Source organism: Bradyrhizobium sp. USDA 4532, assembly GCF_024171315.1.
GTDB lineage: Bacteria > Pseudomonadota > Alphaproteobacteria > Rhizobiales > Xanthobacteraceae > Bradyrhizobium > Bradyrhizobium australafricanum.
The window spans coordinates 6,081,826-6,306,993 of sequence record NZ_JALJZN010000001.1; the positions used below are offsets into that span (position 1 = coordinate 6,081,826).

214 protein-coding genes and 4 tRNA genes (2 of these 218 cut by a window edge) are annotated in these 225,168 nt (G+C 64.1%); 112 read left to right on the top strand and 106 right to left on the bottom strand.

Annotation, left to right across the window (positions count from 1 at the left end):
- A protein-coding gene (locus tag J2R76_RS28020) for an alpha/beta fold hydrolase (RefSeq protein ID WP_253625229.1) crosses the window boundary here: on the top strand, positions 1 to 1,417 show its 3' portion. 389 nt of this gene lie to the left of the window's left edge; the window shows 1,417 of its 1,806 coding nt (coding positions 390-1,806); the start codon falls outside the window, past its left edge; its stop codon occupies positions 1,415 to 1,417.
- Between the two features lie 44 nt (positions 1,418 to 1,461).
- Here J2R76_RS28020 and J2R76_RS28025 read toward each other — a convergent pair whose 3' ends face one another.
- From J2R76_RS28025 to J2R76_RS28045, 5 genes are all read right to left on the bottom strand, one after another.
- On the bottom strand, positions 1,462 to 2,073 hold the full coding sequence (locus J2R76_RS28025) for an ATP-dependent Clp protease proteolytic subunit (protein ID WP_253625230.1): 612 nt from the start codon (positions 2,071 to 2,073) through the stop codon (positions 1,462 to 1,464).
- 51 nt (positions 2,074 to 2,124) lie between these two features.
- Positions 2,125 to 2,481, bottom strand: a complete 357-nt coding sequence (locus J2R76_RS28030) for an SRPBCC domain-containing protein (RefSeq protein WP_253625231.1) — start codon at positions 2,479 to 2,481, stop codon at positions 2,125 to 2,127.
- Positions 2,478 to 2,792, bottom strand: a complete 315-nt coding sequence (locus J2R76_RS28035) for a helix-turn-helix transcriptional regulator (RefSeq protein ID WP_016841428.1) — start codon at positions 2,790 to 2,792, stop codon at positions 2,478 to 2,480. The genes J2R76_RS28030 and J2R76_RS28035 overlap by 4 nt, the downstream gene beginning before the upstream one ends.
- Positions 2,793 to 2,970: 178 nt before the next feature.
- A complete protein-coding gene (locus tag J2R76_RS28040; RefSeq protein ID WP_253626097.1) occupies positions 2,971 to 4,290 on the bottom strand; it encodes an ammonium transporter in 1,320 nt (439 codons plus the stop codon).
- A 147-nt stretch (positions 4,291 to 4,437) separates the two neighbouring features.
- The gene (locus tag J2R76_RS28045; RefSeq protein ID WP_028335836.1) at positions 4,438 to 4,776 is read right to left on the bottom strand and encodes a P-II family nitrogen regulator; all 339 of its coding nucleotides are present in this window, start codon (positions 4,774 to 4,776) and stop codon (positions 4,438 to 4,440) included.
- A 329-nt stretch (positions 4,777 to 5,105) separates the two neighbouring features.
- On the opposite strand from J2R76_RS28045, the gene J2R76_RS28050 reads away from it, so the two are divergent.
- On the top strand, positions 5,106 to 5,996 hold the full coding sequence (locus tag J2R76_RS28050) for a DUF4339 domain-containing protein (RefSeq protein WP_076833643.1): 891 nt from the start codon (positions 5,106 to 5,108) through the stop codon (positions 5,994 to 5,996).
- An 87-nt stretch (positions 5,997 to 6,083) separates the two neighbouring features.
- On the opposite strand, the gene tesB is transcribed toward J2R76_RS28050, so the two are convergent.
- Positions 6,084 to 6,947 (bottom strand): acyl-CoA thioesterase II, encoded by an 864-nt coding sequence (tesB, locus tag J2R76_RS28055; RefSeq protein WP_016841424.1) that lies wholly within the window; start codon positions 6,945 to 6,947, stop codon positions 6,084 to 6,086.
- Between the two features lie 206 nt (positions 6,948 to 7,153).
- On the opposite strand from tesB, the gene J2R76_RS28060 reads away from it, so the two are divergent.
- Positions 7,154 to 8,374 carry a ubiquinone biosynthesis hydroxylase gene (locus J2R76_RS28060; RefSeq protein WP_076833641.1) on the top strand — a complete coding sequence of 407 codons (1,221 nt, stop codon included), beginning with the start codon at positions 7,154 to 7,156 and terminating at the stop codon, positions 8,372 to 8,374.
- Positions 8,375 to 8,475: 101 nt separating this feature from the next.
- Here J2R76_RS28060 and J2R76_RS28065 read toward each other — a convergent pair whose 3' ends face one another.
- The gene (locus J2R76_RS28065; protein WP_018269337.1) at positions 8,476 to 8,673 is read right to left on the bottom strand and encodes a Trm112 family protein; all 198 of its coding nucleotides are present in this window, start codon (positions 8,671 to 8,673) and stop codon (positions 8,476 to 8,478) included.
- Positions 8,674 to 8,719: 46 nt separating this feature from the next.
- Positions 8,720 to 9,256 (bottom strand): TetR/AcrR family transcriptional regulator, encoded by a 537-nt coding sequence (locus J2R76_RS28070; protein ID WP_253625232.1) that lies wholly within the window; start codon positions 9,254 to 9,256, stop codon positions 8,720 to 8,722.
- A 92-nt stretch (positions 9,257 to 9,348) separates the two neighbouring features.
- On the opposite strand from J2R76_RS28070, the gene J2R76_RS28075 reads away from it, so the two are divergent.
- From J2R76_RS28075 to J2R76_RS28100, 6 genes are all read left to right on the top strand, one after another.
- Positions 9,349 to 9,699 carry a hypothetical protein gene (locus tag J2R76_RS28075; protein ID WP_076833637.1) on the top strand — a complete coding sequence of 117 codons (351 nt, stop codon included), beginning with the start codon at positions 9,349 to 9,351 and terminating at the stop codon, positions 9,697 to 9,699.
- A gap of 11 nt (positions 9,700 to 9,710) precedes the next feature.
- Positions 9,711 to 10,517, top strand: a complete 807-nt coding sequence (locus J2R76_RS28080; protein ID WP_076833635.1) for a crotonase/enoyl-CoA hydratase family protein — start codon at positions 9,711 to 9,713, stop codon at positions 10,515 to 10,517.
- Entirely contained in the window at positions 10,514 to 10,936 is a 423-nt protein-coding gene (locus tag J2R76_RS28085) for a PaaI family thioesterase (RefSeq protein ID WP_076833634.1), read from the top strand. The genes J2R76_RS28080 and J2R76_RS28085 overlap by 4 nt, the downstream gene beginning before the upstream one ends.
- Positions 10,937 to 11,097: 161 nt before the next feature.
- Entirely contained in the window at positions 11,098 to 13,632 is a 2,535-nt protein-coding gene (locus J2R76_RS28090) for an EAL domain-containing protein (protein WP_244558979.1), read from the top strand.
- A 221-nt stretch (positions 13,633 to 13,853) separates the two neighbouring features.
- Positions 13,854 to 14,150, top strand: a complete 297-nt coding sequence (locus J2R76_RS28095) for a PepSY domain-containing protein (RefSeq protein ID WP_141339861.1) — start codon at positions 13,854 to 13,856, stop codon at positions 14,148 to 14,150.
- A 10-nt stretch (positions 14,151 to 14,160) separates the two neighbouring features.
- The gene (locus J2R76_RS28100; RefSeq protein WP_076833632.1) at positions 14,161 to 14,718 is read left to right on the top strand and encodes a cytochrome b/b6 domain-containing protein; all 558 of its coding nucleotides are present in this window, start codon (positions 14,161 to 14,163) and stop codon (positions 14,716 to 14,718) included.
- Between the two features lie 100 nt (positions 14,719 to 14,818).
- On the opposite strand, the gene J2R76_RS28105 is transcribed toward J2R76_RS28100, so the two are convergent.
- Positions 14,819 to 15,493, bottom strand: a complete 675-nt coding sequence (locus J2R76_RS28105) for an LON peptidase substrate-binding domain-containing protein (protein ID WP_076833630.1) — start codon at positions 15,491 to 15,493, stop codon at positions 14,819 to 14,821.
- A gap of 30 nt (positions 15,494 to 15,523) precedes the next feature.
- Positions 15,524 to 16,444 (bottom strand): thioredoxin, encoded by a 921-nt coding sequence (gene trxA, locus J2R76_RS28110; RefSeq protein ID WP_026192069.1) that lies wholly within the window; start codon positions 16,442 to 16,444, stop codon positions 15,524 to 15,526.
- Between the two features lie 223 nt (positions 16,445 to 16,667).
- On the opposite strand from trxA, the gene J2R76_RS28115 reads away from it, so the two are divergent.
- The 5 genes from J2R76_RS28115 to J2R76_RS28135 all read left to right on the top strand — a co-directional run bounded on the left by J2R76_RS28115 (position 16,668) and on the right by J2R76_RS28135 (position 20,636).
- Positions 16,668 to 17,159, top strand: coding sequence for an SRPBCC family protein (locus J2R76_RS28115; RefSeq protein ID WP_253625233.1), 492 nt, complete (start codon positions 16,668 to 16,670; stop codon positions 17,157 to 17,159).
- A gap of 160 nt (positions 17,160 to 17,319) precedes the next feature.
- Positions 17,320 to 17,394 (top strand) — tRNA-Gly (locus J2R76_RS28120).
- Between the two features lie 287 nt (positions 17,395 to 17,681).
- Positions 17,682 to 18,314 (top strand): DUF2865 domain-containing protein, encoded by a 633-nt coding sequence (locus J2R76_RS28125; RefSeq protein ID WP_253625234.1) that lies wholly within the window; start codon positions 17,682 to 17,684, stop codon positions 18,312 to 18,314.
- Positions 18,315 to 18,582: 268 nt separating this feature from the next.
- Positions 18,583 to 19,860 (top strand): sorbosone dehydrogenase family protein, encoded by a 1,278-nt coding sequence (locus J2R76_RS28130; protein ID WP_076833625.1) that lies wholly within the window; start codon positions 18,583 to 18,585, stop codon positions 19,858 to 19,860.
- Between the two features lie 194 nt (positions 19,861 to 20,054).
- Positions 20,055 to 20,636 carry a cytochrome c gene (locus J2R76_RS28135; RefSeq protein ID WP_253625235.1) on the top strand — a complete coding sequence of 194 codons (582 nt, stop codon included), beginning with the start codon at positions 20,055 to 20,057 and terminating at the stop codon, positions 20,634 to 20,636.
- A 106-nt stretch (positions 20,637 to 20,742) separates the two neighbouring features.
- Here the strand turns inward: J2R76_RS28135 and panE are convergent, their stop codons facing one another.
- The 4 genes from panE to J2R76_RS28155 form a co-directional block, all read right to left on the bottom strand.
- The gene (gene panE, locus J2R76_RS28140) at positions 20,743 to 21,663 is read right to left on the bottom strand and encodes a 2-dehydropantoate 2-reductase (RefSeq protein ID WP_057021343.1); all 921 of its coding nucleotides are present in this window, start codon (positions 21,661 to 21,663) and stop codon (positions 20,743 to 20,745) included.
- A 111-nt stretch (positions 21,664 to 21,774) separates the two neighbouring features.
- Complete coding sequence (locus J2R76_RS28145; protein ID WP_057021342.1) at positions 21,775 to 22,380, bottom strand: 2-hydroxychromene-2-carboxylate isomerase; 606 nt, start codon at positions 22,378 to 22,380, stop codon at positions 21,775 to 21,777.
- Between the two features lie 108 nt (positions 22,381 to 22,488).
- On the bottom strand, positions 22,489 to 23,838 hold the full coding sequence (locus J2R76_RS28150; RefSeq protein ID WP_375166539.1) for an MATE family efflux transporter: 1,350 nt from the start codon (positions 23,836 to 23,838) through the stop codon (positions 22,489 to 22,491).
- 117 nt (positions 23,839 to 23,955) lie between these two features.
- Positions 23,956 to 24,540, bottom strand: a complete 585-nt coding sequence (locus tag J2R76_RS28155) for a DUF2239 family protein (protein WP_253625236.1) — start codon at positions 24,538 to 24,540, stop codon at positions 23,956 to 23,958.
- Between the two features lie 131 nt (positions 24,541 to 24,671).
- Between J2R76_RS28155 and J2R76_RS28160 the strand changes: the two genes are divergently transcribed.
- Positions 24,672 to 25,337, top strand: coding sequence for a glutathione S-transferase family protein (locus tag J2R76_RS28160; protein ID WP_253625237.1), 666 nt, complete (start codon positions 24,672 to 24,674; stop codon positions 25,335 to 25,337).
- A gap of 8 nt (positions 25,338 to 25,345) precedes the next feature.
- On the opposite strand, the gene J2R76_RS28165 is transcribed toward J2R76_RS28160, so the two are convergent.
- The gene (locus tag J2R76_RS28165) at positions 25,346 to 25,774 is read right to left on the bottom strand and encodes a DUF1330 domain-containing protein (RefSeq protein ID WP_253625238.1); all 429 of its coding nucleotides are present in this window, start codon (positions 25,772 to 25,774) and stop codon (positions 25,346 to 25,348) included.
- A 102-nt stretch (positions 25,775 to 25,876) separates the two neighbouring features.
- Between J2R76_RS28165 and J2R76_RS28170 the strand changes: the two genes are divergently transcribed.
- Positions 25,877 to 26,212: a GIY-YIG nuclease family protein gene (locus J2R76_RS28170; RefSeq protein WP_057021339.1), complete on the top strand. Its 336-nt coding sequence runs from the start codon at positions 25,877 to 25,879 to the stop codon at positions 26,210 to 26,212.
- Position 26,213: 1 nt separating this feature from the next.
- Here the strand turns inward: J2R76_RS28170 and J2R76_RS28175 are convergent, their stop codons facing one another.
- The 3 genes from J2R76_RS28175 to ggt all read right to left on the bottom strand — a co-directional run bounded on the left by J2R76_RS28175 (position 26,214) and on the right by ggt (position 30,500).
- A complete protein-coding gene (locus tag J2R76_RS28175; RefSeq protein WP_076833615.1) occupies positions 26,214 to 27,089 on the bottom strand; it encodes an NAD(P)-dependent oxidoreductase in 876 nt (291 codons plus the stop codon).
- Positions 27,090 to 27,325: 236 nt separating this feature from the next.
- Entirely contained in the window at positions 27,326 to 28,624 is a 1,299-nt protein-coding gene (locus J2R76_RS28180; protein ID WP_076833613.1) for an MFS transporter, read from the bottom strand.
- Between the two features lie 130 nt (positions 28,625 to 28,754).
- Complete coding sequence (gene ggt / locus J2R76_RS28185) at positions 28,755 to 30,500, bottom strand: gamma-glutamyltransferase (protein WP_253625239.1); 1,746 nt, start codon at positions 30,498 to 30,500, stop codon at positions 28,755 to 28,757.
- A gap of 126 nt (positions 30,501 to 30,626) precedes the next feature.
- Between ggt and J2R76_RS28190 the strand changes: the two genes are divergently transcribed.
- Entirely contained in the window at positions 30,627 to 32,006 is a 1,380-nt protein-coding gene (locus J2R76_RS28190; RefSeq protein WP_253625240.1) for an MFS transporter, read from the top strand.
- Between the two features lie 147 nt (positions 32,007 to 32,153).
- On the opposite strand, the gene purH is transcribed toward J2R76_RS28190, so the two are convergent.
- The 3 genes from purH to J2R76_RS28205 all read right to left on the bottom strand — a co-directional run bounded on the left by purH (position 32,154) and on the right by J2R76_RS28205 (position 37,218).
- A complete protein-coding gene (purH, locus tag J2R76_RS28195) occupies positions 32,154 to 33,746 on the bottom strand; it encodes a bifunctional phosphoribosylaminoimidazolecarboxamide formyltransferase/IMP cyclohydrolase (protein WP_253625241.1) in 1,593 nt (530 codons plus the stop codon).
- A 232-nt stretch (positions 33,747 to 33,978) separates the two neighbouring features.
- Complete coding sequence (locus J2R76_RS28200; protein ID WP_168858083.1) at positions 33,979 to 35,730, bottom strand: heparinase II/III family protein; 1,752 nt, start codon at positions 35,728 to 35,730, stop codon at positions 33,979 to 33,981.
- Between the two features lie 141 nt (positions 35,731 to 35,871).
- Positions 35,872 to 37,218 carry an RsmB/NOP family class I SAM-dependent RNA methyltransferase gene (locus tag J2R76_RS28205; RefSeq protein WP_253625242.1) on the bottom strand — a complete coding sequence of 449 codons (1,347 nt, stop codon included), beginning with the start codon at positions 37,216 to 37,218 and terminating at the stop codon, positions 35,872 to 35,874.
- A 175-nt stretch (positions 37,219 to 37,393) separates the two neighbouring features.
- Between J2R76_RS28205 and J2R76_RS28210 the strand changes: the two genes are divergently transcribed.
- Both J2R76_RS28210 and J2R76_RS28215 read left to right on the top strand, forming a co-directional pair.
- Complete coding sequence (locus J2R76_RS28210; protein ID WP_057021331.1) at positions 37,394 to 37,621, top strand: DUF1674 domain-containing protein; 228 nt, start codon at positions 37,394 to 37,396, stop codon at positions 37,619 to 37,621.
- 40 nt (positions 37,622 to 37,661) lie between these two features.
- Entirely contained in the window at positions 37,662 to 38,258 is a 597-nt protein-coding gene (locus J2R76_RS28215; RefSeq protein WP_210262897.1) for a thermonuclease family protein, read from the top strand.
- Between the two features lie 79 nt (positions 38,259 to 38,337).
- Here J2R76_RS28215 and J2R76_RS28220 read toward each other — a convergent pair whose 3' ends face one another.
- Both J2R76_RS28220 and acs read right to left on the bottom strand, forming a co-directional pair.
- Positions 38,338 to 38,865, bottom strand: a complete 528-nt coding sequence (locus J2R76_RS28220; protein ID WP_028342054.1) for a L,D-transpeptidase — start codon at positions 38,863 to 38,865, stop codon at positions 38,338 to 38,340.
- Positions 38,866 to 39,202: 337 nt separating this feature from the next.
- The gene (acs, locus tag J2R76_RS28225; protein ID WP_057021358.1) at positions 39,203 to 41,155 is read right to left on the bottom strand and encodes an acetate--CoA ligase; all 1,953 of its coding nucleotides are present in this window, start codon (positions 41,153 to 41,155) and stop codon (positions 39,203 to 39,205) included.
- A 771-nt stretch (positions 41,156 to 41,926) separates the two neighbouring features.
- Between acs and J2R76_RS28230 the strand changes: the two genes are divergently transcribed.
- Entirely contained in the window at positions 41,927 to 43,105 is a 1,179-nt protein-coding gene (locus tag J2R76_RS28230; protein ID WP_253625243.1) for a DNA topoisomerase IB, read from the top strand.
- 61 nt (positions 43,106 to 43,166) lie between these two features.
- Here J2R76_RS28230 and J2R76_RS28235 read toward each other — a convergent pair whose 3' ends face one another.
- The 4 genes from J2R76_RS28235 to tsaD form a co-directional block, all read right to left on the bottom strand.
- Positions 43,167 to 43,580, bottom strand: coding sequence for an EVE domain-containing protein (locus J2R76_RS28235; protein ID WP_057021328.1), 414 nt, complete (start codon positions 43,578 to 43,580; stop codon positions 43,167 to 43,169).
- Between the two features lie 167 nt (positions 43,581 to 43,747).
- Entirely contained in the window at positions 43,748 to 44,860 is a 1,113-nt protein-coding gene (locus tag J2R76_RS28240) for an alpha/beta hydrolase (RefSeq protein WP_253625244.1), read from the bottom strand.
- Positions 44,861 to 44,977: 117 nt separating this feature from the next.
- A complete protein-coding gene (locus J2R76_RS28245) occupies positions 44,978 to 45,955 on the bottom strand; it encodes an NAD(P)H-dependent glycerol-3-phosphate dehydrogenase (protein ID WP_253625245.1) in 978 nt (325 codons plus the stop codon).
- Positions 45,956 to 46,143: 188 nt separating this feature from the next.
- Positions 46,144 to 47,217, bottom strand: coding sequence for a tRNA (adenosine(37)-N6)-threonylcarbamoyltransferase complex transferase subunit TsaD (gene tsaD, locus J2R76_RS28250; protein WP_057021325.1), 1,074 nt, complete (start codon positions 47,215 to 47,217; stop codon positions 46,144 to 46,146).
- A gap of 174 nt (positions 47,218 to 47,391) precedes the next feature.
- On the opposite strand from tsaD, the gene J2R76_RS28255 reads away from it, so the two are divergent.
- From J2R76_RS28255 to J2R76_RS28270, 4 genes are all read left to right on the top strand, one after another.
- Entirely contained in the window at positions 47,392 to 48,132 is a 741-nt protein-coding gene (locus J2R76_RS28255) for a uroporphyrinogen-III synthase (protein WP_253626099.1), read from the top strand.
- 212 nt (positions 48,133 to 48,344) lie between these two features.
- The gene (locus tag J2R76_RS28260; RefSeq protein ID WP_253625246.1) at positions 48,345 to 49,616 is read left to right on the top strand and encodes a COG4223 family protein; all 1,272 of its coding nucleotides are present in this window, start codon (positions 48,345 to 48,347) and stop codon (positions 49,614 to 49,616) included.
- A 20-nt stretch (positions 49,617 to 49,636) separates the two neighbouring features.
- A complete protein-coding gene (locus J2R76_RS28265; RefSeq protein ID WP_253625247.1) occupies positions 49,637 to 51,418 on the top strand; it encodes a heme biosynthesis protein HemY in 1,782 nt (593 codons plus the stop codon).
- Between the two features lie 109 nt (positions 51,419 to 51,527).
- Positions 51,528 to 51,603 (top strand) — tRNA-Thr (locus tag J2R76_RS28270).
- A gap of 44 nt (positions 51,604 to 51,647) precedes the next feature.
- Here J2R76_RS28270 and J2R76_RS28275 read toward each other — a convergent pair.
- Positions 51,648 to 52,832 carry an IS481 family transposase gene (locus J2R76_RS28275; protein WP_253625248.1) on the bottom strand — a complete coding sequence of 395 codons (1,185 nt, stop codon included), beginning with the start codon at positions 52,830 to 52,832 and terminating at the stop codon, positions 51,648 to 51,650.
- A gap of 439 nt (positions 52,833 to 53,271) precedes the next feature.
- Here J2R76_RS28275 and J2R76_RS28280 point away from each other — a divergent pair, with 439 nt between their 5' ends.
- The 7 genes from J2R76_RS28280 to J2R76_RS28310 all read left to right on the top strand — a co-directional run bounded on the left by J2R76_RS28280 (position 53,272) and on the right by J2R76_RS28310 (position 62,793).
- The gene (locus J2R76_RS28280) at positions 53,272 to 54,306 is read left to right on the top strand and encodes a site-specific DNA-methyltransferase (RefSeq protein WP_253625249.1); all 1,035 of its coding nucleotides are present in this window, start codon (positions 53,272 to 53,274) and stop codon (positions 54,304 to 54,306) included.
- A gap of 34 nt (positions 54,307 to 54,340) precedes the next feature.
- Positions 54,341 to 56,434, top strand: coding sequence for a DEAD/DEAH box helicase family protein (locus J2R76_RS28285; RefSeq protein ID WP_253625250.1), 2,094 nt, complete (start codon positions 54,341 to 54,343; stop codon positions 56,432 to 56,434).
- A complete protein-coding gene (locus J2R76_RS28290) occupies positions 56,427 to 56,621 on the top strand; it encodes a hypothetical protein (protein WP_253625251.1) in 195 nt (64 codons plus the stop codon). The genes J2R76_RS28285 and J2R76_RS28290 overlap by 8 nt, the downstream gene beginning before the upstream one ends.
- A 9-nt stretch (positions 56,622 to 56,630) precedes the next feature.
- Positions 56,631 to 58,616, top strand: coding sequence for an AAA family ATPase (locus J2R76_RS28295; protein WP_253625252.1), 1,986 nt, complete (start codon positions 56,631 to 56,633; stop codon positions 58,614 to 58,616).
- Positions 58,613 to 58,978 (top strand): hypothetical protein, encoded by a 366-nt coding sequence (locus J2R76_RS28300; protein WP_253625253.1) that lies wholly within the window; start codon positions 58,613 to 58,615, stop codon positions 58,976 to 58,978. The genes J2R76_RS28295 and J2R76_RS28300 overlap by 4 nt, the downstream gene beginning before the upstream one ends.
- A gap of 19 nt (positions 58,979 to 58,997) precedes the next feature.
- Entirely contained in the window at positions 58,998 to 61,520 is a 2,523-nt protein-coding gene (locus tag J2R76_RS28305; protein WP_253625254.1) for a sigma factor-like helix-turn-helix DNA-binding protein, read from the top strand.
- 499 nt (positions 61,521 to 62,019) lie between these two features.
- Positions 62,020 to 62,793 carry a hypothetical protein gene (locus J2R76_RS28310; protein WP_253625255.1) on the top strand — a complete coding sequence of 258 codons (774 nt, stop codon included), beginning with the start codon at positions 62,020 to 62,022 and terminating at the stop codon, positions 62,791 to 62,793.
- Here J2R76_RS28310 and J2R76_RS41125 read toward each other — a convergent pair.
- From J2R76_RS41125 to J2R76_RS28325, 4 genes are all read right to left on the bottom strand, one after another.
- Positions 62,729 to 63,145, bottom strand: coding sequence for a DUF1937 family protein (locus J2R76_RS41125; protein ID WP_375166540.1), 417 nt, complete (start codon positions 63,143 to 63,145; stop codon positions 62,729 to 62,731). The two genes, J2R76_RS28310 and J2R76_RS41125, sit on opposite strands and share 65 nt — an antisense overlap.
- Positions 63,146 to 63,546: 401 nt before the next feature.
- Positions 63,547 to 63,984 (bottom strand): hypothetical protein, encoded by a 438-nt coding sequence (locus J2R76_RS28315; protein WP_253625256.1) that lies wholly within the window; start codon positions 63,982 to 63,984, stop codon positions 63,547 to 63,549.
- A gap of 225 nt (positions 63,985 to 64,209) precedes the next feature.
- On the bottom strand, positions 64,210 to 64,668 hold the full coding sequence (locus tag J2R76_RS28320; RefSeq protein WP_253625257.1) for a hypothetical protein: 459 nt from the start codon (positions 64,666 to 64,668) through the stop codon (positions 64,210 to 64,212).
- A gap of 153 nt (positions 64,669 to 64,821) precedes the next feature.
- The gene (locus J2R76_RS28325; RefSeq protein ID WP_309143555.1) at positions 64,822 to 65,193 is read right to left on the bottom strand and encodes a helix-turn-helix transcriptional regulator; all 372 of its coding nucleotides are present in this window, start codon (positions 65,191 to 65,193) and stop codon (positions 64,822 to 64,824) included.
- Positions 65,194 to 65,246: 53 nt separating this feature from the next.
- Here J2R76_RS28325 and J2R76_RS28330 point away from each other — a divergent pair, with 53 nt between their 5' ends.
- Positions 65,247 to 65,591 (top strand): Rap1a/Tai family immunity protein, encoded by a 345-nt coding sequence (locus J2R76_RS28330; protein ID WP_253625258.1) that lies wholly within the window; start codon positions 65,247 to 65,249, stop codon positions 65,589 to 65,591.
- 474 nt (positions 65,592 to 66,065) lie between these two features.
- Here the strand turns inward: J2R76_RS28330 and J2R76_RS28335 are convergent, their stop codons facing one another.
- Both J2R76_RS28335 and J2R76_RS28340 read right to left on the bottom strand, forming a co-directional pair.
- Positions 66,066 to 66,773, bottom strand: a complete 708-nt coding sequence (locus J2R76_RS28335) for a site-specific integrase (protein WP_253625259.1) — start codon at positions 66,771 to 66,773, stop codon at positions 66,066 to 66,068.
- The gene (locus tag J2R76_RS28340) at positions 66,755 to 67,306 is read right to left on the bottom strand and encodes a hypothetical protein (protein WP_253625260.1); all 552 of its coding nucleotides are present in this window, start codon (positions 67,304 to 67,306) and stop codon (positions 66,755 to 66,757) included. The genes J2R76_RS28335 and J2R76_RS28340 overlap by 19 nt, the downstream gene beginning before the upstream one ends.
- Before the next feature lie 501 nt (positions 67,307 to 67,807).
- Here J2R76_RS28340 and J2R76_RS28345 point away from each other — a divergent pair.
- The 3 genes from J2R76_RS28345 (at position 67,808) to J2R76_RS28355 (ending at position 70,919) form a co-directional block, all read left to right on the top strand.
- Entirely contained in the window at positions 67,808 to 68,218 is a 411-nt protein-coding gene (locus J2R76_RS28345) for a hypothetical protein (RefSeq protein WP_253625261.1), read from the top strand.
- Between the two features lie 99 nt (positions 68,219 to 68,317).
- The gene (locus tag J2R76_RS28350; protein ID WP_253625262.1) at positions 68,318 to 68,575 is read left to right on the top strand and encodes a hypothetical protein; all 258 of its coding nucleotides are present in this window, start codon (positions 68,318 to 68,320) and stop codon (positions 68,573 to 68,575) included.
- 274 nt (positions 68,576 to 68,849) lie between these two features.
- Positions 68,850 to 70,919, top strand: a complete 2,070-nt coding sequence (locus tag J2R76_RS28355) for a VapE domain-containing protein (protein ID WP_253625263.1) — start codon at positions 68,850 to 68,852, stop codon at positions 70,917 to 70,919.
- A 963-nt stretch (positions 70,920 to 71,882) separates the two neighbouring features.
- On the opposite strand, the gene istB is transcribed toward J2R76_RS28355, so the two are convergent.
- Both istB and istA read right to left on the bottom strand, forming a co-directional pair.
- Complete coding sequence (istB, locus tag J2R76_RS28360; protein ID WP_253624463.1) at positions 71,883 to 72,623, bottom strand: IS21-like element helper ATPase IstB; 741 nt, start codon at positions 72,621 to 72,623, stop codon at positions 71,883 to 71,885.
- Positions 72,624 to 72,634: 11 nt separating this feature from the next.
- Complete coding sequence (istA, locus tag J2R76_RS28365; protein WP_253624464.1) at positions 72,635 to 74,158, bottom strand: IS21 family transposase; 1,524 nt, start codon at positions 74,156 to 74,158, stop codon at positions 72,635 to 72,637.
- Positions 74,159 to 74,421: 263 nt separating this feature from the next.
- On the opposite strand from istA, the gene J2R76_RS28370 reads away from it, so the two are divergent.
- Entirely contained in the window at positions 74,422 to 74,598 is a 177-nt protein-coding gene (locus J2R76_RS28370; protein WP_253625264.1) for a DUF2934 domain-containing protein, read from the top strand.
- A gap of 136 nt (positions 74,599 to 74,734) precedes the next feature.
- On the opposite strand, the gene J2R76_RS28375 is transcribed toward J2R76_RS28370, so the two are convergent.
- From J2R76_RS28375 to J2R76_RS28395, 5 genes are all read right to left on the bottom strand, one after another.
- Positions 74,735 to 75,292 carry a hypothetical protein gene (locus tag J2R76_RS28375; protein WP_253625265.1) on the bottom strand — a complete coding sequence of 186 codons (558 nt, stop codon included), beginning with the start codon at positions 75,290 to 75,292 and terminating at the stop codon, positions 74,735 to 74,737.
- A 220-nt stretch (positions 75,293 to 75,512) separates the two neighbouring features.
- Positions 75,513 to 76,604 carry a hypothetical protein gene (locus J2R76_RS28380; RefSeq protein ID WP_253625266.1) on the bottom strand — a complete coding sequence of 364 codons (1,092 nt, stop codon included), beginning with the start codon at positions 76,602 to 76,604 and terminating at the stop codon, positions 75,513 to 75,515.
- An 860-nt stretch (positions 76,605 to 77,464) separates the two neighbouring features.
- Entirely contained in the window at positions 77,465 to 77,908 is a 444-nt protein-coding gene (locus tag J2R76_RS28385) for a hypothetical protein (protein WP_253625267.1), read from the bottom strand.
- Between the two features lie 119 nt (positions 77,909 to 78,027).
- Positions 78,028 to 79,122, bottom strand: coding sequence for a hypothetical protein (locus J2R76_RS28390; RefSeq protein ID WP_253625268.1), 1,095 nt, complete (start codon positions 79,120 to 79,122; stop codon positions 78,028 to 78,030).
- Positions 79,123 to 79,202: 80 nt separating this feature from the next.
- Positions 79,203 to 79,871: a hypothetical protein gene (locus J2R76_RS28395; RefSeq protein ID WP_253625269.1), complete on the bottom strand. Its 669-nt coding sequence runs from the start codon at positions 79,869 to 79,871 to the stop codon at positions 79,203 to 79,205.
- A 200-nt stretch (positions 79,872 to 80,071) separates the two neighbouring features.
- On the opposite strand from J2R76_RS28395, the gene J2R76_RS28400 reads away from it, so the two are divergent.
- The 4 genes from J2R76_RS28400 (at position 80,072) to mauJ (ending at position 82,874) form a co-directional block, all read left to right on the top strand.
- Positions 80,072 to 80,554 (top strand): hypothetical protein, encoded by a 483-nt coding sequence (locus J2R76_RS28400; protein ID WP_253625270.1) that lies wholly within the window; start codon positions 80,072 to 80,074, stop codon positions 80,552 to 80,554.
- A gap of 189 nt (positions 80,555 to 80,743) precedes the next feature.
- Positions 80,744 to 80,839 (top strand) — tRNA-OTHER (locus J2R76_RS28405).
- A gap of 305 nt (positions 80,840 to 81,144) precedes the next feature.
- Positions 81,145 to 81,342 carry a hypothetical protein gene (locus J2R76_RS28410; protein WP_253625271.1) on the top strand — a complete coding sequence of 66 codons (198 nt, stop codon included), beginning with the start codon at positions 81,145 to 81,147 and terminating at the stop codon, positions 81,340 to 81,342.
- 146 nt (positions 81,343 to 81,488) lie between these two features.
- A complete protein-coding gene (gene mauJ, locus J2R76_RS28415; RefSeq protein WP_253625272.1) occupies positions 81,489 to 82,874 on the top strand; it encodes a methylamine utilization protein MauJ in 1,386 nt (461 codons plus the stop codon).
- Positions 82,875 to 82,947: 73 nt separating this feature from the next.
- Here mauJ and J2R76_RS28420 read toward each other — a convergent pair whose 3' ends face one another.
- Positions 82,948 to 84,060: a hypothetical protein gene (locus J2R76_RS28420; protein ID WP_253625273.1), complete on the bottom strand. Its 1,113-nt coding sequence runs from the start codon at positions 84,058 to 84,060 to the stop codon at positions 82,948 to 82,950.
- A gap of 264 nt (positions 84,061 to 84,324) precedes the next feature.
- Here J2R76_RS28420 and J2R76_RS28425 point away from each other — a divergent pair, with 264 nt between their 5' ends.
- From J2R76_RS28425 to J2R76_RS28440, 4 genes are all read left to right on the top strand, one after another.
- Positions 84,325 to 85,344 carry a helix-turn-helix transcriptional regulator gene (locus J2R76_RS28425; protein WP_253625274.1) on the top strand — a complete coding sequence of 340 codons (1,020 nt, stop codon included), beginning with the start codon at positions 84,325 to 84,327 and terminating at the stop codon, positions 85,342 to 85,344.
- A 491-nt stretch (positions 85,345 to 85,835) separates the two neighbouring features.
- Positions 85,836 to 86,753: an NADP-dependent oxidoreductase gene (locus J2R76_RS28430; protein ID WP_253626101.1), complete on the top strand. Its 918-nt coding sequence runs from the start codon at positions 85,836 to 85,838 to the stop codon at positions 86,751 to 86,753.
- A gap of 97 nt (positions 86,754 to 86,850) precedes the next feature.
- Positions 86,851 to 87,468, top strand: coding sequence for a nitroreductase family protein (locus J2R76_RS28435; protein ID WP_253625275.1), 618 nt, complete (start codon positions 86,851 to 86,853; stop codon positions 87,466 to 87,468).
- Positions 87,469 to 87,489: 21 nt separating this feature from the next.
- Positions 87,490 to 88,035, top strand: coding sequence for a carboxymuconolactone decarboxylase family protein (locus J2R76_RS28440; protein ID WP_092087786.1), 546 nt, complete (start codon positions 87,490 to 87,492; stop codon positions 88,033 to 88,035).
- Positions 88,036 to 88,580: 545 nt separating this feature from the next.
- On the opposite strand, the gene J2R76_RS28445 is transcribed toward J2R76_RS28440, so the two are convergent.
- Positions 88,581 to 89,639 carry a polysaccharide deacetylase family protein gene (locus tag J2R76_RS28445; RefSeq protein ID WP_168858073.1) on the bottom strand — a complete coding sequence of 353 codons (1,059 nt, stop codon included), beginning with the start codon at positions 89,637 to 89,639 and terminating at the stop codon, positions 88,581 to 88,583.
- Positions 89,640 to 89,952: 313 nt separating this feature from the next.
- Between J2R76_RS28445 and J2R76_RS28450 the strand changes: the two genes are divergently transcribed.
- A complete protein-coding gene (locus J2R76_RS28450) occupies positions 89,953 to 90,168 on the top strand; it encodes a cysteine rich repeat-containing protein (protein ID WP_168858072.1) in 216 nt (71 codons plus the stop codon).
- A 137-nt stretch (positions 90,169 to 90,305) separates the two neighbouring features.
- On the opposite strand, the gene J2R76_RS28455 is transcribed toward J2R76_RS28450, so the two are convergent.
- A complete protein-coding gene (locus J2R76_RS28455) occupies positions 90,306 to 91,985 on the bottom strand; it encodes an MFS transporter (RefSeq protein ID WP_092087790.1) in 1,680 nt (559 codons plus the stop codon).
- 171 nt (positions 91,986 to 92,156) lie between these two features.
- Between J2R76_RS28455 and J2R76_RS28460 the strand changes: the two genes are divergently transcribed.
- From J2R76_RS28460 to J2R76_RS28490, 7 genes are all read left to right on the top strand, one after another.
- On the top strand, positions 92,157 to 93,518 hold the full coding sequence (locus J2R76_RS28460) for a hydrolase (RefSeq protein ID WP_253625276.1): 1,362 nt from the start codon (positions 92,157 to 92,159) through the stop codon (positions 93,516 to 93,518).
- An 83-nt stretch (positions 93,519 to 93,601) separates the two neighbouring features.
- Positions 93,602 to 94,987, top strand: coding sequence for a cytochrome P450 (locus J2R76_RS28465; RefSeq protein ID WP_253588452.1), 1,386 nt, complete (start codon positions 93,602 to 93,604; stop codon positions 94,985 to 94,987).
- A 41-nt stretch (positions 94,988 to 95,028) separates the two neighbouring features.
- A complete protein-coding gene (locus J2R76_RS28470) occupies positions 95,029 to 96,438 on the top strand; it encodes an adenylate/guanylate cyclase domain-containing protein (RefSeq protein ID WP_028337387.1) in 1,410 nt (469 codons plus the stop codon).
- A 277-nt stretch (positions 96,439 to 96,715) separates the two neighbouring features.
- Positions 96,716 to 97,219, top strand: a complete 504-nt coding sequence (locus J2R76_RS28475; protein ID WP_016847256.1) for a TerB family tellurite resistance protein — start codon at positions 96,716 to 96,718, stop codon at positions 97,217 to 97,219.
- A gap of 226 nt (positions 97,220 to 97,445) precedes the next feature.
- Positions 97,446 to 98,225 carry an SDR family oxidoreductase gene (locus J2R76_RS28480; RefSeq protein ID WP_076834982.1) on the top strand — a complete coding sequence of 260 codons (780 nt, stop codon included), beginning with the start codon at positions 97,446 to 97,448 and terminating at the stop codon, positions 98,223 to 98,225.
- 142 nt (positions 98,226 to 98,367) lie between these two features.
- The gene (locus J2R76_RS28485) at positions 98,368 to 99,195 is read left to right on the top strand and encodes a glutamine amidotransferase (protein ID WP_253625277.1); all 828 of its coding nucleotides are present in this window, start codon (positions 98,368 to 98,370) and stop codon (positions 99,193 to 99,195) included.
- Between the two features lie 116 nt (positions 99,196 to 99,311).
- Positions 99,312 to 100,121, top strand: coding sequence for an enoyl-CoA hydratase (locus J2R76_RS28490; RefSeq protein WP_229192116.1), 810 nt, complete (start codon positions 99,312 to 99,314; stop codon positions 100,119 to 100,121).
- Positions 100,122 to 100,235: 114 nt separating this feature from the next.
- Here J2R76_RS28490 and J2R76_RS28495 read toward each other — a convergent pair.
- Positions 100,236 to 100,311: transfer RNA gene (locus J2R76_RS28495), tRNA-Ala, on the bottom strand.
- 297 nt (positions 100,312 to 100,608) lie between these two features.
- On the opposite strand from J2R76_RS28495, the gene J2R76_RS28500 reads away from it, so the two are divergent.
- From J2R76_RS28500 to folD, 3 genes are read left to right on the top strand one after another with little or no spacing between them, the layout of a single operon-like run.
- On the top strand, positions 100,609 to 100,899 hold the full coding sequence (locus J2R76_RS28500; protein WP_016847252.1) for a YggT family protein: 291 nt from the start codon (positions 100,609 to 100,611) through the stop codon (positions 100,897 to 100,899).
- 21 nt (positions 100,900 to 100,920) lie between these two features.
- Positions 100,921 to 101,256 carry a DUF167 domain-containing protein gene (locus J2R76_RS28505; protein ID WP_016847251.1) on the top strand — a complete coding sequence of 112 codons (336 nt, stop codon included), beginning with the start codon at positions 100,921 to 100,923 and terminating at the stop codon, positions 101,254 to 101,256.
- A gap of 1 nt (position 101,257) precedes the next feature.
- Positions 101,258 to 102,142 (top strand): bifunctional methylenetetrahydrofolate dehydrogenase/methenyltetrahydrofolate cyclohydrolase FolD, encoded by an 885-nt coding sequence (gene folD / locus J2R76_RS28510; protein WP_253625278.1) that lies wholly within the window; start codon positions 101,258 to 101,260, stop codon positions 102,140 to 102,142.
- A gap of 154 nt (positions 102,143 to 102,296) precedes the next feature.
- On the opposite strand, the gene ppa is transcribed toward folD, so the two are convergent.
- Both ppa and J2R76_RS28520 read right to left on the bottom strand, forming a co-directional pair.
- Positions 102,297 to 102,827, bottom strand: a complete 531-nt coding sequence (gene ppa / locus J2R76_RS28515) for an inorganic diphosphatase (protein ID WP_028337382.1) — start codon at positions 102,825 to 102,827, stop codon at positions 102,297 to 102,299.
- A gap of 165 nt (positions 102,828 to 102,992) precedes the next feature.
- The gene (locus J2R76_RS28520; protein WP_016847248.1) at positions 102,993 to 103,502 is read right to left on the bottom strand and encodes a GNAT family N-acetyltransferase; all 510 of its coding nucleotides are present in this window, start codon (positions 103,500 to 103,502) and stop codon (positions 102,993 to 102,995) included.
- 374 nt (positions 103,503 to 103,876) lie between these two features.
- Between J2R76_RS28520 and J2R76_RS28525 the strand changes: the two genes are divergently transcribed.
- The 3 genes from J2R76_RS28525 to J2R76_RS28535 all read left to right on the top strand — a co-directional run bounded on the left by J2R76_RS28525 (position 103,877) and on the right by J2R76_RS28535 (position 106,264).
- On the top strand, positions 103,877 to 104,344 hold the full coding sequence (locus J2R76_RS28525) for a DUF2269 domain-containing protein (RefSeq protein ID WP_076834978.1): 468 nt from the start codon (positions 103,877 to 103,879) through the stop codon (positions 104,342 to 104,344).
- A 125-nt stretch (positions 104,345 to 104,469) separates the two neighbouring features.
- Entirely contained in the window at positions 104,470 to 105,798 is a 1,329-nt protein-coding gene (locus tag J2R76_RS28530; RefSeq protein WP_253625279.1) for an SDR family oxidoreductase, read from the top strand.
- Between the two features lie 58 nt (positions 105,799 to 105,856).
- Complete coding sequence (locus J2R76_RS28535) at positions 105,857 to 106,264, top strand: thiol-disulfide oxidoreductase DCC family protein (RefSeq protein ID WP_253625280.1); 408 nt, start codon at positions 105,857 to 105,859, stop codon at positions 106,262 to 106,264.
- A 42-nt stretch (positions 106,265 to 106,306) separates the two neighbouring features.
- Here J2R76_RS28535 and J2R76_RS28540 read toward each other — a convergent pair whose 3' ends face one another.
- From J2R76_RS28540 to J2R76_RS28570, 7 genes are all read right to left on the bottom strand, one after another.
- Positions 106,307 to 107,557 (bottom strand): NAD(P)/FAD-dependent oxidoreductase, encoded by a 1,251-nt coding sequence (locus J2R76_RS28540; protein WP_253625281.1) that lies wholly within the window; start codon positions 107,555 to 107,557, stop codon positions 106,307 to 106,309.
- Positions 107,558 to 107,735: 178 nt separating this feature from the next.
- Entirely contained in the window at positions 107,736 to 109,562 is a 1,827-nt protein-coding gene (typA, locus tag J2R76_RS28545; RefSeq protein ID WP_016847242.1) for a translational GTPase TypA, read from the bottom strand.
- Between the two features lie 276 nt (positions 109,563 to 109,838).
- On the bottom strand, positions 109,839 to 110,060 hold the full coding sequence (locus J2R76_RS28550; protein WP_057021309.1) for a hypothetical protein: 222 nt from the start codon (positions 110,058 to 110,060) through the stop codon (positions 109,839 to 109,841).
- 28 nt (positions 110,061 to 110,088) lie between these two features.
- Positions 110,089 to 110,852, bottom strand: a protein-coding gene (locus J2R76_RS28555; protein ID WP_139481326.1) for an IS5 family transposase whose coding sequence is annotated in 2 segments (ribosomal slippage) — positions 110,089 to 110,514 and positions 110,517 to 110,852 — 762 coding nt in all. Because the reading frame shifts where the segments join, the coding sequence is not laid out codon by codon here.
- A gap of 69 nt (positions 110,853 to 110,921) precedes the next feature.
- The gene (locus J2R76_RS28560; protein WP_076834973.1) at positions 110,922 to 111,200 is read right to left on the bottom strand and encodes a hypothetical protein; all 279 of its coding nucleotides are present in this window, start codon (positions 111,198 to 111,200) and stop codon (positions 110,922 to 110,924) included.
- Positions 111,197 to 112,642 carry a radical SAM protein gene (locus J2R76_RS28565; RefSeq protein ID WP_253625282.1) on the bottom strand — a complete coding sequence of 482 codons (1,446 nt, stop codon included), beginning with the start codon at positions 112,640 to 112,642 and terminating at the stop codon, positions 111,197 to 111,199. The genes J2R76_RS28560 and J2R76_RS28565 overlap by 4 nt, the downstream gene beginning before the upstream one ends.
- Complete coding sequence (locus J2R76_RS28570; protein WP_253625283.1) at positions 112,623 to 113,342, bottom strand: prolipoprotein diacylglyceryl transferase; 720 nt, start codon at positions 113,340 to 113,342, stop codon at positions 112,623 to 112,625. Before J2R76_RS28570 ends, J2R76_RS28565 begins: the two co-directional genes overlap by 20 nt.
- A 301-nt stretch (positions 113,343 to 113,643) precedes the next feature.
- On the opposite strand from J2R76_RS28570, the gene J2R76_RS28575 reads away from it, so the two are divergent.
- From J2R76_RS28575 to J2R76_RS28590, 4 genes are all read left to right on the top strand, one after another.
- Positions 113,644 to 115,023 (top strand): hypothetical protein, encoded by a 1,380-nt coding sequence (locus tag J2R76_RS28575; protein ID WP_244559036.1) that lies wholly within the window; start codon positions 113,644 to 113,646, stop codon positions 115,021 to 115,023.
- Between the two features lie 264 nt (positions 115,024 to 115,287).
- Complete coding sequence (locus J2R76_RS28580; RefSeq protein WP_028343759.1) at positions 115,288 to 115,746, top strand: hypothetical protein; 459 nt, start codon at positions 115,288 to 115,290, stop codon at positions 115,744 to 115,746.
- Positions 115,747 to 115,902: 156 nt separating this feature from the next.
- The gene (locus J2R76_RS28585) at positions 115,903 to 117,639 is read left to right on the top strand and encodes a type I secretion system permease/ATPase (protein WP_083715240.1); all 1,737 of its coding nucleotides are present in this window, start codon (positions 115,903 to 115,905) and stop codon (positions 117,637 to 117,639) included.
- The gene (locus tag J2R76_RS28590; RefSeq protein ID WP_076834968.1) at positions 117,636 to 119,108 is read left to right on the top strand and encodes an HlyD family type I secretion periplasmic adaptor subunit; all 1,473 of its coding nucleotides are present in this window, start codon (positions 117,636 to 117,638) and stop codon (positions 119,106 to 119,108) included. The genes J2R76_RS28585 and J2R76_RS28590 overlap by 4 nt, the downstream gene beginning before the upstream one ends.
- 15 nt (positions 119,109 to 119,123) lie before the next feature.
- Here J2R76_RS28590 and J2R76_RS28595 read toward each other — a convergent pair whose 3' ends face one another.
- The 3 genes from J2R76_RS28595 to J2R76_RS28605 all read right to left on the bottom strand — a co-directional run bounded on the left by J2R76_RS28595 (position 119,124) and on the right by J2R76_RS28605 (position 121,650).
- The gene (locus J2R76_RS28595) at positions 119,124 to 119,894 is read right to left on the bottom strand and encodes a response regulator transcription factor (protein WP_057021302.1); all 771 of its coding nucleotides are present in this window, start codon (positions 119,892 to 119,894) and stop codon (positions 119,124 to 119,126) included.
- Between the two features lie 206 nt (positions 119,895 to 120,100).
- Positions 120,101 to 120,685, bottom strand: a complete 585-nt coding sequence (locus tag J2R76_RS28600) for a hypothetical protein (RefSeq protein ID WP_244559035.1) — start codon at positions 120,683 to 120,685, stop codon at positions 120,101 to 120,103.
- A gap of 200 nt (positions 120,686 to 120,885) precedes the next feature.
- Positions 120,886 to 121,650, bottom strand: coding sequence for a Crp/Fnr family transcriptional regulator (locus J2R76_RS28605; RefSeq protein WP_057021301.1), 765 nt, complete (start codon positions 121,648 to 121,650; stop codon positions 120,886 to 120,888).
- Positions 121,651 to 121,851: 201 nt separating this feature from the next.
- Between J2R76_RS28605 and J2R76_RS28610 the strand changes: the two genes are divergently transcribed.
- Together J2R76_RS28610 and J2R76_RS28615 are read left to right on the top strand one after the other, a co-directional pair.
- Entirely contained in the window at positions 121,852 to 122,226 is a 375-nt protein-coding gene (locus tag J2R76_RS28610; protein WP_076834966.1) for a response regulator, read from the top strand.
- Positions 122,227 to 122,318: 92 nt separating this feature from the next.
- Positions 122,319 to 123,440 carry a hypothetical protein gene (locus tag J2R76_RS28615; protein WP_076834965.1) on the top strand — a complete coding sequence of 374 codons (1,122 nt, stop codon included), beginning with the start codon at positions 122,319 to 122,321 and terminating at the stop codon, positions 123,438 to 123,440.
- Positions 123,441 to 123,462: 22 nt separating this feature from the next.
- Here the strand turns inward: J2R76_RS28615 and J2R76_RS28620 are convergent, their stop codons facing one another.
- The 3 genes from J2R76_RS28620 to J2R76_RS28630 all read right to left on the bottom strand — a co-directional run bounded on the left by J2R76_RS28620 (position 123,463) and on the right by J2R76_RS28630 (position 127,918).
- Positions 123,463 to 124,530 (bottom strand): N-acetylmuramoyl-L-alanine amidase, encoded by a 1,068-nt coding sequence (locus J2R76_RS28620; RefSeq protein ID WP_309143556.1) that lies wholly within the window; start codon positions 124,528 to 124,530, stop codon positions 123,463 to 123,465.
- Positions 124,531 to 124,770: 240 nt separating this feature from the next.
- Entirely contained in the window at positions 124,771 to 126,333 is a 1,563-nt protein-coding gene (locus tag J2R76_RS28625) for an alkaline phosphatase (RefSeq protein WP_057021298.1), read from the bottom strand.
- 181 nt (positions 126,334 to 126,514) lie between these two features.
- Positions 126,515 to 127,918: a TAXI family TRAP transporter solute-binding subunit gene (locus J2R76_RS28630; RefSeq protein WP_229160558.1), complete on the bottom strand. Its 1,404-nt coding sequence runs from the start codon at positions 127,916 to 127,918 to the stop codon at positions 126,515 to 126,517.
- 212 nt (positions 127,919 to 128,130) lie between these two features.
- Between J2R76_RS28630 and J2R76_RS28635 the strand changes: the two genes are divergently transcribed.
- Together J2R76_RS28635 and J2R76_RS28640 are read left to right on the top strand one after the other, a co-directional pair.
- A complete protein-coding gene (locus J2R76_RS28635) occupies positions 128,131 to 128,436 on the top strand; it encodes a 4a-hydroxytetrahydrobiopterin dehydratase (RefSeq protein ID WP_076834964.1) in 306 nt (101 codons plus the stop codon).
- Between the two features lie 91 nt (positions 128,437 to 128,527).
- Entirely contained in the window at positions 128,528 to 128,905 is a 378-nt protein-coding gene (locus J2R76_RS28640; RefSeq protein ID WP_057021296.1) for a YkvA family protein, read from the top strand.
- A 355-nt stretch (positions 128,906 to 129,260) separates the two neighbouring features.
- On the opposite strand, the gene J2R76_RS28645 is transcribed toward J2R76_RS28640, so the two are convergent.
- Positions 129,261 to 130,241 (bottom strand): NADPH:quinone oxidoreductase family protein, encoded by a 981-nt coding sequence (locus J2R76_RS28645; RefSeq protein WP_057021295.1) that lies wholly within the window; start codon positions 130,239 to 130,241, stop codon positions 129,261 to 129,263.
- Positions 130,242 to 130,346: 105 nt separating this feature from the next.
- Here J2R76_RS28645 and J2R76_RS28650 point away from each other — a divergent pair, with 105 nt between their 5' ends.
- The 7 genes from J2R76_RS28650 to J2R76_RS28680 all read left to right on the top strand — a co-directional run bounded on the left by J2R76_RS28650 (position 130,347) and on the right by J2R76_RS28680 (position 137,478).
- Positions 130,347 to 131,183, top strand: a complete 837-nt coding sequence (locus J2R76_RS28650) for an SDR family oxidoreductase (protein WP_057021294.1) — start codon at positions 130,347 to 130,349, stop codon at positions 131,181 to 131,183.
- A 154-nt stretch (positions 131,184 to 131,337) separates the two neighbouring features.
- Entirely contained in the window at positions 131,338 to 131,931 is a 594-nt protein-coding gene (locus tag J2R76_RS28655) for an invasion associated locus B family protein (protein WP_057021355.1), read from the top strand.
- 125 nt (positions 131,932 to 132,056) lie between these two features.
- Positions 132,057 to 133,271 carry a 23S rRNA (adenine(2503)-C(2))-methyltransferase RlmN gene (gene rlmN / locus J2R76_RS28660; RefSeq protein WP_057021293.1) on the top strand — a complete coding sequence of 405 codons (1,215 nt, stop codon included), beginning with the start codon at positions 132,057 to 132,059 and terminating at the stop codon, positions 133,269 to 133,271.
- Between the two features lie 119 nt (positions 133,272 to 133,390).
- Positions 133,391 to 133,891 carry a hypothetical protein gene (locus tag J2R76_RS28665; RefSeq protein ID WP_076834963.1) on the top strand — a complete coding sequence of 167 codons (501 nt, stop codon included), beginning with the start codon at positions 133,391 to 133,393 and terminating at the stop codon, positions 133,889 to 133,891.
- A gap of 157 nt (positions 133,892 to 134,048) precedes the next feature.
- Complete coding sequence (locus J2R76_RS28670) at positions 134,049 to 134,831, top strand: phosphatase PAP2 family protein (protein ID WP_076834962.1); 783 nt, start codon at positions 134,049 to 134,051, stop codon at positions 134,829 to 134,831.
- Positions 134,832 to 134,921: 90 nt separating this feature from the next.
- The gene (gene argG / locus J2R76_RS28675) at positions 134,922 to 136,259 is read left to right on the top strand and encodes an argininosuccinate synthase (protein ID WP_076834961.1); all 1,338 of its coding nucleotides are present in this window, start codon (positions 134,922 to 134,924) and stop codon (positions 136,257 to 136,259) included.
- 178 nt (positions 136,260 to 136,437) lie between these two features.
- Positions 136,438 to 137,478 (top strand): IS30 family transposase, encoded by a 1,041-nt coding sequence (locus tag J2R76_RS28680; protein WP_253625284.1) that lies wholly within the window; start codon positions 136,438 to 136,440, stop codon positions 137,476 to 137,478.
- On the opposite strand, the gene J2R76_RS28685 is transcribed toward J2R76_RS28680, so the two are convergent.
- Entirely contained in the window at positions 137,465 to 138,052 is a 588-nt protein-coding gene (locus tag J2R76_RS28685; RefSeq protein ID WP_076834698.1) for a TetR/AcrR family transcriptional regulator, read from the bottom strand. The genes J2R76_RS28680 and J2R76_RS28685 overlap by 14 nt on opposite strands.
- Before the next feature lie 96 nt (positions 138,053 to 138,148).
- Here J2R76_RS28685 and J2R76_RS28690 point away from each other — a divergent pair, with 96 nt between their 5' ends.
- Positions 138,149 to 138,514: a polyketide cyclase gene (locus J2R76_RS28690; protein ID WP_076834697.1), complete on the top strand. Its 366-nt coding sequence runs from the start codon at positions 138,149 to 138,151 to the stop codon at positions 138,512 to 138,514.
- A gap of 112 nt (positions 138,515 to 138,626) precedes the next feature.
- Positions 138,627 to 140,384, top strand: coding sequence for an alkaline phosphatase (locus J2R76_RS28695; RefSeq protein ID WP_253625285.1), 1,758 nt, complete (start codon positions 138,627 to 138,629; stop codon positions 140,382 to 140,384).
- A gap of 264 nt (positions 140,385 to 140,648) precedes the next feature.
- Here J2R76_RS28695 and J2R76_RS28700 read toward each other — a convergent pair whose 3' ends face one another.
- From J2R76_RS28700 to J2R76_RS28725, 6 genes are all read right to left on the bottom strand, one after another.
- The gene (locus J2R76_RS28700) at positions 140,649 to 142,985 is read right to left on the bottom strand and encodes an OmpA family protein (RefSeq protein WP_253625286.1); all 2,337 of its coding nucleotides are present in this window, start codon (positions 142,983 to 142,985) and stop codon (positions 140,649 to 140,651) included.
- Positions 142,986 to 143,172: 187 nt separating this feature from the next.
- Positions 143,173 to 143,448: a hypothetical protein gene (locus J2R76_RS28705; protein WP_076834722.1), complete on the bottom strand. Its 276-nt coding sequence runs from the start codon at positions 143,446 to 143,448 to the stop codon at positions 143,173 to 143,175.
- Positions 143,449 to 143,554: 106 nt separating this feature from the next.
- Positions 143,555 to 143,941: a VOC family protein gene (locus tag J2R76_RS28710; RefSeq protein ID WP_057021286.1), complete on the bottom strand. Its 387-nt coding sequence runs from the start codon at positions 143,939 to 143,941 to the stop codon at positions 143,555 to 143,557.
- Between the two features lie 186 nt (positions 143,942 to 144,127).
- Complete coding sequence (locus tag J2R76_RS28715; RefSeq protein ID WP_141341395.1) at positions 144,128 to 144,985, bottom strand: FkbM family methyltransferase; 858 nt, start codon at positions 144,983 to 144,985, stop codon at positions 144,128 to 144,130.
- 57 nt (positions 144,986 to 145,042) lie between these two features.
- Complete coding sequence (locus J2R76_RS28720; protein ID WP_194295430.1) at positions 145,043 to 147,067, bottom strand: ABC transporter ATP-binding protein/permease; 2,025 nt, start codon at positions 147,065 to 147,067, stop codon at positions 145,043 to 145,045.
- Between the two features lie 265 nt (positions 147,068 to 147,332).
- Complete coding sequence (locus J2R76_RS28725) at positions 147,333 to 149,477, bottom strand: hybrid sensor histidine kinase/response regulator (RefSeq protein ID WP_076834716.1); 2,145 nt, start codon at positions 149,475 to 149,477, stop codon at positions 147,333 to 147,335.
- Between the two features lie 333 nt (positions 149,478 to 149,810).
- On the opposite strand from J2R76_RS28725, the gene J2R76_RS28730 reads away from it, so the two are divergent.
- The 3 genes from J2R76_RS28730 to J2R76_RS28740 all read left to right on the top strand — a co-directional run bounded on the left by J2R76_RS28730 (position 149,811) and on the right by J2R76_RS28740 (position 154,845).
- Positions 149,811 to 150,098: a FeoA family protein gene (locus J2R76_RS28730; protein ID WP_057018132.1), complete on the top strand. Its 288-nt coding sequence runs from the start codon at positions 149,811 to 149,813 to the stop codon at positions 150,096 to 150,098.
- Positions 150,095 to 151,969, top strand: a complete 1,875-nt coding sequence (locus J2R76_RS28735; RefSeq protein WP_057018133.1) for a ferrous iron transporter B — start codon at positions 150,095 to 150,097, stop codon at positions 151,967 to 151,969. Before J2R76_RS28730 ends, J2R76_RS28735 begins: the two co-directional genes overlap by 4 nt.
- Positions 151,970 to 152,094: 125 nt before the next feature.
- The gene (locus J2R76_RS28740) at positions 152,095 to 154,845 is read left to right on the top strand and encodes a bifunctional acetate--CoA ligase family protein/GNAT family N-acetyltransferase (RefSeq protein WP_076834691.1); all 2,751 of its coding nucleotides are present in this window, start codon (positions 152,095 to 152,097) and stop codon (positions 154,843 to 154,845) included.
- Positions 154,846 to 154,873: 28 nt separating this feature from the next.
- Here J2R76_RS28740 and J2R76_RS28745 read toward each other — a convergent pair whose 3' ends face one another.
- The 5 genes from J2R76_RS28745 to J2R76_RS28765 all read right to left on the bottom strand — a co-directional run bounded on the left by J2R76_RS28745 (position 154,874) and on the right by J2R76_RS28765 (position 159,439).
- Positions 154,874 to 155,659 (bottom strand): succinate dehydrogenase iron-sulfur subunit, encoded by a 786-nt coding sequence (locus J2R76_RS28745; protein WP_028337893.1) that lies wholly within the window; start codon positions 155,657 to 155,659, stop codon positions 154,874 to 154,876.
- 18 nt (positions 155,660 to 155,677) lie between these two features.
- Positions 155,678 to 157,516, bottom strand: coding sequence for a succinate dehydrogenase flavoprotein subunit (gene sdhA / locus J2R76_RS28750; protein WP_057018135.1), 1,839 nt, complete (start codon positions 157,514 to 157,516; stop codon positions 155,678 to 155,680).
- 3 nt (positions 157,517 to 157,519) lie between these two features.
- A complete protein-coding gene (gene sdhD, locus J2R76_RS28755; protein ID WP_141341401.1) occupies positions 157,520 to 157,894 on the bottom strand; it encodes a succinate dehydrogenase, hydrophobic membrane anchor protein in 375 nt (124 codons plus the stop codon).
- 14 nt (positions 157,895 to 157,908) lie between these two features.
- Positions 157,909 to 158,307, bottom strand: coding sequence for a succinate dehydrogenase, cytochrome b556 subunit (sdhC, locus tag J2R76_RS28760; protein ID WP_028337891.1), 399 nt, complete (start codon positions 158,305 to 158,307; stop codon positions 157,909 to 157,911).
- A 229-nt stretch (positions 158,308 to 158,536) separates the two neighbouring features.
- A complete protein-coding gene (locus J2R76_RS28765; RefSeq protein ID WP_253626102.1) occupies positions 158,537 to 159,439 on the bottom strand; it encodes a LysR family transcriptional regulator in 903 nt (300 codons plus the stop codon).
- A gap of 122 nt (positions 159,440 to 159,561) precedes the next feature.
- Between J2R76_RS28765 and J2R76_RS28770 the strand changes: the two genes are divergently transcribed.
- Both J2R76_RS28770 and J2R76_RS28775 read left to right on the top strand, forming a co-directional pair.
- Entirely contained in the window at positions 159,562 to 159,801 is a 240-nt protein-coding gene (locus tag J2R76_RS28770; RefSeq protein ID WP_076834686.1) for a hypothetical protein, read from the top strand.
- Positions 159,802 to 159,814: 13 nt separating this feature from the next.
- On the top strand, positions 159,815 to 160,675 hold the full coding sequence (locus tag J2R76_RS28775; protein WP_076834685.1) for a sulfite exporter TauE/SafE family protein: 861 nt from the start codon (positions 159,815 to 159,817) through the stop codon (positions 160,673 to 160,675).
- On the opposite strand, the gene J2R76_RS28780 is transcribed toward J2R76_RS28775, so the two are convergent.
- Complete coding sequence (locus J2R76_RS28780; RefSeq protein ID WP_083715232.1) at positions 160,653 to 161,177, bottom strand: DUF3658 domain-containing protein; 525 nt, start codon at positions 161,175 to 161,177, stop codon at positions 160,653 to 160,655. The two genes, J2R76_RS28775 and J2R76_RS28780, sit on opposite strands and share 23 nt — an antisense overlap.
- A gap of 26 nt (positions 161,178 to 161,203) precedes the next feature.
- Entirely contained in the window at positions 161,204 to 162,733 is a 1,530-nt protein-coding gene (locus J2R76_RS28785) for a malonyl-CoA synthase (protein ID WP_253625287.1), read from the bottom strand.
- A gap of 86 nt (positions 162,734 to 162,819) precedes the next feature.
- On the opposite strand from J2R76_RS28785, the gene J2R76_RS28790 reads away from it, so the two are divergent.
- Positions 162,820 to 163,581, top strand: coding sequence for an SDR family oxidoreductase (locus J2R76_RS28790; RefSeq protein ID WP_057018142.1), 762 nt, complete (start codon positions 162,820 to 162,822; stop codon positions 163,579 to 163,581).
- A gap of 256 nt (positions 163,582 to 163,837) precedes the next feature.
- Here J2R76_RS28790 and J2R76_RS28795 read toward each other — a convergent pair whose 3' ends face one another.
- Complete coding sequence (locus J2R76_RS28795) at positions 163,838 to 165,238, bottom strand: MFS transporter (RefSeq protein WP_057020967.1); 1,401 nt, start codon at positions 165,236 to 165,238, stop codon at positions 163,838 to 163,840.
- Positions 165,239 to 165,564: 326 nt separating this feature from the next.
- On the opposite strand from J2R76_RS28795, the gene J2R76_RS28800 reads away from it, so the two are divergent.
- From J2R76_RS28800 to J2R76_RS28810, 3 genes are all read left to right on the top strand, one after another.
- Positions 165,565 to 166,119, top strand: coding sequence for a fasciclin domain-containing protein (locus J2R76_RS28800; RefSeq protein WP_057020966.1), 555 nt, complete (start codon positions 165,565 to 165,567; stop codon positions 166,117 to 166,119).
- 180 nt (positions 166,120 to 166,299) lie between these two features.
- Complete coding sequence (locus J2R76_RS28805; RefSeq protein WP_076834681.1) at positions 166,300 to 166,932, top strand: cytochrome b/b6 domain-containing protein; 633 nt, start codon at positions 166,300 to 166,302, stop codon at positions 166,930 to 166,932.
- Positions 166,933 to 166,942: 10 nt separating this feature from the next.
- On the top strand, positions 166,943 to 167,728 hold the full coding sequence (locus J2R76_RS28810; protein ID WP_076834679.1) for a molybdopterin-binding protein: 786 nt from the start codon (positions 166,943 to 166,945) through the stop codon (positions 167,726 to 167,728).
- A 114-nt stretch (positions 167,729 to 167,842) separates the two neighbouring features.
- On the opposite strand, the gene J2R76_RS28815 is transcribed toward J2R76_RS28810, so the two are convergent.
- Positions 167,843 to 169,051, bottom strand: a complete 1,209-nt coding sequence (locus tag J2R76_RS28815; protein WP_076834677.1) for a YbfB/YjiJ family MFS transporter — start codon at positions 169,049 to 169,051, stop codon at positions 167,843 to 167,845.
- Between the two features lie 89 nt (positions 169,052 to 169,140).
- Positions 169,141 to 170,004 carry an EamA family transporter gene (locus J2R76_RS28820; protein ID WP_076834675.1) on the bottom strand — a complete coding sequence of 288 codons (864 nt, stop codon included), beginning with the start codon at positions 170,002 to 170,004 and terminating at the stop codon, positions 169,141 to 169,143.
- Between the two features lie 262 nt (positions 170,005 to 170,266).
- On the opposite strand from J2R76_RS28820, the gene leuB reads away from it, so the two are divergent.
- Positions 170,267 to 171,379, top strand: a complete 1,113-nt coding sequence (leuB, locus tag J2R76_RS28825) for a 3-isopropylmalate dehydrogenase (protein WP_076834674.1) — start codon at positions 170,267 to 170,269, stop codon at positions 171,377 to 171,379.
- Positions 171,380 to 171,555: 176 nt separating this feature from the next.
- Here leuB and J2R76_RS28830 read toward each other — a convergent pair whose 3' ends face one another.
- Positions 171,556 to 171,960, bottom strand: a complete 405-nt coding sequence (locus J2R76_RS28830) for a hypothetical protein (protein WP_057020960.1) — start codon at positions 171,958 to 171,960, stop codon at positions 171,556 to 171,558.
- Between the two features lie 176 nt (positions 171,961 to 172,136).
- The gene (locus J2R76_RS28835) at positions 172,137 to 172,931 is read right to left on the bottom strand and encodes a hypothetical protein (protein ID WP_076834670.1); all 795 of its coding nucleotides are present in this window, start codon (positions 172,929 to 172,931) and stop codon (positions 172,137 to 172,139) included.
- A 116-nt stretch (positions 172,932 to 173,047) separates the two neighbouring features.
- Here J2R76_RS28835 and J2R76_RS28840 point away from each other — a divergent pair, with 116 nt between their 5' ends.
- Positions 173,048 to 174,082: an aspartate-semialdehyde dehydrogenase gene (locus J2R76_RS28840; RefSeq protein WP_076834668.1), complete on the top strand. Its 1,035-nt coding sequence runs from the start codon at positions 173,048 to 173,050 to the stop codon at positions 174,080 to 174,082.
- 38 nt (positions 174,083 to 174,120) lie between these two features.
- On the top strand, positions 174,121 to 174,681 hold the full coding sequence (locus J2R76_RS28845; RefSeq protein ID WP_076834665.1) for a TIGR00645 family protein: 561 nt from the start codon (positions 174,121 to 174,123) through the stop codon (positions 174,679 to 174,681).
- A 1-nt stretch (position 174,682) separates the two neighbouring features.
- Here the strand turns inward: J2R76_RS28845 and J2R76_RS28850 are convergent, their stop codons facing one another.
- Positions 174,683 to 175,339, bottom strand: a complete 657-nt coding sequence (locus J2R76_RS28850) for a carbonic anhydrase (protein ID WP_057020957.1) — start codon at positions 175,337 to 175,339, stop codon at positions 174,683 to 174,685.
- 142 nt (positions 175,340 to 175,481) lie between these two features.
- Here J2R76_RS28850 and J2R76_RS28855 point away from each other — a divergent pair, with 142 nt between their 5' ends.
- Positions 175,482 to 176,360: a CoA ester lyase gene (locus J2R76_RS28855; protein ID WP_141341390.1), complete on the top strand. Its 879-nt coding sequence runs from the start codon at positions 175,482 to 175,484 to the stop codon at positions 176,358 to 176,360.
- Positions 176,361 to 176,528: 168 nt separating this feature from the next.
- Here the strand turns inward: J2R76_RS28855 and J2R76_RS28860 are convergent, their stop codons facing one another.
- From J2R76_RS28860 to J2R76_RS28870, 3 genes are all read right to left on the bottom strand, one after another.
- A complete protein-coding gene (locus J2R76_RS28860) occupies positions 176,529 to 177,317 on the bottom strand; it encodes a hypothetical protein (RefSeq protein WP_076834660.1) in 789 nt (262 codons plus the stop codon).
- 93 nt (positions 177,318 to 177,410) lie between these two features.
- Positions 177,411 to 178,013, bottom strand: coding sequence for a 3-isopropylmalate dehydratase small subunit (gene leuD / locus J2R76_RS28865; protein WP_057020954.1), 603 nt, complete (start codon positions 178,011 to 178,013; stop codon positions 177,411 to 177,413).
- 87 nt (positions 178,014 to 178,100) lie between these two features.
- Positions 178,101 to 178,499, bottom strand: coding sequence for a metallopeptidase family protein (locus J2R76_RS28870; RefSeq protein ID WP_016847635.1), 399 nt, complete (start codon positions 178,497 to 178,499; stop codon positions 178,101 to 178,103).
- Between the two features lie 115 nt (positions 178,500 to 178,614).
- Here J2R76_RS28870 and J2R76_RS28875 point away from each other — a divergent pair, with 115 nt between their 5' ends.
- The 3 genes from J2R76_RS28875 to J2R76_RS28885 all read left to right on the top strand — a co-directional run bounded on the left by J2R76_RS28875 (position 178,615) and on the right by J2R76_RS28885 (position 180,191).
- Positions 178,615 to 178,941: a hypothetical protein gene (locus tag J2R76_RS28875; protein ID WP_057020952.1), complete on the top strand. Its 327-nt coding sequence runs from the start codon at positions 178,615 to 178,617 to the stop codon at positions 178,939 to 178,941.
- Positions 178,942 to 179,494: 553 nt separating this feature from the next.
- Complete coding sequence (locus J2R76_RS28880) at positions 179,495 to 179,728, top strand: hypothetical protein (protein ID WP_057020951.1); 234 nt, start codon at positions 179,495 to 179,497, stop codon at positions 179,726 to 179,728.
- 127 nt (positions 179,729 to 179,855) lie between these two features.
- Positions 179,856 to 180,191, top strand: coding sequence for a hypothetical protein (locus tag J2R76_RS28885; protein ID WP_076834713.1), 336 nt, complete (start codon positions 179,856 to 179,858; stop codon positions 180,189 to 180,191).
- A gap of 77 nt (positions 180,192 to 180,268) precedes the next feature.
- Here the strand turns inward: J2R76_RS28885 and J2R76_RS28890 are convergent, their stop codons facing one another.
- Positions 180,269 to 180,562, bottom strand: coding sequence for a DUF1330 domain-containing protein (locus J2R76_RS28890; RefSeq protein ID WP_076834711.1), 294 nt, complete (start codon positions 180,560 to 180,562; stop codon positions 180,269 to 180,271).
- A 158-nt stretch (positions 180,563 to 180,720) separates the two neighbouring features.
- Here J2R76_RS28890 and J2R76_RS28895 point away from each other — a divergent pair, with 158 nt between their 5' ends.
- Positions 180,721 to 181,287: a hypothetical protein gene (locus J2R76_RS28895; protein ID WP_076834658.1), complete on the top strand. Its 567-nt coding sequence runs from the start codon at positions 180,721 to 180,723 to the stop codon at positions 181,285 to 181,287.
- 125 nt (positions 181,288 to 181,412) lie between these two features.
- Here J2R76_RS28895 and J2R76_RS28900 read toward each other — a convergent pair whose 3' ends face one another.
- From J2R76_RS28900 to J2R76_RS28925, 6 genes are all read right to left on the bottom strand, one after another.
- Positions 181,413 to 181,622, bottom strand: a complete 210-nt coding sequence (locus tag J2R76_RS28900) for a hypothetical protein (RefSeq protein ID WP_016847629.1) — start codon at positions 181,620 to 181,622, stop codon at positions 181,413 to 181,415.
- A 171-nt stretch (positions 181,623 to 181,793) separates the two neighbouring features.
- A complete protein-coding gene (leuC, locus tag J2R76_RS28905; protein WP_076834656.1) occupies positions 181,794 to 183,200 on the bottom strand; it encodes a 3-isopropylmalate dehydratase large subunit in 1,407 nt (468 codons plus the stop codon).
- Between the two features lie 345 nt (positions 183,201 to 183,545).
- Positions 183,546 to 183,926: a 50S ribosomal protein L19 gene (gene rplS, locus J2R76_RS28910; protein ID WP_018269387.1), complete on the bottom strand. Its 381-nt coding sequence runs from the start codon at positions 183,924 to 183,926 to the stop codon at positions 183,546 to 183,548.
- 109 nt (positions 183,927 to 184,035) lie between these two features.
- Complete coding sequence (gene trmD, locus J2R76_RS28915) at positions 184,036 to 184,797, bottom strand: tRNA (guanosine(37)-N1)-methyltransferase TrmD (protein WP_076834655.1); 762 nt, start codon at positions 184,795 to 184,797, stop codon at positions 184,036 to 184,038.
- Positions 184,798 to 184,806: 9 nt separating this feature from the next.
- Positions 184,807 to 185,889, bottom strand: a complete 1,083-nt coding sequence (locus tag J2R76_RS28920) for a zinc-binding alcohol dehydrogenase family protein (protein ID WP_076834653.1) — start codon at positions 185,887 to 185,889, stop codon at positions 184,807 to 184,809.
- A 134-nt stretch (positions 185,890 to 186,023) separates the two neighbouring features.
- Positions 186,024 to 187,223 carry an MFS transporter gene (locus J2R76_RS28925; protein WP_076834651.1) on the bottom strand — a complete coding sequence of 400 codons (1,200 nt, stop codon included), beginning with the start codon at positions 187,221 to 187,223 and terminating at the stop codon, positions 186,024 to 186,026.
- A 171-nt stretch (positions 187,224 to 187,394) separates the two neighbouring features.
- On the opposite strand from J2R76_RS28925, the gene gcvA reads away from it, so the two are divergent.
- On the top strand, positions 187,395 to 188,306 hold the full coding sequence (gcvA, locus tag J2R76_RS28930; protein WP_057020944.1) for a transcriptional regulator GcvA: 912 nt from the start codon (positions 187,395 to 187,397) through the stop codon (positions 188,304 to 188,306).
- A 13-nt stretch (positions 188,307 to 188,319) separates the two neighbouring features.
- On the opposite strand, the gene rimM is transcribed toward gcvA, so the two are convergent.
- The 3 genes from rimM to ffh form a co-directional block, all read right to left on the bottom strand.
- Positions 188,320 to 188,841 carry a ribosome maturation factor RimM gene (gene rimM, locus J2R76_RS28935; RefSeq protein WP_076834650.1) on the bottom strand — a complete coding sequence of 174 codons (522 nt, stop codon included), beginning with the start codon at positions 188,839 to 188,841 and terminating at the stop codon, positions 188,320 to 188,322.
- An 18-nt stretch (positions 188,842 to 188,859) separates the two neighbouring features.
- The gene (gene rpsP, locus J2R76_RS28940; RefSeq protein ID WP_016847621.1) at positions 188,860 to 189,192 is read right to left on the bottom strand and encodes a 30S ribosomal protein S16; all 333 of its coding nucleotides are present in this window, start codon (positions 189,190 to 189,192) and stop codon (positions 188,860 to 188,862) included.
- Between the two features lie 85 nt (positions 189,193 to 189,277).
- Positions 189,278 to 190,825, bottom strand: a complete 1,548-nt coding sequence (gene ffh / locus J2R76_RS28945) for a signal recognition particle protein (RefSeq protein WP_018269389.1) — start codon at positions 190,823 to 190,825, stop codon at positions 189,278 to 189,280.
- Positions 190,826 to 191,251: 426 nt separating this feature from the next.
- Here ffh and J2R76_RS28950 point away from each other — a divergent pair, with 426 nt between their 5' ends.
- A complete protein-coding gene (locus tag J2R76_RS28950) occupies positions 191,252 to 192,316 on the top strand; it encodes an MBL fold metallo-hydrolase (protein WP_076834648.1) in 1,065 nt (354 codons plus the stop codon).
- Between the two features lie 145 nt (positions 192,317 to 192,461).
- Here J2R76_RS28950 and J2R76_RS28955 read toward each other — a convergent pair whose 3' ends face one another.
- Together J2R76_RS28955 and J2R76_RS28960 are read right to left on the bottom strand one after the other, a co-directional pair.
- Positions 192,462 to 193,202: an SIMPL domain-containing protein gene (locus J2R76_RS28955; protein ID WP_076834709.1), complete on the bottom strand. Its 741-nt coding sequence runs from the start codon at positions 193,200 to 193,202 to the stop codon at positions 192,462 to 192,464.
- Between the two features lie 5 nt (positions 193,203 to 193,207).
- The gene (locus J2R76_RS28960; protein ID WP_057020941.1) at positions 193,208 to 193,912 is read right to left on the bottom strand and encodes a GyrI-like domain-containing protein; all 705 of its coding nucleotides are present in this window, start codon (positions 193,910 to 193,912) and stop codon (positions 193,208 to 193,210) included.
- A gap of 183 nt (positions 193,913 to 194,095) precedes the next feature.
- On the opposite strand from J2R76_RS28960, the gene dapF reads away from it, so the two are divergent.
- The gene (gene dapF / locus J2R76_RS28965; protein WP_076834644.1) at positions 194,096 to 194,983 is read left to right on the top strand and encodes a diaminopimelate epimerase; all 888 of its coding nucleotides are present in this window, start codon (positions 194,096 to 194,098) and stop codon (positions 194,981 to 194,983) included.
- 18 nt (positions 194,984 to 195,001) lie between these two features.
- Complete coding sequence (gene mtaB, locus J2R76_RS28970; protein WP_076834642.1) at positions 195,002 to 196,276, top strand: tRNA (N(6)-L-threonylcarbamoyladenosine(37)-C(2))-methylthiotransferase MtaB; 1,275 nt, start codon at positions 195,002 to 195,004, stop codon at positions 196,274 to 196,276.
- Between the two features lie 260 nt (positions 196,277 to 196,536).
- Here mtaB and J2R76_RS28975 read toward each other — a convergent pair whose 3' ends face one another.
- On the bottom strand, positions 196,537 to 197,676 hold the full coding sequence (locus tag J2R76_RS28975; protein WP_076834640.1) for a DUF2336 domain-containing protein: 1,140 nt from the start codon (positions 197,674 to 197,676) through the stop codon (positions 196,537 to 196,539).
- Positions 197,677 to 197,880: 204 nt separating this feature from the next.
- Entirely contained in the window at positions 197,881 to 198,582 is a 702-nt protein-coding gene (locus J2R76_RS28980; RefSeq protein WP_057020938.1) for an RluA family pseudouridine synthase, read from the bottom strand.
- Positions 198,583 to 198,631: 49 nt separating this feature from the next.
- Between J2R76_RS28980 and ftsY the strand changes: the two genes are divergently transcribed.
- Positions 198,632 to 199,579 (top strand): signal recognition particle-docking protein FtsY, encoded by a 948-nt coding sequence (gene ftsY / locus J2R76_RS28985; RefSeq protein ID WP_038384709.1) that lies wholly within the window; start codon positions 198,632 to 198,634, stop codon positions 199,577 to 199,579.
- An 82-nt stretch (positions 199,580 to 199,661) separates the two neighbouring features.
- The gene (locus tag J2R76_RS28990; protein ID WP_057020937.1) at positions 199,662 to 200,264 is read left to right on the top strand and encodes a septation protein A; all 603 of its coding nucleotides are present in this window, start codon (positions 199,662 to 199,664) and stop codon (positions 200,262 to 200,264) included.
- Between the two features lie 180 nt (positions 200,265 to 200,444).
- Here the strand turns inward: J2R76_RS28990 and J2R76_RS28995 are convergent, their stop codons facing one another.
- The 5 genes from J2R76_RS28995 to ccmA all read right to left on the bottom strand — a co-directional run bounded on the left by J2R76_RS28995 (position 200,445) and on the right by ccmA (position 203,350).
- Positions 200,445 to 201,038, bottom strand: a complete 594-nt coding sequence (locus J2R76_RS28995) for a DsbE family thiol:disulfide interchange protein (RefSeq protein WP_057020936.1) — start codon at positions 201,036 to 201,038, stop codon at positions 200,445 to 200,447.
- On the bottom strand, positions 201,035 to 201,214 hold the full coding sequence (gene ccmD, locus J2R76_RS29000; RefSeq protein WP_057020935.1) for a heme exporter protein CcmD: 180 nt from the start codon (positions 201,212 to 201,214) through the stop codon (positions 201,035 to 201,037). The genes J2R76_RS28995 and ccmD overlap by 4 nt, the downstream gene beginning before the upstream one ends.
- A 4-nt stretch (positions 201,215 to 201,218) precedes the next feature.
- Entirely contained in the window at positions 201,219 to 202,007 is a 789-nt protein-coding gene (locus J2R76_RS29005; protein WP_076834639.1) for a heme ABC transporter permease, read from the bottom strand.
- A 75-nt stretch (positions 202,008 to 202,082) separates the two neighbouring features.
- The gene (gene ccmB, locus J2R76_RS29010) at positions 202,083 to 202,751 is read right to left on the bottom strand and encodes a heme exporter protein CcmB (RefSeq protein WP_076834637.1); all 669 of its coding nucleotides are present in this window, start codon (positions 202,749 to 202,751) and stop codon (positions 202,083 to 202,085) included.
- Positions 202,748 to 203,350 carry a heme ABC exporter ATP-binding protein CcmA gene (gene ccmA / locus J2R76_RS29015; RefSeq protein ID WP_076834635.1) on the bottom strand — a complete coding sequence of 201 codons (603 nt, stop codon included), beginning with the start codon at positions 203,348 to 203,350 and terminating at the stop codon, positions 202,748 to 202,750. The genes ccmB and ccmA overlap by 4 nt, the downstream gene beginning before the upstream one ends.
- Before the next feature lie 240 nt (positions 203,351 to 203,590).
- On the opposite strand from ccmA, the gene acnA reads away from it, so the two are divergent.
- The 3 genes from acnA (at position 203,591) to J2R76_RS29030 (ending at position 208,198) form a co-directional block, all read left to right on the top strand.
- Positions 203,591 to 206,311, top strand: coding sequence for an aconitate hydratase AcnA (gene acnA, locus J2R76_RS29020; RefSeq protein ID WP_076834633.1), 2,721 nt, complete (start codon positions 203,591 to 203,593; stop codon positions 206,309 to 206,311).
- Between the two features lie 226 nt (positions 206,312 to 206,537).
- On the top strand, positions 206,538 to 207,299 hold the full coding sequence (locus J2R76_RS29025) for a thioredoxin family protein (protein ID WP_057020930.1): 762 nt from the start codon (positions 206,538 to 206,540) through the stop codon (positions 207,297 to 207,299).
- Positions 207,300 to 207,826: 527 nt separating this feature from the next.
- Positions 207,827 to 208,198: a DUF2794 domain-containing protein gene (locus J2R76_RS29030; protein ID WP_028340822.1), complete on the top strand. Its 372-nt coding sequence runs from the start codon at positions 207,827 to 207,829 to the stop codon at positions 208,196 to 208,198.
- 221 nt (positions 208,199 to 208,419) lie between these two features.
- Here the strand turns inward: J2R76_RS29030 and J2R76_RS29035 are convergent, their stop codons facing one another.
- The 3 genes from J2R76_RS29035 to J2R76_RS29045 form a co-directional block, all read right to left on the bottom strand.
- Positions 208,420 to 209,211 carry a Bax inhibitor-1/YccA family protein gene (locus J2R76_RS29035; protein ID WP_021078796.1) on the bottom strand — a complete coding sequence of 264 codons (792 nt, stop codon included), beginning with the start codon at positions 209,209 to 209,211 and terminating at the stop codon, positions 208,420 to 208,422.
- A gap of 234 nt (positions 209,212 to 209,445) precedes the next feature.
- Positions 209,446 to 212,016, bottom strand: coding sequence for an ABC transporter permease (locus J2R76_RS29040; protein ID WP_076834632.1), 2,571 nt, complete (start codon positions 212,014 to 212,016; stop codon positions 209,446 to 209,448).
- Positions 212,013 to 212,732, bottom strand: a complete 720-nt coding sequence (locus J2R76_RS29045; protein ID WP_028336302.1) for an ABC transporter ATP-binding protein — start codon at positions 212,730 to 212,732, stop codon at positions 212,013 to 212,015. Before J2R76_RS29045 ends, J2R76_RS29040 begins: the two co-directional genes overlap by 4 nt.
- A gap of 55 nt (positions 212,733 to 212,787) precedes the next feature.
- Between J2R76_RS29045 and J2R76_RS29050 the strand changes: the two genes are divergently transcribed.
- The 11 genes from J2R76_RS29050 to lpdA all read left to right on the top strand — a co-directional run.
- The gene (locus tag J2R76_RS29050; RefSeq protein ID WP_076834707.1) at positions 212,788 to 213,447 is read left to right on the top strand and encodes an arylesterase; all 660 of its coding nucleotides are present in this window, start codon (positions 212,788 to 212,790) and stop codon (positions 213,445 to 213,447) included.
- A 166-nt stretch (positions 213,448 to 213,613) separates the two neighbouring features.
- Positions 213,614 to 214,150, top strand: coding sequence for an RNA 2',3'-cyclic phosphodiesterase (thpR, locus tag J2R76_RS29055; protein ID WP_057020928.1), 537 nt, complete (start codon positions 213,614 to 213,616; stop codon positions 214,148 to 214,150).
- 222 nt (positions 214,151 to 214,372) lie between these two features.
- Entirely contained in the window at positions 214,373 to 215,560 is a 1,188-nt protein-coding gene (gene zapE, locus J2R76_RS29060; RefSeq protein WP_057020927.1) for a cell division protein ZapE, read from the top strand.
- A 209-nt stretch (positions 215,561 to 215,769) separates the two neighbouring features.
- A complete protein-coding gene (gene mdh, locus J2R76_RS29065) occupies positions 215,770 to 216,738 on the top strand; it encodes a malate dehydrogenase (RefSeq protein ID WP_028336306.1) in 969 nt (322 codons plus the stop codon).
- Between the two features lie 161 nt (positions 216,739 to 216,899).
- A complete protein-coding gene (gene sucC, locus J2R76_RS29070) occupies positions 216,900 to 218,096 on the top strand; it encodes an ADP-forming succinate--CoA ligase subunit beta (RefSeq protein WP_057020926.1) in 1,197 nt (398 codons plus the stop codon).
- Between the two features lie 2 nt (positions 218,097 to 218,098).
- On the top strand, positions 218,099 to 218,575 hold the full coding sequence (locus J2R76_RS29075) for a DUF1579 family protein (protein ID WP_076834630.1): 477 nt from the start codon (positions 218,099 to 218,101) through the stop codon (positions 218,573 to 218,575).
- Positions 218,576 to 218,670: 95 nt separating this feature from the next.
- Positions 218,671 to 219,552: a succinate--CoA ligase subunit alpha gene (gene sucD / locus J2R76_RS29080; RefSeq protein ID WP_028340814.1), complete on the top strand. Its 882-nt coding sequence runs from the start codon at positions 218,671 to 218,673 to the stop codon at positions 219,550 to 219,552.
- 254 nt (positions 219,553 to 219,806) lie between these two features.
- Positions 219,807 to 222,767: a 2-oxoglutarate dehydrogenase E1 component gene (locus J2R76_RS29085; RefSeq protein ID WP_076834628.1), complete on the top strand. Its 2,961-nt coding sequence runs from the start codon at positions 219,807 to 219,809 to the stop codon at positions 222,765 to 222,767.
- Positions 222,768 to 222,934: 167 nt separating this feature from the next.
- Entirely contained in the window at positions 222,935 to 224,176 is a 1,242-nt protein-coding gene (odhB, locus tag J2R76_RS29090; protein ID WP_076834705.1) for a 2-oxoglutarate dehydrogenase complex dihydrolipoyllysine-residue succinyltransferase, read from the top strand.
- Between the two features lie 72 nt (positions 224,177 to 224,248).
- A complete protein-coding gene (locus J2R76_RS29095) occupies positions 224,249 to 224,998 on the top strand; it encodes an SDR family oxidoreductase (RefSeq protein ID WP_076834703.1) in 750 nt (249 codons plus the stop codon).
- Between the two features lie 85 nt (positions 224,999 to 225,083).
- On the top strand, positions 225,084 to 225,168 hold the 5' portion of the coding sequence (gene lpdA / locus J2R76_RS29100) for a dihydrolipoyl dehydrogenase (protein ID WP_057020923.1). 1,316 nt of this gene lie beyond the right edge of the window; only the first 85 of its 1,401 coding nucleotides appear in the window; the start codon lies at positions 225,084 to 225,086; its stop codon lies beyond the right edge, outside the window.

Sequence of the window (225,168 nt, forward strand, 5' to 3'; positions counted from 1 at the left end):
CGGAAAAACCTATGTGCGCGAAATCACCGCGATGTCGCGCGTGATCGATGGGTCGCTCGCCAAGAGCGCGGCAAGCGACGCGACGTTCGCCGAGGGCCGCGAGGTCGTCGGCTTCCGGCTTTCGCATGAGACGCTCGCCGATCTGTCGAGGCTGGATTGGCGGCGGGCCGTCGCGGCCCTTCCGCCCGTGCCGATGCTTTTGATCGCGAACGGAAAGCCGTTGGCAGGCTCTGAAATCCGCGACGGTCGAACTTCTTTCGAAGGCGCGACAATCGCGGAGTTCAAGGACTATCACCTGCTCATGTGCGACCCGACCGCGAACCGGATCCCGGCCGACGTTGTCGATTGCTGGGCGGATTGGTTGTCCGACCGGGCCGTCGCCGGCGTAGCTCAGGGCGTCGAGTCCCTGACCGGCCACGAGCTATTGGAGGGATCGCACTACACGGAAGAAGCGGTTGTGATCAGGCAGGCGCCATTGATCTGTGGCGTGCTGACCCGGCCACGTGACGGCCATGCTGCGGCCGATCCGGTCATCTTCCTCAACTCCGGCGGCGTGCCGCATGTCGGTTGGGCGCGCGGCACGGTCGAGGCGGCGCGCGAGCTTGCCGCCGCCGGCGTGGCGTCGCTACGCATTGACCTGCCGGGCCTCGGCTTGAGCGACGATGCCGGGAGCAATCGTCTGTTCCTCTATGATTCCCGCACCCGCTTCGACGTCAGCGCGGCGATTGACTGGATGCAGCGGGCGGGCTTTGCCAAAGTCGAGCTTGTGGGCACATGCTCGGGCGCCTTCCAGGCCTTTCACACTGCGCGCGCGGACCGCCGCGTCCGCGCCCTCACCATGATCAACCCGCTCTGCTTTGCCTGGAACAGTTCCTACGCGCTGGAGCTTACGGCCTGGAAAGCATACGAAACCTCCAAGGCGAATCGCGGAAGCCAGCAGCAGATCGGTCCGGCGGACGGGCCTGCGATGACGACCAGGTCCGCCTGGAAGCTGTCAGTGTCAGATAGCGCCAGGCGGCTGGTGCGGCGCGGATTGGAAGCCGTCAAGTCGACGCTGTCGGCAATTCATCCGTCCGCCTTGCTTGGTCGTAACCGCGTCGAGCGCTGGATGCGCGAGCTTTGTAGCCGCGGCGTGCGCGTCCTCATGGTCACCTCGGACGGCGATCTCAGCCTGCAGGAGATCGCACGGCATTTCGGTCAGGACGGCAAACGGCTCACAAGTATCCCTGGCGTCACGCGGTTGACGCTGCCGAACGCCGACCATTCGCTGACGCCTCGTCATGCGCGGCGCGCTGTCGTCGCGCGCCTGATCGACCACCGCGGCGGCGGCAGGCGCGGAGGATCGAGCCGTCCCGATGCCGTGCGGGTCACGGCGCAGCATGCCGAGGTGAAGCCTAAATCGATGGCGCTGTCATGAAACGGCTTGGCCGCTCGAGCTACGAAGATCAGCGCGGCACCGGATCATGGTTTTTCGGCGGCGTCGCGTTCGGCGAAGACCTTGTCGATCAGTCCCCATTCGAGCGCCTGCTGCGCGGACATGAAGTGATCGCGATCCAGGGTCCGTTCCACGTCGGCTTCGGTGCGCCCGCAGTGCTGCGCATAGAGCCGGATGATGCGCCGCTTGGTCTCCTGCATCTCGGTGGCATGGATCAGGATGTCGGACGCCTGGCCCTGGAAGCCACCGAGCGGCTGATGCACGTGGAGGCTCGCATTCGGCAGCGCGGCGCGGTGACCGGGCTCGCCGGCCATCAAAAGGAACGACCCCATCGAGCGCGCCGTGCCCATGCACAGCGTGTGCACCGGCGCCTTGATGAACTGCATGGTGTCGTACATCGCAAGCCCGCTGGTGATCACGCCGCCATAGGAGTTGATGTAGAGGTTGATCGGCTTGTTGGGGTTGTCGGCTTCGAGGAACAGCAGCTGCGCGCAGACCAGGCCGGACATCGCATCATTGACCTCGCCGTTCAGGAAGATGATGCGCTCGCGCAGGAGCCTGGAATAGATGTCGAAGGAACGTTCGCCGCGGCTCGACTGTTCGACGACCATAGGGACGAGTTGCATCATGTCGCGCATCGGCGACCTCCGTTGCTGCAGGTGATGAAGTCTCAACGGGTGTTGAAGTGATCAGGCCGCGCGCATCAGGCAGCGGTTGTTGCTGTTGGCCGGTTGCGGCTGCTTTCCCCTGATGTCGCAGGCTTGCTGGATGATGCGAAAGCGGGTGCCGCCGGCCTCGTTCGGCTCGATCCGGAAGGTGACATGGCTTTCGCGAAACGGCGGCTCGGACTCGCGCAGCCGGAAGCGCACCTCTTCGCCAGCGATCGATGACAGGGGTTCAGCGTCCGCGAGATCGCAATCCGGGAGCCAGCGTTCGCGCAGAGCCGGAATGGTCACCGCACGCCACACTTTTTCAGGCGGTGCATCGAGCTCGTATTCGAGCACCAGGTCGGCGTCGGCATGATCAGGCTCTACTGTGTCGCTCATTGATCCATGTCCTTCAGCAGATCGGACAGAGCTTCGATGCGCTTCGGCCAATAGGCGCGGTAGCGGGCGAGCCAGGTCCCGATGCTGGCGATGCCGTCCGGGTCGACCTCATAGTTCACGAAGCGGCCCTGTCGCTGCTCGCGCACCAGCCCTGCCGCGCGCAGCACCGCCAGATGCTGCGACATCGCCGGCTGGCTGATCTCAAGTCCGTCGCGCAAGGCGCTGGCGTTCAGGCTGCCGCCGGCCAGCTTCTCAAAGACCTTGCGGCGGGTCGGATCGGCCAGAGCCTTGAAGATGTCGGTGTCGACCATGACGACACATAAGCATACACTTATGTGTCGTGCAAGCCCGAACCTTGCTCGCGCCGTACTTCGTGACGTCGCGGCGCTCGGGTCCTTTGCATGGGGTTGTTTTACAAATTCGCCCTCGCGGTGGCCGGCGTCGTTGTCCTGGCCCCGTGAGTCCGGCTGCCACCGCCGCCTCGGCTACTTACTGCAGCGCCTCGCCATGCTGGGAGATGTCGAGACCTTCGAGCTCCTGCTGCATCGAGACGCGCAGCGGGACGAAGGCGCTGACCAGCTTGAGCAGCACGAAGGTAACCCCGCCGCACCAGACAAAGGTGACCGCGACGCCGTAGAGCTGGATCAGCAGCTGCTTCGGATTGCCCTCGAGCAGGCCGGACGTGCCGCCGATTGCCGAGGCCGCGAACACGCCGGCAAGCAGCGTGCCGGTCAGGCCGCCGATGCCGTGCACGCCGAACACGTCGAGCGAGTCGTCATACTTGAAGCGATGCTTCAGCCAGGTGCAGGCCCAGAAGCAGACCAGGCCGGCAATGATGCCGATGACGACGCCGTGCCACGGCGCGACGAAGCCGGATGCCGGGGTGATGGTGCCGAGTCCCGCGACCGCACCCGAGATCATGCCGAGCACCGACGGCTTGCGGCGCGTCGCCCATTCGATCGCGCCCCAGGTCAGCGCGCCGGCGCAGGCCGCAAGATGGGTGGCGGTGATCGCCATCACCGCGCGCGAATTGGCCGCGAGCGCCGAACCGCCGTTGAAGCCGAACCAGCCGACCCAGAGCAGGCCGGTGCCGACCACCGCGAGCGACAGATCGAACGGTGAAAGATTGTCATGGCCATAGCCGTGGCGGTTGCCCATCACCTTGGCCGCGACCAGGCCGCTGATGCCGGCGGAGAGATGCACCACAAGACCGCCGGCGAAATCCAGCACGCCCACTGATGCGAGGAAGCCGCCGCCCCACACCCAATGCGCCAGCGGCACATAGGCGAAGATGAACCAGCCGATCGAGAACAGCACATAGGCGGAGAACCGCATGCGGTCGGCGACCGAGCCTGCGACCAGCGCCACCGTGATGATCGCGAACGTCATCTGGTACAGCATGAACAGCGCTTCGGGGATGGTCTTCGCCGCCGGATTGATGCTGTCCATGGTGATGCCGGCCAGGAACCAGCGATCGAGCGAGCCGAGCCAAGGACCGTCGCCGACGAAGCTCAGCGAATAGCCGAAGGTGACCCAGAGGATCGAGACGAGCGCAACGGCGGTGAGGCTCTGCGCCATCGTCGCCAGCACGTTCTTCTTGCGCACCATGCCGGAGTAGAACAGCGCCAGTCCGGGGATCGTCATCATCAGCACCAGCGCGGTGGCGACGATCATCCAGGCGGTGTCGGCGGCGTTGACGCCGGCGCTGGATGCCGAGTCTTGCGCGAAGGCCGGCGTGGCTTGCGCGAACAGGATTGCAGCAGTGATCGGCGCAGCTGATATCGCTGCACGAAGAGCTCGTGCCCCCATCATCATTCCCCGGCGGTCGTCGTTTCTTGGTGAGCGGTTGTGGCGTGCGCCGGCGTCGTTGCCGGCGATGATCTCGATCGTTTTGTTTGGGCATGATCTCCGCGCAAACGCTTTCCGCGTTTGTCGCGAGGGATCAGGCTCCAGGGTTCAGAGCGCGTCGTTGTCGGTCTCGCCGGTGCGGATGCGCAGCGCATGATCGATCGGCGTCACGAAGATCTTGCCGTCGCCGATCTGGCCGGTGCGGGCGTGCTCGGTGATGACGCTGACCGCCTTGTCGGCGAGCTCGGTATCGACGGCGATCTCGATCCGAAGCTTGGGCAGGAAGTTCACGACATATTCGGCGCCGCGATAGATCTCGGTGTGGCCCTTCTGGCGGCCATAGCCCTTCACCTCGGTCACAGTCATGCCGTGGACGCCGATCGCGGTCAGCGCCTGGCGCACCTCATCGAGCTTGAACGGTTTGATGATCGCGACGACGAGTTTCATGGTTCAGGCCTTCATTCCCTTGAGGTTTTCCGTGTGCGCCCGTCCCGGAGCGGCACTTGCCGTCCCGCGAGCCGGCACCTGCTGCCTCCCGGAGCGGCAATTTGCCATCCCCGAGCGGCACTTGCGTCCGCCAAATCTGGCAGCTTTCTGGGCAAATGGCATAAAAAACTTGCAGGCTGAAGCGGAAAACATGCGCAGCGCGTGTGCTCCCTCACTGTACGGAATGGAAACGCTCGGCCACAATGTGGCTTTCCCGCCCCGGCCAGCGCTCTTGCTGGTTCGTTTCGCCTATCGCGTGTCCCTGTGCGCGCGCCCCGAGGAAACAAGAAATGTCGAACCGAAACTGGTTTTATGCATCCGAAGGCCAGCAAAAGGGCCCCCTGCCTGAAACCCAGCTCCGCGACCTGATCACCCGGGGCACGGTGGGGGCCGACACCCTGGTGTGGACCGAGGGCATGGCCGGCTGGCAGAAGGCCGGGGAGATTCCGGGCCTCGTCCCGAGCGCCGGCGCGCCGCCGGTATTTCCGCAAGCCGGCGGACCGCCGCCGGTGGTGGCGTCCGGAAGCTATAGCGGCGGCACGCTGTCCGCCGACTTCCCAATCTGGGGCCTGTTCGGCCGCAGCCTCCTGATGTTCATCGGCCAGATTCTCGTCATCCCGGCGCCGTGGACCGCGACCGGCCTGTACCGCTTTGCGATCCCCTATATCCGCGTGCCGGGCCGGCCGCATTTCGCCTTCACCGGGCAGCCGCTCGACATCTGGTGGGTCTTCATCGTGCTCGGCCTTCTGACCTATGCCGGCGCGGCCGACAGCAACATCGTGACGCTGCTCTCGCTGCTGTTGCAGGGCTTCCTGAGCTGGATGATCGTGCGCTGGATCATCGGCCATCTCAGCTCGAGCGGCCAGGACCTGCCGATCTCGTTCAAGGGCAGCCCGGTCGCCTATGTCGGCTGGTACGTGGCGATGGTGGTCTCGGCCATCACCATCATCGGCTGGGCCTGGGTGCTGACCGCCTGGATGCGCTGGATCTGCCGCAACATCGACGGCACGCGTCGCGAGGTCAGCTTCAATGCGTCCGGCATCGAGGTGCTGTGGCGAACCATCGTGTTCACCATCGCCTGCGGCTTCCTGATCCCGATTCCGTGGGTGCTGCGCTGGTACGGCAACTGGTTCGTCTCGCAATTCGCGCTGACCGAGCGCGGTGCCTACGCCGGCCAGTAAGCGCGACCGCATCGTGCCGACCGGCTTTGTTCGAGCGTGAGGCCTCCGGAAACCGCTCCGCGCTTTTTCCGGATCGCGCTGTGAGCGCTACGCCTTTCGCTCGCGCACCGATCCTTCCTGCGCGACGGACGCCACCAGCGTGCCGTCGGGCTTGAAGATCAGGCCGCGTGTCAGGCCGCGGCCCGACTGCGCGCTCGGCGAATCCTGCGCGTAGAGCAGCCATTCGTCGGCGCGGAACGGGCGGTGAAACCACATCGCGTGATCGAGGCTCGCAGGCATCATGCGCTTGTCGAACAGCGTGCGGCCGTAGCGCGCCATCACGGCATCGAGCAGCGAGAAATCCGACGCATAGGCGAGCGCGCACAGATGCAGCGCGGGATCGTCGGGCAGCTTGGCGGCGGTGCGGATCCAGACATGGATGCGGCCGTCGTCGATCTTCTGGCCGAAATAACGGCCGAGCTCGACCGGGCGCAGCTCGATCGGCCGGTCGCTCTCGTAATAGCGGCGGATGAACTCCGGCATCTCCTTGAACATCGGCTGCTTCGACACTTCCTCCGCGGTCAGCTTCTCCGGCGGCGGCACGTCGGGCATCTTCTCCTGATGATTGAAGTTGCTCTCCTCCTCGGCATGGAACGACACCATGATGGAGAAGATCGCGTTGCCGTGCTGGATCGCGGTGACGCGGCGGGTGGTGTAGCTCTTGCCGTCGCGCAGCCGCTCGACCTGGTAGATGATCGGGATCTGCGGATCGCCGGGCAGAATGAAGTAGCAATGGATCGAGTGCGGCAGCCGGCCCTCGACGGTGCGGCAGGCCGCCACCATTGCCTGGCCGATCACCTGGCCGCCGAACACGCGCTGCCAGCTCGTCTTCGGGCTGTTGCCGCGGAACAAATTCACCTCGAGCTGCTCGAGATCGAGGATGGACAGCAGGTCGATCAGGCTCTTGGACATCGGCGGCTTTCGGTTTGACTTGAACGGTCATTCCGGGGCACGGGCAAGCGTGAACCCGGAATCTCGAGATTCCGGGTTCGATGCTGACGCATCGCCCCGGAATGACGTCCGTTAGGTTCGTGACCTTGTTTCTGGCCCCTGTTTCGCCCAGCTATTATCAGGTAGCAAGCATAGTCTGAGAGCGTGAGGCGCGTAAGGGAAGGGCAATGCCGGCACAGCGAAGTATTGTCATCTGCGGGGGCGCATTTGCAGGGTTGGCGCTGGCCGTGGCGCTGCGCCAGGGGCTCGGGCCCGACATCCCGGTCATCGTGGCCGATCCGGCGCTGAGCCAGCGCCCGAGCCGCGATCCGCGCGCGACCGCGATCGTGGCGGCCTGCCGGCGGCTGTTCGAGACCCTCGGCGTCTGGGGCCAGGTGGCGCCGACGGCGCAGCCGATCACGGATATGGTCGTGACCGACTCCAAGCTGGAGGACGCGACGCGCCCGGTATTCCTGACCTTCGCCGGCAATGTCGCGCCCGGCGAGCCGTTCGCCCATATGGTCGAGAACCGCTATTTGATCGATGCGCTCGCGAGCCGTGCCGAAGCCGAGGGCGTCGAGCTGCGCGCCGCCGCGGTGTCGAGCTTCGCGTCGCGGCCCGACGGCGTCAGCGTTACGCTGGCCGACGGCACCGTGATCGATGCGAGCCTGCTGGTTGCCGCCGACGGCGCCCGCTCGAAGCTGCGCGAGCGCGCCGGGATTGCGACCCATGGCTGGGACTACGACCAGTCCGGCATCGTGGTCACGGTCGGGCACGAGCGCGAACATCACGGCCGCGCCGAGGAGCATTTCCTGCCCGCCGGGCCGTTCGCGATCCTGCCGCTGACCGGTAATCGCTCGTCGCTGGTGTGGACCGAGACGCGCAACGATGCCGCGCGCATTGTCGCCTTGAACGAAGAGCAATTCCACGCCGAGCTCGAGCAGCGCTTCGGTCTGCATCTCGGCGAGATCAAGCCGCTCGACAAGCCGCGCGCCTTCCCGCTCGGCTATTTCGTCGCGCGCTCGTTCATCGCCGAACGGCTGGCGCTGATCGGCGACGCCGCGCATGTGATCCATCCGATCGCGGGGCAGGGGCTCAACATGGGCCTGAAGGATGTCGCTGCGCTCGCCGAGGTCGTGGTCGATGCGGCGCGGCTCGGCATGGACCTCGGCCAGGCCGACGTGCTCGAGCGCTACCAGCGCTGGCGCCGCTTCGATACGATGGCGATGGGCGTCGCCACCAACTCGCTGAACTTCCTGTTCTCCAACGAATCGACGCTGCTGCGCACCGTGCGCGACATTGGCCTCGGGCTCGTCGATCGCGCGCCGCCGCTGAAGGAGATGTTCATCCGCCAGGCGGCGGGACTGTCAGGCGAGGTGCCGCGGCTGCTGAAGGGCGAGGCGCTTTAGCCCTCGTAGCCCGGATGAAGCGAAGCGAAATCCGGGGCCGGCCTTTCAGCGGTGCGACTTCCCCGGATTTCGCTGCGCTCCATCCGGGCTGCGCGCTGACATCAATCGATCTTCCTCGCCTCTTCCGGCAGCATGATCGGAATGCCGTCGCGGATCGGATAGGCGAGCTTGGCGGAGCGCGAGATCAGCTCCTGCCGCGCGGCGTCGAATTCCAGCGGCCCCTTGGTGATCGGGCACACCAGGATTTCGAGCAGTTTTGGGTCGGCAGTGCTCTCGAGATGGTCGGTCGTGGAATTCATGGGAGTCTCCGGCTCGCCGTGATGTAGCACATCCAAATAAGCGCTGTCAGCGCTTGGCCATCCGCAGCAGTTCATCGATCGCGGCCTGCTGACGCGGCTTCGGCAGCGCCTGCTCGGACAGCGCGTAGCCGATGAACGCCCAGTAGAAGATCTGCGCGCGGTCGCGCGCCACGTCGTCCGGGAATCCGGCCTGCCGCAGCAGGGTTTCGATATAGCCGATCCGGCGCTCGTCGACCTCGAGCACGACGGCGCGCGCCACGGCATCGGCGGTGGCCCAGCTGCGCACCGCGCGTTCCAGCGCCAGCCGCGCCGAGAAGGCACGGCGCAGCAACAGCGCCAGCGCGTCGCCGCCCTCCGGAATGGTCTCGAGCTCGGCGATCACCTGCTCGGCCGCGACCTCGCGCCAATGGGTCAGGATCGCGGCGCGGTAGGCGCCGATGTCGGCGAAATGCCAGTAGAAGCTGCCGCGCGAGACGCCCATGGCCTTGGCCAGCGGCTCGGCCTTGAGCGCCGTGAAGCCGCGCCGCGCCAGCGTCTTCAGGCCCTGATCGAGCCAGTCCTTGACCGAGAGCTGATCCGTCATGGTTCCCCGTCCCGCCGCCACCATACACAAGTGTATTGACAGGCGCCAGCGGCCGGTATCATATCCATACAGTAGTGTATGGAGGCATCGCGATGCGTGATCTTCTGCTGCAGGGCGCCGGCGTCGTCGCCATTCTGGTCAGCCTGATCCATGGCGTGCTCGGCGAGACCAGGATATTCGCGCGCGCCACCGTCGAGCCGCCGCGGCTGCGGCTCTTGCTCCGCCTGGTCTATCAGGCCGGTACCGTCGCCTGGATCGGCGGCGGTGTGCTGCTGATCGCTGCGCCCGCGATGGCCTCCGATGCCGCGCGGCACTGGATCGTGGCGACGCTCGGCGTCGTGTTCGGCATCGCGGCGCTCGCCAACGCGGTGGCGACCCGCGGCCGCCACTTCGGCTGGATGGCGATGAGCGCCGTGGTGGCGCTCGCCGCCGCCGGCTATTAGCGAGGGCGACCATGACGACTGATCGCATCAGCCTCAGCATCGCCGATGGCGTCGCGGACGTCAGGCTCAACCGCCCCGACAAGCTCAATGCGCTCGATCCGGCGATGTTCGCCGCGATCGCCGAGATCGGTGCGCAGCTTGCGGACAACCGCAAGCTCCGCGCTGTGGTGCTCTCGGGCGAAGGACAGGCCTTCTGCGCAGGCCTCGACATGGAGCGGCTGGTCGCAACGACGGAGGGCGAGTCCATCCTGCCCTTTGCCGATCTCGGCCGGCGGACCCACGGCATTGCCAACTTTGCGCAGCATCTGGTGTGGCTCTGGCGCGAGCTGCCGGTGCCGGTCATCGCCGCCGTTCATGGCGTTGCGTTCGGCGGCGGCTTTCAGCTGATGCTTGGTGCCGACATCAGATATCTCGCACCCGGCACGCGCCTTGCGATCATCGAAGCCAAATGGGGGTTGGTGCCCGACATGGCCGGCACGCAGCTGATGCGTCATCTCGCGCGCGAGGATGTGGTCCGTGAACTCACCTACACCGCGCGCATCTTCTCCGCGGAGGATGCGCTTGGTCATGGCTTCGCCACCCGCATCGTCGAACAGCCGCGCGAGGCCGCGCTGGAGACGGCGCGCGCGATCGCGGACCGCAGCCCGGATGCGATCCGCGCGGCCAAGCGGCTGCTCAATCTTGCAGCCGATCGCGATGCGGCGACCGGACTCGCGGCCGAAACGGCCGAACAGGCGCTTCTGCTCGGCTCGCCCAATCACATCGAGGCCGTCAGAGCGAATCTCGAACGGCGACCCCCGCAATGGAGTTTTACATGACGACTGGCCCGGGCTTCGATCTCGAACGTCTCGTTGCGACCAATGCGTCGGCGGCCTTCAATCGGCTTGCCGGCTTCGAGGTCGTCTCCACCGGCACCGGCACGGTGGAACTGCGGATGCCCTGGCGCGACGATCTCACCCAATATGCGGGTCACCTCCATGCCGGCGTGATCGCGGCGCTGCTCGACGCCGCCTGCGGCTTTGCCGCGGCGTCGATCGCAGGTTCCGTCACCGCATCGCATTTCTCGATGAATTGCCTGAAGCCCGCGCTGGGCCGCTGCTTCATCGCCAGAGGAACCACATTGCGTGCCGGACGCAGGCAGGTCTTCGCGCGCGCGGAACTTTTTGCGGAGAACGAGCAAGGTGAGACCTCGCTGGTTGCAACCGGTGAAACCGTGCTCGTTCCGCTGCCAGGCTGAGCCGCGCGGATCGCGCATCGTTGTGAAATTTATGGAGCCATCAATTTCGGTGCGGAATCGGCTTACGCGCGGATAACCATGCCACTGAAAGTTGCAGAATATTATCGAGAAGACAATTCAATCAGCCTAGCCTGTGCGCACGGACAACCATGGACCGACGCATGTTTCGTGTTCTTACGTGCCTTTCAGGTGAGCATGACTGGCGGCTCGTTCTGCTCGCCGGACTGGTCTGCTTCGTTGCCAGTATTGTGGCCGTCAATATTTTTCATCGCGCAATTGCATCGCAGGCGAGGACCCGGCTGATCTGGATTGCGATCGCGGGAGCCGCCATCGGCTACGGCATCTGGGCAACGCATTTCATCGCCATGCTGGCCTATGAGCCGGGAATCCCGACCGGCTACGGTATCGTCCTCACCGCGCTGTCGCTCGCCGCGGCGATGATGCTGACATCCGGCGGCCTCGGGCTTGCCGCCAGCGACTCCAGCCGCTGGCGCGCGCCGGTCGGCGGCGCCGTGATCGGAGCCGGGATCGCCAGCATGCACTATCTCGGGATGTGGGCGCTGGAAGTACCGGGCCACGTGGTCTGGTCGTTCGATCTCGTGGCGGCCTCCGTCGTGCTCGGCATGCTGTTCGGCTACGCCGCGCTGGCGATCGCGGTGCGCCGTCAGGACCGCTGGATGTCGCTCGTCGCTGCGCTGCTGTTGACGCTTGCGATCGTGTCGCATCATTTCACCGCGATGGGCGCGGTCGAGATCGTTCCGGATCCGTTGCTGGCTCCGGCGGCCCTGTCGCTCTCGCCTGCCTTCCTCGCCATCGTGATCGCCGGTGTGGCGCTATCGGTGCTCGGGATGAGCCTGGTCGGCGTGCTCGCGGATCGCCGGCTGGCGCTTCGCACCCGCCGCTTCGAGGAGATCATCAGCCAGCTTTCGTCGGCGCGACAGCAGGTCGAGGCGTCGCAGAAGGAGCTGGAGGAGCAGAGGTTCCGGCTGGATACGGCGATCAACCACATGGGCGAGGGCCTCTGCATGTTCGATGCGGAGAAGCGCCTCGTCGTCTGCAACGATCGCTACGCCAAGATGTACCGGCTGCCGCCGGAATTGCTGCTGCCCGGCACGGCCCATCGCGCGATCATCAGGCATCGCATCGCCAACGGCATTCTCAAGGGCGAGACCAGCGACAGCGCCGCGACGCAGGTGCTCGCGACACTGAACGCGCTCCCGGCCGGCGAGATCAACAGCCGGGTCGACGAGCTCGCCGACGGCCGGCTGATCTGCGTGACGCGGCAGCCGATGCCCGGCGGCGGCTGGGTGGCGACGCATCGCGACGTCACCGAGCAGCGGCGCTCCGAGGCCAAGATCACCTATATGGCGCAGCATGACGCGCTGACCGATCTGCCGAATCGCGTGCTGCTCAAGGAATGGATGGAGCGCGCGCTGTCCGGTGCCCGGTGCGGCGGACCGAGTCTTGCGGTGCTGATGCTCGATCTCGACCGCTTCAAGGACGTCAACGACACGCTCGGGCATCCGGCGGGCGATGCGCTGCTGAAGTCGGTGGCCGCGCGCTTGCGCAGATCCGTCAGCGATACGACGCTGGTTGCGCGGCTCGGCGGCGACGAGTTCGCGGTGATCGACCATGTCAGCGATCCGGTCACGGAAGCGGGCCTGCTCGCCGAGAAGATCAGGAAGGCGCTCAGCGAGCCGATCGATCTCGGCGATCATCGGGTGACCACCACGACCAGCATCGGCATTGCGATCGCTCCGCGCGACGGCACCGATTCGGACGAGGTGCTGCGCAGCGCCGATCTCGCGCTTTACTCGGCCAAGAGCGGCGGGCGCGGCTCGTTCCGCTTCTTCGAGCCGGAGCTCGATCGGCTGCTGCAGGCCCGCCGCAGCCTCGAGCGCGACATGCGCAGTGCGCTCGCCAATGGCGAGTTCGAGCTGCACTATCAGCCGTTCATCCACGTCGCGAGCGGGGAGACCTGCGGCTTCGAGGCGCTGCTCCGCTGGCACCATCCGCAACGCGGCATGGTATCTCCGGCGCAGTTCATTTCGCTGGCGGAAGAGACCGGCCTGATCGTGCCGCTCGGGGAATGGGTGCTGCGCACCGCGTGCGCGGAGGCCGCCAAATGGCCCGACGACCTCAAGATCGCGATCAACCTGTCGCCTGTGCAGTTCAGGAGTCCGGAGTTGGTCCCGGTGATCGTGCACGCGCTGGCGAGTGCCGGAATTTCGCCGAAGCGCCTCGAGCTCGAGGTCACCGAAACGGCCATCATTCAGGACAGCGAAGCGGTGTTTACCGCGCTTAGCCAACTGCACGATCTCGGGGTGCGGATCGCGCTCGACGACTTCGGCACCGGCTACTCGTCGCTGAGCTTTCTGCAGAAGTTTCCGTTCGACAAGGTCAAGATCGACCGCAGCTTCGTGTCCGAGCTCTCGGGCGCGACCGACGAGTCGCGCCGGATCGCGCGCGCGATCGTGCGCTTTGCCGTCAGCCTCGGCAAGACCACGACGGCCGAAGGCGTCGAAACCAGGGAGCAGCTCGACATCCTCCGCGCCGATGCCTGCGTGGAAGTGCAGGGCTTCCACTTCAGCCCGCCGGTGCAGAGCGAGAAGGTCGCACAGATGATCGGCGGGCGAACCCCGGCAGCGGCCGAACGGCCTACGGTCCGTCTTGCAATGGCGGGTGCCGCGTCCTGATCGATGGGCTGCGCCGGGCGGCCCGATACGCATGAGGCTTAAGGCCGCAGCACGCGGTCAAAACCGATCTGCGCGTGGAGCGCAAAGGTGTTTTGGCGACCGTTAGAATTCCTCTAAAGCCAGCCGTCGCGGCGCTTCCTTGACTTGGCAATCGCGTCAGCATTCGTCACGCATGTGCCCTGCGCGAAGGCGTTGTGGGTAAGATTGTCAACGGAGGGGATATGCGCGTGAGAGTGACTTTGAGCGCTGCGCTTGCAGCATGCGTCCTTGGGAGCGTTCTTGGGCTGACCGGATCGGCGGCGCTCGCCGACGGCTACAAGAATTGCACCAAGCTCGACAAGGCGTCGTGGAAGCCGGCAAGCGAGGCCGAAGCCAAGGCCAAGGCGCTCGGCTACGAGGTGCGCCGGTCGAAAATCGAGGGCTCCTGCTACGAGGTGTACGGCGTCAAGGAAGGCAAGCTCTACGAGCTATTCTACAGCCCGGAAGACCTCAGCCTGAAGCACACGATCGCGAAGTGAAGCAGGCGCGATGACGGAGGCGGCGCGGGGCGCCCGCGGCGCGACCAGCCTGCAGGTCTGGGACCTGCCGCTACGGCTGTGGCACTGGGCGCTCGCCATCCTCGTCCTGGTCGCTTGGGTGACGCCCAGCACCTATGACCGGCTGCACCGGCTGGCGGGTTATTCGGTGATCGCCCTGCTGGCGTTCCGGCTGATCTGGGGCTTTGCCGGCACGCGCTACGCGCGTTTCGGCAGGCTCGGCGTCCGCCTGCGCGCCGCGCCGCGCTACATCTGGAATCTCCGGCGCGGCATCACCGGGCGCTACATCGGACTCAATCCGGCGGGCACCGTGATGCTGGTGGCGCTGCTGTTCCTGCTTGCGATCTCGACAATCACGGGCGTGATGGAGGTCACCGTGACCTTCTTCGGAGTCTGGTGGGTCGAGGACACCCACGCCTATGCCTCGGATGCGGTCATGGTGCTGGTCGGGCTGCATGTGCTCGGCGTCGTCGTGGTCGGTTTGCTGCAGCGTCAGAACCTGGTGCGCGCGATGTTCACCGGCCGCAAGCAGCTGCGCAATCGTTCTTAAGCTGAAGCCGCAACGGAAGTTTACCTCTCCCCGACGGGGAGAGGTGGACGATCGCGGGCCGAGCCGATCCAAACAACAAACGTCTGATCCCGGTCGGTAGCTACTGCACCGGCGGGTCGCCCGAGGTGCGCTTCTTGGCGAGGTCCATCTCGGTGACCGCGATCAGGATCTCGGCGCGGGTCTTCAGGTCCGGCGCCTCGAGCATCGCCTGCTTCTCGGCGGGACCATAGGGCGACATCATCGCCAGCGCATTGACCAGCGCCTCGTTGGGCGCGGACTCGATACCTTCCCAGTCGACCTTCAGATTGTTGGCTTCCAGGAAATCGGCCAGCACTTCGAGCAGCGCCTTGCGGTCGACGGCCTCCTCACCCTTGCGCGCCGTGAAATCGCCGACGAAGGAGAAGAAGTCGACCTTGCACTGCCGGTACGGCGTCTGCACGGTCAGCTCCTCGACCACCTTGAAGCGCGCGACGCCGGTCAGTTCGAGGATGTAGCGGCCGTCGCCGGATTCGGCGAGCTGGGTGATGCGGCCGACGCAGCCGATCCGGAACAGGACCGGCTTCGCCTCTTTCTGCGAATGCGCCACGTCGGGCTGGATCATGCCGATCAGGCGATGGCCGTCGCGCAGCGCGTCGTCGATCATCGCGAGATATCGCGGCTCGAAGATGTTGAGCGGCATCTGGCCGCGCGGCAGCAGCAACGCGCCGGGCAGCGGGAACACCGGGATCACCTCCGGGAGCTCGCCGGGCCCGCGATATTCGGCATTGATCGGCATCTGCGGTCCCGCTGCTGTGACGGGCGTGCTTTACGAGAACAGGATGGTCGACAACCGCTTGCGCCCCTCGACGGTTGCCTCATCGGTGCCGCCCCACGCCTCGAAGAACTGCACCAGCTGCTTGCGCGCGCCGTCGTCGTTCCACTTGCGGTCACGCCTGACGATGGCGAGCAATTGCTCGGTCGCTTCCGTGCGCTTGCCCATCGCATTGAGCGCGGTGGCGAGATCGAATCGGGCCTGATGATCGAGCGGGTTTGCGGCGACTTTCTGTTCCAGCTCCGCGACCGGGCCGACCGCTTCCGCCTGTTCGGCGAGATCGATCGCCGCCTGCACCGCCTTCACCGCGGCGTCGTTGCGCTTGGATTCCGGAACCATCGCCAGCGTCTGCTTGGCCTGCTCCATCGCACCCGACGTGACGTAGCACTTGGCGAGGCCGGCGAGCGCCGCGATGTTGGTGGCGTCGTGCGCCAGCACCTCGGCATAGATCTGCGCGGCCTGGGCGGCGTCGCCCTCGGCAAGCACGGCGTCGGCCTCGGCCAGGATCTCGGTGAGATTGGGCTCGCCGGCGGCCGGCACGCCCTTGGTGATCTTCTCGATGAAGGCGTTGACCTGGCTCTCGGGCACTGCGCCCATGAAGCCGTCGGCGGGTTGGCCGCCCACGAAGGCGATCACGGCCGGGATCGACTGGATGCCCATCTGGCCTGGGATCTGCGGATGCTCGTCGATGTTCATCTTGACCAGCTTGACCCGGCCCTTGGCGTTACGAACCGCCTTTTCCAGGATCGGCGTGAGCTGGCGGCAGGGACCGCACCACGGCGCCCAGAAGTCGATCATGACCGGCTGACGGCGCGATTCCTCGATGACGTCCTTGACGAAGGTCTGGGTCGTCGTCTCCTTGATCAGATCGGGCGCTGCCTCGGGCGTGGGGCCGCCCTGCTCCATTATCGTCACGTTGTCCTCGCCTGCTTCTGAGGTCGGAAATCCGGTGGGCGTTCTAGCACGCCCGGAACGGCACGTTCAGCCGTTCTGTCAGCTAGAGCATGATCCCGGAAAAGTGGGAACCGGTTTCCGGGATCATGCTCCGTAAATGGCAGTCAGCCAGCAAAATTCAATCGCTTGGCCGCCTGTCCCGTTCCATCGGAGATCGGGTGGGCTGGGTGCCGCGGAACGGCCGATGATGGCGATCCGTCATGACATCAGGGGAGCGCCCGTGGCAAAGGCCTATTACAGCACGGTGTTCGAGCAGCCGGCCGGCGAGGTCTGGAAAATCATCCGCGATTTCAACAATTACCCGGTCTGGGTCCAGGGCGCGGGGGCGAGCCAGATCGAGGACGGCAAATCCGGCGATACCGTCGGGGCCGTGCGCAATGTGCTGTACCGGGGGCGGCGGATCCGGCAGCGGCTGCTCGCGCAGTCCGACGTCGAGCGCTTCCAGACCTACGAATTCGTCGACACCCCGACCCTGCCGGTGACGGATTTCAGTGCGATCCTGCGGGTAACCCCGGTGATCGACGGCGACCGGGCCTTTATCGAATGGTGGGCCGTGTTCGATTGCGACCCGACCCGCCGCGTCGAGCTGACGCGGACGCTGACCGGCTGGTTCGAGACCTGGCTCGAATCGCTCCGGGACGAGATGGCCCTGAGGCCGGTTCCGGCGGAAATCTAAAAAGAAATCGGCGGCGCAGCCGGTTTCGGCCGATTCGGGGTCAATTTTTAGAGAAACCGTGCGATTTCGTGAGGTTCGGACCGCGCTCTTGTGTTGCATTCACAGACAGCTTTTGGCATAGGTCTGCCGTTGCCGGCGAGCGATCGCCGCCATTTCGGATGCGGGTGTAGCTCAGTGGTAGAGCACGACCTTGCCAAGGTCGGGGTCGAGGGTTCGAGCCCCTTCGCCCGCTCCAAAACTTCTCGCTGACCGAGCTGACAGTCTGATGAAGGCCCGCTATTGGCGCGGGCTTTTTGCTGTCCGGCCCGAGGTCGCGTCTCCACGGCGCGATTGCGAGGTCAAGATGCCGCGGCCCGCCGTGGCGGTTTCCGGCCTTTGTTAACCGGCAAACGTTGCATTCTCAAAACTGATAGAAATCTGTGGTTGTGTTGGCGCTGGAATGGTTGCCGCCGGTTTTGCCGGCGCGGCAAGCGCGTGAACGATGTCGATCTGTTGGAAGCCGGCTCCGGGTTAAGTCGCCGCTTGGCTCGCGCAAACGTCGCTGCGCTGGTCGTGCTGGTCGGCGTCTGGACATGTTCGGGCGCATCAGCGCAGCAATTGCCGAGCGACTCGGCGTATGCCCCGGCGCCCAGCTTCTCTCCCATGCCTGGCTTTGGGCCGGCGCCTGACTTCGAGCCGGCCGAACGGCCGCGAGCGCGGGTCTACATCACGACGCGGTCGCACCGGGGCGGCCAGCAAAACTTCTGCGTCAGGACCTGCGACGGCCGCTTCTTTCCGTTGCCGCGCGTCAGCGAGACGGCGGACGTCAAGGCATGCGAGGCGGCCTGTCCCGCCGCCGAGGTGAAGCTGTACTCCAGCTCCGATATCGACAGCGCCAGAACCGAAGCCGGCGAGACCTACAAGGCGCTCGCCAATGCATTCCGCTTCCAGCGCGAGATGGTGCCGCAATGCTCGTGCAGCGCCGGCGCGTCCACCGGCCTTTCGCCGATTGCGATCGAGGACGACATGACGCTTCGGACCGGCGACATCATCGCCGCCGATGACGGCTTCAAGATCGCGGCGATCACGAGCGGGCAGCGGCGCAGCGTGTTGTTCAGGCCGCTGTCGAAGGCCAAGGCGCAAGCGCTCGGTCTGGCGCGCCTGTCGTCGCGATAGAGGCGATCACGAGCGTTAGCTTCATTCGAATATCACGCTGCGGTGCAGAATGCCTTGTTATCAGGCAGGCTGCTCAGGAAAATTTCGTCTCAAATATCGTCTCAACTAGTTTTGACGCAGCGCACACCGGCGGACGCGCTTTTCAGCGTCGATGGATGTGCTACCATTTTGCCGTCTGACCTACCTCACAGACCGCCACCATCATCTCTCAGGGCGTTCAAAATCAATAACAGGCAAGCTGCAACGGCTTGCGTAGGGGAGTGACGCGATGAAATCCGCTTTCAATCGATCAATACTTGCGTTCGCGGCGATCGTGCTGCTGGCGGGGACGACCTTCGCCAGTGCGCAGCAACAGACAGACAAGAATCGTGCGCTGAAGAAGTACGAATCGGGCACCAAGGAATTCTGGACCCATCCGCCGGACGACTGGTTCCTCGGCGACGAGACCGAAGCGCAGAAGGGCCTTGCCCCGCCGTCCGGTCCGCCGACCGGCGCGTCGGATTCCGAGCTCGCGACGATGATGAAGAAGATCAAGCTGCCGCCGGGCTTCAAGATCGAGGTCTATGCCTCGAACGTGCTCGCCGCGCGGCAGATGGCCTGGGGTGACAAGGGCACGCTGTTCGTCGGCTCGTTCGGGCTCGGCAACGTCTATGCGATCAAGGACAACAACGGCAAGAAAGAGGTCAAGACCATCCTCAAGGGCCTCAACATGCCGACCGGCCTCGCCTTCCGCGACGGCGCGCTCTACGTCATCGCGGTCGACAAGCTGATCAAGTACGACAACGCCGAAGCCAATCTCGACAATCTCGGCAGCGGCAAGGTGGTGTATGACGACATGCCGTCCTACGCGGCGCATGGCTGGAAATACATCGCCGTCGACAAGGAAGGCTGGTTCTACATTCCGTTCGGACCGCCCTTCAACATCGGCATTCCGCCGACCTCGGTGTCGCAGATCCGCCGCGTCGATCCGAAGACCGGCAACGCGGAAATCTGGGCGCTCGGCGTGCGCAACTCGGTCGGCGGCGACGTCGATCCGCGCACCGGCAAGTACTGGTTCACCGAGAATGCCCGCGACTGGATCAGCGACGATCTGCCGAGCGACAAGCTCAACATGATCTCGAAGATCGGCGAGCACTTCGGCTATCCCTATTGCCACCAGGGCAACCTGCCGGACACCAAGTTCGCGATGGGTCACAAGTGCTCGGAGTTCACCCCGCCGGTGTACAATCTCGGTGCGCACGTCGCGCCGCTCGGCATGAAGTTCTATACCGGCAGCCAATTCCCGGCCGAGTACAAGAACAGCATCCTGATCGCCGAGCACGGCTCCTGGAACCGGCATAAGTACCAGGGCGGCCGCATCGTGAAGATCACCGCGAGCCCTGACGGCAAGAACGCCAAGCAGGAGATCTTCGCCGACGGCTGGATCGAGGGTGACCAGGGCTATCTCGGCCGTCCCGCCGACATCCTGCTCGACAAGGATGGCTCGATTCTCGTCGCCGACGACTGGGCCGGTGCGATCTATCGCATCAGCTACAGCAAGAAGTAACGGTTGAAACAATGCGGGGCTGCGGTGGCCGATCAGGCAGCCGCAGCCCCGTTTACGTGGTTCGGCAAGCCCAACGACGGAACAGACTCGTCATGCCCGGACTTGATCCGGGCATCCATCCAAACAACAACCCTTCTGCAAGCCAGATGGATTGCCGGGCCAGGCCCGGCAATGACCCGTGGAGAAAACTGGCAATGCGTGTTACGTCCTTTGCAATCCTGTTCGCGGCGGTGATCGCAGTTGCGTCGTCCGCCAATGCCGCCGATGTCGCCGCCGGCAAGGCGAAGGCCGAAATCTGCGCCGCTTGCCACGGCGACAACGGCATCTCGCAGACCGAGAACATTCCCTCGCTCGCCGGCCAGCTCGACCAGTACGTTCAATGGCAGCTGGTGTTCTTCCGCGCCGGCGCGCGCAAGAACGAGCAGATGCAGCCGATCGTCGAGCAGCTCAACAACGACGACATCCGCAATCTCGGCGCCTATTTCGCGTCGCTGACGCCGTTCAAGGGCGGCAAGGACGACAATCCGGACCTGTCCGAAAAGGGCAAGCAGGCCGCCGCCGGCCGCCGCTGCGCCTCATGCCATGGCGATACGTTTGCCGGTACCAAGGCGGTGGCCCGCATCGCCGGCCAGCGCGAGGAATATCTCGTCAAGGCGCTGCACGATTACAAGTCGGGCCAGCGCTCCGGCGGCGCCCAGGCCGCGATGGCCGATGTTGCCTATCCGCTGAGCGACGAAGAGATCACCGCGCTCGCGCATTATCTGGCGCATTTGTAGGTACGAAAAATGTGCGTAGCCTGGATGGAGCGCAGCGCGATCCGGAGCGCTCTATCTGCCGCGAGATGATTCCCGGATTTCGTTCCGCTCCATCCGGGCTACAAGATCACCCAGCCCGCTGCTTCTCATACGCCTTGAGATGCGTGTAGGCCGTGCGCAGCTTCGGCACCGGGATCTTGGCGGCGTCGGCGCGCACGATCAGGTCGCCGATCACGTGATCGGCCTCGACCGGCAGCCCCGCCTTGATGTCGCGGAACATCGATGCGGTCATCGGCGAGCCCTCGGTGGTCAGGAGCCCGCGGGTGCGCTGGAAGAACGGTCCGCCCGGGCCATGGCCGGCGTCGGCGGCGATCGCGCTGCATTCGTCGAGGATGCCGAGCAGGAAATCCTTGCCGCCGGGCGCGGCCAGGATGTTGCCGACCGAGGTCCGCATCAGGCTGGTGGAGGCGGCGAGCGAGGCCAGGAACACCCACTTCTCCCACATGTCCTGCATCACATGCTCGCTGGCGTTGGCGCCGTTGATCGCCGAGAAAGTTTCAGCGATCGCGCGCACCCGGTCAGACAGGCCGCCGGCGCGCTCGCCGAAGCCGAGCGACTGCATCGGCTGCAGCTGCACCACCTCGCGCTTCTCGTTCAGCGTCGCCGCGATCGCGCACAGGCCGCCGAGCACATGCTGAGCTCCGAACGTCTTGTCGAGCGTATCGAGATGCAGCATGCCGTTGAGCAGCGGGATGATCGCGGTCTTGTTGCCGACGGCGGGCGCAAAGGACTTGATCGCATCCTCGAGATCGAACGCCTTGCAGCTCAACAGCACGACGTCGAACTTGTCCGACAGCTTGTCGGCCTGCACGGTCGGCGGGTTGTTCAGCGTGACATCGCCGTTCGGGCTCTTGATCACGAGCCCGGCGGAGGCGAGCTCGGAAGCGCGGCGAGGGCGCACCAGGAAAGTGACGTCGCGGCCGGCCTGAAGCATCCGGCCACCGAAATAACCGCCGATCGCACCGGCGCCGACCACGAGAACGCGCATGGGAATTTGTCCTTCTTTGTTGTTGCCCGAGGAGGCGAGCGAATAGGGAGTAGCGAATAGATAAGGATACTGTTCGACTATTCGCTACTCGCTATTGGCCATTCGCTCATCTCACTTTCCCGATACCATTTCCTCGACTTCGCGCAGCTGCTCCTTGCCGAAGAAGATCTCGTTGCCGACGAAAAAGGTCGGCGAGCCGAACGCGCCGCGCTCGACGGCGGATGAGGTATATTCGATCAGCTTGGCCTTCACATCCGCGTCCTGTGCGCGGGCGAACAGTTTCGCGGCGTCAAGGCCGGAGGAGGCGATGGCTTTACCGGCGACCTCAGGATCGTCCATCTTCTTGGGCTCGACCCACATGTGGTGGAAGGCGGCCTCGATATACTTCTCGAACACGCCCTCAAACTGGGCGGCGACCGCCGCGCGCATCAGGTTCAGCGTATTGACCGGGAAAAACGGGTTCCAGGTGTAGGGCTTGACGTTGAAGCGCTTGAGAAAGCGTTCGGTCTCGATCTTCTGAAACTCCGGCTTGTTCCTGACGCCCGCCAGCGTCTCGGCCGGCGACTTGTTGTTGGTGGCCTTGAAGATGCCGCCGAGCAGGATCGGGACATATTCGAACTTGACGCCGGTGCGCTTTTCGATTGCCGGGATTGCTTCATGGCTGAGGAAAGCGTTGGGGCTGCCGAAATCGAACAGGAATTGCGGATTTTGGCTCACGGCGGTCTCTCCCTCGGCCTGTCTAGTTTGGGCTTATTTAGCATGGACCTGCTGTCGCAGGCGCCATCTGTAGAATATGATAGTCATCATGTGAGCCGCGGCGCGATGTCAAATCAGCCGCTTGATGGTCTGCTTGCGCCATACCAGGGCGTAATAGGCCATCTGCAGCACGAACATGGTTGCGAAGGTGACGGGATAGGCGATCCAGATGCCGCTGACTCCGATGGAGCGGCTGAGCAGGATCGCGACCGGCACCTCGACCACCGCGATCGCCAGCGTCGAGAGCAACAGCGGCATCCACACCGTGCCGCCGGCGCGCATCGCGCCCGAGAACACCGTCGCCATGCCGAACAGCACCATGCTCCACAGCACGATGTACAACAGCTGCTGCGCCAGCCTGAGCACGGCATTGTCGACGATGAAGAAGCCCATCAGCGGCCGCGCGAAGAGATAGCCGAGCACGACCAGCCCGCCGGTCAGCGCGAGATTCATCTCGATCCCGGTCCGGACGATGGCGCCGACCCGGGCGGAATCGCCGCGGCCGATCGCCTGCGCGCCGAAGATCGACACCGATATCGCGATCGAGATCGCCGGAAACTGCACATAGCCGATCACCTGGTTAACCGCGCCATAGGCCGCGGTGGCGTCCGAGCCGAAGCCGTTGACGAGGCCGAGCAGCACCAGTTCGGCGAGCGAGACCACCACCATGCCGATCGCGGTCGGAATGCCGAGCCGCAGCACGATGCGCAGCAGCGCGCCGTTCGGCCGCATCGCGCGCAGAAACGCGGCGTCGAAGGCCAGCGCATGGCGGTGCCGCAGCATATGGACATGCAGCCACAGCAGCGTGACCACGCCCGAGACCGCGGAGGCAACCGCAGCGCTGGCGACGCCGAGCATCGGCAGGCCGAGCCAGCCGCGGATCAGCGCCGGTGTCACCACCAGGCCGATGGCGGTCGAGACCGTCAGCGCAATCAGCGGCGTCACGGTGTCGCCGACGCCGCGCATCATCGCCGTCAGCAGCAGGAATGCGAAGGTGATGGGCATCGTGATCATCATGATCCGCGCATAAGCCGCCGCGGCGTCGAGGACGTCGGATGGCGTCGCGAGCGCGATCAAGAGCGGGCGCGCGAACAGGCCGCCTGATATCGCGATCGCCAGCGCGAGCAGCAGCGTCACGGTCATGGTGGTGCCGGCGACCGCTTTCACCCGGTCGGGCTCGCCGGCGCCCCAGGCCTGGCCGATCATGACCGAGGCGCCGGCGCTCAGGCCGATCACGAAGGAAATGAAGAAGAACATCACCGGAAAGAACACCGAGACGGCGGCGAGCGCGTCGACGCCGATCATCTGGCCGAGATAGACGCCGTTGACGGTGCCGAACAGCGACTGCAGCACGTTGCTGAGCAGCATCGGCGCGAGGAAGGCGAGGAAGGCTTTGCGCAGGGAGGGAGGGTTGGACACGTTCAACTTCCAAAAATTGCGACGTCAGGGACGGCGGCGGACCAGGGGCTGCGGTTCAGTTCGATCAGAACCGAATCGCCGGCAGGCCGGGCCGCCATCCATGTCACTCGAAACCAGTCAGTCCGCTTGATCGCCATAGGCGAGCCGGATCGCGTGATCGCGGATGTCGGCCGGCCAGTCCGCGATCAGCGTCGCAAAGCGGCGCCGGTCGTGGGCGAACAGCGCGCGGATCGCATCTTCATAGTTCGGCCGGTTGCCGGCCATGACAGTCATGAAGCGATAGGCGGCGTCCTGCGCGCTGCGCGTGCGATCCTTGTCGCCGCTCGCGCGGCGCGCCTCGTCGACCAGCTTGCGGATCGCAACCGATGCACCGCCCTTCTGCTGCGCGAGCCAGTCCCAATGCCGTGGCAACAGCGTGATCTCGCGCGCGACGACGCCAAGCTTCGGACGTCCCGGGCCGCGCGGCGCGGTCGGCGTCGGCTCCTCGTCGCGCGCAGGTGCGGGCTGCGGCAGCCGCGCCAGCACATCGTCGACCGAGCCGCGGAAATCGATATCGACCAGCGCCGAGGTGCGGCCGTTGAACACCAGGATCGCGGCGTCCTTGCGTTGGTCGAGGTGTTGCTTGGCGGCGCGCGCAACCTCCGGGAGGTCGCCGGCCCCGATGCGGTGCTCGCCTTCGAACGCGACATAGGCAGGATTCATGGTAGACCTCTCAGATTGCGCGACATACTGCCCGGATAATTCTTGGCAATCGCAGCGCGTGGATCTCGACTTTCTGGTTTCCCGCTGGCACCAAACGTCGCCCGATTGCGCTGATCTTTCAGAGGATGCCCATGCTGACGGTTCATCACCTCAACAATTCCCGCTCGCAGCGCGTACTGTGGCTGCTCGAGGAATTGGGTGTGCCCTACGAGATCGTGCGCTACCAGCGGCAGCCCGACATGCGGGCGCCGAAGGAGCTGCGCGCGATCCATCCGCTCGGCAAGTCGCCCGTCGTCACCAACAACGGCCACACGATCGCGGAATCCGGCGCGATCCTCGAATACATCATCGCGACCTACGGCAACGGGCGCCTCATCCCGCCGGCCGATACGCCGGAGCGGCTGCGCTACACCTATTGGCTGCACTACGCCGAGGGTTCGGCGATGACGCCGCTGCTGCTGAAGCTCCTGTTCACGCTGATGCCGAAGCGCGCGCCGGCGCTGCTGCGGCCCTTGGTGCGCAAGGTATCCAACACGGCGCTGTCCACGCTGGTCAATCCGCAGCTCAAGCAGCACATGGCCTATTGGGAAGGCGAGCTCGGCAAGAGCGAATGGTTCGCCGGCAGCGAGTTTTCCGGCGCCGACATCCAGATGAGCTTTCCGCTCGAGGCCGCCGCGGCGCGCGGCGGGCTCGAGGACGGCCATCCCAAGTGTGTCGCGTTCCTGGAGCGCATTCACGCCCGCCCGGCCTATGCGCGGGCGCTGGAGAAGGGCGGGCCGTACCAGGTCGGCCGGTAAATTCGCGCTCATCGCGGCAGCTCGACCAGCGGCAGCAGCCGCGAATCGGCCAGCGCCGCGGTGCGATGTCCGATGCCGGCGAGGTAGGCCTCCGCCACCGCGAAGGCGAGGAACGCGCCACGGCTCTTCTGCCGGATCAGCATCGCGCGGTCCCAGCGCTCGCCCTCGGGCCCGATCAGGAACGGGCCGCCTTCACCCATGAACAGGATGTCGCCGCCGCTCTTCCGCAGATGCGGGAGCGTGTGCGCGACATAGCGGTCGTAGGCCGCAGCTCCCGCGATCGGCTGCGGCGGGGCGAGCTCCGGGCTTTGCGAATAGTCGGCGATCACGCGGAAGCGCAACAAATTGAGCATCACCAGCTCGCCCGCGATCTCGCGCTGGGCAAAGTCGCGCCCGGCGTTCCAGGTCGGCTCGAGATAGCAGGCGGCGGTGTCCATGTCGGTGTCCCATCGAAGGTTGATGGCACTTTTTACCCGGGCATAATTGCTTTGTCAATAATACCCGGATATAAATAGCCCGGCAGAACGACAGGAGTCACCATGAAGACCGAGGACCGCAAGCAAGCCATCGCCGACTACAAGAAGCGCGCGAGCGTCGCCGGCGTGTTCGCGATCCGTTGCCGCGCGACCGGCGAGGTTTGGGTCGGGCAGGCGCTCGACCTCGACAAGATCGAGAACCGCATCTGGTTCACGCTGCGGATGGGCAGTCATCGCAACGCCGAGCTGCAGCGCGCCTGGTCGGGGCATGGCGCGGACAATCTCTCGCTCGAAACGCTGGAGCGGATCGAGGACGAGGAGCTCGCCTATGTGCGCGACACGCTGCTGAAGGAGCGCGTGCAGCATTGGCGCGCGGAGCTGAATGCGTTCGCGGTGTAGCCTAGTGTGACGGCAGCGGCTGCACGGTGACGCCGGGCGGCGGCACGTCGTCGTCGGGCACGAAGAAGTCCGACATCAGCGGCACCGAGGGATCGACGCGGTAGCGCTCGAAGTCGCGGACGCCATTGGCATAGAGCACCTTGTCGTCGATGCAGAAATGCCCGGTGAATTCGCGCGACGGCCGGGTGATGATCGCGTAGGCCGCATCGCCCATGATCTCGGGGGTGCGGCTCGCGCGCATCATGGCGTCGCCGCCGAGCAGATTGCCGACCGCGGCGGTCGCGATCGTGGTGCGCGGCCACAGCGCGTTGACGGCAATGCCGGCCGATTTCAATTCGCCCGCGAGCCCGAGCACGCACATGCTCATGCCGAACTTCGCCATCGTGTAGGCGGTCGAGTGCTCGAACCATTTCGTCTTCATGTCGAGCGGCGGCGACAGCATCAGGATGTGCGGATTCTCCGCCTTCTTCAGGTGCGGGATGCAGTATTTCGACACCATGAAGGTGCCGCGGGTGTTAATCCCCATCATCAGGTCGAACCGCTTCATGTCGGTCGCCTGCGAATTGGTCAGGCTGATGGCGCTGGCATTGTTGACGCAGACGTCGATGCCGCCGAACTCGGCGACGGTCTGCTCGATCGCCGCCATCACCTGCGCCTCGTCCCTGATGTCGCAGAGCACCGGCAGCGCCTTGCCGCCGGCGGCGCGGACCTCGTCGGCGGCGGTGTAGATCGTGCCCTTCAGCTTCGGGTGCGGCTCAGCGGTCTTCGCCGCGATCGCGACATTGGCGCCGTCACGCGCGGCGCGCAGCGCGATCGCCAGCCCGATGCCGCGGCTCGCGCCCGAGATGAACAGCGTCTTGCCCTTGAGCGATGTCATGAGAACCTCCTGTGAGGGACGCACGAGACGATGGCTCCCTCTCCCCTTGGGGGAGCCCGAGGCGAGCGAAGCTCGCTCTCAAGGTTGGGGTGAGGGGTATCTCTCCACACGGCATGCTGCATGGAGAGACCGCAACCCCTCACCCGGATCGCATCTGCCGATGCAATCCGACCTCTCCCACAAGGGGAGAGGCGAAGCGAAGCAAGCGGCAACGTCATCACGCTAACCTCAATAGGCTACCCATCCGCATGCAGCACGCGGCCGCGGGTTTCCGGCAGCGCGTAGGCGGCAATGAAGAACACGCCGTAGGCCGCCACCGCGAAGATCGCGATCGCGTTGGCGAGCGTGGTCGTGGTCGACAGCGCGCCGACCAGGAACGGGAACAGCGCGCCGATGCCGCGGCCGAAATTGTAGCAGAAGCCCTGGCCGGAGCCACGCAGCCGGGTCGGATACAGTTCGGTCAGGAACGCGCCCATGCCGGAGAAATAGCCCGAGGCAAAGAAGCCGAGCGGGAAGCCCAGCACCCACAGCACCTCGTTGGACAGCGGCAGCTGGGTGTAGAGCAGCACCACTGCGATCGCGCCGATCGAGAAGATCAGGAACAGGTTGCGCCGGCCAATCCGGTCGGCGAGCCAGGCGCCGACGAGATACCCGATGAAGGAGCCGATGATCAGCGTCGCGAGATAGCCGGTCGAGCCGACCACCGAAAGCTTGCGCTCGGTGGTGAGGAAGCGCGGTACCCAGAAGGTGATGGCGTAATAGCCGCCCTGCATGCCGGTGCCGACCAGGGAGGCCAGCAGCGTGGTCTTCAGGATCGGTCCGTGGAAGATCTCCCACAACGCGGCGGGGCCGCTGCCGGAGGCCTGCGCCTGCGCCATGGTCGCGGCGGAGATTTCCGGCTCGGTGACGTAGCGGCGCAGGTAGAACACGAGCAGCGCCGGCAGCGCGCCGATCACGAACATCCAGCGCCAGGCGTTCTCCGCCGGCAGCACCGAGAACAGGATCGCCTGCGCCAGCACCGCAAGGCCCCAGCCGACCGCCCAGCCCGACTGCACCGATCCGACCGCGCGTCCGCGATATTGCGGCCGGATCGCCTCGCCGATCAGCACCGCGCCGGCCGCCCATTCGCCGCCGAAACCGAGGCCGAGCAGCGCGCGGGCGATCAGGAGCTGATCGAAATTCTGCACCAATGCGCAGACCAGCGAAAAGAACGAGAACCAGACGATGGTGAGCTGTAGCGTCTTCACCCGCCCGATGCGGTCGGACAGATAGCCGCCGAGCCAGCCGCCGACGGCGGAGGCCAGCAATGTCACGGTGCCCGCGAGGCCGGCGGTGCCGGGGTCAACCTTCCACAGCGTGATGATGGTGCCGATCACCAGCGGATAGATCATGAAATCCATGCCGTCGAGCGTCCAGCCCGACGCGCAGGCCCAGAACGTGCGCCGCTCCTGCAGGTTCATGTCGCGATAGAAGGCGAGGAGGCTGGTGTCCTCGATCTCTGCGACTTCCATTGACTTGGATTCGGCCGTGCTCATGCGCGTTCCCCGGAGAAATCTTTCACCGGCTGTTTGCGATCCGCGGCCGGAGGTGCGCGGACCGCCAATCTATCGCGATGTTGCAGGCGGGGCAAAGCCGCGTTTGCACGCCTTAGGTGCGGATCATCCTTTAGTACCCCGCGGCCTCCGAGCCGCGCGTGCGCGGATCCGGCGCGCCGAGCAGACCGTTGGTCGTGACGAGGATCGAGTTCGCGGAGGAGTAGCCGAGCGGCTCGACCAGCTTGTGGCCCTTGGCCTTCAGCTCGGTCAGCACCCCGTCGGGAAAGCCGCGCTCGATCCGGACCTCGTCGGGCAGCCATTGATGGTGCATGCGGGGCGCGGCGACCGCGGCCGCGATGTCCATCTTGTAGTCGATCACGTCGACGATGATCTGCGTCACGGCGGAGATGATGCGGCTGCCGCCGGGCGAGCCCGTCACCAGCACCGGCTTGCCGTCCTTCAGCACGATGGTCGGCGACATCGACGACAGCGGACGCTTGCCGGGTCCCGGCAGATTGGCCTCGAAGCCGACCAGGCCGAAGGCGTTGGAGGCGCCGGGCGCTGCGGTGAAATCGTCGAGCTCGTTGTTGAGCAGCACGCCGGTGCCGTCGGCGACGAGGCCGACGCCGTACGGGAAGTTCAGCGTATAGGTGTTGCTGACGGCGTTGCCGCCGGCATCGACGACAGAGTAATGCGTGGTGTTGTCGCCTTCGTGCGGCTGCTTGGCGTTGCGCACATCGGTCCAGGGCGTGGCGCGGGCAAGATCGATGGTGGCGCGCTGTTTGGCGGCATAGTCCTTGTCGATCAGCAATTGCGTCGGCGCGTCAACGAAGGCGGGATCGCCGAGATAGCGCGCGCGATCGGCATAGGCCCGCTTCATCGCCTCGATCATCACATGCAGCGAGGCGGCCGAGCCCTGCTTCATGTCGGACATCGGAAAGCCTTCGAGGATGTTGAGTATCTCCAGCAGCACGACGCCGCCGGAGGAGGGCTGCGGCATCGAGACGATGTCGTAGCCGCGATAGCTGCCGCGGATCGGCGTGCGGATCACCGGTTGATAGGATTTCAGATCCTCGAGGGTGAAGATGCCGCCGGCGTTCTTGATGCCGCCGACGAGCTTCTCGGCGACGGCGCCTTGATAGAAGCCGCGCGGGCCTTGTTCGGCTATCGCGGTCAGTACGCCAGCGAGATCGCCCTGGATCAGGCGGTCGCCCTCGCGCAGCGGCGTGCCGTCGGCGTGCGAGAATGTTTTGGCCGAATTCGGCCAGCGCGACATGCGGCGATACATGTCGTTCAGCGTGTCCGATGTGTCGTCGGTGACGATGAAGCCGTCGCCCGCGAGATCGATTGCGGGCTTGAGGATCTGCGCCAGCGTGAACTTGCCGGAGCCGTATTTCTCCAGCGCCAGCGAAAGGCCCGCGACCGTGCCGGGCACGCCGATCGCGAGCGCGGAGTTGCGCGACTTGTCGGGATCGGGCTTGCCGGCGGCGTTCAGGAACATGTCGCGGGTAGCGGCCTGCGGCGCAGTCTCGCGATAGTCGATCGCGACATCCTCATTGCGCCCGGCGAGATGGATCACCATGAAACCGCCGCCGCCGATATTGCCGGCGCGCGGATAGGTCACCGCCATCGCGAAGCCGGTGGCGACCGCGGCGTCGACCGCGTTGCCGCCCTGTCGCAGGATGTCGGCGCCAACTTGCGCAGCCAGCTTCTCCTGCGCCACCACCATGCCGTTTTCGGCGTGAATGCTGCGAATCGTGTCCGCGGCTGAAGGTTCATAGAAGCGGCGCTGGACCTGGCCGAGGGCAGGCGTCGCGATACCAATCACCAGGAGAGCGGCAAACAGCCGTCGCGACATCGTTGCCGTCAGCGCCATCGAAATGTCCTGCCCTGTTCATCGCCGTATCAGTCAAACCGGCCCATGCTATATGGGAGCGGATTGGAGCGGCAAAAGCCTGCCTGTGGTTCGAGTTGGGGAATATCTTTCGCGATGACGGCAACAATGCAGACGGGCGCCGGTGACGCGAAGGCCACCACCAAGGTTTATCCTGGCCGCGCTGCCGTCATCAGCTGGATCTTCTTCGACTGGGCTGCGCAGCCATATTTCACGCTGATCACGACCTTCGTGTTCGCGCCCTATTTCGCGAGCTTCGTCGCGCCTGATGCCGCGAGCGGGCAGGCGCTCTGGGGCTTTGCCACCGCAGCCGCGGGACTTGCGATCGCGCTGCTGTCCCCGGTGCTGGGGGCAATCGCCGATGCCAGCGGCCGGCGCAAGCCGTGGATCGCGGGCTTCGGTGCGCTGCTCGTGATTGGCGCCAGCGCGATGTGGATCGGCAAGCCCGGCAATCCCGACATCATCCCGGCGCTGCTGCTCGCCTATGCGATTGCGAGCGTCGGCGTGGAGTTCGCGACCGTGTTCAACAATGCGATGATGCCAACCCTGGTGCCGCCCGACAGGATCGGGCGACTGTCGGGCACCGGCTGGGCCACCGGCTATGTCGGGGGCATCCTGAGTCTTGTTCTCGTGCTCGGCTTTCTTGCCGCCAATGCCGAGACCGGCCGCACGCTGTTCGGCTTCACGCCGCTGTTCGGTCTCGATCCCGCCATGCATGAAGGCGACCGCATCACCGGTCCGCTGACCGGGTTGTGGTTCATCATCTTCGTGACGCCGATGTTCCTGTTCACGCCGGACTATCCGACGAAGCGCCCGATGCGCGCGGCGCTCGGCGAAGGCCTGCGCGAGCTCAGGCAATCGTTGTCGAGCCTGCCGAAGCAGAAGTCACTGGCGCGCTTCCTGCTGGCGAACATGATCTACACCGACGGGCTGGTCTCGCTGTTTGCGTTCGGCGGCATCTATGCCGCAGGCACGTTCGGCTGGGACACGATCCGGATCGGTACCTTCGGCATCATCCTCGCGGTGGCCGGCACGTTCGGCGGCTGGATCGGTGGCAAGCTCGATGATGCATTCGGACCGAAGCGCGTGATCACGGCCAGCCTGCTGATCCTGCTGTTTGCGATCGTCGTGATCCTCACCGTGAACAAGGATTCCATCCTGTTCATCCAGGTCGTGCCGCCGGTGCCTGGCGGTCCGTTGTTCGCGGGCGCCGCCGAGCGCGCCTACATCGTGCTGGGCTGCCTGATCGGCGCCACCGGTGCGCCGCTGCAGGCCGCCTCGCGCTCGCTCCTGATCCGCCTCGCGCCGAAGGATCGCATCGCGCAGTATTTTGGTTTGTTCGCGCTTACCGGCAAGGTGACGTCGTTCATCGGCCCGCTCCTGATCGGCGCGATCACCGCGGCGACCGCGAGCCAGAAGGCCGGCATGGCGGTGCTGGTGGCGTTCTTCGTCGCGGGACTGGCGCTATTGGCGAAGGTGCGGGAATAATAAACACTGTCGTCCCGGCCAAGCGAAGCGCGAGCCGGGACCCATAACCACCGCTGCTCGTGTTGCGCGGCGCTGGAGCCTCAGCTCGTTCCAACAAGACACGCTTGTGGTTATGGGTCCCTGCTTTCGCAGGGACGACAGGTTGCTCTAGTGCCGGAAATGCCGCACGCCGGTGAACACCATGGCGATGCCGTGCTCGTCGGCGGCCTTGATCACCTCGTCGTCGCGCATCGAGCCGCCGGGCTGGATCACCGCGGTGGCGCCGGCCTCGATGCAGGCGAGCATGCCGTCGGCGAACGGGAAGAAGGCGTCGGAGGCGACCACCGAACCCTTGGTCAGGGGCTCGGCGAGCTTCAGCTCGGCGGCCGCGTCCAGCGCCTTGCGCGCGGCGATCCGTGCCGAATCGACCCGGCTCATCTGGCCGGCGCCGATGCCGACGGTGGCGAGATCCTTGGCGTAGATGATGGTGTTCGATTTCACGTGCTTGGCGACGCGGAACGCGAATTTGAGATCGCGCAGCTCGGCGTCGGTCGGCGCACGCTTGGTCGCGACCTTCAGGTTCATGTCCTCGACCACGGCATTGTCGCGGCTCTGCACCAAGAGGCCGCCGGCGACGGTCTTGGCGGTGAGGCCGACCGCGCGCGCGTTCGGCAGGCCGCCGGCGAGCAGCAGGCGCAGATTGCGCCGGCCGGCGATGATCGAGATCGCCTCCTCGGTTGCGTCGGGCGCGATGATCACCTCGGTGAAGATGCCGATGATGGCGCGCGCGGCATCCGCATCGAGCGTGCGATTGACCGCGATGATGCCGCCATAGGCCGAGGTGGAGTCGCAGGCGAGCGCGCGGGCATAGGCGGTGGCGAGATCGGGGCCCTCGGCGACGCCGCAGGGATTGGCGTGCTTGACGATGACGCAGGCCGCGGTGCGCTGCGGGTCGAACTCGCCGACGCATTCATAGGCCGCGTCGGTGTCGTTGATGTTGTTGTAGGACAGTTCCTTGCCCTGCACCTGGCGCGCGGTCGCGACGCCCGGCCGCTTCTCCGGCGTGGCATAGAACGCCGCGGTCTGGTGCGGGTTCTCGCCATAGCGCAGCGACTGGATCAGCTTGCCGCCAAAGGCGCGGAAGTCCGGCGCCTTGGTGTCGAGCTGTACGGCAAACCAGTTCGAGATCGCGGCGTCATAGGCCGCCGTGCGCGCATAGGCCTTGGCGGCGAGCCGCCGGCGCAACTGAAGCGAGGTCGCGCCCTTGTGCGCGGCGAGCTCGTCGAGCACGGCAGAATAGTCGTTCGCCTCGACCACCACGGCGACGTCGTCATGGTTCTTGGCCGCGGCGCGGATCATCGCGGGACCGCCGATGTCGATGTTCTCGATGCACTCCTCGAAGCCGGCGCCTTTGTCGACGGTGGCCTCGAACGGATAGAGGTTGACGACCAAGAGGTCGATCGGCGCGATGCCGTGCGAAGCCATCGCCGCGGTGTGTTCCTTGTTGTCGCGGATCGCGAGCAGGCCGCCATGCACCTTCGGGTGCAGCGTCTTGACCCGGCCATCCATCATCTCCGGAAAACCGGTGAGCTCGGAGACGTCCTTGACCTTCAGCCCGGCCGCCGCGATCGCCTTGGCGGTGCCGCCGGTCGAGACCAGCTCGACGCCATGGTCGGCCAGCGCCTTGGCGAAATCGATCAGTCCGGTCTTGTCGGAAACGGACAACAGAGCGCGGGTCACGCGGCGAAGCTGCTCGGTCATATCGGAAAATCCCTGGCTGTTAAGGCAGCCGGGTAGCATGGTTTTGTGCCGTACGAAACCGGTACATGCGCCTGATTCCCCGCAAATTGAGGGTGGTTCGGTATTCTTTCCCCGTCACCCTGAGGAGCGCGCAGCGCGTCTCGAAGGGTCGACGGCCACCGGCGGGGCCGTGCATCCTTCGAGACGCCGCTTCGCGGCTCCTCAGGATGACGGGTCGGAGGACTCACCCGTCCTACAGCGGCAGTTCCGGCTCGCGGCGGGCGTTGCGGCGCGCGGTGGTGGCGGAGGCCGAGGTCGAGGAGCGCACGAAGCTCCAGCGGATGGTGCCGGCCTGCCTCGCGTCCTGCCGGATCACGATCTGGGAGGTGCGGCGCGGGCCGTCATTGCCGGCCAGGAACACGCTGTCCTCGAGATCGACCTTGTCGTCCATCGCCTCGAAGGTCCAGACGTCGCGGTTGGGCAGCACCAGCATCACGCCGCGGGCATCCGACAGCCGGCTCGCCTTCACCGAGGGATGCAAATGGAAGCGCAGCGCGAAATCGGCCTCGCTGCCCTTGATGCGGCCGCCCGGCGCCGGCGACAGCGAATCTTCGCCCTCCAGCCGCGTGCCGTCCTGCGAGACCATCAGCACACGGCGGTGGATCACGCCGAAGCGCGAGAGATAGCCGTCATGCGAGGCGGTGAGCACGTCGCCGTCGGGAACGGCTTCGCGGTAGCTCTCGACATTGCTCGGACCGCTGGTGATGGGCGCGCCGCGGAGCAGCCGCTTCATCGCCGACAGCTCGACGAACTGGCATGACGAGGCGTCGCGATACGTCAGCGTCGAATGCGCCGCGGTGGAGCGCGCGAACGGCCGCCAATTGTCGCGGCCTGTGCTCGGCATGCCGCAATTGACGACGATGCGGCTCACCCCGGAGGAGAGCTCGAACGACAGGCAGCCGGCATGCGCGTCCTGGCTGACGCTTGCCGGCGGCGGCGGGCCGGTATCGATGATCAAAGCGGTGTTGCCGGCATCGAGCCGCTGAAAGCCGGTGTGCGGCATGCTCGCCATCGGCACGCCGCGGGTGTCGTCATAGGCGAGCAGCGTCGCGACGAGATCGGACGGTGCGGTGCTCATGCCGTTGAACAGCGCGAAGCTGCCGTCGCCGTGCCGGAAGAAGCGCAGCATCGGCATCATGCGGTCGATGGCGTTGAGCAGCGCCGGCGGCGGCGCGATATTCCGTGCGGCAAAGGTCTGCCGCAGCGGCAAGAGATCGCTAAGCAGCTCGACCAGCGCGCCGGGATTGCGCGAGATGTGGCCGCCATCGGGCAGGATCTGGCGCTGCAATTCGTCGGACAGCTTGCGCGTCGCCGATTTGATGTTGCGCGCCTGGTTGGCGAGACAGAGCGAGGCGTAGCACAACGCGATCAGCACCTGCAGGCGCGGAACGCCGTCATTGTCGAGCGTCGCGTGGCGCAGATAGCGGATCTCGCGCGCCAGCCCGCGCAGATATTTGCGGTAGAATTTTCCGTCGGTGTCGCCGAGCACCAATGGAGCCTGCGACAGCAGCGAGATCACCCGCCGCGCGCGCACATCGGCGCGGCGCTCCAGCGGCCGCTTGCGCGCCTGGTTGGAGATCCAGTCGTCGACCAGCGAACGGGCGTTGGCGCGGGTCAGCGCGGTGTCGGCGGCGCGCAGGTGGCGCAGCCAGCCAAAGCCGAGCAGGGCGGCTTCCCAATCCTCCGACGGTGGCTCGAGATCGAAGATCGAGCGGCCGTGGCAGGTGACGATCTTGCCGGCGAAGACGAATCGTCCGGCATAGATCTCGGCCGCGCGGGTGGCGTCGGCGGTCCGCAGATCGTGCGGGGCGATGACCAGCCGGTCGGTGCGGCCGGGCCAGAGCCGCGACAGCGCAACCGTGCTCCCGCTGGCGCGTGCGAGCATGCTGCGGGCAAAGCGGCCAGCAATCAGCGTCGAGATGCGTCTGCTTTGAGCGACCGACACGCCTAACCTTGCGGGGAGGGAATTTTCAACGAATCCTTATTTAGTCCGGAAACGCGGCCAAGACACCTGCCAAGAAACTTGCCCAGGCACCCTCTTGATACCGCACGAATCACTTCGAGCTTAGAGGACTGAAGTTTAAAATCAGGATTTAACCAGCCGGGCCGCGTAAAATCCATCCAGCCCGCCGAGCCGCGGGTCGGCATTGGGCAAATGGCTCGGCAAAGTGCGCAGATCGCCGTCGGCGGTGATGATGTCGTCGAGGCCGGCGACCTCGCTTGTCTCGACCGGCGCACGGCGCAGGCCTGATTCGCTCGCCAGCAGCGCGGCGATCGCGTGCTCGCCTTCCTCCGGCTCCAGCGAGCAGGTGCAGTAGACCAGCGTGCCGCCGGGCTTCAGCAGATTGGCGGCTTTTTGCAGCAGCCGCTTCTGCAGCGCCGACAGCGCGGCGATGTCGCCTTCCTGCCGCAGCCAGGCGACGTCGGGGTGGCGGCGGATGGTTCCCGTCGAGCTGCAGGGCGCATCGACCAGGATACCGTCGAAGCTTGCGGCCTCGGCGGGCCATTCGGCGGCGTCGGCAACGACGGTCTCGGCCTGCAAGGCCAGACGCGTGAGATTGTCGCGCAGCCGCGCCACGCGCGCCGGCGAGCGGTCGACCGCGGTGACGTGCGCGCCGGCCAGCGCGAGCTGGGCGGTCTTGCCGCCGGGCGCGGCGCAGAGATCCGCGACCGCCTTGTCCTTGATGTCGCCGAACAGCCGCACCGGCAGCGCGGCGGCGGCGTCCTGCACCCACCACTGTCCTTCGGCAAAGCCGGGCAGCATCGTGACGGAACCCTGCAGCAGCGTGCGCACGGTTCCCGTCGGCAGCGTCTCGCCGTGCAGGCGGGCCGCCCATTGCGCCGCGTCCGACTTCACCGTCAGATCGAGCGACGGCTCGTGGCCGAGCGCAAGCGCCATGTCGCGCGCGGTAGCTTCGCCGTAATGCGCGTTCCAGCGCGCCAGCATCCATGGCGGCAGGTCCAGGGTCTGCATGCTGATCTCGTCGATCAGGCCCTGGCCCTCGCGCGCGCAGCGCCGCAGCACGGCGTTGACGAGCCCGGCATATTTCGCGGCGCGCCGGTCGGACTGCACCAGCCGCACCGAGAGATCGACCGCGGCATGGTCGGGCACGTCCATCCAGAGAATCTGTGCCGCGCCGATCAGGAGCGCGCTCTGCGCGCGCGGCGCATCGGTCGGGATGCCGCGATCGAGCAGGCGCGACAGCAGATGGCCGAGCGTGCCGAGCTTGCGCAAGATGGTCGACACCAGCCGGCGCATCAGCGCACGGTCGCGATCGGCGAGCGATTTCAGGCCGGGATGCGCGCCGGCGCCGTCGAGCTGGTCGTCGAGCGAGCGGTGCTTGTGCAGCACGCCATCGAGGATGTCGGCCGCGATGCGGCGAGCCGCGAGACCGGGGACTTCGGCAGGTACTGCAAATCTTGAAGGAGGCATGAAGCGGAGATATCTCGAAGGTGCTGAGTTACATTCGGCTCATGCCCATCAACTCCATACCACCTCTGGCATGCGAATATGCCAAATGTAAGAATCGCCTTGCGGGATTTCGTGATCGTGATGTCGTCACTGAGCCAGTACAGAGATACGGAATCCGCAGGCAGAAAGTTTTGCCATGTCTGATAAATCGCCGTTGTCATCGCCGCTGGAGGCCGCGCCGCGCAAGCCGCTGACGCCAGCCGCGCAACGCGCGCTCGCCGAGGCCGCGGCGCGGCGCAGGGCTGCCGAGGAGGCGGCCGCGCAGAACGCGGCGGCGCGGCCGAAGGAGTTCCAGGGTCCGAAGGGGCCGGAACCGACGCGTTACGGCGATTGGGAGACCAAGGGCATCGCCTCGGACTTCTGAGAGCCTTGCCTGACGGCTCGACTCGCGCCAGTCTGGGAAAATGTCCCCATACGAAAGAATAAATGCTTATCGTGGGACGGGACGTCCGCCCTTCCGAAGATCACCTTGGGGCCGCCGCGTCTCGGCGGCGCTGCCATGGGTGTTCGTGCTCGGCATTGCCGTCGGCAGCACGCTGCCGATCCGACAATGGGTGCATCTGCCGCCGCATTGGTCGCTCGGCAGGTCGCGCGACACCGACGTGATCTGGCAGCGGGCCGGCGCGCCCGACATCAGGCACAACGTTGATGTGATCAGGACGATCGACGGCGACACGTTCGAGGCGCGGGTGCATTTCTCGCCGGGCCCGGATCTGTACACGCGAGTCCGGCTGCGCGGCATCGATGCGCCGGAGCTGAAGGCGTCGTGTGCGCGCGAACTGCAGATGGCGCAAGCGGCGACGGTGGCGCTGCGCGATCTGCTCGGCCAGGGCGATGTCGCGATCTACAATGTCGGTCCCGACAAATATCAGGGACGCGTCGTCGCCGACGTCGCGACCAGGAAGACCGACAACGTCTCGGCCGCACTGCTCGCGGCCGGTCATGCGCGGGCCTACAATGGCGGGCACCGGTTCGGCTGGTGCGGATATTTCGCGCGCTAGGCGACAGCGTCAAACCAGGCTGGGCAAACAAAAGCCGCGCATCTGCGCGGCCTTGCTTTGGACGAGGCGCTGTGCCTGATCAGCGGGTGACGACGACCGTCGTGCCAATCTCGACGCGCGAATAGAGGTCGGTGATGTCGGTGTTGAGCATGCGGATGCAGCCGTAGGAGACGAAACCGCCGACCGAGCCCGGCACGTTGGTGCCGTGGATCGCATATTCACCGCCGGCCAGCGTCATCGCAGCGACGCCCATCGGGTTATGCGGCGAGCCGCCGGCGATCACGTTCGGGATGCTGGGCTTGTCGCGCTTGACCTCGGCGGGCGGCGACCAGGCTGGGTTGCGATATTTGCCGTCGATCTTCGTGGTGCCGGCCCACTGCTTGCCGGACTTGCCGACACCGACCGGGTAACGCATCGCGTGGCCGGAATCGAGAATGAGGTAGAGCCGCCGTTCGTTGGTCTTCACCACGATGGTGCCTGGCTCATAGTTGTCGGCGTGTATTCCCACCATTTCCGGCCGGGCTTCGGCCGCCTGCGACGTCAAGACAACAGCACCAAGGGTAACAGCAGCTGTGGCAGCCAGCGCCACCGCAAACTTCATCGACATCAACCTCTCCACTTCCCAACAGCTCCCGCAAGGAAGCCAAAAACGAAATGCAGAGCCCTTGAAAAACCGGGCCTGCCGGTCTCACGCACGCAACATTAACTGCGTGTGTTAACCGGGTGGTTTCACACCGGCCGCGAGACACGTCCTGATGGCCGGAGAGAATGAAAAGTTCGGATTAAAGTAAATGACCTGGAAACAACACTTGGCCACAAACGCGCCTCAATCGCGCCTTGCCTATGACAATCCCGTGAAGCGCCCGTTGCAGGAAACGGGAAGGGCCGCGGCGGTGATCGCGCGCGGCCCTTGTTTGGTCTTCTGATCCTTGCTGCTGCTGGCCTTACGCCGGCGCGCCCTTCTTGTTCTGACGGTTCTGCACGAGGTCGTCGACCACGGCCGGATCGGCCAGGGTCGAGGTGTCGCCGAGGCTCGACGACTCGTCCTCGGCGATCTTGCGCAGGATGCGGCGCATGATCTTGCCGGAGCGGGTCTTGGGCAGGCCGGGCGCGAACTGGATCAGGTCCGGCGAGGCGATCGGCCCGATGTCCTTGCGGACCCAGGCAACCAGCTCCTTGCGCAGCGCTTCGGTCGGCTCGGTGCCCTTCATCAGTGTGACATAGGCGTAGATTCCCTGGCCCTTGATGTCGTGCGGGTAGCCGACGACGGCGGCTTCCGACACCGCCTCATGTGCGACCAGCGAACTCTCGACCTCGGCGGTGCCCATGCGGTGGCCGGAGACGTTGATGACGTCGTCGACGCGGCCGGTGATCCAGTAATAGCCGTCGGCATCGCGCCGGCAGCCGTCGCCGGTGAAATACTTGTTCTTGTAGGTCGAGAAATAGGTCTGCTCGAACCGCGCATGGTCGCCATAGACCGTGCGCATCTGGCCCGGCCATGACCTGGTCAGGCAGAGATTGCCCGAGGTCTCGCCGTCCAGCGTCTTGCCGTCGGCATCGACGATCTCCGGCACCACGCCGAAGAACGGCCGTGTCGCCGAACCGGGCTTCAGCTTCGTCGCGCCGGGCAGCGGCGTGATCAGGATGCCGCCGGTCTCGGTCTGCCACCAGGTGTCGACGATCGGGCAGCGGTCGTCGCCGACCACGCGGTAATACCACTCCCAGGCTTCCGGATTGATCGGCTCGCCGACCGAGCCGAGCAGGCGCAGCGATTTGCGCGAGGTCTTCTTCACCGGTTCGTCGCCACCCTGCATCAGCGCGCGGATCGCGGTCGGCGCGGTGTAGAAGATGTTGACCTTGTGCTTGTCGACCACGTTCCAGAAGCGCGAATTGTCCGGATAGTTCGGCACGCCCTCGAACATCAGCGTGGTCGCACCGTTACAGAGCGGCCCGTAGAGAATGTAGCTGTGGCCGGTGACCCAGCCGACGTCGGCGGTGCACCAATAGATGTCGCCGTCGTGATAATCGAACACGTATTGATGCGTCATCGACGCAAACACGAGGTAGCCGGCCGAGGTGTGCAGCACGCCCTTCGGCGTTCCGGTCGAGCCCGAGGTGTAGAGGATGAACAGCGGATCCTCGGCGTGCATATGCTCGGCCGGGCATTCCGTCGTCACCATCGCAGCGGCCTCGTGATACCAGAGGTCGCGGGTCGGGTTCATGTCGATCTTGCCGCCGGTGCGCTTCACCACCACGACCCAATCGACGCCGCCGGTCTTGGCGATGGCGGCATCGACATTGGCCTTCAGCGGCACTTTCCTGCCGCCGCGCAGGCCCTCGTCGGCGGTAATCACCACCTTCGAGTCGCAGTCCTTGATGCGCTGGGCGAGGCTGTCCGGCGAGAAACCGCCGAACACCACCGAATGGATGGCGCCGATCCGCGCGCAGGCCAGCATGGCGTAGGCCGCTTCCGGAATCATCGGCAGGTAGATCGTGACGCGGTCGCCCTTCTTGACGTTCCGCGTGCGCAGGATGTTGGCCATCTTGCAGACTTCGTCGTGCAGCTGGCGGTAGGTGATGTGCTTGGATTCGGAGGGATCGTCGCCCTCCCAGATGATCGCGGTCTGGTCGCCGCGCTTGTCGAGATGGCGGTCGATGCAGTTCCAGGCGACGTTCAGCACGCCATCCTCGAACCATTTGATCGAGATGTTGCCCGGTGCGAAGGAGACGTTCTCGACCTTGGTGAAGGGCTTGATCCAGTCGATCCGCTTGCCGTGCTCGGCCCAGAAGCCGTTCGGGTCCTTGACCGAGTGCGCGTACATCTCGCGATATTTGGCGTCATCGATATAGGCGCGCTTGGCCCAGTCGGCCGACACGTCATAGATCTTCTCGGACATCATTTTCCTCCACTCATTGCCGATCGCGCACGACGCGACGGCAAGCCGTCTTGATCATTGCCGCGATTATGCGTTGCCGCATTCCGGCCCGGCAAGGAAAAAGGACTGTCACTTTCGTCGCGTGGAAGCCGTCGGATAGTCCGCCGGCTTCCACTTGTGACAAGACGGCTTACCGCAACGCATCGACGAGAGAAACCTATGCGCCATCGCTTGCTCGGGGTCACTGGTCTCTTGGTCGTAGTGGTATCGTTCTCTGCGCGTTCGCCGTCACCGCAGCAGTGCCGCGTGCGATGACGATGCGCTGACGCTGAATTTGATGGACGGCTTCAGGTACAATTGAACGAATTGTCGGACGCCGCCGCGATGAGCTGCGTCAACACGTTCGTGACCGCATAATCCTTGATTGCGGCCAGCGGTTGGACCGTCCCGTGGCTGCCGAGCTCGAGCCGCGCCCCGGCGAGAGCGGCGCGCGAAAGGGCAAGGTCGCTGACCTGATCTGGGGGACCGCGGTGGACCTCCGGGCGTTCAAACGCCGGTTTCCGGCACCGCGCTCGCGTCATTTTGTCCGATCCCGGGCAGCCCAAAATCAACGTTAGCGGGCGAATGGCACCCATGAAAGGTAATTTAATACAGTCAATAACTGATTCGCGACTCGCAATGTCGGCCCCGACGCCCTAAATCGCGTTTCCGAGGCCAGACGGCCCACCGGAACGAAGCCCGAAGCAACGGCATTACCGGGAGAACAGCGGAACAAGGCGTCTTGCGAGAGTAATGATGGATCAGCAGAATATCGCGGCTGTGCGGCCCGTTTCCGCCGATCCCGCTGTCGCCTTGGCAAAGGCACTGGGCCAGTGGCCGACCAAGCCGCCGCGGGGCAGGCTGCAGCCGCCGGCAAAACTCAAGCTCGACGCGCCGGCTGCCATTAGAACGACGGTTGAAGAACTGGCGCGCGATCTGGGCCTGCGGCTCGGCGACCAGAACGAATTGACCATCCGCCGCATCAAGCGCGGCAAGACCTATTCATTCGTCCGTGCCAATGGCTCGCGGGTCCGCGATGCGCGCACCATCCGCCGGCTGCACGCGATGGCGGTCCCGCCGGCCTATCGCCAGGTGCGCTATTCCAGCGATCCGAATACGCATCTGCAGGCGGTCGGCCGCGATGCCGCGGGCCGGCTGCAATATCGCTATCACGCCGACTGGGAGAAGGTTCGCGAGCAGCGCAAGGCGCATCGCCTGGCCAAGCTGGTGGCCGCGCTGCCGAAGATCCGGCGCAAGGTCTCGGCGTTTCTGTCCGGCGACGAGCCGACGCGCGAGTTCGCGCTGTCGGCGGTGATCGAACTAATCGCGCGCACCGCGATCCGGCCTGGCAACGAATCCTATGCGCGCCTCAACGGCACCCGCGGCGCCACCACGCTCTTGAAGTCCAACGTCACGCTGGAAGACGACTCCCTGGTGCTGACCTTCAAGGCCAAGGGCGGCAAGGCCGTGCGCAAGGAATGCGATGCGGCCAAGCTGGTGCGTGCGATCGGCATCCTGCGCGGCGTCCCGGGCAAGCGCATGTTTCAGTATTACGACCGCTCCGGCGTGGTACGGGCCGCCTCGACCACGGCGGTGAACGCGTTCCTGCGCGAGATCGCCGGCATCAAGATCTCGCTGAAGGATTTCCGCACCCTGATGGCGTCGGCCGTCGTCGTGGAATCGCTGTCCCGGATCACGCCGGCCACCAGCCAGCGCGGCCGCAAGCGCCAGGTGCTGGATGCGATCCGTGCCGCCGCCGACCAGCTGTCCAACACGCCGGCGATCTGCCGCAAGAGCTATGTCCACGACACCATCGTCACAGCCTTCGAGGACGGCATCCTCGAACGCTTCGCCGCGACGATGGGAGGCTACCGCACCCAGTCCAAGCGCGAGCAATTGCTGGCGCAGGTGGTGATGGCGGCCGGGGCGTAGGTCCGCATCCCCTATCGTCGTCCCGGCCTTCGCCGGGACGACAGTAGAGTTGGACGAGACATCACAGCCCGCCCATCTTGCAGACGTATTTCCACTCCTCCGCGGTCACCGGCTGCACCGAAAGCCGCGAATATTTGACCAGCGCCATGTCGGCGAGCTTCTTGTCCGCCTTGATCGCGGCCATCGTCACCGGCGTCTTCAGCGGCTTGTCGGCCTTGATGTCGACGCAGACGAACTTGCCGGTCTTGTCGGTCGGGTCGGGATAGGCTTCCTTGATGATTTCGGCGATGCCGACGATCTCCTTGCCCTCGTTGGAATGATAGAAGAACGCCTTGTCGCCCTTCTTCATGTTGACGAGATTCTGCCGTGCCGTGAAGTTGCGCACGCCGGTCCAGGCTTCGCCCTTCGCGCCCTTGGCGACCTGATGGTCCCACGACCAGACCGACGGTTCGGATTTCACCAGCCAGTAATTCATCGCAACTCACCCCGTTCGATTGCGCCGCAATCTACAGCGACGTCGATGCCCGCGACAAGCACGGGCACCCGATCCAGAGCGTTTTCAAGCGAAGCCTGTCCCGCACTTGATGCGGGATGGATGCCGGTTCGCGTGAAGAAAACGCGTCAAATCAAGAAGCGCGGCACCTACTGCTTCAAATATCGATCGAAGAACTTGGCGATGTCGGCGAACGCCTCCTTCGTCTCGGGCGCGTCGGCGTTGAACTGGTACTGGGCGTGCGACTGCCCCTCATAGACATTGAGATCGGCGATCACGCCGGCGCGGCGCAATTTGCGATGCGTGCGAACCGTGTTGCTGAGGAACAGATCGCGCGTGCCCGATGTCAGGATGGTCGGCGGGAAGCCCTTGAAGTCACCATAGATCGGCGAAATGTAGGGATTCTTCAGGCTGGTGCCGTTTGCATAAAGCTTCGCCGCGCGGCCGAGCCAGCCGTCCCAGGTCACCAGCACATTGTCGACCCATTCATTGCTCGCGTAGCTGTCGCCGATCCTGTCGATATCGGACCACGGCGTGCCCGGCGCGATGGCGGCGGGCAGCGGCAGCTTCTCATCCTTCGCCCGCAACACCATCGCAAGCGTCATCGCCCCGCCCGTCGAGGTGCCGAAGATCGCCAGCCGGCGGTGTTCGTGCGATTTCAGAACTTCCTTCCAGACCGCCATCGCGTCGTCCATCGCGGCCGGATAGGGGAAGTCCGGCGGCATCCGGTAGTCGACCGAGAGGACCTTGAAGCCGCCAAAGCCCGCCATCATGATGGCTTCCGGCAGCGCGGCTTCGCCGGGACCGAACACGTAACCACCGCCATGGACGTGGATCAGCAGGCGTCGCCTGTTCTCGAGCGCGATCTTGTTCGGGGTGACGATGTAGCAGTGCACGCCGGCAAGCTTGGTTTCCTCGACCTTGACGCCGAGCTTCGCCTTCAGCGCCGGAATACCCGCGATCAGAAGCTTGGCGCGGCGATCGATCAACTCCTTCCATTCCGCCGGGGTTTTGGGGTCGGCATTGAAATGCGGCGGATAGGGCGCGCCGATCATTGCCTGCATCTCGGCAGACACGTCGGCGGTTGGATTGCCGATCGATTTGAGCGGCGCGACCCGCTTGCCGTTGTCCGCATTGGCGGCGGCCTCGCTCTTGGCAAGGTCGTCGTAGGTCGTGGCCGTTTGGGCGTGGGCTATGGCGGATGAGGCGGTGAATGCGACGGCGAGGCTGATCGAAAGGATGGCGCGATGCGGTTGACGCATGGGTTTTCCCTTGGGATCCGTTTTTCGATTTGTTGGACCGGGATCCGACGGTTCGCCGCCACGCTATTACGATGTGCGCGGATGGTGAAGCTCCGCCACGCGCGACCGTGACGTGCGTTACTCCGCCTTGAACGGCCGCGTCAGCAGGCCTTCGATCGCTGCGTCAATGGTCAGCCGGTCGCCCAGGATCGCGGCGACCGCGTTTGACACCGGCATGTCGACCTTCTGCGCGGCGGCGAGCTCGCACAGCACCGGCGCGGTGAACGCGCCTTCGGCGAGCTTGCCGATCGGCTCGGCTTCGCCGCGGCCGAGCGCGAGGCCGAGTGCGAAATTGCGCGATTGCGCGGTCGAGCAACTCAGCAGCAGATCGCCCAATCCCGACAGGCCGGCGAGCGTCTCGGCGCGGGCGCCGCAGGCGCGGCCCAAGCGCGCGAGCTCGCTGAAGCCGCGCGTGGTCAGCGCTGCGAGCGCGGAGGCGCCGAGATTCTTGCCGACCACGATGCCGGCGGCGATCGCCAGCACGTTCTTGGCCGCGCCGCCGATCTCGACGCCGCGCACATCGGTGGTGTGATAGGGCCGGAAGGTCGCCGAGCCGAGCGCCTGGACGAGCGCGCGTGCCAGCGCTTCGTCCCTGGTGGCCAGCGTTACGGCGGTGGGCAGTCCGCGCGCGACGTCGTCGGCAAAGCTCGGCCCCGACAGGATCGCGGGGACCGCGCGCGGCGCGGCTTCCGCGATCACCTCGGTCATGAATTTATGCGTGCCGTGCTCGATGCCCTTGGCGCAGGCGATGACAGGCGTGTCGGGTTTGAGATGCGGCGCAAGATGCCCGACCGCCGCGCGCAGATGCTGCGCCGGTGTCACGGCCAGGATGATGTCGGCGAGTGCCGCGACGGCGATATCCGACGTCACAGCGATGCCGGGATGAAGCTGGACACCAGCCAGCCGCGGATTGACCCGCGTCGCCTGGATCTGCGCGGCATGCTCGGCATTGCGCGCAAACAGCGTCACCTTGCGCCCGGCGCGCGCCGCGACATCGGCCAATGCCGTGCCCCAGGCGCCGGCTCCGATCACGCTCACTGACATATGCGCCGGCATCAGGCGGGCCTGTCTTCGCTCCCTCTCCCCGCTCTTGCGGGGAGAGGGTTGGGGTGAGGGGCTTTATCCGCGAGCGAGCCGAGTGTTGAGACCTGTACCCCCTCACCCGGATTGCTGCGCAATCCGACCTCTCCCCGCAAGCGGGGCGACGTGCGACGGTGCCTGATGCGCGCCCCGTCGTACATTGTTCAATATCCGGCGCGGCTGTTGGCGTGGCCGGCCGGCGCCTTGGCGTTGGCGTCGAGCAGCCAGCGCGCGCGCGGCGGCGCCTCCATCGTGTCGGTGAGGCCAAGTGCCATCCGCTCGGCGCCGGCCCAGGCGATCATCGCGCCATTGTCGGTGCAGAGCGCCGGCGGCGGGATGATCAGCGTGGTCTGCGCCTTCGCCGCGACCTCCTGCAGCGCGCTTCGAATCGCATGGTTGGCGGCGACGCCCCCGGCCGCGACCAGCGCGCGCGGCGTGCCGAACCGCTCCTGAAACAGCTTTAGGCCGACGCTCAGGCGGTCCGCGGTCGATTCCAGCACCGCGGCCTGGAAACTCGCGCAGAGATCGCTGACGTCCTGCGGCTCGAGCGGCTCCAGCCGGCTGGCTGCATTGCGCACCGCCGTCTTCAGTCCCGACAGCGAGAAATTCGCATCGGCGCGGCCGAGCATCGGACGTGGAAAGCCAAACCGCGTCGGGTCGCCGCCGGCGGCCGCGCGCTCGACCTCCGGTCCGCCGGGATAGGGCAGCGACAGCATCTTCGCCACCTTGTCGAACGCCTCGCCCATCGCGTCGTCGACCGTGGTGCCGAGCCGCACATATTCACCGACGCCGACCACGGCGACAATCTGGGTGTGTCCGCCCGAGGCCAGGAACAGGCAATAGGGAAACGCCAGTGCGCAGGTCAGCCGCGGCGTCAGCGCGTGCGCCTCGAGATGGTTCACCGCGATAAGCGGCGTATCGTGCACCATCGCGATCGCCTTCGCGGTGGTGAGGCCGACGATCACGCCGCCGATCAGGCCGGGGCCCGCGGCTGCCGCGACCGCCGACAATTGTCCGTAGCCGACGCCGGCCTCCTTCATTGCAGTGGCGACGATGCCGTCGAGCAGGTCGACATGGGCGCGCGCCGCGATCTCCGGCACCACGCCGCCGAAGCGGGCGTGCTCGTCGGTCTGCGAGCGCACGACGTTGGAGAGGATTTTCGCCTGCCCGTCAGCCTGGCGCTCGACCACGGCGGCCGCGGTCTCATCGCAGGTGGTCTCGATCCCCAGCACCAGCATCGGCGGTTCGTGTCCCAATTTCGGTCCTTGTGCTACGAGCATGATCCGGACAGGCCGGAACCGGTTTCCGGCAAGATGATGCTCATCAAAATGTCCGCTCCGGGGTAGCATTGCGAGGTCTTAAAGTGCAATCGGTCGCCAACGTCCAATTTATACGGCTGGAGGCCTGAAACCCTGACAATCCTTGTCACACGACCGCATCCGGATAATGACGCGACGCTCGCGACGCTGCGCCAGCGCGGCTTTGACGCCCTGTCGGCGCCGGTGCTGCGCTTCGAGCCGTTGCCGTTCCGCGGCGACGACGATGCGGATTATGATGCCGTCATCCTGACCAGCGCCAATGCGCTGCGTGCGGTCGATCTCGCGACCAGCCGCTTGTTGCGGCTGCCGCTGTTTGCGGTCGGGGTACACACCGCCGATGCGGCGCGCGCCGCCGGCTTCGACAAGGTGATCGTGGCGAAGGGCGATGCGGTCTCGCTGCGCAAGCTCGTGCTCGCACGGGTCGACGCCGGCGAACTGCCGGCGTCTGCGGCGCTGCTCTATCTCGCCGGCGCCGACCTGTCGCGCGATCTCGCCGGCGAGCTCGGCGAGCGCGGGCTCAGCGTCGTCACCCACACCACCTACCGGATGGCGCCGGTGGCCGGCTTCCCGAGGGAGGTCAGCGACGCCTTCATGGCGAACCGGATCACCGCGGTGCTGCATTATTCCCGCCGCAGCGCGCGGGCCTTTCTGGACACCGTGCGCGCCGACGGGATCGAGATTTCGGCGCTCGCCTTGCCGCAATGCTGCATCTCGGCGGCCGTCGCCGCGGTGCTCCATGACGCCGGCGCGACCAAGGTGGTGGTGGCGGCGCGGCCGGACGAAAATGCCCTGCTGGAGGCGCTCAGCCGCACCCTGCGACCGAGACCGGAATAATTCTTTCGTCTGACCATGATGTTAGGCAATGCTCGGTTATTCGGATCGTGCTCTAAGAACCTGGGCCGATTCTGGCGAGCGTTTTCAAGCGAAGTGGGGACCGGTTCGCGTTAAGAAAACGCGACCAAACAAAAGGATAAGAGCATGATCCAATTCAATCGGATCGCATCATGCTCTACAGTATGCGGCCAGTAGTTTTGAGGACCCCCGCGATGGCTGAAGAAAGGCCAGACGACCCAGGATCTTCGCCGGATTCCCGGCCCAAGCGCGCGCCGCCGACCATCGATCTTCAGGCGACCGAAATCTCCAGCGAACCGTCGAAGGCGGGGGGGACCGAGGAAGCCGCCAAGGAAGTCGCCAAGGAGGCCGACCAGGATGCCGGCAAGGCGTCCGCGGACGCGGCGACGCCTGAGGCCGAGCCCCAAGGCGACGCCGCAGCGCAAGCGGAGCCGCAGCCCGAGACCGCCTCCGCGGCGTCGGACGCCGAACCGGCGCGGCCGGTGTCGCCCTGGGTGGTGGCTCCGATATCCGGCGCCGTCGCGGCGGCGCTGGTGATCGGGGTCGGCTGGCTGCTCGGCTGGCCCGTCGTGCAGCCGGTCCCGGCGCCGCTACCCAATGCCGCCATCGACCAGCTCGGCACGCGCCTGAGCGCGCTGGAATCGAAGGCCGGCAGGCCGGTCGCGGCGGCCGCCGATCCCGCGGCGACGGCGCGGCTGGAGGCGCTCGACAAATCGATCGCCGCGCTGCGCACCGAGCTCGCCGCGACGCGGGCGCAATCCGACAAGCTTGCGGCGGCGGTCAATGACGCGAAAGCCGCGCCGCGCGATGGCGCGGCTGCGCCTGATCTCTCCGGCATCACGGCGCGTATCGACAAGGTCGAGAACGCAGTGAAGGCGCAGGGTGCTGCGATCGCGAGGCAGGACGGCAAGATCGCCGACACCAAGGCCGAGGCGAAGGCCGACGATGTGCCGCTGCGCCGCGTCGTCGCGGCATCGCTGCTCGACGTCGCGGTGCGTCACGGCGATCCCTATGCCTCCGCGCTCGAGGCCGCGAAGGCGCTGTCGGACGATGCCGAGGTGCTGAAGCCGCTCGAGACGTTTGCGAGGTCAGGCGTGCCGAGCCCGAACGCGCTGTGCCGCGAGCTGATCGAGATCGTGCCGAAACTTGCGCCGCCTCCGCCTGAGGCTGCGGCGGCCAGTGCCGGGCTGGTCGATCGTCTGAAGGCCGGTGCCTCCACGCTGATCCAGATCGAGCGGACCGACGGCACGGGGACCGATCGCGGCAGCATCGTCGCGCGCGTGACATCGGCCGCCCTGCATAATGACCTCGCATTGACCGAGCATGAACTGAAGTCGCTGCCGCCCGCGGATCGCACGGCGGCGCAAGCCTGGCTCGCCAAGGTGGACGCGCGCCGCGCCGCGCTCGACGCGTCGCGTAAATTTGCCGACAACGCCATGGCGGCGCTCGCCACGGTCAACCAGTAAGTCTTTGCAATAGGTCTTTGATGATCCGGATCATTCTGTTCCTGCTGCTGATCGCGCTCGCTGCAGCGGGTGCGGCCTGGATGGCCGATCAGCCCGGCGATCTCGTGCTGAATTGGGGCGGCTTGCGCTTCACGTCCAAGCAGCCGATGTACCTGCTCGGCCTCGTCGTCGTCGTCGCGATGGTCGCCGGCGTGATCCTGCGCGGGCTCTGGAAGATCCCCTCGCACATCCGCCGTGGCCGGCGCGAGCGGCGTCACGCCCGCGGCCGCCACGCCATCACGCAAGGCCTGCTTGCGATCGGGCATGGCGATTCCTCGGCGGCGCGCGCGCATGCCGAAGTGGCGCGGCGCCACGCCGGAGGCGATCCGCTGGCACTGCTGCTGCACGCGCAATCGGCGCAGCTCGACGGCGACCGCGACGGCGCGCAGCGCGCCTTCCGTGCCATGGCCGAACGCGAGGACACGCGGCTGCTTGGATTGCGCGGTCTGTTCATCGAGGCGCAGCGCGCCGACGATCCGGTTGCGGCCGTGATGATCGCCGAGGAAGCGCTGAAAGTGTCGCCGTCGTCGTCATGGGCCTCGCATGCGGTGCTCGGCTTCTGCTGCGCCAAGGGCGATTGGGCCGGCGCGCTGTCGATCATCGACAACAACCAGAGCGCCGGATTGATCGACAAGGCGACCTATCGGCGGCAGCGCGGCGTGCTGCTGACGGCGCGCGCGCTGGAGTTCGAGACCGTCGATCGCGACCTGTCGCGCTCGAGCGCGATGGAGGCGGTCAAGCTGGCGCCGACGCTGATCCCGGCCGCCGTGCTCGCAGCGAAGTTCGAGAGCGAGGCGCATCAGGTGCGCCGCGCGATGCGCATCGTCGAGACCGCGTGGCTGGCGCAGCCCCATCCCGATCTCGCCGAAGCCTATTCGCATGTGCGGCTCGGCGATTCCGCGCGCCAGCGCCTGGTGCGGGTCGAGACGCTGGCGGCGAAAACGCCGGGCCATATCGAGGGCGCGCTGGCGATCGCGCGCGCCGCGATCGACGCCGCCGAGTTCGCCAGGGCGCGCGCGGCGCTGGAGCCGTTTGTCGCGGCGCCGACGCAACGCGTCGCGCTGTTGATGGCCGAGATCGAGCGCACCGAGCATGGCGACAGCGGCCGGGCGCGGGCCTGGACCCTGCGCGCCGTGCGCGCGCTGCACGATCCGGTCTGGACCGCCGACGGTTATGTGTCGGACCGCTGGCGTCCGGTCTCGCCGGTCACCGGCCGGCTCGACGCCTTCCAGTGGCGGACCCCGGTGGCGGCGCTGCCGTCCGACAAGGGCCATGCGATCGAGCCGTCGCCCTTCGAGGAGGCGATGCTGGCGCCGCGCCGGGTCGAGCCGCCAAAGGAAGTCGCCAGCGAGCCTGAAGTGGTCAGTCCGGTTGAGCCGGTCGAGGTGAAGCCAGTCGAGGTCAAGCCAGTCGAGGTCAAGCCCTTGGAGCCGGCCGCGCCGACGGCGCAGGACAACGCCCCGCTCCCGGCGGCCATCGAGGCCGGGCCCGCCCCGGCCCCGGCCGAACCCGCCGCGCCGGAACCGGCTCCCCCTCCAGCCGCCGAATCGGCGCCCCCGGCGCCGGCCCCCTTGTTCCGGTCGAGGGCCGACCTGCCCAAGGCCGCGCCGGCGCCGATTCCGGCCGTGATCCCGATCGTCCGGGCCCCCGACGATCCCGGGGTCGACGAGGACGGCCCGGTCGACGAATTTGCGGAACAAATCGGCCCACCCAAGGCCCAGGTGGGCGGTTGGCGCGGATTTCTGTCACGTTTGGGAAGCTAATTCGGGGTTAGGTTAACGGCTGTATGGTTCGATACCCGCGTTGTCCTTGCCAATCGGGGTCATGCCCGATATCAGGTGGCCGCGTGATCCGGCCGTTGCCGAACGGTTCGCCGCAATAGCTCAGTTGGTAGAGCACGTCATTCGTAATGACGGGGTCGGGGGTTCGAGTCCCTCTTGCGGCACCACCAATTAGCTTGTCCAGCCCGGAGACATGGGTAACAGGTCGTACCTAAGACATGGGTGACAGCCTCGTGCCGAACGGGTTGTCGAGGGGTTGCAGGGTTTTCTGCTCCAGGTCGAAGTATCCCAAATCATAGTGCATGAAGCTGACGAGCCAAATGCCGTCGTCGACCTCCTTGATGCCGAGTTTTTGTCCAGCCAGCACGGTGGAGAGGTTGATGCGCTTGCGATGCAGGCAGAGCCGTCCACAGGCGGTGACGAGCACCTCGCGATCGTGGAACGGATAAGTCAGTTCCGGCAGGCCGGCATAGCCGCGCGTTGAGGCGGTGTAGCGCTCGGCGGGGCACTTCATATCGAGGGCCTCGTGCGGGCGTTCAGCATTGAACTCGCGGACGAAGGCGTCGAAGCGTTCCTGCTGTTGCAAGCCGTTGGAGCCTGGCGGCCGAGTGGTCTCCTGCTTGAGCGTGAGGTGCATGCGCTCGTGACGGCCGTTCTGCTGCGGATGGCCGGGCTTGATGCGTTCGATGGCAATGCCAAGCCGCAGCCACCACACCGAGAGCTTTGAGAGATTGAACAAGGCGTTGGGACTGGCAAACGGCACGCCATTGTCGGAGCGAATGGCGCGCGGCATGCCGCGCTCACGGAACAACCGCTCGAAGGCCGCAATGGCCGGCTCCTCGCGGGTGGAATCGAGCGCTTCGCACAACAGCAGGAAGCGCGAGGCATGGTCGGTGACGGTCAGCGGGTAGCAATAACGGCCATTGCCGAGCTTGAACTCGCCCTTGAAGTCGGCGCACCACAGATCATTGGGTCCGGCCCCCGCGGACAGAGGCGTGCCGCGCGCGCGGTGGCGCGGCACGCCTGCGCGCTTGACCAGGCCATGGCGATCGAGAACCGCATGGATGGTGCTCTTGGCCGGAACCCGGATATCGCCGTCGAGCCGCCGGACCAAGAGCTCACGGATCTTGCGCGCGCCCCAGTGCGGTTTCTCGGCTTTGAGACGAACAATCAGGCCCTCGATTGGCTCGGGGAGCTGATTGGCATAGCGCACCGGTCGCCGCGACCGATCGCATAGTGCCGCCGCGCCCTGTTCCCTGTAGCGATCGAAAATCTTGTAGCCGGTCTTGCGGGACACGCCGAACTCCCGGCAGACGTCCGTCATGGCCTCCCCGTCCAGCAGACGGGCGACAAAGCGAAGGCGCTCTTCCATCACCGAACTCGCTTTCCACGGCATCCACACCTCCCGCAGAACAAAAGCGGAAAGTGTAACCCATGTGTCCGGTACGAAATGTCACCTATGTCTCGGGCCGCTCAAGCCGACCGGAAGGGCTTCCTCTGGGTGCCAGTCCCGCCTCCTGCGCCTTTGCGGCACCCATTCAGTCGTTCCAAAATTGTCTGTCGGTCGCTGTGGTTACGCGCCGGTTACCGGTAGGAAGAGGCATCGGTCGGTGGTGCCGACTAGGTTTGAATCGTCAAACTGTATCAAGAGTGTTGAATGTCGAGCCTCGGCCCGTGTCGACGCACGAAGTGAGTTCGCCGTCCGCGAGCGATGGCGGGCGCCCGCCCTTTGAAAACGTTAGATCTTCGACAAAAGACTGATCGCTCAGGCGCTATTTCGCTGGACCGACCGAGACGATTGTGAAAAATGGTGATTGCAACCAACATGAGCTTCGGTGGACAAGGGGGATGGTTTGCACGACATAGCACTCCGCTCAGAGGTGCGTTCTGTTCCTAAGGTTTTTGAGGCGTACCAGACTACCAAAGGCAAGATGCTCTTTGGACGGATAGAAGACGCTCTGGAAAGTACTCACTTTAAGCGGATCAGGGGCAAGGTAAACCTAATCCTGACCTCGCCGCCGTTCCCTCTGGTTACAAAAAAGAAATATGGAAACGAGACGGGCGAAGCGTACCTATCTTGGTTGGCGAGTCTAGCAGGCCGCTTATCCGATCTGTTAGCCCACGATGGCTCAATCGTCATTGAGATCGGCAATGCCTGGGAACAGGGATCGCCAGCAATGTCTACGCTTCCGGTTGAAGCGTTGTTAGCATTTAAGAAGGCAGCCAAACTCAATCTCTGCCAACACGTAATTTGTCATAACCCCGCAAGGCTTCCGAGCCCTGCCGAGTGGGTAAATGTTCGGCGGATACGGCTGAAGGACTCATTCACCCATGTTTGGTGGCTATCTCGGTCGAAGATGCCTAAAGCCGATAATCGCAATGTCCTGAATCCGTACGGCAAAGACATGCGGTCTCTCCTCAAAACAAAGCGGTACAATTCTGGTGCGCGCCCATCCGGCCACGTAATTTCAGAGGCTGGATTTTTGACCAATCATGGAGGGTCAATATCTGCGAGCGTGCTCGAGTTGGAGGCAGCTCAATGTCCTGAAGCGCTCCTAAAATACACGGGGACTTCATGGGACAGAAACTATCGAGATTATTGCGCCGAGCGTCAGCTCATCGCGCACCCTGCTCGTATGCAGTCGTCGCTTGCCGGATTCTTCGTTCAATTTCTTACCGACAAGGGTGATCTTGTATTTGATCCTTTCGCGGGATCGAACACTACGGGAGCAGTTTCAGAAGATCTTGGACGTCGCTGGCTCGGTGTTGAAGCAGACAGTGCCTACATCGAGGGATCGCGCGGGCGTTTCGAGATCCTTCGCGCGCGACGAAAGAAGTCAGGATCTGGCCTAACGAAACGGAAAAAGTAAGGGGGCGTGTGCATCGTACCGCGCGCGGTTCAGCATGAAAGGAGGAAGTGAGAACGAAGCTCCGTTCTTAGGAAATCTGTCGTCTCTCAAACTCGCGACGGAATATCGGTCACTCAAAGATGATCCCGTCCGATCGTTCTATCGACGGTGTTTGCTAAACTCTAACCAGTATAAAAGAGCAGTAGGTTATTTTCGTTCTTCCGTATTCGTCGTAATCGGCCCCAGTATCATTGAGTTCGCGAGGAGGGGTGGCCGAACCCGGCTTATCTGCTCCCCAGAACTGACTCCCGACGACATTGACTCCATCGTCCTCGGCTACGCAGCAAGAAACGACAAAATCGTCGACCGGTTAGTAGAGCAGATCGATAGCCTATTGGCCGCCGAACAAACTCAGCAGTCTACACGAGTGCTTGCGACGCTAGTTTCCACTGGAGCAATGGACATCAAGGTTGCCGTTCGAGCCGATCGAAAAGGTTTGTACCACGAGAAAATTGGCATCTTTTCCGATGGATGGGGCAACCGAGTGAGCTTTAAGGGATCTGCAAATGAAACCTGGAGCGCTTGGGATCGAAACGGGAATTTCGAGTCGATTGAGGTCTTCTGCGATTGGCGGGATGGACTTGAGAGGGAGCGTGTGAAACGTCACGAAGCGCACTTCGACAGTCTCTGGTCGGAGGAGGATCCTGATGTTGAAGTGTTTCCGTTTCCTAGTAGGGCCATCGATCATCTCAAGAGATGCGCACTTGGAGGGCTACACGAGTTGGGTACGGAGCAACTGCCTTCGGCGGAGGCGCGAAGAGTTGGATTGCCTCATCAAGTCGATGCTATTGAAGAATGGAAGCGCCGTGGCCGACGCGGCATTTTTGAGCATGCGACCGGAAGCGGAAAGACATTCACCGCTATCCTAGCTATTGGCCAACAAGTAGCGGAAGGGCTGCCCACCCTGATCGTTGTTCCAAGCCGCCTGTTGCTTGATCAGTGGGCTCAAGAACTACGACAAGAATTGCCAAATGCCGCCTTGCTACTTGCTGGATCGGGGAATGAGGGGTGGCGCTCCCCGAACCGCTTGCGAAGCATGACCGACCCCGACTCTTCCCTGGGAGGACGAATTGTACTCAGTACAATGCAGACTGCTTCCCTGCCCGATTTTCTAAGCAACATGTCAAAGGGCGAGAACCTTCTGATTGTCGCTGACGAAGTTCATCAAATAGGAAGCCCTCAAAATTCAGCTATTATGACTATCTCGGCTTGGGCTCGACTTGGCTTGAGTGCAACTCCCGTACGTTATGGAGATCCTGAAGGAACAGCGAATATTTTCAGCTACTTTGGTGAGGTCGTGCCACCAAAGATATCGTTGATGGACGCCGTTTCAGCCGGGCGCTTGGTTCCTTACGAATATTATCCTCATCCTGTTCAGCTCACCGCAACCGAAGCTGATGACTGGAAGCAACTGACTAAAGCGATCCAGCTGGAGTTCTTCAAGAATAAGGCCGACGAGACGGGAAAAAAACCTCTCAGCGAACGAGTGAAGATGCTTCTCATCCGACGGTCTCGGATTGCCAAGAAGGCGGCAGTAAAGGTCAAGCTGGCTGCGGAGGTTCTAAAAGCTAACTTCGAGGCCGGTCAAAGCTGGTTGGTTTACTGTGAAGATACCGATCAGCTCTCGGAAGTGCTCTCCAGGATAAAGCAAGAGGGCCTTGAGGCGGTCGAATATCATTCGAACATGGTTGGCGACCGGGATGCCACTATGTCCTGGTTTCGATCGTTCGGAGGCATCCTAGTTTCTATAAAATGTCTCGATGAAGGCGTCGATATTCCGGCAGTTTCTCACGCGCTGATTTTGGCGTCGTCTCAAAATCCAAGACAATTCATTCAGCGCCGTGGACGAGTGCTGAGGAAGTCCGCGGGAAAGCAGATGGCAACAATTCACGATGCCATCGTCGTTCCCGTCAGCGCAGAAGAAGACGTCGGGCAATTGAGCCTGCTCAGGAGCGAACTTCTGCGCTCGGTGGAATTTGCGAAACACGCCATCAACCGTGGCGCCGATGCCGAGCTAAGAGCGATCGCAATTGGTATGGGTATAGATCCTGACGAATTTTCAATCGGTGGAGTTGAAGAGGATGAGTAGCAATGACGACTTGGCCTGGCAGACATTACTTGCTGCGAGGCAAGATGTTGCACCGGAGCTTGACGACACGCTGCTCCGACAGTGCTATGCGATCCAAAGTAAATACCAATTCAGTGACGATCGTTCACTTTCGTTGAGCGCTATGGAGCGCCTCATCGATGAGCAAGTATCGAAGCTTTTAGGCTAAGGAATCCCTATGAAGCTTCAGAAGCTCACGTGCCATAACTTCATGCCTTACAGGGGTGTAGTTGAACTCGAATTTCCTACGGACGATTTTCAGAATGTGATGATCGTCTTCGGGGATAATATGCGGGGCAAGACGAGTTTGCTCAATGCAATCCGTTGGGGTTTCTACGGACGAGCGATTGGCAGGCATTCGCGTCCGATTATGCTCCACGAATTGGTCAATAAGGACGCTGCACTAGAAGACGATTGGCGCATTGAGGTGTTCGTTCGTTTTGAGTCAAACGGGCGGCAGTATGATCTGCGGCGATCTGCCGTGCGCCGGCCGCACGTCGCAAATCCCACCCGGCCTGAAGATTTCCAGATGTCTGTTTATCTAAGCAGAGACGGAATGCAGCTCAGCGGAGATCAGGTTAACGTAGAAATAGACCAAATTGCCCCGGAGCAAATCTCGCGGTTCTTTTTGTTCGATGGTGAACTGTTGGGTGAGTATGAAAGCCTGCTCATCGAGGGGAGCGAGCAAGGCCGTCAGATAAAAGATGCGATCGAGCAAGTGCTTGGCGTTCCTGCGCTGATTTACGGCAGGGCAGAACTCGGCGCGATTCTGAAGAGCGCCACAAAGAGGCAGACAAGTGAGCTCGCACACATACAAGGTTTAGAAAAGCAAGCACAACGACAACAAGAGCTTACTGCGAAGCAGGACGCCCACGAGCGCGATATTCAAGATTTGCAGGCCCGACTCGCAAACGTACGTGCAGAAAGAAATAAACTCGACGATGAGCTTGAGGCTGCCGCTTCGGTATTGGCCGCGAAGGGCAAATTGGACGCTCTCACCGGTCAGAAGGACAGCCTCGAGACTAGGCGAGAGCAGAAGCGGCTGGAAAGGCAAGCGCTGCTAGGTCAGGCGTGGCGCGACCTCGTGGACGCGCGGCTGGAGACAAAGCGTGAGCAGCTGCAGCGACAGCAGATTCTACTCACGCAAGGGCTTAAGGAGCAGGGGAGGCTTCAGTCTAGAATTGATGACCTAGTTCGACTGCTAGATTCAAGTGAATGTCCTACGTGCGGACAGGAATTGAACCCAGATCGTCGAACGGAATTGGGATCATCCCTAGGAAGGCTTCAAGCAGAGGCATCTCAAATTCGCGATAACAACGACGAGCTTCAGGCCGTTTCGGGACAGCTCGCTTCGCTCGGACGGATCAGGGGCGTGAATGCCCGGGATCGATTGCGTCAGATCGACAAGGATGCCAAGGCAACCGAGGTCGACCTACAGAAAACAGAAAATGAAATTGAGCGACTTAAAGATGAAATTGCTGGGCAGGACACTGCTGATCTAGCTAGAAAGAGAGTGCTTCAGACTGAAGCCCTGAAGGAGGAGGGCCGGCTAACGCAATCCATTAACGATGTGCGCCGAGATATAGAGAAGATCAAAGAGGAGCTTGCGATTGCTCAGAAAGCGATCGAAAGCCTAGCCCCGGCGCGATCAAAGAGAAGCACACTAAAGGTGTCCCTCGCGAGTGACTTAGAGCGCGTCTTTGCAGCGAGCGTTGAAGATCTCCGAGACCGATTGAGAGAGCGGGTAGGCACTCTTGCTAACGAAGCGTTCAAGAAGATGACTACGCAGAGGGAATACAGGGGCCTGGAGATCAATTCAAATTATGGGCTCAGCATCTTGGATGGAGGAGGTCGCAAAGTTCCTCTTCGAAGCGCTGGTGCGGAACAGGTAGTGGCGCTTTCCTTGATTGATGGACTTAATCGAACCGGACGCGGCGTTGGGCCCGTCGTAATGGATACCCCGTTTGGTAGGTTGGATCTGAATCATCGGGACAACATACTCGGTTATCTGCCGTCTGTTACAAGCCAGTTTGTCCTATTGGTACACAGCGGAGAAATCCGCCCCGAAACGGATTTGGCATCAATTCGGCCGCGGATTGGTGCCGTGTACCGTATCGCTGAAGTGACGCCGACCCAGTCCTTGATCGAGAGAACGACAATATGACCACGCCAGACTTGATCAATATCGGGCTATCAGAGGCCGGAAATGATAAGCTCGATCGGCTGAAGGAGTTGGGATACTTCGCCGAGAAAATGGATGGCTACAGATTTGCCGTTGGCCTCGCGCTCGCCCAGGGCGTAATCCCACCTGAAATAAATAAGAGGACAACGTTTCTCAATGTTGGTTCTCTCGATCCAGATCAGACGCTGAAGCAAGCGGTAGAAGCCTTGCTACCCGATCAAATTGAGGCCGCTACTCCATATCGGATCGTGGAGCGTCTGGCCGATTGGGGGGTCACTGAGTTATTTCGCCAAGCTGAATTGGGCGATATCGATTTCGACCAAATGCTGCGTGCCGGTAGTTAGTTTGGGAACAGGATGAACGATGGCTACGAGTCTTCGAGCCTTCCTGTTGGCCCGAGCCCCTTCGGGCAACTGGACTGTCACTGTTCATCGCGATCTAGAGGATCTACTCAGCACGTGGAATAGCAAAGAGCGGCGCGAGGAGACTGTTGGCGTCTTGCACATAGGCTATGATAGACCGCCTGTTCGCGACTTTGATGAAGTGGCTAAACTACACATCGGGCATATGTTAGTTACCGCTGCAGCGAAGTACGCCCTTCCGCCGGCCTTTCAGACCTCTCGCTACGCTGTCCAAACGGTCTCCGATCTGCCACTCTACGTTGGCCTTCGTGGCTGGGGATATACAATCGAGGACGGTTCCGCTTCGGCTCCTCCGACCGATCGACCAAGTGAACGTCCTTTTGAGGGTTGGGTTCTTCGATTCGTCGAAAGTGCGCCCGAGCATCTTCAGACGCTTGTCGCGGCTGATACCTATTGCGATGCTGATTATTTGACTTACGAAGCTTCTTTCCCGCCGGATCTTCGACGACAACTCGGGATATATCGCGTTCGAGCGCTGGCGCAGGACTTGAACGATCCGTGCGCACTTGCAGCAGCTGCGCCTCCTTGGCTTGCGGTTCGTGCTGTTGAGACCATGAATCTTACCGTCCGAGTAGCCAATGTTTTCGCGAACAATGGGATCATGGCGGTGTCAGACCTAGCAAACTGGTCGACACAAAGACTTCTCGGACTAGCGAATTTTGGCCGAACATCCGTTCGCGATTTATGCGAGAGCCTCGAGTCGGCCTTACGGGAGGGGCCCGCGGATACCGAAACTCGCAAGAAAAATGAGGAAATAGAACAGCTAAGCTTGCTCTCTGGAGTTCGCAGGGCGTTACTTGTCTTTTCAGATCGCGATCGAGACATTTTACAACGGCGGATGGGCCTTCTTGGCGTATCGGAGACGCTACAACAAATTGCGGACGACTATAGCATCACGCGGGAGAGAGTTCGGCAGATAGAATCAAAAGCTCTACAGAAGCTAGTGCGGGGTTCAATCTGGGGAGATGTTCTAGAAGATAAGCTCCAGGCCCAACTGCGCGATCGAACCTATCCGCTGCCTGTAAAGGGAATAGAGGCCGCTGATCTTTGGTTCGAAGGGATCGGCGAGTTTTCTGACGTCCTGCACTACATGTTGGACAATTTCTGCAGCGATGGCATTGGCGTGGTGTCCGTGGATGGGGTGGAATACTTCGCTCAAATGAATCAATCGCGCTGGGATGCGGCGATGACTGAAGCGCGACGGCTCCTTGAATCCGGCGTCGGCAAGGCCTGGACTGAGGAGAATTGCCGCGCCTTAGTCGACAATCTCTTATCCGAGAAAAGCCGGGAGTTTAGAGAGCTGCTCTGGGACAAAGTTGCTGGTCTTTGTCATTTCTCAGCAGATGGAAATGGGAGCGTCCTCACTTCCTTTGGTCGTGGAGTCGAGCAAATAGTCGAAGCAGTTCTCAATGAATCCGACGAGCCTCTACACTTCTCGACCATATCCGCCCTTGCAGCGGACCGATCTGGGCGGCCAGTCGACATTCGTCGCGCGCACAATGCGGCGGCGGCCGTCGGATATCTCCTTGGACGAGGCACCTACGGCGTAGAACGCCACCTACCGGGACCTGAATTACTACAAAAGGTTAGCGAAGAAGCCGAAGAGGTAATCACGCTTGGTGCAGTCGGCAGGCAATGGCATGCATCGGAAATCCTCAGCTCGATCGTTGAGCGCCAAGCGGACGGCTCATTCCCAATTCAATTAAACAAATATATCGTTGATATAGCGCTTCAAAAGTCAGGCAACCTGAAGCGTCTCGGAAGAATGATTTGGAGCGGCGGCGACGCTGATCTGGAGGCGAGAATAGATATTCGCCAAGCGATCGTGTCCTTGCTCCAGCAGGCCGGCAGACCTCTACGAACCGACGAGATACGACAGCGATTGATTGCATTGCGTGGGGTGAACGAACACTTTCAAATCGCGTCACATGATCCGCTATTGAGAATTGGAGTCGGGTTATGGGGTCTCAATGATCGAGATATTTCTATCAAGCGCGAACATCAGCCTCGGCTATGGGAAGGGCTTGTAGGGATACTTCGAAATCGCGGGTCCGGCGTTCATGTTTCCGAGTTGGAGCGATCTAATTTAACATCTGCGACTGGGATGTCGGCTCAAGGTCTGTTTAGCCTGGCAATATTTGATGATCGCTTGAAGGTGAACTCAGGCCAGTATCTCTATCTCGCCGAATGGGAAGGGCCTCGTCGGGAGAGTGTGAGTGAGGCGCTGCGAGCGGTTTTGGCACCTTCAAACGCACCAATGGAGTTTGAGGAAATTCTTCAGCAAGTCGAGAAGCGCATGAACCGTCCATGCGAACGCCGAGCGCTGATCAATTGTCTGCAGGCGCTGGACGCTGAAGTCAAACCTGGAACTTCGCAATGGAGGCTGAATGTCCCAGATCCGACCGACGACGAGGCGGTCGAACAGCGGGAGGATGCACCATTGCTGTTTGTTAAATCAATGTAGATCGGCCATCGCAATTACGGTGACGAGTGGCTAATGGACCGGCGGTGGCACCTCGACCTCAGAAGCATCTGCAGAAGACGTTTGCAATTTGCATTTGCCGCGAAGTCCTACGCTCGGCTCCAAACGATTGGAGAGATCCGAAGTTATCGCGAAAAGAGAGATGCTTTGCTGGGTACCGACGCTATAAAAAAGAAGACCGAACGCGTAGTCATCCCATCGGGCAGCGAAGCTAATTTCAGTGGGCCTGGCGCCGTACCAAATGCGTAGCAGGCTTGGCTGTGCAGTTATTGCGATCACGTCGTGAGCAAGGACGACTGAATTTCGAAAACAACCATCTTTCCGTTGGTCTCCCTGATCTCAGTACGTGCGCGGATCAGCGAATTTCAGATCAATCGTAGGCGGCGCTTTGCAACATTAGATTGCGAATTCATTCCGAATCACTCTCTGATGATACGGCTAATTATCGGCCAGTGAATTCGCCTGCAGGCACGGGGGACCAGTGAATACCGCATCCAAACCGAAACCCGAAGAGGTGCGAGCAAAAATACGAGACGACCTCATTAGAAGGCTCTTCGCTGTAGCCATCAGCGTAGGTGCGGCTACGACTCTCTCGCGAATGCAATGGGTTGAACATGGTCGCTGGCCGTGCTTGGCCGAGTGGCAGCAATTAAGTATCTTATCGGCTGCGCTGACTGCTACAGTTTTGAGCTGGGACGGATATCTTTTTTCGATAGCAGAGCGTCCGTTGGGGAGTTTCTGGCGCTTCGCGATCGATATTCTGCTCGTCTTTATCTATATGTTCTTATTAATGACTTCCAAGCTCCTTGTCTGGTGGTTGTTCATTCATGCTTTCATTTATGTGCTGTACGCAATCTGGGATCTTCTCACCGTAATTGAGTGGACTCCCAAGTATTACTATCGAGAGTCAGCAAACCCATCGATAGCCTCGATCTACTCCGGTGGTCTTAGAGATAGCTCCGACGTCAGTCGAGGCCCAATAATTACACTGTTTTGGGGAATCTATTTTTGGGCACTCTACGCAATCAACATCCACGGTCTAATAGACCGGATTTTTGGATCAACTGTCTTCGTGTTGATCGGCTTGTATCTCTATAGGAGAGATAAAACGCTTCGCTTTACGATGATATGGAGGAGCGCCCTAGTCGTCGTCACCTTGATAGCAGATGCCGCTTACTTGCGGTGGGGCATCACTGATTCAACGATATGGAGCTGGGTGGGTCCATATATTGGATCGGCCTCCTGCGATCCTTGAAGTATTCGATCTCCCGTTGAATTCCGCGGCTTTGCTCCCAACCATCTAGTGTTAGCACGACTATCTCTGAGCACATTTCCATGAATGCTTCGTCGAAGGCTACCCAATAGTCCGATCCTAGCGTGTTCGATTCGCCCGCCAGCACAATGTCTATGGGATGAGTCATAGTAATCGGACTGAATACGATTCTGCCCTTTTTGATCAGATCTGCTGCAGCTCTCGTAGCGCTTTCGAAGCGATACCTTCGGACTGCTGGATCGGAATGGGTATAAGGGCAAGCCAAATACACTACATCGTAGGACTTTGGCTCGTTCGGCTCGGATCTTGAGCGGCTTGATATTGGTTCGTCCATCGCACCGTCCAGTCTTAGATGGCCAAGTCAGAGAATTTCGAGGCTACGAGACGTATATTCACCGCAGCGTTCAAATGCGCCCCCTGATAGCAGGTGTGAGCGACGTCTTACTGCCCTTGGTATGTAGCCCAAATGCACAGGGCACAAACGACCGATCGTGTAGTGGTCCAAAAGAGCGCGTAGGCGGTGATTTGTCACGAGGATGCACCGAAAGCTGCTACGCAGGATAGCGCCGTTTCACTTCAGGTGCACCATCGCAAATGAGGCGCCCTGTGGAAGGTGCTTTCTCAGACGCTGCAAGAGCCGCTGAAATCCACGTGAGGTCGACCCGACATGCAACACTCCCTCCGGGCAATCATGTACACGCCCTGCTGGATCGGAGCTTCCCGGCTTTGTTAGGCTTACCGAACATGGATACTGGTCAAATCGCCCACTCCGCGGCTCGGCGCAATGTAAGTCAGCTCTAGCTGGATAACCTTTCCGGCATCAAGACGAGCTTGCAGAGCCCAGAATGCCTCAGAAGGCAAATACGCGAGAACGGATCGGCGGTTCTTTTTCAGGGTCACCGAAAAGAGGCTCGGATGTCCGACAACGCTAGGAGGATCGATATTGTATCGCTTGGCGCAAATCAAAGAACACTCCAATGTCGCACCATTGTGATCCGGATTAGCCGGTTCTATTTCTTCAATCGTTGTTTCCAGGTCGATGATTGCCTCGTCGTCCACAAATGAAACGCCACTTGGGCGATGGTCGGCTATGAAGTAACTGAACTTGCTTGAGACGATGTTTGCGGTGAGCCTGTGCTCAGAGGCCTTACTAAGCTTCGTTTTCTTCGGCATCACTTACCCTCCTGAATTGCAATGTTGCAGGACCTCCAATGTGATTCGAGAAATTGTCAAAGGACGTTGGCGCTCCTAGATCGCGTTCCTACTAATGGAGCTGGCAGCGACGCCTCGAGTTCACGAGCGTCTGCAGAAGACGTTTGCAATTTGCATCCGCCGCGGAGTTCGACGCTCGGCTTCAAACAATCGGGGAGATCTGAAGTTATCGGGAAGAGAGACGCTTTACCGGGTGCCGGCACTATAAAAGAGGAGCCCGTACGCGTCGTCGTCCCATCGGGGAGCGAAGCTAATTTCAGCGGGCTTGGTGCCGTACCAGATGCGTAGCGGGCTTCCGTCAGTCGGCAAGCAGTCGAGCCAAAATTCTGGGTTTCCGTTGCGTCCAACGATCCAGGCCGTAACGCCTTCCCCGGTTTCGAGGTCAAAACTACCCGTCGTCGCGCCGTCCAAGTCGGCGCCTACCTCAATCAGATCGGCGCTTTCGATCATGGCTTCGCACAGAAAGTCTCCGTCGTGTAGCTCTCGTAAGAGTTCCTCGCCCAGCTCCGAGGGCTCACACCCCAATGTCAGCGCGTAGTGCCGGAGCGCCTGATCCTCGGTGCCCGCTTCAACAAACATGGTGCCGCCGCGGCTGTCGTAATGCCCGAAGAGAAAGCCTCTGTAAACGAAGCGCGTGGTGTCCACTGGTCGATCTTGGCGAAGAAAGAACGAGCCACTGCCTGTGGCCCAATGGAGGAATCGAAACACGGGGGAGCGCGCCACGCAATTTGCGCGCGTAGAGCCTCAACGCCGTAAAATGGCGATTAGCTCGCCAGGATCGAAGCCGACCCTCCCGGTCTATTTTCGTCGATAGTCCACGATGACTTCGACCTGGGCGACTGCCATTCTTAAGTCGTCCACGTCGAGTTGAGCTCCTGCGGCCCGCAAGCGTTCTTGCCAACGGCCTTGCTGCGAAAGTCGCGATTGGGCCTTAATAAGAAGATCGTTTGGAGTAACACCTAGGACCTGGCAAATGCGCAGAAGCGTTTGAAAGTCCGGTTGGCGCGCTCCACGAGTGTAGTGTCCATATCGGCGCTCAGCCAAGCCGGCGCGCCGGGCTACCTCGGCGTCCGAAAGCCCCAACTCCCGGGCTCGATCTCGCAAGCGTTTCGCGAATACTTCCATGGCGAACAATATGTTCTGCATGGTAAGTACGCGGTCCATGAACATTGTGTAGTTGATAAAGGTGCCTTATTGTTCCGAATGGAGATGGGGATAAGCCTATGATTAGATTCGCAATATTTGGACTGGCCCTCGCGGCTGCGGTCCCCGCTAAAGCTGGCGACGAACGCTCTGCCAAGGATCTGGCGAAATACTGCGGCAGCGATTCGGGGCCGGAGTTGGTGATGTGCATGGCATACACCGCAGGCTTTGCAGACGGCATTTCGGCGGGGGTGGCCTCGACCCTCGACCTCACGCTAGGAAAGGTCTGCATACCGACGAACATCAATGGCGCAATAGCAAGCCTGATCGCCAAAAAATTCCTGCGTGATAATCCTGACGTACTCGCCGAGTCTGCCAAGACGGCTCTCACTGTAGCGATGTGGCGGGCCTACCCATGCAAATGAACGGACTTGTCCTTAGGGGATTGGATTGCCTGGGCATGGCTCTTATGGCCGTCGTGCTATCGGGCTGCGCCAATCATCCATTGGATTGCTCTCTCGGGATTTCCCATCCGGATTGCCTGCCCGGGACGGCTGGCTACCAAGCGATAGTGAACAGTCAGAGTGCAGCCGACGCCCAGTGTCGATCGTACGGCTTGCGCTTTGGAACGCCCGAATACGCTCAGTGCCGGCAGAATATCGACGCGCAACGTGGAGCTAGAGAAGCGGCAATTGCCGGCGCGCTCCTCTCCAATAGGCCGGCCCCGAATTCGGCGCCAGTGCCCGCGGTCCGCCAGCCCCTGCAAACGTCTTGCGTCACGAACGGGCAGTACGCGAACTGCCAGACACAATAGTCCGGGTCACACTACGGATGCGCCAATCGATGCAGTCTACCGGTTCAACGCGGAGCCGCGGCTAAGCACCGATCGATTAAGTGAACTAGCCGCTGGCGCCAAAAGCTCTCTCCAATGCGGCTGCGGCGCTTTCGCCGCCTCTGACGGCTTGTGTGTAGTGCCCCAGCGTGACATTGGCGTTCGCATGTCCGGCGATCTTTGCGACCAGACCAACCTCTATACCCTGTGCCTGCAGCGTCGAAATGAACGAGTGGCGCGCGCTGTGGGGCGTTACGATCGGCAGTCCTAGCTTCTTCAGGGTCGACACCCAGAACCGTCGCCGGAAATTCCAATAGAGCAGGGGACCGCCACCTCCAATGCGCGGCAGGGGCCACTGCTGGGGACTTCCCAGGCCGGGAAACACACGATGCAGCTCGCCGTCGCGACGCGGGCAAGCGACCCTCCATTCGAGGAGCAGGCCTCGCAGCAGCCCGCCCATGGGTACGTCGCGGGCGCCCGCGGTCGTCTTGGTCAGGTTCGTAATAGTGCCGTCGCGCTCCTGCATGCGGCGGATCCGAATGACGTTCTCTCCAAAGTCCACGTCCTCCCAGAGAAGCCCGAGTTGTTCGCTGGGCCGCGTGCCTGCGAGGAATGGGAAAGCGACGTAGAGACCCCGCTCGCGGTCACGGAGGGCATTCTGGACTACCTTCGACACTTGCTCGGTGGTCAGTAGGGTCTTCTTGGTCTTCGGCTTCCCACGCCCGAGATTTCGGGGCATGGCGGGCGGGCGAATGTTTAGGTCCTCGGCGGCCAACGCGAGAACGCACCCGAGAAACATCTTCGCTCTGTTGGCCGAATACCAGCCGACTCGGAGGCGACTTGCTTGTGCCAAGCCCGAATGTCGCCGGTCGTCAGGTCCTGCACCCTGAAGTCGCCGAGTAAGCGGACGGTTTTGGCGCCTTCGGGCTTCTCCCCGGTCAATGCAAATCGAACCCGCTCTTGCGGCGTTCCGATCAGCAGGGGGCCGACAATGTTCGCGGCGGCTCTCCGGTACCCGTCCAGGGTGCCGTCCTTAATCTCGCCCTTGCGGCTCTCCAGCCATCGGTCGACGATTTCCTTAACAGTCACGGCACGATTGCGGTCGCCGGCGTATGTCCCGGTCTCGATCTCGGCGATGATCTGGTTCCGGCGGGCCTGTGCATCCTTCTGCTTCTCGAAGAACAGCTGGCGCCGCTTGCTTGTCCGCGGCTCACGGTAATTCAAGACATAGCGGGTCTGCATCACGACCGTGCCGTCCGTGAGCTTCCGCTTTCTCTCGCGCTTCGTGAGATTGACCGAGCTACTCATATAGCTGCCCCACATCCAAAAACGACGAGAAAAACTCCGACGAAGGACGGCCGCAATAATTCCGGAGTTGTCAGAACGCGGCTCGCTGCAACCGACGATGTAACCGAGGACTCCCAACGCCCCTTCGGACCGTGTCCGACGGCATTGGCTCCATCACGAGCGATGATGGGGTCGCATCAGGTCTGGATCATTGTTCGAGTCTCAGCCCTACCATTTCGATTTATGGAAGGGATATTCGGTCCGGTGCGTCGGAGTCCGAGCGCGAGCGCTCTATCGCGTTCAAAACCTCGGAGAGGCGGACAAGCTTTCTGTTGTTGAAAAGCGTGTAAGTAGGGAACAGCCGAGCTTTGGCTGCACGCCTTACCTTGAAGACGGGAACGCCGAGCTTGAGCGCTACAGCAGTCAGCGTGAGAAGAGGCTCAATGTGGGTTTGCGGTTGGTAGCCGTCAGACATACTTTTTCTCAGAGATGCGCGTTTGTGAATGAAGGCGAGATAGCAAAGTGACGAGCTTTGATCAGGTATGGACGTCGGCGTTGGACGAAGCTGATGAAACCGGCGATCTTCGGCCGCTGGTGAAGCTATTGCTGACCCAAGAGTTGCCAGACTGGATGTTCCCAGAACTCGCCCACCTATTTACCTTTCGAAGGCTAGATAAGGCGCAAGCCTCGAAAGCAGGCGTGGTGGACATGGCCTTCCACACGTACCAAGAAAGCCGCGGGAGCGGCTCGACGAGCATGCAGCGAGTCGACCTTGCCGCTAGCAAATGGGGCCTTTCGAAGAGCCAAAGGAATGCGTTGCAGAATCTAGTAGATGGCAAGGGACGCCCCAGTTCACATTATGGAAAACAAAAAAAACGGCTCAGCGCGGCTACCGAATATGAGACTTCGTTGCGAGCACTGCTGAAGCGTTAGCGTAGCGCCAAGCCTTCGTGATCCCACCGCTCGGCGGTGGGATCACGCGGCACTCTCAGTGTGTTTTTGTGAGGCTTCCTTAATCACTGGGAGCCACCAATGATGATCACCATGACTCGCACGGGTTCGCGACCCCCTGAGCATAATAAGCCGCGCTTCATAGCGTACACAGATCTTCGCTTTCGCTACGGGGAGAAAAGGAGCCGCACGCAAATTCGACGCGATGTAGCGGCTGGGCTGTATCCCCCGCCGAAGCAGATTTCTGCAGGCCGTATTGCCTGGGAGATCGCTGAACTCGACACCCACTACGACAATCTTTCCGTCGTTTCGTATGCAGACGAGGTGGCGGCGCGATGACCCAAACAGAACGGCCCGCCTCGGGACAGGAGGCGGGCCGAGGAAACGAGCATGCTAAGAATGGCTCTCACCCCAACACGGTCGGCTTTCGGACGCAAGTATATCGAGACCCCAACAAAGTCATTCTTCGGATACGTCGTACGCGAAATGATCTGGTGATCGTTGATCTCGAATGCGAAGAGGCACAATTCTTCGCGCTACGCTTTCTTCCCACGCCAACCCACAGAATCATCCGCTCCGACAAAAAGTCGCGCTGGGTGTACCGGGTGCGGTCATGACCGGTGTCAAACTGCGGCGACTCTCGTCGATCTTTGACCAACTGAAGCAACCATGCCTTGATCACGGCTTGCAGCCGCGCGAGATTATGCCGGGTACAAAAAAATGCCCCGCCAAAGGTTGGTCAGCGAACGTACCCACCGTGATGGCGCGGCCCGGTCCTAGTTACGGCCTCGGGCTGCGGCTCGGGACTAGGTTGCTAGACGGTACCTACCTAGTAGCCCTCGACGCTGACCGCGATGAATTCGTTTCACTGGCGTGCGCGCTGACACCAAATTCGATCGGTCGGTTGGGCAAAAAGGGTATCGCGCGATTTATGCGTGCCGCGGAGCCGACCAAGACGTTCAAACTCCAATTGGCTGACCGTAGCATTGCCGGTGAATTTCTCGGTGAGGGCGCTCTTTGCGTCATTCCGCCGACGATACATCCCGAAACCCACCGGCCGTACGTGTGGACTGATGAGCCGCTGCTAGAGATTGAGTTAGAGAGCTTGCCTCTGGTCGATCCCATGTTGATCAAGGGGGTATTCGCTAGTGAACACTTGGCCGCGATAATGAGCGGCGAGGGCACTCACGACGCGATGCTGAGATTTTGCGGCCAGCTGGTGCATTTCACAAATGACGACGATTGGATCGAACGAATCTCCAGCGCGGCGTTGCCTCAAGACTATCGAGGTAACAGCCGCGACGAACTAACTGGCATGATCAAGGATGCGCGCAGCAAGCTCGCTAGCGGCAAATGGGCAACCCAACTACGCTCCAATGTCGAGATTTTTCCCGATATCACCAAGTCCGGCAGACCCCGTGCAACGCTACCCAACACCAAAAAGGCAATCGAATTGCTCGGCATCGAATGCCGATACGACCTGTTCAACCTGCAACACTCAATCAACGGCCATAACCTCGACAGCTATATGACCGAAGCTATCAACGACCCGGCACTGTTGCGGCTACGTGAAATAATTCACGAAAGGTTTGGCTTCGATCCTTCAACCGACAACGTGCATACTGCTGTTCAGACGCTCGCCAATCATCACCGGTTTCACCCGGTGCGGGACTATCTCGACGCTTTACGCTGGGACGGCGAGCCGCGGCTCGACCGCTGGCTGGTCAGTTACGCAGGTGTCGAGGATACGCCCTACGTCCGAGCCGTTGGCGGCATTATGCTGATCGCCGCAGTGCGGCGTGTGCGCGATCCAGGCTGCAAGTTTGACGAATTGCCGGTGCTGGAAGGCGAGCAAGGAAACGCCAAGTCACAGGCGATTCAAGTGCTGGCGGTCAACCCGGAATGGTTCTCCGACCAGAAGGTGTTCGGCCTCGGCGGTAGGGACAGCATAGAGGCATTATCAGGCAAGTGGATTGTTGAAGCGGCTGAACTGCACGGCATGCGTCAAGGCGAGGTCGAGGGCCTCAAAGCCTTCCTGTCGCGCAGCACAGACCGGGGACGGATGGCCTATGCACGTACCCCTACCGAGAGTAAGCGGCAGTGCATCATCATCGGAACCACAAACAACGATGCCTATCTCCGTGACTTGACTGGCAACCGTCGGTTCTGGCCGCTGGCGACCAGCAGGATTGATATTGAGGCTCTGAAGCGTGACCGCGACCAACTGTGGGCCGAAGCTGCTACCCGGGAGGCCAGTGGTTCTAGCATCCGACTGCCCGAAGAATTGTGGCCAGCGGCATCGGAACAACAGCAGCTGCGGCTGATCGACAATCCGTTCACCTCGACTTTGGACGAAGTGCTGAGGGAAAAGGCCGTTGGAATAAAGGACGAAGTCACCTGCTTGCTCAAGTTTGAGCCCGGCAAGCCGATGACGGGCATCATCACGATGGAAGGATTATGGACGATCCTCGGCATCCGACCCGGTCAGCGTGGACAACACCACAACGAAAATTTGCACGCAGCGATGAAGGAACTCGGATGGGTCAAGACGAGACGTAGGATCGGAGGTGGACGAGCGTACGCATATCGGCGCGGTGACGATGACCGCCTCATCACGGCCTATCCTGGAGACATTGGTTTTCCGGCCACAGTTTCGTACGAAGACGATGGGGCCGCCTATTGAGCAGCCGTCCCGCTCGTCCTAATCGCGTCCTAACCTCTCGTTGGCAAGGGGGCAGGACGTTTTCGATCCCTTCGAAGGGGCTTCGATCGGGTCTCCCCGCCTCATCGTCCTAATTGTCCTACCTATGATGAGACACTGGCGGATAGAGAGAAGGGGTAACGTGTGCATCCCTCTTCCCAAAGTGGGGTCGTAGGTTAGGACATGGGACGGTTAGGACGGGACCGATCCCCGGGGGCTACACCGGACGTCACCGGGAAGCTCCATGCTACTCCGAGTGACTGGATTGCCCGCTGTCCCTCCCGTCCCGGCTGTCCTCGATGTTCGGGCCGTCGTCACGTGCGCGCGAACCGCTGGGAAACTGTAGTGAATTCGGCAATGCTGGAACACGGCTCGAGCAACATATTGAGGCGCTGGTTTCAGAGCGTTGTAACCACGCTTGTTACCGAGATACTCGGCGTGGCTCGTGACCGCGTCGCGACGATATTCGCTTCACCCCAGCCAATGATGGGGTCGCCGTGGTGGAGCATGTCGAACTCGGGACCGGCGTGCCTCCGGAACGCGCTAAGCGAATTCGGTCCGGCCGCATAGTCGTGCGCGGGCAGCTAAGCTGGAATTCCGGGCAGAACAACTTAGAATGCGTTTCACAAAGCTAGGGATACTACGGTGACTTCGGAAATCATCCGCGCGCGCGTGGATGCGGATTCCGATGATCGCGCGCAGGTATTCCAATCTGATGCCGCGCAGCGTTCCGATCTGATCGCGCGCAGGTGAAGTACCCGATCGTTAAAGGCAATTGGCACTATCGTTAGCCCGTGGTCAAGCGGCTGCCGAAGAGATCGCGTCGCATGTTTGATGGTGTCGCTCGATGGAGCGAAGCTGACCGGACGCGCGCCCCCAACAGTGCCGTAGCGGCCGGTCAGCTTCGCGGGCTGCAGTCCCGGTCTTCATTGGCAGACCGCGTAATCAAGGCCGAGGAAGAACGGGCGGGCGACGCATGGAGTCACCGTTCAGTTCGAGCCTGTGAGCGTTGTGAAGCAGGCGATCGAGTATGGCATCAGCATAAGTTGGGTCGTTTATGAGCTCATGCCATTTGGCAATTGGAAGCTGGCTGGTGACGAGCGTCGACCGACGGCCGTAGCGATCTTCGAGGATTTCGAGCAGATGATGCCGCGCGTTGGCGTCGATGGCCTGGAGGCCCCAATCGTCCAAAATCAGGAGCTCGACGGCGGCGATGCTCTTCATCCGCGAGCTGAGTCGGCCGTCGCCCCGGGCAAGGTCCAGTTCTTCGAACAACCGCGGCAGCCGGGTGTAAAGTACCGAGTGGTTGTCCCGGCAGGCCTTGTGACCAAGTGCACAGCCAAGCCAACTTTTCCCGATGCCTGTCGGCCCGACAATGGCGCAATTCTCGTGGTTCTTGATCCAGTCTCCCTTGAGCAGCATGTCGAACAAGCGGCGGTCGAGCCTACGGGGGGCGCGGTAGTCGATATCCTCGGGCACGGCATGATGACGCAGCTTTGCCTTACGAAGGCGAAGCGCCAGGCGCCGGTTGTTACGCCAGGTCGCTTCATGGTCCAGCAGCAGCGCCAACCATTCGGCGTGAGCGAGGCCATGGACCTCCTCGTTGTCGGCAAGGCTCTTAAAGGCCTCGGCCATGCCGGTAAGGCCGAGCTGGGTAAGCAAGTGGAGCGTGGGGTGTGTCAGCATTTTCTTCCCTATTAGTGGTAATAGTCCGAGCCTCTGATGTTGGTGTGTAGGATCGGCTCGCGCTCGGGGGACGTGGGCGTTGCAACGCGATCGAGCCCCTTCTCGAGGATCGATTTGACGCTCGGGTAGTTGCGAGCCTGGATCTCAATTGCGCGCAGCGCGGCCGCCTCGAGGCGCTCGGCGCCAAAGCGCTTCTCAAGCCGGATGATCCCCAGGCACGAACGATAGCCCTGTTCGGGATGCGGCCGATCCTCGATGATCCGGTCGATCAGCAGGCGCAGCATCGGGCCGATCCGGCTTGCCTCGCTGCGGATCTTTGCCGGCGTCCACTCGCCATAGCGCCGGTGGCTGGAGGGCATGTGGGCGCTGATCGTCGTGTGCCGCCCGTTGCCGCTGCCGCGCATATGCGCGGCAATACGCTCGCCCCCCAGGAAGATTTCAATCGTTCGCGCACAGATCCGCGCTTCTACCTCGCGACGGGCGAAGCGATAGGGCACCGAGTAGTAGTGTCGTTCGACCTCGACGTGATAGTCGAGCCCGACCCGACATCGGCGCCATTCGGCATGGACCCACGGCTCGCCGGGAAGCGGTTTAAGATTCGGCGCGTCAATTTCCTCGAACAGCTGGCGCCGTGTGCGGCCATACTGGCGCAGCACCCGTCCGTCATTGAGCTTGGCCAGCCACTCGGCGATCGCACCGTTGAGTTCGGCCAGGCTGTAAAAAGTTCGGTTGCGCAGCCGCCCCAGCAGCCAGCGCTCGATGATTCCGACGCAGGCCTCAACCTTCGCCTTATCTCTCGGGCGACGCGGCCGTGCCGGCAAAATCGCCGTGCCGTAATGCTGCGCCATATCGCTGTAGCTGCGGTTGACCATAGGGTCATAGAGGCAGGCCTTGATCACCGCGACCTTGGCGTTGTCGGGCACCAGCAGTTGCGTCGCGCCGCCAAAAAAGCTGTAGGCCGCGTTATGTCCCGCGATCCAGTCGCCGAGCTGCTCGGTCCAGGTCGCCAGCGCGAACGACAAGCTGGATGCGCCCATGACCGCCACGAAGATGTGCGCGTCACGCACCTCGCCAGTCTTACGGTCAACCACCGGCACCGTGTCGCCGGCATAGTCGACAAACAATTTCTCGCCGCCGCCGTGGTGCTGGCGCATCACCTGCGGCAGCCGGCCTTCCCAATTGCGGAACAAGTCACAGAAGCGGCTGTACCGGTACCCGTCCGGATGCTCCGCAATGTACTCGTCCCACAGCACCTGCAGAGTCACATGCTTGCGCTTGAGCTCGCGGGCAACAACGGACCAGTCAGGCTCGGCCACCTTGCGGCGACCAGGCTTCACGCCAGGCACCCCGTACAGCAGTTGCTCCAGCTCGGCGTCGCTTGTCGCTTCCGGGACCGGCCATGCCAGACCCGCGCGCGCAAACCGCTTCAGCGTGTCACGTACCGTCGTCGGTCCGATGCCGACGCGCTCGCCAACCACGCGCGTCGAGAGCCCAGCCTCAAGGCTCAGCCTCACAATCTCGCGCACCTGGCGCATGATAACCCTCCTCGTTGGCATCCAATCCTCCCAGCTGCTTCCAGCCGGAGAATTGGCCCAACGATCGGGCTTCACACCATCCGAAACTGCGCGCGATCAAATCGGAATGCTGCGCGGAGAATGCTCGGAATGCTGCGCGCGATCATCTCGGAACCCTGCGCGCCATCAAGTCGGTACGGTGCGCACCATCATCTCGGAATCCGCACGTGGATCCCCTGGCACGATAATGGCGTGAGCAATCCACTTTGACTATGGAGCGTTAGATGCCGGGGATAAATGAAGAAGAGATTCGTAAGAGAGCATATCAACTGTGGAAACAAGCTGGCGAGCCGGCCGGAAACATGGATACGTTCTGGTACCAGGCCGAGAAAGAACTGCTGAAGGAAGGGGCCGAATTCGGTGACCCTCCGCCAGGATTAACGGACAACCTTCCGATCTGAGCTGGGCTAAGACGCGCGCTGGCGTCAGGTTAACCGCAACGGGTCTAGCTCGGTCTGGACGTCAGCTTTGGTGACCAAGCGAACAACAATGCGTTTGCGAGCACCCGATCTAAGTAAAGCAAGCCTTGAGCTTTGCTTATTTCTTGTCCCCCGGCTCTACGAACTCGATCTGGAGGCTCATGCTAATGGTGCCACCATCCTTGCCGGTGCGCTCGTGACGCTCGCTATTGTACACCTTGGGCCGCTTGCCGCGCAGCATCAGACCAAGCAGCGTGTCGGAATACTCAGTCACTGAGCCCACGAGAATACCACCTTGATAAACCGGCTTCTCGACGCCCTCCACCGCGCGACGGGTAGCGGCATCCTCTAGCTTGTCGACGCCGGACTCGTAGGCGGTTTCCCATCGCTGCGCAAAATCATCGTTGTACGACCCGTCTTCTTGTCTTGATGCACATGAGTCAGCTTTCCAGCGTCTTGCTGTCCGTTCGTGTATTCCAGCTGCCCACGCAGACTTTGAAACCGACCAGCCACCACGCAAGCCGTCAAGGAAAGCTTCTTCAACCTGCCTAGAGCGCTTGCGCTCTGAAGCAGGGGGGCGGGACGCGAGCGAGTGCCTCTTGTTCTCGGCGATCTTTCTGATCGCTTCAGCATTTGGGTGCGCCAGCCTCTTCTTGTGCTTAGCTGCTCTTCCCACGCGCGATGGCTCCGAACATTCCTCAGGGCTCCAGCACAACACACAGATATCAGCCTCCGCAAGGTACCCAGTCCGCACAGCGAGCACTCTGGAATACACCTAGACCCCCCCCTAACAGCTGAATGATGCGGGGACGGTTGGTGCCCCGCACGAGGGGGCGACGAACCGCTGCTTCCGTGCGTGCTCTGGCAAAGCGGCTAGCAAGCGTGACAACCGCTCATCATGGAACGGGCACCCGGAGATTGTTGTTCAAACGCTCGAACGTGAGCTGCAGCTGTGTGTTGGTCACGTTCGGGTTCTGATCGGGACTCAAAGGCGAAGTTGCCTGCACCGTCCGCTTCGTCGTGGTCTGCTCCGTTGGATGATTTAGCGTGTCGATGAGCTGCCCCTTCGCTGTGACAAGATCTCGCCGCTGCGTTTTGACAGTCGCATCGAGATCTTGGAGCTCCTGTATTTTTGCGCTGTTGTCTGAAAGGAACTTGAACGCCTCGCTGCGCTTTGTCTCCATGAGGGACTTTTGGTCTTCAGGGACAGTGCTCATGATATTGGGCTGCGTGAGCCGTTCCGCCTCCTTTGCCTGTGCCAACAGAGGCGCGCCCTTAGCCAACGTTTCCTCGCCATCTTTGACCTTGCCGGTCAGATCCTTGATGGCATCCCGAATTTCGGCGAGAACCTTGAGCTGTTCGGCATCGTATTTTGCGGTTGTCTTCGAAACAGTGTCTGTGGCACCTGCGGCTTTACCGAGGGAAACGTCGACAATATTGTCCTCGAGGCGATCGATGGTGGCTGTTGGCGTGAGCGTCGTTGTCGGCGCCGGCACAATGGTGAATACCGGCGACGCATTCGCATTCAGATCGAGGCTGAACTCAAAGGTGTGCCCCAAACTGGCGATTGACGATGTCTTTGCTTGTATTGTGGGATCCGAGAGTACGCCAGCGAAAGCACGATCCATCCATTCTTCGAAACCAATTTTGCCGGCGAGCATGGGGTGACCCGAGACGGGTACCGGAGGGACGCAGTAAGGGCCATCTTTGACGCTCGAAAAGTCGAGGTTGAACTTCAAAATAGCCGTTCTGTTGGCGGTCGTCGTGAGACCGCCCCCTGCCCCGAAATTGAGACCCGCGCGAGAAGATATGATGATGGGTGTCGTGGTCGAGGCGAGCTTTGCTCCACCAGTTTCATTCCCCTTGAGCGTGACCGTGTATTGACCTTGCCACGTCTTAAGCCAGGTGTGACCCTTTCGGTAGATTTGGTAGCGGACCGCGTCTTTGAACTCGCAGTCAATGTTCGCAACCAGCATCTCGAGCGGCAAGATTTTCGGATCCACCAGCTCGGGAAGATGTGTTCCGCAGCCCCCGAGACACACCACGGCCGCACACGCAAAAGCGCAATAACGCATAGCCCGCCCCAATAAATTCCCTATTATGGAGCGAATGTTACCGCATACAACTCGTGAGTGAAAGGTGGCTGGTCAGGGATTTTTCTGCCAGAGGTTGAACCCTCGCACGACGTCGAGTCGGTGTCGTGGGTACTAAGCGCTAACGGCACTATCGTTTTTTGTCGTCCACCATGGACTACAGTATGACTATCGGTTCAGCGTTGATGGGTGCCGCCAGCGACACGCTTACCGTTTGTCCGGCGTCTTGTACGCCGTTGTTAGCTTGTAAATGCGGCTCTCTTGCATGCCATTTAACTCCGCAACTTTGCGCGGAACTAAGCGTTCGAGTAGGCTCGCTACATTTTTGCCGTTCATGCCCGCGACCCTACGGTGCAGGTGATGATCGGCCGCCCATCTAAACCGCCTCCGGTTACCCGACCATGGTCTTCCTGGGAAAGCCATCTGTCGTGACCAGCCAGCCTTCGAACCGATCCGGAGCCTGTTGAAGAGCAAACATCGTAAGTATTCAGATGGCAACGGCTTCCAATTGAGACAGGGTGGCCGCCGCCTTACGCGGTCAAAACTTGGTCCGTTCGCGAGGCAGGTTCCGTAAAAGGCCTCTAATGCCCCGAGACATCGGCGTCGCCGGCGGTCACAGGAGTCGTCACGGCAAACGTCGCCACCGCCACGAGAATGCACCTTAACAAACTGCCCGTCTCCTGCTTCTTGAGTGCGAAGCGGACAATCATATTTTGCCTCGCAAATTCGCGACCGGTTGGATCGCTCTGATTCTTCTATCGGCTTCCTCGCTTCCATTTCATGGCGGTTTTGGCAATGCTGCCCGGAGGCATTTGTCCGGGGCCATCATCGACAAAGCCAAGGTGTCTCATAAGGCCAGCCGTAAGATAACCAGCGTTGATCGTTCCGGCGTTTTGAGGACGGTACCGATCACCAAGTTCTGAGCGAATGAATGGCTCCAGGCCGGCCAGTGCCGGAAGTCCAGCCTCCACTGCCTTAAGGGCTTCGGATTTGTGCGCCCAAATTATTTCATCCATACGGATGTAGTCGGGATCGCTACTCAGCATGTCCCCAGAGCTGAGCGACAAGCCGTTCTGCTCAATCATGTCTACGATCGCTTGCCCTCCTCGATCCAATTGCTTCATGGCGTTCTGGTAGAGAACGGCGCGGCGGTCTGGAGTCATCGATTGAAGCTCCTCAAGTGAGTATGTCTTTGCCACTGTTTCCTCCTACAGTTAGGCGGCCTGGGTTTGCGGCGTTACAGGGCACGGACCCGGCATCAACGCTGAATGCCAATATTTTCCTGCGCTGCGTGAATTTGCGCGAGTCAGGGAGCGCATTAAGGGCGCTGTTCTCTCGCATAGCCCATCCGTTGCAGAAGCGAGGGCTCTGCTTCATTTGGTGACCTGACCCGTTGTCTTCCGAGCGCACGCTCGACTTCGTCGACGAAATTCCACCAGGCCTCGCTGACCGAGTTAGCGCCATTGAGAAGGTCAAGTGTGTGTCGCTCATCTAAGCCAGTCAGCTGAGCCATACGACGGTTTCGTCGATCAGACGCGTCGTCGGAAAATATGCTGTCGAGGCGCTGGCGGAGGCGCCGCGAATCGGTAAAGGGGTCACTCTCCGCAGACCGAGCTCCACTGCGCGTCGGGCGTTGGATTAGTTCCGCAGCGGATGCGACGCGGCAGTAAGTCGGATCATTCTGTCGCATTTCGATTTCGCGCTTGAACCGAGACCTTAGCTTCTCGACCTGTTTCGGATTCAGCTCTTTGGCATCGAACTTTGCATCGCTGCGCAGATGCGTAGACAGCCAGACCGCAAGCCGGGGCACCGCGTCTTGCCCGGTCCCGAACAGCTCGCTCCCCATTCGCCTTACTTCGTCGGCGTCGAACTGGCCAGCGCTGCCAAACACGATCTTGTCGATCTGCCGCGCGCCCGCCCGAGATGTCCGGATGCGCCTGAAAGAATCGTGGATCGTCGCGGGTGTATATCCATTCTCTGCCAGCAGTTCGATCAATCGTACGGTCTCGTGATCATACTCGGCTGTGGTTTCATCGAGATCCGGCAGCGCTCTGATTTTATCGAGCCACATGCGCGGTACTCGCCCATGCTGTTTATGTTCCTCGAGTGTTTTGACGGTGACCCCGAGGGCATCGGCGAGAGCCCGTTCTGGGCGCTTACCCAGGCTGATTTTCGTTCCCGCCATGTCGATCAAGGTATCGAAGGTGGGCTTCGAATCCCGTTTTGCGTCGCGCAACTGCTCAGCGAGCCGATTGGTCAAATCGCCGATTGTGACGGAGAGATCAGTCACATGAATGCCGGCGCTTGCCACCGTGGCCTTCATAATGTTTGCGAATAGCTCCGGGTTGTCCGGAGCCTGATGGAGGGCATGGGTTAGCTTGCGAGCCAGCTTGGATTTTTCGTCCAACGTCATAATATGCTCCTGCGGCTAGGTGTCGGGCGGGAGCCATCCGCCCGAACCCAGTGAACTAAGCCGTTGCTAGGGCGGTGCTCTCAGTTTGATCGCTGACGAGTGCCGCCCTTCTCCCGATCCTCACTATGCAGCAAGGAGCCTTCGCTGACGGGCTTCCCAATGACCTGCTCCATGATTGCGAGAAGTCGGTCGTTGGTTCTACGGAGGTCCTCCGCATGCCGCTCTGCCTGCTGGATCCGAACTTCCTTCTCTTCCATTAGCCGGGCCTGCACCTCGATCTCGTGCATAAGCTCCTCGACGCTGTCACCGACAACCGCCGCGGAGTGCTCGTCGAGCTTTTTATTGGCTCTGAGGGCGAGAACCGAGCTGATTGATGTAACGGCCTCCCGTGCCGTGTCCGGAAGGAACTGATTTGAGTCGAGGGCTTCAACCAACGCCCGAGTGGTCTCGGTCTCCGGCTCGAAGTCCAATTCCACACGTCCTTTCTTCAGGCCGGCGTCCTTCGCCCACTGCTCCCGTTCGTAGGCCCACTTCTTCTGCTGAGTGAGATGCACGTGGGTCCCGAGCGGAGGCTTGAGCATCATACGGATTGCCCTCAGCGCAACGCTTGCCTTGTAGGGATCGTGCTGTCCGGCTTGGGTGACATGATCCCGCAGCGTCTGGGGCGAGGCCGGATCAGCGGCGCTAACCTGCTTGATCACCGTATCGATCGTCTGCTCGATCGTGATTGTCTTAACAATTTCAGGCATCTGAACAACTCCTGACCTAGGGTTGGCGATCCTTAAGGCATCGCCACGACAGCTGTTGTCGCCTGGAACAAGGTAGTCGGTTCCACCAACATGGTAAACGAAAGGCTAACGACAAATCCTGAATTTTTTTGAGTCAAATCACTACAATATGGTCAAGGATCAGCGTTGTGAACGGCGAGCGGCGGGGGTAAGGTTAAAAAATGCTGAATAGTCCTGACAAAGAACTCGACGGTATCGGAATTTGGCTCAGCCTGGGGGAGGGCTATGCCCGGGTCGGGGGAAGTGTGAATTGGGACCCCGAACGCGGCCCGCTTTGGGTGGAGTTCCTGACAGGGTGGCCGGTGTTGACCATTCAGCTCGCCGCGGGGAGCCGCCGAGCACGCCTCCGCACAACCATGCAAATCAGAAAATCATCCTGGCATGCCCATCTGCCGCGCGGACGGTTGGGTATTCCCGATAGATTTGTGATTGGCTCCGCCGCATCCCGCAAGTGCTTGCGACAGCAGGGTGACACCTACGTGTTCGACTTCACTGGGATGAGCCCGCTTCCCCAAATCGACGACCTGGAGCGAAAAGCTGTCGTTTTGCTGGACGAGTTAGAAAACTTTCGGCGACATCATCCTGAGGTTTTGGCCCGACTAGGCATTGAGATCGCCGTTCGCTTCCAGGAAGAAAGCGACTGAACTGGTGTCGAGAGCGAGTACGTTGAGGGCGCCCTGATCGGTGGCCGGCTAGGTGTGAGTGGTGTGGTTACAGCCTCGGTTGCAGTTTATTCAGTTCGACCCTGTTCCATACCCGGCGCTGGAGTGCGCCCGAGTTCACCTCTCAAGGGGCGTGTCGATGCGGTTTGGACGCGTCGGGAAGCGCACTTTGGCGCAATGGCGTGCACCGGCGGTCACGACTGGGACACAACGAATTCGCGCTTCGTAATGACGGGGTCGGGGGTTCGAGTCCCTCTTGCGGCACCAGTTTTCAAGTTGGACTGGTTGAGCCTTACGCCGAGCGACAGCTCAGTGACAGCGGCATTATCGGGGCCCGGCCTAGGTAAGCTAGCGGGCGCTTGCGCGACATACGAATCCCCGCCAAATTCCACGTCTGGTCGTCGCGTCCACATTTCGGCTTCTCGCTCGCTTCGGGAAGAGCGGCGAGGCAGGCGGGGTATCCGCCCACACGAGTTGGTCCAAGCTGATGATGTCGCACAGGACCAGCGGCTCTTGCGACTCCAAGCAACAGCCTCGGCGCGCACCGCGCGACCGCTCGAAAGGTACTAGCAATGACACTTTACAAAGAGCACCAAGCTGCGCTCAAGGAACTTGAAGCGGCAAAGCAGCGCTCGCTGCGTCTCAATCCAGCCCTCAAGGGTGGCACTACCGACGTAGAGCGGTTGCAGGCGTTTGAACAAGCGTGCGCCGACATGGGTCTCTGGAGCGCCGAATGCACTCGGCTCGCGGGCCTTCTAGCGAAGGCTTAGAGCACGCCGCGTAATCCGCCGCGCCACCCTATGGCGGCGCGGCCCAAAATTGGGTCGTCTTCGACGAAGGCGGCACTACCGCTCTAACGAACGGTGCCTGGCGTGATAATATCGCTCAAGGGCGCGAGTCGTGAGCTTACATCAGGTTGCTTCCGAAAATCAAAAATGCGAAGGGCGTGCTTGTCGGCGAACTGACGATTCCCGGCGAATGGATAGTTGCGCATCTAGAGAATGCGACCTTGTGGCCGGTCACGGCACAGAAGGCGACCTATCGCGGTTATGACATCTGGATTCTTCCCATTGCCGAAGAACTTCTTCCGGCGGTTGCCATCCGGCGGCCGGCGGGACTCAGCCCTGAAGGGTGCGAGCGACTCTTGCTCCGTTTTCTCAGCGCACTCGCTTGGAGCGAGCGGACGGGTCTGCTTGTGCAAGGTCTCGGCGGAGGCGGCTTGCCTAGACAGATGATGGATAGCGTGCGGCACAGAGGCGCAATTTGTGAGCAATTTGACCTATCCTATCTGCCCGAACCGACGGACGACAAGGCGTTGCTCGCGCTCGCTTTGATGCGTGAAGGACGCGGCCTAAACCATCCGGGTTACTCCTTTCTCTCGTTCTATCGCGTTCTTGAAGTCGCGCTCGGCAAAGGAAGACGGCGTCAAATCGATTGGATCAATGATGAGATCGCGAAGGGCTTGGGGCACTCCTCGAGGGATGCCATCGGAGGATTGCGACAGAGGGGCATAACCGACATTGGCGAACACCTCTATGAATCAGGCCGATGCGCAATGGCGCACGCGGCCGAGGAGCCAATCATCGATCCGGACGACCCTACCGACACTCGGCGCTTGTGGACCGAACGGCCAATCGTGCTTGAACTCGCAGAACGGGCGATTGAGGGAAAGCTAGGCGTCGAAACGACCTTCACGGTCTATGACAAGCATCTATATGAGCTTGACGGTTTCAAGCGCATTCTTGGAGATGAAATCGTTGGGCACCTTGTGCGTGGAGATAATCCACCCGCAGGGACAATGGTTGATATACCGAACATCGGTGTTCGCATCCGGCATCGAGAACCCTACGTCCCGCTCTCGAATCTAATCATAAAGGAGATGACGCGTAGCGGGCCTCACGCCCTTCGTCTTGTCTACAACCTTGCAGATGACTTAATCGTCTTCCGCGTGACGCTGGACTTTGCCGAAGAACGCTTGCACTTCAGTTTGTTCACCGACATCGGCTATCGCGACGACGGCACTGCAGCGAGCGCTGAAATTATAGCGGAGGCCTTGCGCTTCCAAGCGGATTTGTTCGGCAACGGCCAACTTCAAATCGTCAACGCGGATACAGGCGAACTAATATCCAGAAAGGACGCCTACTTGCCGGTCAATATGTTCGCTAATCCGGAAGGGTCGGATGCACTTATTACTCGTTGGAAGTGGTTGGCGCACAAGCGCCGTACGCTTGGTTCCCTCTTCGCTGAAGAGATGGGCCGCTGGTCCAGAGGCTACAAAATGGCGATCGTTGCGACCGACTAGCTTAGTCTTTCCGCGACTGCCGGCCCTTCAATCGGAGCAGAACAAACCAACTCGGCGCGCGATCAGAGGTCGCCTAGATCCGCACCCCACACAATCCGCTCATGATCGCGATCGCGACCAGCCCGCCTATCGCGAGCCCGGTTGCCCAGATCCGGTTGGCAACTGCCGTGGCAACGCCGTGCGCGATCAGAACGCCGCGTAATCCCGACGTGAGATGTGCGAGGACGAAGAAGACGCCGAGCGCGTAATGCGGCACCAGGCGAATGCTCCAGGCGTCGTGGATCAGGCCGGTTGGTGCACCCGACGCCCAGGCCCAGTTGGTGTCGATGTGGCGCACGGCGCGCGCCGAGACCAATGCGGAGTTCAGATGGGTGACGATGAACGCCGCGAGGTAGACGCCGGAGCCGATCTGAAACACGCGGTACGCATCCGCTGGCAGCGCGCTCCAGCGCCAAGCGAGCCGCATCCCGACGGCGACCTGGAACAGCATCAATACGACGAGGATGGGCTCCACCACGGACGACCGATAGACGGTGCGCCCCGCCTTCATCACGGCGGCATGAACATCAGGTCCGAGCCAACCCAGCAGATGATTGGTGAGATGGAATGCGACGTAGAAAAGGATGATCGCTGCGGCGACGCCATGTGTCACGCGCCATTTGGCGATAGGGGGCGCAATCGCGGCTGATGGTGCCGCACGTTGCGCCTGCTCGCCGCCGAAAAGCACATAGAGGCACGCGACGAGCCAACCCGCGACCCAGACAATCTCGTCACTGACAGGGATGTGCAGCAGGCCGAGACCGACGCCGGTCAGCACGAACAAGGGCGGCGCGGCGATGCCGAGGTAGGCGAGGCGCCGGGCGCGCAGCGCGAACGATGACGGTGCGGCCTTGGTCATCCAATGAGCGCAAGCCAGAGCCAGCAAGGGCGCGGCGGTCGCGGCCAACAGGCAAAGCGCCGCCAGGGCCAGTCGCCCAAACGACATCGGACCAGCAGCGGGAGAGACCGCGAGGTGAAATGCATCGAGCAGGAACGGATAGGCCATCGCTCCAGCCGCCGGGATCAGCCAGCGAAGCCTGTCGGCGGTCGTATTCGCCAAGCCATTGTCGGCGGGCCGCACGCGACCTTGTTCGAATGCACTCACTGGGTTTCTCCGGAGTTCGGGCGTCGTGAAGGAGAAGGCCAAACCGACGAGTCTATTCCCAAGGCATCATCGGAGCTGCGGCACGCAAGCTTGTGCTGGACGCTGGCGTGCACGGGCGACGGCGTTGCGCCGAGACCATGTCTCAAGGCCAGAACCTACAGCGATACGGTCCCACCGATAGGACCAAGTTCCAACCATCGGACTGAACCATGCCAAGGTTCCTTTTGGCGTGCCACAAAATCCAGTCCAAGGGTGAAGACAGATTCGCCTAGCGGATTCACGGGTTGATCTTGTAAGCAGGTTGCCATGCAAAACACGGCCAAATCGCGGGCCGGAAGCGGACAGGGCGAGCGGCCAGATTCGCGGATCGCCGTCTCTGCCTCGAAGCTCGCCACCGCCGATCTCAACAACCTCATGCGGGCACTTGAGATCGATGTCGTCGCGCTCACCGAAATGCTGATTCCCTCAGGCCATCGCGCCGAGATGGGGACGATCGATGCACCGGCGGTCCATTACACCATTAGTGGTAGGGGACGAATTTCGATCGGCGATGGGCCTTGGATGTCGCTCGAACCCCATCTCCTCATCATCAAGCCTCCGAGCACCCCGTTCGTAATCGAAGTCGACGGAACCAGCGGCCCGAAGAGGCTCATCTCCCGCGATTGCTGGAAGCAGCATGACAGCGTGTTGCGTATCGCAACACCGACCGAGCAGCCCGAGATCATCCAGATCTGCGGCTTCTTCAACGCATCCTTCGGACAATCCGTCGGGTTGTTTCGCGAATTGCGCGAGCCCGTGGTCGAGAAGTTCGAGCCGACGGACAAGATCGACCTGAAGCTTCGCGAAGCGGTCGGGGAGCTTTGCGTGCAGGAAATCGGTATGGGCGCCATGACGGCGTCCCTGCTAAAGCAGGTCATCATCGCTCTGGTGAGGCGGTCGATGAAGTCCTCCCGCAGCTGGACTGATCGGTTTTCGATTCTCGCGGATCGGCAGATCACGCGTGCATTCGGCGATATGGTGGCGCGGCCGGGGGCCGCTCACACGGTTCAGAGCCTTGCGCATAGCGCGGGTCTGAGCCGGTCGGCATTCATGGCGAAGTTCTCGGAGATCTTTGGCCGTTCGCCGATGGCCATCCTTCGGGATCTCAGGATGCGGCAGGCGGCGCTCGATCTCACGACGACATCAGCCCCGGTCGATGTTGTGGCCTACAACGCCGGCTACGAAAGCCGGTCAAGTTTCGTGCGAGCATTCCGCAAAGCCTACAACGTTGATCCTAGCGAGTACCGGCTGCGCGTGAAGAACGCTGGGAGTGATAAGGGCACTTGAGCCAAGTACCGCCTCCGAGGCACCTCTCCCGTCAAGTGTGCGATCTGGATGGGCGTGCCAATAGCGACTCCGCTCATCGATTGAAACTGTTCGTCGGGCTATCAGCGTTGGCTGAACTCGCTGCCCGACCGAAGAAAAAACTGGAAACAGCAAAGGCCGAAAGCAAGCCGCGTGGGCTCGTGCATACCCGACGCTGCGCCCCAACCGGGCTCTTTCCCGTTCCCTAGCCAGAGTCGCGCACACTCGGCGCACTGATCCTCGGCGTTGGCGAGCTCTGGAGTCCAGAATGCGTGTCCGCGCGTCCAGGAACGCCCGCCGCGGGTTTCATCGCGCCGGGACCAGTGGCAACGTGGCTTTAGGAAATGCGCCGCGTCGATGGCATCGATTCAATATCCAAGGTCATTGGAGCCATCGAGTTTCGCCTTCCGGTTTTCGTTCGTCTGAAAAGGAGTTCGGAAGATGATGAGCTGCCACACTCAGGCAGGTGCACGATGAAGGCAATCGTTGTGACGGACCAAGCGGCGGGAACGGCCGGAATGAAGCTGGTGGAGCGGCCCGAGCCGCAGGCCGCGATAAACGACGTCGTCGTTGAGATTCATGCGGCGGGATTCACCCGGGATGAGCTGACGTGGCCCCCGACTTGGACCGATCGCCGCGAGCGTGACCGAACACCGTCGATCCCTGGCCACGAGTTGGCTGGAGTGGTCACCGCCCTCGGCTATGGCACGGCGGGGCTGTCGGTGGGACAGCGGGTATTCGGTCTCGCGGACTGGTATCGCGACGGCACCTTGGCGGAATATGTGGCCATCGAGGCGCGCAACCTCGCGCCGCTGCCGGGCGATGTCGATTTCACGGTGGGCGCGGCCCTCGTGATGCCAGGCCTTACCGCGTGGCAGGGGCTGTTCGATCACGGCCGGCTTCGGGCGGGGCAGAGCGTCCTCGTGCACGGTGCCGCCGGCGTCGTCGGTTCGATGGCAACCCAGCTCGCACGTGAGGCCGGTGCTTACGTCATCGGTACCGGACGCGCTGCCGGCCGTCAGACGGCTCTCGACTTCGGCGCACAGGAGTTCGTCGACCTCGACAACGACACTCTGGAAGATGTCGGCGGAGTCGATCTGGTGTTCGATGTGCTTGGCGGCGACATCGCGAAGCGGTCCGCGCGCCTGATTCGAGCCGGAGGAACGCTCGTGACCATCGCCGGTCCGACTGAGGCACGGCCCGCTGACGGCCGGACGATAGACTTCGTCGTCGAACCCGATCGCGCCCAACTGAGTGAGATTGTCCGGCGGGCGCGTGACGGACGTGTGCGGACAAACATCGGCAACGTGGCTGCCCTCGACGATGCCATTGCCGCCTTCAACCCGACCGAGCGGATCAGCGGGAAGACGATCATTCGCGCTCGTCCGTGAGCGGCGCGCGCCTATCGATGAATGCGGCCGGCCCGCTCTCAAAGAGGACGAAAGCACTCTCGCGCCTCAACCTATCCCTTCACTTATAGGACCAACCATGACCAATGCTGTTATCGAATGTATCCTGAGCCGCAGCTCCACCAAGTATTACGACCCTGCCGCCACCCTGAGCGACGACCAGATCCGAGAGCTCGTGCGAATCGGCACCGCCGCACCGACATCCTTCCACATGCAGAACTGGCGCTTCATCGCCGTGCGCACGCCTGAAGCCAAAGCCCGGCTGAGTCCGATCGCTTGGAATCAACCCGCGATCACCGACGCAGCCGTTACCTTCATCGTCTGCGGCAAGTTGGCCGATTCCAGCGTAATACCAGAGCGCCTGGCGCCGCTGGTGGAATCGGGCGTCATGCCAGCGAAGATGGTGCCGGAATGGGAGATCCCGGCGCGCAATCTGTACATGGAGTACCCACAACGCCAGCGCGATGAAGCGCTACGAACCGCCTCCTTCGGCGCGGCAGCGATCATCTATGCGGCCTGCTCGCTAGGCCTGGGTTCGACGCCGATGATCGGTTTCGACGCCGAACCAGTGCACCGCGAGTTCGGATTGGCGAAGGACGAAGTGCCGGTCCTGCTGTTGGCCGTGGGGCCGGAGCGTCCGGGAAACTGGGCGCAGAAGCCGCGCCGTCCGGTGGCCGATGTGCTGGACCTGGTATAATACGATCTACGGAGATTACTGATGGCTCGAACTGCATTGCCAACACCGGCTCAGGTGCCGGCAGCTTCGAAACCGACTCTCGATGGATTCACCAGGAACATCGGGTTCACTCCGAATATGATGACGACCTTCGCGCTGAGCCCGATCGCGTTCAACGCATGGGCTACACTGCTCAGCTCTTTGAGCAAGGCGCTTGACGTGAAGACACGTGACAGCATCGGCCTCGCTGTCTCCGAAGTGAATGGGTGCAACTACTGCCTGACGGTTCACAGCTTTACGGCCGAGCATATGGCCAAGCTGCCGGCTAACGAAATCATTCTCGCTCGGAAGGGTCATGCCAGTGATCCGAAGCGGGACGCCGCTCTCCAGTTTGCGCGCAAAGTCATCACAACCCGCGGCAAGGTCGGTGACGCCGATATGAAAGCCGTCCGGGACGCTGGCTACACAGATGCGAACGTCATGGAGATCGTCGCGCTAGTGGCCATGTACTCCCTGACGAACTTTTTCAATAACGCGTTCGATCCCGAGCAGGATTTTCCTGCCGTTGCGCCAGCTGGCTCGATCTGAACTCTATCCGATCGCATCAGCGTTTCCGAAGATGGTTGGAGGTTTCATGTGATGGGAGCGTGAGACGGGACAATACATCTCGGCCGATCCAAACACCCGCTGCGCCCGCGCCGGGGCGAAGGTGAGGATGCGCCTGGCCGGCACCATCGAGCAACCCGGTCAACGTTCCGGTGCTCCCGATCCGAACCACGAATGGAAACAAGCCGGTAGATGCTGCGTCGAGGGCTCAAGCCTTCGCCGTCTTGCAAAAGGAGGGCTCCAGAGGGCTATGGAGTAAAGATAGTTCTCATCTTCACCTGGTGCGGCGCACCAGCCCTCAAACGGTCAGTCTGGAGACGGCATCCGCCAGCTCCTTTGCATGGGGTTGTTTTCGATATTTTGGTTGAGCCGCAGCCACCGGGCGCGATGGTGCCACTCTCGAAGGCGCACGGGCGTTCAACGTCGTCCGGCCGTGTCGGATCAGCAGAGGGTGGCCGCGCTCAGAAAGCGAAAGCGCCCCTGGATCGGGTCCAGGGGCGCTTTGCGTTGAGAGTGCGTTCGCGGGGTTACTCGGCGACCGTCTGCACGACGTTGCCGATCGGCCGGCCCGTTGCGATCGGCTTCTCGGTCTTCGCCATCATCGCGTCGTATTCGGGCAGCGTCTCGAGCTGGGTCTTGGCCTTCATCCAGACCACCTTGTAGCCGCCGGCCTTGAGCTTGCGCAGCAGCGTCGGCAGCGCCTGCGCGGTGTGCTTCTGCAAATCGTGCATCAGGATGATGCCCTTGTGCTCCTTGTCGAGCTTGGTCATCACGTTGTTGATCACCTCGTCCGCGCTCTTGGACTTGAAGTCGTTGGAGTCGACGTCGACCGAGAACATCGCGATGTTGCGGGTGCCGAGATAGGCGGTTGTCGCCGGGGTGTGCGCCAGCGCCGGGAAGCGGAAGAACGGAGCAGGGTTGGCACCCAGCGCCAGCTTCACCGCGCTAAAGCCCTTTTCGATCTCGTCCTTGGCCTGCTGCTCGGTCAACTTCTTGCTGGCGAGATGCGCATGCGACCAGGTGTGGGCGCCGATGGTGTGGCCGGCGGCGGCGACCTGGCGCAGGATGTCCGGGTGATAGGTGGTGTGCAGGCCGATCGGGAAGAACACCGCCTTGGTGCATTCGTCAGCCAGCGCCTTGAGCACGGCCGGCGTGGTCGGCCACGGACCGTCGTCGAAGGTCAGCACGACCTCCTTGTCGGTCAGGAAGTCATACTGCTTGTACTGCAGGAAGCCGAAGCCCGGGCCGCCATTGGTGTCGACCACGACGGTGCGGCTGATGCCGAGCGCGTCGGGGTTGGCGCATTTGGGCGCGGCCGCAACGGGGGCCGGCACCGGCGCCGGGGCAGGAGTGGCGGCCGGGGTCGCGGCCTGGGTGGCGTCGGCGCGCTTCGACAGCGCGGCGGTCGTCTCGACATCGTCCCTGGCGGCCTGTTTTGCCGCCGCAGGCATCGGATCGGCCTTGGCCGCAGCCGTGGTTTGCGGAGGAGCCGCGTCGGCACGCGGCGAGGAGGTCCAGAACCACACGCCGGCGATCACGATCGCCGTTACAACACTGGCCAGCATCAGGCCCAACGCACTACGCATCGCTACACACTCTCTCGGAACTTAAGGATACGCCACAGCCGTAACGAGCGATTAATGCCAACAAGGTCTTAACGCGATCCCAACAAGGCGCCGGAAGGACAAGAAAAAGCGGGCGTTACCATGCGTGATGACCGTCACAGTCGGTTTCAAGCTTCTTCGCGGCACGGAAACGCTATAGAACCGGCGTCGCATTCCCTGGAGCCGCTTCCGCTGCGATGAAGTCGGAACGGGGCTCCGGATTCCTTATTTGACGCGTTTTCTTCACGCGAACCGGTATCCACTTCGCGCGGAAACGCTTGAGAGGCTTTGAGAGATGACCCGATTTCTGTTTGCCGTCGTTCCGCTGGTTTTGTTGACGTCGGCCGCCTCGGCGCAGCAGCAGGGGCGGGATGCCTGCTCGCGCGATGCCTCGCGGTTCTGCCGCGCCCATCTCGGCGAGGGCGATCAGGTCGTATTGGCGTGCCTGAAGGAGCATCGCAGCCGCCTCAGCAAGGCCTGCCAGCAGACGCTCGCCGATCACGGGCAGTAGACCCATCAGCTGTCATTCCGGGGCATTGCGGAGCGATGAACCTCAGATGCGCAACTGCGCATCGGGGAATCTCGAGCTGATAATCTCCAGATTCCGGGTTCGCGCTATTCGCGCGCCCCGGAATGACAATGGAGTGACTACGTACTGCTGCCCGCTGCGGTCGCGACCACCGGGATCACCTCCTTGGCGGCGCGGTCCGGGGTCTCGTCCTTCCAGCGCACCGATCCGAACGGACGCTCCAACATCCGGCGCACGCGGATCGGCTCGGCGCCGATGTGGAAGTCGGCCGCCTTCTGATGCAGTTCGCGCTCGATCTGCGTGGCGCGGTTGCGCTGGCGCAGGAAATCGAGCCAGGTCGGGCAATGATAGCGCTCGGTCCACAATTCGGGATCGGCGATGTCGCGGGCGATCGACCAGCCATAGGCGCCGTTGCGCTGGCGGCTGAGCTGCACGTCCTGCATCACGTTGTGGAAGGCGCGGGCATTGTCCTGCGCCACCCGGTATTCGATCTCGACCACCAGCGGCCCGCTGCGCCCGCTCAGTTGCAGCCGCACCTCGGGATCGGCCAGCGCATCGGTCGCGTCCTCGTTGCGTGCGCCGATCGGCGGCATCCTGAGCCAGATGCCGAGCAGCGGCGACAGCAGCATCAGACCGGCGGAGATCAACAGCGCCATCTCGACGCCGCCGACATCCGTGATGCGGCCCCAGCACCAGCTGCCGATCGCGATGCCGCCGGCGATCGCGGCCTGGAAGGCCGCCAGCGAACGTCCCGCGACCCAGCGCGGTGCGGAGAGCTGCACGCCGATATTGAACAGCGCGATCGCCAGCATCCACACCGCTCCGGCAACGACCAGCGCGGCGGCGGTGATCACCGGCTGCTTGCTCACGGCAACCGCGGCGATCGCCGCGCCCATCGTCAACGCACAGACGCGTATGGCGGCTTCGCCGCTGAGCCGGCTGCGAATCTCGCTGATGTTGAGCGCGCCGATCACCGCGCCCATGCCGAAGGCGCCGAGCATGATGCCGTAGGTCTGCGCGCCGCCATGCAACAGATCACGCGCCACCAGCGGCATCAGCGCCGAGACCGAGCCGCCGATGATGCCGGTCACCATGGTGCGGGTCAGCACGATCTTGATCGACGGCGAATTGGTGATGTAGCGCACCCCGGAGACGATGGCGCGGTTCAGCCGCTCGCGCGGCAGCCGCGACGGCTCGCTGACGCGATTCCACAGGAACAGCACGACGAGCAGCGGCAGATACAGCACGGCATTGGCGGCGAAGGCGGCCACGGCGCCCGCGGACGCGACCACGATGCCGCCGATCGCCGGACCAAAGCTGCGCGCGATGTTGTAGCTGATGCCGTTCAGCGCGACCGCGGCGGGCAGCGTCTCCGGCGGCACCTGCTCGCTGACCGAGGACTGCCAGGCCGGGCCGAACAGCGCCATGCCGCTGCCGACGACGAAGCACAGCGCGAGCAGGATGTTCGGCGTTACCAGATTGAGCCAGGCCAGCACGGTCAGGATGGTGGCGCCGGTCAGCGCGATCGCCAGCGACACCAGCGCGACGATGCGGCGGTCGTGCATGTCGGCGATCGCGCCGGCCGGCATCGAGATCAGCATTACCGGCAACATCAAGGCGGTCTGCACCAGCGCGACCTTGTCGGCCTCCGCGGTCATCTGCGTCATCGCCCAGGCCGCGCCGACGCCCTGGATCAGGATGCCTAGATTGGAGAGCAGGCTCGCGAGCCAGATTCGCCTGAAGATTGAATGCCGCAACGGTGCAGTGATACTGTCGGAGCGATCGCGCGGTTCGGTCATATCCAGTTCCGGTTGGCCTGCTATGGCTTGTTGGACGATTCCGGCTGCACCAACTGATGCCCGCGAAACGCGTGTTCTGTCCAGCGATTACGGCATCCTTGGCGGGGACAGGGCACAGCTAAGGCACTGAAAGACCTGAGGAAGGCCGAGGAAAGTCGGGGGAAGGGGCCAATGGCGCTGTCGCGGCGGAGAATATTGCAAGGGGCCGGCGCCCTGTCCCTGCTGGCCGGCCGCCTCGGCGCCCCGGCCTTGGCTCAGCCGGCGTCCGCCGGTGACACCCCGCCGATCCTGTTCGTGCACGGCAATGGCGATCACGCCGCGCTCTGGATGACGACGCTGTGGCGGATGGAATGCAACGGGGTGCCGCGCGAGCGCATGGCCGCGATCAATTTCACCGATCCGCTGGCACGCACCGACGACAAGATCGAGCAGGCGAGCCGCTCCTCGACCGAGGACCAGCGCCGCGAGCTCGCCGAGGCGATCAGGGAGCTGAAGCAGAAGACCGGTGCGCCGCGGGTCGCGCTGGTCGGCAGTTCGCGCGGCGGCAACGCGATCCGCAATTACATCAAGAATGGTGGCGGCGGCGACGTCAGCCACGCGGTGCTGTGCGGCACGCCCAATCACGGTGTGTATGCGTGGGACGACGGGCTCGGCAACGAATTCAACGGGCGTGGTCCGTTCCTGCGCGGACTGAACGATGGCGACAGCGAAGTGACTGTTGGCACCCTGTTCCTGACGCTGCGCAGCGACGGCCTCGACAAATATGCGCAAGCCGACGGCCGCTTCGTCGGCAAGCCGGGCACGCCGACCAACGTCACGACGGAAGGCCCGGCGCTGAAAGGCGCGACCAATCTGGTGCTCGGCGCGGTCGATCATCGCGAGACCGCCTTTCATCCGCGGGCCTTTCGCGAGATCTACAAATTCATCGCAAGGCACGAGCCGTCGCGGATCGAGATCGTGCCGGAGACCGCGGTGAGGCTGAGCGGCCTCGTCACAGGCATGCCCGGCGGCGTGCCGACCAACCGGCCGGTGCCGGGGGCCACGGTAGATATCTATCATGTCGCGGCGGAGACCGGCGAGCGCATCGGCGGCCCGCTGCACAGCTCGCAGACCGGCGCTGACGGTCGCTGGGGTCCGGCGCAGGTCGACCCGTCGTGGCCGCTCGAATTCGTGCTGACATCACCTGGTACGGCGACGACGCACATCTATCGCTCGCCGTTTGTGCGCTCGTCCGAGATCGTGCATCTGCGCGCGGCGCGGCCGCTGGGACCGGCCGATGCCGGCGCAGGCGCGGTCGTGCTGATGTCGCGGCCGCGCGGCTATTTCGGCCTGCCGCGCGATATCGTGCTGTTCGACGGCAGGGAGCCGGCCGATGTAAAGCCGGGCGTGCCGACCGATTCGGTGACGACGCTGCGGCTCGCCGCGGACGATGTCGGCCGTCCGGTCGCCGCGATCTTCAACGGGGAACGCATTATGATGCGGGCTTGGCCGGCATCGGAAAATCGGATTGCGGTCGCCGAGCTGACTTATTAGGTCTGGTGGAGGGTCCGCGCGCCTTCATGGCGCCGGGATCGCATGGCCGGATCGGCCGTCGCGTGAGGCAGGAAGCGAGGACCATGAGCATAGCCGAGGTCTACGATATCACGGTCACGCGGCGTCCCCTGGTCCCGCCGGCCCCGCCGCGTGCGCCGGACGATATGGGTGCATTCCAGCGCATGCGGGTGATGCGCAACTCGCCGATCGAGACCTGGGGCCAGCGCGCCTATGAGGACGACATTGTCCAGGGCCGTTTTCTCGGCCACTCGAGCTTCATCCTCAACACGCCGGATGCGATCCGCCATGTGCTGGTCGACAATTACGAGAACTACACCCGCACGCCGGCCGGCCTTCGCGTGCTGCGTCCGATGCTCGGCGAGGGGCTATTGATCGCCGAAGGGCGGGCATGGAAACACCAGCGCCGCACGCTGGCGCCCGCGTTCACGCCGCGCGCGGTGACGACGCTGGTGCCTTACATGATTGCGGCGGTCGACGAGACCATCGCCAAGCTGAACTCCGCCAGCGGCGGCCCGGTCGATCTGCGCGAGGCGATGCAGCGGATGACGCTGGAGATCGCCGGCCGCACCATGTTCTCGTTCGGCATGGATCGCCACGGCGCCGCGCTGCGCGACTTCGTGATGGAGTATGGCAACACGCTGGCGCGGCCGCACATGCTGGATCTGGTGCTGCCGTTGAATTGGCCGACGCCGCAGGATTTCCGCCGCGCCCGTTTCCGCAAGCGCTGGACCGCGTTCGTCGGCATGCTGATGGCCGAGCGACGTGCGGCCGGCAAGGATGACAACGCGCCGGCCCGCGACCTGTTCGACCTGATGGGCGCCGCGCGCGATCCTGAAACCGGCGAGGCCTTCACCGATGCCCAACTCGGCGACCAGGTCGCCACCATGATCCTGGCCGGCCACGAGACAACTGCGACCGCGCTGTTCTGGGCGCTCTATCTGCTGGCGCTCGATCCCCTGACCCAGGAACAGCTGGCAGCAGAAGTCGGGAGCGCGGCGACGTCTGGCGCGCTCGACATCGAGCGGCTGAAATTCACCCGCGCGGTGATCGACGAAACCATGCGGCTTTATCCGCCGGCGTTCCTGATCGCGCGTGCGGCAGGCGGTCCCGATACCATCGCGGGCCGTCCGGTCAGGAAGGGTGACGTAATCCTGATCGCGCCGTGGCTGTTGCACCGGCATGAGAAGCTGTGGCGTGATCCGAACGCGTTCGTGCCGTCGCGTTTCATGACGGGAACGCCGCCCGATCGGTTCGCCTATCTGCCGTTCGGGGTCGGCGCGCGGGTCTGCATCGGCGCGCATTTTGCGCTGGTCGAGGCGACGCTCGCGCTTGCGAAGATTGTCGGCGCATTCCGCGTAGCGCTGGCGGACAAAGATCCGGTGCTGCCGATCGGCGTGGTGACGACACAGCCGAACCGTTCGCCGGTGTTTACGATCAAGCCGCGCTGATCTTGCGCGGCGGTGTCCCAATGCTCATCTAGGGGCTCACCATGAGCGATACGCAGGCCCATTTCGCAGTCCTCAGGCAGACGACCGATCCGGCCGTGGTCGATGCGATGCAGCAGTTGATCGCGGACGGTCATGATCGGGATCTCAACCGTATCAATCTGCTGGATTTCTCGAGCCGCACCGGGCTCGACCAGGAGAAGGTGATCTCCGGTTTCCTGCATGCGTCGCGGCTCGGCCTGTTCGACATGAGCTGGAATGTGCTGTGCCCGGGCTGCGGCGGCGTGCTCGATGCGCATTCGACGCTGAAGTCGTTGCGCCATGACGACTATAATTGTGCGCTGTGCGCGGCCGGATACGAAGCGTCCGTCGACGATCTGGTCGAGGTCGCCTTCACCGTCAGCCCGCGCGTGCGCCGCATCGGCGCGCATGATCCGAATACGCTGCCGATCTGGGAATATGTCCGCCAGATGTTCTGGAGCTCGGGCATCGAGCTCAACGAAGACTCGCTGGAGCGCCTGCTCAAGGAGGTGACGCTGGAATCGCTGGAGTTGCCGGCCGGCGAAAAGGCGCTGCTGTCGCTGCAATTGCCGAAGCAGTTCCTGATCGTGTTCGAGCCGGTGACGCACTCGGCGCATTTCTTCGACGTGCAGGGCGAGCCGACCACCGAGCGCCAGCAATTCTCGATCGTGTTCAACAAGCTGCAGGCGCCGACCGGCACCACAGTGCTGCGGCCGGGGCCGCTCCGGCTGTCGCTGGACAACCAGACCGACACCCGCGTGCTGCCCGCTGTTTGGGTAGCGGCCGATGCGCTGCATGAACTGCTCGGCAAGCGCAAGCCGATCCTCACCGCGAAGCGGATGCTGTCGAACCAGACCTTCCGTGATGTGTTCAAGGCCGACAACCTCACGGTCGACCAGCGGCTGAAGATCACCGCGCTCACCTTCCTGTTCACCGACCTCAAAGGCTCGACTGCGCTCTATGAACGGGTCGGCGATCTCGCCGCGTTCGATCTGGTGCGCGCGCATTTCCACGCGCTGCTCGAGATCATCGCTTCCGAGCACGGCGCCGTGGTGAAGACGATCGGCGATGCCGTGATGGCGACCTTCATCCGGCCAGAGCATGCATTGTCGGCGGGCCTGCGCATGCGGGCGGCGATGAAGCAGCTCAACACCGAGCGCGGCAAGGAAGATCTGATCGTCAAGATCGGCATCCATGAGGGGCCGTGCCTCGCGGTGACACTCAACGAGCGGCAGGATTATTTCGGCCAGACCGTGAATATCGCAGCCAGGGTGCAGAGCCTGTCGACGTCGCAGGAAATCCATTTGACCCAGCCGGTGATGGAATCGGCTGAGGTCGCGGGCATCCTCGATCGCGCCGCGATCAAGCCGATCCAGAAGGAAGCGGCACTGCGTGGCATTGCCGACAAGCTCGTGGTGTACGAGATACCGTAGTTGAGCACATGGTCATTCCGGGATGGTCCGTCAGGACCAGACCTCAGATGCGCAATTGCGCATCGGGGAATCTCGAGATTCCGGGTTCGATGCTTCGCATCGCCCCGGAATGACTCAATCCATGTTGCCGAAACGTAATGTCGCAGCGGGAACCTGCGCGGATTGCACCGGTTCTGTTTCCACGCCATATAGATTTCAACGGAGCGGGATCCGGAAAAACTTGATAGCCGGATAGATCGCGCTCAAATCAGGCAGACTTCATTCCACAGAGAGAACGATGCTCGACGGACTTCGCCAATTCATTGCCGATATCGTTTCCCCCGACGCCCAGGCCGACCGCACCTTCGATGACGGCGACTATCGCCTGGCGGCGACCGCGCTGCTGGTGCATGTCGTCTCGCTGGACGGCGAGCCGACGCCGGCCGAGACGCGCAAGCTGCACGGCCTGATCGAGAGCCGTTTCCAGCTTGACCGCGGCGCGGCCGACAAGCTGATCGCCTCCGCCATGCGCGTCGAGGGTGAGGCCGTGGATCTCTATCACTTTACCAGTGTGATCATGCGCTCGGTGAACGAGGAGGGACGCCTGCGCATCGTCGAGATGATGTGGGAGCTGGTCTATGCCGACGGTCAGGTCAGCGAGTTCGAGGACAATGTGGTCTGGCGCGCCGCCGATCTGCTCGGCATTTCCTCGCGCGACCGCATCGATCTCAAGCATCGGGTTGCCGAGAAGCAGGCGGCGCTGCCAAAGGGCCCATGGGGCACGGCGGACGCCGCAATCTGACGCGATTGCCCGCGCCGGCGGACGCATCGTCACCGGTATCAGGGATGACGAAATTTTAATGTCCGCCGCGATTGTGGGCGATCCGACTGAAAATCTGGCGTTTCATCACAAAACCAGTGCCTCGCCGCTGTCCACAAGCTTACACACGGCTTGCGTCCCACCGCATGCCTATGCTCTCGTCGGCTTGTTGGGGACCTCACTAGAATTTGCAGTAAGAGTTTGAAACGTGACCGAGCGTGTGACGCTGATAACCGGGGCATCGGCGGGCATAGGCACCGAACTGGCGCGCGTGTTTGCATCGAATGGTCACCGTGTGGCGCTGGTGGCGCGGCGCGCCGACCGCCTGAAGGCGCTCGCCGACGAACTCGGGGCCAAGGGCGGCGCAGCGCCGATTGTGATCCCCTGTGATCTCCAGCACGCCGATGCGGGCGACCGGATCGCGCAGGCCCTGACCGACGCCGGGGTCGAGGTCGAATTTCTCGTCAATAATGCCGGCTTCGGCCTGTTCGGCCGCGCCATCGAGCGCGACCGCGCCGAGCAGCTCAACATCATCAATGTCAATATCCGCGCGCTGACCGATCTGACGCTGCGCTTTGCCGACCAGCTGATCCGCAACCGCGGCGGCATCCTCAATCTCGGCTCGATCGCCGGATTTCTGCCAGGCCCCGGCATGGCCGTGTACTACGCCAGCAAGGCCTATGTGTTGTCGTTTACCGAGGCGTTGCGCTGTGAGCTGGCGCCGCAGGGCGTGCGTGTCACCGTGTGTTGCCCGGGCCCGGTACCATCGGAGTTTCAGGATCGCGCCGGATTTGCCCCTGGATTCGATTCCGCCATCCTCAACGTTTCACCGGAAGAGGTGGCCCGTCAGGCCTATCGCGGGTTGATGGCCAACAAGCGCGCGGTGCTGCCCGGCACCTTCATCAAGCTGGTGCCGTTCCTGCTCCGGCTGTTTCCGCGCGACTTCATCCTGACGGCGGTCGGCGGATTCCAGCTCCGCAAGCGCTAGCTGCCCTGGAAAGCCCACTCGTTGCCGCTAAGGCTGTTTCTGGCCCGCGATTTGCTTCGCCTGGCTGTGCGCAAACTCACACGATGTTAACGACCACTTAGCTATGATCGCGCCTTACGTGCCGAAACTTTAAGCAGAGGCAATGTCGTTCCGGACTGACCAGAGCCGTGTCGTGGTGCCCTTCGCCAGCCGAAGGCCGGCCGCGGTCACGCCCAGAGATCAGGTCTTGGATCAGATCTCGGCTCAGGTCTCGTTGCGGCCGGTGCTGATCGTGCTGCATCAGGAGACATCGACTCCCGGCCGGATCGGCAACGCCCTGCGCGCGCTGGGCTACCGCCTCGACATCCGCCGCCCGCGCTTCGGCGACGCGCTGCCCGAAACGCTCGATGCGCATGCCGGCGCGGTGATCTTCGGCGGTCCGATGAGCGCCAATGACGGCGACGACTACGTGCGGCGCGAGATCGACTGGATCGCCGTTCCGCTGCGCGAGCAGCGTCCGTTCCTGGGCATCTGCCTCGGCGCGCAGATGCTGGCGCGGCAGCTCGGCGCCGAGGTCGCGCCGCATCCGCAAGGCCGTGTCGAGGTCGGCTATTATCCGGTCAGGCCGACCGAGGCGGGCCGCGCGCTTTGCCCGGACTGGCCGGCGCGGGTCTATCACTGGCACGGCGAGGGATTTCAATTGCCCGCCGGCGCCGACCTGCTCGCGGCGGGCGATGATTTCCCGGTGCAGGCGTTCCAGTTCGGCAACGCCTTCGGCCTGCAATTCCATCCCGACGTGACCTACGCGATGATGCATCGCTGGACCACGCGCGGTTGCGCACGGATGGATTCGCCGGGCGCACAACCGGGTCATCTGCACTTCGCCGAGCGTGCTGTGCACGATGCCGCCGAGCGCGCGTGGCTGAAGCATTTCATCGACGGCTGGATCGCGCGCGTGCCGCAGCGGCAGCTGCTGCAGGCGGCGGAATAGCCGCCACGCGGAATTTCGCGCCGGCTTTTCATTCTGGTGAATGTGCTACTGTCGGCCGCCGCGCGCAGGCCGCATCGCCGCGCGTATCGATAACAACAAGGCACAGGGAGATCGCCGTGAGCTACGAGCACATCCTCTACGAGGTCAGCGACAGGATCGCGACCATCACGCTCAATCGCCCCGATCGCATGAATGCGTGGACCGCGATCATGGAGCGCGACGTGCGCCACGCCATGGAGGCGGCGGCCAACGACGACAACGTTCGCGTCATCGTGCTGACCGGCGCGGGCCGCGGCTTCTGCGCCGGCGCCGACATGGACGCGTTGAAAGGGATCGATCCCAACGAGGTCAGGCGCGGCGAGAATATCCCGTTCGACATGAACCGCCGCGCCGACTGGCAGACGCGCTACGCCTACTATCCCGCGATCAGGAAGCCCGTGATCGCGATGCTCAACGGCGCCACCGCCGGCATCGGCCTGGTCCACGCGCTCTATTGCGATTTGCGCTTCGCCGCCGACACCGCGGTGTTCACCACCGCCTTCGCGCGGCGCGGCCTGATCGCCGAACACGGCATCAGCTGGATGCTGCCGCGTATCGTCGGCCACGCCAATGCGCTCGATCTGTTGATGTCGGCGCGGCGGGTGTCGGCCGAGGAGGCGCTGCGCATCGGCCTCGTCAACCGGCTCTCTTCGCCGGAGAACCTGCGCGAGGAGACCTATGCCTATGCCCGCGACCTCGCCGATTTCGTCTCGCCGAGCGCGATCGCGGTGATCAAGCGCCAGATCTACGACGTGCCGTTCCAGACGCTCGCCGAAGCCACCATCGATGCCAACCGCGAGATGCAGATCGCGCTGAAGGGCAATGATTTCAGGGAAGGCGTCGCAAGCTTCGTGGAGAAGCGGCCGCCAAGGTTTACCGGGACGTGAGGGGAGGGGCTAACGGATAAAGTCCGTCTTCGCCCTTCGGGCTTCGCCGGACACCACGCTTCGCCCTCCAGGCTCCTGCGCGGCTGCGCCACGCGTAGCCCGAAGGGCGAAGCGTGGTGGAGCCAGGCGGGATCGAACCGCCGACCTCGTCATTGCGAACGACGCGCTCTCCCAGCTGAGCTATGGCCCCATCGCGGCCGGGTGTTGCTGAGTATCCCGGCCGTCAGTCGGGCGCCATTTACAGTCCCGCCCAAGGTCAAGTCAAGAACGGTGAAAGCGCGGTTTTCGGCCCGTCCCGCCGGGAACTTCCCTTGTTTGCGGGGGGATGAACCGATATCTAGGGCGTGATCCCGACCCGGCGGACCGCCCGAGCGCCCAGTGCATAGCGGTTTTCCGAAACGATCCTGCTCAATCAAGAAGCGCGATGGCGGCTCAGTCCGGTCTCGTTGCGCTTCAATCGGTTGTCTTACCCGCGAGCCCCCCTCATATGCGCGCTGTTCTCGACATCGTCATCATCATCCTCGACCTCTATGTCTGGCTGCTGATCGCCTCCGCCATCCTGTCCTGGCTGGTCGCCTTCAATGTGGTCAACACGCGCAACCAGTTCGTTTCCGCGGTGGCCGAGTTCCTCTACCGGATCACCGAGCCGGTGCTGCGGCCGATCCGCAACGTGATGCCGAATCTGGGCGGGCTCGATATCTCGCCGATCATCGTGATCCTGATCATCATGTTCATCCAGCGGGTGATCGCCTATTACATCTATCCCAACGTGATCTGACCCTTTCTCGACGGGGCCTTGATGGATCCGTGGCGCTATTCCACCGAGGGCATCAGCATCGCGCTGCGCGTGACGCCGCGCGGCGGCCGCGACGACATCGACGGGATCGAGACGCTGGCCAACGGCCGTTCGGTGGTGAAGGTGCGGGTGCGCGCCATCGCCGAGGGCGGCGAGGCCAACCGTGCGGTGACTGAGCTGCTGGCCAAGGCGCTCGGCGTGCCGAAAGCCAGGGTGAAGCTGCTGTCCGGCGCCACCTCGCGGCTCAAGCAGGTCGCGGTGGACGGCGATCCGAAAGGGCTCGGCGATACATTGAGGAAGCTGACTGCGGCCAAGCCGAACCAGCAGACAAGGGACTGACATGACTGCCCGCATCATCGACGGAAAAGCCATCGCCGCCGAGCTTCGCGCCCGCGTCGCCGACGAGGTCGCCCGCGTCAAGCGCGACCACCAGCTCACGCCGGGGCTCGCCGTCGTGCTGGTCGGCCATGATCCCGCGAGCGAGGTCTATGTCCGCAGCAAGCACACCCAGACCCAGGCCGCCGGCATGGCCTCGTTCGAGCACAAGCTGCCGGAGGATGTGTCGCAGGCCGATCTGCTGGCGCTGATCGCGCGGCTCAACCGCGATCCCATGGTGCATGGCATCCTGGTGCAGCTGCCGCTGCCGAAGTCGCTGCACACCGAGACCATCATCAACGCGATCGATCCGGCCAAGGACGTCGATGGCCTGCACCCCAACAATGCCGGCCGGCTCGCCGGGGGCTTGGCGGCGCTGTCGCCCTGCACGCCGCTCGGCTGCATCATCCTGACCAAGAGCGTGCACGCCTCGCTGGAGGGCATGAACGCGATCGTGATCGGCCGCTCCAATCTGGTCGGTCGTCCGCTGGTGCAATTGCTGCTGAACGAGAACGCGACGGTGACGATCGCGCATTCGCGCTCGCGCGATCTGCCAAAGCTCTGCGCCCAGGCCGATCTGGTCTATGCCGCGGTCGGCCGGCCCGAGATGGTGCGGGGCGACTGGCTGAAGCCGGGCGCGACGGTGATCGATGTCGGCATCAACCGCATTCCGGTGCCCGGCGGCAAGCCGAAACTGGTCGGCGATGTCGCGTTCCAGGAAGCCCTCAATGTCGCCGGCGCAATCACGCCGGTGCCCGGCGGCGTCGGGCAGATGACGGTGGCGTGCCTCCTGGTCAACACGCTGCGCGCCGCCTGTGCGATTGCCGGCTTGGCGGCGCCGGCGGTTTGAAATGCTCCCTCGCCCCGCTCTTGCGGGGAGAGGGTTGGGGTGAGGGGCCCCTCTCCGAGATGGGACTGTCGAAAGACCTGTACCCCCTCACCCGGATCGCATTCCGCTCCGCTACATGCGATCCGACCTCTCCCCGCAAGCGGGGCGAGGATAGTCACTTCTTCTTCGCGCGCTCGATGCCTTCGAGGATCAGCCTGCGGGCTTCGTCGGCGTCGCCCCAGCGTAGCACCTTCACCCACTTGCCCTTCTCGAGGTCCTTGTAGTGCTCGAAGAAGTGCTGGATTTGCTGCAGCGTGATGTCGGGCAGGTCGCTGTAGTTCTGCACCTTGTCGTAGCGCTGGGTCAGCTTCGATGACGGCACCGCGATGATCTTCTCGTCGCCGCCGGCCTCGTCCTCCATCAGGAGCACGCCGACCACGCGGACGCTCATCACCGCGCCCGGCACGATCGCGCGGGTGTTGACGATCAGCACGTCGCAGGGATCGCCGTCGCCGGACAGCGTGTGCGGGATGAAGCCGTAATTGCCGGGATAGCGCATCGGCGTGTAGAGGAAGCGGTCCACCACGAGCGTGCCGGCTTCCTTGTCCATTTCGTACTTGATTGGCTCGCCGCCGACGGCAACCTCGATGATGACGTTGACGTCGTGGGGCGGATTTTTTCCGATCGATATGGCGTCGATACGCATGGATTGCTCCGCGTGGCCTTTGGAAGTTGAGAACGATGTGATTTTTTGGTTGGCGCCGCCGGGCCGCGAAACGGCTCCCGGCCCGGCCTTGGGGCCGGGCTGGCCGACGCGCGCAGCGCTGGAGGCTGGTTTAGCCTTGCTGCAGCTGCGAGAGAAGCAGGATTTTCAGTTGGCCCAGGCGAAAGCGACCTTGTCGAGCGACTTGGGCCCGAACCGCTCCGAAGAGCGCGCCACCATCCGGCCGCCCAGCGCACGGTAAAACTCGGTCGCCGGCTCGTTGTCGGAGAGCGCCCAGATCACCATGCTCTTGAGGCCGCTCTGCATCAGGTCGCGGCGGGCGGAGGCGAACAGGCGCCGGCCGAAGCCAAGCCCCTGGAATTCCGGCCGCAAATAGAGCTCGTAGATCTCGCCTTCGAAATGCAGGCTGCGGGCGCGGTTGCGGCCGTAATTGGCGTAGCCTGCGATCCGGTCGCCGAACACCAGCACGCTGACGCGGCTGCCCTTGCGGATGGCGCTGTCCCACCACTGCGGGCCGCGGCGATTGATCAGCTTTTCGAGTTCGGCGCCGGGGATGATTCCCTGATACGCCGAGCGCCAGGCTTCGTCATGGGTAGACGCCACCGCCGCCGCGTCTGCAGCTTTGGCCGGCCGGACCTCGATTAGCGTTGTGCTCATGCCTGTAATCAAAGCAAGTCGGCGGGCCGCCTTCAAGGTCCATCGTTAATTATCGGTTAATCTGTGGATTTTTTGCATCAGTGTCGTGAGAACTTGTTCCGAAAGAGGACACTTGCCGGAGTTCAAGCGGCCAACCGCCGATCCGGAGCTGTGCAAAGCGTGGATCGCGAGCGCAGTATGACACTGCCATAGTTGGAAAAAGCTCATTCGGGGGCTGATTCGCGGCCAGGATTCTGCGAGCGAATCCAGACGCGATGTGGGTACTCCGACCGCGCCACGCCTGCCCCGCCGCAGTGGATTTTCGCGCCCGACCGGCCTATGGCAGCGGCGGTATTTGTGCGCGCCGAAGTTGGCCTGATCACGAGCGGACTGCGATGACGCTCTACTTCCTGATCAAATATCTGCACGTGCTCGGGGCCATCGTGATCCTGGGCACCGGGACCGGCATCGCCTTCTTCATGCTGGCGGCGCATCGCACGCAGGATGTGGCGTTCATCGCGCGCACGGCGGCGACCGTCGTGATCGCGGACATGATCTTCACGCTGAGTGCCGTGCTGCTTCAGCCGGTGAGCGGCGGACTGCTGATGCTGTTGTCGGCAACGAGCATCACCGAGCGCTGGCTGGCGATTTCGCTTGCGCTCTATGTGCTGGCCGGCGTGTTCTGGGTTCCCGTCGTCTTCATGCAGATGGAGATGCGCAATCTTGCGCAGGCGGCCGTCGAAAAAGGTCTTCCGCTGCCGCCGCGTTATTTTGCGCTGTTTCGCCGCTGGATCCTGTTCGGTATTCCCGGCTTCGGCTCGGTGATGATCATCCTCTGGCTGATGATCGCGAAACCATTTTAGCGCAGTGTCGTCATTCCGGGGCGACGCGAAGCATCGAACCGCGGATGCGCAATTGCGCATCGGGGAATCTCGAGATTTCGGGTTCGCTTCGCACCCCGGAATGACGCCAAATAGTCTGGGGCCTCATGAGTGACGACGCATCACACAACATCCTCGTGCTCGGCGCCTCGGGCCTGATCGGGCGCACCATCACCGACGATCTGCGGGCGCGCGGCTTACACGTGATCGGGGTCGCGCGGCATTTCACGCCGGCGCAGAAAATCAGCGCGACCGACATCGAGCTGCCTGTCATGTCGATGGATGCCGCGGCGCTGACGCAGCTGCTTCGCACCCATGAGGCCGACATCGTGGTGAATTGCCTCGGCGTGCTGCAGGATGGTCCGGGCAGCGACACAAGCGCGGTGCATCGCGACCACGTCGCGCGGCTGTTGCAGGCGATCGGTGACAGCCACCGCGCCATTCGTCTCGTCCACATCTCGATTCCCGGCGCTGCCGATGCGGACCGCACCGCCTTCAGCACCACCAAGCGCGAGGCCGAACGGCTGATCGCAGCGTCCGAGATTCCCCACGCGATCCTGCGCCCGGGCTTCGTCATCGCGCCGTCGGCCTATGGTGGCAGCGCCATGCTGCGCGCGCTGGCGGCGCTGCCGGTCGAACTGCCGGCCGATGAGGCCGCGACGCCGTTCCAGCCGGTCGCGGTCGAGGATATCGCCGCGACCATCGCCTGGCTTGCGGCGCGCGATGTCGCCGATGAAGCGGTGCGATCGGTGACATGGGACCTGATGCAGAAGCAGCCGATCTCGCTCGGCGGCGTCATCGCGCAGTTCCGCCGGTCGTTCGGCACGGCAAAATATCTCCGTCTTCCGACACCGTCGTTCCTGATCGATCTCGGCGCCCGCCTCGGCGATCTCGCAAGCCGCCTCGGCTGGACGCCGCCGCTGCGCTCCACCGCGATCGCCGAGCTGCGCCGCGGCGTCACCGGCGATCCCGCAGGCTGGATGCAAGCGACCGGCATCGTGCCGAGGACAATCGCGCAAGCGATCGGCGGGCGCCCCGCGACCGTTCAGGACAAATGGTTCGCGCGGCTGTTCCTGATCAAGGCGCTGATCCTCGTAAGTCTCGTGCTGTTCTGGGTCGCATCCGGCTTCATCGCGCTGGTGATCTCCTATGACGCCGCGGCGGGCATTTTGCGTGCGCACCATTTCCCGGCGGCGCTGGTCGGGCCGATGACGGTGTTGACCAGCCTGATGGACATGAGCATCGGGGTGCTGATCGCGATCCGTCGCACCGCGGCGTTCGGTCTGATCGCAGGCATCGTCGCCTCGCTCGGCTACATGGCGGGATCGGCGATACTGACGCCGGATCTCTGGATCGAGCCGCTCGGCGCGCTGGTGAAGACGGGACCCGCGATCGTGCTGATGCTGATCGCGCTGTTGATCCTGGATAACCGGTAGCGTTTTCGAGCGAAGTGGGAACCGGTTCGCGTGAAGAAAACGCGTTGAGGGAATCGAGATGAGCACTTGGCCCGACGACGACGTGATCCTCTATGACGGCGTCTGCATCTTCTGCTCGCGCTGGGTCCGCTTCGTCATCGCCCGCGATACCGACAGGCGCTTTCGCTTCACGCCGATCCAGTCCGGCTACGGCACGCGGCTGGCCAAGAGCTTCGGCATCGATCCTGACGACCCCGACACCAACGCCGTCGTCCATGGCGGCATCGCCTACATGAAATCCGACGGCGCGCTGACGGTGCTGAGCCATCTCCCCGGCTGGGGCTGGACCCGCACGATGTTCGCGGTCCCCAAGCCGCTGCGCGACGCCGTCTACAGCCTGATCGCCCGCAACCGCTATCGCATCTTCGGGAAGTACGAGACGTGCTTCGTGCCCGACGCGGATATGCGGGCGAGGGTGCTGGAGTGAAGTCTGGTCGTTCGGACCATCCCGGAATGACCAATCTGACGGCTACCCCTTATGCGGAAATCCATCCGCTACTTCCTTCGCCGCCCGCTCGCCGCTGTCCCGCGCGCCGTGCGCGGTCGAGAAAAACTCCGGCGAAGTCGCTTCGCCGGCGAAGAACAGCCGGCCGTCGACCGGCGCGGCCAGCACGGCGCGCTTGTCGGCGTGGCCGGGCAGTGCGTGCGAGTAGGAGCCGCGGGCGAACGGGTCATGGGCCCAGCGGGATTCGCTGAGCGGCTGCAGCTTGCGGCGGAAATCGCTGCCGAGGAAGGAGACGATCTCGTCGATGCTGTGCGCGGCGATGGCGCCGTCGCCGGCATCTTCAAGCTGTCGCGCAAAACGGCCGCCGAAGAAACCTTCGATGCAGGGCTGGCCGAACGGGCGGATGTGATAGGTGCCCATCTCGGTGCGCATGGTGGCGCCGCGCAGATTGCCTTCCTTCGGCAGCGCCTCGGGCTCGGCGAGCGCCAGCGTCACCTTGTCGGCGAGGCCGAGCGGCAGGCCGCGCGCGGCGTCGAGCTTGTCCGGCAGCGCAGGTAAAAAGCGGATCGTCTGATCGGCGATCAGGTTGGTCGGCACGGTGACGATCACCTTGTCCGCCTCAAGCGCGCCGCGCGAGGTCTCGATGCGGATGCGCTTGCCGGAGTGATCGATCAGGCTGACCTCGCAGTTCAGCGCCACCGGCACCTGCGCGCCATAGGCCGCGACCAGCGCGCCATAGCCGCGCCGCACCCGCCAATTGATGTCGGTGTCTTCATAGGCATCGACATCGAGGATCGAGACCTGGTCGAGCTCGCTGCCGTTTACATAGGTCGAGATCGCATCGATCATCGGGTTCCAGCGGTTGCCGGGCTCGAGATACAGGCTGGCCGGGCAGTCCTTGCCGTGCCGCGCCGCCTGCTCGATGCGGTCGTAGAATTGGTCGAGTGCGTGCGTGAAGTCGTCGCGAGCGGCCTGCGGGAACGCCTCGCCGTAGGCGCGCTCGCGCCACGGCGGCAAGTCCTTGTTGAGCTCGAAGTTGAGTTGCCGGGCGATGCCGACAAAGCTGTTCCGGTCGGCCGAGTGCAGCCAGCCGCAGCCGACGTCGAACACCACGTCAGGCGCGGCCTGAATCGTATGCGCGCGGCCGCCGAGGCGGTCGCGGGCCTCCAGCACGATCGTGGAGAGGCCGGAATCCTTCAGCGCATTCGCGGCACCGAGGCCTGCGGCGCCGGCGCCGATGATGGCAACATCGATCGTGGAGGGAAGGGAAGTCATGTCCCGGCTCTAGCACGTCCGCCGCCGGGCCTGAAGCCGCCACATGCATGACTGTCATCACCCGCGCAGGCGAAGGCGGGTGATCCGTATTCCAGAGACAGAGGAGCTCAAGCCGACAGGTCGCGGCGTACTGGATGCCCCGGACAAGCCGGGGCACGACAGGCTACTACGCCACCGCTTAAGCGACAGCTTCCTTGGCCTTTTCGGCGCGCTTGCGGTCGTTCGGGTCGAGGTGCTTCTTGCGCAGCCGGATCGACTTCGGCGTTACCTCGACAAGCTCGTCGTCCTCGATATAGGCGAGCGCCTTTTCCAGCGTCATCCGGATCGGCGGCGTCAGGCGCACCGCCTCGTCCTTCGAGGTGGTGCGGATGTTGGTGAGCTGCTTGCCCTTCAGCACGTTGATCTCGAGGTCGTTGTCGCGGGTGTGCTCGCCGACGATCATGCCCTTGTAGACCTTCCAGCCCGGCTCGATCATCATCGGGCCGCGGTCTTCCAGCTTGAACATCGCATAGGCCACCGCTTCGCCCTGGTCGTTGGAGATCAGGACGCCGTTGCGGCGGCCCTGGATCTCGCCCTTGTAGGCGGCATAGCCGTGGAAGATGCGGTTCATGATCGCGGTGCCGCGGGTGTCGGTCAGCAGTTCGCCCTGGTAGCCGATCAGGCCGCGGGTCGGCGCGTAGAACACCAGCCGCAGGCGGTTGCCGCCGGAGGGGCGCATCTCGATCATCTCGGCCTTGCGCTCGCTCATCTTCTGCACGACGACGCCGGAATGCTCCTCGTCGACGTCGATCACGACTTCCTCGATCGGCTCCTGCCAGGCGCCGGTCGCCTCGTCCTTCTGCAGCACGACGCGCGGGCGCGACACCGAGAGCTCAAAGCCCTCGCGGCGCATGGTCTCGATCAGGATCGCGAGCTGCAATTCGCCGCGTCCGGAGACTTCCATGGAATCCTTGTCGGCGGCCTCGACGACGCGCAGCGCGACATTGCCCTCGGCCTCGCGCATCAGGCGGTCGCGGATCATGCGCGAGGTCACCTTGTCGCCCTCGGTGCCGGCGAGCGGCGAGTTGTTGACGATGAACGACATCGACACCGTCGGCGGATCGATCGGCTGCGCCGGCAGCGGCGTCTCGACGGTGGGATCGCAGAAGGTGTCGGCAACGGTGCCCTTGGTGAGGCCCGCGATCGCGACGATGTCGCCGGCCTCGGCCTCCTCGAGCGGGGTGCGCTCAAGGCCGCGGAAGGCGAGGATCTTGGTCAGGCGGCCGCTCTCGATCAGCTTGCCGTCGGCGGACAGCACCTTGACCTGCTGGTTCGGCTTGATCGAGCCCGAGGAGATGCGGCCGGTGATGATGCGGCCGAGATAGGGGTTGGCCTCGAGGATGGTGCCGATCATGCGGAACGGACCTTCCTCGACCTTCGGCGGCTCGACATGGCGCACGATCAGGTCGAACAGCGGCTGCATGCCGAGGTCCTTCGGACCCTCCGGGCTCTCCGCCATCCAGCCCTGCTTGGCCGATCCGTACAGGATCGGGAAGTCGAGCTGCTCCTCGCTGGCGTCGAGCGCCGCGAACAGGTCGAACACCTCGTTGATGACCTCGGTCGGGCGTGCGTCGGGACGGTCGACCTTGTTGATCACGACGATCGGCTTCAGACCGATCTTGAGCGCCTTCGACACCACGAACTTGGTCTGCGGCAGCGGGCCCTCGGCGGCGTCGACCAGCACCAGCGCGCCGTCCACCATGTTGAGGATGCGCTCGACCTCACCGCCGAAGTCGGCATGGCCGGGGGTGTCGACGATGTTGACGCGGATGTCCTTCCACTGCACCGAGGCGGCCTTGGCCAGGATGGTGATGCCGCGCTCGCGCTCCAGGTCGTTGGAGTCCATGGCGCGCTCGGTGACCTTCTGGTTCTCGCGGAAGGTGCCGGATTGCTGCAGCAGGCGGTCGACGAGGGTGGTCTTGCCGTGGTCGACGTGGGCGATGATGGCGACGTTGCGAAGGTTCATGGCTCTTCTTCTGGTCGTGCAATGGTCAGATGCGCGATCTCGCCGGACCAGTTTGGCCGGCCGCTCGCTCGCGTGGCCCATTCGGGCCCGGATCACGCTCATACCCAAGAAATTTGACGGGGACGCATCACCCCAAAAAGGAAGCCCGGTCAGAGGACCGGGCACCTTGCGCGTTGCGGCGCAATATAGTCAGAAAACGCCAAAAAACAATGATTTATTGGCTGTTTGGAGGGCTGATTTTGGTTCCAAAGGCGGGTTTTGAGGGGCTTTCAGGTCCTACTTCCGGGTAATCGCGAACACGATCAGGCCAAGCCCACCCAGCGCCACCATCATCACGAACATGGTGATGGGGTCGCCGCCGGCCCCGGCGCCCATCTTGGCGTTGAGAATGGCGCACAGGACGCCAGGGATCAGCAGGATCACCCCTACCACCAGCATGAGGGCGGTCAGGCAGCCGTTGCGCTGTCTCTGTTCCGGGTTTTGCTGAAAACTGCTCACGATACCCCGGACTAGGTGGTGTGGACATTTATCGCATCCATAAGACGATGGCTGCGAGAGTAACGACGGCCAGGTAATTTCGGGCGGTCTTTTCGAAGCGGGTTGCGACGCGGCGGAACTGCTTGAGTTTTGAGAAGCAGCATTCGACGAGATGACGCTGGGCATAGAGATGCTTGTCCAGCGGATATTTGAGCGCACGTGACGGGTTGTTGGGGATGACGGCGAGCGCGCCTTTGGCAGCGATCGCCTGGCGCAAGTGATCGGCGTCATAAGCCGTATCCGCCATGACGACCTGGGCAGGTAATCCCTCGATCAATTCGGCGGCTTGCGGTACGTCGCTCTTCTGACCTGCGGTGAGCTTGAACCGTACGGGACATCCCAGGCCGCGAACGGCCATATGTATCTTGGTGCTCAGGCCACCGCGCGAGCGACCGATCGCCTGATCTTCAGACCCCCTTTTTTCGCCCCAGCGGCGTGCTGGTGCGCCCGGACGATGGTGGAGTCGACGATCAGATACTCGAAGTCCGGATCACCGGACATCGCTTCGAATATGCGCCACCAGACCCCCTTGATGCTCCATCGACTGAAGCGCCGAAACACGCTGTTCCAGTCTCCAAACACCTCCGGAAGATCACGCCAGGGAGAGCCAGTGCGCACGATCCAAAGTACGCCCTCCACAAACATCCGGTTGTCCCGTCCGGTCGAACCCTTCTGGTCAGGCCGGCCGATGATCAGCGGCGCCATCCGCTCCCATGTCGCGTCGCTCAATACCAAGCGGTCCATCACACCCAAGGCGGCCTCCCCAAAAGCAGCCTTGAATCTGATTTGCGCCTAAAAGGGAATCCTTAGAGTCCACACCACCTAGCGTCCCTTAATCGCGGCGCGGATCAGCATCACGCCGGCGAAGCAGACCGCGAGCCCGAGCAGGATCAGGAACAGAATGGAGGGATCGGTTTTCGACTCGCTCAGGACGCCGAACCCGAACAGCAGGGCGCAGAGCCCCGGCAGCAGCAGGACCAGCCCGAACAGCACCATGAACGCGGTGGCGCAGCCGCTGCGTGGTGACGGTGGCGGCGGGACGTATTGGTAGGGTGGCTCCGGTGGTGCAGGCGGGATGGGCGGTGGATTGGTCTCGCTCATCGCGGCGCCTCCTCGCTTTGCCGGGCTTCACGATAGGTCTGGCCGGCCAGCGCGGCGCGGATGCCGTCGATCTTGCCGTCACGGTAGAACAGGTTGTAGGTGTCGAATGGGATGATCGCGCCGCTTTCGGTGACGAAGTGGATGCAGCTTCGCTTGACGTTGCCGACACAGAAATTGAAGCGGTCGAGAAACTGCACGATGGTGACGCGGAACACGTTCTCGTAGGTAAGCCCCTCCGGCACCTCGAAGCTCGGCAGGCAGCACAGCAATTCGCAGACCCGCTCCGATGTGTTCAGCGGCCCCGACGACAGCGAGAACAGGTCGACAAACTTCTCCCGCAACACCGGATACTTCTCCGGGCTGATGGTGTTGGGCATCACGGCGATGAGCTGCTCCTGCGGGATCAGCGAGGTCAATGGCAGCACCTTGTCGCCGTTGCGCAGGCCGTAGCCGATCGAGATGCTCTCGGGATTGCAGGGCAACGGGATCATGTCGTCAGCGCCGAACACCCCGGCCTCGATCACGCGCCGGCGGATCTCCGACAGCATGATGCGGTCGGTGTCCTTGTTGAAATGCTCGTTGCGGCCGGCATCCTGCACCGGCTGCAGCGTGACGCCGCGGACGCACTTCCAGGTCAGCGCGTGACGGACGATGTCGCCGATCTCGCCGTCGTTGACGCTGCGCTTAATGGTCGCGACCAGCGTGGTCGAGACGCCGTGGCGCTCGAGATTCTCCAGTGCCTGTTGGCGGATCTTGCGTAAGTCCGCGCCGCGCAGATTGACCAGCGCCTCGCGCTGTAGCGAATCGAACTGCAGATAGACCTCAAGCCCGCGCTTGTTCTCGGCGAGCTTCGCCACGAAGGCGGGCTCGCGCGCGATCCTGAGGCCGTTGGTATTGATCATGACATGGCGGATCGGGCGGGCGCGCACCGCATCCAGAATGGCGAAGAAATCCGGATGCAGCGTCGGCTCGCCGCCGGAGATCTGCACCAGGTCGGGCTCGCCCTCGCTCGCGACCAGCGCGTCCAGCATCTTCTCGATTTTCGCCAGCGGCGTGAAGCTGGTGCGCGCCGGCGAGGAATCCGCAAAGCATACCGGGCAGGTCAAATTGCAATGCTCGGTAATCTCGATCAGCGCCAGGCAGGAGTGCTGCTCGTGGTCGGGGCACAGCCCGCAATCATAGGGGCAGCCGAATTCGGTGTGGCGCTGGAACGCGAGCGGCCGGTCGCCGGGCTTGATGAAATCCTTGCACAGCCTCCAATAGGCCGCATCCGTCGAGACCAGCGTCGACTGCACGCCATGCTGCTTGCAGCGCTTCTCGTACCAGACCTCGTTGCCTGATATCTGGATCTTGGTCGGCACCAGGGTCAGGCAGGTTTCGCATAGCGACTGGGTCTGGCCCCAGAAGATGTAAGGGCGTGCCTTACGCAGCGGCGCGTTCATGCTTCAAGCTCACATTCGGCGCCGTCGCCAGCATGACGGCGGCGTAAATCACGACAAACAGCGACAGCAGGTGAAACAGCGAGAATGGTCCGACCAGCGCGCCATAGGGCTTGATGAATTCCCACAGGAAGCGCTGCAGCCCGTAGTAGAACAGCACGAGGTAGAATCCGTTGGTGATGACGGCGGCATTTCGGTTCAATACGGCCCAGACATAGAATGCCGCGAACCCCGCCATCGCCAGGCTTTCATAGAGCTGCACCGGATGGCGCAGCACGCCGTCGCCGAAATCATGGCCCCAGGGCAGCATGGTCGGCGTGCCATAGGTGAAGTCCTCGAGCCCCGCGAAATAGCAGCCGAGACGGCCGACCGCGACGCCGATCGCAAGCGGCAGCGCGAACCGCGCGCCGGTGCGCAACGAAATCCCGTGTCGCCATTTGTAGAGCTCGATCGCGACGATGCCGCCGGCCAGCGCGCCCTCGACCGAGCGGGCGATGCCGGACATGCCGGAGAACCACAGGTTCAGCGTGCCGAGGATGTAGGCGCCGATGCCGGCGCCGAATACCAGCGCGGCGATGTAGGTGAGCTCGAAGGATTGCCGCGGGAATTGCAGCCCCCGCACCCGGGACAGCCACCACATCGCGATGGCCGCCGCGCCCCATGCTGCGACGTCGAAAACGGCGTGAAGTTCAGCCCCACTCATGAGGCGAGTGTAGCGCGGTTTTCGCGGTCCGCGATAGCGGCTTCCCGATTGCAATGGCGGAACGAGGTTATAACCCGTCCGCCTGGGAGCGGCGGGCTGATGGACCACACCGGCGACGCCAGCCCGCAAAACGACAAAGGCTGTAACCGCGCCAGAACGGATATAGCCGATGTTACGGCGTCCATCCGAAGCGCTATATCCGAACTGACGGCTGGGCTTTCGACCTTACCAAGATGACATTCTGTCCGGAGTGCAAAACCCGTCCCGATTGCGCGGAGCGATTGCGATGAGGAAGGCTACGATGGATTTTTCGCGGATGTCGGACGGGATCCGGCTGCATCACGCCTTTCATCGCGACGATGGGCACGATGGTGACGACGAGTCGGGTCCGGCACCGAGCAGCCCGTTTGCAGGGCTCTATGCGCATCCCGCGACGTCGAATTCCCCGCCCTATGACTCTGGCCCAGGCCAATCCGACCATCCCACCGCGTCGGGGGTCGACACGTACGGCCACGTCGGCAACCACACTGCGGCGAGCCTGGATGCTTCGGCAACGAAGCCTGCTGCCGGCGCATCCCATTCCGCGACGGGCATCGTTTCGATCGAGAGCGGGGCGAACACCGCCGGGAACGGCGGAGACGGTTACTTTTACGGAGGTATCATTCACGCGTCCCTGTTGATCTATGAACCGATCAACATTTCGGTGAGTTTGGGATACGGCTCGGCCGCCGTGGCCAACCAGTCCAACGATTTGAATGTCGATCAATCCGCCTTTCAGATCGCCGGCGTCGGCGGACATGGTGGGAATGACAACCTTGCATCGGGGGGCAGCATCAGTGCTTCCCTGGGCCCCGGCGTGATCGGGAGCGGCGACAACGGCGCCGGAAATGGCGGCAGCGGCCATTTCTCGGGTGCGTTGGTGGACGCTCCCGTGGTGATCTATCATCCGATCAATATTGCGGTGGCGAGCTCAGGCGGCACGGCCCATGCAAGTCAATCGAACACAGTCGACATCGATCAATCGGCTACGCAGGTCGCGGGCGTCGGCGGCAGTGGCGGAAATGGCAATGTGGCCGTCGGCGGCAGCATCATCACGCTCGACCCCAGCTGGGGATCAAGCAACGGAGGGAGTGTCTGGGACGTTCAAACGGGCGGGAGTCAGGCCGGCAATGGCGGCGACGGCGCGTTCCACGGGAGTCTCGTGCATTCCTCGATCTTGGTGTACGACCCGATCAACATCGCAGTCGCGGGCTATGGCTCCAACGTTCATTCAGTCCAGACGAATGACGCTAACGTGGATCAATCCGTAGTTCAGATCGCCGCTATGGGCGGGCACGGCGGCAATGGCAACGCCGCGACGGGCGGCCATGCAAGCCTTCTTTCCCACGGCTTGTGGGGCGGCTCCGACACGATTGCGACCGGCTCGAACGGCGCAGGCAACGGCGGCAACGGCTATTTTGCCGGCAGCCTGATCGATGTCAGCGTCGCGATCTATGCACCCATCAATATCGCAATCGCGGGGCCCCATTCGACGGCCGTGGCCGATCAGGTCAACAATGTGCACATCGACCAGAGTGCGGTCCAGATTGCCGGACTTGGTGGGGACGGCGGCTACGGCAATCTCGCGCTGGGTGGCGATCTTTCCGCCCATCTTCTGTCCGATCTTCACCTGTTGGCATAGCGAAACATCGCACCGCTCGCGCAGGCCGGTCGCAAGGTAGCGGACTCCCTGCGCATGCAAATCTCGCGCAGGGGCGCCTCCCGATGTTTCGAGCTCCGATGTTGCGCGACGAATGTCATACTTTCGTACGTAGGTCGACCAAGCCGGATGGTGTCCGATTTGACATCTATCGGCAGCGCGCATCGCCGGATCAGACTCGCCCGTGCGCGTCCGCCTGATCGGGATGGATGATGCACGACAGCCAACACAAGGACGGAGGCTCAAATGTTGCCCAAGGCGATCAGCATCTCGGATTCGATCGAATTCAAATCGATCAACACCGGTGGTCAAAGTGTCGGAAATGGCGGCGACGGTACCTTCAAGGGAGCTATCATCAGCAAGCCGACCCTCAACTTCGATCCAACCAACAAGGCAGAAGGCGCCGATGTGCATGTGAACACCGGCGACCACGTCACTCAGACCGCAGATTGGGACGCCGGCGGCGCAAACGCGACGGCCTCGGTGTTTGCGAAGGCCCATGGCGGAAGCGCCGAGTCGAACGGAAGCCAGAAATCCTACAGCGGCCACGATACCTCCAAGGTATATGCCAATACGGATGCCACTCAGATCAACAAGCTCGCGGTGGACCAGCACCAGGAGGTCCTGGCCGGCATCGGCGGCAATGGCGGAGACGGCAACGCCGCGCTGGGTGGAGAAGTGAGCTTCCACCTCGATACATTCTGACCATCGGCTCGTCCGACCACGGCGGGACCGGCGGCCATTGCTGCCGGTCCCGCAGTTCAAGCCGATGCCCGCCGATGCCCTGCCGATGCGCTTCTTGGCAGATCGCGTTGGCCGTCGGGCAAGTGCGCCGGACTCCGATTTCAGGCGGTGACGATCATGCTGATGCCGCCCATTCGGTTGCCTGTCCTGCCGCAGATCTCGACGCCACTGCACGCGGCCCTTTGGTCCTGTGCGGGACCGCTTGGTCTCGTATTCGCGTATAGCTGCAGCTACAACCTGCTTTTGTTTGCGCCCTCCATCTACCTTCTTCAGATCTATGACAGGGTGTTGTCGAGCCGGAGCGGCGACACGCTGCTCCTGCTCACGCTCATTGTCGCGATCACGGTCGTGGTCGGCGGCGTGTTCGATGCCTTGCGGCGCGCTGTCCTGGGTCGCCTTGGCGCCTGGCTCGACGATCGGCTCCGTCCTTGCGTGCTTTCGGCCAGCCTCGAATCCGCGTTTCGCAGCGATTGGACGCGGGCTTCGGACGCATATCGGGATCTCACCGCGCTGCGCCAGTTCATCGATTCCGGCGCATGTCCGATGCTGTTCGACGCACTCTGGGCGCCCCTGTTCCTCCTGGTCCTCTTTCTCATCCATCCCCTGCTTGGCGTGGTAGGCGCCTGCTGTGTGGCTTTCCTCTTCGCTCTCACGGTTGCCGGAGATCTGGTTACCGAGGACGTTCTGCTCAGATCCGGCGCCGCGCTGTCCAGAAGCTACGGCCGCCTCCAGGCCGCCGCAGGCAACATCCATATGATCCGCGCCATGGGAATGCTCGATAGCGCTGCGCGCGCGATCTATCATGACGCGCAGCAGGCACGCATAGAGCACGATGTGGCAGTCCGGCGAAGCGAGATCGTGATGCTGGTCACCAAGCCGGTCCGCGCGCTGTCGCAGGTGTTGATAATGGGGGCTGCCGCGTGGCTTGTCCTCGAGCACGGAAAGAGTCCGGCGATCATTTTTGCTTCGACACTGATGTTCAGCCGCGCGCTCGCGCCGGTCGAAAGTGCGATCGCAGGCTGGAAGTCACTCAGGACGGCCGTGCGTGCCTGTCAGCGGCTCGACGCGGTTCTCGCCGCGTCCCCCGCCGCCGGACAGCAGGATCCGGAGGTTTCGCAGCGGCAGGCGTCGAGCGGTCTCGTTGTCGACAACGTCGGCGTGAGGCTATCGGGGACCAATCACCTGCTGCTGAACGGTGTCTCGTTCACGCTCGCGAGCGGAGAATGTCTTGGCATTATCGGTGCGTCCGGGTCAGGCAAGTCCCTGCTTGGCCGGGTGATTGCCGGGCTGTCGACGCCAACTCATGGCTGTGTCCTGCTCGACAATACCGACGTCTCGCTGCTTCGCGAGGGCCTAAGCGGTCACCGTCTCGGTTATCTCCCCCAGGACATCGACCTGCTCGGCGATACGATAAGCGATATCATCGCACGGCTTGATGATGCCGATCGGCGGAAGGTCGTGGAAGCGGCCAAGCTGGTCGGAATTCATGAGGCGATCATGCGCCTGCCGAACGGGTACGACACGGTGATTCACCGTGAAAAATCCTTCTCGCGCGGATATCGGCAGCGCCTCGGTCTTGCCCGGGCCTTTTTCGGCGGTCCACGCCTGATCGTTCTCGACGAACCGAATGCCAGTCTCGATTACGGGGGCGAGCGAATGCTGCTGGACGCTATCGAGCGCATGAAGCTCGCCGGTGTCATCCTGGTCGTCGTCACTCATCGTATGGGTCTCCTCGCAGCCACAGACAAGATTGCCATTATGGAAGAGGGGGCGGTCGTCGCTTTCGGCGACAGCGAGGAAATCTTTGAGCGGCACCTGAACCGACCCCAGGTTACATCGCGGATTGCGCCATGATCCGCAATCCTCTCACCATCTGGAAGCTTCCCACGATATCGAGGCTACCCACGATCTGGGACCGGCTCGTGCGAGCGCCGGCAAGCCCCCCGCTCGCCGGACGGCTCGGAGTCGTGGTTACCGCGATCGACGATTTCGAGCCCCTCGAATATCCATGGTGTGCGACCCCGACACCCATCTCTCCGCGTAGACGGCTTCGCGGTATCACGCTGGCGGGCAACCTGCTGGTGCTCTGCTTCATGCTGGGGCTTGGCACATGGGCGTGCCTCGCGCCTCTCGAGAGCGCCGCGATCGCTTCCGGCGTCGTGGAATCAGAATCGAGCCGCAAGACGATTCAGCACCTGGAAGGCGGGATCGTCAGGAAGATCCTGGTTGCGGACGGCGATATCGTGCGAAGCGGACAGACGCTGATCGCGCTGGACGACACACGGCCCGGTTCGGAGGTGCAAAGCCTTCAAGGCCAGTTGTGGGATGCAATTGCTCGTGCCGCACGGCTTCAGGCCGAGCAGCAGAACTTCGAGAGCATCGCAATCCCGAGCGCGCTGGAGCAGGACAGCAAGCGAAATGGGGTGGCCGCCGCCGCGGTATCGGCGCAGCAGTTCATTTTTCTGGCGCGCCGGCAGGTTCATGAGTCGCAGCTTGCGGTCGTTCGCGAACGGAGGCTTCAAGTCGAGAGGGAGATCGAAGGTCTCAAGGCTCAGCAGAACGCTACCGGGCAGCGGGTCGACATCGTCCGGGAAGAACTGGATATGGTCACGACGCTCGTGAACAAGGGACTCGAACGGCGGCCGCGGCTTCTGAACCTGCAACGTGAACTGGCCGACGTTGAGGGGCGCCGCGGCGAGATCACCGCGCAGATTTCTCGCGCCGGGCAGGTCATCAGCGAGCAGCAGGCCACATTGTTCAAGCTCGAGAGCGACAGGCAGAGCGAGATCGCACAGTCGCTTCGTGAAGCACAGAACCAGATGTTCCAGCTCCGCGAACGGTTGCTTGCGGCCAGGGACCAGCTATCGCGAACGGAGGTGAAGGCGCCTGAGGACGGCGCGATAACCGACTTGCGGATCCATACGACGGGCGGCGTCATCGGGGCGGGTGCTCCGCTCATGGAGCTGGTGCCGCGGCAAGACCGCCTCATCGTGACCGCCCGCCTGAGGCCCGAGGACATTGATGTGGTTCATCCCGGCCTCAATGCCGAGGTGCATCTCGTGCCGTACAATCAGCGTCGCGTACCGCGCCTGAAGGGAATCGTCGTGCACGTATCGGCAGACCGGCTACTCGACAAGCGTACCGACCAGCCATACTACGCGACCAAGATCCGGATCGACGATGCGCAGATCGCCGCAAACGACTTCCAGATCGTCCCCGGTATGCCGGTTCAAGTGTTCATCACCACGGGGCGCGGTACCGTCGCACTTTACGCGCTCAGGCCCCTGCTCGACAGCTTCCGCGGTGCATTCAGAGAGGATTGATCCCGCTCAGCGTGACTAGGTCTCCGGCATTGGGGCTGTGCCCGGGTCGTGATCGCGATTCTGCGCGAGCGACCGGCCGCGCCAGCGGAGGACCGCTTCCGTGCGATTGTGAGCGGCACATTTCCTCATGATGTGCTGAATGTGCATTTTGACGGTGCTTTCCGAGAGCTTCAATTTGGCTGCGATCAGCTTGTTGGGCAGGCCGAGCTCCAATTCCGCGAGAACGTGCTGCTCTCGAGGCGTGAGACCGCTCCTGTCGATGGCCGCCCTGGCTGCCTCGTTCATCAGATATGCGGACGCAAGCCCGCGCGCGTCCGGCGGATCGAAACCCGGCATCCTGTTCATCTCGGCGACCGGCAACGGCCTGTAGACGCCGCCGACAAGAACAAGGCGCAGGCCGGCTATGACGACCTCGATTGGTAGCGAGGTGGGAAGAAAGCCGCGAACACCCCGCTGCATCGCGGCTTGCGCGGTCGGCTCGTCGTCATGGTTTGACAGGATTGCGACGGCGGCATTGGGACAGTGCTCGGCCACGAAGGCGAGATCGTCCTCGACCGAGGGATCGCCGATGGGCTTGTCCGCGATGCTCAGCAGCACCAGACGAACGTCGCGGGTTGACATGCAGTCCAGGCCTCGGACTGTTGCCATGTCGAGGATCTCGAAGTCGGCCAATTCCCGCCTGAGGACGTTAAGAATACATGTGCGGGGCAACAGGTGCGGCTCGATGATCACCAGAACCGGTACGTGAAGCGCTCCATTGAGCCGTTTTGAGGTTATGTCGTCCATGATTTCCTCGGAATGAAAAGAATTTCTGCGACAGTCCCATCGATCCGTATTGCGCATTTACCGTTGCGGCATTCATCCTGAATGCATCATCACGCGCAGCCCCGACATCAGGATCGCATCCATTGCGGGATAGCCTGGCGCCTCGGTGGGAAATTCTTTCCGCTCAAATCATTTGGACGCGCGCCGTGGCGCGGTCGACGCATCCCCTATTTGCAGATATTTCGATACGCCGTTGACGCCGCCGACCCCGACTTGCCGTCGACGACATACGCTTCATCCTCCTTCACAAGATACAGAAACGGCCTCCCTCCAGTCTCTCCGCCCGACGCACTTCTTCCTTTCACGCGCCCGCAAATCGTATCCACGGCGCGTCCGAACGTGTTCTTTCGCATGGCGCGCTTCATGTCGCTGAATTCGGCCGATCCCGGATCCTCTATCTGCGCTGCAATCGTGACCTTCGCTTTGGTGAGGACAGGATCTGCCATGTCCGCGGCGTGTTCGGGTGTCGGGACGTTGATCCTCGTCCGCGGGGACGCCGCCTTGGCGAGGTCGGGCGGTCCGTGTTTCTTCGATGATGGTCTCCTGCCGGATTTTGCCGGGGTTGCAGAATTCGATTTGACGATCGCAGGCGCGGGCGCTAACGCCGCCGGCACTGGCTCCGTGGGTCGGGCGACTGCAACCTTGTCGAAACAGGGTCTTGACTCACACCCAAGGAAATCCCCTCGGGAAGGCGCGAACCAGCCAAAGCCGATCAGGATTCCTGCCAGCGCTCCGACAAAAAGCAGTCCCATCCGATTCCCCTCCTCGGGAGCTCGGTTCGCACTCATAACTAGGACTAATTCCGCGCTGGTGATCCTATCTGTTGCGCAAAAGCGTTAAGCGCTCATTAAGCGCGCGGGGTTGGGGCGATAGGACGAACCCCTACGGCGATATCGGGTTCAGCGTCGGCTTCCGGAAGCATGGCGGATGCGACGAATAATGAGTACACACCCTAGTTCTGCGGGTTGTCCTCGCTTGGATACACGCCGCGCAGCACTTCCTCGAAATGATCCTTGACGGCGTCGTTGCACAGGCAAGAGCGCTGCCGCAGCTTGTCCGCGTCGCGGATCACGATCGCGCCGCGACGCGTCTCGAGCACGCCTTCCGCCTTGAAGTTCTGGATCACGCGGCTGGTGTAGCTGCGGCCGACGCCGAGCAAAGTCGAGAGCTGTTCATGCGTGAGTGGCACCATGCCGTTGCCATTGGTGCGCTCCATCGCCGAGATGATCCATTTCGCCGCGCGCTGCTCGATCGAGTGGATCGCATTGCAGGCGGTCGACTGAAAGATCTGCGCCAGCATACAATCGGCATAGCGCGCGAAGATGTTGCGCACGGAGATCGACGTCAGCTTGGCGGCGTCGAGCTTGCTGACCGGCAGCCGCGCGAACGGGCCGCCGAACTTGACGGTGATGCGGGTGTAGGCCGGCAGGAAGCCCTGGCTGACGATGCCGCCGACCGCGCCCTCGCGACCGACCAGGATGGTCTCGACATCGCGGCCGTCCTCATTGGGCACCATGTAGGACGCAAGGCTTGGCCCGCATGGAAAATGCACGGTCTGGACGTCGTCGCCGGGATTGTAGAGCAGATCGCCGGCCGCGGCCTCGACCAAGGCAAGGTGCGGCGCGATCAGTTCGTAATCGGCGGCGTTCAGCCGGCGCAAAAGATTGTTGAACGGCCGGTCACTCGTCCCGGCCAACTCGGTCCGTTTCGTGATCATTGGAAATCCTGAGAACCCAACGCGGACCATAATCGGAAAGTTCCCAGATTTATGTTCACTAGTGAACAGACGCGGCAGCCCGCGATGTGATGGGTTTCACCTCGGGAACAGCCGGCGTGCTTTCAGGCGCCGGTCGCGGGCCAATCCGGCCGGACTGATCCGGTCTTTCATCCATGCTTTAAAAACGGAAACTGGCACGCCATGGACTTCACCCCCAATGCCGGCATGCCCGGTGACGTCCTCGTGGTTGAGGACGATCCGATCATCTCGCTCTATTTCGAGGACACCATCCTCGGCTTCGGCGCCCGGACGGTGCGCACCGCCACGAACGTCGCCCGGGCGCTCGAGCTGATCGCCGAACGCGCGCCGGATTTCGCGCTGCTCGACGTCGGCCTCGTCAGGGGCGAGAAGACGTTCGCCATCGCCGAGCGGCTGGATGCGCTGAAGGTGCCGTTCGCGTTCGTCACGGGCTATGGTGCGGACATCCGGCTGCCGGCATCGCTCGCCGACAAACCGCGGCTGACCAAGCCGTGCTCGGGCGAGGCGCTGGAGGCGGCGCTGCGAAACGGACGTTGACGCATTGCCGGCTTCGGCCTCGCCGTCGGCGCGTTCGTCGTCTACCATCCAGCCTGTCGGATTCGGTGACGCAAGCGCTTCGGGAAAGCGTCATGGTGGTCAGGATTTTTGCCGCGCCCGCAGCCGCGCTCGCTCTCGGGCTGCTGCCAGCGCCGCCGTTCGGCTCGGCCGTCGTCGGTCGCTTCGTGTCGCCAGCTCTCGCTACGCCGGCCGCACTTTCGAGCGAGCAATCGGCCGCGCTTGAGACCTATGACAAAGCCTTGAAGGGCTTCGAGTCGATCCTGCGCCAGCGCCGCGCGCAGATCGATGCCAATCAGCCGCTGCCCGACTTGCCGGGCCAGGCGATCTATCTGGCCCGTGTCGAGATGATGAGCGCCTACAAGGACCTCACCGATGCGCTTCCGTCCAGGATTGGCAGACCCAACAGATTCGGAATCCCCCCGGCCTACTTCAACGCCGACGATGAGCCGCTGCTCGATGAGTACAGGAAGCTCTTCGACGTCATGGAGGCGCCGCCCGCCGGTGCGCAAACATCCGATACGCCATTCAAGGACGTGGTCGATCTGGCGACGGTGATCGCGCGCGCCAAGGGTCTGGATGCCGCCGACGCCGCCGTCGCGGGCCGTATCAGCCTCGGCCTCTTCTTTGCCGAGACGAACGGCAAGCAGAATGCGGGCAATGCACGATCGAACACCTATAAAGGAAGCCTGCAGACCGGCCCGTCCGAGGATCGCGACGGCCGAAGGAAATGGGCTGCCATCAAGGGGTCGATCGCGACGCTCGATCCTGCGCTGAGCCGTCGCGACGACCGGGAAGAGGCGCGGGTCGGCAACCTCGACCACAGGTTCAATCACTGGACCGCCGTGCGGGACGGCCTCATGAACGCACACGCCGAACTTTTCCCGCAGGTCGCGGCGATCCAGAAAGCGCTGCCGGACCCGATCGATCAGATGAAGGTCTTTGAGCTGATCCAGATCATTCCCACGCCGACCAGGGCAGCGCTCAAATCGGGCAACCTCGTCGGCTACAGAATTTCCGATCCCAGGATCATGCGATATCTGCGCAACAACAGCGTCTTCGCGTTCGGCCGGGCCGACCGGGTAAGAACATCCGCGACCTTCCGCGAGATCCTCGATGCGATGTGGCTGTTCAACGCCAAGTTCGAGCAGGCGCTTGCCAAGTTCAAGGAGATCAAGTCGGGCAAGCCGGGCTGAGGAGGAGTCGATCGCTCGGCCGTCAGGGTGGACCGAGCAGCGCCCATCGCGGCTCGCAGAATTCCTTCACGGCGGAAGCAACGCTGCTGCTGATGAGGTTTTGGCGCTCGGGCGAGTCCATCTCGCGTTCCTCGTCCCGGTTGATGATCGAGCCCGCCTCCAGCAGGATCGCGGGCATCGCGGTCTTTCTCAGCACGATGAGTTCATCATTGCTGTAGACGCCGGTATCCTTGTTCAGCAACGGGTGCTGGTAACGACCCATGATGGCCTGGCTGTATTGCTCGGCATAATGCAGGCCCTGGGCCTTCATTTCCCCGGCGACCAGTTCGGCGAACCGGAGGCTGGTCTTGAAGTCCGGATTGTCCCGGGAGACGAACACGGAGTAGCCGCTGAAGCGGTCGCTGAAGTGGCTTTTCTTCCCCTCGAACTCCCAGTCCTCGAGCATCTTGTTGGGCACGGAGTCATGGTGGATCGACATCAGCAGATCCGCGTGCAGATTGTTGGCGGCGGCGACCCGCTTGAAGAGGCTCGGTCTCGCTTTGCCTTCGGTCAGTAGCAGCCTGGTTTCGGTAAAGCCTTCGGCCTTCAACCTCTCCTCGATCAGCCGCGCAAGGCGCAGGTTGAAGGTGAACTCGGCGACATTCCGCGCGCTGATCGCGCCTTCCGATTGCGCGGTATGTCCGACATCCAGCACGATCCGGAACGTCGCGGGATCGCATTTGGCAGCGGCCGGCTTGAGAGCCGAAAGCGGCAGGGTGACTGGCCCAAGGGCGGCCAGCCGCATAGCGCGGTGCCTGGGCGGAGCGCGGTGCCTTGCCAATTTGGCAGCCCTTGTCGCCTTCGCGCGCTTCGGCGACTTGGCATGCTTGGGTGAGCTCCTGAAGAGATCGGGCAGCCAGCCGGCATCGCTGACTTCGATCGGCAGCAGCGCGAACACTGCGATCGCGACGACCAACAAGCGGCGAGGCCGAAACCTCGCAACGCTACCACTGAGCACGCGAAAGAATTCGCAGCGCCTCATGCTCCGCCCCTCCGGGCCCCCAGCATAACGGCTCTGACATCGGTACCGGAAGATGCCGGGGAGGTCCATCCCCGGCAATCGCGTTGCCTCGCCTTGGCGGCAAGGCCGTCAAGACCAAGAGTCCGGTTCCGTCGTGGCTGTGACCGAACTAGTGTCCCGAATCCGAAGTTCGCATCATTTGCCGCACCTTCGGAGCGAACCTCGGATTCGATAAGGACACTAGCAAACTTATAATTCTAGTGTGCTTTATGAATGCGAAGTTCGTGAAAGTGGCTGCCGCGAAATCGCACGAACTTCGCATTCAGCACACTAGACCGGCTTCGGGTCGAGCGTGATCGCCCACAGCTCGGCGTCGACGCGGTCGCGCAGGCTTACCGTCATCTGCCCGCTCTTGCCGTCGATCTTGACGTGGCCGAAGAACTGCATGCCGGCCGACGGCGGCAGGTTCTGGTTGCCTTCGCCCGGCGCCTTGATGAACTTCACCTCGGGGCCGAAGGTGTTGTCGAGCTCGTTCGGACCGAACGTGCCGGCATGCAGCGGGCCGGAGACGAATTCCCAGAACGGATCGAACTCCTGGAACTGGGCCTTGTTCGGGTTGTAGTAGTGCGCGGCGGCGTAATGCACGTCGGCGGTCAGCCACACCGTGTTGACGATTCCCGCGGTCTTGATGAAACGCAGGATGTCGGCGATTTCGAGCTCGCGGCCGCGCGCCGGGCCATCGCCCTGCGCAAAGGCTTCCGAGCCCTTCTTGTTGGCGGCATCGTCATAGACGATCAGCGAGAGCGGCATGTCGGAGGCGATCACCTTCCAGGTGGCGCGCGAGTTGAGCAGCGCGCGCTTCAGCCAGGCCATCTGATCCGGGCCGATGAAATAGGCGTCGGGGCCGTACTGCTCCTGCAGGTTCGGGCCGTTGGGGCCGCGATAGCTGCGCTCATCGAGCATGAAGACGTCGAGATGCGGACCGTAGCTCAGCGTGCGATAGACGCGGCCCGGCTCGACGATGCTCTCGCGCATCGGATACATCTCGTGGAAGGCCTTTGCCGCGCGCGCCGCGAGCACGGTGATGTCGCGCTCCTTGTAGGCCGCCGGCAGCTGTTTCGACAGCGACCAATTGTTGGTCACCTCGTGATCGTCCCACTGCACGAAGATCGGCACCTCGGCATTGAAGGCGCGGACGTTGTTGTCGAGGAAGTTATACTTGTGGGCGGCCCGGTATTCGTCGAGCGTCTCGGCCACCTTCGCCTTCTCGGGTATAGTGACGTTCTTCCAGATCTTGCCGTCGGGAAGCTTCACCTCGGACGGGATCACGCCGTCGGCGTAGATCGTGTCGCCGGAGTGCAGAAGGAAATCCGGAGCGTGCTTCTTCATCGCGGCGAAGGTGATCATGCCGCCGTCGTCGGGATTGATGCCCCAGCCCTGGCCGGCGACATCGCCGCCCCACACGAAGGAGACGTCGCGGCGGTCGCTCGGCGCGGTGCGGAAGCGTCCGACCACCGGCTCGCCGACGATGTCGATATGGGCGAGGTCGCGGAAGCGGACGCGGTAGAAGATGTCCTGGCCGGAGGGCAGGTTCTCCAGCAGCATCTTGGCGGTGAAGTCGCTCTCGGGCAGCGCCGTGATCGGCGGCAGTGTATGGGCGTCCTTGAACGATTCAGTGGTCGCGACCTCGACCATCATCTGCGCCGGCCGGTCCGCACGCGCCCACACCACGCCGCCGTCGACGCCGACATCGCCGGACTGCACGCCATGGGTGATCACGGGACGGTCGGCGGCGCGCGACAGATAGGGCATCGCAATCACGCCGGCGCCGGCCGCAGCCGCCGTGGAGAGAAAGCGTCGGCGGGTGAGATTTCGCGAGAACCGGATCGTCATAGGGAGCCTCCTCAGGTCACAGCGACAATGCGCCGCAGGCGCGCCAAGACCTAGAAAAATTCCATGACGGAGAGATTACAGCGGCGGGAGTGCGGGACGTAAGGGAAGCGCATCTGTCAGGCTCCCTCTCCCGAGTGCGGGGGAGGCAAGGGGGATTTGCGGATAAAGATTGGCGGCGCCCCTACGCCGTGCCCGCCGCCCTGAACTGCGTCGCAGCCCGTTGCAAATTCTGCGGCATGCTGAACAACAGCGCCTTGCGGTCGGCGACGGCGTTATGAAGCTGCTCGAGCGCGATGTTGAACGCGGTCAGCGTGCCTTCCTCGATCGCGCCGTGCTCGAAGCAGTCCAGCGTGTGGCGCAGGATGTCGTCGGCCTCCGCCTGCATCTGGTCGAGTTCCTCGATCGAATCGCTGTGCCGCGCGGCTTTCAGCATCTCCAGCAGGCGTTCGCGCTGCGAGGTGTTGGTGTTGCGCTCGTCCTGCTTGAGATAGCCGGCGAACCACGCACCGGCCGAGCCCATCGCCGAGAACGCCATCAGACTCCACCAGATGTAGTCGCTGTAGCGGTCGAGGAAGGTTTTTTCCTCGCCGTCGACAAACGCGGCGGCGCCCGGATGCACCGGAATGGTGGCATCCTTGTCGGTGTCCGGCGTCTCGATCTTGGCGGCGAGCGGGAAATCGGTCTTGAGCGACTGCCGGATCGCGAACAATTGCCGCGTGAATGCCGCGACCGTCGAGTCCGACAGGCCCTTCCGCGCAACGATGTGGTGCGAGAAGCTGATCGTCTTCACCTCATCATCGGGCCGGTCAGCGGAGCCGAGCGAGCCGGCGGGGATTTCCGCGGCCTCATAGGCCGGATGGTTCTGCGCGATCGCCTCGGAGGCGTCGATCGCAAGGAAGCTGGGCTCGCCGCCGTCGCGGACCGACGCCGTGATCGCATCGATCGTGATCTTGCTGTTGGCCGGGCCGACGGCGAGATAGGCGTCGGCCTTGAGGTTCTTGATCGCTTCCGCCGCCTCATTGGCCGGGAATTGAACGATCTCGACCTTCATCGGGTCGACGCCGTATTGCGTCAGGATCAGCTTCAGCAGATTGACATTGGCCGGGGTGCGGCCGACGACGCCGATCTTGCGGCCGGCAAGCTGCGCGATCTTGGTGATCCGCGCGGATTTCCGAACCTTGCCCTTGGCGGGCGGAACCCACATCACCACGACATTCTTGCGCAGGGTCGCGACCGCCTGGGCATTCTTCGGCACCTCGAGATCGCCGCGGATGATGGCGAGATCGGCCTTGCCGTCGGCCAGCGTCTGGGCGCTGGCAGTGGCGCCCTCGGTCTGCACCGGCCTCAGCTTGACCTGGGTGTTCTGCTGGTTGTTGAAGGCCTGCGCCAGCGCCTGCACGACCTTGACGTCATCGCTGTTGGCAGGACCGACCGCGATCCGCAGCGTCACCGGACGCACGGCGAAATAATAGCCGGCCAGCAACGTGCCGATGATGGCCAGCGCGCCCGCGATCAAAACGAACATCAGCCGCCGCTTTGCCGAACGCAGCGGCTTGGGCGACATGCTGGCGGAGCCGTCTGTCATCGATCTCGCAAACAATCGTCGGGGCTCAATCTCGCAAAACTACCAACGCGCATACATCCTCTATGTGTAGCAAATTACTGAACGGACAGATGTTACAACTCCGTCATGGTTACCAGCGGCGATAGGACGCGATTTCGGCCTTAATTTGGGCGTGGATCCCATCCCGGAGGCCGGTTGTTAGGCTAAAGTCGGCGTCAAACGGGAGGGTTACCATGGTCGAACGGCTGTCAGCGGAAGCAAAGAAGGCCGCCCTTTGGGAACTGGCCGGCTGGTCGGAGATGTCCGGTCGCGAGGCGATCGCCAGGACTTTCGTGTTCAAGGACTTCAACGAGGCCTTCGGGTTCATGGCCCGCGCCGCCCTGGTCGCCGAGAAGAGCGACCATCACCCCGAGTGGAAAAACGTCTACAAGACCGTCGAGGTGGTGCTGTCGACCCACGATGTCGGCGGGGTGACCAAGCGCGATATCGACCTCGCCAAGGCCATGAACGCGATCGCAAGGCAGCTTGGGGTCAATTGACTCTGGCGCGTGGAACCTTGCGCGGGTCCGCCGATGTCCCCAGATTCGCATCGTCCGCCGCCGAACTGGCGCGGCGTCGAGGAACCTTGCGATGACATCGAGCGAACCCGGCGTGGGATTTGGGCCTGCCGATCGGCTGGCGCAGGACCCCGAAAGCGTGCGCCGCCGTTTCTGGATCAAGTTCAAGAAGGTGGTGGCGAGCCTGCCCTTCGCGGAGGACCTGCTGGCCGCCTATTACTGCGCCTTTGACCGGCAGACGCCGCGCCATGTCCAGGCGGCGCTGCTCGGGGCAATCGCCTATTTCATCCTGCCGTTCGATTTCGTGCCCGACATGCTGCCGATCCTCGGCTTCACCGATGACGCCGCAGTGCTCGCAACTGCGCTCCGCATGGTGGCAAGCCACATCACGCCGGAGCATCGCGATGCCGCCCGCGCCGCGCTGAAGCGCGGGGTGCCGGAAGAGGAGTGAGATCTGCCTTCTCCTTCCCCCTGAAAGGGGGAAGGTCGGGAAGGGGGTCAGCAACAGGCGACGCTGCAAGCCGGCAGATTTGGTCCCCACCCGCTTTGCTCTCGCGAGCAAAGCGACCTCCTCTTTTCAAGGGAAGGTTATGATGCATCCCGGATTTCGCTGCGCTCCATCCGGGCTACGAAACTTTCGATCCGTCATCCTGAGGAGCGCGAAGCGCGTCTCGAAGGATGTACGGCCACCAGCGGGGCCGTCGACCCGTCGAGACGCGCGCAAGAGCGCGCTCCTCAGGGTGACGGAGACGGTAGGGAGCGCCATGGTAGTCCGTTCGGCTCCTTCCGGGCTGCGCAATCTCGGTTCAGCTTCCCGGATGCAGGATCACCTTGCCCATCGCCTTGCGGCCGGCGAGCACCTTCAGGGCTTCTGATGTCTGCGACAGCGGGAAGGTGCGGTCGACATGCGAGGAGATCTTACCTTCCGCGGTCCACTGCACGAGCTTCTCGAGGTTCTTGCGGTTCTTGTCCGGATTCTGCCGCGCCCAGGCGCCCCAGAACACGCCGCGGATATCGCAGCCCTTCAGCAGTGCGAGGTTGAGCGGGATCTTCGGAATCTCGCCGGCGGCAAAGCCGATGACCAGGAAGCGGCCTTCCCACGCGGTCGAGCGCAACGCGGCTTCGGCATAGGCGCCGCCGACCGGATCGAACACGATGTCGGCGCCCTTGCCGTCGGTCAGCTTGCGCAGGCCCTCTTTGAGATCTTCCTTCGCATAGTTCAGCGTCAGCTCGGCGCCGTGTTGCTTGGCGAATGCCAGCTTCTCGTCCGACGAGGCGCAGGCAATCACCTTCAACCCCATCAGTTTGCCGAGCTCGCACGCAGCAAGGCCGGTGCCACCGGCGGCCCCCAGCACCGCGAGCGTCTCGCCCGGCTTCGGGCTCGCGCGATCTTCCAGCGCATGCAGCGCGGTGCCGTAGATGATGATGATGCCGGCGGCGCGGTCGTAGTCGAGATTGTCGGGAATCTTCACGATCGAATTCGCCGGCAGCGCGATCTTGTCGCGCGCGCCGTTGTGGCCGCAGGACGCGACGACGCGATCGCCTACCTTCAGGTCAGTAACGCCGGCGCCGACGCTTTCGATCACGCCGGCAACTTCGGCAGCCGGCGAGAACGGGAACGGCGGCTTGATCTGGTACTTGCCCTGGATCATCAGGATGTCGAAGAAATTCAGCGCCGCCGCCTTGATCGCGATTACGGCTTCGCCGGGAGCCGCCACCGGATCGGGCACATCAGCCAGCACGAGATCGTCGGGTTGACAGTATTGCGAGCAGAGGATGGCTTTCATGGACACACCTGAGTTTCGGACGCAGAAAGAGCTGCAAGATCTTGGACTACAAGCTTCATGCCGGATTTGCGGCGGAGCGACAATACAAAGCGGAGGGATCAAACTATGTTTGAAAAAGGCCTGCTAGCAAAAAAGCGCATCCTGATCACCGGCGGCGGCTCCGGCCTTGGTGCTGCGATGGGCTACCGCTTCGCCGAACTCGGCGCCGAATTGATCATCTGCGGGCGGCGCGAGGGGCTGCTGGAGGAAACCGCAGCAAAATTCCGTAGCGAGCTCGACGCCAAGGTTTCCATCGCGCGCTGCGATATCCGCGACGGCGCAGCGGTCGAAGCGATGATGGATCAGGTCTGGCAGGACGCGCCGATCGACGTGCTCGTCAACAATGCTGCCGCAACCTTTATTGCGCAGAGCGAACATTTGTCGTTCCGTGCGGCGGACGCGATCCTCGCGCCGACACTGCATGGCACGATGTACTGCACGCTCGCCGCCGGCCGCCGCTGGATCGACGGCAAGCACAAGGGCGTGGTGCTCTCGATCCTGTCGACCTCGACCATCACCGGCCGCGCGTTCACGGTGCCGTCCGCGATGGCGAAGACCGCCGTGCTGGCGATGACCAAGAGCCTGGCGGTGGAGTGGGGCCCGAAGGGCATCCGCACCGTCGCGATCGCGCCCGGCGCGTTCCCGACCGCAGGCGCGACCGGACAGTTGCGCCCCGAAGGGCGCGGCGAGAGCTGGGCGCATCGCAATCCGCTCGGCCGCGCCGGCGAGCATTCGGAGCTCGCCAATCTCGCGACCTTTCTGATCTCGGATCAGGCCGGCTACATCAACGGCGAGATGGTGGTGCAGGATGGCGGCTCGCACTTACGGAGTTCCGGTGCCGAGGACCTGCTGCAATGGACCGATGCGCAGTGGGAGAAGCAGCGCGCTGCGCGCGCCAAGTGATAACGCGTCGCGATTACGCGCCCGACGGTGAGCGGCGTTCGCCTTTCGGCCTAACTGCCTTCCCAAAAAAGCGTTTCCCGGTTATCCATCCGAGCCGGCGGAGGGGAATCGCCGGGCCATCTTGCAGTCACAATGATGGGGGAACCAGTTGGCCGTGCGGCAGATTCTGACATCACTGGTTGCTTGTATCCTGGGCGGGTTCATCACCCTCGCGCCGGCGCAGGCCGCGCCCAAGAAGGATACGGCCAAGGAAGCAGCCAAGCCGGCGCCTTCGGCCGCGGCGGCTGCGGCCGGCGGCGCGGAGCCGACGCTGATCGGCCAATTCGGGACCTGGGGCGCGTACACGGCATCGCCCAACGGCAAGAAGGTGTGCTTTGCGCTCGCCAAGCCGTCGTCGTCGAAGACCAATCCGGCGAACCGGCCGCGCGATCCGGCCTATGCCTTCATCTCCACCCGTCCGGCGGAGAAGGTCGTCAACGAAGTCTCGATCATGATCGGCTACACGGTGAAGCCGGGCTCCGAATCGACGCTTCAGGTCGGCGGCGGGACCTATGCGATGTACACGCAGGGCGACGGCCTCTGGATCAAGAATGCGGCCGAGGAGGAGCGGATGGTGGAATCCATGCGCAAATCGGCCGAACTGACGGTAAAAGCCGTCTCGGCCAAGGGCACCGAGACGACAGACACCTTCTCGCTGAAGGGCCTGGCGCAGGCGCTCGACCGGCTCGGGCAGGACTGCCGGCGCTAGAGCATGATCCGGAAAAGTGTGAAGCGGTTTTCCGGAAAGATCATGCTCTAAAAATCGACTTAAGGCCTGAAATCGAGGTATTCGGTGGCTTTGCAGCACCGGCTGGAAGGCCTATTTGAGGTTTCATGACCGACACCGTGACCACCCATGCCGTCTCCGGCGCCAGCGCGCTGGTCGAGAAGGTTCCGCTCGAGACCTACGTGCCGCCGGCCAAGCCGTCGCTGATCGGGCTGTCGCGCGCCGAGATCGCCGATCGCCTAGGCGAGATCGGGGTGCAGGCCGGCCAGCGCAAGATGCGCACCCAGCAGCTCTGGAACTGGATGTATTTCCGCGGCGCCAAGAGCTTTGCCGAGATGACCAACGTCTCGAAGGACATGCGCGCCGAGCTCGAGAAGCATTTTACCGTCGATCGTCCCGAGGTGGTCGCCGAGCAGATCTCCAACGACGGCACCCGCAAATGGCTGCTGCGGCTGCCGAGCGGCGACAAGGTCGAGCGGCCGCACGAGGTCGAGTGCGTCTACATCCCCGAGACCGATCGTGGCACGCTGTGCGTTTCCTCGCAGGTCGGCTGCACGCTGAACTGCGCGTTCTGCCACACCGGCACGCAGCGGCTGGTGCGCAACCTCACCGCCGGCGAGATCGTCGGCCAGGTTATGGTGGCGCGCGACCGGCTGAATGACTGGGCCGACCGCGAGGACGGCACGCGCCGCGTCACCAACATCGTGATGATGGGGATGGGCGAGCCGCTCTACAATTTCGACGCGGTGCGCGATGCGCTGCTGATCGTCGCCGACAATGAAGGCATCGGCATTTCGCGCCGGCGCATCACGCTGTCGACCTCGGGCGTGGTGCCGAACATCCAGCGCACCGGTGACGAGATCGGCGTGATGCTCGCGATCTCCTTGCATGCGGTGCGCGACGAGCTGCGCAACGAGCTGGTGCCGCTGAACCGCAAATATCCGATCAAGGAATTGCTGCAGGCCTGCCGCGATTATCCCGGCGCCTCCAACGCCCGGCGCATCACCTTCGAATATGTGATGCTCAAGGGGGTCAACGATTCGCTCGATGACGCCAAGCTCCTGGTGAAGCTGCTCAAGGGCATTCCGGCGAAGATCAACCTGATCCCGTTCAATCCGTGGCCGGGCACTGCCTACGAATGCTCGGACTGGGAGCAGATCGAAAAATTCTCCGAATACATCTTCAACGCCGGCTATTCCTCGCCGGTGCGCACGCCGCGCGGCCGCGACATCCTCGCCGCCTGCGGCCAGCTCAAGTCGGAGACCGAAAAGCTCTCGGCCCGCGAGCGCCAGGCGCTGCGCGCGATGGCGATGACCGATTGAGTGTGACGCCCTCCATGCAATCCGTCATTGCGAGGAGCGAAGCGACGAAGCAATCCATGCCTCGGCGAGCTGCGAGATGGATTGCTTCGCTCCGCTCGCAATGACGGGGAGGTCGTAGCATGGCCCTGATCGGCCGCCTGTTCGTCGTCGCCTTCGGCTTCCTGATGGCCTGCTTCGTGGCAGGGATCATCGTGGTCGTCGCGGTGCTGTATCCCGAGATCAGCGATTTCGGCGGGCAGATCGACCAGAGCGCGATCAACGTTGTGCTCGGCTTCGGGTTCATCTTTATCTCAGGCTTTGCGCTGCTGCCGGCGTTGATCGTGGTGCTGATCACCGAGGCGTTCTTCATCCGGAGCGTGCTGGCCTATGCCGTCGGCGGAGCGATCGTCGGCGCGGCGTGCTATCTCGGCCTGGTTCCGTTCGATCCCGACATGATGCAATTCCATGGCATCGTGCGCCGGCACATGGAGATCATGACCGGGGCCGGCATCGTCGCGGGCCTGGTCTACTGGCTGATCGCCGGCCGCACCGCCGGCGCCTGGCGCGAGCCGGCGCGACCGTTGCCGCCGCCCCCGCCATTGCCGTCGCAACGGCGGCCGCAAACACCGCCGTCATCCTGAGGAACCGTGCGCAGCACGGTGTCTCGAAGGATGGGCCGCAGCAAGACCGCATCCTTCGGGGCTCGCAAGAGCTCGCACCTCCAGCGACAACGGCGAAGCCGTTGCGCGGGGATGACGTCACTTCCCATGCTCATCCGCCTCGGCTAAACCGCGCGCCATGAACCGGACCGGACTTTTCATTGCGCTGGGGCTGGCGCTCATCATCGGCATCCTGTTCGGGATCTATCCCGAGCTCGACCTGAAGCTGGCGGCGCTGTTCTACGATGTGGCGCAGAAAACCTTCCCGCTGAAGCTCGACGCGGTGGCGTCGTTCGCGCGCGATGCGGCGATGTGGATCGCCTGGGCGCTGGTGCTGCCGGCGATCGTGACCATCGTCTGGAAATTCATCCGCCCGGACCGGCCGATGCTGATGTCCGGCCGCGCCGCGGTGTTCCTGCTCACCACGATGCTGCTCTCGGCCGGCGTGCTCACCAATTTCACCTTCAAGAATTATTGGGGCCGGCCGCGGCCGGTGTTCGTGACGCAGTTCGGCGGCGACCTGCAATTCATGCCGTGGTGGGACCCGCGCGGCGGCTGCCCGCGCAACTGCTCGTTCTTCTCCGGCGAGGGCGCCACCGCGTTCTGGACCTATGCACCGGCGGCGCTGACGCCGCCCGCGTGGCGGCCGCTGGCCTTTGCCGGGGCCACCGTGTTCGGCATCGTCACCAGCGGGCTTCGCATGGCCTTTGGCGGCCATTTCTTCACCGATGTGGCGATCGCGGGCCTGGTGTCGTTCTTCACGGTCTGGCTGTTCTACGCGCTGATCTACCGCTGGGCAGCGACCCGGCTGACTGACGCCCAGGTCGATGCCGCGCTGACGCGCCTTGCGATGCCCGGCTACCGGTGGATGCAGCGCTGGCGCCGGGGCGGCAAGGCGGCGTCCAGCCAGACCGAGGCCTGATTTGGGCCTGATTAAAGGCGTGCTCAGCGTTCGGAAATTTGATATCGCCACCCCGGAAACATCATTGATTTCGACCGATTGGACCGTCCCATGAGTACGATTCTGAAAAGCCTGCCCACTGGCGAAAAAGTCGGCATCGCGTTCTCGGGCGGGCTCGACACGTCGGCGGCGCTGCTCTGGATGAAGCTGAAAGGCGCCAAGGTCTTCGCCTATACCGCCAATCTCGGCCAGCCCGACGAGGCCGACTACGACGCGATCCCGCGCAAGGCGGTGGATTTCGGCGCCGAGAAGGCCCGCCTCGTCGATTGCCGCACCCAGCTGGTCCATGAGGGCATCGCCGCGATCCAGTCCGGCGCGTTCCACATCTCGACCGGCGGCATCACCTATTTCAACACCACGCCGCTCGGCCGCGCGGTGACCGGCACGATGCTGGTCGCGGCGATGCAGGAGGACGGCGTCAACATCTGGGGCGACGGCTCGACCTTCAAGGGCAACGACATCGAGCGCTTCTATCGCTACGGCCTGCTGACCAACCCGAGCCTGCGCATCTACAAGCCCTGGCTCGACCAGCAGTTCATCGACGAGCTCGGCGGCCGCGCCGAGATGTCGGCGTTCATGACCGCGCAAGGCTTCGCCTACAAGATGAGCGCGGAGAAGGCCTATTCGACCGACAGCAATCTGCTCGGCGCGACGCATGAGGCCAAGGATCTCGAGAGCCTTGCGAGCGGCATCACCATCGTCAACCCGATCATGGGCGTGCCGTTCTGGCGCGCCGATTGCGACGTCAAGGCCGAGAAGGTCGTGGTGCGCTTCGAGGAGGGGCAGCCGGTCGCGCTGAACGGCAAGACGTTTGCAGATCCGGTCGCGCTGTTCCTCGAGGCCAATGCGATCGGCGGCCGCCACGGCCTCGGCATGAGTGACCAGATCGAGAACCGCATCATCGAAGCGAAGAGCCGCGGCATCTATGAGGCGCCCGGCATGGCACTCTTGCACATCGCCTATGAGCGCCTCGTCACCGGCATCCACAACGAGGATACGATCGAGCAGTACCGCATCAGCGGCATGCGGCTCGGCCGCTTGCTCTATCAGGGCCGCTGGTTCGATTCGCAGGCCTTGATGCTGCGCGAGACCGCGCAGCGCTGGGTGGCACGCGCCGTCACCGGCGAGGTGACGCTCGAGCTGCGCCGCGGCAACGACTACTCGATATCAAACACCGAGAGCCCGAACCTCACCTATGCGCCGGAGCGGCTCAGCATGGAGAAGGTCGAGGACGCCGCCTTCACGCCGGCCGACCGCATCGGCCAGCTGACGATGCGCAACCTCGACATTGCTGACACCCGCGCCAAGCTCGGCCTGTACAACAAGACCGGCCTCATCTCGAGCGACGAAGGCTCGCAGATCTTCCAGCTCGAGAACGACAAGGACTGAGGCGGCACCCTCTCGCCTTGTCGTCCCGGGCAAGCGAAGCGCGACCCGGGACCCATAACCACCGGCCATGGTTATGAAGCACGCTGGTGCTCCAGCGCGCTTCCACGACTCCTCCCTGTGGTTATGGGTCCCCTGAGTTCACAAACGAAGTGCAACACTTCCTTGAGGAGGTGTTGCCATGGGGCGGACTTACAAGCAGCTCTCTCTGGACGACCGATGCGAGATTGCCTGCCGATCGGCCAATGGCAGCTCGGTCCGGCAAATCGCGGCAGCTCTGGATCGCTCGCCATCAACGATCTCTCGGGAACTGAGGCGCAATCGGGGGAGCCAGGTCGGCTACAAGCCGAGCTATGCCCAGCACCAGATGCGAGCGCGGCGCTGGACGGGCGGACGCCTCGAACGGGAGCCCGGCCTGCGCCGCGCGGTGTTGCAACGCCTTCGCCGCGGCTGGTCGCCCGAGCAGGTCGCTGGCCGGCTGGCCCGCGAGTACGGGCGCAAGGTGATCTCCCACGAGACCATCTACCGCTTCATCTATCGCCAACTCAGGCGCACCACGGACTTCAACTGGCGGCGCTATCTGCCGCGCGCCAAGAGCAAGCGCGGCTGCCGCGGCAAGCGGGGCGGCAGCCCCGCAAGCTTCATCGAAGGCCGTGTATCCTTGGCAAATCGGCCGCTCGAAGCGGCCGACCGCAGCGTGCCCGGACACTGGGAGGCCGACCTGATGATGTTCTCGAAATACGGTCAGGCCGTGCTGACCGTGCACGAACGCACCTCGCGGCTGCTGCTCGGCATCCGCCTTGCCAGCAAGGTCGCGCGCGGTGTCGCCCGCCATCTCGTGGGCTTCTTCGCGCCCCTTCCACAAGAGCTGCGCCAGAGCGTTACCTTCGACAACGGCACCGAGTTCGCCGGTCACCTGGCGCTGCACCGCCTCTCGATCGCGACCTTCTTCTGCGATCCCCATGCCCCCTGGCAGAAGGGTGGCATCGAGAACGCCATCGGCAGGATGCGCCGCTTTATTCCCCGCAAGACGGATCTTCTAACCCTCTCGACCGCCAAGTTCCGCCAGTTCATCGCCGCCTACAACAACACCCCGCGCAAATGCCTTGACTACCGCACGCCTGCCGAGTCCTTTGCTCAAGTGTTGCACTTCGAATGTGAATCCACCTCCCGGCCTTCGCCGGGACGACGTGGGGAGAGAGGCCTGCCTACTTCACCCTGAGCGCATCCAGCAGCGAGCGGAACGCGCGCGCGTAATCGGTGCCGGTCTTGCCGATATCCGGCCCCGCGGAGACCGCAACCGCGGCTTCCGTCACCGCGCCGAGCAGCAGCCGCGCCAGCGGCTCGATCGGCTGCTTGGCGATCACGCCGGCATCCATCGCGGCGGCCAGCGCGCGCGGAAACTTGCCGCCGAAATGCTTGGCGTCGATCTCGCGCCAGCGTTCCCAGCCGAGCACGGCGGGGCCGTCGCGCAAGATGATCTGGCCGGTCGGGCCTTTCGAGCACGCCGCGAAATAGCCCTGCGTGCCCGCCGCCATCGCCGCCAGCGGATCGTTCTCGGCGCGCGAGATGCGGTCGAGATCGGCAACAAGGTCGATCGACACCTGCTCGAACACCGCCTCGAACACCGCCTCCTTGGTCGCGAAGTGATGATAGACCGCGCCCTTGGCGACACGCGCGCCGGCGGCGATGTCGTCCATCGTCGCAGCGGCGAAGCCGCGCTCGCCAAAAATGCGCCGCGCCGCCTTGACGATGGCGGCTCTGGTTTTCTCGCGCCGTTCGGCCTGGGTTGCCATGGCGCATCTCTAGCCCAGTTCCAGACGCAAGCCAATTGACTTACCGACTACCAGTCGATAAATACCGACTATAAGTCGGTAAATGGAGAATGCTCGATGCCCTCGCTTAGGACGTTGCAAGCCTTCGCTGACACGGTCGAGTCCAACGACCATGTCGGCGCGATCAGGAACTTCTATTCAGTCGATGCCCGCACCCAGGAGAACGACGGCGAGTGGCGGGTCGGCCGCGAGGCGCTGGCGGCGCGCGAGGCGGCGGTGCTGGCCGCGGTCGCCGGCGTCAAGACCACGCGGCTCGGGCCGCTCCTGCTTGACGGCGATCATTCGGCGATCTGCTGGCGCTTCGAATTCACCGGCAAGGACGGCAGGGTCCGCAGCATGGAGGAGGTCGCCTGGCAGACCTGGCGCGGCGATGAACTCGTCGAAGAGCGCTTCTTCTACGATCCGCAGCAGATGGCGCGCTGAAATCGCGCCGGCCCTTGCGGCAATACGCCCCGGCGCCGCCTCATTGCGCCGTCATCCGCCGCCACTAGCCTCCGCCCCGATGCGCATGATGCGCAAGGGCGGAGCATCGATCATGATCAAGCGAGTTGCCGGCGTGGCCGTCACGCTGGTGTTGTCGGCAGCGCCGGCGTTCGCCCAGACGATCTATCCGATCGATCGCGCCGATATCCTCGTCGGCGCCAAATTCGACTTCAAGGTCGAGCTTCCGGAATTGGTCGATCAAGCAAAGCTCAAGGTCACGCTGAACGGCGCGGACTATGCCGCGGTGTTCGGCCAGGGCGGCACATTCACCGCGCACGAGGCCGGCCGGGAGCAGTCGGCGCTGTTGCTGCGCGATGTCTCGCTCGTCAAGCCTGGGCAGGTCGCCGTCGAAGTCAGTGACGGCACGCAGAGCCGGACCGTGAGCTGGACCGTCTACGACACCGGGGCACGCAAGGCCAGGAACGTGATCCTGTTCATCGGCGACGGGATGTCGCCGTCGCATCGCGTCGCCGCGCGAATCCTCTCCAAGGGAATCGCGAAGGGCAAGAGCCGCGGCAAGCTCGCGATCGACGACATGCCGCATATGGCGCTGGTCGCGACCGCCGGCTCGGACTCGATCATCACCGATTCGGCGAATGCCGCGAGCGCCTACGCCACCGGCCACAAGGCCGCGGTCAATGCGCTCGGCGTCTACGCCGATCGCACGCCCGATCCGCTCGACGATCCCAGGGTCGAGACCATCGCGAGTCTTGCCAAGCGGCGGGCGGGCCTCGCCGTCGGCATCGTCACCAACACCGAGGTCGAGGACGCGACCCCGGCGGCGATGGTTGCGCATACCCGCCGCCGCGCCGCCTATGACGCGATCGTCGCGCAATATTTCGACGCGAAGCCCGACGTGCTGATGGGCGGCGGCTCCGCGAACTTCCTGCCGCAATCCGCGTCCGGATCGAAACGCAAGGACGATGTCGACTATCTCGCGCGCTTCCGCGACGCCGGCTATCCGGTCGCGACGACCGCAGGCGAACTCGCCACGCTCGCGGCCAAACCGGACACCCGCCAACTGCTCGGCCTGTTCGCCGCCGGCAACATGGACGGCGCGCTCGACCGCAAGTTCCTGAGGGGCGGCGGCGTCAGGAAATTCCCCGAGCAGCCGGACCTGACCGAGCAGGTCCAGGCCGCGCTCACGGTGCTGTCGAAACACGAGGCCGGTTTCTTCCTGATGGTCGAGTCCGGCCTGATCGACAAATACGCCCATCTGCTCGACATGGAGCGCGCGGTCTACGACACCATCATGCTCGACAATGCGGTGCGGCTGGCAAAGGACTGGGCGAAAGCGCGCAACGACGACACGCTGATCCTGGTCGTGGCCGACCACAACCATCCGAACAGCCTGGTCGGCACCATCAATGACGACATGGCGGCGACACCCAACGTGCCGCTGCGCGAGCGCGTCGGTGTCTACGAGAAAGCCGGGTTCCCGAATTATCCGGCGCCGGACGCCGAAGGTTATCCGTCACGCGTCGATGTCAGCCGGCGGCTTGCAATCTTCTCCGCCAGCCTGCCAGATCACTACGAGACGTTCCGCCCGAAACTCGACGATCCGAACGAGCCGACCGTGAAGGCCGACCAGCCCGACACGTTCAAGGCCAATGACAAGTACAAGGATGTCCCCGGCGTCGTGCTGCGCTTCGGCAATCTGCCGGCGATGATCGGCGCCAGCGTGCATTCCGGCGAGGACGTCATTCTCACCGCGACGGGCCCGGGCAGCGAGCGCGTCCACGGCTCGATGGACAACACCGAGGTGTTCCGCGTGATGGTCGAGGCGCTGGGACTGGGCGAGGGGAAGTAACGAATGATGAGATTGGGTCGATCAGCATGCCCGCTGTACCTCTCCCGCTTGCGGGGGCGACGCTTCTCCAACCTCCCCTTGAAAAGGGGAGGTCGCTTTGCTCGCCAGAGCAAAGCGGGTGGGGATCTGCTCTCTCCGCAGCCACCGTCACCTGCGGCTGACCCCCATCCCGACCTTCCCCTTTCAGGGGGAAGGAGAGCAAACAAAAATGGCCGGGATCGCTCCCGGCCATTCCGTCATGTCGCGCCGGCTCAGCGCGCCGGCTCAGCGCGGCGGCGCGGCCGAGGCGGTGCCGCCGTTGAGCAGCGGGGTGATGCGGCGGACGGTGACGCGCCGGTTGATGCGGCTCGGTCCGTCGGTCTGCTCCTTCGGATATTGAGAGCCATAGCCCTGCGAGGTCAGGTTCTCAGCCGGCACACCGAACTGCTGCGTCAAGAGCTCGGCGGCGGATTGCGCACGGCGGTCCGACAGTGACAGATTGTCGGTGTCGTTGCCGGTCGCATCCGTGTGGCCCTCGATCAGGAACACCTCGCGCGGGTTGCGCTGGATGGCTCGGTTGAGGCCGTCGGCGATCACCTGCAGCCTCGCCGCCTGGTCCGGTGGGATGGTCCACGATCCGGAGTCGAAGTTGATCGTGTTGACGTCGATGCTCGGCATCTGCATGCGGACATTGGGGCTGTAGCGGATCTCGTCCAGCGAGTAGCGCCGTTCGATCCGCTGCACCGGCGGTGCCTCCATGGTCTCGTAGATCACGTCGGGCGACGCGTCCTGCGCGTCGACGATGTAGCGATCGTAGGGAATGTTGACCACGGGCGGCGGGGCGTCGACATAGAAACCACCGACTGCGCGCGGATCGCGATAGCTGTTGTCGATGATGACGACCTCGCGGCCGCCAGTATCCCTGCGGATTCGGCGCAACATCTGGCCGTCGGAGCCGACCACGGTGATGATCTCGCTGCCGTCGGGACGAACCACGACCGTCCGCGTCTCGCCGCCGATCGTCTCGGTGCGGATGTCGCGCGCGCCATAGCGGAAGCGATAGACGTCGTCGCCGCGCACATAGGCCTGGCCGCCGGGATCGCGGATGATGACGCGGTCCGGCTCGGTGTAGATGGTGCGGCCGCCTTCGACCACCTCCTGGCGCTGGCTGTGCAGGTCGGCGATGCTGCCGCCGATGATGGCGCCGGCGACCACGCCGGCACCGACGGCGGCACCGATCGCGAGCGGCTTGATGTTGTCATGGCGCGGTGGCGGCGGCAGCGGCGCTGCGACGGCAGGCGCGGCGCGGAAGGCGGGCGCAACCGTCGGCGGCGCATATTGCGCGCGGCCGGGCGGCGGCGTTGCGGCGGCCGAGCCGGGGACGACCGATGGCGCGGGCGCGCCCATCGCGGCGCCCTGGGCTGGCGATACGCCGGGCGCGACGCCCGGACGTGCTGCCGGCTGACCCGGAGCCGGGGTCGCGCCGGGCGCGCCCATTGCCGCGCCCGGGGTCGCCGGCGTTCCGGGCGGTGTCGCCGGACGTCCCTGCTGACCTGGCGCCGGTGGCGTCGGCGTCGCGCCGGGTGCCGGAGGCGTTGTTGCGGCAGGCGGGGTGCCTGGACGCGCGGGCTGTGCGCCGGCTGCCGGAGGTGTCGGCGTCGGTGTCGCACCGGGAGCTGTCGCGGCGGGCGGCGTGCCCGGTCGTGCCCCTGCTGCCGGAGGCGTTGTCGTTGCCGAAGGCGCGGGCGTTGACGTCGCCGCGGGCGGCGTGCCCGGCGGTTGCTTGGCGCCGCCAGGACGTTCACCGCGTTCGCCACCCGGACGATCGCCGGGACGGCGTTCGGCCGGCGCCGTTGTCGGAGCTCCCGGCGTTGCGGGCGTCGGTGTCGGCGTTGCCGCCGTGGGCGGGGTGCCGGGACGTGCTGCGGGCGCGGCATTCGGCGTGGCGCCGGGCGCCGGCGTCGGCGGTGTGTGCGCGGGTCCTGCGCCGGGCGGCGGCGTGCCGGGTCGCTGCGGTGCTGCGGCCGGCGGCGGTGGCGTCGGATGTGCGGGGGCGGCCGCCGGCGGTGGCGGGGTCGGCTTCGCAGGCGCTGCTGCGGGCGGCTCCGGCCGTGCCGGTGACGGCGATGGCTTCGCGGGTGCGGCCGCGGGCGGCGGCGGTGTGGGATGTGCGGGAGCAGCCGACGGCGGAGGCGTCGTCGGGCGCGCGGCAGGCGGCTCGGGCCGTGCGGGAGCCGGCGGCGGTGCCGGATGCGGTGCGGCTGCCGGAGGCGGCGTCGGCTTTGCCGGTGCAGCTGCGGGCGGCTCGGGCCGGGCAGGGGCTGGAGGCGGGGTCGGCTTCGCGGGTGCTGCGGCCGGCGGAGCGGGATGCGCGGGTGCCGCGGCGGGAGGTGGCGCCTGCGGATGCGGTGCTGCGGCCGGCGGTGCGGGACGTGCGGGAGCACCCGGCGCACCCGGCGCGCCCGGCGCCGGCCGCGCCTTCGGCTTTCCGTCAGGTCCGGTTTCTTCCTTCTGCGCCTGTGCGACGACCAGCGGCGAAGTTTGGGCGTGCGACGCTGAGGTGGCGAATTGCATCACCGTCAGCGCAGTCGTGGCAAGCAGCACGAGACGAAGCTTTGTCATTGTCTAGGAGTCCCCGGCGGAAAGTCTGGGCAGGAAAGCAAAGTGAGAACCGAACAATTCGGCAGGACGATGAACCGCCAGCCGTTAGGCCGGATTGTGGCGAGCCACGAATCATCGGCGAAGTTTATTTCGACATTATAACGGGTTGCGTGTGTGGTTGTTCACCGCGCGTTCAGAAGAAACGCGCCTACACATTTGCAATCGACGTGGAACTTGGGCGCAAGGGCGACTCACCGGCGGCGAGTCGATCTGTCGCAGGCGGCGGGCCGGACGGTCCAGGCGGTCCGCGCACCGGTGATTCGTCAGGTGTCTTGCCGGGCAACTCGTCCGGTCGCGGCGGCTCGCCGGGTTCGCGCACCGGCTCCGGAATCTCGGGGCGCGGACTGCCGGGCGGAATTCCCGGCGGCGGTTCGCTCGGTGTGCCCGGCGTCGTCGGCGGAATCTCGGGAGGCTCGATCGGCATCATATCGAGGCCCCGCGGCTGCCGCCGCCAGATCGCGTCGCGCGCATTGATCGCTCCATCGAAGTTCGAAGCGACAACGGATCGCGCGCCGCGGCGTTCCGATGTTTCACCCGGGCGTGTGGCAGACCGCCTCGATATTGTGGCCGTCGGGATCGAGCACGAATGCGCCGTAATAGTTCGGGTGGTAATGCGCACGGATGCCGGGCGCGCCGTTGTCACGGCCGCCGGCCGCCATCGCGGCCTTGTAGAAGGCGTCGACGGTAGCGCGGTCCCTGGCCGTGATGGCGATATGCACCGGCTTGTTCATTGCGCCTTCGCCGCCGATCCAGAAGTCCGGCTTGCCGTCGGCGCCGAAGCCCGCGGCGGGCGCGTGCCCGGTCACCTCCGCGGGCACTTCCATGATCAGGCCGTAGCCGAGCGGCGCCAGCGCCGTCTGGTAGAAAGCCTTCGCGCGTTGATAGTCGGAGACGGAAAAGCCGATATGGTCGATCATCGCGAGCCTCCCTTGTTGTGTGACGCTACAGACTCGTTGCACCTCCTCCGCAAGCGGGAGAGGGAGCAGATCTCAGAAGCGTAGCCCGGATGAAGCGAAGCGCAATCCGGGGCTGCTCTAGCCGCGGATGGTCTGGTCCCGGATTTCGCTGCGCTTCATCCGGGCAACCTCAGCCGCGGCCAGGTCTCAACTCCGCACCAGCAGCGTGTTGCTGCGCGTCCGGCCGTGCTCGACGTAACCGCGCGCATGCATGTCCGCAATGCAGTCGTCGGTCCACTCGTCCTTCGACAGATGCTCGATCACCACCGCGCCGGGCCACAGCGACTGCGGCGCGTCGCGGAAGAAGCCGATCAGCACGCGGTCCTCGAAACCCTCGACGTCGATCTTGAGCGCATCGACCTTGCTCGCGCCGGCCTCGTCGAGGATGCGTTGCAGCCGCAGCGACGGCACCTTGAACGCCTTGCCCGTCGGCGTGCCGGTGACGATGTGGCTGGCGCCGAGATTGTCGCCGTCGGTCTCGATCATCAGTTCGCCATCGGTCGGGCCGGCGGCCGCCGCAACCAGGCGCACCTGCGGAAAGCCGGAGGCCTGGGTGTTGAACTTGAGCCGCGCATGCGTCACCGGATGCGGCTCGATCGCGATCACCTTGCCACCGGGCCCGACGTCGCGCGCCAGCGCCAGCGCATAGGTGCCGACATTGGCGCCGAGATCGACGAAGGTGCCATCCGCGCCGACATGCGCCCGCAGGAAGGCGAGTTCTTCAAGGTTGTAATCGGGATTGAACAGCGCGCCGCGCTCGGTCGCGCTTTGCTGATGATAAAAGCGGAACGATGCGCCCTGATAGGTCACGTCCAGCGGCCCCGCGCCGAACAGATTGACCAGTTTTGACAGCCAGGGCCGGAACGCGCCGCGCTTCAATCCTGAGCCATGAGCCAGGCGGATGATGGCGGCCTGCGCCGCATTGGGCGCGAAGGCGCCGAACGGCGCCGGCGATATGTCGTTGCTCGGGATCACGCATGGCCTCGTCGAAAGCGCGGCATGCATAGCCGGTTTTGCCGGCAGCGCCAACGCCCGTTACGCCGCCCTGCCCGCTGCCTGCCGTTACCGCAGGAAGCGGCCGAGCAGCCTTCGCTTGCCCTTGCGCGGGATCAGATCGACGTCGCTGACCAGTTTGGCGCCGCCCTTGCGGCGCTCCAGCACGATCTTGCGGCTATGGAACGCTTCGAGCTCGACGCGGTGGGCGACGCTGACGATAGTCGCCTTCGGCAGTTCCGTCGTCACTGTCTCCATCATCTTGTCCTGGCTCTTCTCGTCGAGCGCGGACGTCGCCTCGTCGAGCACGACGATGTCGGGGGCATGCAGCAGCAGTCGGGCAAAGGCGAGCCGCTGCTTCTCACCGCCGGACAGGGTCTGGTCCCACGGCGCGTCCTCCTCGATCTTGTCCTTGAGATGGTCGAGGCCGACCTTGTGCAGGGCACGGCTGATCTCATCGATGGTCCAGTCTTCCGCCGCGCCGGGATAGGCCACCGCGCGCCGCAGCGTGCCCGAGGGCACGTAGGGCTTTTGCGGCAGCATGAACAATCGGCGGTCCGCGTGCAGGCCGATACTGCCGCCGCCCCACGGCCACAGCCCGGCGATGGCGCGCACCAGCGTGCTCTTGCCGGTGCCGGATTCGCCGGCGACCAATAGCCGCTCCCCCGGTTCGATCACCACTTCGGTCTCGCCGACCACGGCGGTGCCGTCGTCCAGTGTGACGGAGAGATCGTTGAGGCTCAGCATGGCCTCGCCCGCGGTCTCGCCGCGCTCGATGCGGCCGAAGCCGTCGCCGGTCTCGGCGCGTTCGAGCCCGTCAAGCGACGTCATCAGCGAGGCGATGCGCCGGGCGCAGGCGTTCCAGTCGGCGAGCCGCGGATAGTTGTCGACCAGCCAGCCGAACGCGGTCTGCACGATGGTGAAGGCCGAGGCCGCCTGCATCACCTGGCCGAGCGACATGCTGCCGTCGAGGAATTTTGGCGCGCACAGCAGCAAGGGTACCACCGGCGCAATGAGGTTAGATCCCTGCGACACCAGCGTCGTGCGCATGTGCTGCCCAGCGAGCCGCGCCCATTGCCGCAACACATTCGAGAACGTCTTGTCGATGCCGTCGCGCTCCTCGGTTTCGCCGCCGAGCAGCGCGATGCTTTCGCCATTCTCCCGCACGCGGGTCAGTATGTAGCGGAATTCCGCTTCCGCCTGGTTCTTGTCCTCGGAGATCTGCACGAAGCTGCGGCCGATCGCCGTGATCGAGCCCGACGCGATCGCAGCATAGATGATCGCGGCAATAACCAGGAAGCCCGGGATGCTGATCGACGAGCCGCCGAGCGTCACCGTCAGCGCGCCGCCGATGGTCCAGAGCACGACGATGAAGGTAACGGCCGAGAGCAGCGCCGACGTCACGCCGGCGATGAAGTCGACCGGAGAATCGGTCGCGATCCGCAGATCCTCCGCGATCCGGTACTCCGGATTCTTGTGATCGCCGTCGACGAGGTTGAGCTGGTAGTAGCGGCCGTTCGTCAGCCAGCGCGACACGACGGCGTTGGTCAGCCAGGCGCGCCAGCGCCGCTGGATACCCATGCGGCCGAACACCTGGGCGACCCCCAGCAGCACGCTGCCGATCGCCAGCGGAAAGAAGATGGCCGTCAGGTGGAAGACACTGGCCGCGTCGCGCTTTTCGATCGCATCGAAGATCGCGCGATTCCAGACATTGATGCCGTACTGAACGGCGACATTGGCGACGATCAGCAGCAGCAGGCCGATCGTGAACAGCCACGCCAGCCGGTCGCCGCTCCGGCCCCAATAGCCGCGCGCGCTGATCCAGAACCGAGTCAGCAAATAGTCCTTGCGCGCCTGTTCGGCTTCTTCGGCCGACAATTCGGGATCGGGTTCGACGATTTCCGGCGGCGGCGGTTCGACATCCTCGCCGCCTTCGGCAATCACCTCGACGAATTCCGACTTCTCATCCCCTTCGCTTGCCGCGGGATCCTTGCGCTCTTGACCGGCCGCCTTTGCGCTCGCTTTCCGAGACGATGAAGTCCTGGCCGACGACGGCCCGTCCGACGATTTGGATTTTGCCTCAGCTTTGCCCATGGCACGATAACGCCAGGCAAATTACCCGGTTCCGCACTGGGACCGGCGGTCAGTCGCGCGGATTGCAACGACTTCAGGGACTGAGGCCCGCGCATGCGGGCGATCCAGTACGCCGCGACCTCTTGATTCAAGCACAGCCGTCTCTGGGACACTGGATCACCCGCGGGTGATGACACCGATATTCGATATCTTGAAACGAGACCTATCCTCATCGTCGTCCTGGCTTTCGCCAGGACGACAACGTGCTTGAGATGTGCCGCGCAACTCACTCCGCCGGCGCCTGATCGCGCTTCAGCCGGCGCGAGCGCGTTGCTTTGTGCAGCACGCGCGCGAGCTGCTCGGCCGAATAGGGCTTCTGCAGCAGCTCGAAGCCGCCGCTGCCCTGCTGCGACAGCACCTGGCTGTAGCCGGAGGCGAGCACGATCGGCAGATCGAGGCGCTGCCGGCGGATCTCTTCCGCAAGCTCGATGCCGCTCATGCCGGGCATCACGACGTCGGTGAACACCAGGTCGAACCGGTCGGCGTCGACGGCGAGCTCCTCCAGCGCGTGGGTGGCGTTGTCCACCAGCACGCAGGTGCAGCCGAGCTGGGTCAGCGTGTCGGCGGCAAACTTTCCGACCTCGGCATTGTCCTCGACGATCAGGACCGATGCGTTGGTCCGATCGACCGAGGGCGCGTCCTCGGTGCGCTGCGCTCGCGCGCCATGCCCGCCGACGACGCGCGGCAGATACAGCGTGAATGTCGCACCCTTGCCGACTTCGCTGGTGACGGTCACCTCGCCGCCGGACTGCTTGGCGAAGCCGAACACCTGCGACAGGCCAAGGCCGGTGCCGTGACCGACCTCCTTGGTGGTGTAAAACGGCTCGAAGATGCGGCCGAACAGCTCCTGTGGAATTCCGACGCCGGTGTCGGTCACCGACACCGCGACGTGGCCGGGCGAGTTCGGCGGCGTGCTGGTCGCGGACGGCAGTCTGTCCACGGCGCGGACCGCGATCGTGAGCCGGCCGACGCCGTCCATGGCGTCGCGCGCGTTCACCGCCATGTTGATGATGGCGGTCTCGAACTGGCCGGCATCGGCGTTGACGAGACAGGTCTCGTCCGGCACCTGCGCTGTGATCTCGATGCGCGCGCCGATCAGGGTTGCGATCATCTCGCTCAGGGTGCGGACATTCTGGCAGGCGTCGAACACCTCGGGCTTGAGGGTTTGCCGCCGCGCGAATGCAAGCAGCTGGTTGGTCAGCTTGGCGGCACGGTTCACGGTGTTGGAGATCGCATCGATGTAGCGCTGCCGCCGCGGCTCCGGCAGGTCCGGCCGCCGCAACATGTCGACCGACGCGCGGATCACGGTGAGCAGGTTGTTGAAGTCGTGCGCGACGCCGCCGGTGAGCTGCCCGAGTGCCTCGAGCCGCTGGCCATGCCGCAATGCCTCCTCGGCCTCGATGCGCCGGTTGGCCTCCTCCTGCAGGCGCTGGGTTCGTCGGAAGGCGAGTGCGAGCAGGCCGAACAGCAGGGCGGTGGCCGGGATCCCGAAGATCAGGTGCTGGGCCATGGTCGACATCCAGCGCGACTGGATCGCCGAGGTTTCAAGGCCGGCACTGACATAGACCGGGTATTCCGCCAGCCGCTGATAGCGCATGCGCCGCTCGATGCCGTCGGCTGGGGATTGGATCGTCATCGTCCCGGCCTCGGGACTGGCTACGATCTGCCGCCCGAGCGGGCCGCTCGGCTGGAACCGGACATCGTGGCCAACGGCAGGGAAATGCGCCAGCACGGCGCCGTCGGTCCGGATCAGCGCCAGGAAGCTGCCCGGCTCGCGGCCGATCCTGGCGTAGAAATTCTCGAAATATTCCGGAAGCACGGAGGCCTGGATCACGCCGGCAAAGCTGCCGTCGTCGCCGTTGCGGCGCCGGCCGACGCTGAAGAACCGCGAGCCCTGATAGGGCGGCCGCGGCGTCAGCACCTCGCCGATATAGGTGCCGATGTCGCCCTGGGCATGGATCCGGAAGTAATCCCGGTCCGAGAAGTCGACGTCGGGGGCCGGCTGCACCAGGCTGTTGACGAGGGCACGGCCGTTGGCATCGAACACCCAGACCGATTTCACCTGGGGAAGCGCCATGGCGACCTGCCGCAGCCGCTCGTGCAGGCTCTTCTCGCGCGCGCCGATATCGGCATCGCCCATGCCGCGGACGACCTCGGTGACCTCGGCTAGGCCCCGATCGATGGTCTCGAACACCTTCAGCGCATGCTCATGGGCGACATCGAGCGTGCGCTGGATCTCCCGGTCGGCGGCCTCGCTGATCGAGATCCAGGACATTGCGGAGGCAAAAACGAACAGCGCCAGCGGAAGGGCCAGCGCGGCGGCCATCATCCATTGCAGCAGTCTCAGCGAATTGCGTTGTGCGGTCTGCACGGGCGCTCCGGCTCCGCGCGGACCATAACGCAAACCGTTGCACGGGAGGAAGCGAAACGGCGCCGCCGGGCGCGGCGCGGACGCCCGTTCGCCATTCCGCGACCCGTCAAGGTTACCGGAGGCCAACCCGGATCGATCAACTCGCAGCCGGCTCGCGTCCGGGGCAGCACGGGGCGGCTGCGGCGCGGCGGCATCACGACCTCGTTAGCGCCTCGCCGGCAGTCAAGCGGAAAATCGGCCTGGATGGCGCTTCCGGGCGCTGTTTTTAGGAGTTCTAAAACCTCTCACGGGCAAACGCTTGACCCTGTGACTACCTGCTGAAAAACAGGCCGCATGACAGGCGATCCAAACAGCTCCCGGGATGATTTGCAGGACGTCCGGCTCGGACATGCGGATCGCGGTTTTGTCGGAAAGATCATCAGGCTCGATGCGCTCGTGACGGGCTCATCGCTGTCTCCGCAGGAGCTGGAGCAGCGCCTGGTCGAGATGGGATTTGTCGAGGGCGCGCGCGTGGAAATCCTGCATGAAGGCACGATACGAAAGGACCCGATCGCGGTGCGCGTCGACAACATCACGATCGCGCTGCGCCGGAGCGAAGCCATGGCTGTGATCGTCGAATGACCGCTGCATCCCTGCGCCTGGCGCTGGTCGGCGCGCCGAACACCGGCAAGACGTCGCTGTTCAACAGCCTGACTGGCAGCCGTCAGAAGGTCGCCAACTATCCGGGCGTCACCGTCGAGCGCAAGTCCGGCGGCTTCGTCACGCCCGAGGGCCGCAGCGTGACCGTGCTCGACCTGCCCGGCACCTATTCGTTGCGCGGCCGCAGCCCGGACGAGGAGATCACCCGCGACATCGTGCTGGGCCGCTTCGACGGCGAGGCGGTGCCCGACCTCGTGCTCTGCGTCGCGGACGCCACCAATCTGCGGCTGACCCTGCGGCTGGTGCTCGAGCTGAAGCGCGTCGGCCGGCCGATGATGCTCGTGCTCAACATGATCGATATCGCCAAGCGCCGCGGCGTCACGATCGACATCGACCGGATGTCGCAGGAGCTGGGACTGCCGATCGTGACCTCGGTCGCGGTCCGCAAGGGCGGCATCGACGAGCTCCTGAAGCGGACCGACGAATTCCTCTCCAAGTCGCATGAGGCGGCGGCCAGCGAATGGACGACGCCGACGATTGCCGACCTCAAGGCGGCGCAGCGCGAGGCGGACCGCATCATCGCGGCGGCGGTGACGCTGCCGACCAAGCCCGACACGCTGACCAACCGGATCGATTCGGTCGTGCTGCATCCGGTCTGGGGTCTCGTGATCCTGGCCGTGATCCTGTTCGTGATGTTCCAGGCGGTGTTCACCTGGGCGCAGCCCGCGATGGAGTTCCTGTCGGACAGCTTCGCCGCGCTCGGGCAGCTGATCCACAATTTGCTGCCCGAAAGCTGGAGCCTGTTGCAGAGCTTCCTGCAGAATGGCGTGATCTCCGGCGTCGGCAGCGTGATCGTGTTCCTGCCGCAGATCATCATCATCTTCCTGTTCATCCTGCTGTTGGAAGATTTCGGCTACATGGCGCGCGCCGCGTTCCTGATGGACCGCATCATGGGCGGCGCCGGGCTGCATGGCCGCGCCTTCATTCCGCTGTTGTCGAGCTTTGCCTGCGCCATTCCCGGCATCATGGCGACGCGCGTCATCGACAATCGCCGCGACCGCCTGACCACGATCCTGATCGCGCCGCTGATGACGTGCTCGGCGCGCATTCCGGTCTACACGCTGATTATCTCCGCTTTCGTTCCAGCGACCACGCTGTGGGGTTTCGTCAATCTGCAGGGACTCGTGATGTTCGGCCTCTACGCCGCCGGCATCACCAGCGCGCTGACGGTGTCGGCGATCGCGAAATTCTTCTTGTGGCGCGATCACGCGCCGGCACCGTTCATGCTGGAATTGCCCGACTACAAGATGCCGCGGCCGAAGAGCATCGCGATCGGCGTGTTCACCCGCGCCAAGATGTTCCTGTACCGGGCCGGCACCACGATCCTCTCGATGATGGTGCTGATCTGGTTCCTGGCCTCGTTCCCGCAGGCGCCGGCCGGCGCCGAGGGGCCGGCGATCAACTACAGCTTTGCCGCGATGATCGGCCATGCGCTCGAGCCGCTGCTGCGGCCGATCGGCTTCAACTGGCAGATCGCGGTGGCGCTGATCCCCGGCATGGCCGCGCGCGAGGTCGCGGTTGCAGCCCTCGGCACGGTCTATTCGATCGAGGGCGGCAAGGAGGCGGCGGACCAGATCGGCCAGGTGCTGGCGCAGAAATGGACGCTGGCGACCGCGCTCTCGCTGCTGGTCTGGTACATCTTCGCCCCGCAATGCGCCTCGACGCTCGCGGTGATCCGCCGCGAGACCGGCGGCGCGAAGTGGATGGTGGTGACGTTCGTCTACATGCTCGCGCTGGCCTATGTCGCGAGCTTCCTGACTTTCAACCTCGCGCAGGCGCTCGGCCTGCATTGATCGGCAACACAGTTTCATCATCTCGACTCGAAACTGCGATAGGTGCATGCAACCAAGCGAAGCAGTAGAGTTGATCGAGGGCGCATGAAGCGGGCGCCTCCGCGTGTTCCCTGCGAGACCATGCAATGTCGACGTACGGCCTGGAGCGGCTATTTTCGCCTCGAAGCATCGCAATCGTCGGCGGCAGCCCGCGTCCGTCGTCGCTCGGCGCGGCGGTGCTCAGGAACATCAGAGCGAGCGGCTTCACCGGCCGCGTCGGCGTCGTCAATCGGAACTATGCCGACGTCGATGGTGCGCCGACCGTTCCCGACCTGAAATCGCTGCCATTCGTTCCGGACCTCCTCGTCATCAGCGCACCGGCGGCTGCGGTTCCGGAGATCGTCGCGGAGGCGGCTTCAGCCGGCGTTGTCGGCGCGGCGATCCTGTCGGCCGGTCTCGGCCATGGCCCGGGCTCGCTCGCGGAGACCGCGGGGCAGACGGCGCGACGGCATGGTATGCGCCTGATCGGGCCGAACTGCCTCGGCGTCATGGTGCCGCGCGCCAAGCTCAATGCGAGCTTCGCCTCGCATCAGCCGTCCGACGGACACGTTGCTCTGATCTCGCAGTCCGGCGCGGTCGCGTCGGCGATGATCGAATGGGCGGCGGAGCGGCGGCTCGGCTTCTCCGGCATCGCGTCGATCGGCGACCAGCTCGATGTCGACGTCGCCGACCTCCTGGATTATTTCGCGCTCGACGACCACACCAGCGCGATCCTGATCTATCTCGAAGCCGTCAAGGACGCGCGCAAGTTCATGTCGGCGGCGCGCGCCGCGGCGCGGCTGAAGCCGGTCGTCATCGTCAAGTCGGGACGGATGGCGCAGGGCGCCAAGGCCGCCGCGACCCACACCGGCGCGCTGGCCGGCTCCGATGCGGTCTACGACGCCGCATTCCGTCGCGCCGGCATGCTGCGCGTCTACGACCTGCGTCAGCTGTTCGATTGCGCCGAACTGCTTGGCCGCGGCTTCGTTCCGCGCGGCAACCGACTGGCGATCCTGACCAATGGCGGCGGGCTCGGCATCCTCGCGACCGACCGGCTGGCCGAGCTCGGCGCGGTTCCTGCGACACTGACGGCGGAGACCATCGAACGGCTCGACAAGGTGCTGCCGCCGGGCTGGTCCTGCGCCAATCCGGTCGACATCGCGGGCGATGCCGATGCCGATCGCTACGTGGTGGCGCTCAGCGCACTGCTCGATGATGCGAACAGCGATGCGGTGCTGGTCGCGAATGTGGAAACCGCGGTTGCGCCGGCCCAGGGGATTGCAGAGGCGGTGGCGCAATGCGTCCGCGACCGCAGGACGAAGCGGAGTGCGGTCGCCGCACTGGTGCTCGCGGCCTGGGTCGGCGCCGACGAGCGCACCGGCGCGATCTTCGAGGCGGCACGGATTCCGCACTTCCCGACCGAGGACGATGCGGTGCGCGCCTTCATGTATCTGGTGCGCTATCGCGAGGCCTCGACCGCGCTCGCCGCAACCCCGCCTGGCGTCGCATCGGTGTTCACGCCGGAGACGGCGGCGGCGCGCCATGTCGTCGTGAACGCGCTGTCGGAAGGGCGCGCCTGGCTCGATCCGGCCGAGATCGTCGCCCTGTTCGCGGCCTATCGTATTCCGATCGCGACGACGCTCGTCGCCAACAGTGCCGAGGACGCTGCCGAGAAGGCGGCGCCGTTCCTCGCCGAGGGACATGCGATCGTGGTCAGGGTGTTCTCGCGCGACATCCGGCACGCCTCCGATGTCGGCGGCGTGATCCTCGACCTGCGCACGAAAGACAGCGTCGTTGAAGCTGCCCGGACCGTCATGGCGCGGGCACGAAGTGCCCGGCCCGATGCCATCCTGCAAGGCGTGACGATCCAGCCGATGATCGTGCGGCGCGCGGCGCGCGAACTGATCCTCGGCATCGCCGAAGATCCGACCTTCGGTCCGGTGATCGTGTTCGGGCGTGGCGGCCCCGCGGTCGAGGTGATCAACGACAAGGCGCTGGCGCTGCCGCCGCTCGACATGAATCTCGCTCGCGAACTGATCGGGCGCACCCGCGTCTCGCGGCTGCTCGGCGGCTATGGCGATGTGCCGGCGGTCCCGGCGGACGTCGTGCCGCTCACCCTCGTCAAGCTGGCGCAGATGGCGGCCGACATTCCCGAGGTCGCCGAGCTCGACATCAACCCGATGCTGGCGGACGAGAGCGGCGTGCTCGCGCTCGATGCGCGGGTCGCGATCCGCAAGCCGGCGCGGCTGTTTGCCGGCCAAACGCGGCTCGCGGTGCGGCCCTATCCGTCGCAATGGGAAGGTGAGCTTGCGCTGCGCGACGGCTCGCGTGTCACGGTACGCCCGATGCGGCCGGAAGACGAGCCGATGGTCAGCGAGTTCTTCAAGCGCGTCACCGCCGAAGACCTCAGGCTGCGCTTCTTCCATGCGATGAAGGAATTCTCGCACGCCTTCATCGCGCGCCTGACCCAGCTCGACTATGCGCGGGCGATGGCGTTTGTGGCGCTCGATCCGAACACCGGCGAGATGATGGGTGCGGTCCGGCTGCATTCGGACTCGCTGTACGAGAATGCCGAATACGCGATCCTGCTGCAGTCCGATCTCAAGGGCAAAGGGCTCGGCTGGGCGCTGATGCAGCTCCTGATCCACTATGCGCGGTCGGAGGGATTGAAGCGTCTGTCCGGCCAGGTGCTGACCGAGAACACCACGATGATCGGGATGTGCCGCGATCTCGGCTTCACCGTGACGATGGATCCGGACGATCACAGCATCGTCGATGTCGTACTCGACCTCGATCGATCCGGCGTCGATGCGGTCGGCGCCGATATCCTGATCCGGCCTGCTGCGGCTGGCCGCTGATAACAGCGCCAGCCGCGGCTGCAACGGATCAGATCTGGCGTTCGACCAGCTTGAACTTGAGCTCGGCGATCGCTTCGGAGGGGTTGAGGCCCTTCGGACACGCCTTGGCGCAGTTCATGATGGTGTGGCAGCGATAGAGGCGGAACGGATCCTCGAGATTGTCGAGCCGCTCGCCGGTCGCTTCGTCGCGGGAATCGGTGACCCAGCGGTTTGCCTGCAGCAGCGCGGCGGGGCCGAGGAAGCGCTCGCTGTTCCACCAGTAGCTCGGGCATGAGGTCGAGCAGCAGGCGCACAGGATGCACTCGTAGAGGCCGTCGAGCTTCTCGCGGTCCTCGTGGCTCTGCCTCCACTCCTTCTGCGGCGTCGGCGTCGTGGTCTTCAACCACGGCTCGATCGAGGCATATTGGGCGTAGAAATTGGTCAGGTCCGGGACCAGGTCCTTCACCACCGGCTGGTGCGGCAGCGGATTGACCTTCACCGCGCCGCCGGCGCCGACGTCGTGCATCGACTTGGTGCAGGCCAGCGTGTTCTGGCCGTCGATGTTCATCGCGCAGGAGCCGCAGACGCCTTCGCGGCAGGAGCGGCGGAAGGTCAGCGTCGGGTCGATGTGGTTCTTGATCCAGATCAGGCCGTCCAGCACCATCGGACCGCAATCATTGGTGTCGACATGATAGGTGTCGACGCTCGGATTCTTGCCGTCGTCCGGGTTCCAGCGATACACCCGAAATTCGCGCGTCTCGGTGGCGCCGGCCGGCTTCGGCCAGGTCTTGCCGCCGGAAATCTTCGAATTCTTCGGAAGTGCGAATTCAACCATGCTTGCTCGCCTTCGTTCTCAGTAGACCCGCGCCTTCGGCGGGATGTACTGCACGTCATTGGTCATCGTGTAGCTGTGCACCGGACGGTACTCGATCGCAGTCTTGCCGGCCGGATCGATCCAGGTCAGCGTGTGCTTCATCCAGTCCTTGTCGTTGCGGTCCGGGAAGTCCTCGCGCGCATGCGCGCCGCGGCTTTCGGTGCGGTTCGCCGCCGAATCCATAGTCACGACCGCCTGCACGATCAGATTGTCGAATTCCAGCGTCTCAACCAGGTCGGAATTCCACACCAGCGAGCGGTCCGACACCGAGATGTCGCCGACGCCGCCATAGACCTTGTGGATCAGGTTCTGGCCTTCCTGCAGCACGTCGCCGGTGCGGAACACCGCGCAATTGTTCTGCATCACATGCTGCATGCTGTCGCGCAGCTTGGCGGTCGGCGTGCCGCCGGAGGCATGGCGGAAGTGATCGAGCCGGCCGAGCGCGAGATCGGCGGAATCCTTCGGCAGCTCCGGCTGCTTGGCGTTCGCGGTCAGCTTGTCGGCAAGGCGCAGCGCCGCGGCGCGGCCGAACACCACGAGGTCGATCAGCGAGTTGGAGCCGAGGCGGTTGGCGCCGTGCACCGAGACGCAGGCCGCTTCGCCGATCGCCATCAGGCCCGGCACCACCGAATTGTCGTCGCCATTGCGCTTGGTCAGCACCTCGGCGTGATAGTTGGTGGCGATGCCGCCCATGTTGTAGTGCACGGTCGGCACGATCGGGATCGGCTCGCGGGTGACGTCGACATTGGCGAAGATCTTGGCCGATTCGGAGATGCCCGGCAGCCGCTCATGCAGCACCTTCGGATCGAGGTGGTCGAGGTGCAGGAAGATGTGGTCCTTCTTCTTGCCGACGCCGCGGCCTTCGCGGATTTCGATCGTCATCGCGCGCGAGACGACGTCGCGCGAGGCGAGGTCCTTGGCCGACGGCGCATAGCGCTCCATGAAGCGCTCGCCCTCGGAGTTGACGAGATAGCCGCCTTCGCCGCGGGCGCCTTCGGTGACGAGGCAGCCCGAGCCGTAGATGCCGGTCGGATGGAACTGGACGAATTCCATGTCCTGCAGCGGCAGGCCGGCGCGCAGCACCATGCCGCCGCCGTCGCCGGTGCAGGTGTGCGCCGAGGTGCAGGAGGCATAGGCGCGGCCATAGCCGCCGGTCGCCAGGATCGTGGTCTGGGCGCGGAAGCGATGCAGCGTGCCGTCATCGAGCTTGAGCGCGATGACGCCGCGGCAGACGCCCTGATCGTCCATGATCAGGTCGATGGCGAAGAACTCGATGAAGAACTCGGCCGAGTGGCGCAGCGACTGGCCGTACATCGTGTGCAGCATGGCGTGGCCGGTGCGGTCGGCGGCGGCGCAGGTGCGCTGTGCCTGGCTCTTGCCGAAGTCGATGGTCATGCCGCCGAACGGGCGCTGATAGATCTTGCCGTCCTCGGTGCGCGAGAACGGAACGCCCCAGTGCTCGAGCTCGTAGACCGCGTCGGGCGCGTTGCGCACCATGTATTCGATCGCGTCCTGGTCGCCGAGCCAGTCCGACCCCTTCACGGTGTCGTACATGTGCCAGCGCCAGTCGTCCTGATGCATGTTGCCGAGCGAGGCCGAGATGCCGCCCTGCGCCGCCACCGTGTGCGAGCGGGTCGGGAACACCTTGGTGATGCATGCGGTGCGCAGCCCGGCTTCCGAACAGCCGACCACTGCGCGCAGGCCCGCGCCGCCGGCGCCGACCACAACGACGTCGTAGGTGTGGTCCTGGATCGGGTAGGCCTTGCCGTTCGTGGCCGGGCCACCGTTGGTGGCCTTGCCGTTTCCTTCACCGGCCATGGATCAAACTCCCGACGACAATTTGAGGATTGCGTAGATCGAGGCCAATGCGACCGCGACGCAGAAGAAGTTGTTCGCCATCACGCTGGCGATCTTCAGCTTCTCGTTATGGATGTAGTCCTCGATCACGACCTGCATGCCGATCTTCATGTGCCAGGTGCTGGCGACGATGAAGAGCAGCAGGATGATGGCGATTGGGATCGAGCCGAGGATCTGCGCCGCGCCGGCATGGTTGCGGCCGATCAGCGTGATCACCACGACGATCACGGGAACGATCAGCAGCGTCATCGCAACCGCGGTGAGGCGCTGGCGCCAGAAATCGCCCGTGCCGGTGTGCGCGGAGCCGAGGCCGCGGACGCGCTCCAGCGGCGTGCGCATCGAGGAGGGGCCGCTCATCGTCCACCTCCCACGGCGTAGGCAATGATCCAGACCAAAACGGTCAACGCGATGCCGGCGACCAGCGCGCCCCAGGTCAGGGCTTCGCGCTCATTAGCCTTGAAGCCGTAGCCGAGGTCCCAGACGAAATGCCGGATGCCGCTGCAGAGATGGTGCATCAGCGCCCATGTGTAGCCGAACACGATCAGCTTGCCGATCGCGCTGCCGGTGAAGGCCTGGACGTTGGCGTAAGCCGAGGGGCCGGAAGCGGCGGCGATCAGCCACCAGGCCAGCAGCAGCGTGCCGAAATAGAGGGCCAGACCCGTGGCGCGGTGGACGATGGACAGCGCCATCGTCAGCGTCCACCGGTAGGTCTGCAAATGGGGTGAAAGCGGTCGTTCGATCCTGGCGGTCATCGGCGGGCTTTATGTTGTGAGGGACCGCGGCCGGCCCATCGGGGAACGCGGTAGAGGAGTTCTATTTACGGAGTCGGATCACCCCGCGCAACGGCCAAATAGCCTTCGGTCGAACCGAAGTTCATTGTTAGAGTTGCCGAATTCTGGTTGATCCGCAGTGTGGTATACCAGATGCAAGGCCGAGCGAACAAAGTAATGAATCGGGATGCTCGTGGATCGGTTGGCGCGCTCAACTGCCCGCAAACGGGGGTCGCAAGGCGTCGATTTTGCCCCACCGTTCCACCAGATAATCGACAAATGCCCTGATCTTAGGCGATGCGAGACGTGACGGCTGAAGCATCAGATGTAGCGGCGTCGGCGCCGGCTCATGGTCGATCAACAGGCGCGTCAGGCGACCGTCGGCGAGCTCGGACTGCACTTGCCAGGACGGCACGCGGACGATGCCGGCGCCCTCCCGCGCCGCGCTGACCAGCGCGTCAAGGCTATTCATCCAGAGCCGACCGGATATGCGGATTTTGCGACCCGTCTTGCTGCCGTCGGCAAAGCGCCACTCCGCGCTGCCGGGCGAATCGGAAAACACCAGGCAGTCATGCCCGGCAAGATCAACCGGTGTCTGCGGCGCGCCGCGCCGGGCCAGATAGTCCGGCGACGCGCACACAATCATCTGCAGATCGGTGAGCTTGCGCGCTACCAGCTGCGAGTCGCGCAAGCGGCCGATGCGTATAGCCAGATGGATATCCTCCTCGACCATGTCGACGGCGCGGTCGACCAGCAGAAGGTCGACGGACAGCGCCGGATAGCGGCGCAGAAACTCGACCAGCAGCGGCGCGATCACGAGCCGACCGATCAGACTCGGCGAGCTGACGCGGATCCGTCCCGATGGCTGATGCGGGTCGCGCGCCAGCGCCGCCTCGATCTCCCTGATCTCGCCGAGGATCGATTTCGCGCGCTCGTAGAGGATGCGTCCGTCGTCGGTCAGCGCGAGCTGGCGGGTGGTACGCAGTAGCAGGCGGGTGCCGAATTGCTCCTCGAGCGCGCTGATCTGCCGGCTCACCGAGGTCAGCGAGCTCGGCAGCGAGCGCGCGGCCGCCGACAGGCTGCCGCTCTCGACCGCGCGGACAAAGGCCGCCATCGCCGCAAGCCGGTCCAAGCCCGATCCTTCCGCATTTCGCAAGAGAGCCTGCTCATCTGCAGCAATACCCCCGTCTTTCAGAAGGGTCTAGCCTGACGGCTCCACGATTTGAGGAGTTCGACATGGCCTCAACGTCCATCCGTCCAAATTCGCTCGAGCGGCGCGGACGTGCCGGCGCCGACGATCCGGCCATCCTGCTTGTTTTCTCCTGCGTCGGACTGTTAATCGACGTGCTGACGTTGCCGATGCAGGGCGCGACGTCCTCGATCCCACTCCGCTTTGCCTTGATTGCGGTCGCTGCTCCCGTGGCAGCGCTGGTCGCACTGTGGTTGGCCGACCGCACCGAGGCAGGCGCCTCCTGACGATGCGAAGGACATGATGGCCGGCCTCGATCCCAAGGAATTGCTCGAACTTGCGCTGCTGCTGATTGCGGTCGGGGCGCTGTCCGGCTTTCTCGCCGGCCTGTTCGGCATCGGCGGCGGCGCGATCCTGGTGCCGGTGTTCTACGAATGCTTCCGGCTGGCGGGCGTGCCGCTCGAGGTGCGGATGCCGCTGTGTATCGGCACCTCGCTCGCGATCATCATCCCGACCTCGCTGAGCTCGTTCCGCGCCCATTATCGCCGCGGCGCGGTCGATATGGAGATCCTGAAGCGCTGGTGGCTGCCGATCGTGATCGGCGTCGCCGCCGGCAGCGTCACCGCGCGGTTCGCGCCGGAGCGGCTGTTCAAGATCGTGTTCGTGATGGTGGCGTGGTCGGCGGCCGCGCGCCTGCTGCTGGCGCGCGAGACCTGGAAGTTCGGCGACGACGTGCCGAAGGGCTTCCTGATGCGCGCCTATGGCTTCTTCGTCGGCCTGTTGTCGACGTTGATGGGCATCGGCGGCGGCCTGTTCGCCAACCTCTTGATGACCTTCTACGGCCGGCCGATCCATCAGGCGGTCGCGACCTCTTCCGCGCTTGCGGTGCTGATCTCGATCCCCGGCGCGCTGGGCTACGTCTATGCCGGCTGGCCCGCGGCCGCGCGCTTCCCCGACGTCGCCGCGCTGCAATTGCCGTTCGCGCTCGGTTACGTCTCACTGATCGGGGCGCTGCTGGTGATGCCGACCACGCTCGTCACCGCGCCGCTCGGCGTCAAGGTTGCGCACGCGCTGTCGAAGCGGGCGCTGGAGGTGGCGTTCGGGGCCTATCTCTTCATCGTCGGCGGACGGTTCGTGATCAGCCTGCTGGGCGGGCACTGATCGGCTCGTCCTTCAGCCGTACTTCGCTGTGACCCCACGGTCGGAGGTCTCCGACGCCCTCGATCCGATCAGCGTGGGACAGGAATCGCAAGCGTGCTCCGATCATTTCAGGAGCTATCGGCAATTTCAGTTTCTCGCAGTCTGCCATCGCGACCCCTATAATCATCGCGACCTTCTGCCATCGCGATGTCAGGGCCGACATGATGACGTCGTCGAGCGCAGCTTCCGTAGCGCCACGGGGAAGACGCACGTCACTCCACTTCAGTTCGGAGGTCGGGGGAGGCAGTTCTTCGTGAAGCTCCAGCTTCATCAGGTCGCGAAACTGTTCGTAGAGCGGTAGCATCACCTGCCATTCCAGTTCGAGCAGGAGGTCATAAAGCCGGCCATCCAATTCAAGCCGCTCCTGCTTTCCGAGCTCCGCAATCGCGATTCGAGCCTTCTTCATCGCCTCGTGCGCGATGACGAGTTGATCGTTAATCTGGATAGCCTGCTCCCGCTCCATCTACCCCTCACGACGTTCTTGCGGCTTCATCCCTTCGCGTAAATATTCTTATACGTATCCCGCAGAATATTCTTTTGCACCTTGCCCATCGCGTTGCGCGGCAATTCCTCGACGACGAAGACGCGCTTCGGCATCTTGAACTTCGCCAGCCGTCCGTCGAGCGCCTTCAGCACCGCGGCCTCGCTGACATCGGCGCCCTTGGCGCAGACCAGAACGGCGGTGACGCCTTCGCCGAAATCGGCATGCGGCACGCCGATCACGGCTGACTCGATCACGCCGGGCATGGCGTCGATCTCGCTCTCGATCTCCTTCGGATAGACATTGAAGCCGCCCGAGATCACAAGATCCTTGCCGCGGCCGAGGATGTGGACATAGCCCTTGTCGTCGATCTTGCCGAGGTCGCCGGTGATGAAGAAGCCGTCGGCGCGGAATTCGGCCTTGGTCTTCTCCGGCATGCGCCAGTAGCCCTGGAACACGTTCGGGCCCTTGACCTCGATCATGCCGATGGTCTCGCGCGCGAGCTCCTTGCCGGTCTCGGGATCGGTCACCCGCACCGAGACGCCGGGCAGCGCGAAGCCGACCGCGCCGGGCACGCGGTCGCCGTCATAGGGGTTGCTCGTGTTCATGTTGGTCTCGGTCATGCCGTAGCGCTCGAGCACGGCGTGGCCGGTGCGATCAGACCATTCGCGATGGGTGTCGGCGAGCAGCGGCGCCGAGCCCGAGATGAACAGCCGCATGTGCCCGGTGGCGTCCTTGTTCAGGCCGGGATTCTGCAGCAGGCGGGTATAGAAGGTAGGCACGCCCATCATCACGGTGGCGCGCGCCATCAGCTTGATGATCACGTCCGGATCGAACTTCGGCAGGAAGATCATCGAGGCGCGCGCAAACAGCGTCACGTTGCTGGCCACGAACAGGCCGTGGGTGTGATAGATCGGCAGCGCGTGGATCAGCACGTCCTTGTCGGTGAAGCGCCAGTAGTCGACCAGCGAGTACGAGTTCGAGGCCAGATTGTCGTGCGACAGCATCGCGCCCTTGGAGCGGCCGGTGGTGCCCGACGTGTAGAGGATCGCGGCGAGATCATTGTTGCCGCGCGGCACGGTGGCGAATTCCTTCGCCGCCTGGTCGGCGGCCTCGGTCAGCGAGCCGTTGCCGTTGGCACCGAGCGTCTCGACCTTGGCGCCTACCTTGGCGGCGATCGCCTTGATGCCGTCCTGCTTGGAAGGATCGCAGACCACCAGCGCCGGCTCGGCGTCGGTGATGAAGTATTTGAGCTCGTTCAGCGTATAGGCGGTGTTGAGCGGCAGGTAGACGCCGCCGGCGCGCACAGTGGCGAGATACAGCACCAGGGCCGAAACCGACTTCTCGGTCTGCGCCGCGACGCGGTCACCCGGCTTGACGCCGCGCTCAACCAGCACGTTCGCCATCTGGCCTGCGCGCGCGATCAAATCGCCATAGGAGATGCGGCTGCCGTCGAGCTGCTCGATCGCGAGCCGGCTGGGGTCGTCGAGGCCGTCGAACAGGCGGGAAAACAGATTGGCGTTGGTGGTCGTGTTCATGCAAACATTCCCCGAGGGGCGAAGGGCCGGAAGATTTCGGCTGGATTAGCAAAAACGCCCTTCGGAAAGCAACGGAGACAGTTTGCATGACAAATAATGGGAAACGCGTGGCCTGGGTTACCGGCGGCGGTACTGGAATCGGCGAATCCGGGGCGGAATTCCTGGCTGCGGACGGCTGGACGGTGGTGGTCTCCGGCCGCCGCAAGGAAGAGCTCGACCGCGTGGTGGCCAACATCACCAAAAAGGGCGGCAAGGCCGAGGCGATCCCGCTCGATGTCAGCAACAAGGCCGACGTCAACAAGGCCGCCGAGGCGATCGTCGGCAGGCACGACCGCATCGACCTCCTGGTCAACAGCGCCGGCATCAACGTGCCGAAGCGCAGCTGGGCCGACATGGAACTGGAAGGCTGGGACAAGCTCGTCGAGGTCAACCTCAACGGCGTGCTCTACTGCATGCGCGCGGTGCTGCCGACGATGCGCAAGCAGAAGGACGGCTGCATCATCAACGTCGCCTCCTGGGCCGGCCGCCACGTCTCGAAGATGCCGGGCCCGGCCTACACCACGACCAAGCACGCCGTGCTGGCGCTGACCCATTCCTTCAACATGGACGAATGCGTCAACGGCCTGCGCGCTTGCTGCCTGTCGCCGGGCGAGGTCGCGACCCCAATCCTGAAGCAGCGGCCGGTGGTGCCGAGCGAAGCCGAGCAGGCCAAGATGCTGCAGCCCGAGGATTGCGGCCGCACCATCGCCTTCGTCGCCAGCATGCCGGCACGGGTGTGCATGAACGAGATCCTGATCAGCCCGACCCACAACCGCGGCTTCATCCAGACGCCGGCGAACCGGGATTAGATGAGGACCGTCTTCTCCTTCCCCTGAAAGGGGGAAGGCCGGGATGGGGGTCAGCCGCAGGCTATGCTGTATGCGGAGAGCGCTGATCCCCACCCGCTTTGCTCTGCGAGCAAAGCGACCTCCCCTTTTCAAGGGGAGGTTGGAGCTCCGTAGCCCGGATGGAGCGAAGCGTAATCCGACGGTCTGCCCGCGGAGAGGCTGGTTCCGGATCTCGCTGCGCTTGATCCGGGCTACAAACGACGGAGTCCCGCGCGACTCACTCGATGATCTCGTTCAGCTCTTTCCCGGTATGCTCCGGCACGAACAGGAACACGCCGATCGCCATCGCGATCATCAGCACCGGGATGCAGAGGAACGACAGCGCGAACGAGCCGGTGTGCTGCTGAAGCGCGATCGAGACGAAGGGAAACAGCACGAAGCCGACGAAATAGGCGATCGCCCAGACCACGCCGTTGGCGGCGCCGCGGATGCGGGTCGGGAAGATCTCCGCGGTCAGCGTCGTGCTCGGCCCCCAGAAGCCGAGGAAGCCGAGACACCAGGCGAGCCCGAACGTCCATAGCAGCACGCGGTCTTCGGAATAGACCCAGAGCGTCATGAAGATCGCACCCTCGATCAGGGTGATGATGAAGGTGCGGCGGCGGCCGATCTTGTCGATCAGCCAGCCCACCAAGCACAGTCCAAGGAAGCCGCAGAGCCCGTAGAACACGTAGAACAGGCTGTACTCGGCGGTCGACCAGTGCTTCTCGGTCGACAGATACAGCGGCATCCAGGCGCCGACCGTGCCGTAGATGCAGGTCGAGGCGCAGGCGACGAACAGCGCAACAAGCGTGGCGGGCAGCACGTCGGGCATGAACACCTGGCGGATGCCGACCGACTTGGCCTTGCCGAACCAGGCGCTGTCCTCGGCGCTGACCGTGCCGCCGCGCGCCAGCGTCTCCGAGATGCGCCGCTTGCGGTCCTGCGCGCGCACCCAATAGGGCGATTCCGGGCAGGTGGAGCGGATATAGATCGCAAGCAGCGCGATCACGCCGGGCACCATCACTGCGATGCGCCAGCCGAAATTGGCAGCCACGAGCCCGGTGATTGCGCCGGCGAGCGTGGCGCCGAGGCACCAGGCCGAGCGGGTGATGCTGATGACGCGGCCGCGCAGCCGGGCCGGCCAGGTCTCCGCGACCAGCATCGAGCCCAGCGACCATTCGCCGTTGAGCGCGAAGAACAACAGCGAGCGCGCGATCACGAACACCGCGAAGGTCGGCGACATCGCCGCGACCGGCATCAGGAGCGAGAACAGCGCGATATTGACGGCGAGCAGCGTGCGGCGACCGTAGCGGTCGGCGAGCCATGGCCAGAAGTAAAGCCCCGCGATGCCGACGAACAGCGCGATCTGCATGCCGGAGCGGTACTCCGGCAGGCTCAGCGAAAATTCCTTGATCACCATCGGCGAGATCAGCGCGAAGATCACGCCGTCCATGCCGTCGAAGCCCCAGCCGAGCGCGTTGGCGGTGGCGATATGCCAATGCGTTTTCGTGATCTCGGTTGTGTCCGCAACCGCGCGGTAGTTGGCGTATTGCAGGTGCTTCTGCTCGAGCGGACCGATGTCGATACTTGCATCGTTCACCGCAGGTGCGGCGTGGCCGTCAGCCGTGATGCTGCTCATGATGCCTCCCCGCGGCCGCTTTCTGCGAAGCTGTGCCGCAACCTCAAGCTGAACCAATCAGCTGACTGCGGCAAGCAAATTGCTCGCGGCAGCGCACGCGTCCATTCCGCTGAATGGAATGCATGCCGGGCAGCGCGAGGCGTCGCGTGTACGCAGCGCGCGCCGGCCGGTTTCAACAATCACAAAGAATTATTTCCGGAAACCGTCCGGAAAGCCTGCCGTAGCTCAGCCAACGACGACGCACTGATCAACCAGCACGCGCCGTTGTTGCCCCTTCAACGCCGGCGAAGCCTCGCCGGTCGGCCTACTCATCGGGAGATGAAACCATGTCGAAGCGTATTGCCTATCTCGCCGCCGCCGCCTTCAGCGCGCTTGCGATCACCGCCACTGTCGTGGCGCCGGTCCGTGCCGAGGAAAAGACCGTGATGGTCGGCGGCGCCGCGATGTTCCCGTCGAAGAACATCGTGCAGAACGCCGTCAACTCGAAGGATCACACCACGCTCGTCGCCGCAGTGAAGGCTGCGGGCCTGGTCGGCACGCTGGAAGGCAAGGGCCCGTTCACGGTGTTCGCGCCGACCAATGCCGCGTTCGGCAAGCTGCCGGCCGGAACCGTCGACACCCTCGTCAAGCCCGAGAACAAGGCGACGCTGACCAAGATCCTCACCTACCATGTGGTGCCGGGCAAGCTCGAGGCCTCCGACCTCACCGACGGCAAGAAGCTGAAGACCGCCGAGGGCGAGGAGCTGACCGTCAAGAAGCAGGACGGCAAGGTCTGGATCGTCGATGCCAAGGGCGGCAGCTCGATGGTGACGATTTCCAACGTCAACCAGTCGAACGGCGTCATCCATGTGGTCGATACCGTGCTGATGCCGGCGACGTAACACCTGGCGGCCTGCTTTAGTCCCTCAAAGGACCCGCGACATAGCGAGCCGGCGCCTCGCCCGGCTCGCATTTTTGTGACCATGTGAAGCAGCCTATATCAAACTGATGATGCCTGACCCCGTAACGGAACGCCGGTTCCGGGCGTATAACCTGGTAACGATCACGAGCAGAGACATCCCATGACGAGCCTTGCCGTCAGCGACCACCAGGCAGAGACCGCGACGCCCGCGAAGGCGATCCAGCCGGTCTGGGTGCGCATGGTGCACTGGATCAACGCCTTCGCGATGATCCTGATGATCATGTCCGGCTGGCAGATCTACAACGCCTCGCCGCTATTTAGCTTCACCTTCTCGCGGAGCATTACGCTCGGCGGCTGGCTCGGCGGTGCGCTGCTCTGGCATTTCGCCGCGATGTGGCTGTTGATGGCCAACGGCTTGGTCTATCTGGCGCTGGGTTTCGCCACCGGCCGCTTCCGCAAGAAGCTGCTGCCGATCACCCCCGGCGGCGTGATTGCCGACACCAAGGCGGCGCTGGCCTTCAAGCTGTCGCATGACGATCTCAGCAAATACAATTCGGTGCAGAAGCTGCTCTATGCCGGCATCATCGTGGTCGGCGTCGTCATCGTGCTGTCCGGCCTGTCGATGTGGAAGCCGGTGCAGCTGCATTGGCTGGTGTCGCTGTTCGGCGGCTACGATTTCGCCCGCTACGTTCACTTCACCTGCATGGCGCTGATCGTCGCCTTCCTGGTGATCCATGTCGCGCTCGCGCTGCTGGTGCCGAAGAGCCTGCGCGCCATGATCATCGGACGCTAGGGAGGTAGTCATGGGTCGTCTCCGCAAGCTCCTGATCCCCGGTGTCGACAAGAAGCTGCTCGTGCGCGATGCGGTGAAGACGATGCCGGAGCTGACGCGCCGCCGCTTCATCACGGCGGGCACCAGCCTCGGCGCGCTGACGCTGCTCACCGGCTGCGATGTGGTCGATTCGTCGTCAGCCGAGGAAATGCTGAAGCAGGTGTCGAAGTTCAACGATGCGGTGCAGGCCTGGATGTTCAATCCGGATGCGCTGGCGCCGACCTTCCCCGAGAGCATGATCACCAAGCCGTTCCCGTTCAACGCCTATTACGATCTCGACGACGCGCCTGAGATTGCGGCAGCGGACTGGAAGCTCGAGGTGCGCGGGCTGGTCGAGAACAAGAAGTCGTGGACGCTCGACGAATTGTACAAGCTGCCGCAGGTCAAGCAGGTGACGCGGCATATCTGCGTCGAAGGCTGGAGCGCGATCGGCAGCTGGACCGGTACACCCTTGCGCGATTTCCTCAAGCTGGTCGGCGCCGACACCCGTGCCAGATATGTCTGGTTCCAGTGCGCCGACAAGGACGGCTACAACTCGCCGCTCGACATGCGCTCGGCGCTGCACCCGCAGACCCAGATGACGTTCAAATTCGGCGACGAGATCCTGCCGCGCGCCTACGGCTTTCCGATGAAGATCCGGGTCCCGACCAAGCTCGGCTTCAAGAACCCGAAATACGTGCTCTCGATGGAAGTCACCAACGACTACAAGGGCGGCTACTGGGAAGACCAGGGCTACAATTCGTTCAGCGGGAGCTAACTCGCTGTCGTCCCGGCCTAATGCGCAATTGCGCACGGGAGCCGGGACCCATACCCCGCGGCCGCGGGAATAGGTACGAGGGGAGACGTTCCCTTCCATCGCAACCGCTTGTGGTTATGGGTCCCGGCCTTCGCCGGGACGACGCTGGGAGGGGACCTTCCTCTGAAACGCCGACAGCAGCGCGCCGAGCGCGAGCATCGCGGCCGAGACATTCAACGCGAATGACAGGCTGCCGACCGCGTCGGTGATGGCGCCGACCACGATCGGTCCGAGCGTCTGGCCGATGCCGAAGGCGATGGTCATCGCCGCGATCGCGGTCGGCCAGGCTTGCGGCGGGTAGTTGAAACGCACGAAGGCGGTGGTCGAGCCGACCACGGCGAAGAAGGCGACGCCGAACACCAGCGCCGAGATCGCCAGCAGCAGCGGCGAATGCCCGAAGATCGGCAGGCTGGCGCCGAGGGCGTTGACGCCGAGGATGATGGTGGTGGCGAGCCCGCCGCGGTCGAGCGCCAGCACCCGCCCCCAGACCCAGGGCGTCACGAATGCGCTGACGCCGATCAGGCTCCAGAACGCGCTCTGTGCAGCTGCGCCGCCGCCGCCGTCCCGGACATAGGCGATCATGAAAGTCATGTAGGCGATGTAGCCGGCGCCGAACAGGAAGTAGGCGGCGAGGTAGATCAGGACCGGCATGACAGCGAATTGGGTCCGCACGATGCCGCCGGCGGCGGTGTTGGCGTGGAGCGGCGCCAGCATCAGCGGCACGGTCATGATCGCGGAAAGTAGCGTCATCGCCCACCACACGATCGACCACGAGCCGGCGCCGAAGCCCTGCAGCACGAAGGGCGCGATCAAGCCCGATGCGAGGATGCCGACGCCCGGCCCGGCATAGAACAGGCTGAGCAGGAAATTCGCGCGTTCGGGTCGCGATTGCGCGATGGTTGCCGCGAGCGCGCCGCCGCCGACGAAGCCGATCGCGGCGGCGAAGCCCACCAGCAGGCGGGCAAAGCTCAGCACCACGAAATTGCCCGTGAGGGCGCAAAGCGCCAGCGACAGCGCGCAGGCCAGCGTCGACCAGCGCACCGATGCGGCAAGTCCGAAGCGTTCGATCAGGCGTGAGGCGAGCAGCGCGCCGACCAGATAGCCGGCGGCGTTGATCGTGTTCATGAAGCCGGCGGCCGAATAGGACCAGGCCAGCTGCTCGCGCATGTCGGGCAGCACCAGCGAATAGGCAAACCGGCCGATGCCGAGACCGACCGTCGGTGCGAGCGACAGAATAAGGATCAGCCGCGCGGCATGCGGGTAGGACGGGGCGGGGGCTCTCACAATTCACTCCGGCAATGCGGCCATTGTGACAGGCCGCGGCGGCGCTGCCCAGCGCCGATGCCCGCAACACTGTCTTGCGTATCAGGCAATCAGGCGATCAGGACCAGCGCGACGCCGATCACGGTCAGCAGGGTTCCGCCGACGATCCGCGCGGTGATCTCGACATGCTTGAGCACCACCGCGCTCATCGCCACGGTGACCAGCGGGTAGATCGCGGCGAGCGGCGCCACCAGCGTGATCGGGCCGTTGCGGACCGCGGCGAACAGGCTGAGCGCGCTGAGCCCGTTGCTGATCCCGGTCAGCGCGAACCAGAACCGGCCCTCGCGCGGCGCCTGCACCATGAAGCTGCCCTTGCGGACCCGTTGCACGGTCAGCACCACCAGCGAGGACATGACGTAGCCGACCAGGCAGGCCCATAGCGGGCTCGGCCAGATCGCAAGGCCGAGCTTGGCGATCGGCGGCACGATGCCGCGCACCAGCGCGCTGGTAAGCGGCAGCAGCAGCGCCCAGCTGCGCCAATGGCCGAGGTCGCGCGGCCTCGTCACGGTGATGATGGCGGCGCCCGCGACCGCGACGACGAGGCCGATGAGCTGCTGCGGCAGCAAGGGCTCGTGCAGCAGCACCACGGCGGCGGTGACCGCAAACAGCGGCGCCAGATTGCCCAGCGTCGAGGTGATGACCGGTCCCAGCGCCCGGTTTGACGCAAAGGTCAGGAGCGTCAGCGAGGCCGGGAAGAACAGCCCGATCGCCATGAAGATCGGCAGCGCACGCCAGACCACCGGCTCGCCATGCAGGATCAGCGGCGACAGCACCAGGAATAGCAGGGTGAAAGTGGGCACGCTGATCGCGGCGCCCGACAGCGGCTCGACGGTGCGCAGGCCAAGCTGCGCCAGCACCACCCCGGCGCCGAGGAAAATCGCCGAGGCGAAGGCGTAGACGATGGCTGCGGTCATGAGGTCCGTCTTGTTGGCTTCTAGAGGCGCGGGTTGCCCGTTGGGACCATTCTGGGCCGATCCGAGGTGCCTTGCCAATCCGGCTCCGGCGCTTTAGCACTCCGGCCGGATTTCCCCCGCTCGTCATGCCCGGGCTCGACCCGGGCATCCATCCATCTTCAGAGGCCTTTCGAAGCGGGATGGATTGCCGGGTCATCTGTGCGAGGACGCGCTTCGCGCTCTTGCCCGGCAACGACAACAACGATTAGCTCGAGGTAACACCATGGCGACCCATAAACTGCTGCTTCTCCCCGGCGACGGCATCGGCCCCGAAGTGATGGCCGAGGTGCAGCGCCTGATCGACTGGCTGAATGCGCAGGGCATCGCGAAGTTCGAGACCGAGCAGGGCCTGGTCGGCGGCTCCGCCTATGACGCCCACAAGGTGTCGATCTCCGAGGGCGACATGGCCAAGGCGACGGCGGCGGACGCCGTGGTCTTCGGCGCGGTCGGCGGCCCGAAGTGGGACAGCGTGCCCTATGAGGTGCGTCCCGAGGCCGGCCTGCTGCGGCTGCGCAAGGATCTCGGCCTGTTCGCCAATCTGCGCCCGGCGGTGTGCTACCCGGCGCTCGCCGAGGCCTCGAGCCTGAAGCGCGACGTGGTCGAGGGGCTCGATATCATGATCGTCCGCGAGCTCACCGGCGGCGTCTATTTCGGCGAACCGAAGACCATCACCGATCTCGGCAACGGCCAGAAGCGCGCGGTCGACACCCAGGTCTATGACACCTACGAGATCGAGCGCATCGGCCGCGTCGCCTTCGACTTGGCGCGCAAGCGCCGCAACAAGGTGACGTCGATGGAGAAGCGCAACGTCATGAAGTCGGGCGTGCTCTGGAACGAGGTCATGACCCAGGTCCACGCGCGCGAATACAAGGACGTCACGCTCGAGCACCAGCTCGCCGATTCCGGCGGTATGAACCTCGTCAAGGCGCCGAAGCAGTTCGACGTCATCGTGACCGACAATCTGTTCGGCGATATGCTGTCGGACATCGCGGCGATGCTGACCGGCTCGCTCGGCATGCTGCCGTCGGCCTCGCTCGGCGAAGTCGATTCGAAGACGAAGAAGCGGCGCTCGCTGTTCGAGCCGGTGCACGGCTCGGCGCCCGATATCGCAGGCCGAGGCCTCGCCAATCCGATCGCGATGATCTCGTCGTTCGGCATGGCGCTGCGCTATTCCTTCGACATGGGCGAGCTCGCCGACAAGGTCGATGCGGCGATCGCGGCCGTGCTCGCCAGCGGCCTGCGCACCGCCGACATCAAGTCGGAAGGCACCACGCCGGCCAGCACGAGCCAGATGGGCGAGGCGATCCTGAAGGAATTGCAGAAGCTGCACGCGTGACGGCTCTGCCGTCATTCCGGGGCGATGCGTAGCATCGAACTATGGTGTGCGCTTGCGCACCTTAGAATCTCGAGATTCCGGGTTCATCGCTGCGCGATGCCCCGGAATGACAGCACCAAAAATGAAAATGCCCGGCCGGAGCCGGGCATTTTCGTATCGGCTGCTCGCCGAAATTCTCAGTACAGCGGGAAATTCCGCGGATAGCCGCCGAGATCGGCCGGCGGGCTGAGCGGCTGGCGATCGATCGGGCGGTTGTTGTTCTCACGCGCGAACGAGGGATAACCGATCTCCGGCGGATAGGCGTAGTCGTTGAACTTGCGGTCGCCCGGCAGCACTTCGGTGCCGGCGTCGAGCCACGAGCGCGTGGTGACGTAAACGCGGGTGCGCGGACCCTGCTGATAGACCCGGTTCGGACCCTGCGCGCCGTAGTAGCGGCGGCCATCGCGGTCATACTGCTCCTGCTGCTTGCGTGTGCTCGGGCTCTGCGCGCTGGCTGCGGTCATGCCGAACGCGGTTGCGGTGACGGCAGCCGCGGCAAGCAACACCACGAGCTTGTTCGCGGCAGGGAATTCTAGGGTCATCGCATCCTCGTCATTACGGCCCCGTCGGGGCTGGCGCGTCCGCCGAAATCACTCGGAACACATTGTAGCCATGGTGGGGAGGCCGTCACTAGGTCAATTGCGCCACACCGGCCGAGATAATGCGTGTCCAAGTCCAAAAGTTTCATGAAAACCAGTGCCTTGCCACGGTCTCGCCATCAAAGGGCGCCGCGCAGGCGCGGGTTCTCGCTGCCCATGACCCAGTCGGCCGACAGGGCCGGCGCGCCGGAGGTAACGCAGTCGGTGCGCTTGAGCTCGGCATGCGCGAACAGGGCGGCGAGCCGCGGATCGTTGCCCGCGGCCAGCAGGGTCAGGCGGTTCAGCATGCAGATGATCGCGGCGCGCCGGGCCGGCAGGCTGGCGCCCTGGCAGGTCCAGCCGGAGATCCGGAGGTCAGGCGCGTCGGCCTGCTTGAGGAAGCCGAGGCAGGCGCGGTCGCCGTCCTGCCGCGCCGGGCGCAGCAAGGTGACGCTGCCGAACTTGCTGTCGACGATGCCGGCAGCCTCGAACTCGCGGACGCCGCCCGGGTGGAGCCGCCCGACAATCTCGGTGACCGCAGGCCCCATGGCCTCGCCGCCGGGGCGATAGATTTCCAGCTCGGCGACTGTTGCACCGTTGGCATCGGCCCAACGGAAGGCGTCCTTGCGGCCGCCCTCGGGGTGCCGGAAGATCTCGTAAGTCTCTGTTTTATCTCGCAGATCGAGCCGGCTTACGGCAAAGGCCGGCGCCGTGCGGCCGGCCGGGCTCCAGCCTGCGGCGGCAGGGGCCGCCATCGCCGTTGCGTCGGGCAGTTGCTTCCATAGATAGTTGCCGAGGACGACGAACAGCGCGAGCACGGCGACATAGGCGAACAGCCGGGAGAGCGTCGCGTACACCTCGTCGACGAAGCTCGTCAGTGCTGACGGATTTCTCGTATGATGGGGCGCGGCCGGATCGGCCCGAAATAAACGCATCAAAACGCTCAAAAGCTACGCAACGTTGTCTTGACGGGGTTTCTCGCATAGAAGCGCTGCCTCTTCCCTTTCCGCAGCTTGCGGGGGAACGGGCATTTTTCGTCGGAGAGTGAACGATGGGTTACAAAGTCGCGGTGGTCGGAGCGACCGGCAATGTCGGGCGCGAAATGCTCAACATTCTCGACGAGCGCAAATTCCCCGCCGACGAGGTCATCGTGCTGGCCTCGCGCCGCAGCGTCGGCATCGAGGTCTCCTATGGCGACCGCACGCTGAAGGTGAAGGCGCTCGAGCACTATGACTTCTCCGACATCGACATCTGCCTGATGTCGGCCGGCGGCTCGGTCTCCAAGGAATGGTCACCCAAGATCGGCGCCGCCGGCGCCGTCGTGATCGACAACTCCTCGGCCTGGCGCATGGACCCCGACGTGCCGCTGATCGTGCCCGAAGTGAACGCGGATGCGACCGCCGGCTTCACCAAGAAGAACATCATAGCCAACCCGAACTGCTCGACCGCGCAGCTCGTCGTCGCGCTGAAGCCGCTGCACGACAAGGCGACGATCACGCGCGTCGTGGTCTCGACCTATCAATCGGTGTCGGGCGCCGGCAAGGACGCAATGGACGAATTGTTCTCGCAGACCAAGGCCGTCTACACCAATGACGAGCTGGTCAATAAGAAGTTTCCGAAGCGCATCGCCTTCAACGTCATTCCTCAGATCGACGTCTTCATGGAAGACGGCTACACCAAGGAAGAGTGGAAGATGATGGCGGAGACCAAGAAGATCCTCGATCCGAAGATCAAGCTCGCCGCCACCTGCGTACGCGTGCCGGTCTTCGTCGGTCACTCCGAAGCCGTCAATGTCGAGTTCGCCAATCCGATCACGGCGGACGAGGCGCGCGACATCCTGCGCCGCGCGCCGGGCTGCCTCGTGATCGACAAGCACGAGCCGGGCGGCTACGTCACGCCCTATGAGGCTGCCGGGGAGGACGCGACCTATATCAGCCGCATCCGCGAGGACGCGACGGTGGAGAACGGCCTGTCTTTCTGGTGCGTGTCGGACAACCTGCGCAAGGGCGCGGCGCTCAATGCCGTGCAGATCGCCGAAGTCCTGATCAACCGCAAGCTGATCACCGCCAAGCAGAAGGCGGCATAAAAGCTGCCGCGGGAATACGGCGTCAGGAAGCGCGTGGCATGGCGGAAGCGGAACAACCGGGGACCTATCGGCCCAATCCGACGCTGAAGCGGGTTGAACGTCGTTTCGAGAACCTGCTGTTCAACAGCCGCTGGCTGATGGCGCCGTTCTATTTCGGTCTCGTCATCAGCCTCGCGGCATTGCTGTTCAAGTTCTGCATGGAGCTGTGGCACTTCATCCTGCATGTGCCGGATGCCAAGGAATCCGACATCATTCTCGGCGTGCTGGCGCTGATCGACATCTCGCTGACCGGCAATCTGATCCTGATCGTGGTGTTCTCAGGCTACGAGAACTTCGTCTCGAAGATCGATCCGGAAGGGCATCCGGATTGGCCGGACTGGATGACCAAGGTCGATTTCGGCGGCCTGAAGCAAAAACTGCTGGCGTCGATCGTCGCGATCTCGGCGATTCAGGTGCTGAAGGCGTTCATGAACCTCGATACCGCGTTCGATCCCAGCAAGCTCGCCTGGCTGGTCGGCGTGCACCTGGTATTCGTGGTGTCGTCCTTCATGCTCGCGATCTCCGACCGCTGGGGCAGCGGCCATCACGGCAGCGAGTAGATTACTGGTCTGATTTCAGCTCGTCGCGGACGCTGATGAATTCCTTCGCGACCCGGTCGAGCACGAACAGCGAGCCCTCGGCGACGCCGAAATAGGCACCGTGCAGCTGCATCTCGCCGCTCTCGACGCGTTCGCGCACGAATGGGAACGTCATCAGGTTCTCCAGCGAGCGGAACACCGCGGCCTTCTCGATGCGGACGACGAAGTCCTGCATGGTCTCATGCTCGCGTTGCTCGACGATTTCGCCGGGCTTGATGAACATCTGCATCCATTTGCCGATGAAGTCGCCGGGCGTGAGCGGCTTGATCTTGTCGACGAAGGCGCGGATGCCGCCGCACTGCGCGTGGCCCAGCACCACGATGTTCTTCACCTTCAAAACGGTCACGGCATATTCCAGCGCGGCCGAGACGCCGTGGGCGTTGCTGTCGGGCTGATAGACCGGAACCAGATTGGCGATGTTGCGGACCACGAACAACTCGCCGGGGCCGGCGTCGAAGATCACCTCCGGCGAAACGCGGGAGTCGCAGCAGCCGATCACCATGGTCTCGGGAAACTGGCCGCGCTCCGACAGGTCGCGGTAGCGGGACTGTTCAGTCGGCAGCCGCTGGGTGGCGAACGTCCGGTAGCCGTCGATCAACTGCTTCGGAAAGAATTTCATGGCCTCTGGCTAACCACATGCGGGTAACGGGAACAAGACTTTCGGCGTGTGGCCTGAGATGATACGGCAGCGTCGAAGAATGGTTCCGTCCGATGCCTAAACAATGGACAGTGGCGGAGCCCAAGCCCCCAGGAGAATGTCGATGACCCGTCCGCGCCGCAGCCTGTTGTTCATGCCGGGATCGAATGCACGGGCGCTGGAAAAGGCCCGGACGCTGCCGGCGGACGGCATTATCCTCGACCTGGAGGATTCCGTTGCCCCCGACGCCAAGGCCACAGCCCGGGAGCAGATCGCCAAGGCGGTCGCCGCCAAGGGCTTCGGCAAGCGCGAGATGCTGATCCGCATCAACGCGCTCGACACGCCCTGGTGGGTCGACGACATCGGCATGGCCGGCAAGGCGCAGCCGGACGGGATCCTGGTTCCCAAGATTTCGACCGTCGACGATCTCAACGCCGTCGCCGATCGCCTCAGCGACATCAATGCGCCTGCCTCGATCCGGGTCTGGGCGATGATCGAGACCGCGCGCGCGGTGCTCGACGCCGACAAGCTGGCCGCGGCATCGAAGGATTCCGAAACCCGGCTCGCCGGCTTCGTGTTCGGGCCGAACGACATTGCCCGCGAAACCCGGATCCGGATGAAGCCGGGCCGCGCGGCGATGATTCCGATGATCACGCATTGCATCCTGGCGACCCGCGCGCACGGGCTCGAGATCCTCGACGGGCCCTACAGTGACATCAGCAATGTCGACGGCTTCGCGGAGGAATGCGCGCAGGGCCGCGATCTCGGCTTCGACGGCAAGACGCTGATCCATCCGAGCCACATCGATGCCTGCAACGCGATCTTCACGCCGCCCGAGGCCGAGGTCGCCGAGGCGCGCAAGATCATTGCCGCTTTCGAGAAGCCGGAGAACGCCTCGCGCGGCGCGATCCAGCTCGACGGCCGCATGGTCGAGCGCCTGCACGCCGAGATGGCCAGGCGCACGATCGCGATCGCCGATGCGGTCGCCGCGATGGGGCATTAGCCCAGCGAAGCGTCTTCCTTCTCCCCCCTGTGGGAGAAGGTGGCGCGAAGCGCCGGATGAGGGGTATCTCCGCTTCCGGGATTCTCCCGTGGGAGAGAACCCCTCACCCGGCTTCGCTTCGCGAAGCCACCCTCTCCCACAAGGGGAGAGGGTGCAGCGGTGTTTGCGTTACGCTCCAAACCTCTCCGCCGCCCACGCGTAGAGGCTGCCCGGGATCGGCGCCTCCTTGCCGCGCCCTTTCGGCGAGATGTGCAGGCCGATGATCCCGGGATCGTTCAGGTAGCGCGAAAAATCCGACGGCTCGAAGAACAGCTTCGGCTCGGCATGCACGGCGTAGAATGATCGCTTCGGCAGCGCGTGCTGCAATTCGCCTGCGCGGCGCGCCAGCGCGGTGAGCGCCGCCGGGCCGTAGATCGCGACACGGATGTCGGCGAGGCGATTGGACTTGCCGCGCAGCCGGCGCATCGCAAAGGTCAGGCGATGGCGCAGCGCCAGCCAGTCCGGGATCAGCTCGTCCTGCTGCATCAGCGCCTCGAACGCGCGCACGATTGGATCGTCGGTCGGCAGATACAGCACGGAGTTGCCGAGCTGCCGCGGCCGCTCCCAGGCAAAATAGGGCTTGGCCGGATCGAGCTCGACGCCCTTCAGCAGCAGCACGTCAGCGTCGAGCCAGAGACCGGCGCGCCGCGCCATCAGCCGCATGCGGAAGAAGTCGCTGAACTGCAGCATGGTCCAGTCGCGCCACGAGCCGTCGGGCTCCGCCGGGCGCAGCTTCTCCGCGAACGAATGCGGCAGCACCGCTTCGGCTCCGGCATTGCCGATACCGTCGGGCAGGCCGGGAATCGGATCGAAACTGTAGACGGTGACCTTGTGCCCCGCCGCCGCCTGCGAGCGCAGGCAGGTCTGGCGCAGCGCGTCCATCGAGCCGTGCCAGAAGGTGACGATGTCAGGCAGCATGCGCGTCAGCTATCAGCGGGTTTGCGGCGAGCGAATTCGGCAAAGAAAAGCCCCGGCGCCTGACGGCACCGGGGCACGATGATGCGCTGAGCCTCAAGCCCAGGCGCGTTCCTTGAGCTTCGTCTCGTAGCTGTCGATCGACGATTTCTTTTCCATCGTCAGGCCGATGTCGTCGAGGCCGTTGATCAGGCAGTGCTTGCGGAACGGGTCGATCTCGAACTTGACCTTGCCGCCGTCGGGACCGCGGATCTCCTGGTTGGGGAGGTCGATGGTCAGCGTCGCGTTGGCGCCGCGCTCGGCGTCGTCGAATAGCTTGTCGAGGTCCTCCTGCGACACGCGGATCGGCAGGATGCCATTCTTGAAGCAGTTGTTGTAGAAGATGTCGCCAAACGAGGTCGAGATCACGCAGCGGATGCCGAAGTCGAGCAGTGCCCAGGGCGCGTGCTCGCGGCTCGAGCCGCAGCCGAAATTGTCGCCGGCGACCAGCACCTTCGCGTTGCGATAGGCGGGCTGGTTGAGGACGAAATCCGGGTTCTCGCTGCCGTCATCCTTGTAGCGCTGCTCGGAGAAAAGCCCCTTGCCAAGGCCGGTGCGCTTGATGGTCTTGAGGTATTGCTTCGGAATGATCATGTCGGTGTCGACATTGATGATCTTCAGCGGCGCCGCGACGCCTTCCAGCGTGGTGAACTTATCCATCGGTGCTCTTCCCGGGCAAAAAATAGCGGATATCGGCCGGATGTTTATCGCGAATGTGACAGCGGTAAAAGGGCCATTTCTGCAGGGCTAGCCCGCATCGGCCTCAATCGCCTCCATATCGGCGTCGGAGAGGCCGAAATGGTGCCCGATCTCATGGATCAGCACGTGGCGAACGATGTGGCCGAGGGTCTCGTCGTGCTCCGCCCAGTAATCCAGGATCGGCCGGCGGTACAGCCAGACCAGGTTGGGCAGCCGGGCCACGTCGCTATGGCTCTGCTGCGGCAGGCCGATGCCCTGAAACAGGCCGAGCAGGTCGAACTCGCTCTCGGCCTGCATCTCGTCGAGCACCTCGTCGGTCGGAAAGTCGTCGACGCGGATGATCAGGCCCTCGCAGAGGGCCCGGAACGTCTTGGGCAGGCGCTCGAAAACCTCGTGCGCCATGGCCTCCATCTCGGCCAGCGAGGGGGCTTTTTCTGTGGTCCACATGACACTCCTTTAGCGCGAGTGCTATCGGCGGCGCCAGCGCAGTTGACCTTGGCGGCGCAATGGGAGACCGTGCCGCCCACGAATGGGGCTCAAGAATCGAGCTTGGGTGGGCGTAATGAAACGGATCGTGGCGACAGCGCTGTTGGCTGTAGCAGTCGGGCTCTCGCTCCCGGCGACAAAGGCGCAGGCACAGAGCGCGGCGGCTGAGGCGCGCGTCGGCGAGGCGGCACCGGTCGCGCGCACGCGCGTCGTCGAGCGCCGCCGGCTGAAGCGCGTGCCGATCTACCGGTCCCGGCCCGATCATTGGGAACCCGATGTCATCCCGCGCTACAACCCCGGTCCGAACGCCGTGCGCGACTGCACCGCGACCTATGTGCAGGAGCACCGGCCGAGCGGTACCGTGATCACGCCGCGCATGAACTGCTTCTGGCGGCCGGGCTAGTTACGCGTATGTCGGCGCGTTGCGCCGATCATCGCAACAGCCGCGATCAAACCTGTCGCCCATAAACCGCCGCCGCCATCAGCATCCGCGTGCGATGGCTTGCGGTGCCGATGTCGTCGCCCGGTCCTTGGCGGCGAGCGCGACATCGCCGAGCATGATGGAACAGCTGAGCGCCGCGAGGGCTGTTCGAAGCAGCCACCTGCGTGCGCGTTTGTGTCATGGCAATCCTGCAACGGACAGAACGCGAGATACGACCATCGTCTATGTCGTTTGCACACCAACGCGAAAAATCGCGCGCAGTGCCGGAACCTGAAGCGCGCCGGCAGCATTCATGTTCGTGGCGCAGTCATTCACTTCCCATTCACGTCGTCCGCATTCTGCTAGCGATCTGCGTCGCGGCAACGGCGTCGATTCGAAAGCTGAAGCGTTTTCCAGCGGAGCCTGTCCCGCGCGTGATGCGGGACGGACACCGGTTCGCGTGAGGAAAACGCGTCAAGCAGAAGTTCAAGTCGTCGCTGCAAGACGTGACATCAAAGGATCAAGGAGACAATTCATGAAGGCGATGAAGGTTCTGGGGCTCGCGGCTGTCGGTGCCGTGTTGGTGTTGGCGGCGCCGGCCGAGCGTGCAAGCGCGATGTCGCTCGCCACGCCGGGCACAGCCGCCACGGTTCAGGACAACGCGAACCAGGCGACCACGCAGGTACGCTGGGGTGGGCGCGGCTGGCATCGTGGCTGGCATCGCGGACATCACCGCGGCTGGGGGCATCGTCGCCACTGGCGCCGTTGATCGCGCGGCGTATTAGCGCAGTTGAGACACAGGCCCGTGAGCAGCGGGCCTGTTGTCGTTCTCAGCCATCAAACCGGCAGATTCGCGCACGCGAGATGATATCCATCGCAATCTGCAGGAGTTGATCATGATGAGATGGATCGGTGTCGCGGCTGTCGCTTGTACATTCGCGTTGACGGCGCCGGCATCGGCAACCGCCGCGGCATCAGCCCAGCCGCAGGCCGCGGCACCGCAGCGGCAAGTAGGCAAGGCAACGGATATCAGCGCGCAGCGCTATCATCATTACCATCGTCGCCACTATCACTACGGCTACCGTCCTTATTACCGGCCGTACTACCGGCCCTATTCCTATTATCGGCAGTACGGCTCCTATTATTACGGGCGGCCCTATTACTATCGGCCGTACCCCTATGCTGCGCCGGCGCCATTCACCTTCGGCTTCGGGTTCGGCCCGTTCTGGTGATGCACGCAGTCGCGCCGTGCGCGACATCAGCCGTGCAACAAGAGAGCAGCTCTCCGATCGGAGCCGCTCCGTCCGCCTCAGGGCGCGAAGCCCTTCGCCAGCAGCACAATGCCCTGCGCACCCGCCTTGCGATCCCTGGAGATCTCGACATATTCGGGCGACTCCGACCAGGCGCGGAATGCGGCTTCGTCAGGGAATGACATCAGCACCAGCTTGTCGCGATCCCAGCTGCCCTCGAGCACCGCGGGCTGTTCGTCGGCCGACAGCAGGCGTCCGTTGAACTTCTTGAATACGTCGAAGAAGCGCGCCTGATACCGATCATAGGCGGCGCGATCGGTCATCTTGAGTTGCACGATCACATAGACAGTCACTGACGTTTCTCCCGGACGTTTCGCCGCAGCGTTTTGCGCGTTCATGGCGCATTCACTCAGCGATTTCTAGCGTCATGCCGGGAGCGACTGCAATGAACGCAATGAAACCGGCTGCCATGCAGCTTGGTGCTCGTTGCCGTTGTCAGGGAGGTTCAGAGATGAGGGAGAGCTATTTGCGGCGCGGATTGGTGCGCCGTCTCGGCGTTGCGGCGGCCGCTGTCTTCGCATTGTCGGTTGCTTCGCAGCAGCGCGCCGAAGCGCTGTCGCTGGCGAGCCCGGCCGCCGCGCCCGCGGCAAGGTCTGCGGCCGATGCCATGACGACCCAGGTCCGGCACGGCGGTGGCGGCCACGGCGGCGGAGGTTTTCATGGTGGCGGCTTCCGCGGTGGTGGATTCCACGGCGGCGGATTTCACGGCCGCGGCTTCCGTGGTGGCGGCTTCCGCGCCGCGCCGGCGTTCCATGGCGGCTATCGCTATGGCGGCTTCCATCGCCATTATGGTGGCTACCACCGCTTCTACGGCGGCGGTTACCGCTACGGCTATCGGCCCTATTACCGCCGGCACTTCCATCACCGGCGCTTCTTCTACGGATCGTCCTACTATTACCCGGCCTATTATCATCACCGCCGTTGCCGGGTGGTCTGGACCTATTACGGACCGCGCCGGATCTGCCGGCCGTGGTGGCACCACCGTCACTACTGGCGGCCGTATCGCGTCTATTGGTAAAGTTTGAAATGACAGCGGGCGCCTCACGGCGCCCGTCTTGTTGGGTCCCTCTCTTTGCGCGCTGGAGCGTGTTCGAACGAAGTGGGCGCCGCTTCGCGTGAAGAAAACGCGTCAAGAAAGGGGCGTTAGTCCCAGTTCTTCAGCTTCCAGGACTTTATCTTCCACGGCGTCAGGTTTTCCATCCGCCATTGCGTCCAGCGCTCCGGCGGCCAGTGGCTGAGGCGCGAGGTTTCCTTCACCTCGGGAAGCGGATCGATGATGCGCGCCACGGCACGACGGCGCTTCTGGCGCGTCGCGTCGCTGATCATGTCGACGAATTCGGGTTTATCGGCCACGGCACGCGCTCCTTGCGAAGGCTTGTTTTCGCAAGGAGGCAGTGTGCGTGCGCCCCGTTAACGAGCCGTTTCCGAAACGGCTCGAGCTTGAGACGAAGCAATAGCGTTTTCGAGCGAAGTGGCCCCGGTTCGCGTGAAGAAAACGCGTCAAAAAAGAATCTGGCGCGTACCTTACCGCCAGTCGCGGACGTCGACGAAGTGTCCGGCGATCGCGGCGGCCGCGGCCATCGCGGGCGACACCAGATGAGTGCGGCCCTTGAAGCCCTGGCGGCCCTCGAAATTGCGGTTCGAGGTCGAGGCGCAGCGCTCTTCCGGCTTCAGCTTGTCCGGGTTCATCGCAAGGCACATCGAGCAGCCTGGCTCGCGCCAGTCGAAGCCGGCCGCAATGAAGATCTTGTCGAGGCCTTCGGCTTCCGCCTGCTCCTTCACGATGCCGGAGCCCGGCACGATCATCGCGTTGACATTGCCGTTGACAGTCTTGCCCTCGGCGATCTTCGCGGCAGCGCGCAGGTCCTCGATGCGGCCGTTGGTGCAGGAGCCGATGAAGACGCGGTCGAGCTTGATGTCGGTGATCTTCGTGCCGGCGATCAGGCCCATATATTTCAGCGCGCGATGCTTGGAGATGCGCTTGGCCTCATCGGCGATCTTGTCGGGATCGGGCACGAAGCCGGTCACCGAGATCACGTCCTCAGGGCTCGTGCCCCAGGTGACGATCGGCGGCAGCTTGGCCGCATCGAGCCGGATCTCGTGGTCGAAATGCGCGCCCTCGTCGGAGCGCAGCGTCTCCCAGTAGCGCATCGCGGCGTCCCAGGCGGCGCCCTTCGGCGCCTTCGGGCGGCCGCGCAGGAAGTCGAACGCCTTCTGGTCGGGCGCAACCAGGCCGGCGCGCGCGCCGCCTTCGATCGACATGTTGCAGACCGTCATGCGGCCTTCCATCGAGAGCGCACGGATCGCCTCGCCGGCATATTCCAGCACATAGCCGGTGCCGCCGGCGGTGCCGATCTCGCCGATGATCGCCAAGATGATGTCCTTGCCGGTCACGCCTTCGGGCAACTTGCCGTCGACGATCGCGCGCATGTTCTTGGCCTTCTTCTGGATCAGCGTCTGCGTCGCCAGCACGTGCTCGACTTCGGAGGTGCCGATGCCGTGCGCGAGCGCGCCGAACGCGCCATGCGTCGAGGTGTGGCTGTCACCGCAGACGATGGTGGTGCCGGGCAGCGTAAAACCCTGCTCCGGGCCGATGACGTGAACGATGCCCTGGCGCTTGTCGAACTCGTTGTAATACTCGATGCCGAATTCCTTGGCGTTCTCGGCCATCACCCGCATCTGCTCGATGCTTTCAGGGTCGGGGTTCGGCTTCGAACGGTCGGTGGTCGGGATGTTGTGGTCGACGACGGCGAGCGTCTTCTCGGGCGCGTGCACCTTGCGGCCGGCGGCGCGCAGCCCTTCGAACGCCTGCGGCGAGGTCACCTCGTGCACCAGGTGGCGATCGATATAGAGCAGGCAGGTGCCGTCGTCGGCCTCGTGGACCAGATGGTCGTTCCAGATCTTGTCGTACAGCGTGGTCGGTTTGGACATGAGCTTCAGCTCCAGAAGAAATTCAGTGGTGGGATGGCATGAGCGCGTCTTAAGCGCGCGAGCAGGCGAAAGCGTCCAGGCAGCGTTACGCTGCGCGTCTAAGCTCGGACGTTGCCGACGTCGCAAAGCGACCGAAGAAGCGGCCGGGCAGCCGCGAGCGATCGTCGATCACGACGCGCTGGCAGGTCTGGCTTGCTTGATCCGGAACCATTCTAAATTTCTAACACAGGGCTCATAGCGGCGACAATCGATCGATTGCGCGGGCCTGCAAGTCAGATAGGCGCGCCGCAACAAAAAAGCGCGGGGCAGGCCCCGCGCTTTCGGTCACATCCCCTGAGGGAAACGTTACTCGCCAACGGCGGTCTGGCGGTCCTGCTTCTCGACGATGCGGGCCGACTTGCCGCGCAGGTTGCGCAGATAATAAAGCTTGGCGCGACGAACCTTGCCGCGACGCACGACCTTGATCGAGTCGATCATCGGCGACATCACCGGGAAGACGCGCTCGACGCCTTCGCCGTAGGAGATCTTGCGCACGGTGAAGCTCTCGTTGAGGCCCTGACCGGAACGACCGATGCAAACGCCCTCATAGGCCTGCACGCGGGTACGCTCGCCTTCGACCACCTTCACGTTGACGATGACGGTGTCGCCGGGGCCGAATTCCGGGATATCCTTGGTGGCGGCGAGCTTGTCGAACTGCTCTTTTTCGAGCTGCTGAATAAGGTTCATCGAAATCTCCATCGGCGGCGCGCCCAGCCTTTCGCGGGCTGCGCAAACGTCCATCTATCCTGCGCGGGTGCGGATTTGGCCGCCCGTATAAGGCAAAGCGCAGGGTTTGTCACCCGTCTGTCGTGTTTTTTGTCCCTCGCCGAGCGGCTTTTTGGCCGGCCTTGCGGGCCCAGAGATCGGGCCGCCGGGCCGCCGTCAGGGCCTCGGATTGGGCCAGCCGCCAGGCCGCGACCTTGGCGTGATCGCCGGAAATCAGGATTTCCGGGATCTGCCTGCCCTCGAACTCCTGCGGGCGGGTGTATTGCGGGTATTCCAGTAGTCCTTCGGAAAAGCTTTCCTCGGTTCCCGAGGCCTGCTTGCCCATCACCCCCGGCAACAGGCGGACGCAGGCGTCGATCAGGGCCATCGCGGCGATTTCGCCGCCGGACAGCACATAATCGCCGATCGAGACCTCCTCGAGGCCCCGCGCCTCGATCACCCGCTGGTCGATGCCCTCGAAGCGGCCGCAGACGATCAGGGGCCCGGGCCCGGCCGCCAGCTCCGCGACCTGGGTCTGGGTCAATGGCCGACCGCGCGGGCTCATCAAGAGGCGCGGACGGTCAGGCGCGATATCAGCGGCGTCGATCGCCGCCGCCAGCACATCGGCCCGCAGCACCATGCCGGGGCCGCCGCCGGCCGGCGTGTCGTCGACGCTGCGGTGCTTGTCGGTGGCCGAGGCCCGGATGTCGCGCGCTTCCAGCGCCCAGAGTCCGCCAGCCAGCGCCTTGCCGGCGAGGCTCACGCCGAGCGGCCCCGGAAACATGTCCGGGAAAAGGGTCAGCACGGTGGCGCGCCATGGTGTCGCCTGGGCTGTGGTGTCTTGCGATGTCATGGCCTCTGGTTACGGCACCACGGCCGTGAGGTCGAGGCTCTGCATCATCGCGGCCGCGTCCACCGCGCGTCGGAAGTCGGCAAGCTTGAAGGTCGCGACATTGATCTTGCGCAGGTCCAGCAGGCCTTCGGCGGCGAGGCCGGCGATCTGGCCTGGTGCCGTGCGGTCGTACATGAACTGCCCGACCACCTCCCAGTCGTTGGCCAGCATCTCGCGGAACGAGAGTTCGAGCGGCACCTCGGCGCTGCCCATCAGCACCATCCGGCCGCCACGCCTGAGCGCGCGCAGGGAGGACAGTGTGGTCGAGGTGCTCTTGGCGGTGCCGAGCAGATCGAGCGCGACATCGGCGCTGCCGCCAGCGGCGCGGCGGATGACCGCAAGGTCGGCTGCGGCATCGCCGCTGACGACGGCGGGAATGACGCGCGGGCCGAACGCGTCGCGCAACTGCTCGAGCGCGGCCTCCTTGCGGCCGACGGCGACGACGCGGCCCGCGCCCATCGCGACCGCGAGCATCACGCCGCCCGAACCGAAATAGCCGGTCGCGCCGTTGACAATGATGGTCTGCCCGCCGCGCAGGCCGGAGCGCTGCAAGCCGCCGAACGGCACGATCAGTTTTGCGAGCCCGATCAGCTCGGTCGCCGGCTTGTCGTCGAGATTGGCAAGTGGCGTAACGCAGGCGGCCGGCCAGTGCGCGATCTCCGCGAATACGCCGTCGCGCCAGCGCGCCTGCAATGCGAGCGCCTCCGGCGTCGTCACCGTGGCGGTGAGGCCGATCAGGATCTGCGGCGGATCGCGATCCGGCACGTCGCCGCGCAGATGCGGGCTCAGGAACACGCGGTCACCGCTTTGCACGTGCGTGACGTTGTCGCCGGCGGCGACGACGCGCGCGATCGCGTTGGTGCCCGGCACGAACGGCATCGGTGGCAGGCTGTAGGGCAGTGCGCCGGACAGCAGCCTGTTGGTGTAGGACAGCACCATGCCGGCTTCGATCCGCACCACGACGCCATCGGGCGCGGGCATCGGCGTCGTGACATCCTCGAAGCGCAGATCGTTGTGGGCGTGCAGCCGCCAGGCCTTGTGCGTGCTTGTCATTGGGATGCTCCGTGAGACCATTGCTTAAGTAGCCCGGATGGAGCGAAGCGCAATCCGGGAATCACGCAAGCAATGACGAGCGGCCCCGGATTGCGCTGCGCTTTATCCGGGCTACGGGCTAACCCACGTTATGGTCACGCCGTCGTCGGATCGTCAGCGAGATGCCGCGCGAGCGCGACGGCAAGCGGACAAATCGCCAGCGCCGTGAGCGCGGTTGCTGCGGTCGCGAGCGACGGGCCGAGCGCGTCGCCAAGCAGGCCGTAGATAACAGGCGCGATCGCGCCCGATCCGATCGTTCCGGTATAGAACAGCGCGAAGGCGCGCTCGGTCTGATGCGCGGGGGTGAGTTCGGGCACCGTGCCGTAGAGAACCGAGGAGGTGCCGTTGAGCATCACGCCGAGCAGCGGCAGCAGCACGATGGCCGGCGCCAGCGGCAACACCAGCACGGCCACGATCAGCGCCGCCGTACCACCTTCGGTGATCAGCACCGTGCGCAGCGTCCCGACCCGCGCGCCGAGCCATCCGCAGGTGAATTTTCCCGCCGCGCCGCCGATGAAGACCAGCGCCAGCGCAAGGCCGTTGGTCGGCAGCGAGGCGCCCTTGTCGCGCAACAGGAACGGCAGGAAGGTGAGAAAGCCCATCCTGACCGCGGTGTCGAGAATTCCGATCGCGAGCAGCCAATGAAAGCCGCAGCCTGTGCTGGCGCCGCGCGATGCTGATGCCGCCTTGTGCTCGGCGCCCTTGCCGACGGCCGGCATCCAGAGCGCAATGCAGACCGCGACGAGCAAGCCTGCGAGAGCGAGCACGAGCAGCGCGTGCCGCCACGACATGATCACCAGCAGGATCGAGGTCAGGGCCGGGATCGCCGCCTTGCCGAGATCGCCCGAGAAATTGTAGATACCGAGCGGCCCGCGCGCCGCTGCGCCATAGGCGCGCGACACCGCGGCGGAAGCGATCGGATGCTGCGTGCTCGATCCCGCGCCGGAGAGCGCGAGCGCCAGGCCGAGGCCAATGACACCGCCGGAGCATCCAGCAAACGCGTAGCCGACTGCGGACAGCGCCGTGCCCGCGATCAGGATCACCTTGCCGTCGATCCGCTCCGCGATGCGTCCGACCGGAATCTGCAGCCCGGCCATGGCGCCGGCATAGAGCCCGCGCAGCAGCGCCAGCAGGCCGTAGCTCAGCGCGAATTCGGCCTGCCAGACCGGCAGCAGCACGTAGATGACGTCGGTGTAGCCGTCGTGGAGGGCGTGGTTGAGCCCGGTCACGGTCAGGGTGCGGGTTGACCGGGCACGGTCGGGCCGCGTCGTGCCGGTTTCGGCCGACACGCTCATTGCCGCCCTCCAATGCAAGAAAATCTAAAGATTGCGCGGGCGAGCACCAGGAGGGGACCTCAGAAAAGAAAGCTATACAAGGAGCTTGCATGGCAGCATGCGCCGCCAAGGCGCTTGTCACAAATCAGTAATAATCGGATCATACGTTAGAAAATCTTGTATTGAGGGATCATGTTCGTCCCACGCCGCAGCCTGCCGCCGCTCAATGCGGTGCGTGCCTTCGAGGCCGCCGCACGGCTAGGCAGCTTCAAGGAAGCCGCCGCCGAGCTCAGCGTGACCCATGGCGCGGTCAGTCAGCAGATCCGCCTGCTCGAGGAATGGCTGGGCGCGCCGTCGCTGTTTCGGCGATCGGTGCGGCGCGTGGTGCTGACGCCGGCAGGCGCGGCATTGCTGGCAGAGTTCGCGCCCGCGCTCGACCGGATTTCCGCCGCCGTGCAGCAGCATCGCGAGCGGCGCGGCGATCTGGCGGTCGCGGTGTTGCGCGTCAATGCACTCGCGACCTTCAGCCTGCGCTGGCTGCTGCCGCGGATGAGCCGGTTTCGCGCCGAGCATCCCGATATCGAGGTACGCTTGAGCACGTCGAACGATCCGGTGGATGCGTTGTCTGAATCATTCGACGTCGTGATCCGCGGTGGCCCCGACACCTTCCACGGCTTCTCGTCACGCTTCCTGGTGTCGGAGCGGAGATTGCCGGTATGCAGTCCGTCGCTATTGGGGCAGCTGCCGCTCAATGAGATCGCGGACCTCTCCAGGCACACGCTGCTGCATGTCACGTCGATGCCGCGGCTGTGGCGCGACTGGCTCACCGAGGCCGGGCAATCCGCGCTGGAGCCGGCGGCCGCGCTGACCTTCGATCACTTCTATCTGACGATCCAGGCCGCGCTCGATGGTCTCGGCGTCGCGATGGGACCGACCGCGCTGATCGCGGACGATCTCGCGGCCGGGCGCCTGGTGACGCCGTTTCCGGATGTCAGCCTGCCGGCGCGGAGCTACTTCGCTTACTTCCCGGCGGGGCGCAGCAACGATCCGCACAGCGCGGTGTTCTGCGACTGGCTCGAGCAGCAGGGCCGGATGACGGGTTGAAGATTATTTTCGATCAGGCCGCCGACGGATCGTCGCCGTCGATTTCCTTGGGCAGGTCGATCACCACGCGGCCGCCGTCGAGATCGACAGTCGGCACCACGGCATTGGTGAACGGCAGCAGCATCGTCGCGCCCTGCGGCGGGGCGATCTCGATGATGTCGCCGGCGCCGAAATTATGGATCGCGATCACCTTGCCGAGCGGCTGCTCCGTCGTCGTCACCGCGGCGAGCCCGATCAGATCGGTGTGGTAGTATTCGCCGTCGTCGGTGTCCGGCAGCCGGTCGCGCGGAACGTAGAGCTCGAGCCCGTTGAGCCGTTCGGCATCATCGCGGCTGGCGACGCCCTTCAGCGTCACCACCAGATGGTCCTTGGCCTCACGCACATGCGTGACCTCGAACTGGCGCGTGCCGTCCCTGGTCATCAGCGGACCGTAGTCCTTCACGGCCAGCGGATCTTCGGTGAAGGTCCAAAGCCTGACGGCGCCGCGCACGCCATGCGCAGCGCCGATACGGGCGACACAGACCGGTGCAGCCACCGTGGTCGCCGTTCAGCCTTAAGCCTTGGCGGCGGCTTCGGCCTGCGCCTTGCGCTCCTTGCGCGGCACGGCCTTTTCCGGGTTGTTGCGCGGCGCGCGCTTCTTGACGCCGGCGGCGTCGAGGAAGCGGGTCACGCGATCCGACGGCTGCGCGCCCTTGGCGAGCCAGGCCTTCACCTTGTCCATGTCGAGCTTCAGGCGCGACTCGTTGTCCTTCGGCAGCAACGGGTTGAAGTGGCCGAGACGCTCGATGAAGCGGCCATCGCGCGGGAAGCGCGAGTCGGCGACGACGACGTGATAGACGGGACGCTTCTTGGTGCCTGCGCGAGCGAGGCGGATAACAACGGACATTCAGTTCTCCTTCAAAGGTCGATGTGTTCGATTGATTGGCATTCCGCGTCGCGCCGGCCGTATACGAGCCGTCGCGACGAATTCCTCATTTCTTCTTGCCCGGGAAACCGCCGAGGCCCGGCAGCATCGGCTTGCCGGAAAGGCCGGTTAGGCCCGGCACGTTCGGCAAGCCGCCGCGCAGCCCGGCCGGCAAATCCTTCGGCAGATTGGGCAGGCCGCCGCCGGCGCCGCCCTGCATCTTCTCGGCGAGCGCCTTCATCTCCTCGGCCGAGGGCGGCTTCATGCCGCCGCCGAATCCCATCGCCTGCGCGATGCCGGCGAGCGGGCCGCGTTTGCCGCTGCCCATGGCCTTCATCATGTCGGCCATGTTCCGGTGCATCTTCAGCAGCTTGTTGACGTGCTCGACGCTCTGGCCAGCGCCTGCCGCGATGCGCTTCTTGCGGCTCGCCTTCAGGATGTCCGGGTTCTTGCGCTCCTGCCGCGTCATCGAGTCGATGATCGCGACCTGGCGCTTCAGGATCTTGTCGTCGATGCCGGCCGCCGCGATCTGGTTCTTCATCTTGGAGATGCCGGGCATCATGCCCATCAGGCCGCCGATGCCGCCCATATTCGCCATCTGCTGCAGCTGCTCGCGCATGTCGTTGAGGTCGAACTGACCCTTGCGCATGCGTTCGGCGGTGCGCGCGGCCTTCTCGGCGTCGATATTGGCGGCGGCCTTCTCGACCAGCGAGACCACGTCGCCCATGCCGAGGATGCGGCCGGCGATGCGGTTCGGATGGAAGTCTTCCAGCGCGTCGGTCTTTTCGCCGGTGCCGATCAGCTTGATCGGCTTGCCGGTGACCGCGCGCATCGACAGCGCGGCGCCGCCGCGGCCGTCGCCGTCAACGCGCGTCAGCACGATGCCGGTGAGGCCGACGCGCTCGTCGAACGAGCGCGCGAGGTTGACCGCGTCCTGGCCGGTGAGGCTATCCGCGACCAGCAGCACTTCGTGCGGGTTGGCGGCGGCTTTGATCTCGGCCGCCTCCTTCATCATGTCTTCGTCGAGCGTGGTGCGGCCGGCGGTGTCGAGCAGCACGACGTCGTAGCCGCCGAGCTTGCCGGCCTCCAACGCGCGCCTTGCGATCTGCGGCGGCATCTGGCCGGCGACGATCGGCAGCGTCGGAATGTCGAGGTCGCGGCCGAGCACCGCGAGCTGTTCCATCGCCGCCGGGCGGTAGACGTCGAGCGAGGCCATCAGCACCTTGCGCTTGTCGCGCTGGACCATGCGGCGCGCGAGCTTTGCGGTGGTGGTGGTCTTACCGGAGCCTTGCAGACCGACCATCATGATCGGCACCGGCGGCACGGAGTTGATATCGATGGTCTGGCCGTCGGAGCCGAGCGTGGCGACGAGCTCGTCATGGACGATCTTCACCACCATCTGGCCCGGCGTCACCGACTTGACGACGGTGGCGCCGATCGCCTGCTCGCGGACCCGGTCGATGAAGCTACGGACCACCTCGAGCGCGACGTCGGCCTCGAGCAGCGCGCGGCGCACCTCGCGCATTGCGGCATCGACGTCCTTTTCGGTCAGCGCACCGCGCCCCGTCAGACGATCGAGAATGCCACCAAGCCGTTCCGACAGATTGTCGAACAATGCCGTTGTCCTCTTTTACCTCTCCCCGCCTGCGGGGAGAGGTCGCCGCGCATTTGCGCGGCGGGTGAGGGGGTACAGGGCTATCCACACGCACAGTGCGCGGAGAGAGCTCCTCACCCCGACCCTCTCCCCGCAAGAGCGGGGCGAGGGAGAAGGAAATCCAAACACTTTCGCGCCCGAGGGCGCATCGCGCTGTCGGGCGTTGGCCTCTGGCCTCCAGGACCAGTCGGCGGGTCGAAAAGACGGAGCTTTCCGAGAAAGTGGCCGGGTTAAACGCTGCCGGGGCGGCAAAGTCAAGGAAAGTTTCGCTGAAATCCGCTCAGTCTGGACAGTAAGGTACTGAAATCACGTCGATTTGCCCTATTGGTTCCGAATTCGCCGCTGCCACCCATATAACCGGAGCCTGCCTCCTATTCCGGAACCCGCGTGCTGATCACCCGCCGCCGCCTTCTCGCAACCTTGACCGGAGCCGCCGCAGCGATCGGTGTGCCCTCGATCTGGATGACGACCATGAAAACCTACGACGGCCCCGTGTCCGATCATTTCGACGGCCTGCACTTCTTCGATCCGGACGGCTCGCCGCCGAAATCGCTTGGTGAGGTGCTGCGCTGGCAGTTCGGGGGCGGCCGGAAGCGCGCAGTCTGGCCGGAATGGGCGCCGAGCCCCCATGCCGATACGCCGCCGCCCCGCGTCGAGGGCGACAAGGTGCGGCTCTGTTTCGTCGGTCATGCCAGCTGGCTGATCCAGACCGCGGGCCTCAACATCCTGTTCGATCCGGTGTGGTCGATGCGGGCCTCGCCGTTCAGCTTCGCCGGGCCGAAGCGGCACAACGATCCCGGCATCGCATTCGATAAACTGCCCAGGATCGATGTCGTGCTGGTGTCGCACGGCCACTACGACCATCTCGACGTCGCGACGCTGTCGAAACTTGCGGGTGCATTTGGTCCTCGCGTGATCACGCCGCTCGGCAACGACGTCACGATGCGTACGTCCGATGCCGCGATCAAAGCCGAGGCGTTCGACTGGCATCAGCGCGCCGAGCTCGGCAATGGCCTTGCCGCGACACTGGTGCCGACGCGGCACTGGTCGGCGCGCGGCCTGTTCGATCGCAACAAGGCGCTGTGGGCGAGTTTTGTTTTGGAGACGCCGGCCGGCAAGCTCTACATCGTCGGCGATTCCGGCTACGGCGACGGGGGACATTTCCGCCGGGTGGCCGAGGCGCATGGACCGTTGCGGCTCGCGATCCTGCCGATCGGCGCCTATGAGCCGCGCTGGTTCATGCGCGACCAGCACATGAACCCGGAGGATGCGGTGAAGGCGCTGGCCGATTGTGGCGCCGCCCAGGCGCTGGCGCATCACCACGGCACATTCCAGTTGACCGACGAGGCGATCGACGCGCCCGCGATCGCGCTTGGCGAAGCGCTCGACGCCGCCAAGGTGCCGCGCGGGAAGTTTGTCGCGTTGAAGCCCGGGCAGGTGTTCGAAATCTAAATGCTGTCGTCCCGGCGAAGGCCGGGACCCATTACCCCAAATATTAATTGTTGCGCGACGCTGGGGCCACGATTCCGTTCACAACTAAACTCGGTGGTAATGGGTCCCGGCCTTCGCCGGGACGACGTCAATTGGCTGCCTTGAATTACTTCTCCTTGATCGCCCAGGAGACGCTGACATTGACCGTCAGTGTTTCCTCGCCTTGCGCCACCGGCGTCGGCGCGGCGAAGCCTGCCGTCGCCATCTTGGGACGGAACACCGGGACCGGCGCCGAGCCGACCTCCGCAATATTCACGGGTGCGCCGAGCGTGACGCCGGCGGCCTTGGCGTAGATCTCGGCCTTGCGGCGGGCGTCGGCGATCGCCTTTTCGCGCGCCTCGTCGAGCAGCTTCGAGGCCTGCGACACCGAGAAATTGAGCCCGCCGATATCGTTGGCGCCGGCGCCGACCAGCACGTCGATGACGCTGGCGACCTTGCTTACATCGTGCAGCCTGATCGTGACGCGATTGCTCGCATGGTAGCCGACGATGCTGGGCGGGGCGTTCGGCGACGACGGCCCACGATTGGCGAATTGCGGCTGCAGCGACAGCCGCGAGGTCTGAAAGTCCTTCTCCGCGATCCCGGCGCCCTTCAGCGCGGCCAGCACCTTGCCCATCGTCACATTGTTGGCTTCGGCGGCTTCGCGTGCGGTCTTGGCGTCGGTGGTGACGCCGGCGTCGAGCTGCGCCTGGTCGGGCGGCGCCGACAAGGTCGCCTCGCCGGTGACCGAAACCGCCGGCGGAAAGTCGTCATTCGCCAGTACGGGCGCAGCCAGCAGCGTGGTCGCGATCAGGGTGGCGGCGAAGGAGAGGCCAACGGGGAGGCCAAGCGGTAGGCGATGGGTCATCTGGCTCACTTCAGGGGTACGTAGACGTTGATCACAAGCTTGTCCTCCGCGGTCTTCAGCGGATCGGTGATGTATTCCTCGATAAAGGTGTCCTTGGCTTCGAGCTTCTTGTCGTCGAGGTGGTTGGTGATCGCCTCATAGGTGTTGTCCATGTTGTCGTAGGAACCGCGATGGACGAACTTCAGCGCCTTGCCGTCGGGCGAATTGCCCATGCTCATGTTCTTGCCGAGGTTCTTGACGTCCTGATCGACCGGGATCTCGGCGATGAAGGTGAAGCCGGTGTCGTCGGTCGAGGTGTAGACGATCATCGGATTGCCCGATGCCTTGACGCCGTCCTTGTCGAGCAGCGCGGTGAGCTGCTTGAACGCCTCGATCAGGGCGTCGAAGGCGGAATCCCAATTGGCCGTGCCCTTCAGCATCACGACCTTTTTCGGCTCCAGCGTGAACGGCTCGCCGAAGGGATCGGCGGTCTGCACCGGGGCGGCCGGCGCCGGCGCCGGGGTCTGCGCTGCGGCCGGGCTGTCGGCCGGCGACTTGGTCTCGGCCGGCGGGGGCACCGGTGTCGCCGACGGTGCAGGGGCAGGGGTCGGGCTCGCTGCGGGAGCGGGCGAGGCTGACGGCGACTGGGCAGGGGCCGGGCTTGCCAGTGCGATCGCGGCCAAGGGCAGCAGCGCGACCAGGGCCGCGCGGAGCGTGTTGATACGGTTCATTGGTTTTTCTCCATCCCCTGCCTCGAACGGCCGCTCGATCTGTCCCGGCGCGCGGTCCGCGAGGTGCGATATTCCTAACACGCAAGTTCTGCATTCGTCCCATGACAGATGTGTCATGGGGCCATTCAGGCTGGCTAACTGGCCACCACTCGCCATATAACCGGGCAGAATTTGGGAAAATCGATGAGCGCGCTCGCCAATCACGCATTCGCCAAGATGAACGGCATCGGCAACGAGATCGTCGTCGTCGACCTGCGCGATTCAGCGGTACAAGGTCGGGCACAGGTGTCGGCAGCGGAGGCGCGCGCCGTGGCTTCGCCGGCGGGCGGCGTGCCCTATGACCAGCTGATGGTGCTGCAGCCGCCGCGGCTCGACGGCACCGAAGCGTTCATCTCGATCTACAACAATGACGGCTCGGAGGCCGGGGCCTGCGGCAACGGCATGCGCTGCGTGGTGCGGCGGATTTTCGAGAAGACCGGCCAGACATCAGCGACGTTCCAGACCCGCGCCGGCCTGCTCAATTGCTGGCAGGGGCCGGCGCCCGATCTCTATACCGTCGACATGGGCGCGCCGAAGTTCGGCTGGCAGGACATTCCGCTGGCTGAGGAGTTTCGCGACACCCGCTACATCGAGCTGCAGGTCGGGCCGATCGACAATCCGGTCTTGCATTCGCCCTCGGTGGTCTCGATGGGCAATCCGCATGCGATCTTCTGGGTCGACGACGTCAATGCCTACGACCTCGAACGTTTCGGGCCGCTTTTGGAACACCACCCGATCTTTCCGGAGCGCGCCAACATCACCCTCGCCCATATCGTCGATCGCGACCACATCACGATCCGCACCTGGGAGCGCGGCGCCGGTCTCACCAAAGCGTGCGGCTCGGCGGCCTGCGCGACGGCGGTTGCGGCGGCGCGGCTGAAGCGTGCCAATCGCAGCGTCGAGATCACGCTGCCCGGCGGCAAGCTCGGCATCGAGTGGCGCGAGCGCGACGATCACGTGCTGATGACCGGCACCGCCGATTTCGAATATGAGGGCCGCTTCGATCCGGCGCTATTCGCCAGCGTCGCTTGATCGGGCGTGAGATCGGTTATGGGCGTCGATGTCGTCACCTTTGGCTGCCGCCTCAATTCATTTGAATCCGAGGTGATCAGGCGCGAGGCGGAGCAGGCCGGGCTTACCGATGCCATCGTCATCAACAGTTGCGCCGTCACCAACGAGGCGGTGGCGCAGGCGCGGCAGTCGATCCGCAAGTTGAAACGCCAACGCCCGCATGCGCGCATCGTCGTCACCGGTTGTGCGGCGCAGACGCAAAGCCAGATGTTCGCCGAGATGGCCGAGGTCGATCGCGTCGTCGGCAATGACGAGAAGATGCGCGGCGAGGCGTGGCGCGTGACACGTTCAGCATTCGAGGCGCCGTTCGGCATCGATGCGAGCGAAAAGGTCGCGGTCGCCGACATCATGGCGGTGACCGAGATGGCGCCGCATCTGCTCGGCGGCTTCGAGCGCGGCCTGCCTCGCGTATTCGTGCAGGTGCAGAACGGCTGCGATCATCGCTGCACCTTCTGCATCATCCCCTACGGCCGCGGCAATTCGCGCTCGGTGCCGATGGGCGCGGTGGTCGATCAGGTCCGCGCGCTGGTCGAGCGCGGCCATGCCGAGATCGTGCTGACCGGCGTCGATCTCACGAGCTATGGCGCCGACCTGCCGGGCGCGCCAAAACTCGGCCAGTTGACCCGGCAGATCCTGCGCCATGTGCCCGAGCTGAAGCGGCTGCGCATCTCGTCGATCGATTCGATCGAGGCGGATCGCGACCTGCTCGATGTCATCGCCGACGATGCGCGGCTGATGCCGCATCTGCATCTGTCGTTGCAGTCCGGCGACGACATGATCCTGAAGCGGATGAAGCGCCGGCATTCACGAAAGGACGCGATCGATTTCTGTGCGCAGGTCCGCCGGCTGCGGCCGGACATCGCTCTCGGCGCCGACATCATCGCGGGCTTCCCGACCGAGTCTGAAGCGATGTTCGCGCGTTCGCTCGATCTGGTCGCGGAATGCGATCTTACCTTCCTGCACGTGTTTCCCTATTCGAAGCGCCCCGGAACGCCCGCCGCACGGATGCCGCAGGTCGATGGCGGCGCGATCAAGGAGCGCGCCAGGCGGCTGCGCGCGGCAGGCGAAGCCGCGCTGCTGCGCCGGCTTGACGCGGAAGTCGGCGCGATGCGCGAGGTGCTGACCGAGAGCGAGCGGCAAGGCCGCACCGAGCACTTCCTGCCGGTCGCGATCGAGAGAGATGTGCCGGGCATGGTACGCGCGATGACTATCCGCGGCCATGACGGTGCGCGGCTCATTGCATCGGGCCGCTGAGAAAGTTCGCTCCCATTGTTCTCCCGGCGCAGGCCGGGGCCCATTACCCCAGATCTCAATTGCTGCGCGACGCTGGGGCCGCGATCTCGCACGGTCACAGAATGCGGTGGTTATGGGTCCAGGCTTTCGCCACGACGACGAATGTGGGGAGCCGCGCATGGCGCGTCCGGAGCAGCGGATCACCTGCATTTCGCATGTGATGATACTGAACCAGCTATTTGACAGGTTGAATCTCTACATGCGCATCGTGCATGACGCACTCAGTGCGTGCGCCCGCCCAGCCTTGCCGGCTGCGACGCGCGAACCTGCCAGAACCGCAGCAGGCGATCGGCGTTTTCGCGGGTCAATTTCGTGAACTGGCTCTTCGCACGGGCGAGCTCGACCGGTCCCATGGAGCCGGTGGTATAGCGACATTCCATCACCGCGGCGGCGGTATCCCAACTCAGGCCTGCCGCCCGGCACGGCACCAGCAGGCCCTCACTGCGCAGGCTTTGCATCAGGGAGCGGATCACCTCGATGTTCGACTGCGCAAGATACGCCAGCGCAACGATGGTCTCTTCATATTTTCGCTGCCTGGCGAAACCGAGCAGTGAGGCTTCGTTGAGCTCGCCGTCGTCCTTCAGCTTCGCGACGTGGTGCTTGGCCGCGGTGAAGTCGCGGACTTGCGACATGTCGCGCTCGACGCCGGCGGCGACCGCTGCGATCGCATGCCGGATTTCTTCGAACAGATAGGGCGGGGCGCGTTCCAGCAGACGGCCGCGAACCTCTTCCGTCGCGCGGCGCAGGAGCTGAAGGCGGAGCTCCGACTGCAGGTCGGCGCGAATGCCGGTCTCGACCGCAAGCACCGGATCGTGCTCGGCCTGCGCGAGGATGACGGCAAATCCGCCCGGCGATACTTTGGCGCCGGGATTGGTGACCAGGCGGTGGCTCACGCTCGCAAAGCGACGCGCCAGAAGCGCGTCAGTGACGACCTCCTTTAGCCACCAGCGGCCGGCGACGGCGAGCAGATGCTGCTCGCTCTTGGTCCGTGCGATCTCGACCAAATCGTCCGCGCTGAGCCGCGACGATTCCTGCAGGATCGGCCGCGCGATCCTGATCTCGTCATTGCTGGCGAGACGGCGAATGATCGCGGGCGGTGCCTGGGCGACCGGTGCGAGCTGCTCGCTGATGTCGGTGAGCGCCATCCGGGCGCTGATGTCGGCGAGCGCGCGCAACTCGATGGTCTTCACCAGACGCTCGAGCACGTTGTCGAACAGCTCGATCTGTTCGCTGTTGAACTTGCCGGCGGATGCGAGGAAAAGGCCGGTGACGCGCCTTGCCGTGGCCAGGCATTTATCGGCGGAGCCGGCGCGTATCGCAGCCTCGACCTCGTCGACAATTGCTTGTCCATCATTCAGCATTGCTCGTCCTGAGCCGTCGCAGCGCGCTTTTCTAAGCTGCCTTCAGGACTAGCGGATGGGCCTGAATGTTCCGTAAAGGATAATTGTCCGTAAAATCACGGAGGCTAAAGCGCGATGAGGTTGGGCTGGATCGTCATCGCGCTTTAGCTCTTTGTTTGAGCATAATCTTTTCGGAAAACCGCTTCGCACTTTTCCGGATCATGCTTAGTCGCCGTTCCAGCCGCAGGCCCTGAGCCGCTCCCGCATGTGTTCGGGTGCCGGCGCGACCACATGCACCGGGTCCTTGTTCCTGGAGATCGGGATGCCGATCTCGCGGGAATGCAGATGCAGGGTCGGCTCACCGAAGCGCGGACCATTGCCATAGATATTGTCGCCGACGATCGGCCAGCCCATCGCCGCCGAATGCACCCGCAGCTGATGGGTGCGGCCGGTGACCGGCTCCATCGCGAGCCAGGTGAGGCCATCGCCACGCCCCAGCACCTTCCAGTTGGTGATCGCCTTCTGGCCATCCGGGTCCGGCTTCTGCCACCAGCCGCGCTCGGCGTTGAGCCGGCCGAGCGGCATGTCGATGGTGCCTTCATCCTCGGCAGGGCCGCCCTCGACCACGGTCCAATAGGTCTTCGAGATCTTGCTGTGCTTGAACAACAGCCCGAGCGAGGCGGTTGCCTTGCGGTGACGTCCCAGGACGAGGCAGCCCGAGGTGTCCTTGTCCAGCCGATGCGCCAGCACCGGCGGCCGCGGCAGGCCGAACCGCAGCGCTTCGAACGAGGCCTCCAGATTGGGGCCGCCCTTGGGACCGCGATGCACCGGCAGGCCGGCCGGCTTGTCGATCACCAGCATCAGGCCGTCGCGGTGGAGCACCCGGCCCAGGATTTCTTCCGCGGTTAGTTGGGGAACATCGATCAATTCGTCGAGACTTTCGTTTATGGGCCGAAACGGCTAACACGTCCGCGCCATGAACGATACCACTGCGGGAACTCCAAAACAGAGCTGGTGGCAGCGGCTGAAGGGCGGCCTGAAGCGGACCTCGAGTTCGATCGGGACCGCGGTCGCCGACCTCGTCACCAAGCGCAAGCTCGATTCGGCCATGCTCGATGACATCGAGGATGTGCTGCTGCGCGCCGATCTCGGTACCGATGTCGCGGTCCGCATTGCGGAGGCTGTCGGCAAGGGGCGCTACGACAAGGCGATCTCGGCCGACGAGGTCAAGGACGTCGTCGCGACCGAGGTCGAGAAGGTGCTGTCGCCGGTGGCGAAGCCGCTCGAGATCGATACCGCGAAGCAGCCGTTCGTCATCTTGGTGGTCGGCGTCAACGGCTCCGGCAAGACCACGACGATCGGCAAGCTGGCCGCGAAATTCTCCGCCGAGGGCCGCAAGGTCATGCTGGCCGCCGGCGACACCTTCCGCGCCGCGGCGATCGAGCAGCTCAAGGTCTGGGGCGAGCGCACCAAGTCGCCGGTCATATCAGGCGCCCAGGGCTCGGATTCGGCGAGCCTTGCCTTCAGCGCGCTGACCGCGGCCAAGGAGCAGCAGCGCGACGTGCTGCTGATCGACACCGCCGGCCGCCTGCAGAACAAGTCCGAACTGATGAACGAGCTGGAAAAGGTCGTGCGCGTCATCAGGAAGGTCGATGCGTCGGCGCCGCACGCGGTGCTGCTCGTGCTCGACGCCACGGTGGGACAAAATGCGTTGTCGCAAGTCGAGGCGTTTCATCGTACGGCAGGCGTCACGGGGCTCGTGATGACCAAGCTTGACGGCACGGCGCGCGGCGGCATCCTTGTCGCGCTGTCGGAGAAGCACAAGCTGCCGGTGCATTTCATCGGCGTCGGCGAAGGCGTCGAGGACCTCGCGCCCTTCGCGGCGAAGGATTTTGCCAAGGCAATTGCTGGAATCGAGGCATGACCCCGACCCGAAGGGCCGCGTTAGCGCAAAGTGGACACCGGTTTTCGGATCGGGTCATGCCTCAAATCAAAGTAGAGAGTTGATGGACAAGACCCAGCCGCATCCGCTGTTCAAGCTGGCGACCGAACTCGGGCCACTGCTCGTGTTCTTTATCGCCAACGCCAAGTACCATCTGTTCGTCGCGACCGGCGCGTTCATGGTGGCGATCGTGGCCGCGATGATCGCATCCTATGTGGTGACCAGGCACGTGCCGATCATGGCGCTGGTGACCGGCGCGATCGTCTTGGTGTTCGGCACGCTGACGCTGGTGCTGCACGACGAGACCTTCATCAAGGTCAAGCCGACCATCATCTACGGGCTGTTCGCGGCCGTGCTCGGCGGCGGGCTGTTGTTCGGCCGGTCCTTCATCGCCATCATGTTCGACCAGGTGTTCAACCTGACGCCGCAGGGCTGGCGCATCCTCACCCTGCGCTGGGCGCTGTTCTTCGCCGGCATGGCGGTGCTCAACGAGCTTGTCTGGCGCACGCAGACCACGGATTTCTGGGTGAACTTCAAGGTGTTCGGCGTGACGCCGCTGACCATGATCTTCGCCATCGCCCAGATGCCGCTGACCAAGCGCTATCACCTTGAGCCGGTCTCGCTGGAGGCGAGTGAGGCCGACGCGGGCGACGTGCGGAAGGGGTGATCAGCACTCTGCTCCCTCGCCCCGCTCTCTTGTCCGCCGAAGCCCGCCTTCGGGCGAAGGCGGATGCGGGGAGAGGGTGGGGTGAGGGTCTCTCCACGGATAGGCTCGGAGTTTATTACAAACACCGTCCAAAGCCCCTCGCCGTAAAGGACGGGGAGAGGTGAGCGCAAGTAACGGCTATCAACTGCCCGCCGCGAGCGCCTTCTCGATCTCGGCCTTGAGCACGCGGTTGACGTTGTCCGGAGTCACCGGGCCGACCAGCTTGTAGACGATGGTGCCCTCGCGCCCGACCAGGAAGGTCTCGGGCACGCCATAGACGCCCCATTCGATCGAGGCGCGGCCGTTGCCGTCGACGCCGACGATGCCGAACGGATTGCCGTAGCGGCCGAGGAAGCGCCGGGCATTCTCGGGCGAGTCCTTGTAGTTGATGCCGATGATCTGGAAGCGCTTGTCCTTGCCGAGCTCGGTCAGCAGCGGCGCCTCGTCGTGACAAGGCACGCACCACGACGCCCAGACATTGACGACCGAGACCTTGCCCTTGAAGGCGGCGGGATCGAGACCGGGGACAGGCGCGCCGTCCCGCACCAGGCCGTCGAGCGCGGGCAGCGCGGTCTGCGGCGCCGGCCGGCCGATCAGCGCCGACGGGATTTTCGAGGGATCGCCACCATAGAGCCGCAGCAGGAACAGCCCGGCAAGGCCGAGGAAGATCAGCAGCGGCAGCACCACCAGCAGGCGGCGGGCTTGCGGCGGGCTGTTGGTCGCCTGATCGCTCATCTTATATCCGCCGCGCTGCGGCCCGAGCGGCGCGTCACGCCGCTGGCCTCGATCTCCCTGAGGCGCGCCTGTTGCCGGCGATAGTCGGCGATGATCCAGACGATCAGCAGCAGCACGACCGCCGCGACCAGCGCATAGGAGGTCACGATAAAGGAGGCGTAGGGACCAAGCGCCATCGTATCACGCCGCTCCAATTTCGTTTGACGCGGTTGCCTGCGAACCGCCGCCCACCTCGCTCGTGAACGAGACGCGGCTCGCCTGCATCATCTGCAGGCTGCGAACGCGCCGGCGCAGGATCTCGTTGCGCATCGCCGCTAGGTGCAAGGTGATGAACAGCAGCGAGAACGCGATCGCCATCACCAGCAGCGGCCACAGGAACGCCTTGTCGAGCGTCGGCCCGCCCGCGCGAAACACCGAGGCCGGCTGATGCAGCGTGTTCCACCAGTCGACCGAGAACTTGATGATCGGGATGTTGATCGCGCCTACCAGCGTGAGCACCGCCGCCGCCCGCGCCGCACGCGACGGGTCCTCCACCGCGCGCCACAGCGCCATCAGGCCGAGATACATCAGGAACAGGATCAAGACCGAGGTCAGGCGTGCATCCCACTCCCAATAGGTGCCCCACATCGGCCGGCCCCACAGCGAGCCGGTGACGAGCGCAAGCAAGGTGAAGGCGGCGCCGATCGGAGCTGCGGCTTTCGCGGCGACGTCGGCGAGCGGATGCCGCCACACGAGGGTGCCGAGCGCGGCCACGCTCATGACGCCCCAGACGAACATCGACAGCCACGCATTCGGCACGTGGATGAACATGATCTTGACCGTCGCGCCCTGCTGGTAGTCGTCGGGCGCCATCGCCGACTGGTAGAGCCCGATCGCGAGCAGGATAGCGGTCACGCCCGCGAGCCACGGCAGCATGCGCGCGGTCAGCGCCAGAAACTTGGTCGGATTGGCGAGGTCGGTCAGCGTCATGGCACCCTGATAATCGTCCGATGTGTCGCAGGCAATCGGCCGATCTCCTCCCGGCGAGATTTGATCGGGCTCATTTCAGTCCAGCCCGTGCCGCAGGCTCGCGGCGGCGGCAAAGGGGCCGATCACGAGGCTGGCAAGTGACAGCGCGCAGAGGATCGAGAATGGTGTTCCAAAGGGCGGGGGGCCCGATATCGCCGCCTGCGAGGCCGCAACCCCGAAGATCAGCACCGGGATCGACAGCGGCAGCACCAGCACCGCCAGCAATAGCCCGCCGCGATGCAGCGTCACCGCCAGGGCCGCGCCGATCATGCCGGTGAAGGTCAGCGCCGGTGTTCCCGCCAGCAGCGTTGCGGCGACCGCGAGCGTCGCGGTGCCGTCGAGATTGAGCAGCAGGCCGAGCACCGGGGTTGCGATGATCAGCGGCAGGCCGGCGGCGATCCAGTGCGCCAGCGCCTTGGCGGCGCAGGCGAGTTCCAGCGGCGTCCGGCTCATCACGATGAGGTCGAGCGAGCCGTCCTCGTGGTCGGCCGTGAACAGGCGGTCGAGCGTGAGCAGGCTCGCCAGCAACGCGCCGAGCCAGAGGATGGCGGGGCCGAGCCGCGACAGCAGCGCGAGATCCGGGCCCACCGCGAACGGCATCAGCACCGTGACGGTGAGGAAGAACAGCACGCCGATCAGCGCGCCGCCGCCGACGCGCAGCGCGATGCGGATGTCGCGCCGGATCAAGGCGCCAAGCGCGCTCATGCCGCGCCTCCCATCCGCAGATCGCGCGCGTCGATGCCGAGCGGCAGGTGCGTCGCCGCGACGATCAGGCCGCCCTGTGCGAGATGGTCACGCATCAGCCCGACGAACAGCGCCTGTCCGGCCGCGTCGAGCGCCGATGTCGGCTCGTCCAGCAGCCACACCAGCCGCCGCACCGAGAGCAGGCGCGCGATCGACAGGCGGCGGCGCTGGCCGGCGGAAAGATAGGCCGCCGGCAGGTGCGCGGCGTGGTCGAGCGCCACGGCGGCAAGGCACTGCCCGGCATCCTTGGTCTCGCCGCCGAGAAATTCCCGCCAGAAGGACAGATTTTCCGCAACGCTCAGCGCCGGCTTCAGGGCGTCGCGGTGGCCGAGATAGTGGGCCTGCTCAGGCAGGCTGAGCTCGGCGTCGCCGCCTTCGAGCGCGACCACACCCTCGGCGGGAACCAATAGCCCGGCGAGGACGCGCAGCAGCGAGGTCTTGCCGGCGCCATTGGGGCCGGTGATGGCGAGTGCCTCGCCTGACGTGGCCGACAGATCGAGGCCGGAAAACACCTCGCGTCCGCCGCGCACGCATTTCAGATTTCGTCCCGAGAGCCGCATGGTTCGTCTTGTCACAGCCCTCTGAAATCTTTCGCTACCGCGTGAGAATTTTTGGGTCGCGCAACGCTGTCGCACGCTTGTCGGTGTGGCGGCGCTTCTAGAAAGGTTCTATAAGCCCGGAACTTGATGCAGCACACACAGTCGGCGGCCGCAACCCACCCCAGGCCATCCCTTGGCCAGTGTCGATCGCCGGTGTTTAGTTACCCTTGCCGGGTATAACTGAGAATTGGGATTCCTCGCATGACCTCGCTCGACAGCTTCAAATGCCGCAAGACCCTGAAGGTCGGCGGCAAGTCCTACGTCTATTACAGCCTGCCCCAGGCAGAGAAGAACGGACTGAAGGGGATTTCGAAGCTGCCGTATTCGATGAAGGTTCTGCTGGAGAACCTGCTGCGCAACGAGGACGGCCGCACCGTCAAGAAGGAAGACATCGTTGCGGTGTCGAAGTGGCTGAAGAAGCGCCAGCTCGAGCACGAAATCGCGTTCCGCCCGGCGCGCGTCCTGATGCAGGATTTCACCGGCGTCCCGGCCGTGGTCGACCTCGCGGCGATGCGCAACGCGATGCAGAACCTCGGCGGCGATGCCGAGAAGATCAACCCGCTGGTGCCGGTCGATCTCGTCATCGACCACTCGGTGATCGTCAACTTCTTCGGTGACAACAAGGCGTTCGCGAAGAACGTCACCGAGGAATACAAGCAGAACCAGGAGCGCTACGAGTTCCTGAAGTGGGGCCAGAAGGCGTTCTCGAACTTCTCGGTGGTGCCGCCCGGCACCGGCATCTGCCACCAGGTCAACCTCGAATATCTCGCGCAGACGGTGTGGACCAAGAAGGAGAAGATGACGGTCGGCCGGAAGACCGGCACCTTCGAGGTCGCCTATCCCGACTCGCTGGTCGGCACCGACTCGCACACCACGATGGTCAACGGCCTCGCTGTGCTCGGCTGGGGCGTGGGCGGCATCGAGGCGGAGGCCTGCATGCTCGGCCAGCCGCTGTCGATGCTGCTGCCCGAAGTGGTCGGCTTCAAGCTCAAGGGCCAGCTCAAGGAAGGCGTCACCGCGACCGACCTCGTGCTGACCGTCACCCAGATGCTGCGCAAGCTCGGCGTGGTCGGCAAGTTCGTTGAATTCTTCGGCCCGGGCCTCGACTATCTCTCGGTCGCGGACAAGGCGACCATCGGCAACATGGCGCCCGAATATGGCGCGACCTGCGGCTTCTTCCCGGTCGACGCCGCGACCATCGATTACCTGAAGACCTCGGGCCGCAAGGCCGATCGCGTCAAGCTGGTGCAGTCCTACGCCAAGGCGCAGGGCCTGTTCCGCACCGCCAAGTCGACTGACCCGGTGTTCACTACCACGCTGACGCTCGACCTCGGCGACGTCGTGCCGTCGATGGCCGGGCCGAAGCGCCCCGAAGGCCGCATCGCGCTGCCGGCGGTGTCGACCGGTTTCGCGACCGCGCTGGTCGGCGAATACAAGAAGCCCGAGGGCGAGCAGAAGCGTTATGCGGTCGAGGGCCGTGACTTCGATCTCGGCCATGGCGACGTCGTGATCGCGGCGATCACCTCCTGCACCAACACCTCCAATCCGAGCGTGCTGATCGGCGCCGGCCTGCTGGCGCGCAAGGCGGCCGCCAAGGGCCTCAAGGCCAAGCCGTGGGTGAAGACCTCGCTCGCGCCGGGCAGCCAGGTGGTGGCGGAGTATCTCGCCAATTCTGGCCTGCAGGCCGATCTCGACAAGGTCGGCTTCAACCTCGTCGGCTTCGGCTGCACGACCTGCATCGGCAATTCCGGCCCGCTGCCGGAAGACATCTCGAAGTCAATCAACGAAAACGGCATCGTCGCCGCCGCCGTGCTGTCGGGCAACCGCAACTTCGAAGGCCGCGTCTCGCCCGACGTGCAGGCGAACTACCTCGCCTCGCCGCCGCTCGTCGTCGCGCATGCGATCGCCGGCACCGTGACCAAGGATCTCGCGGTCGAGCCGCTCGGCATCGGCAAGGACGGCAAGCCGGTGTTCCTCAAGGACATTTGGCCGACCGCCAAGGAGATCAACGCCTTCATGAAGAAGTACGTCACCGCGACGATCTTCAAGAAGAAGTACGCCGACGTGTTCAAGGGCGATACCAACTGGCGCAAGATCAAGACCACGGAAAGCGAGACCTATCGCTGGAACATGAGCTCGACCTATGTGCAGAACCCGCCCTATTTCGAGGGCATGAAGAAGCAGCCGGATCCGGTCACCGACGTGGTCGACGCGCGGATCCTCGCGATGTTCGGCGACAAGATCACCACCGACCACATCTCGCCGGCCGGTTCGATCAAGCTGACCTCACCCGCCGGCAAGTTCCTCAGCGAGCACCAGGTGCGTCCCGCCGACTTCAACCAGTACGGCACGAGGCGCGGCAACCATGAAGTGATGATGCGCGGCACCTTCGCCAACATCCGCATCAAGAACTTCATGCTGAAGGGTGCCGACGGCAATATTCCGGAAGGCGGTTTGACCAAGCACTGGCCCGACGGCGAGCAGATGTCGATCTACGACGCCGCGATGAAGTACCAGCAGGAGAGCGTGCCGCTGGTGGTGTTCGCCGGCGCCGAATACGGCAACGGCTCGTCGCGCGACTGGGCCGCAAAGGGCACGCGCCTGCTCGGCGTGCGCGCGGTGATCTGCCAGAGCTTCGAGCGCATCCATCGCTCCAACCTGGTCGGCATGGGTGTGCTTCCGCTCACCTTCCAGGACGGCACGTCGTGGTCCTCGCTCGGCCTCAAGGGCGACGAGAAGGTCACGATCCGCGGGCTGCAGGGCGACCTGAAGCCGCGCCAGACGCTAACGGCCGAGATCGTCTCCGCTGACGGCGGCAAAAAGGATGTCCCGCTGCTCTGCCGGATCGATACGCTGGACGAGCTCGACTACTATCGCAACGGCGGCATCCTGCATTATGTGCTGCGCAAACTCGCGGCCTAAGGCCCCTTTGTTTGAGCATGGTCTGTCCGGAAAACCGTTTCACACTTTTCCGGACCATGCTCCAACGCGGATTTGTGATCGGTGCCTCACTGCTTAGTGAGTAGCGGCTAAAAAGAAGGCGGCCTATGAAAAGGCCGCTTTCTCGCGTTTTGGGGCACGCAAGTTCAGGGACAGACTTCATGCTCCGTACAATTACGGATGGAAATCATCACGACTGGTTCGCAGTATGACAGCGATGATGGCCTATAACTGTATCTCGCGATGGTCCAGCGCCCTTGGTATCTGCGCAATCGTCGCGATCATCCGCCCCGCCCACGCCGATCCGCGTGCCGTCGTCGAACTCTTCACCTCGCAGGGATGCTCGTCCTGTCCGCCCGCGGACAAGATCATCGGTGACCTCGCGAAGGACCCCAACGTCATCGCGCTGAGCATGCCGATCGACTATTGGGACTATCTCGGCTGGAAGGACACGCTGGCCGATTCCCGTTTCAGCGCGCGCCAGAAGGCCTATTCGCATGTTCGCGGCGACCGCGACGTCTACACGCCGCAAGCCGTGATCAATGGCTCCGCGCATGTGATCGGCAGCGATCGCGCCAGTATCGAGGACGCCATCAAGGACACCGAAAGGAGCGGCAGCGTGATGTCGGTGCCCGTGACGATGACGCTGAGCGGAAAGCAGATCAACGTGTCGGTCGCCGCATCGAAGTCGCCGGCCGTGTCGCGCGGCGAGGTCTGGATCTGCTCGATCTCGAAGTCGGTGCCGATCTCGATCGCGCGCGGCGAGAACCGCGGCCGCGAGATCACCTACCACAACGTCGTGCGCAATCTCCTCAAGGTCGGTGACTGGAACGGTTCGTCCGGGAGCTGGACCGTGCCGCTGGAGAACATCACGCGTGACGGTGTCGATGCTGCGGCGGTGTACGTCCAGGACGGCAACCGCGACAAGCCGGGCCCGATGCTCGGCGCTGCCTTCACCTCACTTCACTAGCGCCTCGCTGCGGTAAGGCGCGATGCGCTGGCTTCCGCCGGTCGCACGCATGTTTTCGTGCAGCCGCATGGCGACAAACCTGCATTCAGTGATCTGCCGAAAGGAAGGCGCCGGTGCTTGGCGCGCGCGTCTCGCTTGCGCAGGCCCCAAAACAAAAAGGACCAACTTTCGTTGGCCCAGTGTTGGGATTTGACTCCCCTGCGAACAGGCCCGATCCCGACGGCCCCGGGGGGCTGGGGGCTGAGGAATCCGGAACCGAAAGGACCGGGCCAACGCAGGGTTTCCTTTTCGCAGGGCAGCGGGGCGGGCGATGGGCGGAAGTGGGGCAGCAATATGATTCCGCTAACGTTCCCGTGACTCTGCGGTTTTTCGGACAATCCGCCGCGCGCGGCGGTGGTTAAGGCCCGGTTGCATTGCGATTGGCCCCTTGCGGGCCCGCGCGCTTAGCGCGATCATGTCACTCTCGTGACGATCCCGAAGAGGGGCCTTCGGAACCCGATCGCCACCGAGGTGACAGGAGGCGCTCGATGAGTTTGATCTCGGAGGACACTGATCCGAGCGGGAGTCGTGCCGCGGCGCGCACCGCCGCCGCGACCCCTCAGCCCAATCGCGTGACTTTCAATCGACTTGAACTCAACCGCATTCTCAATCTCTACGGCCGCATGGTCGCCGACGGCGAGTGGCGCGATTATGCGATCGACTTCCTGAAGGATCGGGCCGTGTTCTCGGTGTTCCGGCGCGCGTCGGAAGTGCCGATCTACCGGATCGAGAAGGACCCCCGGCTTGCGCGCAAGCAGGGCATGTACAGCGTGATTTCCGCGACCGGCCTGATCCTGCGCCGCGGCCATGAACTCGAACGCGTGCTGTTCGTGATCGACCGCAAGCTGTCGCTGGTCTAAGCGCGTCAGGTCAGTCTGCTTGCAGCCCGGATGGAGCCAACGGGCCGCGCGAACGCGCTCGATGGCAGGCTCCGCTCAATCCGGGGCCGTTGAAGCCGCGGATGAGCCTGTCCCGGATTTCGCTTGCGCTTCATCCGGGCTACATCACATCTCGCCTCGCCCAAAAGAAAAGCCCCGGCGGAATGGCCGGGGCTTGGATTTGATCGGCTCGCTCGAGGCGCTTAGTCGCGCTGGCCGAGCAGCTGCAGGAGCAGCGTGAACAGGTTGATGAAGTTCAGGTAGAGCGACAGCGCACCAGTGATTGCCGCACGCTCTGCCATCACGCCACCCTGCGAGGCGTAGCCGTAGATGTAGTCGTTCTTCAGCCGCTGGGTGTCCCAGGCGGTGAGGCCCGCGAACACCAGCACGCCGACCACCGACACGATGAACTGCAGCGCCGAGCTCGCCAGGAACAGGTTGACCAGGCTCGCGATGATGATGCCGATCAGACCCATGAACAGGAACGAGCCCATGCCGCTCATGTCACGCTTGGTGGTGTAGCCGTAGAGGCTCAGCGCACCGAACGTTGCCGCGGTGATGAAGAACACGCGCACGATCGAGGTGTGCGTGTACACCAGGAAGATCGACGACAGCGACAGACCCATCAGCGCCGAGAACACCCAGAACAGGAGTTGGGCGGTCGCGGGCTGCAGGCGGTTGATGCCGGCCGAGATGACGAACACCATCGCCAGAGGGGCGAGGATGAACAGCCACTTCAGCGGGCTCACGAACATCGCGTAGCCGAACTGCGTCAGATAGGCGTTGCCGAACTTGGCGACGGCGGCCGACTGGTCGGTCGTCACCGCACCCATGTAGACGCCGAGCGCGGCGAGGCCGGTGATGGCCAGGCCGATGCTCATGTAGTTGTAGATGCGCAGCATGTAGGCGCGCAGACCGGCGTCGACGGCCGCAGCGTCAATGCGCCCGGCGGCCCGGCCGAAAGGAGAAGCGTAGTTGCGGTCTAGGTCCGACATGGTCGAATTCCCGTGGTTGGTCCCGGTGGAGCGCAAGGGATTTGCGGCGCCGGTCGTAAATCTATCTCAGATGGCTCGGTTTGCGGAACATTAATTCCGTGTCATTCAAACCGACTATCCGACCCGATTGGTATGTGGGAAATTAACACATCCGACGCAAGCTTCCACGCGCGGCCGAATGTCGCTCTGCCCTAGCATCATAGGCAAAAACGGCGCTCGCGCCGCTACATTTTGTCACAAATTCCGCAACACTGAGGCCGGCTTCTGGTTTAGCGCGAGCAGCGTCCCGGCGAGCCCCAGTCCGACCGTGACGACCAGCGCGGCGACCACGACCAGCGCGGCGCTGCCGGCCTGCCAGATAAAACTCAGCGTCATCAGCCTAGTCACGATCAGCCAGGCCGCGATCGAGCCGGCGATCACCCCGAACACCGCGGTTGCAAAACCGATCATCAGATACTCCAGCGCGTAGGCGCCGAGCAGTCGCACCCGCGTGGCGCCGAGCGTCTTGAGAATCACGGCGTCATAGACGCGGTGGCGGTGTCCGGCGGCGAGCGCGCCGCCGAGCACCAGGATCGCGGAGATCAGCGTCACGGCGCTGGCGCCGCGGATCGCCAGCACCAGATTGCTGACCACGCTGCCGACCGTCTCCAGCGCCTCGCGGACCCGCACGCTGGTCACCATCGGGAACGCGTCGGCGACCTGCTTGATGATGCGCGCGTCGTCGGCGGAATCGGCGTGTGGTTCCGTCAGGGTCGCGACATGGCTGTGCGGCGCACCCCTGAAGGCATTCGGCGAGAACACCAGCACGAAATTGATGCCGAGGCCCTGCCAGTCGATGTTGCGCAGGTTGGCGATTTTCGCCGGCACGTCGCGTCCGAGCACGTTGACGACGATCTCGTCGCCGATCTTCAACGACAGGCCGTCGGCGATCTTCTTCTCCATCGAGACCAGCGGCGGCCCGCTGTAGTCCGGCCCCCACCATTCGCCCTCGACGATCTTCGAGCCCTTGGGAATTTCGCCGGTGTAGGTCAGGCCCCGGTCGCTCTGCAGCACCCACTCCGAATCGACCGACGGCTTGAGCTGGTCGGCCTTGACGCCGCGCGCGGCCACGATCCGTCCGCGCAGCATCGGTACATCCTCGACGGTCGAGCCGGCGGCGACCTTCGCCAGGAAGGCATTGAAGCGGTCGGCCTCGGTGGAGGGGATGTCGATGAAGAAGAACGACGGCGCCCGCTCCGGCAGGGCGGCCAGGAATTGCCGGCGCAGATTGCCGTCGATCTGGGTGATGGTGACGAGCACCGCCAGCCCGAGCCCCAGCGACAGCACCACCGACGGCGTCAGCGCGCCCGGCCGGTGGATGTTGGCGATCGCGAGCCGCAGCATGGTCATGCGGCTGCGCGGCAGCCGCCGCGCCACCGCCATCAGGAGCTCGGCGATTCCGCGCAGCAGCAGGAACACCGCGATCGACGAGGCGACGAACACGGCAGCGACCCGCTTGTCATAGGCAAGCCCGATCGCGACTCCGATCAGGAGCGCGATCACCACGGCCATCAGCGCCAGATAGCTCCAGCGCGGGCGATGCCACTCGCTGGCGACGGTCTCGCGGAACAGCGCCGCGACCGGCACGTCATGCACCCGGCCGAGTGGCCACAGCCCGAACGCCAGCGCGGTGAGCTGGCCGTAGAGGAAGGACAGCGCGAGCTCGTCGGGATGCAGCGCGGGCACTACCGGCAGCGGCAGCAGCTTGCCGAACAGGCCGACGATGACGAAGGGGAGCGCGGCGCCGAGCACGAGCCCGATCGCCGAGCCGATCCCGGCCAGCACCACCACCTGCGTGCAGTAGATCGTGAAGACGTCGCGGCCGGTGGCGCCGAGCGCCTTGAACGAAGCGATGACGTCGCGGCGCCGGTCGATATGGCTCTTCACCGCGTTGGCGACGCCGACACCGCCGACCAGTAGCGCCGCGAGGCCGACCAGGGTCAGGAACTGGGTGAAGCGGTTGATGGTGCGCTCGAGCTGCGGCGAGGCATTGCTGCGGCTGCGGAGCTCCCAGCCGGCCTCCGGCGCGGCGGTCCGCGCGCCGTCGATCAGCGCGGTGGTGGCGCGATCGTCGTTGGCGCCGTCAGGCAGCTTCACGCGGTAGATCCAGCGCACCAGGCTGCCCGGTTGCAGCAGGTCGGTGGCGTGCAGGCTGGCTTCGCTGACCAGGAAGCGCGGCCCGAGGCCGACGCCGCCGGCAAGCTTGTCGGGCTCGGCCACCACCACGCTGCGGATCTGGTAGGTCGCACTGCCGATGGTGACGCGGTCACCGAGCTTCAGGTCGAGCCGCGCCAGCAACGTCGAATCGGCGGCCGCGCCGTAGACGCCGTCGCGTTCGGCAAGCAGATCGGCGACCGGCATGTTCGGCTCGAGCGTCAGCTCGCCGAGCATCGGATATTTGCCGTCGACGGCCTTCAGCTCGACCAGCGCCAGCTTGCCGTCATTGCTGCGGGCCATCGCGCGCAGCGTGGCCGCGATCGAAACCTCGCCGCGCGTGCGCAGATAGGCGACCTCGTTGGGTTTGGCCTCGCGCGAGATCAGCGAGAATGCGACGTCGCCGCCGAGCAGCGTACGTCCCTCGCGGGACAGGCCGTCGCCAAGGCTCGCGGCGACCGAGCCGACGCCGGCAATCGCCATCACGCCGAGCGCGATGCAGGCGATGAACACGTAGAAGCCGCGCAGGCCGCCGCGCAATTCGCGCAGCGCATAACGGAAGGCAAGCGACGACGCGCGGCCCTGCACCGCGGCTTCGGACGCGATGCTCATGTCGTGGATTGTCCGTCGATGCGGCCGGAGCGCAGCCGCACGACGCGGTCGCAGCGCTGCGCGAGCGCGAGATCGTGCGTCACCAGCACCAGCGTCATGCCGCGCTCGGCGTGCTTGGTGAACAGCAGGTCGACGATCTGCTTGCCTGTCGTCTCGTCGAGATTCCCGGTCGGCTCGTCGGCAACGAGGATCGCGGGATCGGGCGCGAGCGCGCGCGCGATCGCGACGCGCTGCTGCTCGCCGCCGGAGAGTTGCGTCGGATAATGATGCAGCCGCTCGCCGAGCCCGACCGATTGCAGCTCCTGCGCGGCGCGCGCAGCGGCATCGGGATTGCCGGCGAGCTCGAGCGGCACCGCCACGTTCTCCAGCGCCGTCATGGTCGGGATCAGATGGAATGACTGGAAGACGATGCCGACCTGGCGGCCGCGGAAGCGCGCCAGCGCATCTTCGTCGAGGGCATTGAACGAGGTGCCGTTGACGACCACTTCTCCACTGTCAGGACGTTCGAGCCCCGCCATTACCATCAGCAAGGTCGACTTGCCCGAGCCCGACGGGCCGATCAGGCCGATGGCCTCACCCGCTGCCACACGAAGGCTGATATCTTTGAGGATATGGACCCGTGCCGCGCCGGTGCCGAGCGAGAGATTGACGTTCCTGACGGCAATGGTGTCCGGCTCGACGTCGGTCAGTGAAGAGGATTCGATGAGACTGTCCATGGTTCGGTCATATGGCACTTCCGCGTCTGCGGTCGAGGGCCGGTTGAGAATCTTCGTGCACATACTCGTGTTGCTTATGGGCTTGATGACGGCGGCCAGCGCGCAGACGCCAAGGCTGGAGAATGGCCCGGAGAAGGGCCCGGCGAAGCCGATCAAGATGGTGGTTCTGGGCGATTCCCTGAGCGCCGGGTACGGCCTCCCAGGCCCGGCGGCATTCCCGATCCGGCTGCAAAAGGCGTTGGAAGCCAAGGGGATAAAGGTCGAGATGAGCAATGCCGGGGTGTCCGGCGACACCGCCTCGGGCGGCCGCGAGCGACTCGACTGGTCGGTGCCTGATGGAACCGATGCCGTGATTGTCGAGCTTGGCGCCAACGATGCCTTGCGCGGCATCGATCCCGCCGTCACGCGTGCCGCGCTCTCCGACATCATCACAAAGTTGCAGGCGCGCAAGATCGCCGTGCTCTTGTGCGGCATGCTCGCGCCACCGAACTATGGCAGTGAGTATGCAGCGAAGTTCAACGCGATCTATCCGGATCTCTCGAAGACCCTTGGCGTGCCGCTCTATCCGTTCTTCCTCGATGGGGTTGCCGCCGACGCGAAACTCAACCAGGCCGACGGCATGCATCCGACGGCAGCAGGTGTGGACATCGTTGTGAAAAATATCCTGCCCACAGTGGAGGCATTTCTCGGCGCAATATCAGGGCAACGCAGTTGAAGCGCAGGCAGTGAGCCGTGCCGTGTCCGTAGGTTTACGAGCTGTTAACGGGTCATGCTTCGCAGAGTCACATATCTCGGGTACAAATAGGCATCGGTGATTCGTCGCCGGGCCGTTACAGGGTGCGGGCTCCCAAAACCCGCGCCAAGCATCGAGGATTATTGCGATGCCGCGTCTGTTCACTGGACTGGAAATTCCGGCCGATATCGGCCAAACCCTCTCCAGCTTGCGTGGCGGCCTTCCCGGCGCACGCTGGATCGATCCCGAAAATTATCATGTCACTCTGCGCTTCATCGGCGATATCGATGGCATGTGGGCCAACGAGATCGCGACGATGTTGTTTCGGGTAAACCGCAAGCCGTTCGAGGTCAAATTGCAGGGCCTGTCGAGCTTCGGCGGACGCAAGCCGCGCGCGGTGGTTGCCGCCGTCGAGCCGAGCCGGCCGCTGATCGAACTGCAGGCCGAGCTCGAGCGGATGATGCAGCGGATGGGGCTCGATCCCGAGGGCAGGAAATTCACGCCACATGTCACGCTCGCTCGTCTGCATGACGCTTCGAGCCAGGACGTCGCGGATTATCTGTCCGTGCGCGGCTACTTCCCGAGCCGCAGCTTCCTGGCGGACCGCTTCGTGCTGTTCTCGTCGCGCGCGTCGACAGGCGGCGGCCCCTATGTGGTCGAGGATTCCTACGCGCTCTGCGCGTGAGCCTCTTCACCTCGCCCCGCTTGCGGGGAAAGGTCGGATCGCATCGAAGATGCGATCCGGGTGAGGGGGTACGGGTCCGTCGATAGAGCGCGTCGGGTGGTGAGAGCCCCTCACCCCAGCCCTCTCCCCGCAAGAGCGGGGCGAGGGAGAGGAAAGTGCATACCCCACTGGCACAATTCACGGCTTGCAATTTGCCGCACACTAGGGCCGTAAGGTGGGCTCATGCTGTCCACCTCGCCCAGTTCCTTTCTCGAGCTCTACAAATCCCTGGTCGCCTCCGGCGCGATCGAGGCCGATCCCGCCCAGGCCCGCGCCGCCGAGGCATTCGGCGCGCTGGATGAGCGGCTCGCGAGCTACAAGCCGCAGCGCAAGCAAGGCCTGTTCGGGCGGCTGTTCGGCGGCGACAAGGACGACAAGCCGCCGCGCGGGCTCTACGTCCACGGCGAGGTCGGTCGCGGCAAGACCATGCTGATGGATCTGTTCTTCCAGCAGAGCCCGGTCGAACACAAGCGCCGCGCGCACTTCCACGAATTCATGGCCGAGGCGCATGAGCGCATCTACGGCTACCGTCAGCAGATCGCGCGCGGCGAGATCGCGGACGGCGACGTGATCGCGCTCACAGCGCAGGCGATCTTCGACGAAGCCTGGCTGCTCTGCTTCGACGAATTTCACGTCACCGACATCGCCGATGCGATGATCCTCGGCCGGCTGTTCGCCAAGCTGTTCGATCTCGGCACCGTGGTGGTCGCGACCTCGAACGTTGCGCCTGACGATCTCTACAAGGGCGGGCTCAATCGCGCGCTGTTCCTGCCGTTCATCGCGCAGATCTCCGACCACATGGACGTGCTGCGGCTCGATGCGCGCACCGACTTCCGGCTGGAGAAACTCGTCGGCGTCAAGATGTGGCTGGTGCCCGCGGATGACGCGGCCGATGCCGCGCTCAACGCGGCCTGGCGGAAGATGACCGGCAATGCCCCGTGCAAGGCACGCCTCATTCCGATCAAGGGACGCATCCTGAACGTGCCCTGCTCGGCGCACGGCGTCGCGCGCTTCAGCTTCATGGACATCTGCGAGAAGCCGCTTGCCGCGTCCGATTATCTCAGGCTCGCGCACGACTACCACACGATCCTGATCGACCACATTCCGGTGATGGATTACGCCGAGCGCAATGCCGCCAAGCGCTTCATTTCGCTGATCGACACGCTCTATGACAATGCCGTGAAGCTGATGGCCTCGGCCGAGGCCGATCCGGTGTCGCTGTACCTCGCGACCGACGGTGTCGAGGCGATGGAGTTCAAGCGCACGTCCTCGCGCCTGATCGAAATGAGCTCGGAATCCTACCTGGCGCTGCCGCACGGCCGGAAGGACTCCTCGGCGAGCGGCGCGTCGACTGGCCTTGTCGAGACCTGAATTCAGTCTCGATATTTCGTCTCGCGCGCGGTCCGGTTCGGCGCAACTTTTCGTGTCTCCGGGGCGGATGTTGCTGGCATGCCTGTTCGAATTCCAGGCAGGGCCCGCAATCGGGCAGGCCGCGACTTGAATGGATCATTCGAAAGGGATAACCACCCTTGCAACCGACTTCCCTCCCTCCCGTACACAGTTCAAAGGACTGATTTCCCATGGCACGCGACAAGATTGCTCTGATTGGCTCCGGACAGATCGGCGGAACGCTGGCGCACCTCGTCGGCCTCAAGGAACTCGGAGACGTCGTGCTGTTCGATATTGCCGAGGGCGTGCCGCAGGGCAAAGCGCTCGACATTGCGCAGTCGTCGCCGGTCGACGGTTTCGATTCCAATCTGGTCGGCGCCAATTCCTATGAAGCGCTCGACGGCGCCAAGGTCTGCATCGTCACCGCCGGCGTGCCGCGCAAGCCCGGGATGAGCCGCGACGATCTCCTCTCCATCAACCTCAAGGTCATGGAGCAGGTCGGCGCCGGCATCAAGAAGTACGCGCCCGACGCCTTCGTCATCTGCATCACCAACCCGCTCGACGCCATGGTGTGGGCGCTGCAGAAGGCCTCGGGCCTGCCGCACAAGAAGGTGGTCGGCATGGCCGGCGTGCTCGACTCCGCGCGTTTCCGCTATTTCCTGGCCGACGAATTCCACGTCTCGGTCGAGGACGTCACCGCCTTCGTGCTCGGCGGCCACGGCGACACCATGGTGCCGCTGACCCGCTACTCGACTGTCGCCGGCATTCCGCTGCCCGACCTCGTCAAGATGGGCTGGACCTCGCAGGCGCGCATCGATGAGATCGTCGATCGCACACGCAACGGCGGCGCCGAGATCGTCAACCTGCTCAAGACTGGCTCCGCCTTCTACGCGCCGGCTGCGTCCGCGATCGCGATGGCCGAGAGCTACCTGAAGGACAAGAAGCGCGTGCTGCCCTGCGCCGCCTATCTCAACGGCGAGTACGGCGTGAAGGACATGTATGTCGGCGTGCCGGTCGTGGTCGGCGCCAAGGGTGTCGAGCGCATCGTCGAGATCGAACTGGCGGGCAAGGACCGCGAGGCTTTCGACAAGTCGGTCGGTGCGGTGCAGGGCCTGGTCGACGCCTGCAAGAAGATCGCGCCCGATCTGCTCGGCAAGTAATCTCGATTGGCAATGGCCCGATAGGCGGTTTCAATCGCCTGTCGGGTGCAAGGCGATGAAATTCCGGCGGATTTTTTAGTTGCGCGAGCTTTGGTATATGGTATGCCAGTCTCAAGGCTGACGTAAAAGGTCGCCGCACGAGGGTTTGGGAGCGTCTTTCCATGAATATCCATGAATACCAGGCCAAGGCTTTGCTGCATGAATTCGGCGTGCCGATCTCGCGCGGCGTGCCGGTGCTGAAGCCGGAAGAGGCCGACGCGGCGGCCAAGCAGCTGCCCGGCCCGATCTGGGTGGTGAAGAGCCAGATCCATGCCGGCGGCCGCGGCAAGGGCAAGTTCAAGGAAGCATCGGCCGGCGACAAGGGCGGCGTCCGCATCGCCAAATCGGCCGCCGAGGTCGCCGAATTCGCCAAGCAGATGCTCGGCGCGACGCTGGTCACGGTGCAGACCGGTCCGCACGGCAAGCAGGTCAATCGCCTCTACATCGAGGAAGGCTCCGACATCGACAAGGAGTTCTACCTCTCGATCCTGGTCAATCGCGAGACCTCCGAAATTTCCTTTGTGGTGTCGACCGAAGGCGGCGTGAATATCGAAGAGGTCGCGCATTCGACCCCGGAAAAGATCGTCTCGTTCTCGGTCGATCCCGCGACCGGCATCATGCCGCATCACGGCCGCACGGTTGCCAAGGCGCTGAAGCTGACCGGCGATCTCGCCAAGCAGGCCGAGAAGCTGACCGGCCAGCTCTATGCCGCCTTCGCCGCCAAGGACATGGCGATGCTCGAGATCAATCCGCTCGTCGTCACCAAGCAGGGCCAGCTTCGCGTGCTCGACGCCAAGGTGTCGTTCGACAGCAACGCACTCTATCGTCATCCGGACGTGGTCGCGCTGCGCGACGAGACCGAGGAAGACGCCAAGGAGATCGAGGCGTCGAAATACGACCTCAACTACGTCGCGCTCGATGGCACGATCGGCTGCATGGTCAACGGCGCCGGCCTTGCCATGGCGACCATGGACATCATCAAGCTGTACGGCATGGAGCCGGCGAACTTCCTCGACGTCGGCGGCGGCGCCAGCGTGGAGAAGGTCGCGGCCGCGTTCAAGATCATCACCGCCGATCCGAACGTGAAGGGCATCCTGGTCAACATTTTCGGCGGCATCATGAAGTGCGACGTGATCGCCGAGGGCGTGGTCGCCGCGGTGAAGCAGGTCGGCCTCAAGGTTCCGCTGGTGGTGCGCCTCGAAGGCACCAATGTCGAGCAGGGCAAGAAGATCATCCGCGAGAGCGGCCTCAACGTCCTGCCCGCCGACAACCTCGATGACGCTGCACAGAAGATCGTGAAAGCCGTCAAGGGAGGCTAACGATGGCCGATCATCTCGACGCTCCGACACCGCTGGACGAACACCGCAAGCTCGCGGCGTTTGCGGGCGAGTGGAGCGGCGAAGAGATGGTCTATCCGTCGCGCTGGACCGCGGGCGGTCCGGCCACCTCGCAGGTCGTTGCGCGCATCGCGCTCAACGGCTTCTACCTGATCCAGGACAGCGTGCAGACCCGCGACGGCAAGGAGAGCTTCGCCACCCACGGCGTGTTCACCTACGACCGCGACGATCGGGCCTACAAATTGTTCTGGCACGACTCGCTCGGCTACTACCCGCCGTCACCGGCGTCCGGTAGATGGGCGGGCAAGTCGCTGATCCTGGTGCGCGGCTCGCTGCGCGGCAATGCCCGTCACGTCTACGAGGTCGTCGACGACAACACCTACAACATGAAAATCCAGTTCTCGCCTGACGCGGAAGGGTGGGCCGACGTGCTCACCGGCGTGTACCGGCGTATTCACTGAGCATGATCCTGAAAAGTGGTCTCCGGTTTTCCGACAAGATCATGCTCAAACCATAGAGTCCCATCACCGATCGTCTCGCGAAAGCATCTCGAACCATGTCCATTCTGATCGACAAGAACACCAAGGTCATCTGCCAGGGCTTCACCGGCAAGAACGGCACGTTCCATTCGGAAGCGGCGATCGCTTACGGCACTAAGATGGTCGGCGGCGTGGCGCCGGGCAAAGGCGGCTCGACCCATCTCAACCTGCCGGTGTTCGACACCGTCGCCGAAGCGCGCGAGAAGACCGGCGCCGACGCCAGCGTGGTCTATGTCCCGCCGCCGGGCGCAGCCGACGCGATCTGCGAGGCGATCGACGCGGAAATCCCGCTGATCGTCTGCATCACCGAGGGCATCCCGGTGCTCGACATGGTGCGTGTGAAGCGCTCGCTGTCGGGCTCGAAGTCGCGGCTGATCGGGCCGAACTGCCCCGGCGTGATGACCGCCGGCGAATGCAAGATCGGCATCATGCCGGCCAACATCTTCAAGCCCGGCTCGGTCGGCATCGTCTCCCGCTCCGGCACCCTGACCTATGAGGCGGTGTTCCAGACCACCCAGGAGGGTCTCGGCCAGACCACCGCGGTCGGCATCGGCGGCGACCCTGTCAAGGGCACCGAGTTCATCGACATGCTGGAGATGTTCCTGGCCGACGAGAAGACCAAGTCGATCGTGATGATCGGCGAAATCGGCGGCTCCGCCGAGGAAGACGCCGCCCAGTTCCTCAAGGATGAGGCCAAGCGCGGCCGCAAGAAGCCGATGGTCGGCTTCATTGCCGGTGTCACCGCACCTCCCGGCCGCCGCATGGGCCATGCCGGCGCGATCATCTCGGGCGGCAAGGGCGACGCCGGTTCCAAGACCGCGGCGATGGAAGCCGCCGGCATCAGGGTCTCGCCGTCGCCGGCGCGCCTCGGGCATACGCTCGCGGAAATGCTGAAGTAACCGCCGTCCGGCGAGTTCCCTTCGAGGTTCGGCGTGATTTGGGGCGGGTTCTCCTTGGGGAACCCGCTCTTTTATTGCGTTTTGGTGCCGGAATGCCGATCAATAAAAAATGAAAATAAATTCATTTCTTAGTTCTTTTAGGCAGGAATATCTGTCCTAGATAGGGTAAAGGGTATCAATCCAGCCGGCGCACTTCCAGACCGGCATCAGCGCCGTCTCCTACGCGCGAACCGAAAAAATCACCAGGACTGCCCATGTCTCGCCAAGACGCGAACGCCGCTTTTGCACTCTCATCATTCCTGCAGGGGACCAACGCCGCCTACATCGACGACCTCTACGCCCGCTACGAGCAGGACCCGTCGTCGGTCGACGCCGAGTGGCAGGATTTCTTCAAAAGCCTGAAGGACGCCCCGGCCGATGTCCAGAAGAACGCCGAGGGCGCCTCGTGGGGCCGCGACAACTGGCCGGTGACGCCGCGCGACGAGCTGACCTCGGCGCTCGACGGCAACTGGGCCCAGGTCGAGAAGGCGGTCGGCACCAAGCTCGCGGCCAAGGCGCAGGCCAAGGGCGCCGAACTGTCCGATGCCGACGTCCATCAGGCCACCCGCGATTCGGTTCGCGCACTGATGCTGATCCGCGCCTACCGCATGCGCGGCCATTTCCACGCCAAGCTCGATCCGCTCGGCATCGAGGCGCCGCGCGACCGCGAGGAGCTCGATCCGCGCTCCTACGGCTTCACCGAGGCGGACTTCGATCGCAAGATCTTCCTCGACCACGTGCTCGGCCTCGAATACGGCACGCTGCGCGAGATCGTGCAGATCTGCGAACGCACCTACTGCCAGACGCTCGGCGTCGAATTCATGCACATCTCGAACGCCGCGCAGAAGGCGTGGATCCAGGAGCGCATCGAGGGGCCGGACAAGGAGATCTCGTTCACGCCCGAGGGGCGCCGCGCGATCCTCAACAAGCTGATCGAGGCGGACGGCTTCGAGAAGTTCTGCGACACCAAGTTCACCGGCACCAAGCGCTTCGGCCTCGATGGCGGTGAATCGCTGATCCCGGCGCTCGAGCAGATCATCAAGCGCGGCGGCAATCTCGGCGTGAAGGAGATCGTGGTCGGCATGCCGCATCGCGGCCGCCTCAACGTGCTGACCCAGGTGATGGGCAAGCCGCACCGCGCGCTGTTCCATGAGTTCAAGGGTGGTTCGGCCAACCCCGACTCGGTCGAAGGCTCGGGCGACGTCAAGTATCACCTCGGCGCCTCCTCGGACCGCGAGTTCGACGGCAACAACATCCATCTGTCGCTGACCGCAAACCCGTCGCATCTCGAGATCGTCGATCCGGTCGTGATGGGCAAGGTGCGCGCCAAGCAGGACCAGCACGGCGATCCGCCGGATATGCGTATCTCCGTGCTGCCGCTGCTGATGCACGGCGACGCGGCATTCGCAGGCCAGGGCGTGGTGGCTGAATGCTTCAGCCTGTCCGACCTGAAGGGCTATCGCACCGGTGGCTCGCTGCATTTCATCGTCAACAACCAGATCGGCTTCACCACCTACCCGCGCTACTCGCGCTCGTCGCCCTATCCGTCCGACGTAGCGAAGATGATCGATGCGCCGATCTTCCACGTGAATGGCGACGATCCGGAGGCCGTGGTGTTCGCGGCCAAGGTCGCGATCGAGTTCCGGCAGAAATTCCACAAGCCGGTCGTCATCGACATGTTCTGCTACCGGCGCCACGGCCACAACGAGGGCGACGAGCCGGCCTTCACCCAGCCGGTGATGTACAAGAAGATCGCTTCTCACCCGTCAACGCTCGAGATCTACGCCAAGCGGCTGGTCGCTGACGGCGTGTTGACCGAGGGCGAGGTCGAGAAGGCCAAGGCCGACTGGCGCGCGCGGCTCGACGCCGAGCTTGAAGCCGGCGCCGGCTACAAGCCGAACAAGGCCGACTGGCTCGACGGCAAGTGGGCAGGCTTCAAGATCGCCGACCAGGAAGAGGACGCCCGCCGCGGAGTCACCGGCGTCGATGTCGCCGTTCTCAAGGATATCGGCCGCAAGATCACCAAGGTGCCGGACGGCTTCCGCGTCCACCGCACCATCCAGCGTTTCCTCGACAATCGCGCCAAGGCGATCGATAGCGGTGTCGGGATCGACTGGGCCACCGGCGAGGCCCTGGCATTCTGCACGCTGCTGCAGGAAGGTCATCATGTGCGACTGTCCGGCCAGGATTCCGAGCGCGGGACCTTCTCGCAGCGCCATTCAGTGCTGATCGACCAGGAGGACGAGAGCCGCTACACGCCGTTCAACCATCTCGGCGGCGAAGACACCGGCCACTACGAGGTCATCAACTCGCTGCTGTCGGAAGAGGCGGTGCTCGGCTTCGAATACGGCTACTCGCTGGCCGAGCCGAATGCGCTGGCGCTCTGGGAAGCGCAGTTCGGCGACTTCGCCAACGGCGCGCAGGTGGTGTTCGACCAGTTCATCTCCTCGGGCGAACGCAAGTGGCTGCGCATGTCGGGCCTCGTCTGCCTGCTGCCGCACGGCTACGAAGGGCAGGGACCGGAGCATTCCTCCGCGCGCCTCGAGCGTTACCTGCAGATGTGCGCCGAAGACAACATGCAGGTGGTCAATCCGACCACGCCGGCGAACTACTTCCACGTGCTGCGGCGCCAGCTGCATCGCGAGATCCGCAAGCCGCTGATCCTGATGACGCCGAAGTCGCTGCTGCGCCACAAGCGCGCGGTGTCGCAGCTCGAGGAGCTCGGCAAGAACGCCACGTTCCACCGCATTCTGTACGATGACGCGCAGATGCTGCCGGACGAGAAGATCAAGCTGGTGCCGGACGACAAGATTCGCCGCGTCGTGCTGTGCTCCGGCAAGGTCTACTACGATCTCTACGAGGAGCGTGAGAAGCGCGACATCGATGACATCTATCTGATGCGCGTCGAGCAGCTCTATCCGGTGCCGCTGAAGGCGCTGGTGCAGGAGCTCGGCCGCTTCAAGAACGCCGAAGTGGTCTGGTGCCAGGAAGAGCCGCGCAATATGGGCTCCTGGCACTTCATCGAGCCCTATCTGGAATGGGTGCTCAACCAGATCCACGCACCCAACAGGCGTCCGCGCTATGCCGGCCGTCCGGCATCGGCGGCAACCGCGACCGGCTTGATGTCGAAACATCTGGCGCAGCTCAAGGCGCTGCTCGACGACGCACTGAACTAACGACTTTCATTGAAGCCATGCCCCGCGAATGCGGGGCATCCGGTATCCCGCGTCATCCAGCAGAAGTGCTGTCGTCACGGAGTACCGGATCGCTCGCTTTGCGGGCGGTGGCGGACAAGTTTCACGACCGCAAATTTTGCGACCGCAGGGTTATCGAGGAAAAGACCATGACTGAAATTCGCGTTCCAACGCTCGGCGAATCCGTGACCGAGGCCACGATCGGCCGCTGGTTCAAGAAGGCCGGTGAAGCTGTCGCGGTGGACGAGCCGTTGGTGGAGCTGGAGACCGACAAGGTCACCATCGAGGTGCCCGCGCCGGTGGCCGGTACGCTCGGCGAGATCATCGCCAAGGACGGCGAGACGGTCGCCGTCGGCGCGCTGCTCGGACAGATCAATGACGGCGCCGCTCCGGCCGCCAAGCCGGCTGCTGCGGCTCCCGCCAAGGCCGCCGCACCGGCTGCCGCTGCTGCGCCGGCTGCTGCCGCTGCGCCGAAGGCGCCGCCGGCGGATGCGCCGCTGGCACCCTCGGTCCGCAAGCTGTCCGCTGAAAGCGGCATCGATGCGTCCACCGTTCCCGGCTCGGGCAAGGACGGCCGCGTGACCAAGGGCGACATGCTGGCCGCGATCGAGAAGGCCGCCTCGGCGCCGACCCCGGTCAACCAGCCGGCCGCCGCCGTGCAGGTTCGTGCGCCGTCGCCGGCGGACGACGCCGCGCGCGAGGAGCGCGTGAAGATGACCCGGCTGCGCCAGACCATCGCGCGCCGCCTCAAGGACGTGCAGAACACCGCCGCGATGCTGACGACCTTCAACGAGGTCGACATGACCGAGGTGATGAAGCTGCGGGCCCTCTACAAGGACACGTTCGAGAAGAAACACGGCTCGAAGCTCGGCTTCATGGGCTTCTTCACCAAGGCGGTCGTGCAGGGGCTAAAGGACATTCCGGCGGTCAACGCCGAAATCGACGGCTCTGACCTGATCTACAAGAACTACTATCACATCGGCGTTGCGGTCGGCACCGACCGCGGCCTCGTGGTGCCTGTGGTGCGCGACTGCGACCACAAGTCGATCGCCGACATCGAGAAGTCGATCGCCGACTACGGCCGCCGCGCCCGCGACGGCCAACTCAAGATCGACGAGATGCAGGGCGGCACCTTCACCATCACCAATGGCGGCATCTACGGTTCGCTGATGTCGACGCCGATCCTGAATGCGCCGCAGTCCGGCATCCTCGGCATGCACAAGATCCAGGAGCGGCCGATGGTGGTCGGCGGCAAGATCGAGGTGCGCCCGATGATGTATCTGGCGCTGTCCTATGATCACCGCGTCATCGACGGCAAGGAAGCGGTTACCTTCCTGGTGCGCGTCAAGGAGAGCCTGGAGGATCCGGCCCGCCTGGTGCTGGACCTCTAAGGTCGTATCGCGCGCGGCGTCCGATCGGCTCGGGCGCCGCGATCTGTTGGTTGCTCACATTTGGGGATCAAAGTGACGGATAAGGTCGTTGTCATCACCGGCGGCAGCCGCGGCATCGGCCGCGCCGCCGCGCTCGCTGCCGCCGCGCGCGGCTATCGCATCGTGGTCGGCTATGCATCCAACAAGACCGCGGCGGACGAGGTCGTCGCCGCGATCGAAGCCAGCAACGGCAAGGCGATCGCGGTGAAATGCGATGTCGGCAGCGAGCAGGACATCCTGGCGCTGTTCAAGGCGGCCGACGGCTTCGGCACGCTCGGCGCGCTCGTCAACAATGCCGGCATCGTCGGCAAGAGCGGCGTGCGTGTCGACGAGATGTCGGCCGAGCGTATCCAGCAGATGATGGCAGTGAATGTCACCGGCAGCATCCTGTGTGCGCGCGAGGCGGTGAAGCGCATGTCGACCAAGCACGGCGGCAAGGGCGGCGTCATCGTCAACCTGTCCTCGGTGGCGGCGAAGCTCGGTGCGCCCAACACCTATGTCGACTATGCCGCTTCCAAGGGCGCGATCGATTCCTTCACGATTGGCCTCGGCTACGAAGTCGCGAATGAGGGCATCCGCGTCGCCGGCATCCGGCCCGGACTGATCGACACCGACATCCACGCCGCGGGGGGCGAGCCCGATCGCGCGCACCGGCTTGCCCATATGGTGCCGATGAAGCGTGTCGGCACCGCCGATGAAATCGCCAACGCCATCGTCTGGCTGATCTCGGACGAGGCTTCCTATGTCACCAGCGCGATCCTCGACGTGTCGGGCGGTCGCTAGCACACGATCAAGAGCGGGCGGCGGTCTGCCGTCACGATCGCGCCCCGCGCAATTGTCACAGAGCTTAGCTACAGGACCTTCCATCATGGCTTCTTACGATCTCGTCGTCATCGGCACCGGCCCGGGCGGATATGTCTGCGCGATCCGCGCGGCGCAACTCGGCATGAAGG

Bases quoted from the DNA above. Each gene is read 5' to 3' on its own strand.
- J2R76_RS28025 (WP_253625230.1), bottom strand. From the start codon at position 2,073: ATGCGCGACATGATGCAACTCGTCCCTATGGTCGTCGAACAGTCGAGC.
- J2R76_RS28030 (WP_253625231.1), bottom strand. From the start codon at position 2,481: ATGAGCGACACAGTAGAGCCTGATCATGCCGACGCCGACCTGGTGCTC.
- J2R76_RS28035 (WP_016841428.1), bottom strand. From the start codon at position 2,792: ATGGTCGACACCGACATCTTCAAGGCTCTGGCCGATCCGACCCGCCGC.
- J2R76_RS28040 (WP_253626097.1), bottom strand. From the start codon at position 4,290: ATGGGGGCACGAGCTCTTCGTGCAGCGATATCAGCTGCGCCGATCACT.
- J2R76_RS28045 (WP_028335836.1), bottom strand. From the start codon at position 4,776: ATGAAACTCGTCGTCGCGATCATCAAACCGTTCAAGCTCGATGAGGTG.
- J2R76_RS28050 (WP_076833643.1), top strand. From the start codon at position 5,106: ATGTCGAACCGAAACTGGTTTTATGCATCCGAAGGCCAGCAAAAGGGC.
- tesB (WP_016841424.1), bottom strand. From the start codon at position 6,947: ATGTCCAAGAGCCTGATCGACCTGCTGTCCATCCTCGATCTCGAGCAG.
- J2R76_RS28060 (WP_076833641.1), top strand. From the start codon at position 7,154: ATGCCGGCACAGCGAAGTATTGTCATCTGCGGGGGCGCATTTGCAGGG.
- J2R76_RS28065 (WP_018269337.1), bottom strand. From the start codon at position 8,673: ATGAATTCCACGACCGACCATCTCGAGAGCACTGCCGACCCAAAACTG.
- J2R76_RS28070 (WP_253625232.1), bottom strand. From the start codon at position 9,256: ATGACGGATCAGCTCTCGGTCAAGGACTGGCTCGATCAGGGCCTGAAG.
- J2R76_RS28075 (WP_076833637.1), top strand. From the start codon at position 9,349: ATGCGTGATCTTCTGCTGCAGGGCGCCGGCGTCGTCGCCATTCTGGTC.
- J2R76_RS28080 (WP_076833635.1), top strand. From the start codon at position 9,711: ATGACGACTGATCGCATCAGCCTCAGCATCGCCGATGGCGTCGCGGAC.
- J2R76_RS28085 (WP_076833634.1), top strand. From the start codon at position 10,514: ATGACGACTGGCCCGGGCTTCGATCTCGAACGTCTCGTTGCGACCAAT.
- J2R76_RS28090 (WP_244558979.1), top strand. From the start codon at position 11,098: ATGTTTCGTGTTCTTACGTGCCTTTCAGGTGAGCATGACTGGCGGCTC.
- J2R76_RS28095 (WP_141339861.1), top strand. From the start codon at position 13,854: ATGCGCGTGAGAGTGACTTTGAGCGCTGCGCTTGCAGCATGCGTCCTT.
- J2R76_RS28100 (WP_076833632.1), top strand. From the start codon at position 14,161: ATGACGGAGGCGGCGCGGGGCGCCCGCGGCGCGACCAGCCTGCAGGTC.
- J2R76_RS28105 (WP_076833630.1), bottom strand. From the start codon at position 15,493: ATGCCGATCAATGCCGAATATCGCGGGCCCGGCGAGCTCCCGGAGGTG.
- J2R76_RS28115 (WP_253625233.1), top strand. From the start codon at position 16,668: ATGATGGCGATCCGTCATGACATCAGGGGAGCGCCCGTGGCAAAGGCC.
- J2R76_RS28130 (WP_076833625.1), top strand. From the start codon at position 18,583: ATGAAATCCGCTTTCAATCGATCAATACTTGCGTTCGCGGCGATCGTG.
- J2R76_RS28135 (WP_253625235.1), top strand. From the start codon at position 20,055: ATGCGTGTTACGTCCTTTGCAATCCTGTTCGCGGCGGTGATCGCAGTT.
- panE (WP_057021343.1), bottom strand. From the start codon at position 21,663: ATGCGCGTTCTCGTGGTCGGCGCCGGTGCGATCGGCGGTTATTTCGGT.
- J2R76_RS28155 (WP_253625236.1), bottom strand. From the start codon at position 24,540: ATGAATCCTGCCTATGTCGCGTTCGAAGGCGAGCACCGCATCGGGGCC.
- J2R76_RS28160 (WP_253625237.1), top strand. From the start codon at position 24,672: ATGCTGACGGTTCATCACCTCAACAATTCCCGCTCGCAGCGCGTACTG.
- J2R76_RS28165 (WP_253625238.1), bottom strand. From the start codon at position 25,774: ATGGACACCGCCGCCTGCTATCTCGAGCCGACCTGGAACGCCGGGCGC.
- J2R76_RS28170 (WP_057021339.1), top strand. From the start codon at position 25,877: ATGAAGACCGAGGACCGCAAGCAAGCCATCGCCGACTACAAGAAGCGC.
- J2R76_RS28175 (WP_076833615.1), bottom strand. From the start codon at position 27,089: ATGACATCGCTCAAGGGCAAGACGCTGTTCATCTCGGGCGCGAGCCGC.
- J2R76_RS28180 (WP_076833613.1), bottom strand. From the start codon at position 28,624: ATGAGCACGGCCGAATCCAAGTCAATGGAAGTCGCAGAGATCGAGGAC.
- ggt (WP_253625239.1), bottom strand. From the start codon at position 30,500: ATGGCGCTGACGGCAACGATGTCGCGACGGCTGTTTGCCGCTCTCCTG.
- J2R76_RS28190 (WP_253625240.1), top strand. From the start codon at position 30,627: ATGCAGACGGGCGCCGGTGACGCGAAGGCCACCACCAAGGTTTATCCT.
- purH (WP_253625241.1), bottom strand. From the start codon at position 33,746: ATGACCGAGCAGCTTCGCCGCGTGACCCGCGCTCTGTTGTCCGTTTCC.
- J2R76_RS28205 (WP_253625242.1), bottom strand. From the start codon at position 37,218: ATGCCTCCTTCAAGATTTGCAGTACCTGCCGAAGTCCCCGGTCTCGCG.
- J2R76_RS28210 (WP_057021331.1), top strand. From the start codon at position 37,394: ATGTCTGATAAATCGCCGTTGTCATCGCCGCTGGAGGCCGCGCCGCGC.
- J2R76_RS28215 (WP_210262897.1), top strand. From the start codon at position 37,662: ATGTCCCCATACGAAAGAATAAATGCTTATCGTGGGACGGGACGTCCG.
- J2R76_RS28220 (WP_028342054.1), bottom strand. From the start codon at position 38,865: ATGTCGATGAAGTTTGCGGTGGCGCTGGCTGCCACAGCTGCTGTTACC.
- acs (WP_057021358.1), bottom strand. From the start codon at position 41,155: ATGTCCGAGAAGATCTATGACGTGTCGGCCGACTGGGCCAAGCGCGCC.
- J2R76_RS28230 (WP_253625243.1), top strand. From the start codon at position 41,927: ATGATGGATCAGCAGAATATCGCGGCTGTGCGGCCCGTTTCCGCCGAT.
- J2R76_RS28235 (WP_057021328.1), bottom strand. From the start codon at position 43,580: ATGAATTACTGGCTGGTGAAATCCGAACCGTCGGTCTGGTCGTGGGAC.
- J2R76_RS28240 (WP_253625244.1), bottom strand. From the start codon at position 44,860: ATGCGTCAACCGCATCGCGCCATCCTTTCGATCAGCCTCGCCGTCGCA.
- J2R76_RS28245 (WP_253625245.1), bottom strand. From the start codon at position 45,955: ATGCCGGCGCATATGTCAGTGAGCGTGATCGGAGCCGGCGCCTGGGGC.
- tsaD (WP_057021325.1), bottom strand. From the start codon at position 47,217: ATGCTGGTGCTGGGGATCGAGACCACCTGCGATGAGACCGCGGCCGCC.
- J2R76_RS28260 (WP_253625246.1), top strand. From the start codon at position 48,345: ATGGCTGAAGAAAGGCCAGACGACCCAGGATCTTCGCCGGATTCCCGG.
- J2R76_RS28265 (WP_253625247.1), top strand. From the start codon at position 49,637: ATGATCCGGATCATTCTGTTCCTGCTGCTGATCGCGCTCGCTGCAGCG.
- J2R76_RS28275 (WP_253625248.1), bottom strand. From the start codon at position 52,832: ATGCCGTGGAAAGCGAGTTCGGTGATGGAAGAGCGCCTTCGCTTTGTC.
- J2R76_RS28285 (WP_253625250.1), top strand. From the start codon at position 54,341: ATGAAAGGAGGAAGTGAGAACGAAGCTCCGTTCTTAGGAAATCTGTCG.
- J2R76_RS28290 (WP_253625251.1), top strand. From the start codon at position 56,427: ATGAGTAGCAATGACGACTTGGCCTGGCAGACATTACTTGCTGCGAGG.
- J2R76_RS28295 (WP_253625252.1), top strand. From the start codon at position 56,631: ATGAAGCTTCAGAAGCTCACGTGCCATAACTTCATGCCTTACAGGGGT.
- J2R76_RS28300 (WP_253625253.1), top strand. From the start codon at position 58,613: ATGACCACGCCAGACTTGATCAATATCGGGCTATCAGAGGCCGGAAAT.
- J2R76_RS28305 (WP_253625254.1), top strand. From the start codon at position 58,998: ATGGCTACGAGTCTTCGAGCCTTCCTGTTGGCCCGAGCCCCTTCGGGC.
- J2R76_RS41125 (WP_375166540.1), bottom strand. From the start codon at position 63,145: ATGGACGAACCAATATCAAGCCGCTCAAGATCCGAGCCGAACGAGCCA.
- J2R76_RS28315 (WP_253625256.1), bottom strand. From the start codon at position 63,984: ATGCCGAAGAAAACGAAGCTTAGTAAGGCCTCTGAGCACAGGCTCACC.
- J2R76_RS28325 (WP_309143555.1), bottom strand. From the start codon at position 65,193: ATGTTCATGGACCGCGTACTTACCATGCAGAACATATTGTTCGCCATG.
- J2R76_RS28330 (WP_253625258.1), top strand. From the start codon at position 65,247: ATGATTAGATTCGCAATATTTGGACTGGCCCTCGCGGCTGCGGTCCCC.
- J2R76_RS28340 (WP_253625260.1), bottom strand. From the start codon at position 67,306: ATGAGTAGCTCGGTCAATCTCACGAAGCGCGAGAGAAAGCGGAAGCTC.
- J2R76_RS28350 (WP_253625262.1), top strand. From the start codon at position 68,318: ATGATGATCACCATGACTCGCACGGGTTCGCGACCCCCTGAGCATAAT.
- J2R76_RS28355 (WP_253625263.1), top strand. From the start codon at position 68,850: ATGACCGGTGTCAAACTGCGGCGACTCTCGTCGATCTTTGACCAACTG.
- istB (WP_253624463.1), bottom strand. From the start codon at position 72,623: ATGCTGACACACCCCACGCTCCACTTGCTTACCCAGCTCGGCCTTACC.
- istA (WP_253624464.1), bottom strand. From the start codon at position 74,158: ATGCGCCAGGTGCGCGAGATTGTGAGGCTGAGCCTTGAGGCTGGGCTC.
- J2R76_RS28370 (WP_253625264.1), top strand. From the start codon at position 74,422: ATGCCGGGGATAAATGAAGAAGAGATTCGTAAGAGAGCATATCAACTG.
- J2R76_RS28390 (WP_253625268.1), bottom strand. From the start codon at position 79,122: ATGACGTTGGACGAAAAATCCAAGCTGGCTCGCAAGCTAACCCATGCC.
- J2R76_RS28395 (WP_253625269.1), bottom strand. From the start codon at position 79,871: ATGCCTGAAATTGTTAAGACAATCACGATCGAGCAGACGATCGATACG.
- J2R76_RS28400 (WP_253625270.1), top strand. From the start codon at position 80,072: ATGCTGAATAGTCCTGACAAAGAACTCGACGGTATCGGAATTTGGCTC.
- J2R76_RS28410 (WP_253625271.1), top strand. From the start codon at position 81,145: ATGACACTTTACAAAGAGCACCAAGCTGCGCTCAAGGAACTTGAAGCG.
- J2R76_RS28425 (WP_253625274.1), top strand. From the start codon at position 84,325: ATGCAAAACACGGCCAAATCGCGGGCCGGAAGCGGACAGGGCGAGCGG.
- J2R76_RS28430 (WP_253626101.1), top strand. From the start codon at position 85,836: ATGAAGGCAATCGTTGTGACGGACCAAGCGGCGGGAACGGCCGGAATG.
- J2R76_RS28435 (WP_253625275.1), top strand. From the start codon at position 86,851: ATGACCAATGCTGTTATCGAATGTATCCTGAGCCGCAGCTCCACCAAG.
- J2R76_RS28440 (WP_092087786.1), top strand. From the start codon at position 87,490: ATGGCTCGAACTGCATTGCCAACACCGGCTCAGGTGCCGGCAGCTTCG.
- J2R76_RS28445 (WP_168858073.1), bottom strand. From the start codon at position 89,639: ATGCGTAGTGCGTTGGGCCTGATGCTGGCCAGTGTTGTAACGGCGATC.
- J2R76_RS28450 (WP_168858072.1), top strand. From the start codon at position 89,953: ATGACCCGATTTCTGTTTGCCGTCGTTCCGCTGGTTTTGTTGACGTCG.
- J2R76_RS28455 (WP_092087790.1), bottom strand. From the start codon at position 91,985: ATGACCGAACCGCGCGATCGCTCCGACAGTATCACTGCACCGTTGCGG.
- J2R76_RS28460 (WP_253625276.1), top strand. From the start codon at position 92,157: ATGGCGCTGTCGCGGCGGAGAATATTGCAAGGGGCCGGCGCCCTGTCC.
- J2R76_RS28465 (WP_253588452.1), top strand. From the start codon at position 93,602: ATGAGCATAGCCGAGGTCTACGATATCACGGTCACGCGGCGTCCCCTG.
- J2R76_RS28470 (WP_028337387.1), top strand. From the start codon at position 95,029: ATGAGCGATACGCAGGCCCATTTCGCAGTCCTCAGGCAGACGACCGAT.
- J2R76_RS28475 (WP_016847256.1), top strand. From the start codon at position 96,716: ATGCTCGACGGACTTCGCCAATTCATTGCCGATATCGTTTCCCCCGAC.
- J2R76_RS28485 (WP_253625277.1), top strand. From the start codon at position 98,368: ATGTCGTTCCGGACTGACCAGAGCCGTGTCGTGGTGCCCTTCGCCAGC.
- J2R76_RS28500 (WP_016847252.1), top strand. From the start codon at position 100,609: ATGCGCGCTGTTCTCGACATCGTCATCATCATCCTCGACCTCTATGTC.
- J2R76_RS28505 (WP_016847251.1), top strand. From the start codon at position 100,921: ATGGATCCGTGGCGCTATTCCACCGAGGGCATCAGCATCGCGCTGCGC.
- folD (WP_253625278.1), top strand. From the start codon at position 101,258: ATGACTGCCCGCATCATCGACGGAAAAGCCATCGCCGCCGAGCTTCGC.
- ppa (WP_028337382.1), bottom strand. From the start codon at position 102,827: ATGCGTATCGACGCCATATCGATCGGAAAAAATCCGCCCCACGACGTC.
- J2R76_RS28520 (WP_016847248.1), bottom strand. From the start codon at position 103,502: ATGAGCACAACGCTAATCGAGGTCCGGCCGGCCAAAGCTGCAGACGCG.
- J2R76_RS28525 (WP_076834978.1), top strand. From the start codon at position 103,877: ATGACGCTCTACTTCCTGATCAAATATCTGCACGTGCTCGGGGCCATC.
- J2R76_RS28530 (WP_253625279.1), top strand. From the start codon at position 104,470: ATGAGTGACGACGCATCACACAACATCCTCGTGCTCGGCGCCTCGGGC.
- J2R76_RS28535 (WP_253625280.1), top strand. From the start codon at position 105,857: ATGAGCACTTGGCCCGACGACGACGTGATCCTCTATGACGGCGTCTGC.
- J2R76_RS28540 (WP_253625281.1), bottom strand. From the start codon at position 107,557: ATGACTTCCCTTCCCTCCACGATCGATGTTGCCATCATCGGCGCCGGC.
- typA (WP_016847242.1), bottom strand. From the start codon at position 109,562: ATGAACCTTCGCAACGTCGCCATCATCGCCCACGTCGACCACGGCAAG.
- J2R76_RS28560 (WP_076834973.1), bottom strand. From the start codon at position 111,200: ATGAGCGAGACCAATCCACCGCCCATCCCGCCTGCACCACCGGAGCCA.
- J2R76_RS28565 (WP_253625282.1), bottom strand. From the start codon at position 112,642: ATGAACGCGCCGCTGCGTAAGGCACGCCCTTACATCTTCTGGGGCCAG.
- J2R76_RS28570 (WP_253625283.1), bottom strand. From the start codon at position 113,342: ATGAGTGGGGCTGAACTTCACGCCGTTTTCGACGTCGCAGCATGGGGC.
- J2R76_RS28575 (WP_244559036.1), top strand. From the start codon at position 113,644: ATGGATTTTTCGCGGATGTCGGACGGGATCCGGCTGCATCACGCCTTT.
- J2R76_RS28580 (WP_028343759.1), top strand. From the start codon at position 115,288: ATGTTGCCCAAGGCGATCAGCATCTCGGATTCGATCGAATTCAAATCG.
- J2R76_RS28585 (WP_083715240.1), top strand. From the start codon at position 115,903: ATGCTGATGCCGCCCATTCGGTTGCCTGTCCTGCCGCAGATCTCGACG.
- J2R76_RS28590 (WP_076834968.1), top strand. From the start codon at position 117,636: ATGATCCGCAATCCTCTCACCATCTGGAAGCTTCCCACGATATCGAGG.
- J2R76_RS28595 (WP_057021302.1), bottom strand. From the start codon at position 119,894: ATGGACGACATAACCTCAAAACGGCTCAATGGAGCGCTTCACGTACCG.
- J2R76_RS28600 (WP_244559035.1), bottom strand. From the start codon at position 120,685: ATGGGACTGCTTTTTGTCGGAGCGCTGGCAGGAATCCTGATCGGCTTT.
- J2R76_RS28605 (WP_057021301.1), bottom strand. From the start codon at position 121,650: ATGATCACGAAACGGACCGAGTTGGCCGGGACGAGTGACCGGCCGTTC.
- J2R76_RS28610 (WP_076834966.1), top strand. From the start codon at position 121,852: ATGGACTTCACCCCCAATGCCGGCATGCCCGGTGACGTCCTCGTGGTT.
- J2R76_RS28615 (WP_076834965.1), top strand. From the start codon at position 122,319: ATGGTGGTCAGGATTTTTGCCGCGCCCGCAGCCGCGCTCGCTCTCGGG.
- J2R76_RS28620 (WP_309143556.1), bottom strand. From the start codon at position 124,530: ATGGACCTCCCCGGCATCTTCCGGTACCGATGTCAGAGCCGTTATGCT.
- J2R76_RS28625 (WP_057021298.1), bottom strand. From the start codon at position 126,333: ATGACGATCCGGTTCTCGCGAAATCTCACCCGCCGACGCTTTCTCTCC.
- J2R76_RS28630 (WP_229160558.1), bottom strand. From the start codon at position 127,918: ATGACAGACGGCTCCGCCAGCATGTCGCCCAAGCCGCTGCGTTCGGCA.
- J2R76_RS28635 (WP_076834964.1), top strand. From the start codon at position 128,131: ATGGTCGAACGGCTGTCAGCGGAAGCAAAGAAGGCCGCCCTTTGGGAA.
- J2R76_RS28640 (WP_057021296.1), top strand. From the start codon at position 128,528: ATGACATCGAGCGAACCCGGCGTGGGATTTGGGCCTGCCGATCGGCTG.
- J2R76_RS28645 (WP_057021295.1), bottom strand. From the start codon at position 130,241: ATGAAAGCCATCCTCTGCTCGCAATACTGTCAACCCGACGATCTCGTG.
- J2R76_RS28650 (WP_057021294.1), top strand. From the start codon at position 130,347: ATGTTTGAAAAAGGCCTGCTAGCAAAAAAGCGCATCCTGATCACCGGC.
- rlmN (WP_057021293.1), top strand. From the start codon at position 132,057: ATGACCGACACCGTGACCACCCATGCCGTCTCCGGCGCCAGCGCGCTG.
- J2R76_RS28665 (WP_076834963.1), top strand. From the start codon at position 133,391: ATGGCCCTGATCGGCCGCCTGTTCGTCGTCGCCTTCGGCTTCCTGATG.
- J2R76_RS28670 (WP_076834962.1), top strand. From the start codon at position 134,049: ATGAACCGGACCGGACTTTTCATTGCGCTGGGGCTGGCGCTCATCATC.
- argG (WP_076834961.1), top strand. From the start codon at position 134,922: ATGAGTACGATTCTGAAAAGCCTGCCCACTGGCGAAAAAGTCGGCATC.
- J2R76_RS28680 (WP_253625284.1), top strand. From the start codon at position 136,438: ATGGGGCGGACTTACAAGCAGCTCTCTCTGGACGACCGATGCGAGATT.
- J2R76_RS28685 (WP_076834698.1), bottom strand. From the start codon at position 138,052: ATGGCAACCCAGGCCGAACGGCGCGAGAAAACCAGAGCCGCCATCGTC.
- J2R76_RS28690 (WP_076834697.1), top strand. From the start codon at position 138,149: ATGCCCTCGCTTAGGACGTTGCAAGCCTTCGCTGACACGGTCGAGTCC.
- J2R76_RS28695 (WP_253625285.1), top strand. From the start codon at position 138,627: ATGATCAAGCGAGTTGCCGGCGTGGCCGTCACGCTGGTGTTGTCGGCA.
- J2R76_RS28700 (WP_253625286.1), bottom strand. From the start codon at position 142,985: ATGACAAAGCTTCGTCTCGTGCTGCTTGCCACGACTGCGCTGACGGTG.
- J2R76_RS28705 (WP_076834722.1), bottom strand. From the start codon at position 143,448: ATGCCGATCGAGCCTCCCGAGATTCCGCCGACGACGCCGGGCACACCG.
- J2R76_RS28710 (WP_057021286.1), bottom strand. From the start codon at position 143,941: ATGATCGACCATATCGGCTTTTCCGTCTCCGACTATCAACGCGCGAAG.
- J2R76_RS28715 (WP_141341395.1), bottom strand. From the start codon at position 144,985: ATGCATGCCGCGCTTTCGACGAGGCCATGCGTGATCCCGAGCAACGAC.
- J2R76_RS28720 (WP_194295430.1), bottom strand. From the start codon at position 147,067: ATGGGCAAAGCTGAGGCAAAATCCAAATCGTCGGACGGGCCGTCGTCG.
- J2R76_RS28730 (WP_057018132.1), top strand. From the start codon at position 149,811: ATGACAGGCGATCCAAACAGCTCCCGGGATGATTTGCAGGACGTCCGG.
- J2R76_RS28735 (WP_057018133.1), top strand. From the start codon at position 150,095: ATGACCGCTGCATCCCTGCGCCTGGCGCTGGTCGGCGCGCCGAACACC.
- J2R76_RS28740 (WP_076834691.1), top strand. From the start codon at position 152,095: ATGTCGACGTACGGCCTGGAGCGGCTATTTTCGCCTCGAAGCATCGCA.
- J2R76_RS28745 (WP_028337893.1), bottom strand. From the start codon at position 155,659: ATGGTTGAATTCGCACTTCCGAAGAATTCGAAGATTTCCGGCGGCAAG.
- sdhA (WP_057018135.1), bottom strand. From the start codon at position 157,516: ATGGCCGGTGAAGGAAACGGCAAGGCCACCAACGGTGGCCCGGCCACG.
- sdhD (WP_141341401.1), bottom strand. From the start codon at position 157,894: ATGCGCACGCCGCTGGAGCGCGTCCGCGGCCTCGGCTCCGCGCACACC.
- sdhC (WP_028337891.1), bottom strand. From the start codon at position 158,307: ATGACCGCCAGGATCGAACGACCGCTTTCACCCCATTTGCAGACCTAC.
- J2R76_RS28765 (WP_253626102.1), bottom strand. From the start codon at position 159,439: ATGGCGGCCTTTGTCCGCGCGGTCGAGAGCGGCAGCCTGTCGGCGGCC.
- J2R76_RS28770 (WP_076834686.1), top strand. From the start codon at position 159,562: ATGGCCTCAACGTCCATCCGTCCAAATTCGCTCGAGCGGCGCGGACGT.
- J2R76_RS28775 (WP_076834685.1), top strand. From the start codon at position 159,815: ATGATGGCCGGCCTCGATCCCAAGGAATTGCTCGAACTTGCGCTGCTG.
- J2R76_RS28780 (WP_083715232.1), bottom strand. From the start codon at position 161,177: ATGGAGCGGGAGCAGGCTATCCAGATTAACGATCAACTCGTCATCGCG.
- J2R76_RS28785 (WP_253625287.1), bottom strand. From the start codon at position 162,733: ATGAACACGACCACCAACGCCAATCTGTTTTCCCGCCTGTTCGACGGC.
- J2R76_RS28790 (WP_057018142.1), top strand. From the start codon at position 162,820: ATGACAAATAATGGGAAACGCGTGGCCTGGGTTACCGGCGGCGGTACT.
- J2R76_RS28795 (WP_057020967.1), bottom strand. From the start codon at position 165,238: ATGAGCAGCATCACGGCTGACGGCCACGCCGCACCTGCGGTGAACGAT.
- J2R76_RS28800 (WP_057020966.1), top strand. From the start codon at position 165,565: ATGTCGAAGCGTATTGCCTATCTCGCCGCCGCCGCCTTCAGCGCGCTT.
- J2R76_RS28805 (WP_076834681.1), top strand. From the start codon at position 166,300: ATGACGAGCCTTGCCGTCAGCGACCACCAGGCAGAGACCGCGACGCCC.
- J2R76_RS28810 (WP_076834679.1), top strand. From the start codon at position 166,943: ATGGGTCGTCTCCGCAAGCTCCTGATCCCCGGTGTCGACAAGAAGCTG.
- J2R76_RS28820 (WP_076834675.1), bottom strand. From the start codon at position 170,004: ATGACCGCAGCCATCGTCTACGCCTTCGCCTCGGCGATTTTCCTCGGC.
- leuB (WP_076834674.1), top strand. From the start codon at position 170,267: ATGGCGACCCATAAACTGCTGCTTCTCCCCGGCGACGGCATCGGCCCC.
- J2R76_RS28830 (WP_057020960.1), bottom strand. From the start codon at position 171,960: ATGACCCTAGAATTCCCTGCCGCGAACAAGCTCGTGGTGTTGCTTGCC.
- J2R76_RS28835 (WP_076834670.1), bottom strand. From the start codon at position 172,931: ATGCGTTTATTTCGGGCCGATCCGGCCGCGCCCCATCATACGAGAAAT.
- J2R76_RS28840 (WP_076834668.1), top strand. From the start codon at position 173,048: ATGGGTTACAAAGTCGCGGTGGTCGGAGCGACCGGCAATGTCGGGCGC.
- J2R76_RS28845 (WP_076834665.1), top strand. From the start codon at position 174,121: ATGGCGGAAGCGGAACAACCGGGGACCTATCGGCCCAATCCGACGCTG.
- J2R76_RS28850 (WP_057020957.1), bottom strand. From the start codon at position 175,339: ATGAAATTCTTTCCGAAGCAGTTGATCGACGGCTACCGGACGTTCGCC.
- J2R76_RS28855 (WP_141341390.1), top strand. From the start codon at position 175,482: ATGACCCGTCCGCGCCGCAGCCTGTTGTTCATGCCGGGATCGAATGCA.
- J2R76_RS28860 (WP_076834660.1), bottom strand. From the start codon at position 177,317: ATGCTGCCTGACATCGTCACCTTCTGGCACGGCTCGATGGACGCGCTG.
- leuD (WP_057020954.1), bottom strand. From the start codon at position 178,013: ATGGATAAGTTCACCACGCTGGAAGGCGTCGCGGCGCCGCTGAAGATC.
- J2R76_RS28870 (WP_016847635.1), bottom strand. From the start codon at position 178,499: ATGTGGACCACAGAAAAAGCCCCCTCGCTGGCCGAGATGGAGGCCATG.
- J2R76_RS28875 (WP_057020952.1), top strand. From the start codon at position 178,615: ATGAAACGGATCGTGGCGACAGCGCTGTTGGCTGTAGCAGTCGGGCTC.
- J2R76_RS28880 (WP_057020951.1), top strand. From the start codon at position 179,495: ATGAAGGCGATGAAGGTTCTGGGGCTCGCGGCTGTCGGTGCCGTGTTG.
- J2R76_RS28885 (WP_076834713.1), top strand. From the start codon at position 179,856: ATGATGAGATGGATCGGTGTCGCGGCTGTCGCTTGTACATTCGCGTTG.
- J2R76_RS28895 (WP_076834658.1), top strand. From the start codon at position 180,721: ATGAGGGAGAGCTATTTGCGGCGCGGATTGGTGCGCCGTCTCGGCGTT.
- leuC (WP_076834656.1), bottom strand. From the start codon at position 183,200: ATGTCCAAACCGACCACGCTGTACGACAAGATCTGGAACGACCATCTG.
- rplS (WP_018269387.1), bottom strand. From the start codon at position 183,926: ATGAACCTTATTCAGCAGCTCGAAAAAGAGCAGTTCGACAAGCTCGCC.
- trmD (WP_076834655.1), bottom strand. From the start codon at position 184,797: ATGACATCGCAAGACACCACAGCCCAGGCGACACCATGGCGCGCCACC.
- J2R76_RS28920 (WP_076834653.1), bottom strand. From the start codon at position 185,889: ATGACAAGCACGCACAAGGCCTGGCGGCTGCACGCCCACAACGATCTG.
- J2R76_RS28925 (WP_076834651.1), bottom strand. From the start codon at position 187,223: ATGAGCGTGTCGGCCGAAACCGGCACGACGCGGCCCGACCGTGCCCGG.
- gcvA (WP_057020944.1), top strand. From the start codon at position 187,395: ATGTTCGTCCCACGCCGCAGCCTGCCGCCGCTCAATGCGGTGCGTGCC.
- rpsP (WP_016847621.1), bottom strand. From the start codon at position 189,192: ATGTCCGTTGTTATCCGCCTCGCTCGCGCAGGCACCAAGAAGCGTCCC.
- J2R76_RS28955 (WP_076834709.1), bottom strand. From the start codon at position 193,202: ATGACCCATCGCCTACCGCTTGGCCTCCCCGTTGGCCTCTCCTTCGCC.
- J2R76_RS28960 (WP_057020941.1), bottom strand. From the start codon at position 193,912: ATGAACCGTATCAACACGCTCCGCGCGGCCCTGGTCGCGCTGCTGCCC.
- dapF (WP_076834644.1), top strand. From the start codon at position 194,096: ATGAGCGCGCTCGCCAATCACGCATTCGCCAAGATGAACGGCATCGGC.
- mtaB (WP_076834642.1), top strand. From the start codon at position 195,002: ATGGGCGTCGATGTCGTCACCTTTGGCTGCCGCCTCAATTCATTTGAA.
- J2R76_RS28975 (WP_076834640.1), bottom strand. From the start codon at position 197,676: ATGCTGAATGATGGACAAGCAATTGTCGACGAGGTCGAGGCTGCGATA.
- ftsY (WP_038384709.1), top strand. From the start codon at position 198,632: ATGAACGATACCACTGCGGGAACTCCAAAACAGAGCTGGTGGCAGCGG.
- J2R76_RS28990 (WP_057020937.1), top strand. From the start codon at position 199,662: ATGGACAAGACCCAGCCGCATCCGCTGTTCAAGCTGGCGACCGAACTC.
- J2R76_RS28995 (WP_057020936.1), bottom strand. From the start codon at position 201,038: ATGAGCGATCAGGCGACCAACAGCCCGCCGCAAGCCCGCCGCCTGCTG.
- ccmD (WP_057020935.1), bottom strand. From the start codon at position 201,214: ATGGCGCTTGGTCCCTACGCCTCCTTTATCGTGACCTCCTATGCGCTG.
- J2R76_RS29005 (WP_076834639.1), bottom strand. From the start codon at position 202,007: ATGACGCTGACCGACCTCGCCAATCCGACCAAGTTTCTGGCGCTGACC.
- ccmB (WP_076834637.1), bottom strand. From the start codon at position 202,751: ATGAGCGCGCTTGGCGCCTTGATCCGGCGCGACATCCGCATCGCGCTG.
- ccmA (WP_076834635.1), bottom strand. From the start codon at position 203,350: ATGCGGCTCTCGGGACGAAATCTGAAATGCGTGCGCGGCGGACGCGAG.
- acnA (WP_076834633.1), top strand. From the start codon at position 203,591: ATGACCTCGCTCGACAGCTTCAAATGCCGCAAGACCCTGAAGGTCGGC.
- J2R76_RS29025 (WP_057020930.1), top strand. From the start codon at position 206,538: ATGACAGCGATGATGGCCTATAACTGTATCTCGCGATGGTCCAGCGCC.
- J2R76_RS29030 (WP_028340822.1), top strand. From the start codon at position 207,827: ATGAGTTTGATCTCGGAGGACACTGATCCGAGCGGGAGTCGTGCCGCG.
- J2R76_RS29035 (WP_021078796.1), bottom strand. From the start codon at position 209,211: ATGTCGGACCTAGACCGCAACTACGCTTCTCCTTTCGGCCGGGCCGCC.
- J2R76_RS29040 (WP_076834632.1), bottom strand. From the start codon at position 212,016: ATGAGCATCGCGTCCGAAGCCGCGGTGCAGGGCCGCGCGTCGTCGCTT.
- J2R76_RS29045 (WP_028336302.1), bottom strand. From the start codon at position 212,732: ATGGACAGTCTCATCGAATCCTCTTCACTGACCGACGTCGAGCCGGAC.
- thpR (WP_057020928.1), top strand. From the start codon at position 213,614: ATGCCGCGTCTGTTCACTGGACTGGAAATTCCGGCCGATATCGGCCAA.
- zapE (WP_057020927.1), top strand. From the start codon at position 214,373: ATGCTGTCCACCTCGCCCAGTTCCTTTCTCGAGCTCTACAAATCCCTG.
- mdh (WP_028336306.1), top strand. From the start codon at position 215,770: ATGGCACGCGACAAGATTGCTCTGATTGGCTCCGGACAGATCGGCGGA.
- sucC (WP_057020926.1), top strand. From the start codon at position 216,900: ATGAATATCCATGAATACCAGGCCAAGGCTTTGCTGCATGAATTCGGC.
- J2R76_RS29075 (WP_076834630.1), top strand. From the start codon at position 218,099: ATGGCCGATCATCTCGACGCTCCGACACCGCTGGACGAACACCGCAAG.
- sucD (WP_028340814.1), top strand. From the start codon at position 218,671: ATGTCCATTCTGATCGACAAGAACACCAAGGTCATCTGCCAGGGCTTC.
- J2R76_RS29085 (WP_076834628.1), top strand. From the start codon at position 219,807: ATGTCTCGCCAAGACGCGAACGCCGCTTTTGCACTCTCATCATTCCTG.
- odhB (WP_076834705.1), top strand. From the start codon at position 222,935: ATGACTGAAATTCGCGTTCCAACGCTCGGCGAATCCGTGACCGAGGCC.